This window comes from Enterobacter chinensis (assembly GCF_034008295.1).
GTDB classification, from domain to species: domain Bacteria; phylum Pseudomonadota; class Gammaproteobacteria; order Enterobacterales; family Enterobacteriaceae; genus Enterobacter; species Enterobacter chinensis.
In genome coordinates this window covers 566,773-797,458 of sequence record NZ_JARDVI010000001.1, presented here as the reverse complement: position 1 = coordinate 797,458, position 230,686 = coordinate 566,773, and the positions used below count along the sequence as shown (strand labels likewise).

Annotated in this window: 210 protein-coding genes and 6 pseudogenes (2 of these 216 running past the window's edge); 101 read left to right on the top strand and 115 right to left on the bottom strand. The window is 55.2% G+C overall.

What is annotated here, in order from left to right:
* The 10 genes and pseudogenes from PYW49_RS03900 to PYW49_RS03855 form a co-directional block, all read left to right on the top strand.
* A protein-coding gene (locus tag PYW49_RS03900; RefSeq protein ID WP_320385739.1) for an LLM class flavin-dependent oxidoreductase crosses the window boundary here: on the top strand, positions 1-677 show its 3' portion. 325 nt of this gene lie to the left of the window's left edge; 677 of the gene's 1,002 nt are visible here — the last part of the coding sequence; its start codon lies beyond the left edge, outside the window; the stop codon is at positions 675-677.
* Positions 674-1,795: an amidohydrolase gene (locus PYW49_RS03895; protein ID WP_320385738.1), complete on the top strand. Its 1,122-nt coding sequence runs from the start codon at positions 674-676 to the stop codon at positions 1,793-1,795. Before PYW49_RS03900 ends, PYW49_RS03895 begins: the two co-directional genes overlap by 4 nt.
* A 16-nt stretch (positions 1,796-1,811) precedes the next feature.
* Positions 1,812-4,074, top strand: a pseudogene (locus PYW49_RS03890) (NtaA/DmoA family FMN-dependent monooxygenase).
* Positions 4,075-4,083: 9 nt separating this feature from the next.
* Positions 4,084-4,593, top strand: coding sequence for a GNAT family N-acetyltransferase (locus PYW49_RS03885; protein WP_320385737.1), 510 nt, complete (start codon positions 4,084-4,086; stop codon positions 4,591-4,593).
* Positions 4,594-4,602: 9 nt separating this feature from the next.
* On the top strand, positions 4,603-5,529 hold the full coding sequence (locus PYW49_RS03880; RefSeq protein ID WP_134350450.1) for an amino acid ABC transporter permease: 927 nt from the start codon (positions 4,603-4,605) through the stop codon (positions 5,527-5,529).
* The gene (locus PYW49_RS03875) at positions 5,513-6,286 is read left to right on the top strand and encodes an amino acid ABC transporter ATP-binding protein (protein WP_134350449.1); all 774 of its coding nucleotides are present in this window, start codon (positions 5,513-5,515) and stop codon (positions 6,284-6,286) included. Before PYW49_RS03880 ends, PYW49_RS03875 begins: the two co-directional genes overlap by 17 nt.
* A 9-nt stretch (positions 6,287-6,295) precedes the next feature.
* On the top strand, positions 6,296-7,183 hold the full coding sequence (locus tag PYW49_RS03870) for a transporter substrate-binding domain-containing protein (RefSeq protein ID WP_320385736.1): 888 nt from the start codon (positions 6,296-6,298) through the stop codon (positions 7,181-7,183).
* Positions 7,184-7,230: 47 nt separating this feature from the next.
* On the top strand, positions 7,231-7,848 hold the full coding sequence (locus PYW49_RS03865; RefSeq protein ID WP_320385735.1) for a glutathione S-transferase family protein: 618 nt from the start codon (positions 7,231-7,233) through the stop codon (positions 7,846-7,848).
* A gap of 37 nt (positions 7,849-7,885) precedes the next feature.
* On the top strand, positions 7,886-8,116 hold the full coding sequence (gene pptA / locus PYW49_RS03860; RefSeq protein ID WP_047348369.1) for a tautomerase PptA: 231 nt from the start codon (positions 7,886-7,888) through the stop codon (positions 8,114-8,116).
* Between the two features lie 194 nt (positions 8,117-8,310).
* Entirely contained in the window at positions 8,311-9,312 is a 1,002-nt protein-coding gene (locus PYW49_RS03855; protein ID WP_320385734.1) for a Kdo(2)-lipid IV(A) acyltransferase, read from the top strand.
* Between the two features lie 44 nt (positions 9,313-9,356).
* Here the strand turns inward: PYW49_RS03855 and PYW49_RS03850 are convergent, their stop codons facing one another.
* Complete coding sequence (locus PYW49_RS03850) at positions 9,357-11,042, bottom strand: NAD-dependent malic enzyme (protein WP_320385733.1); 1,686 nt, start codon at positions 11,040-11,042, stop codon at positions 9,357-9,359.
* A gap of 32 nt (positions 11,043-11,074) precedes the next feature.
* A complete protein-coding gene (locus PYW49_RS03845) occupies positions 11,075-12,022 on the bottom strand; it encodes an AEC family transporter (protein ID WP_320385732.1) in 948 nt (315 codons plus the stop codon).
* A 406-nt stretch (positions 12,023-12,428) separates the two neighbouring features.
* Here PYW49_RS03845 and PYW49_RS03840 point away from each other — a divergent pair, with 406 nt between their 5' ends.
* A complete protein-coding gene (locus PYW49_RS03840; RefSeq protein WP_134350443.1) occupies positions 12,429-13,754 on the top strand; it encodes a 2-hydroxycarboxylate transporter family protein in 1,326 nt (441 codons plus the stop codon).
* Positions 13,755-13,788: 34 nt separating this feature from the next.
* On the opposite strand, the gene PYW49_RS03835 is transcribed toward PYW49_RS03840, so the two are convergent.
* A complete protein-coding gene (locus PYW49_RS03835; protein WP_320385731.1) occupies positions 13,789-14,250 on the bottom strand; it encodes a winged helix-turn-helix transcriptional regulator in 462 nt (153 codons plus the stop codon).
* 60 nt (positions 14,251-14,310) lie between these two features.
* Here PYW49_RS03835 and PYW49_RS03830 point away from each other — a divergent pair, with 60 nt between their 5' ends.
* Positions 14,311-14,547, top strand: coding sequence for a tautomerase family protein (locus PYW49_RS03830; RefSeq protein WP_320385730.1), 237 nt, complete (start codon positions 14,311-14,313; stop codon positions 14,545-14,547).
* A gap of 67 nt (positions 14,548-14,614) precedes the next feature.
* Here the strand turns inward: PYW49_RS03830 and pdxR are convergent, their stop codons facing one another.
* Positions 14,615-16,093: a MocR-like pyridoxine biosynthesis transcription factor PdxR gene (gene pdxR, locus PYW49_RS03825; protein WP_320385729.1), complete on the bottom strand. Its 1,479-nt coding sequence runs from the start codon at positions 16,091-16,093 to the stop codon at positions 14,615-14,617.
* A 191-nt stretch (positions 16,094-16,284) separates the two neighbouring features.
* Here pdxR and PYW49_RS03820 point away from each other — a divergent pair, with 191 nt between their 5' ends.
* Positions 16,285-16,740, top strand: coding sequence for a GNAT family N-acetyltransferase (locus tag PYW49_RS03820; RefSeq protein ID WP_320385728.1), 456 nt, complete (start codon positions 16,285-16,287; stop codon positions 16,738-16,740).
* Between the two features lie 92 nt (positions 16,741-16,832).
* Here PYW49_RS03820 and PYW49_RS03815 read toward each other — a convergent pair whose 3' ends face one another.
* A complete protein-coding gene (locus PYW49_RS03815; RefSeq protein ID WP_320385727.1) occupies positions 16,833-17,135 on the bottom strand; it encodes an ArsR/SmtB family transcription factor in 303 nt (100 codons plus the stop codon).
* Positions 17,136-17,296: 161 nt separating this feature from the next.
* On the opposite strand from PYW49_RS03815, the gene fusA reads away from it, so the two are divergent.
* The gene (gene fusA / locus PYW49_RS03810; protein WP_320385726.1) at positions 17,297-19,396 is read left to right on the top strand and encodes an elongation factor G; all 2,100 of its coding nucleotides are present in this window, start codon (positions 17,297-17,299) and stop codon (positions 19,394-19,396) included.
* A gap of 77 nt (positions 19,397-19,473) precedes the next feature.
* Here the strand turns inward: fusA and PYW49_RS03805 are convergent, their stop codons facing one another.
* Positions 19,474-19,899 (bottom strand): DUF3828 domain-containing protein, encoded by a 426-nt coding sequence (locus tag PYW49_RS03805; RefSeq protein ID WP_134350436.1) that lies wholly within the window; start codon positions 19,897-19,899, stop codon positions 19,474-19,476.
* Here PYW49_RS03805 and PYW49_RS03800 point away from each other — a divergent pair.
* Complete coding sequence (locus tag PYW49_RS03800; RefSeq protein WP_166790969.1) at positions 19,890-20,105, top strand: hypothetical protein; 216 nt, start codon at positions 19,890-19,892, stop codon at positions 20,103-20,105. The genes PYW49_RS03805 and PYW49_RS03800 overlap by 10 nt on opposite strands.
* A gap of 281 nt (positions 20,106-20,386) precedes the next feature.
* Here the strand turns inward: PYW49_RS03800 and PYW49_RS03795 are convergent, their stop codons facing one another.
* Entirely contained in the window at positions 20,387-20,959 is a 573-nt protein-coding gene (locus tag PYW49_RS03795; protein WP_134350434.1) for a flavin reductase family protein, read from the bottom strand.
* A 106-nt stretch (positions 20,960-21,065) separates the two neighbouring features.
* Between PYW49_RS03795 and nhoA the strand changes: the two genes are divergently transcribed.
* Positions 21,066-21,902: an N-hydroxyarylamine O-acetyltransferase gene (nhoA, locus tag PYW49_RS03790; RefSeq protein ID WP_320385725.1), complete on the top strand. Its 837-nt coding sequence runs from the start codon at positions 21,066-21,068 to the stop codon at positions 21,900-21,902.
* A 9-nt stretch (positions 21,903-21,911) separates the two neighbouring features.
* Here nhoA and PYW49_RS03785 read toward each other — a convergent pair whose 3' ends face one another.
* From PYW49_RS03785 to PYW49_RS03775, 3 genes are all read right to left on the bottom strand, one after another.
* Positions 21,912-22,865: a GlxA family transcriptional regulator gene (locus PYW49_RS03785; RefSeq protein ID WP_134350432.1), complete on the bottom strand. Its 954-nt coding sequence runs from the start codon at positions 22,863-22,865 to the stop codon at positions 21,912-21,914.
* Between the two features lie 61 nt (positions 22,866-22,926).
* On the bottom strand, positions 22,927-23,640 hold the full coding sequence (locus tag PYW49_RS03780) for a cysteine hydrolase family protein (protein ID WP_320385724.1): 714 nt from the start codon (positions 23,638-23,640) through the stop codon (positions 22,927-22,929).
* 113 nt (positions 23,641-23,753) lie between these two features.
* Positions 23,754-24,680: a LysR family transcriptional regulator gene (locus tag PYW49_RS03775; protein ID WP_134350431.1), complete on the bottom strand. Its 927-nt coding sequence runs from the start codon at positions 24,678-24,680 to the stop codon at positions 23,754-23,756.
* Between the two features lie 153 nt (positions 24,681-24,833).
* Here PYW49_RS03775 and PYW49_RS03770 point away from each other — a divergent pair, with 153 nt between their 5' ends.
* From PYW49_RS03770 to PYW49_RS03715, 12 genes are all read left to right on the top strand, one after another.
* The gene (locus PYW49_RS03770; protein ID WP_320385723.1) at positions 24,834-25,922 is read left to right on the top strand and encodes a 4-oxalomesaconate tautomerase; all 1,089 of its coding nucleotides are present in this window, start codon (positions 24,834-24,836) and stop codon (positions 25,920-25,922) included.
* Positions 25,923-25,997: 75 nt separating this feature from the next.
* On the top strand, positions 25,998-27,242 hold the full coding sequence (locus tag PYW49_RS03765; RefSeq protein ID WP_134350429.1) for an MFS transporter: 1,245 nt from the start codon (positions 25,998-26,000) through the stop codon (positions 27,240-27,242).
* 70 nt (positions 27,243-27,312) lie between these two features.
* Positions 27,313-28,176: a fumarylacetoacetate hydrolase family protein gene (locus tag PYW49_RS03760; protein WP_320385722.1), complete on the top strand. Its 864-nt coding sequence runs from the start codon at positions 27,313-27,315 to the stop codon at positions 28,174-28,176.
* Positions 28,177-28,194: 18 nt separating this feature from the next.
* Positions 28,195-29,262: a [citrate (pro-3S)-lyase] ligase gene (gene citC, locus PYW49_RS03755; protein WP_134350427.1), complete on the top strand. Its 1,068-nt coding sequence runs from the start codon at positions 28,195-28,197 to the stop codon at positions 29,260-29,262.
* Positions 29,263-29,286: 24 nt separating this feature from the next.
* Positions 29,287-29,577, top strand: a complete 291-nt coding sequence (gene citD, locus PYW49_RS03750) for a citrate lyase acyl carrier protein (protein ID WP_320385721.1) — start codon at positions 29,287-29,289, stop codon at positions 29,575-29,577.
* Complete coding sequence (gene citE, locus PYW49_RS03745) at positions 29,577-30,452, top strand: citrate (pro-3S)-lyase subunit beta (protein ID WP_134350425.1); 876 nt, start codon at positions 29,577-29,579, stop codon at positions 30,450-30,452. Before citD ends, citE begins: the two co-directional genes overlap by 1 nt.
* Before the next feature lie 30 nt (positions 30,453-30,482).
* Positions 30,483-32,003 carry a citrate lyase subunit alpha gene (gene citF / locus PYW49_RS03740; protein ID WP_320385720.1) on the top strand — a complete coding sequence of 507 codons (1,521 nt, stop codon included), beginning with the start codon at positions 30,483-30,485 and terminating at the stop codon, positions 32,001-32,003.
* A 5-nt stretch (positions 32,004-32,008) separates the two neighbouring features.
* On the top strand, positions 32,009-32,548 hold the full coding sequence (gene citX, locus PYW49_RS03735) for a citrate lyase holo-[acyl-carrier protein] synthase (protein WP_320385719.1): 540 nt from the start codon (positions 32,009-32,011) through the stop codon (positions 32,546-32,548).
* On the top strand, positions 32,523-33,398 hold the full coding sequence (citG, locus tag PYW49_RS03730; RefSeq protein WP_320385718.1) for a triphosphoribosyl-dephospho-CoA synthase CitG: 876 nt from the start codon (positions 32,523-32,525) through the stop codon (positions 33,396-33,398). The genes citX and citG overlap by 26 nt, the downstream gene beginning before the upstream one ends.
* Positions 33,399-33,415: 17 nt before the next feature.
* A complete protein-coding gene (locus tag PYW49_RS03725; RefSeq protein ID WP_134350421.1) occupies positions 33,416-33,964 on the top strand; it encodes an RBBP9/YdeN family alpha/beta hydrolase in 549 nt (182 codons plus the stop codon).
* Positions 33,965-33,981: 17 nt separating this feature from the next.
* Positions 33,982-36,573, top strand: a complete 2,592-nt coding sequence (acnB, locus tag PYW49_RS03720) for a bifunctional aconitate hydratase 2/2-methylisocitrate dehydratase (protein ID WP_320385716.1) — start codon at positions 33,982-33,984, stop codon at positions 36,571-36,573.
* 96 nt (positions 36,574-36,669) lie between these two features.
* A complete protein-coding gene (locus tag PYW49_RS03715) occupies positions 36,670-38,109 on the top strand; it encodes an anion permease (RefSeq protein WP_320385715.1) in 1,440 nt (479 codons plus the stop codon).
* A gap of 56 nt (positions 38,110-38,165) precedes the next feature.
* Here the strand turns inward: PYW49_RS03715 and PYW49_RS03710 are convergent, their stop codons facing one another.
* Positions 38,166-38,759 (bottom strand): TetR family transcriptional regulator, encoded by a 594-nt coding sequence (locus PYW49_RS03710; protein WP_320385714.1) that lies wholly within the window; start codon positions 38,757-38,759, stop codon positions 38,166-38,168.
* Between the two features lie 116 nt (positions 38,760-38,875).
* On the opposite strand from PYW49_RS03710, the gene PYW49_RS03705 reads away from it, so the two are divergent.
* Together PYW49_RS03705 and PYW49_RS03700 are read left to right on the top strand one after the other, a co-directional pair.
* Positions 38,876-40,363 (top strand): MFS transporter, encoded by a 1,488-nt coding sequence (locus tag PYW49_RS03705; RefSeq protein ID WP_134350412.1) that lies wholly within the window; start codon positions 38,876-38,878, stop codon positions 40,361-40,363.
* 93 nt (positions 40,364-40,456) lie between these two features.
* Entirely contained in the window at positions 40,457-42,340 is a 1,884-nt protein-coding gene (locus tag PYW49_RS03700; protein ID WP_320385713.1) for a potassium transporter Kup, read from the top strand.
* A 36-nt stretch (positions 42,341-42,376) separates the two neighbouring features.
* Here the strand turns inward: PYW49_RS03700 and PYW49_RS03695 are convergent, their stop codons facing one another.
* From PYW49_RS03695 to PYW49_RS03665, 7 genes are read right to left on the bottom strand one after another with little or no spacing between them, the layout of a single operon-like run.
* Positions 42,377-43,603 (bottom strand): Zn-dependent hydrolase, encoded by a 1,227-nt coding sequence (locus tag PYW49_RS03695; protein ID WP_320385712.1) that lies wholly within the window; start codon positions 43,601-43,603, stop codon positions 42,377-42,379.
* Positions 43,600-44,082 carry an L-2-amino-thiazoline-4-carboxylic acid hydrolase gene (locus PYW49_RS03690; RefSeq protein WP_095449006.1) on the bottom strand — a complete coding sequence of 161 codons (483 nt, stop codon included), beginning with the start codon at positions 44,080-44,082 and terminating at the stop codon, positions 43,600-43,602. Before PYW49_RS03690 ends, PYW49_RS03695 begins: the two co-directional genes overlap by 4 nt.
* A 17-nt stretch (positions 44,083-44,099) precedes the next feature.
* Positions 44,100-45,257, bottom strand: coding sequence for a branched-chain amino acid ABC transporter substrate-binding protein (locus PYW49_RS03685; protein ID WP_320385711.1), 1,158 nt, complete (start codon positions 45,255-45,257; stop codon positions 44,100-44,102).
* Positions 45,258-45,285: 28 nt separating this feature from the next.
* The gene (locus tag PYW49_RS03680; RefSeq protein WP_320385710.1) at positions 45,286-46,005 is read right to left on the bottom strand and encodes an ABC transporter ATP-binding protein; all 720 of its coding nucleotides are present in this window, start codon (positions 46,003-46,005) and stop codon (positions 45,286-45,288) included.
* On the bottom strand, positions 45,998-46,765 hold the full coding sequence (locus PYW49_RS03675; protein WP_134350406.1) for an ABC transporter ATP-binding protein: 768 nt from the start codon (positions 46,763-46,765) through the stop codon (positions 45,998-46,000). The genes PYW49_RS03680 and PYW49_RS03675 overlap by 8 nt, the downstream gene beginning before the upstream one ends.
* Positions 46,762-47,868 (bottom strand): branched-chain amino acid ABC transporter permease, encoded by a 1,107-nt coding sequence (locus tag PYW49_RS03670; protein ID WP_320385709.1) that lies wholly within the window; start codon positions 47,866-47,868, stop codon positions 46,762-46,764. The genes PYW49_RS03675 and PYW49_RS03670 overlap by 4 nt, the downstream gene beginning before the upstream one ends.
* 8 nt (positions 47,869-47,876) lie before the next feature.
* The gene (locus PYW49_RS03665) at positions 47,877-48,827 is read right to left on the bottom strand and encodes a branched-chain amino acid ABC transporter permease (protein ID WP_320385708.1); all 951 of its coding nucleotides are present in this window, start codon (positions 48,825-48,827) and stop codon (positions 47,877-47,879) included.
* A gap of 170 nt (positions 48,828-48,997) precedes the next feature.
* On the opposite strand from PYW49_RS03665, the gene PYW49_RS03660 reads away from it, so the two are divergent.
* Positions 48,998-49,942 carry a LysR substrate-binding domain-containing protein gene (locus tag PYW49_RS03660; protein WP_134350403.1) on the top strand — a complete coding sequence of 315 codons (945 nt, stop codon included), beginning with the start codon at positions 48,998-49,000 and terminating at the stop codon, positions 49,940-49,942.
* Here PYW49_RS03660 and PYW49_RS03655 read toward each other — a convergent pair.
* The 3 genes from PYW49_RS03655 to yddG all read right to left on the bottom strand — a co-directional run bounded on the left by PYW49_RS03655 (position 49,932) and on the right by yddG (position 53,033).
* Complete coding sequence (locus tag PYW49_RS03655) at positions 49,932-50,372, bottom strand: GFA family protein (RefSeq protein WP_134350402.1); 441 nt, start codon at positions 50,370-50,372, stop codon at positions 49,932-49,934. The two genes, PYW49_RS03660 and PYW49_RS03655, sit on opposite strands and share 11 nt — an antisense overlap.
* 77 nt (positions 50,373-50,449) lie before the next feature.
* The gene (ompC, locus tag PYW49_RS03650) at positions 50,450-51,532 is read right to left on the bottom strand and encodes a porin OmpC (RefSeq protein WP_134350401.1); all 1,083 of its coding nucleotides are present in this window, start codon (positions 51,530-51,532) and stop codon (positions 50,450-50,452) included.
* Positions 51,533-52,154: 622 nt separating this feature from the next.
* Positions 52,155-53,033 (bottom strand): aromatic amino acid DMT transporter YddG, encoded by an 879-nt coding sequence (yddG, locus tag PYW49_RS03645; RefSeq protein ID WP_320385707.1) that lies wholly within the window; start codon positions 53,031-53,033, stop codon positions 52,155-52,157.
* 221 nt (positions 53,034-53,254) lie between these two features.
* Between yddG and fdnG the strand changes: the two genes are divergently transcribed.
* Genes fdnG through fdnI form a run of 3 tightly spaced genes read left to right on the top strand, consistent with a single transcriptional unit; the run spans position 53,255 to position 57,847 of the window.
* The gene (fdnG, locus tag PYW49_RS03640) at positions 53,255-56,302 is read left to right on the top strand and encodes a formate dehydrogenase-N subunit alpha (RefSeq protein ID WP_320385706.1); all 3,048 of its coding nucleotides are present in this window, start codon (positions 53,255-53,257) and stop codon (positions 56,300-56,302) included.
* 11 nt (positions 56,303-56,313) lie between these two features.
* Positions 56,314-57,198 (top strand): formate dehydrogenase subunit beta, encoded by an 885-nt coding sequence (fdxH, locus tag PYW49_RS03635; RefSeq protein ID WP_320385705.1) that lies wholly within the window; start codon positions 56,314-56,316, stop codon positions 57,196-57,198.
* Positions 57,191-57,847: a formate dehydrogenase-N subunit gamma gene (fdnI, locus tag PYW49_RS03630; RefSeq protein ID WP_320385704.1), complete on the top strand. Its 657-nt coding sequence runs from the start codon at positions 57,191-57,193 to the stop codon at positions 57,845-57,847. The genes fdxH and fdnI overlap by 8 nt, the downstream gene beginning before the upstream one ends.
* A 51-nt stretch (positions 57,848-57,898) precedes the next feature.
* On the opposite strand, the gene PYW49_RS03625 is transcribed toward fdnI, so the two are convergent.
* Together PYW49_RS03625 and ppk2 are read right to left on the bottom strand one after the other, a co-directional pair.
* Positions 57,899-58,222: a CcdB family protein gene (locus PYW49_RS03625; RefSeq protein ID WP_320385703.1), complete on the bottom strand. Its 324-nt coding sequence runs from the start codon at positions 58,220-58,222 to the stop codon at positions 57,899-57,901.
* 290 nt (positions 58,223-58,512) lie between these two features.
* Complete coding sequence (ppk2, locus tag PYW49_RS03620; protein ID WP_320385702.1) at positions 58,513-59,331, bottom strand: polyphosphate kinase 2; 819 nt, start codon at positions 59,329-59,331, stop codon at positions 58,513-58,515.
* A gap of 166 nt (positions 59,332-59,497) precedes the next feature.
* Between ppk2 and araJ the strand changes: the two genes are divergently transcribed.
* Positions 59,498-60,673 carry an MFS transporter AraJ gene (gene araJ, locus PYW49_RS03615; protein WP_320385701.1) on the top strand — a complete coding sequence of 392 codons (1,176 nt, stop codon included), beginning with the start codon at positions 59,498-59,500 and terminating at the stop codon, positions 60,671-60,673.
* A gap of 5 nt (positions 60,674-60,678) precedes the next feature.
* Here the strand turns inward: araJ and PYW49_RS03610 are convergent, their stop codons facing one another.
* From PYW49_RS03610 to PYW49_RS03555, 12 genes are all read right to left on the bottom strand, one after another.
* Positions 60,679-61,770 (bottom strand): alkylhydroperoxidase domain protein, encoded by a 1,092-nt coding sequence (locus tag PYW49_RS03610; RefSeq protein WP_320385700.1) that lies wholly within the window; start codon positions 61,768-61,770, stop codon positions 60,679-60,681.
* 10 nt (positions 61,771-61,780) lie between these two features.
* A complete protein-coding gene (locus PYW49_RS03605) occupies positions 61,781-62,770 on the bottom strand; it encodes a putative FMN-dependent luciferase-like monooxygenase (RefSeq protein ID WP_320385699.1) in 990 nt (329 codons plus the stop codon).
* The gene (locus PYW49_RS03600; RefSeq protein WP_320385698.1) at positions 62,767-64,374 is read right to left on the bottom strand and encodes an ABC transporter ATP-binding protein; all 1,608 of its coding nucleotides are present in this window, start codon (positions 64,372-64,374) and stop codon (positions 62,767-62,769) included. The genes PYW49_RS03605 and PYW49_RS03600 overlap by 4 nt, the downstream gene beginning before the upstream one ends.
* Complete coding sequence (locus PYW49_RS03595) at positions 64,371-65,222, bottom strand: ABC transporter permease (protein ID WP_320385697.1); 852 nt, start codon at positions 65,220-65,222, stop codon at positions 64,371-64,373. The genes PYW49_RS03600 and PYW49_RS03595 overlap by 4 nt, the downstream gene beginning before the upstream one ends.
* Positions 65,219-66,163, bottom strand: coding sequence for an ABC transporter permease (locus PYW49_RS03590; RefSeq protein ID WP_320385696.1), 945 nt, complete (start codon positions 66,161-66,163; stop codon positions 65,219-65,221). Before PYW49_RS03590 ends, PYW49_RS03595 begins: the two co-directional genes overlap by 4 nt.
* Positions 66,164-66,173: 10 nt before the next feature.
* The gene (locus PYW49_RS03585) at positions 66,174-67,793 is read right to left on the bottom strand and encodes a TIGR04028 family ABC transporter substrate-binding protein (RefSeq protein WP_320385695.1); all 1,620 of its coding nucleotides are present in this window, start codon (positions 67,791-67,793) and stop codon (positions 66,174-66,176) included.
* A 149-nt stretch (positions 67,794-67,942) separates the two neighbouring features.
* Positions 67,943-68,953: an alcohol dehydrogenase AdhP gene (gene adhP / locus PYW49_RS03580; RefSeq protein ID WP_320385694.1), complete on the bottom strand. Its 1,011-nt coding sequence runs from the start codon at positions 68,951-68,953 to the stop codon at positions 67,943-67,945.
* Between the two features lie 196 nt (positions 68,954-69,149).
* Positions 69,150-70,859, bottom strand: coding sequence for an ABC-F family ATP-binding cassette domain-containing protein (locus tag PYW49_RS03575; RefSeq protein WP_320385693.1), 1,710 nt, complete (start codon positions 70,857-70,859; stop codon positions 69,150-69,152).
* A gap of 348 nt (positions 70,860-71,207) precedes the next feature.
* The gene (locus tag PYW49_RS03570) at positions 71,208-72,905 is read right to left on the bottom strand and encodes an NAD-dependent malic enzyme (RefSeq protein ID WP_264437458.1); all 1,698 of its coding nucleotides are present in this window, start codon (positions 72,903-72,905) and stop codon (positions 71,208-71,210) included.
* 176 nt (positions 72,906-73,081) lie between these two features.
* The gene (sra, locus tag PYW49_RS03565) at positions 73,082-73,219 is read right to left on the bottom strand and encodes a stationary-phase-induced ribosome-associated protein (RefSeq protein WP_008501714.1); all 138 of its coding nucleotides are present in this window, start codon (positions 73,217-73,219) and stop codon (positions 73,082-73,084) included.
* A gap of 95 nt (positions 73,220-73,314) precedes the next feature.
* On the bottom strand, positions 73,315-73,530 hold the full coding sequence (gene bdm, locus PYW49_RS03560) for a biofilm-dependent modulation protein (RefSeq protein ID WP_013096534.1): 216 nt from the start codon (positions 73,528-73,530) through the stop codon (positions 73,315-73,317).
* Between the two features lie 232 nt (positions 73,531-73,762).
* Positions 73,763-74,614 carry a Vmh family MBL fold metallo-hydrolase gene (locus PYW49_RS03555; protein ID WP_320385692.1) on the bottom strand — a complete coding sequence of 284 codons (852 nt, stop codon included), beginning with the start codon at positions 74,612-74,614 and terminating at the stop codon, positions 73,763-73,765.
* Positions 74,615-74,724: 110 nt separating this feature from the next.
* On the opposite strand from PYW49_RS03555, the gene PYW49_RS03550 reads away from it, so the two are divergent.
* Complete coding sequence (locus PYW49_RS03550; protein ID WP_320385691.1) at positions 74,725-75,600, top strand: LysR family transcriptional regulator; 876 nt, start codon at positions 74,725-74,727, stop codon at positions 75,598-75,600.
* A gap of 19 nt (positions 75,601-75,619) precedes the next feature.
* Here the strand turns inward: PYW49_RS03550 and PYW49_RS03545 are convergent, their stop codons facing one another.
* The gene (locus PYW49_RS03545; RefSeq protein WP_320385690.1) at positions 75,620-76,579 is read right to left on the bottom strand and encodes a hypothetical protein; all 960 of its coding nucleotides are present in this window, start codon (positions 76,577-76,579) and stop codon (positions 75,620-75,622) included.
* Between the two features lie 116 nt (positions 76,580-76,695).
* Between PYW49_RS03545 and PYW49_RS03540 the strand changes: the two genes are divergently transcribed.
* Together PYW49_RS03540 and PYW49_RS03535 are read left to right on the top strand one after the other, a co-directional pair.
* Positions 76,696-77,124, top strand: coding sequence for an OsmC family protein (locus tag PYW49_RS03540; RefSeq protein WP_045326427.1), 429 nt, complete (start codon positions 76,696-76,698; stop codon positions 77,122-77,124).
* A 330-nt stretch (positions 77,125-77,454) separates the two neighbouring features.
* Entirely contained in the window at positions 77,455-78,189 is a 735-nt protein-coding gene (locus tag PYW49_RS03535) for a lytic polysaccharide monooxygenase (protein WP_320385689.1), read from the top strand.
* Positions 78,190-78,210: 21 nt separating this feature from the next.
* Here the strand turns inward: PYW49_RS03535 and PYW49_RS03530 are convergent, their stop codons facing one another.
* From PYW49_RS03530 to PYW49_RS03500, 7 genes are read right to left on the bottom strand one after another with little or no spacing between them, the layout of a single operon-like run.
* A complete protein-coding gene (locus PYW49_RS03530) occupies positions 78,211-79,140 on the bottom strand; it encodes an ABC transporter ATP-binding protein (RefSeq protein WP_320385688.1) in 930 nt (309 codons plus the stop codon).
* Positions 79,133-80,119 carry an ABC transporter ATP-binding protein gene (locus PYW49_RS03525; protein WP_320385687.1) on the bottom strand — a complete coding sequence of 329 codons (987 nt, stop codon included), beginning with the start codon at positions 80,117-80,119 and terminating at the stop codon, positions 79,133-79,135. Before PYW49_RS03525 ends, PYW49_RS03530 begins: the two co-directional genes overlap by 8 nt.
* Positions 80,119-81,012, bottom strand: a complete 894-nt coding sequence (gene ddpC, locus PYW49_RS03520) for a D,D-dipeptide ABC transporter permease (protein ID WP_320385686.1) — start codon at positions 81,010-81,012, stop codon at positions 80,119-80,121. The genes PYW49_RS03525 and ddpC overlap by 1 nt, the downstream gene beginning before the upstream one ends.
* On the bottom strand, positions 81,009-82,031 hold the full coding sequence (locus PYW49_RS03515; protein ID WP_320385685.1) for an ABC transporter permease: 1,023 nt from the start codon (positions 82,029-82,031) through the stop codon (positions 81,009-81,011). The genes ddpC and PYW49_RS03515 overlap by 4 nt, the downstream gene beginning before the upstream one ends.
* A gap of 23 nt (positions 82,032-82,054) precedes the next feature.
* Positions 82,055-83,587, bottom strand: coding sequence for an ABC transporter substrate-binding protein (locus PYW49_RS03510; RefSeq protein ID WP_320385684.1), 1,533 nt, complete (start codon positions 83,585-83,587; stop codon positions 82,055-82,057).
* Positions 83,588-83,602: 15 nt separating this feature from the next.
* Positions 83,603-84,178, bottom strand: coding sequence for a D-alanyl-D-alanine dipeptidase (gene ddpX / locus PYW49_RS03505; RefSeq protein ID WP_134350373.1), 576 nt, complete (start codon positions 84,176-84,178; stop codon positions 83,603-83,605).
* A gap of 12 nt (positions 84,179-84,190) precedes the next feature.
* A complete protein-coding gene (locus PYW49_RS03500) occupies positions 84,191-85,045 on the bottom strand; it encodes a MurR/RpiR family transcriptional regulator (protein WP_320385683.1) in 855 nt (284 codons plus the stop codon).
* Between the two features lie 266 nt (positions 85,046-85,311).
* Here PYW49_RS03500 and PYW49_RS03495 point away from each other — a divergent pair, with 266 nt between their 5' ends.
* The 16 genes from PYW49_RS03495 (at position 85,312) to dsbG (ending at position 102,842) form a co-directional block, all read left to right on the top strand.
* A complete protein-coding gene (locus PYW49_RS03495; protein ID WP_320385682.1) occupies positions 85,312-86,793 on the top strand; it encodes an alpha/beta hydrolase in 1,482 nt (493 codons plus the stop codon).
* A 95-nt stretch (positions 86,794-86,888) separates the two neighbouring features.
* Positions 86,889-88,100, top strand: a complete 1,212-nt coding sequence (locus PYW49_RS03490; protein WP_134350370.1) for a diguanylate phosphodiesterase — start codon at positions 86,889-86,891, stop codon at positions 88,098-88,100.
* A gap of 89 nt (positions 88,101-88,189) precedes the next feature.
* On the top strand, positions 88,190-89,080 hold the full coding sequence (locus PYW49_RS03485; protein WP_320385681.1) for an aminoimidazole riboside kinase: 891 nt from the start codon (positions 88,190-88,192) through the stop codon (positions 89,078-89,080).
* Positions 89,081-89,253: 173 nt separating this feature from the next.
* Entirely contained in the window at positions 89,254-90,771 is a 1,518-nt protein-coding gene (locus PYW49_RS03480; protein WP_320385680.1) for a carbohydrate porin, read from the top strand.
* 68 nt (positions 90,772-90,839) lie between these two features.
* Positions 90,840-92,210: a sucrose-specific PTS transporter subunit IIBC gene (locus PYW49_RS03475; RefSeq protein ID WP_134350367.1), complete on the top strand. Its 1,371-nt coding sequence runs from the start codon at positions 90,840-90,842 to the stop codon at positions 92,208-92,210.
* A complete protein-coding gene (locus PYW49_RS03470; protein ID WP_320385679.1) occupies positions 92,210-93,616 on the top strand; it encodes a sucrose-6-phosphate hydrolase in 1,407 nt (468 codons plus the stop codon). The genes PYW49_RS03475 and PYW49_RS03470 overlap by 1 nt, the downstream gene beginning before the upstream one ends.
* A gap of 28 nt (positions 93,617-93,644) precedes the next feature.
* Complete coding sequence (locus tag PYW49_RS03465; protein WP_320385678.1) at positions 93,645-94,661, top strand: LacI family DNA-binding transcriptional regulator; 1,017 nt, start codon at positions 93,645-93,647, stop codon at positions 94,659-94,661.
* A gap of 89 nt (positions 94,662-94,750) precedes the next feature.
* The gene (locus PYW49_RS03460) at positions 94,751-96,301 is read left to right on the top strand and encodes a methyl-accepting chemotaxis protein (RefSeq protein WP_320385677.1); all 1,551 of its coding nucleotides are present in this window, start codon (positions 94,751-94,753) and stop codon (positions 96,299-96,301) included.
* Between the two features lie 218 nt (positions 96,302-96,519).
* Positions 96,520-97,194, top strand: coding sequence for a hypothetical protein (locus PYW49_RS03455; protein WP_320385676.1), 675 nt, complete (start codon positions 96,520-96,522; stop codon positions 97,192-97,194).
* 9 nt (positions 97,195-97,203) lie between these two features.
* Positions 97,204-97,632: a WapI family immunity protein gene (locus PYW49_RS03450; protein WP_320385675.1), complete on the top strand. Its 429-nt coding sequence runs from the start codon at positions 97,204-97,206 to the stop codon at positions 97,630-97,632.
* A gap of 273 nt (positions 97,633-97,905) precedes the next feature.
* Positions 97,906-98,325, top strand: a complete 420-nt coding sequence (locus PYW49_RS03445; RefSeq protein ID WP_320385674.1) for a hypothetical protein — start codon at positions 97,906-97,908, stop codon at positions 98,323-98,325.
* 5 nt (positions 98,326-98,330) lie between these two features.
* Positions 98,331-98,891 (top strand): RNA polymerase sigma factor, encoded by a 561-nt coding sequence (locus PYW49_RS03440; protein WP_320385844.1) that lies wholly within the window; start codon positions 98,331-98,333, stop codon positions 98,889-98,891.
* 87 nt (positions 98,892-98,978) lie between these two features.
* Positions 98,979-99,350: a hypothetical protein gene (locus PYW49_RS03435; protein ID WP_320385673.1), complete on the top strand. Its 372-nt coding sequence runs from the start codon at positions 98,979-98,981 to the stop codon at positions 99,348-99,350.
* Between the two features lie 48 nt (positions 99,351-99,398).
* Positions 99,399-101,423, top strand: a complete 2,025-nt coding sequence (locus PYW49_RS03430) for a protein-disulfide reductase DsbD family protein (protein ID WP_320385672.1) — start codon at positions 99,399-99,401, stop codon at positions 101,421-101,423.
* A gap of 7 nt (positions 101,424-101,430) precedes the next feature.
* A complete protein-coding gene (locus tag PYW49_RS03425) occupies positions 101,431-102,042 on the top strand; it encodes a DsbA family protein (RefSeq protein WP_320385671.1) in 612 nt (203 codons plus the stop codon).
* 41 nt (positions 102,043-102,083) lie between these two features.
* A complete protein-coding gene (gene dsbG / locus PYW49_RS03420; RefSeq protein ID WP_320385670.1) occupies positions 102,084-102,842 on the top strand; it encodes a thiol:disulfide interchange protein DsbG in 759 nt (252 codons plus the stop codon).
* Between the two features lie 40 nt (positions 102,843-102,882).
* Here the strand turns inward: dsbG and PYW49_RS03415 are convergent, their stop codons facing one another.
* The 3 genes from PYW49_RS03415 to PYW49_RS03405 all read right to left on the bottom strand — a co-directional run bounded on the left by PYW49_RS03415 (position 102,883) and on the right by PYW49_RS03405 (position 106,089).
* A complete protein-coding gene (locus tag PYW49_RS03415; protein WP_320385669.1) occupies positions 102,883-104,175 on the bottom strand; it encodes a glycoside hydrolase family 10 protein in 1,293 nt (430 codons plus the stop codon).
* A gap of 7 nt (positions 104,176-104,182) precedes the next feature.
* The gene (locus tag PYW49_RS03410; protein ID WP_320385668.1) at positions 104,183-104,470 is read right to left on the bottom strand and encodes a VF530 family protein; all 288 of its coding nucleotides are present in this window, start codon (positions 104,468-104,470) and stop codon (positions 104,183-104,185) included.
* Positions 104,471-104,601: 131 nt separating this feature from the next.
* Complete coding sequence (locus tag PYW49_RS03405; RefSeq protein ID WP_320385667.1) at positions 104,602-106,089, bottom strand: UbiD family decarboxylase; 1,488 nt, start codon at positions 106,087-106,089, stop codon at positions 104,602-104,604.
* Between the two features lie 110 nt (positions 106,090-106,199).
* On the opposite strand from PYW49_RS03405, the gene PYW49_RS03400 reads away from it, so the two are divergent.
* Complete coding sequence (locus PYW49_RS03400) at positions 106,200-107,084, top strand: LysR substrate-binding domain-containing protein (protein WP_033145589.1); 885 nt, start codon at positions 106,200-106,202, stop codon at positions 107,082-107,084.
* Here PYW49_RS03400 and PYW49_RS03395 read toward each other — a convergent pair.
* The 3 genes from PYW49_RS03395 to PYW49_RS03385 all read right to left on the bottom strand — a co-directional run bounded on the left by PYW49_RS03395 (position 107,075) and on the right by PYW49_RS03385 (position 109,865).
* Entirely contained in the window at positions 107,075-107,986 is a 912-nt protein-coding gene (locus PYW49_RS03395; RefSeq protein ID WP_320385666.1) for a LysR family transcriptional regulator, read from the bottom strand. The genes PYW49_RS03400 and PYW49_RS03395 overlap by 10 nt on opposite strands.
* Position 107,987: 1 nt before the next feature.
* Positions 107,988-108,974 carry an MBL fold metallo-hydrolase gene (locus PYW49_RS03390; RefSeq protein ID WP_320385665.1) on the bottom strand — a complete coding sequence of 329 codons (987 nt, stop codon included), beginning with the start codon at positions 108,972-108,974 and terminating at the stop codon, positions 107,988-107,990.
* A 141-nt stretch (positions 108,975-109,115) separates the two neighbouring features.
* Positions 109,116-109,865, bottom strand: coding sequence for a 5'-nucleotidase, lipoprotein e(P4) family (locus PYW49_RS03385; protein ID WP_407057597.1), 750 nt, complete (start codon positions 109,863-109,865; stop codon positions 109,116-109,118).
* 240 nt (positions 109,866-110,105) lie between these two features.
* Between PYW49_RS03385 and treZ the strand changes: the two genes are divergently transcribed.
* From treZ to glgX, 3 genes are read left to right on the top strand one after another with little or no spacing between them, the layout of a single operon-like run.
* Positions 110,106-111,893 carry a malto-oligosyltrehalose trehalohydrolase gene (gene treZ, locus PYW49_RS03380; protein ID WP_320385663.1) on the top strand — a complete coding sequence of 596 codons (1,788 nt, stop codon included), beginning with the start codon at positions 110,106-110,108 and terminating at the stop codon, positions 111,891-111,893.
* Positions 111,890-114,358, top strand: coding sequence for a malto-oligosyltrehalose synthase (treY, locus tag PYW49_RS03375; RefSeq protein ID WP_320385662.1), 2,469 nt, complete (start codon positions 111,890-111,892; stop codon positions 114,356-114,358). Before treZ ends, treY begins: the two co-directional genes overlap by 4 nt.
* A 15-nt stretch (positions 114,359-114,373) precedes the next feature.
* Positions 114,374-116,449 carry a glycogen debranching protein GlgX gene (gene glgX / locus PYW49_RS03370; protein WP_320385661.1) on the top strand — a complete coding sequence of 692 codons (2,076 nt, stop codon included), beginning with the start codon at positions 114,374-114,376 and terminating at the stop codon, positions 116,447-116,449.
* Positions 116,450-116,451: 2 nt separating this feature from the next.
* Here glgX and PYW49_RS03365 read toward each other — a convergent pair whose 3' ends face one another.
* Positions 116,452-116,997 carry a winged helix DNA-binding protein gene (locus tag PYW49_RS03365; protein ID WP_047348472.1) on the bottom strand — a complete coding sequence of 182 codons (546 nt, stop codon included), beginning with the start codon at positions 116,995-116,997 and terminating at the stop codon, positions 116,452-116,454.
* A 199-nt stretch (positions 116,998-117,196) separates the two neighbouring features.
* Between PYW49_RS03365 and PYW49_RS03360 the strand changes: the two genes are divergently transcribed.
* Genes PYW49_RS03360 through PYW49_RS03350 form a run of 3 tightly spaced genes read left to right on the top strand, consistent with a single transcriptional unit; the run spans position 117,197 to position 119,907 of the window.
* Positions 117,197-117,919 carry a DUF969 domain-containing protein gene (locus tag PYW49_RS03360; RefSeq protein WP_023327494.1) on the top strand — a complete coding sequence of 241 codons (723 nt, stop codon included), beginning with the start codon at positions 117,197-117,199 and terminating at the stop codon, positions 117,917-117,919.
* Positions 117,916-118,902 (top strand): DUF979 domain-containing protein, encoded by a 987-nt coding sequence (locus tag PYW49_RS03355; RefSeq protein ID WP_320385660.1) that lies wholly within the window; start codon positions 117,916-117,918, stop codon positions 118,900-118,902. Before PYW49_RS03360 ends, PYW49_RS03355 begins: the two co-directional genes overlap by 4 nt.
* A gap of 9 nt (positions 118,903-118,911) precedes the next feature.
* On the top strand, positions 118,912-119,907 hold the full coding sequence (locus PYW49_RS03350; RefSeq protein WP_320385659.1) for a DUF2891 domain-containing protein: 996 nt from the start codon (positions 118,912-118,914) through the stop codon (positions 119,905-119,907).
* Positions 119,908-120,004: 97 nt separating this feature from the next.
* On the opposite strand, the gene PYW49_RS03345 is transcribed toward PYW49_RS03350, so the two are convergent.
* Positions 120,005-121,420, bottom strand: a complete 1,416-nt coding sequence (locus PYW49_RS03345) for an MFS transporter (protein ID WP_320385658.1) — start codon at positions 121,418-121,420, stop codon at positions 120,005-120,007.
* Between the two features lie 117 nt (positions 121,421-121,537).
* Here PYW49_RS03345 and PYW49_RS03340 point away from each other — a divergent pair, with 117 nt between their 5' ends.
* On the top strand, positions 121,538-122,443 hold the full coding sequence (locus tag PYW49_RS03340) for a LysR family transcriptional regulator (RefSeq protein ID WP_320385657.1): 906 nt from the start codon (positions 121,538-121,540) through the stop codon (positions 122,441-122,443).
* A gap of 4 nt (positions 122,444-122,447) precedes the next feature.
* On the opposite strand, the gene PYW49_RS03335 is transcribed toward PYW49_RS03340, so the two are convergent.
* A complete protein-coding gene (locus PYW49_RS03335; RefSeq protein WP_320385656.1) occupies positions 122,448-123,902 on the bottom strand; it encodes a Cu(+)/Ag(+) sensor histidine kinase in 1,455 nt (484 codons plus the stop codon).
* A complete protein-coding gene (locus PYW49_RS03330) occupies positions 123,892-124,575 on the bottom strand; it encodes a copper/silver response regulator transcription factor (RefSeq protein ID WP_320385655.1) in 684 nt (227 codons plus the stop codon). The genes PYW49_RS03335 and PYW49_RS03330 overlap by 11 nt, the downstream gene beginning before the upstream one ends.
* Before the next feature lie 162 nt (positions 124,576-124,737).
* Between PYW49_RS03330 and PYW49_RS03325 the strand changes: the two genes are divergently transcribed.
* From PYW49_RS03325 to silA, 4 genes are read left to right on the top strand one after another with little or no spacing between them, the layout of a single operon-like run.
* A complete protein-coding gene (locus tag PYW49_RS03325; RefSeq protein WP_320385654.1) occupies positions 124,738-126,123 on the top strand; it encodes an efflux transporter outer membrane subunit in 1,386 nt (461 codons plus the stop codon).
* A gap of 28 nt (positions 126,124-126,151) precedes the next feature.
* Positions 126,152-126,493 carry a cation efflux system protein CusF gene (gene cusF, locus PYW49_RS03320; protein ID WP_320385653.1) on the top strand — a complete coding sequence of 114 codons (342 nt, stop codon included), beginning with the start codon at positions 126,152-126,154 and terminating at the stop codon, positions 126,491-126,493.
* An 11-nt stretch (positions 126,494-126,504) separates the two neighbouring features.
* Positions 126,505-127,755 (top strand): efflux RND transporter periplasmic adaptor subunit, encoded by a 1,251-nt coding sequence (locus tag PYW49_RS03315; RefSeq protein ID WP_320385652.1) that lies wholly within the window; start codon positions 126,505-126,507, stop codon positions 127,753-127,755.
* 10 nt (positions 127,756-127,765) lie between these two features.
* A complete protein-coding gene (gene silA, locus PYW49_RS03310; protein WP_320385843.1) occupies positions 127,766-130,906 on the top strand; it encodes a Cu(+)/Ag(+) efflux RND transporter permease subunit SilA in 3,141 nt (1,046 codons plus the stop codon).
* Positions 130,907-130,949: 43 nt separating this feature from the next.
* Here the strand turns inward: silA and PYW49_RS03305 are convergent, their stop codons facing one another.
* The gene (locus PYW49_RS03305; protein WP_320385651.1) at positions 130,950-131,531 is read right to left on the bottom strand and encodes a hypothetical protein; all 582 of its coding nucleotides are present in this window, start codon (positions 131,529-131,531) and stop codon (positions 130,950-130,952) included.
* Positions 131,532-131,730: 199 nt separating this feature from the next.
* On the opposite strand from PYW49_RS03305, the gene PYW49_RS03300 reads away from it, so the two are divergent.
* On the top strand, positions 131,731-133,353 hold the full coding sequence (locus PYW49_RS03300; RefSeq protein ID WP_320385842.1) for a mechanosensitive ion channel family protein: 1,623 nt from the start codon (positions 131,731-131,733) through the stop codon (positions 133,351-133,353).
* Between the two features lie 2 nt (positions 133,354-133,355).
* Here PYW49_RS03300 and PYW49_RS03295 read toward each other — a convergent pair whose 3' ends face one another.
* Complete coding sequence (locus PYW49_RS03295) at positions 133,356-134,261, bottom strand: LysR family transcriptional regulator (RefSeq protein WP_134350765.1); 906 nt, start codon at positions 134,259-134,261, stop codon at positions 133,356-133,358.
* A gap of 262 nt (positions 134,262-134,523) precedes the next feature.
* Positions 134,524-135,561, bottom strand: a complete 1,038-nt coding sequence (locus tag PYW49_RS03290) for an aldo/keto reductase (protein ID WP_320385650.1) — start codon at positions 135,559-135,561, stop codon at positions 134,524-134,526.
* A 706-nt stretch (positions 135,562-136,267) separates the two neighbouring features.
* Between PYW49_RS03290 and PYW49_RS03285 the strand changes: the two genes are divergently transcribed.
* The 4 genes from PYW49_RS03285 to PYW49_RS03270 all read left to right on the top strand — a co-directional run bounded on the left by PYW49_RS03285 (position 136,268) and on the right by PYW49_RS03270 (position 140,058).
* Positions 136,268-136,537: a hypothetical protein gene (locus tag PYW49_RS03285; protein WP_320385649.1), complete on the top strand. Its 270-nt coding sequence runs from the start codon at positions 136,268-136,270 to the stop codon at positions 136,535-136,537.
* Positions 136,538-136,782: 245 nt separating this feature from the next.
* A complete protein-coding gene (locus PYW49_RS03280; protein WP_134350334.1) occupies positions 136,783-137,925 on the top strand; it encodes an HBL/NHE enterotoxin family protein in 1,143 nt (380 codons plus the stop codon).
* 118 nt (positions 137,926-138,043) lie between these two features.
* Positions 138,044-138,931, top strand: a complete 888-nt coding sequence (locus PYW49_RS03275) for a hypothetical protein (protein WP_320385648.1) — start codon at positions 138,044-138,046, stop codon at positions 138,929-138,931.
* A 35-nt stretch (positions 138,932-138,966) separates the two neighbouring features.
* The gene (locus PYW49_RS03270) at positions 138,967-140,058 is read left to right on the top strand and encodes an HBL/NHE enterotoxin family protein (RefSeq protein ID WP_134350332.1); all 1,092 of its coding nucleotides are present in this window, start codon (positions 138,967-138,969) and stop codon (positions 140,056-140,058) included.
* Between the two features lie 157 nt (positions 140,059-140,215).
* On the opposite strand, the pseudogene PYW49_RS03265 reads toward PYW49_RS03270, so the two are convergent.
* From PYW49_RS03265 to nifL, 4 genes and pseudogenes are all read right to left on the bottom strand, one after another.
* Positions 140,216-140,716 (bottom strand): annotated as a pseudogene (locus PYW49_RS03265) (nitrogen fixation protein NifQ); the annotation flags it as partial.
* Positions 140,713-142,119 (bottom strand): nitrogenase cofactor biosynthesis protein NifB, encoded by a 1,407-nt coding sequence (gene nifB, locus PYW49_RS03260; protein ID WP_320385647.1) that lies wholly within the window; start codon positions 142,117-142,119, stop codon positions 140,713-140,715. The pseudogene PYW49_RS03265 and the gene nifB, both read right to left, overlap by 4 nt.
* A 165-nt stretch (positions 142,120-142,284) precedes the next feature.
* Positions 142,285-143,859: a nif-specific transcriptional activator NifA gene (gene nifA / locus PYW49_RS03255; RefSeq protein WP_320385646.1), complete on the bottom strand. Its 1,575-nt coding sequence runs from the start codon at positions 143,857-143,859 to the stop codon at positions 142,285-142,287.
* The gene (gene nifL / locus PYW49_RS03250; protein ID WP_320385645.1) at positions 143,856-145,343 is read right to left on the bottom strand and encodes a nitrogen fixation negative regulator NifL; all 1,488 of its coding nucleotides are present in this window, start codon (positions 145,341-145,343) and stop codon (positions 143,856-143,858) included. The genes nifA and nifL overlap by 4 nt, the downstream gene beginning before the upstream one ends.
* Before the next feature lie 356 nt (positions 145,344-145,699).
* Here nifL and PYW49_RS03245 point away from each other — a divergent pair, with 356 nt between their 5' ends.
* Complete coding sequence (locus tag PYW49_RS03245; protein ID WP_320385644.1) at positions 145,700-146,230, top strand: flavodoxin; 531 nt, start codon at positions 145,700-145,702, stop codon at positions 146,228-146,230.
* 55 nt (positions 146,231-146,285) lie between these two features.
* Here the strand turns inward: PYW49_RS03245 and nifM are convergent, their stop codons facing one another.
* From nifM to nifH, 14 genes are all read right to left on the bottom strand, one after another.
* Entirely contained in the window at positions 146,286-147,080 is a 795-nt protein-coding gene (gene nifM, locus PYW49_RS03240) for a nitrogen fixation protein NifM (RefSeq protein ID WP_320385643.1), read from the bottom strand.
* A complete protein-coding gene (locus PYW49_RS03235; RefSeq protein WP_320385642.1) occupies positions 147,077-147,520 on the bottom strand; it encodes a nitrogen fixation protein NifZ in 444 nt (147 codons plus the stop codon). The genes nifM and PYW49_RS03235 overlap by 4 nt, the downstream gene beginning before the upstream one ends.
* Complete coding sequence (locus PYW49_RS03230) at positions 147,517-147,774, bottom strand: nitrogenase-stabilizing/protective protein NifW (protein WP_320385641.1); 258 nt, start codon at positions 147,772-147,774, stop codon at positions 147,517-147,519. Before PYW49_RS03230 ends, PYW49_RS03235 begins: the two co-directional genes overlap by 4 nt.
* A gap of 2 nt (positions 147,775-147,776) precedes the next feature.
* Entirely contained in the window at positions 147,777-148,916 is a 1,140-nt protein-coding gene (nifV, locus tag PYW49_RS03225; RefSeq protein ID WP_320385640.1) for a homocitrate synthase, read from the bottom strand.
* A 10-nt stretch (positions 148,917-148,926) separates the two neighbouring features.
* A complete protein-coding gene (nifS, locus tag PYW49_RS03220; protein WP_320385639.1) occupies positions 148,927-150,129 on the bottom strand; it encodes a cysteine desulfurase NifS in 1,203 nt (400 codons plus the stop codon).
* A 15-nt stretch (positions 150,130-150,144) separates the two neighbouring features.
* Positions 150,145-150,984 carry a Fe-S cluster assembly protein NifU gene (gene nifU / locus PYW49_RS03215; protein ID WP_320385638.1) on the bottom strand — a complete coding sequence of 280 codons (840 nt, stop codon included), beginning with the start codon at positions 150,982-150,984 and terminating at the stop codon, positions 150,145-150,147.
* A 207-nt stretch (positions 150,985-151,191) separates the two neighbouring features.
* Entirely contained in the window at positions 151,192-151,656 is a 465-nt protein-coding gene (locus PYW49_RS03210; RefSeq protein WP_320385637.1) for a NifB/NifX family molybdenum-iron cluster-binding protein, read from the bottom strand.
* A complete protein-coding gene (gene nifN, locus PYW49_RS03205) occupies positions 151,643-153,028 on the bottom strand; it encodes a nitrogenase iron-molybdenum cofactor biosynthesis protein NifN (protein ID WP_320385636.1) in 1,386 nt (461 codons plus the stop codon). Before nifN ends, PYW49_RS03210 begins: the two co-directional genes overlap by 14 nt.
* 10 nt (positions 153,029-153,038) lie before the next feature.
* Positions 153,039-154,412 carry a nitrogenase iron-molybdenum cofactor biosynthesis protein NifE gene (nifE, locus tag PYW49_RS03200; protein ID WP_320385841.1) on the bottom strand — a complete coding sequence of 458 codons (1,374 nt, stop codon included), beginning with the start codon at positions 154,410-154,412 and terminating at the stop codon, positions 153,039-153,041.
* A 156-nt stretch (positions 154,413-154,568) separates the two neighbouring features.
* Complete coding sequence (locus PYW49_RS03195) at positions 154,569-155,231, bottom strand: NifB/NifX family molybdenum-iron cluster-binding protein (protein WP_320385635.1); 663 nt, start codon at positions 155,229-155,231, stop codon at positions 154,569-154,571.
* 11 nt (positions 155,232-155,242) lie between these two features.
* On the bottom strand, positions 155,243-155,461 hold the full coding sequence (gene nifT, locus PYW49_RS03190) for a putative nitrogen fixation protein NifT (RefSeq protein ID WP_064566549.1): 219 nt from the start codon (positions 155,459-155,461) through the stop codon (positions 155,243-155,245).
* Positions 155,462-155,501: 40 nt separating this feature from the next.
* Positions 155,502-157,064, bottom strand: a complete 1,563-nt coding sequence (gene nifK, locus PYW49_RS03185; RefSeq protein ID WP_320385634.1) for a nitrogenase molybdenum-iron protein subunit beta — start codon at positions 157,062-157,064, stop codon at positions 155,502-155,504.
* A 55-nt stretch (positions 157,065-157,119) separates the two neighbouring features.
* Positions 157,120-158,568, bottom strand: coding sequence for a nitrogenase molybdenum-iron protein alpha chain (nifD, locus tag PYW49_RS03180; protein WP_074779463.1), 1,449 nt, complete (start codon positions 158,566-158,568; stop codon positions 157,120-157,122).
* Positions 158,569-158,595: 27 nt separating this feature from the next.
* Entirely contained in the window at positions 158,596-159,477 is an 882-nt protein-coding gene (gene nifH, locus PYW49_RS03175; protein WP_320385633.1) for a nitrogenase iron protein, read from the bottom strand.
* A gap of 387 nt (positions 159,478-159,864) precedes the next feature.
* Between nifH and nifJ the strand changes: the two genes are divergently transcribed.
* Positions 159,865-163,377 carry a pyruvate:ferredoxin (flavodoxin) oxidoreductase gene (gene nifJ / locus PYW49_RS03170; RefSeq protein ID WP_320385632.1) on the top strand — a complete coding sequence of 1,171 codons (3,513 nt, stop codon included), beginning with the start codon at positions 159,865-159,867 and terminating at the stop codon, positions 163,375-163,377.
* Positions 163,378-163,611: 234 nt separating this feature from the next.
* Here the strand turns inward: nifJ and PYW49_RS03165 are convergent, their stop codons facing one another.
* Entirely contained in the window at positions 163,612-163,935 is a 324-nt protein-coding gene (locus PYW49_RS03165) for a darcynin family protein (protein ID WP_134350315.1), read from the bottom strand.
* A gap of 770 nt (positions 163,936-164,705) precedes the next feature.
* Between PYW49_RS03165 and PYW49_RS03160 the strand changes: the two genes are divergently transcribed.
* Entirely contained in the window at positions 164,706-165,392 is a 687-nt protein-coding gene (locus PYW49_RS03160) for a GNAT family N-acetyltransferase (RefSeq protein WP_320385631.1), read from the top strand.
* A gap of 39 nt (positions 165,393-165,431) precedes the next feature.
* Here the strand turns inward: PYW49_RS03160 and PYW49_RS03155 are convergent.
* The 5 genes and pseudogenes from PYW49_RS03155 to PYW49_RS03135 all read right to left on the bottom strand — a co-directional run.
* Positions 165,432-165,735 (bottom strand): annotated as a pseudogene (locus PYW49_RS03155) (transposase); the annotation flags it as partial.
* Positions 165,736-166,493: 758 nt separating this feature from the next.
* A pseudogene (locus PYW49_RS03150) lies at positions 166,494-166,604 on the bottom strand (arsenical resistance protein ArsH); the annotation flags it as partial.
* A 52-nt stretch (positions 166,605-166,656) separates the two neighbouring features.
* A complete protein-coding gene (locus tag PYW49_RS03145; protein WP_023303013.1) occupies positions 166,657-167,061 on the bottom strand; it encodes an H-NS family histone-like protein in 405 nt (134 codons plus the stop codon).
* A gap of 563 nt (positions 167,062-167,624) precedes the next feature.
* Complete coding sequence (locus PYW49_RS03140; protein WP_064672538.1) at positions 167,625-167,852, bottom strand: hypothetical protein; 228 nt, start codon at positions 167,850-167,852, stop codon at positions 167,625-167,627.
* A gap of 268 nt (positions 167,853-168,120) precedes the next feature.
* Complete coding sequence (locus PYW49_RS03135) at positions 168,121-168,339, bottom strand: cold shock domain-containing protein (protein ID WP_064672537.1); 219 nt, start codon at positions 168,337-168,339, stop codon at positions 168,121-168,123.
* A 278-nt stretch (positions 168,340-168,617) separates the two neighbouring features.
* On the opposite strand from PYW49_RS03135, the gene cspF reads away from it, so the two are divergent.
* From cspF to PYW49_RS03120, 3 genes are all read left to right on the top strand, one after another.
* A complete protein-coding gene (gene cspF / locus PYW49_RS03130) occupies positions 168,618-168,830 on the top strand; it encodes a cold shock-like protein CspF (protein WP_074399126.1) in 213 nt (70 codons plus the stop codon).
* Positions 168,831-168,905: 75 nt separating this feature from the next.
* A complete protein-coding gene (locus tag PYW49_RS03125) occupies positions 168,906-169,076 on the top strand; it encodes a YnfU family zinc-binding protein (protein ID WP_320385630.1) in 171 nt (56 codons plus the stop codon).
* Between the two features lie 155 nt (positions 169,077-169,231).
* The gene (locus PYW49_RS03120) at positions 169,232-177,814 is read left to right on the top strand and encodes a GH36-type glycosyl hydrolase domain-containing protein (protein ID WP_320385629.1); all 8,583 of its coding nucleotides are present in this window, start codon (positions 169,232-169,234) and stop codon (positions 177,812-177,814) included.
* Between the two features lie 19 nt (positions 177,815-177,833).
* Here PYW49_RS03120 and PYW49_RS03115 read toward each other — a convergent pair whose 3' ends face one another.
* Positions 177,834-178,067 (bottom strand): hypothetical protein, encoded by a 234-nt coding sequence (locus PYW49_RS03115; RefSeq protein ID WP_004132711.1) that lies wholly within the window; start codon positions 178,065-178,067, stop codon positions 177,834-177,836.
* A gap of 93 nt (positions 178,068-178,160) precedes the next feature.
* Here PYW49_RS03115 and PYW49_RS23360 point away from each other — a divergent pair, with 93 nt between their 5' ends.
* The 3 genes from PYW49_RS23360 (at position 178,161) to lpxP (ending at position 179,859) form a co-directional block, all read left to right on the top strand.
* Positions 178,161-178,397, top strand: a complete 237-nt coding sequence (locus tag PYW49_RS23360) for a YnfU family zinc-binding protein (protein ID WP_350308983.1) — start codon at positions 178,161-178,163, stop codon at positions 178,395-178,397.
* Positions 178,398-178,476: 79 nt separating this feature from the next.
* On the top strand, positions 178,477-178,749 hold the full coding sequence (locus tag PYW49_RS03110) for a hypothetical protein (protein ID WP_016247220.1): 273 nt from the start codon (positions 178,477-178,479) through the stop codon (positions 178,747-178,749).
* A gap of 201 nt (positions 178,750-178,950) precedes the next feature.
* On the top strand, positions 178,951-179,859 hold the full coding sequence (gene lpxP, locus PYW49_RS03105) for a kdo(2)-lipid IV(A) palmitoleoyltransferase (protein WP_064672534.1): 909 nt from the start codon (positions 178,951-178,953) through the stop codon (positions 179,857-179,859).
* 298 nt (positions 179,860-180,157) lie between these two features.
* On the opposite strand, the gene PYW49_RS03100 is transcribed toward lpxP, so the two are convergent.
* Positions 180,158-180,376: a hypothetical protein gene (locus PYW49_RS03100; RefSeq protein WP_047400308.1), complete on the bottom strand. Its 219-nt coding sequence runs from the start codon at positions 180,374-180,376 to the stop codon at positions 180,158-180,160.
* Between the two features lie 311 nt (positions 180,377-180,687).
* Positions 180,688-180,906, bottom strand: a pseudogene (locus PYW49_RS03095) (TetR/AcrR family transcriptional regulator); the annotation flags it as partial.
* Between the two features lie 2 nt (positions 180,907-180,908).
* On the opposite strand from PYW49_RS03095, the pseudogene PYW49_RS03090 reads away from it, so the two are divergent.
* From PYW49_RS03090 to PYW49_RS03075, 4 genes and pseudogenes are all read left to right on the top strand, one after another.
* A pseudogene (locus tag PYW49_RS03090) lies at positions 180,909-181,574 on the top strand (SDR family NAD(P)-dependent oxidoreductase); the annotation flags it as partial.
* Positions 181,575-181,706: 132 nt separating this feature from the next.
* On the top strand, positions 181,707-182,525 hold the full coding sequence (locus tag PYW49_RS03085; RefSeq protein ID WP_320385628.1) for an oxidoreductase: 819 nt from the start codon (positions 181,707-181,709) through the stop codon (positions 182,523-182,525).
* 125 nt (positions 182,526-182,650) lie between these two features.
* Positions 182,651-182,923: a hypothetical protein gene (locus PYW49_RS03080; protein ID WP_320385627.1), complete on the top strand. Its 273-nt coding sequence runs from the start codon at positions 182,651-182,653 to the stop codon at positions 182,921-182,923.
* Complete coding sequence (locus tag PYW49_RS03075; protein ID WP_320385626.1) at positions 182,920-183,939, top strand: NADP-dependent oxidoreductase; 1,020 nt, start codon at positions 182,920-182,922, stop codon at positions 183,937-183,939. Before PYW49_RS03080 ends, PYW49_RS03075 begins: the two co-directional genes overlap by 4 nt.
* Positions 183,940-184,392: 453 nt before the next feature.
* On the opposite strand, the gene PYW49_RS03070 is transcribed toward PYW49_RS03075, so the two are convergent.
* The 3 genes from PYW49_RS03070 to PYW49_RS03060 all read right to left on the bottom strand — a co-directional run bounded on the left by PYW49_RS03070 (position 184,393) and on the right by PYW49_RS03060 (position 187,282).
* Positions 184,393-184,917, bottom strand: a complete 525-nt coding sequence (locus tag PYW49_RS03070) for a phenolic acid decarboxylase (protein WP_100121962.1) — start codon at positions 184,915-184,917, stop codon at positions 184,393-184,395.
* A 1,202-nt stretch (positions 184,918-186,119) separates the two neighbouring features.
* Positions 186,120-186,416 carry a helix-turn-helix domain-containing protein gene (locus PYW49_RS03065; protein ID WP_153688341.1) on the bottom strand — a complete coding sequence of 99 codons (297 nt, stop codon included), beginning with the start codon at positions 186,414-186,416 and terminating at the stop codon, positions 186,120-186,122.
* Between the two features lie 308 nt (positions 186,417-186,724).
* Entirely contained in the window at positions 186,725-187,282 is a 558-nt protein-coding gene (locus PYW49_RS03060; RefSeq protein WP_320385625.1) for a hypothetical protein, read from the bottom strand.
* Between the two features lie 97 nt (positions 187,283-187,379).
* On the opposite strand from PYW49_RS03060, the gene PYW49_RS03055 reads away from it, so the two are divergent.
* A complete protein-coding gene (locus PYW49_RS03055) occupies positions 187,380-187,712 on the top strand; it encodes a helix-turn-helix domain-containing protein (RefSeq protein ID WP_103798348.1) in 333 nt (110 codons plus the stop codon).
* Between the two features lie 210 nt (positions 187,713-187,922).
* Here the strand turns inward: PYW49_RS03055 and PYW49_RS03050 are convergent, their stop codons facing one another.
* From PYW49_RS03050 to PYW49_RS03030, 5 genes are all read right to left on the bottom strand, one after another.
* On the bottom strand, positions 187,923-188,351 hold the full coding sequence (locus PYW49_RS03050) for a hypothetical protein (RefSeq protein WP_087053280.1): 429 nt from the start codon (positions 188,349-188,351) through the stop codon (positions 187,923-187,925).
* Positions 188,351-190,717, bottom strand: coding sequence for a hypothetical protein (locus tag PYW49_RS03045; RefSeq protein WP_320385624.1), 2,367 nt, complete (start codon positions 190,715-190,717; stop codon positions 188,351-188,353). The genes PYW49_RS03050 and PYW49_RS03045 overlap by 1 nt, the downstream gene beginning before the upstream one ends.
* Positions 190,701-192,266 (bottom strand): site-specific integrase, encoded by a 1,566-nt coding sequence (locus PYW49_RS03040; protein WP_320385623.1) that lies wholly within the window; start codon positions 192,264-192,266, stop codon positions 190,701-190,703. The genes PYW49_RS03045 and PYW49_RS03040 overlap by 17 nt, the downstream gene beginning before the upstream one ends.
* On the bottom strand, positions 192,253-193,593 hold the full coding sequence (locus PYW49_RS03035) for a site-specific integrase (RefSeq protein WP_320385622.1): 1,341 nt from the start codon (positions 193,591-193,593) through the stop codon (positions 192,253-192,255). Before PYW49_RS03035 ends, PYW49_RS03040 begins: the two co-directional genes overlap by 14 nt.
* Positions 193,594-193,897: 304 nt before the next feature.
* On the bottom strand, positions 193,898-194,806 hold the full coding sequence (locus tag PYW49_RS03030) for a LysR family transcriptional regulator (RefSeq protein WP_320385621.1): 909 nt from the start codon (positions 194,804-194,806) through the stop codon (positions 193,898-193,900).
* Between the two features lie 94 nt (positions 194,807-194,900).
* Between PYW49_RS03030 and PYW49_RS03025 the strand changes: the two genes are divergently transcribed.
* The 5 genes from PYW49_RS03025 to PYW49_RS03005 all read left to right on the top strand — a co-directional run bounded on the left by PYW49_RS03025 (position 194,901) and on the right by PYW49_RS03005 (position 197,712).
* On the top strand, positions 194,901-195,863 hold the full coding sequence (locus PYW49_RS03025) for an NAD-dependent epimerase/dehydratase family protein (protein ID WP_320385620.1): 963 nt from the start codon (positions 194,901-194,903) through the stop codon (positions 195,861-195,863).
* Positions 195,864-195,942: 79 nt separating this feature from the next.
* Positions 195,943-196,386, top strand: a complete 444-nt coding sequence (locus PYW49_RS03020) for a PACE efflux transporter (RefSeq protein WP_134350312.1) — start codon at positions 195,943-195,945, stop codon at positions 196,384-196,386.
* Positions 196,387-196,457: 71 nt separating this feature from the next.
* Positions 196,458-196,811, top strand: coding sequence for a hypothetical protein (locus tag PYW49_RS03015; RefSeq protein ID WP_134350311.1), 354 nt, complete (start codon positions 196,458-196,460; stop codon positions 196,809-196,811).
* A gap of 13 nt (positions 196,812-196,824) precedes the next feature.
* Complete coding sequence (locus PYW49_RS03010; RefSeq protein WP_320385619.1) at positions 196,825-197,253, top strand: DUF4354 family protein; 429 nt, start codon at positions 196,825-196,827, stop codon at positions 197,251-197,253.
* A gap of 87 nt (positions 197,254-197,340) precedes the next feature.
* Positions 197,341-197,712: a VOC family protein gene (locus PYW49_RS03005; protein WP_320385618.1), complete on the top strand. Its 372-nt coding sequence runs from the start codon at positions 197,341-197,343 to the stop codon at positions 197,710-197,712.
* Positions 197,713-197,724: 12 nt separating this feature from the next.
* Here PYW49_RS03005 and PYW49_RS03000 read toward each other — a convergent pair whose 3' ends face one another.
* Complete coding sequence (locus PYW49_RS03000; RefSeq protein WP_320385840.1) at positions 197,725-198,492, bottom strand: DeoR/GlpR family DNA-binding transcription regulator; 768 nt, start codon at positions 198,490-198,492, stop codon at positions 197,725-197,727.
* Between the two features lie 86 nt (positions 198,493-198,578).
* Between PYW49_RS03000 and PYW49_RS02995 the strand changes: the two genes are divergently transcribed.
* Together PYW49_RS02995 and tam are read left to right on the top strand one after the other, a co-directional pair.
* Positions 198,579-199,163, top strand: coding sequence for an NUDIX domain-containing protein (locus tag PYW49_RS02995; protein WP_320385617.1), 585 nt, complete (start codon positions 198,579-198,581; stop codon positions 199,161-199,163).
* A gap of 83 nt (positions 199,164-199,246) precedes the next feature.
* The gene (gene tam, locus PYW49_RS02990) at positions 199,247-200,005 is read left to right on the top strand and encodes a trans-aconitate 2-methyltransferase (RefSeq protein WP_320385616.1); all 759 of its coding nucleotides are present in this window, start codon (positions 199,247-199,249) and stop codon (positions 200,003-200,005) included.
* Between the two features lie 4 nt (positions 200,006-200,009).
* On the opposite strand, the gene PYW49_RS02985 is transcribed toward tam, so the two are convergent.
* The 7 genes from PYW49_RS02985 to PYW49_RS02955 all read right to left on the bottom strand — a co-directional run bounded on the left by PYW49_RS02985 (position 200,010) and on the right by PYW49_RS02955 (position 206,023).
* Positions 200,010-201,200: a cytochrome c biogenesis protein/redoxin gene (locus tag PYW49_RS02985; protein ID WP_320385615.1), complete on the bottom strand. Its 1,191-nt coding sequence runs from the start codon at positions 201,198-201,200 to the stop codon at positions 200,010-200,012.
* A 135-nt stretch (positions 201,201-201,335) separates the two neighbouring features.
* The gene (locus PYW49_RS02980; RefSeq protein ID WP_320385614.1) at positions 201,336-202,640 is read right to left on the bottom strand and encodes an ATP-binding protein; all 1,305 of its coding nucleotides are present in this window, start codon (positions 202,638-202,640) and stop codon (positions 201,336-201,338) included.
* Complete coding sequence (locus PYW49_RS02975) at positions 202,637-203,377, bottom strand: response regulator (protein ID WP_320385613.1); 741 nt, start codon at positions 203,375-203,377, stop codon at positions 202,637-202,639. Before PYW49_RS02975 ends, PYW49_RS02980 begins: the two co-directional genes overlap by 4 nt.
* Before the next feature lie 44 nt (positions 203,378-203,421).
* Positions 203,422-204,417, bottom strand: coding sequence for an alpha/beta fold hydrolase (locus PYW49_RS02970; RefSeq protein ID WP_320385612.1), 996 nt, complete (start codon positions 204,415-204,417; stop codon positions 203,422-203,424).
* A 145-nt stretch (positions 204,418-204,562) separates the two neighbouring features.
* Entirely contained in the window at positions 204,563-205,003 is a 441-nt protein-coding gene (locus tag PYW49_RS02965) for a GNAT family N-acetyltransferase (RefSeq protein ID WP_320385611.1), read from the bottom strand.
* A gap of 12 nt (positions 205,004-205,015) precedes the next feature.
* Positions 205,016-205,486: a GNAT family N-acetyltransferase gene (locus PYW49_RS02960; protein ID WP_320385610.1), complete on the bottom strand. Its 471-nt coding sequence runs from the start codon at positions 205,484-205,486 to the stop codon at positions 205,016-205,018.
* A 9-nt stretch (positions 205,487-205,495) separates the two neighbouring features.
* A complete protein-coding gene (locus tag PYW49_RS02955; protein ID WP_320385609.1) occupies positions 205,496-206,023 on the bottom strand; it encodes a hypothetical protein in 528 nt (175 codons plus the stop codon).
* A gap of 134 nt (positions 206,024-206,157) precedes the next feature.
* On the opposite strand from PYW49_RS02955, the gene PYW49_RS02950 reads away from it, so the two are divergent.
* Positions 206,158-206,706 carry a GNAT family N-acetyltransferase gene (locus tag PYW49_RS02950; protein ID WP_320385608.1) on the top strand — a complete coding sequence of 183 codons (549 nt, stop codon included), beginning with the start codon at positions 206,158-206,160 and terminating at the stop codon, positions 206,704-206,706.
* Here PYW49_RS02950 and PYW49_RS02945 read toward each other — a convergent pair.
* The 9 genes from PYW49_RS02945 to sad form a co-directional block, all read right to left on the bottom strand.
* On the bottom strand, positions 206,694-207,608 hold the full coding sequence (locus PYW49_RS02945; protein ID WP_320385607.1) for a bestrophin family protein: 915 nt from the start codon (positions 207,606-207,608) through the stop codon (positions 206,694-206,696). The genes PYW49_RS02950 and PYW49_RS02945 overlap by 13 nt on opposite strands.
* 201 nt (positions 207,609-207,809) lie before the next feature.
* A complete protein-coding gene (locus PYW49_RS02940) occupies positions 207,810-209,261 on the bottom strand; it encodes a tagaturonate reductase (RefSeq protein ID WP_134350297.1) in 1,452 nt (483 codons plus the stop codon).
* A gap of 117 nt (positions 209,262-209,378) precedes the next feature.
* On the bottom strand, positions 209,379-209,906 hold the full coding sequence (locus PYW49_RS02935) for a GNAT family N-acetyltransferase (RefSeq protein ID WP_134350296.1): 528 nt from the start codon (positions 209,904-209,906) through the stop codon (positions 209,379-209,381).
* A gap of 82 nt (positions 209,907-209,988) precedes the next feature.
* Positions 209,989-210,954, bottom strand: a complete 966-nt coding sequence (locus PYW49_RS02930) for a sensor domain-containing diguanylate cyclase (protein WP_320385606.1) — start codon at positions 210,952-210,954, stop codon at positions 209,989-209,991.
* Between the two features lie 110 nt (positions 210,955-211,064).
* The gene (locus PYW49_RS02925; RefSeq protein WP_134350294.1) at positions 211,065-212,513 is read right to left on the bottom strand and encodes a GGDEF domain-containing protein; all 1,449 of its coding nucleotides are present in this window, start codon (positions 212,511-212,513) and stop codon (positions 211,065-211,067) included.
* A gap of 107 nt (positions 212,514-212,620) precedes the next feature.
* Positions 212,621-212,983, bottom strand: coding sequence for a DUF4186 domain-containing protein (locus tag PYW49_RS02920; RefSeq protein WP_134350293.1), 363 nt, complete (start codon positions 212,981-212,983; stop codon positions 212,621-212,623).
* On the bottom strand, positions 212,983-213,909 hold the full coding sequence (glsB, locus tag PYW49_RS02915; RefSeq protein WP_320385605.1) for a glutaminase B: 927 nt from the start codon (positions 213,907-213,909) through the stop codon (positions 212,983-212,985). The genes PYW49_RS02920 and glsB overlap by 1 nt, the downstream gene beginning before the upstream one ends.
* A 62-nt stretch (positions 213,910-213,971) precedes the next feature.
* On the bottom strand, positions 213,972-215,540 hold the full coding sequence (locus PYW49_RS02910) for a methyl-accepting chemotaxis protein (RefSeq protein ID WP_320385604.1): 1,569 nt from the start codon (positions 215,538-215,540) through the stop codon (positions 213,972-213,974).
* A gap of 106 nt (positions 215,541-215,646) precedes the next feature.
* Complete coding sequence (sad, locus tag PYW49_RS02905) at positions 215,647-217,035, bottom strand: succinate-semialdehyde dehydrogenase (RefSeq protein WP_320385603.1); 1,389 nt, start codon at positions 217,033-217,035, stop codon at positions 215,647-215,649.
* 98 nt (positions 217,036-217,133) lie between these two features.
* Here sad and ptrR point away from each other — a divergent pair, with 98 nt between their 5' ends.
* Positions 217,134-218,012, top strand: coding sequence for a putrescine utilization regulator PtrR (gene ptrR, locus PYW49_RS02900; protein WP_320385602.1), 879 nt, complete (start codon positions 217,134-217,136; stop codon positions 218,010-218,012).
* On the opposite strand, the gene PYW49_RS02895 is transcribed toward ptrR, so the two are convergent.
* The 4 genes from PYW49_RS02895 to dtnK form a co-directional block, all read right to left on the bottom strand.
* Positions 217,966-218,448 carry a GNAT family N-acetyltransferase gene (locus PYW49_RS02895; RefSeq protein WP_320385601.1) on the bottom strand — a complete coding sequence of 161 codons (483 nt, stop codon included), beginning with the start codon at positions 218,446-218,448 and terminating at the stop codon, positions 217,966-217,968. The two genes, ptrR and PYW49_RS02895, sit on opposite strands and share 47 nt — an antisense overlap.
* A gap of 81 nt (positions 218,449-218,529) precedes the next feature.
* Positions 218,530-219,291, bottom strand: a complete 762-nt coding sequence (locus PYW49_RS02890) for a DeoR/GlpR family DNA-binding transcription regulator (RefSeq protein ID WP_320385600.1) — start codon at positions 219,289-219,291, stop codon at positions 218,530-218,532.
* Between the two features lies 1 nt (position 219,292).
* Complete coding sequence (locus PYW49_RS02885; RefSeq protein WP_320385599.1) at positions 219,293-220,279, bottom strand: D-threonate 4-phosphate dehydrogenase; 987 nt, start codon at positions 220,277-220,279, stop codon at positions 219,293-219,295.
* The gene (gene dtnK / locus PYW49_RS02880; RefSeq protein ID WP_320385598.1) at positions 220,272-221,489 is read right to left on the bottom strand and encodes a D-threonate kinase; all 1,218 of its coding nucleotides are present in this window, start codon (positions 221,487-221,489) and stop codon (positions 220,272-220,274) included. Before dtnK ends, PYW49_RS02885 begins: the two co-directional genes overlap by 8 nt.
* Before the next feature lie 173 nt (positions 221,490-221,662).
* On the opposite strand from dtnK, the gene PYW49_RS02875 reads away from it, so the two are divergent.
* The 6 genes from PYW49_RS02875 (at position 221,663) to PYW49_RS02850 (ending at position 227,507) form a co-directional block, all read left to right on the top strand.
* The gene (locus PYW49_RS02875) at positions 221,663-222,805 is read left to right on the top strand and encodes an iron-containing alcohol dehydrogenase (RefSeq protein WP_320385597.1); all 1,143 of its coding nucleotides are present in this window, start codon (positions 221,663-221,665) and stop codon (positions 222,803-222,805) included.
* Between the two features lie 17 nt (positions 222,806-222,822).
* A complete protein-coding gene (locus PYW49_RS02870; protein ID WP_320385596.1) occupies positions 222,823-223,707 on the top strand; it encodes a dihydrodipicolinate synthase family protein in 885 nt (294 codons plus the stop codon).
* 76 nt (positions 223,708-223,783) lie between these two features.
* Positions 223,784-225,196 carry a sodium:solute symporter family protein gene (locus PYW49_RS02865; protein WP_320385595.1) on the top strand — a complete coding sequence of 471 codons (1,413 nt, stop codon included), beginning with the start codon at positions 223,784-223,786 and terminating at the stop codon, positions 225,194-225,196.
* 1 nt (position 225,197) lies between these two features.
* Positions 225,198-226,361, top strand: coding sequence for a sialidase family protein (locus tag PYW49_RS02860; RefSeq protein ID WP_320385594.1), 1,164 nt, complete (start codon positions 225,198-225,200; stop codon positions 226,359-226,361).
* Positions 226,358-226,828, top strand: coding sequence for a YhcH/YjgK/YiaL family protein (locus tag PYW49_RS02855; protein WP_320385593.1), 471 nt, complete (start codon positions 226,358-226,360; stop codon positions 226,826-226,828). The genes PYW49_RS02860 and PYW49_RS02855 overlap by 4 nt, the downstream gene beginning before the upstream one ends.
* Position 226,829: 1 nt before the next feature.
* Positions 226,830-227,507, top strand: coding sequence for an SDR family NAD(P)-dependent oxidoreductase (locus tag PYW49_RS02850; RefSeq protein WP_320385592.1), 678 nt, complete (start codon positions 226,830-226,832; stop codon positions 227,505-227,507).
* Here the strand turns inward: PYW49_RS02850 and PYW49_RS02845 are convergent.
* Complete coding sequence (locus PYW49_RS02845; protein ID WP_320385591.1) at positions 227,504-228,295, bottom strand: PhzF family phenazine biosynthesis protein; 792 nt, start codon at positions 228,293-228,295, stop codon at positions 227,504-227,506. The two genes, PYW49_RS02850 and PYW49_RS02845, sit on opposite strands and share 4 nt — an antisense overlap.
* A gap of 27 nt (positions 228,296-228,322) precedes the next feature.
* Complete coding sequence (locus PYW49_RS02840) at positions 228,323-229,111, bottom strand: PhzF family phenazine biosynthesis protein (RefSeq protein WP_320385590.1); 789 nt, start codon at positions 229,109-229,111, stop codon at positions 228,323-228,325.
* Between the two features lie 177 nt (positions 229,112-229,288).
* Here PYW49_RS02840 and PYW49_RS02835 point away from each other — a divergent pair, with 177 nt between their 5' ends.
* On the top strand, positions 229,289-230,485 hold the full coding sequence (locus tag PYW49_RS02835; RefSeq protein WP_320385589.1) for a sugar transporter: 1,197 nt from the start codon (positions 229,289-229,291) through the stop codon (positions 230,483-230,485).
* A gap of 84 nt (positions 230,486-230,569) precedes the next feature.
* Here the strand turns inward: PYW49_RS02835 and PYW49_RS02830 are convergent, their stop codons facing one another.
* Positions 230,570-230,686 carry the 3' end of a MarC family NAAT transporter gene (locus tag PYW49_RS02830; protein ID WP_023311775.1) on the bottom strand. 549 nt of this gene lie beyond the right edge of the window, so 117 of the gene's 666 nt are visible here — the last part of the coding sequence; its start codon lies beyond the right edge, outside the window; the stop codon is at positions 230,570-230,572.

The following is a 230,686-nucleotide window of genomic DNA, read 5'->3' as shown; positions in this document are numbered from 1 at the left end:
AAGCGCCCGGCGGCTTGCCGCTCTCAACCCGCGCGCTGCAGCAGGGGCTGAATCAGCAGGAAAAGGGCAGCTTTGCCGAACAACTGGCCCAGCTCGATCGCTGGATCCGTCCTGAACATCAGTCAACAGAGGAAGCCGTTCTTGCCACGCCGCTGCCGCCGTCACCTGCGCAGGGTTTCCTGCTGGGGGCAAGCACCGAAAGCGCGCTGCTGGCCGCCCGGCTTGACTGGCACTTTGTTTTTGCCGCGCACCTGAACGGCGATCCGGACCTGCTGCGTGAGGTGATCGCCACCTGGCGTGAAAACAGCACCCGGGAGGCAATTGTGGCGGTGCAGGCGATTGTCGCGCCGACGCAGGCAGAAGCAGAAGCGCTGGCGCAGAAGGTGGAAGTGTGGGGCGTTGAGCTGGCCAACGGACAGCGCGTCACCGTGGCCAGCGAAGAGCAGGCTTACGCTTTTGCGCGTCAGGCGGGTAGTGAACCGGTGCGCATTGCGCGTCGGGCGCAATCTCTGCTGGCGGGGACGGCGGAGTTCGTGCTCGAACACCTTAACGCCCTCCATGAAACGTGGGGCATTGACGAATTTATTATTGATACCCCGGTTGCAAATGGTGCCACGCGCGTGGCGTCTCTGCGTTTGCTGGCCGAGGCGCGTCTTAACAGGGAGGTTACCGTATGAGCTTTGGCGAACAATTGATTGCCTGGCGTCGCGAACTGCACCAGAACCCGGAGCTGTCGGGCCAGGAAGTGGAAACCACGGCGCGCCTGCATCAGTGGCTGACAAACGCGGGCATTGCGCCCCTGCCTTACGACCTTCCAACCGGGCTGGTGGCGGAAATCGGGACCGGCAGCAGGCTGATTGCGCTGCGGGCAGATATCGATGCCCTGCCCATTGAAGAGCGCAGCGGCGTGCCGTTTAGCTCGCAGCATGCAGGCGTCATGCACGCCTGCGGACATGACGTTCACACCAGCGTGATCCTCGGCGCGGCGTTAAAGCTGAAAGAACGGGAAGCCTCGCTTAACGGCCGGGTGAGGATCCTGTTTCAGCCTGCGGAAGAGAACTTTGGTGGTGCGAAGAGCATGGTGCGGGCCGGTGCCCTGCGCGACGTGAGCGCGATTTTCGGTATGCATAACGAGCCCGGCCTGCCGGTCGGTGAGTTCGCCACCCGCGGCGGGCCGTTTTATGCCAACGTCGACCGCTTCGTGATTCGCATTACCGGCAAAGGCGCGCACGCCGCCCGTCCGCATGAAGGCAACGACGCCATCGTGCTGGCGAGCCAGCTGGTGACGGCGCTGCAAAGCGTCGCCAGCCGCAACGTCAATACGCTGGATTCGGTGGTGCTGAGCGTGACGCGCATTGCAGGCGGCAATACCTGGAACGTGCTGCCGGAAAGCGTCGAGCTGGAAGGCACGCTGCGCACCCACCGCACGGAAGTGCAGCAGAATGTGAAGGCCCGCGTGGGCGAAATTGCCGCCGGGTTTGCCAGTGCCTTTAGCGCGCAGATCGATATCACCTGGTATGCCGGACCCACCGCGCTGGTCAATGACGAACGCTGGGCCGATTTTGCCACCTCGGTTGCCCGGGAAGCCGGTTACGAAACCCGGCATGCGGAACTGCATATGGGCGGGGAAGATTTCGCGGTCTATTTGCAGTCCATTCCCGGCGCGTTTGTCAGCATTGGCAGCAACAGTCCGTATGGTTTACACCACCCGGCGTTCAACCCGGACGAAGCATTAATTGAGCCCGCTGCCCGCTACTTTGCACAGCTTGCGGAAAAAGCCCTGCAACACGTTTAATTCAGAAGAGGTATATATGTCTGCACATCGTCAATTGCGGCTGGGAACCATTTTGCATGGTGCATCCGGGAATATGTCCGCCTGGCGCCATCCTGAAGCCATCGCCGATGCCAGTATCAATTTTGATTTCGTTAAAGCGACGGCATTAAAGGCGGAGGAGGGCAAACTCGATTTCTTATTTGTTGCCGACGGTCTTTATATTAACGAAAAGTCGATCCCGCATTTTTTAAACCGGTTTGAACCGCTGACGGTGTTATCCGCTCTCGCCAGCATTACCTCGCGTCTGGGGCTGGTGGGAACCTTATCCACCTCCTACAGCGAGCCCTTTACCACGGCGCGCCAGTTTGCCAGCCTCGACCATCTGAGCAATGGCCGCGCGGGCTGGAACGTGGTGACCTCACCGCTGGAAGGTTCGGCGAAGAATTTTTCCCGCGAAAAACACCCTGAACACGCGCTGCGCTACCGGATCGCCGATGAGTATCTCGACGTGGTGAAAGGGCTGTGGGATTCCTGGAAGGCGATGCCTTTGTGCGCAACAAAGAGAGCGGTCAGTTTTTTGACCCGGCCAAACTGCACGCGCTGGATCACCGCGGTGATTTCTTCCAGGTCGCCGGGCCGCTGAATATTGGCCGTACTCCACAGGGGCGTCCGATTGTATTCCAGGCCGGCGCGTCGGATGACGGGAAAAAACTGGCGGCGAAACATGCCGACGCCATTTTTACCCATCACGAAACCGTAGAGGAAGCAAAAGCGTTTTATCGCGACGTGAAACAGCAGCTGGAAACTCACGGCCGCCGCGCCTCTGATTTACATATTTTCCAGGGCGTCAGCGTCATTGTCGGCAGCGATGCCGAAGACGTGGAAAACCAGTATCAAACCACGGCGGCGCTGGTGTCGATTAACGATGCCCTCAATTACCTCGGGCGTTATTTCGAACACCATGATTTCAGCCAGTATCCGCTCGACGAACCGTTCCCGGATATCGGTGACTTAGGCAAAAACAGCTTCCGCAGCACCACCGATGAAATCAAGCGTAACGCCCGCGAGCGCAACTTAACTCTGCGTCAGGTGGCGCTGGAAGCCGCGTCGCCGCGCCCGCGTTTTTCCGGTACGCCGGAAGAGGTGGCAGATGGTCTGCAGACCTGGTTCGAAGGCTATGCCGCAGACGGCTTCATCATTCAGGGCGGTACGCCGGACACCTTCCCGCGCTTTGTTGACCAGGTGGTGCCCGTGTTACAGGCTCGCGGCCTGTTCCGCACCGAATACCCCGGCACCACGCTGCGCGAAAGCTTAGGCCTGGACGAGCCGAAAAACGCCTTCACACAACAATAAAAGAGAACACCGCTATGCAGAAAACATCGCTTATTCTGGCGCTCGCGCTGGCCTTTACCCCTGCCGTCTGGGCAGAGAATGTGAATATTAACGGCACCGGCGTGAGCATTGAGGCCAATAAAACGCCGATCAACACCGCCAAAAACGGTGATGCCATCGCACAGCTGCCGAAAGATTATCGCTTTGCCGTGCCGGGGAAATTTACCGTGGCGGTAGCCGCGCTTAACTCTCCGCCGCTGACGGTCTTCTCCGATGACAACAAAACGCTGTTGGGAAGCGAGGTCGACGTCGCCCGACTGGTGGCAGACAGTCTCGGGCTGGAGCTGAACGTGGTGCCAACCTCCTGGGAAGACTGGCCGCTGGGCGTGGCATCCGGGAAATACGATGCGGCCATCAGCAATATCACCGTCACCAAAGAACGCAAACAGAAGTTTGATTTTGCCACCTACCGTAAGGACTCTCTCGGTTTCTACGTGAAATCCACCAGCCCGATAACCTCGCTTCAGAAGGCGGAGGACATCGCCGGGCTGCGGATTATTGTGGGTTCCGGTACCAATCAGGAAGCCATTCTGCTGGCATGGAATGCCGAAAACCTGAAGAAGGGGCTGAAACCCTTTACCCCGATCTACACCAAAGACGATGCGGCACAAACCCTGGCGCTGCAGTCCGGGCGCGCGGACGCCTACTTTGGCCCGAACGTGATTGGCGCGTGGAAAGCGGCGCTGACAGGTAAAACCAAACTGGTCGGCAGCGTCGACGGCGGCTGGCCGAAGGCGGCGCACATTGCGGTAACGCTGAAAAAAGGCAGCGGCCTGGTCGAGCCGGTACAAACCGCGCTGAACGGTGCTATCAAAAGCGGCGATTACGACAAAGTACTGAACCGCTGGGGAGAAGGGGTTGAGCGCATCCCGAATTCAGAAGTGAACCCGGCAGGCCTGGGTGATTAAGGAGGCGTGATGAGCGAACAATTTCGTGATGTTTCGCCGGAAGATGCCGAACTCCAGCCCATTATCGAGGGGCTGTTCGGTGAATATGCGGCCCGTTACGGGGACTACTTCTCTAAGGACGCGGAAGTCGAGCTGACGGAATGGTATCTGGCGCCGCAGGGGCTGTTTATCGTCCTGGAACGCGATGGTGAAATTATCGCTACCGGCGCCTACAAGCCCTTTGACGAGCGAACCGCAGAGATTAAACGTATCTGGACCAACAAATCCCTGCGTCAGCAGGGGCTTGCCGGGCGCGTGGTGCAGGAGCTGGAGCGCAGGGCAGTGCTGGCAGGGTATAGCCAGATCTACCTGACAACCGGTTTTCGTCAGCCGGAGGCGGTAAGGCTCTATCTCAGCCAGGGCTATCAGCCGCAGTTCGATCTGAACCGGGATCCGGAAGAGTATAGCCAGCCGCCGTTTGACGGCCGGCTGCGTTTCACCAAAACGCTGGTACGCGAAGCGTTCAGTCAAACCGCATGAGGAACGACGATGAGCAACGTTGAAACCATTAAGGTGGTCCCGGCGCGATATCCGCTGCGGGCCGTCGGCGCCGCGGTGGCGCTGTTTGTCCTGGCGGTCGTGATCCAGTCGGTGGCCTTTAACCCGCGCTGGGAGTGGGCGGTGTTCGCCCGCTGGTTCTTTGACCCGGTGATCCTCGAAGGGGTCGGTCAGACCCTGCTGCTGACGCTGATCGGTACCGCGCTGAGCGTGGTGATTGGCGGCATGCTGGCCCTGGCGAGACTCTCTTCGTCCTGGCTGTTGAGCAGCCTGGCGTGGGCTTACATCTGGCTGTTCCGGTCGCTGCCGCTGATCGTGGTGCTGATCATCCTGTACAACTTTTCCTATCTCTACGACACGCTCTCGCTTGGCGTGCCGTTCACCAGCATCACCTGGGGCAGTTTTGAAACCATCAACGTGCTGGGGCAGTTCTCCACCGCCGTGGTGGGTCTTACCCTGGTGCAGAGCGCCTATACCGCCGAGATCATTCGCGGCGGATTCCTCGGGGTCGACCACGGGCAGTATGAAGCTGCCGCCGCGCTCGGCCTGCCGGCCTGGCGCCGCACGGTGCGCATCATTTTGCCGCAGGCGCTGCGCACCATTCTGCCTTCGGGGTTCAATGAAATCATCAGCCTCGCCAAGGGCACGGCGATGGTGTACGTCCTGGCGATGCCGGAGCTGTTTTACACCATCCAGATGATCTACAACCGCACGCAGGAGGTGATCCCGCTGTTGATGGTCGGAGCCGCCTGGTACCTGGTGATTACCACCGTCTTGTCCGCTATCCAGTACGGTGTCGAACGCGCGCTCGCCCGCAGCGAACGCCGCTCTGCCGTTAATCAGAACCGCGCTACACGTCGTAGTCGTTCCGTCACCACCGCACCTGCACAGGAGCCCGTCCATGCAAGCCTCTCCTGAAGGACACATTTCGATTACCGGCGTCAGCAAGTTTTTTGGCCGCCATAAGGCGCTCGACAACGTCACGCTTGAGATCCCGCCCGGTTCGGTGACGGTGATCCTCGGGCCATCCGGCTCGGGCAAATCGACGCTGCTGCGCACCATTAACCACCTGGAGCGCGTCGACGAAGGTTTTATCCAGATTGACGGCGATTACATTGGCTATCGCCGTCAGGGCGACCGGCTCTACGAGCTGAAAGAGAAGGAGATCCTCAAGCAGCGCGTGAACGTGGGCTATGTGTTCCAGAACTTCAACCTCTTTCCGCACCTCACGGTGCTGGAAAACCTGATAGAGGCACCGATCGCGCATAAAAAGCTCAGCAAAAAAGAGGCTCTGGAAAGGGCGTACAGCCTGCTGGACGTGGTTGGGCTGCGGGATAAAGCGGACGCCTGGTCCCGCCATCTTTCCGGCGGCCAGCAGCAGCGCATTGCCATTGCCCGCGCGCTGGCGCTGCGACCGCGCGTAATGCTGTTTGATGAACCCACCTCGGCATTGGATCCAGAGCTGGTGGGGGAAGTGCTGGATGTGATCAAAAAACTGGCCCGGTCCGGCACCACGCTGGTGGTGGTCACCCACGAGATCGGCTTTGCCCGGGAAGTGGCGGATCAGGTGGTGTTTATGGTCGACGGAAAAATTGTGGAACAGGGCAGCAGTGACGAGGTGTTAAACCGACCGTCACACCCGCGAACGCGCCAGTTCCTGTCGAAAGTGCTGTAAGGAGCGAAGATGAAATACGGACTTCTGGCGGGGCTGATCTTCTCAGCCGCCAGCCACGCCAGCATTGATTTAAAAGCCAACGAGCAGCCGTTGCCGGTGACGGTCGATCCTCAGGCAGTGGCGAAGATCCCCGCGAACTATAAGTTTGTTGAACCGGGGACGCTGACGGTCGCCATTTCGGCGCTGAACTCTCCGCCGCTGGCGCTGCTGGCCAGCGATAACCGTACGCGCATTGGCAGCGACCCGGATATCGCCCGCCTGCTGGCGGGCAGCCTGGGGCTGAAGCTGAAGCTGGTGCCGACGGCGTGGGAAGACTGGCCGCTGGGGATCGCCTCCGGGCGCTACGACGTGGCGCTGGTGAACATTGCGGTGACCGAACAGCGTAAAGAGAAGTTTGATTTTGCCACCTACCGGGTCGATTCGCTGGCGTTTTCGGTGAAATCCACCAGCGAGGTGCAGTCCATTAAAAACGCGGAAGATCTGGCGGGGAAAAAGGTGATTGTCGGCTCTGGCACGAACCAGGAACGTATCCTGCTGGGCTGGAACGAAGAGAACCAAAAGGCAGGGCGGGCGCCTGCGCTGCCGGTCTATCTCCACGACGATGCCTCCGGCAATCTCTATATTCAGTCCGGCAGGGCGGACGTGTTCTTCGGGCCGCAGTCGGTCTCAGCCTATAAAGCGGCGCTCACCGGCAAAACCCGCGTGGTCGGTTTAGGGCCGAAAAAAGCCTATGTCGCGACGACCACCAAAAAAGGCAATGAGCTGGTGTACGCGCTGCAGGCCGCGCTGAACGGTGCGATTACGCGCGGAGATTACCAGAAGGTGCTGGCGCGCTGGGGTGAGCAGGGCGAAGCGGTGGCGCAATCGGATGTCAACCCGCCAGGGATAACCTACTAATGGTGCTCTACACTTAGGGTTTTCATCCCTCACCCTCAGGGGGCAACATGATTAAACTCTATGGCGTACCCGGCTGGGGCTCGGCAATCAGTGAAGTGATGCTAACCCTGGCTGATATCCCTTATCAATTTATCAACGTGGACGGGTTTGATCAGCCCGGTCCGCAGCGTGAGCTGCTGCACAAGCTGAACCCGCTGTGCCAGGTGCCGACGCTGGAGCTGGAAAATGGCGCCATCATGACCGAAACGGCGGCAATAGCCCTGATGGTGCTCGACAGGTGTCCCGATCTCGCCCCGCCCGTAGGCCAGGCTGAACGCCAGCAGTTTCAGCGTTTGCTCATCTGGTTTGTGGCGAACGTCTATCCCACGTTTACGTATGCCGACTATCCCGAACGCTGGGTGCCGGACGCGCCGGAGCAGCTGCAGAAAAACTGCATCGAGTACCGGAAATCCCTCTATTTGTGGTTCGAAGAACAGCTCAGCGCTGCCCCGTTTGCGCTGGGTGAACGTCTGACGCTGCTGGACGTGTATATCGCGGTGGCGCGCACCTGGGGGCCCCGACACGCCTGGTTTGCGGCCAATACGCCGAAACTGACGGCCATTGCGGATACCGTATGCCAGCTGCCAGAACTGCACAAGGTGTTAAAGGCCAACGATATTATCTGATAACGTGGAGTCCTGACTCACAACTGGAAGCCTGCATATGCCACACGTAGATATCAAATGTTTTCCCCGTGATTTGAACGACGAACAAAAAACCGCCCTGGCGGCGGATATTGCCGAGGTGATTATTCGCCATTTCAACAGCAAAGACAGTTCCGTGTCGGTGGCGTTGAACCAGGTGAATCAGGAGGACTGGAAAGCGCAGGTCTGGGATACCGAAATAGGACCGAAGCTGGACGAGCTTATTAAGAAGCCCGGCTATTCAATGTAAGATCTTTTGCCGGGGGAGCGGACCCGCACTCCCCGGTTTTCCCCGCCTGTCTTCCCGCTTTTCGCAAAAATCGATAAAAATGAGTTTTGTCTTATCCGTTACACTTCACGTTTCTGCATGACATTTCATAAATCCTTAGGAAAAATCTTCACCAGAATCAGTTAAGGACAGACACGTTAAAGGATAATTTTCTGATGACAAAATTACCGCGGTTTTCCCTCGCTTTTCTTCACCCCCGCTACTGGCTCAGCTGGGTCGGCATTGCCGCGCTGTGGCTCATCATGCTGCTACCTTATCCGCTGTTGTTCCGAATCGGCCACAGCCTTGGGCGGCTGGCGATGCGCCTGCTCCCTCGCCGCGTCGAGATTGCCCGTCGCAACCTTGAGCTGTGCTTTCCTCAGATGAGTGAGGACGAGCGCGAGACGTTGCTGCAGCGTAATTTCGAATCGGTAGGAATGGGGGTGATCGAAACCGGGATGGCATGGTTCTGGCCTGCGTGGCGGGTGCGAAAATGCTACACCGTAGTGGGTTATGAGCACATGGAAAAAGCGCGGGCGAAAGGCAATGGCGTGGTGCTCGTTGGCATGCATTTTCTCACCCTTGAGCTGGGCGCGCGGATCTTTGGCATGCTTAACCCCGGCATTGGGGTGTATCGTCCTAACAATAATGCGCTGCTGGACTGGCTGCAGACGCGCGGGCGCCTGCGTTCCAATAAAACCATGCTCGACCGCCATGATTTAAAAGGCATGATCCGCTCGCTGAAGCAGAATGAAATTTTGTGGTACGCCCCGGACCATGACTATGGCAAAACCAATAGCGTCTTTGTGCCGTTTTTTGCGGTACCGGATGCCGCCACGACGGCGGGCAGCTATATGCTGGTCAAGAGCGCACGGTCTGCCGTTATCCCCTTCGTACCGCGACGCAGGGCGGATGGTACAGGTTACGAACTGATTATTCTGGAGGATATCGGTGAAGCGCTGCAGGGGGGAGATAAAGAATCCGTTGCGACGCAGATGAACAGGGCGATTGAGCAAGCGGTACGGATGGCACCAGAACAGTATATGTGGCTGCACCGCCGCTTCAAAACGCGTCCTGACGGCCAGCCTGACCGCTATGCCCGTCGCAAACAGGTGGCACCGCGGATTGATATTCTGTCCGTCGACGATTTTTCTGACCGCTCGGGCGTACAGCAATAAAACAGCACAAAGGCCCTCACCGCGCGGTGAGGGCATGACCGAAGCTACAGCGCGGATCGGCGGTAAGGCGCATAGGTTGCCTGCCACCAGGTCTTCTCAATGCGCGCCATCAACATCTCATCATCTATCGCCGGGGCAACCCCCTGAGCAATTGCGGCCCGTGCGACGGCGACGGCTATCTGGCGTGACACCGTTTCAATACAATCAACCGGCGGCAGCAATCCGCCTTTTTCCGTGGTGACCAGTGGCGACTGCGCGGCCAGACTGCGGCTTGCTGCCATTAACATCTCTTCGGTTACCCGGCGCGCGTTACAGGCCAGAACCCCTAATCCCAGCCCCGGGAAAATATAGGCGTTGTTACACTGTGCTATCTCATACTGCGCATTCTCCCAGAATACCGGAGCAAACGGGCTGCCGGTGGCTACCAGCGCGGCGCCCTGGGTCCAGGCGATAAGATCCTGCGGCTGTGCCTCTGCGCGAGAAGTCGGGTTCGAGAGCGGCATGATAATCGGGCGCGAGCAGTGGCGATGCATCTCTTTGACAATCTCTTCGCTGAACAGCCCCGGCTGGCCTGAAACGCCAATCATCACCGTTGGATGCGCATTCTTCACCACGTCCAGCAGGGAAATATTCTTCGCCTCTACCTGCCAGCGGCTAATGGCGTCGCGCGCGGTAAGCAGGTTTTTCTGGAAATCGAGCAGGTTAGTCATGTCGTCGGTCAGCAGACCGAAGCGGTCGACCATAAAGATCCGGCTGCGGGCTTCGGACTCGGTCAGGCCATCATCCACCATCAGCGCCACAATTTTTTCTGCAATTCCGCAGCCGGCGGAACCGCTGCCCAGGAAGACTACGCGCTGATCGCGAATGCGCGTGCCCGCCGCATGGGCCGCCGCGATCAGCGTACCTGCGGTGACGGCTGCCGTTCCCTGGATGTCATCATTAAAGCAGCACAGCTGGTCGCGGTAGCGCTGGAGCAGTCTGGTGGCGTTTTTCTGGGCAAAGTCTTCAAATTGCAGGAGAACATTTGGCCAGCGCGCTTTGACGGTGCTGACAAACATATCCATAAACTCAGCGTATTGATCGTCGCTGATGCGCGGATGACGCCAGCCCATGTACATCGGGTCGTCCAGGTGCTGCTGATTGTTGGTCCCGACATCCAGCATGATCGGGAGGGTAGAGGCCGGATGGATCCCCCCGCAGGCGGTATACAGCGACAGCTTGCCAATCGGAATGCCCATTCCGCCGATACCCTGATCGCCAAGACCTAAAATACGTTCCCCGTCCGTCACCACAATCACGCGAATGTCGTTGCGCGAGAAACTTTGCAGCATCTCATCAATACGATGGCGGTTAGGCCATGAAATAAATAACCCGCGAGCTCGGCGATAAATGGTGGAGAAATGCTCGCAGGCTTCACCCACGGTCGGGGTATAGATAATCGGTAACGTCTCTTTCAGATGCAAACGCAGGAGGTTATAAAAGAGGGTTTCATTGGTATCCTGAATATTGCGCAGATAAACATGACGGGAAATATCGCTTTTAAAATGGCAGAACTGCACCCAGGCGCGTTCGGTTTGCTCTTCAATCGTTTCAACGTTGTGCGGTAATAGCCCATGCAAATTAAAATTATCCCGCTCTTCTTTAATGAAAGCGAGTCCTTTATTTAATAACGGATTCTCCAGCAGTACGGCTCCGTTATAGGGCGTATACAACACTTCTTTGCGAGACATGGTTAACTCCTGAATTTTTTAAATAAAACAGATTAAGAGATGAAATAGATCATAATGCCTTCGGTCACGACCCCGACGGCAGTACCAATTAAGATGGATGAGGAAGCAGTATCAATATAGGTATCACTGCGTAACGCAAACATACCCGCGGCGATAGCGGAGGGCGTCGCGCCAATAATAACAACCTGCTGCAGTAAGGTATGGCTAAGGCCAAAGGCGAGCCCTGCGGCGGCCATCATCGCCGGCTGAATAAGGTTTTTAATACTGATATTGGTAAAGGTCTGCACGTTCAGTTTTGGACGCTCACCGTAAAACAGCAGGCCGAGGGCAAACAGGGAAAGTCCGCCTGAAACCTTACCCACCATCTCAATGGGCATGCTGAGAATAGACGGGATCTGCACGCCGGCCAGACTGAGCAGCACGCCGGAGACCGGTATCCAGACGATAGGATTACGTGCCGCTTTGATCAGGTTTTGCACAATCATCGTGCCCGGGTGTAGTGCCTCCAGGCCGTCATGACCGTTTTTATCCCCCATACGAATCAGGACGATAGTCAGAGGGATCATGATAACGCTGGTGATAATATTGCCAATCAGGACGCCGATAAAACCTTCTGGCCCAATCAATACCGCCAGAACCGGCGCGCCGAAGTAGGCCATATCAGGAAAGGCGCAAACCAGAGACTGAATGGCGCTGGTTTTGATATCGTGGCGAAAAACATAGCGTGAAATAAATAACGTCAGTAAATAAGACCCCATTAAACCGACAACCAAAACGGCCATAAACGTCAGGTTTTTAATTTTATTGGGATCGGTATGCAATGCACCAATAAAAAGATGGAAAGGCAGGGCAAAACGAATCACCACGGTTGCCATGACGTTTGCATCTTCACGCCGGGAATATCCCAGTTTTCCACTTAGCCATCCAAGTAACATGATAAAGACGAGCGGAAACAGTGACTTTAATAGTAATGAAGGCATAGTATTTCCTGTAGGGTATTTTATGTGTTTTGTTGCAGCGCTAATCTAGCGGTTAGATAGCAGGGCAGGAGTGACAAGGGTCACACTCTCTCTGGTTTTATTAATTTCAAAAAGATTGCATTAGTTGGATAAGTGATACTTTCGTTAAAAATTGATAAGACGCAAGAAAACGACATTAGCCGTCATAAATAACTTTAGTTACTTAATGGTGAATTAAGTTATTTAAAAAGAAAGGGGAGTATTGTTCACATTTCTACTGATTATCCCGTGATAATTTCACAGTGAGCCTGTTTTTAGAAAAGGCCATCTAAGTCATTATTTATATTTAAGAACATTTATTCGTATCAGGAATAGTTCCAGTTTATTCCTTTCTCTGCATATCCGAACACAATTTTCAGGTGATTATATGAAAGATAATCCTGTACCGACTTCTGCGCTGCCGACCTCGCGTTTCGCCTTTGGACTCAACAATACCGAGGTTGGCGCGGTCCCGCTGATGCTGTTTGTCGGGATTGCCGCCATTGTGGCGACGTCCGCCTGGGCAGGGCTGCTGCCGAAAAATATGATTGGTGGACTTGCGGTCATCATGACCCTCGGTTTCGCGTTTGCCAAAGTGGGGCGTCAAATCCCCCTGCTGAAGGATATCGGCGGTCCGGCAATTCTGTGCCTGATGGTGCCCTCCGTGCTGGTCTATTTTGGCGTCTTCGACAAACATACCCTTGGTACGGTGCATCTGCTGATGAAAGAGGCGAATCTGCTCTATTTCGTCATCGCTTGCCTGGTGGTCGGCAGTATTCTGGGAATGAACCGGGTGCTGCTGATCCAGGGGATGATGCGCATGTTTGTTCCGCTGGCGGCAGGAACATTCATGGCCGTGCTGAGCGGGCTCATTGTGGGGTCGCTGTTTGGTTATACCCCTTACCACACGTTCTTCTTTATCATCGTTCCGATTATTGGCGGCGGGATTGGCGAGGGGATTTTGCCCCTGTCCCTGGCCTATTCGGCCATACTGGGACAAACGCCGGACGTCTACGTTGCTCAGCTGGCACCCGCTGCGGTCGTGGGAAATATCTTCGCCATTATTTGCGCCGGATCGCTGGCGCGTCTCGGGGCGAAACGTCCCGCGCTTTCGGGTAACGGCATGCTCACGCGGAGCAAAGAAGACGCTAGCCTGTTTGCCGGGGCGCAAAGTGCTCAACAGACGGATTTTCATCTGATGGGCGGCGGGTTGCTGATGGTGTGCGCGTTTTTCATCGTCGGAGGGCTGTTTGAAAAACTGGTCCACATTCCCGGCCCGGTGCTGATGATCCTGATTGCCGTTTTGTGTAAATACTTCAGGGTTATCCCGGCGTCCATGGAGCAGGGCGCGCACAGTTGCTATAAATTCGTCTCGGCTGCGCTTGTCTGGCCGCTGATGATCGGCCTCGGGATGTTATATGTGCCGCTCGAGAGCGTGGTGTCGGTCTTCTCGGTGGGGTACGTAGTGGTGTGCGGTTCGGTCGTGATTGCGATGGCGCTGAGCGGCTACTTTATTGCGTCGCGTCTGAATATGTATCCTGTGGAAGCCGCCATTGTGACCTGCTGCCACAGCGGTCTGGGCGGGACAGGGGACGTGGCCATTTTGTCCGCCTCTAACCGGATGTCGCTCATGCCGTTTGCACAGATTGCCACCCGTATCGGCGGCGCGTCGACGGTGATCGTTGCCACGCTGCTGATGGGATGGATCATGTAACGTGATGCGGGTAAGCCGGGCGACATCGCCGGGCTTACCCCCTGGTTGACGGCACAATGTGAACATGATTTTGTTTCACCTCCTGACCCCGCGTATTCACGTAGCCAATATGCAACGGATCCCCCGTTTCGCTGTCCACCAGGGTTAAATGCGGCGCGGTGTGTAACACATGTTTGTGCCCCCATTCCATCAGCGACAGAAGCACCGGGGCAAGGGTGCGGCTTTTATCGGTAAGCTGGTATTCATAGCGTTCCCGTTCACCTTCTTCCCGGTAAGGTATTCGGGAAAGCAACCCCAGCTCCGTCATCAGCTTTAAACGCGTCGCTAACGTCTGTTTCGTGATCCCGGTATGGCTTCGCATGGTTTCAAAGCGCGTCACCCCATAAAATGCCTCCCTCAGGATCAGTAAAATCCATTGATCGCCCACGATTTTGGCCCCTTCAGCCAGACCGCACAGTTCGGGCGAGAGGTAAGGCAACGATTTATCTTTTGACACCGGATGTTTTCCTTTCTAACCTAAGTATGATTTTTAGACCTTGGTGATAGGGAGAATACAATGCCTTTTGTGAATGTACAAACGATTAAAGGGATCATGAACGACGAGCAGAAGAGCGAGCTGCTGCGCCGGATGACGGACTTAATGGTGGAAATCGAGGGAAGAGGGGATCCGGAGTTCCGGCGCTCGGTCTGGATCCGGATTGATGAGCACGACCCTGAGCAGTGGAGCCTGGGGGGATTACAGCCCAACGCTGAAATGATTGCGAAGAAATTCGCGTCGACGCAGGCGTTCTGATGAGAGGCCGGGAGGTGCTATGACCTCCCGGCAATAATGGGCCTAACGCGCCTGCAACAGTATTTCCTTAAGCAAGACGGAAAATTGCCGCCATTTTTTTTACTGCGTCTTCCATTTCCCTGTCCGTGTAAGCGGCAAATCCCATTAAAAAACCGCTGGTTACGGGGCTGCCCGCATATAAACCGGTAAGCCCTAATATATCAACATTTGCGCGGCGGGCGGCGGCGGCAATCTCCTTCTCTGATATGCCGTTCCTGAGGTGACAAGGCATCTGCATGCCACCTGTTGGTGTTACGTACACAACATAATCAGAAAGATACTCGTCCATCAGGCTAGCCAGTTTGTTGCGACGAGCAACATAAACGCTCCGCATCTTGCGAATATAGGCACCAAAATGTCCTCCCTCCAAAAATTTAGCCAGCGTCAGTTGGGTGATTGAGGCGGTATGGCCGTCCATTAATGTCCTGGCCATGGTCAGGGGCTCTGTCAGTTCTGAGGGAACGATCATGTACGCAATACGCAGCCCGGGGAACAGGGACTTGGTGAACGTGCCGATATAAATCGTCCGGTTGTAAGCATCAAGCCCCTGAAGGCAGGCCATAGGCTTTCCTTCGTAGTGAAACTCACTGTCATAGTCATCCTCAATGATCCAGGCGGAGTGACGATTTGCCCAGTCAATGACAGCCAGTCGTCGGTCAAGAGAGAGCGTCACCCCGGTAGGATACTGATGAGAAGGCGTAAGGTAGATAGCTCTGGCAGGCTCGGTCAGAGAATTCAGAGCGTCAACAGAGAGGCCTTTATCGTCAAGAGGAACCGGAATACGCTGCAGTCCGGCAGCGTTAAACGCTTTGTGTGCCCCTTGATAGCAGGGATCTTCAATGACAATGCCATCCCCGGCGTCCATCAGCACGTGGGAACAGAGAGCAAGCGCCTGTTGAGAACTTGTCAGAATGATGACCTGTTCAGCCCTCGCTCGCGTTCCGCGCTCAAGATTGACGTATTCCGCGATCGCTCTCCGCAGGTGTTCCATGCCCTGCGGAGGACTTTGCTCTAATATCCGGTGTTGATATTCCTTCAGGACCTGCCGCTGAAGGCGCTCCCAGGTTGGAATGGGAAACATGCGGGTCTCGGGGATACCTGGCGCCAGCGGGCGGGGCGAAGAAAATTCGCGGATCCCGCCACTTTCATAGATGACCTTTCCACGGGCGCTGAGGTTTGCTTTTCGTCTCTCTGCGGCTGGATGATGCTGTCGGGAATGGGGTTTTAAACATCGCGCGCTGGAAGAGACAAAGCTTCCTCTGCCTGTTTGTCGCTCAATAAAACCTTCTGCATGCAGGCTGGAATAGGCTGCTTCAATCGTATCCCGGGAAACATTCAGTGAGGTAGCCAGCGCACGTGAAGCAGGGAGGGCCTTACCGTGAGATAAGATCCCTTCCAGTATCAGAGTCCGTATCGCTCTCTGGATCCGTTCATGAAGGGGCAGCGATCCGTTTGAAGGATCAATTATCCATGCCTTAACCGTTTCAAGCTGTGCGTGCTTAAACATTTTTTTCCACTCTCCCTCGTGTGGCCTTCATTCTAAAACAATACGGTAAAATTGGTCTGCTTCATTTGCGAAAATTGGCGGGGCTCACCGTGCCATTTAGCGCATAAACTCGTCCCGAAACCGTGGAGGACTGCCGTGATGTGCTATATGCAGGAATCCAGAATGAATCATGAATAAACAACGAGGCTGGTATGAATAATACGATTGTGACCATTGAGGCTGTCCGGGAGGGTGATTATGAAAGCTGGTTGCCACTGTGGGGGAAATATCAGGAATTTTATCAGGTCGATCTCTCAGGCGCTGTCACGCAACGAACCTGGCAACGCTTTTTCAGCCCCGTTGAACCGCTATTCTGCGTAGTGGCGCGACTTAATGGTGGGATAGTGGGTTTTGCTCATTACCTTTTTCACCGCTCGACCTGGGCTGAGAGCGATTACTGTTACCTCGAAGATTTATATGTTTGCGATGCTGTCAGGGGCAAACACATTGGCAAACAGTTAATAGAATATGTTCAGCGAGAAGCAAGAAAACACCATGCCGCTCATCTTTACTGGCATACGCATGAAGCGAATTACCGCGGGCAACGATTGTATGACTGGGTTGCGAGAAAAAGCGGCATGATTGAATATCGTATGCACGTAAGATAAATCCCCTGGCTGACGTGATGCCCCTCAAATGTTGACGGGGCGTTTTCTATGATATCGCTGACAGCAATGATCGGGGGGAACCGGGCCCCTCCTTATGATTTAGCCCGCAAAAGTATTTCCATCAGCCCTGGAAAACGGGCATCCAGATCCTCTCTGCGCAACGAAATCATATTTTCTCGTCCCTGCGGACGCTGCCAGATGACCCCACTGTCGCGCAATACGCGCCAGTGATGGGTCATCGTGGATTTCACCACATCTTCCGGGCGCAGCGCGTTACAGCTGAGTTCGCTGCCGTCGGCAAGCCGGCGAATAATCGACAGCCGGAGCGGGTTGCCGAGGGCAAACAGCACATTTTCCAGCAGTATTTGTTCAGTTTCGGGATGGTTTTGGATCATCGTTTTCCTGCGTATGACGTCAGATTGAGCTATATCAACAATAGGTCAACTACTAAAAAATAGTTCGATAATACTCGTACAATAGGACTATTATAGCAAACGAACGAATACGCGACCATCCCGGTCGTCACATACAGGTCATAAAGACTTAAGGAAATATCATGCCCCGACCCATCCCTCTCGAACGTTATCGCAACATCGGTATCTCCGCGCATATCGATGCCGGTAAAACGACCACCACCGAGCGCATCCTGTTTTACACCGGGATGAGCCACAAGCTGGGCGAAGTACACGATGGCGCGGCAACCACCGACTGGATGGCGCAGGAGCAGGAGCGCGGGATCACCATTACCTCCGCGGCCGTCAGCTGCTTCTGGCCGGGTATGGACAGAGGGTTTGAACCGCACCGGATCAACATCATCGATACCCCGGGGCACGTGGATTTCACCATTGAGGTGGAACGTTCCATGCGCGTACTCGACGGTGCCGTGATGGTGTATGACTCCGTTGGCGGCGTGCAGCCTCAGTCCGAAACCGTCTGGCGTCAGGCGAATAAGTACCACGTACCGCGTCTGGCCTTCGTCAACAAAATGGACCGTCCGGGTGCCGATTTCTTCCGCGTCGTGCGGATGATGCAGGAGCGCCTGAAGGCAAATCCGGTACCGATTGTGATTCCGGTTGGCGCGGAAGAGCATTTCACCGGCGTGGTGGATCTCATCAAGATGCGCACCATTCTGTGGGACGATGCCACCCAGGGCATGGTGTTCACCTACGCACCCGTGCCGGATGATTTAGTGAAAACAGCCCAGGAATGGCGGGAAAAAATGGTCTCTGCGGCGGCGGAAGCCAGCGACGATCTGATGGATAAATACCTGGAGACGGGCGATCTGGAGGAGGCGGAAATCATCAGAGGGCTGCGTATTCGCACTATCTCGGGTGAAATCCAGCCGATGCTGTGCGGCAGCGCGTTTAAAAACAAAGGCGTGCAGCGCATGCTCGATGCGGTCATTGAGCTGATGCCGTCGCCGCTGGACGTGCCGGCGATTGATGGCGTGGATGAAAAAGGGCAGCACGCCGAGCGTCATCCCAGTGATGATGAGCCGTTCTCCGCGCTGGCGTTTAAGCTGATGAGCGATCCGTACGTCGGGCAGCTAACCTTTATCCGCGTTTACTCTGGCGTGCTGCGCAAAGGCGACGCGGTGTATAACCCGGTGAAAGGGAAGAAAGAGCGTATCGGGCGTATCGTGCTGATGCATGCCAACGATCGCCATGAGGTGGACGAACTGCGCGCCGGGGACATCGCGGCCTGCGTTGGGCTGAAAGATGTGACCACGGGGGATACCTTAACCGACCCGAATGCGGTGATCACGCTTGAGCGGATGGAGTTCCCGGATCCGGTTATCTCGCTGGCGATCGAGCCGAAAACGAAAGGCGATCAGGAGAAAATGGGGATCGCGCTGCAGCGTCTTGCGGCGGAAGATCCGTCTTTCCGCCTGCATACTGACGAAGAGTCCGGCCAGACCATTATCTCCGGGATGGGTGAGCTACACCTTGAGATTATCGTCGACCGCATGAAGCGTGAGTTTGGCGTCGAGGCGAACATTGGTCGCCCGCAGGTAACCTACCGCGAAACCTTGCGTAAAGCGGTGAAGGATATCGAAGGCAAATTTGTCCGTCAGTCCGGTGGTAAAGGGCAGTACGGTCACGTAGTGCTGAGCCTTGAGCCGACCGAACCCGGCAGTGGCTTTACGTTTGAAGATGCCACCAAGGGCGGCGTGGTGCCGCGCGAGTATATTCCGTCCGTTGAGAAAGGGCTGCGGGAAGCCATGAACAGCGGCGTGCTGGCGGGGTATCCGGTTGTTGATGTCAAAGCGACGCTGACGTTTGGTTCGTATCATGAAGTCGACTCCTCGGAGATGGCGTTCCGCATGGCGGCGATCCTCGGCTTTAAAGAGGGCGCTCGCAGGGCGGATCCGGCGATTCTTGAGCCGATCATGCACGTGGAGGTGGAAACACCAGAGGAGTACGCCGGCAACATTATGGGCGATCTCTCCTCCCGTCGCGGCATGGTGCAGGGGATGGAAGAGCAGTACGGAAGCCAGATTATTCGTGCTGATGTGCCGCTGGCCGAGATGTTTGGTTACGCCACGACTTTGCGCTCAATGTCCCAGGGACGCGCGACGTACACGATGGAATTTCATCATTTTGCGGAAGCCCCGCGGAATGTTGCGGATGAGATTATTGCGCGGCGTGCGAAGTAGTTAATTAATTGCACGCGGTAGCCGCTGGGCTACCGCGTGCTTTTTACGCTGGTACAGGCGGCTTTCATATCACGTTGTCATTTAATCAGCGTGGCTGATCGAACTTTCCATTTCCCTTTTTCCTCAACGAGACAATCGGCAACAACGTGATCCTGCTTTTTACCAAACGCGATATACACGTTTGTGCAAACGGCATCAAAATCAGAATGCAACACTGTTATCCGATCCCAGTCCTCATTCCAGTCCTGCGATTTAATAAACATATCCGCATCGGGCATGTCTTTTTCGTTACTGTCGCCAGAGTACATCTCTTTAATTGCTGCGATAGTTTCTGAAGTAACGTAGTCACTCATGCTGTCCGGATTGAGGACTGGCGGTTTGTCCTGATTCAACTGCGCGATATACCATTGATTGAATTTAAGCGCCGCCATCCCCGGTGGAGAGATGCTATCAGCGACGGCGAACGGAGACAGGGCGAAAAGAAAAAAGAAGAGTGCTTTCATTAGTCATGCCTGAAGAGTTCGTAATGGGGTTGTATGCTTCGGTAAGCCTGTCCTGGGTACAGGGTGCGTTGTACAAAATCGCTGATCCACTGCTGGCCATCGTAGATGCAAACGTGTCCGCTATCGTGGCCCACAATATTCTGGATAACGGCTACGTCGCCTGCATGCGGTTGATCATATACCAGGCGGAAGCCAGCGTTGACTAATGTCAGCCCCATGTCTTTTGCAAGACGCGTATTAGGGATTTTTAATCTTCCTCCGGCTCTTATTGCTTCGGTGACGTAGTGAGCACAATTGCCTGTGCTCTTCGATTGGGCGTGCGATCGGGCATATGAGATTGCACCATCTTTATTCCATGACATCGATATTTCCTTAATGAAAATTGCTAATGCAGCAGACCCAGAAATATCCTCCGTTTTACTTCGTTGTGGTAAACATAAAATGCCATGGAAAATACTTATATTTCAGTAGGATATAATTGACGAAATCAATCCAGCGCCTTCACCATCTTCCCACTCGCCACAAACGTCCCGGCCCCAAGGTGATGCAGCGTATTCAGCTTATCGCTGTCAAACTGCCAGCGTCCGGCGACAAACGCGCGTTCATCTGCCGCCGCCGATACCACTTCGCCAAACAGCGTATCGTATTTTTCTGCCGCCGATGTGGCGGGTAATAACCGACACTCCATCCACGCCAGACATTTTTCTTCAATGACGGGCAGGCCGAGTGCGGGACCGTTTACGACCGGGATCCCATAGCAGTTGAATTTGTCTTCATCGCGCCCGCTGACGCTACCCACAGCGTAGGTCCAGTTGGCCGCCGCCACGCCGGGGATGACGATGCCAAACTTCCCGCTGCGTTCGATCAGCTCGCGCGACCAGGCGCTTTTATCCACTACAATGGCGATGCGCGGCGGCTCGAATTCGACGGGCATTGACCATGCGGCGGCCATCACGTTGCGTCTGTCCAGGGTTTCATCCCGGCTGGTAATCAGCACGGTGGGGCCGTGGTTCAGCAGACGGCTGGCATGACGTAATTCAACAGGGCGAAAGTGGCTCATAGGTTCTCCTCATAAATAATGGAGTATGCAGAAAAAGCACGGAAATCAAAGTGAACGCGTAGAATTAGTTTATAAACAAAACATCACTTTTAAAGGAACCTGATGCATGTCCCCCTTTCTGACTGCCTATTTTGCTCGCATCGGCTGGAAGCTACCGGCTTCTGCTGATATCGGCACCCTGCGCGCGCTGCATTTACATCACAACTGCGCGGTCCCCTTTGAGAATATTGATGTTGTCCTGCCGCGCGAAATCCAGCTTGACGATTCGTGCCTGGTCGACAAACTGGTGACCGCCCGCCGGGGGGGATATTGCTTTGAGCAAAACGGCCTGTTTGAGCGCGTATTGCGCGAAGTCGGGTTTACGGTACGTAGCGTGCTGGGCCGCGTGGTATTGGCGAGTCCGCCGCAGATGCCGCCGCGCACGCACCGACTGCTGCTGGTGGAACTTAACGGTGAGCGCTGGATTGCCGACGTTGGGTTTGGCGGCCAGACGCTGACGGCGCCGATTCGTCTGCTCGCAAACGAAGAACAGGAGACGCCCCACGGGCTTTACCGTCTGCTGAGCGAGGGGAACGACTGGGTGCTGCAGTTCCGTCACCACGAGCACTGGCAGTCGATGTACCACTTTGACCTGACGACGCAGTATTTCAGTGATTACGTGATGGGGAATTTCTGGTCGGCGCACTGGCCGCAGTCGCATTTCCGCCATCATCTGCTGATGTGTCGTCATCTGCCGGACGGCGGCAAGCTGACGCTGACCAACTTTAACTTTACCCACTGGCAGAATGGCCATGTAGAGGAGCAGATCCATCTTCCCGATGCTGCGGCGCTGTATCAACTGATGCAGACGCGCTTTGGGCTGGGCGTTGACGATCCGAAGCACGGTTTTTCACTGGCAGAACTGACGGCGGTGATGGTGGGGTTTGATACTCACGGGAAATAACGTAGACCGCTATCGGCCGCGAAATTCGCGTCGATAGCGGGAAGGAGACGTATTTAGCAGATTGTTAAAGTGGCGGCGCAAGGAGGTTGTCGAGGGAAAACCGACGCGCTCAGCAATATCCTCCACCGGCTGGTCAGTTTTTTCGAGATAGCGTTGCGCGACGATAATGCGTTGGTTAAGCAGCCAGCGCGAAAAACTCTCCCCAGTTGTTTGCTGAAAACGGCGGGTAAAGCTGCGCCGGCTCATGCAGGCTTTCTCCGCCACGCAATTCAGCGTGAGTGCGAGCTGAAGATTCTCCGTCGCCCAGGCCAGCGCATCGGTGAAATAATCCCCGCGACGCGTATTCTGAACCGGCAGCTCTACATACTGCCGCTGCCCACCCTGGCGATGGGGCGGCACAACCAGCAAACGCGCTACGCTGTTGGCCACTTCTGCTCCCCAGGCCTGACGCACCAGATGCAGGCAGCAGTCAATGCTGGCCGCCGTTCCCGCAGACGTGACAACGTCACCATCATCAATATAAAGCACGTCTTTGTCCATTTGTACGGAGGGATAGAGGCGCTGAAAATCAGCCGCCCATCGCCAGTGCGTTGTCGCAGGGCGATGTTCCAGTAACCCGGCGGCGGCAACCACAAACGCGCCCATGCACAAACCCACAATACGTGCACCCGCAGCATGCGCCTTTATCAGCGCCAGCAAGAGGTCGGGATCCGGGGCACGATCGGGGACATCCCAGCTTGGGACGATCACCATATCCATTCCGGCCAACGCATCCAGCCCACGTTCAACAACGATAGAAAAGCCGGCATTGGTTTTAAGTACGCTGGGTGTTGTGGCGCAAACGACTAACTCACAAAGGGGCTCGCCTTGTGGCGTTAGCGCTTTCTCAAACACGGCATAAGGCACCGAAAGGTGAAAAGGGATGATGCCATCAAATACCACAATGCCAATTTTCAACGTCATAAAAGCCTCCATGTGCCAGCCAGTATAGAAGTCTGGCTGGCGACAGTGATCAAGTCCGGTCTTATTTTGTGACCGGCAGTGCCATAACGTCTTTGGTGGTCATTATCTCAGCGAATACATCGGCCACACCGGCTAATGCCGCTCGCTGCAGCGTTTTGTGATCCACCACGCCGCCCTTGCCGTCATCAAGATCGCGTGTTGCCGTTGCATCTTCAGGAATAATCACGCTGTAACCCAGCGGTACTGCGTCACGTGCGGTCGACGAAATGCACATATGCGTCATCAGGCCAATCACAATCACCGTTTTAATCCTTTTTTTCTTTAATTGCGCATCCAGATCGGTGCCAACAAAAGAACTGGGGGTCGCTTTGGTGATAATGGCGTCTTGCGCAGAAGGCTGCAGATCTTTATGGAACTGCGCATAAACAGATCCTTCGGCAAACAGTGGGCTGTCTTTCGGCCCCATATGACGAACGAAGTAGACCGGCATCCCTTTTTGATGGGCATAGCTGACCAGTTTTTGACTGTTTTTCAGTACTTTTTCACCATCCGGGATAACCATCTGACCGCGAAAATCTTTTGATGCGTAATATTCGTTTTGAATATCCACCACGATTAACGCAGTTTCAGAAGCCGATAAGGAAGGGGTTGCCGTTGCGCCCGTCATTGCGCGAATGGTTTTGCTATTTATGCTGGTTGTCTCCTGTGCGGTAGCGTAAGTGGAAAATGCGCTCATCATGCCGATCATCAATGCCGTACGAAAAAAAGGTTTCATCACGATAACTCCCTCTATGTTGTGTTCGGGAGCCATTATTCCTCACCGTCACCCACGTCAGGAGTCACCTGGAGAACCAATAACGGTACTTTTGGGCCAATATGAGACGGCTACTACTTCGTAAACTTACCGATCCACGGGCTGCTGTTTTCGCCTGACCACAGATGTAAAATCAGCTCGCGGAATTTTTCCGCCGCCGGACTCAGCGTTGTTTCCCGGCGTTGCACAAGCCCCAGCGTTCGGCGTATGACGGGTTCGATCAGCGGGCGACTGACCAGGACATGATGTTCATCGGTTGGCATCGCCAGACTCGGAACGACAGACACGCCGAGACCCGCTTCCACCATCCCCAGCGACGTTGACAGATGACGCACCTCATAAAACCAGTTCGGTTTCCAGGCCATTTTCTCGAAAGCCTGATCGATAAGCGAACGGTTCCCGCTGGAGCGCCTTACCCCAATCAGCTTCAGTCCTGCCAGATCGTCCCATGTGACCAGCGGTTTTTTCGCCAGCTCATTGTCGCGCCGGCATGCCAGAACGAAGGGTTCATTTACCAGCGGCGCAAAATCGATATTAGGATGTGTGATGTTTATCATATTTATGCCGAAATCTGCGTCGCCATTTAAAACCGCTTCGAGACAATCGCTGGCACTGTGCTCAAGTATACGAATCCGGATGTTTGGGTAGTCATTGTTATAATCTCGTATCACGGATGGCAGAAAATAGAAGGCGGCAGTAGGGATACAAGAAACCGTAATAACGCCTGCCTGATGCGTCGCCATCTCTTTAATACTCAGGATTGAGCTTTCATAAAAATCGATTAAATTCCTTGCCTTAGGTAAAAACTCTCTTCCCACCGTCGTGAGCTTAACGCTGCGCGTCGAACGTTCAAACAGCGTGGCTCCCAGGCTCTCTTCCAGTTTCTGAATTCTGCGTGTTAACGCCGGTTGTGAAATATGAAGAAATTGCGACGCTTTTGTAAAACATCCGATTTCTGCAATTTTTACAAACGCTTGTATTCCCTGTAATTCATGTTGCATATCCGCATCCTGTTCTCACTTTCCTTTAACCACGATAACGTAAGGGCTATTAATGTGCAAAACGTATTAATCCTGCTTTTTTTGACATTAGAGTTATCAACAGGAGTGTGAAAACCTTATTGCGTTCCTGATAAAACGAAATGAGAAAAAGACATGTTAAAGATCCCTTGCGTATTAATGCGTGGCGGTACGTCAAAAGGTCCCGTTATTCTGGCCAGCGACCTGCCTGAGGAAACCGAAGCGCGCGACTCGGTGTTGCTCAGTTTGATGGGTGCAGGCCATGAACTTGAAATTGACGGCATTGGCGGTGGAAGCCCGCAAACCAGTAAGGTGGCCATCGTCAGTCCTTCCGACAGCCCGGATGCAGATGTGGATTACTTATTCGCACAGGTGATGGTGAACGAGCGTCGCGTCGATACCACGCCTAACTGCGGCAATATGCTCTGTGCCGTGGGTCCCTTTGCGATAGAAAAAGGGCTCGTGAAAGCGCAAAGCCCGGTGACAACGGTGCGGATCCGTAATCTTAACACCGGAACGCTGGTTGATGCGGAAGTGCAAACGCCTGATTATCGGGTCACCTATGAAGGCGATACCCAAATTGACGGTGTTCCGGGTACAGCCGCACCCATTGGCTTAACCTTCCTGAATTCTGCAGGTTCTAAAACAGGGAAATTACTCCCGACTGACAGCGTCACAAATGTATTCGACGGTATTGAAGTCACCTGTATTGATATGGCGATGCCGATGGTTTTGATTGAGGCATCGGCCCTGGGAAAAACAGGGGGGGAGTCACCTGCGGAACTGGATGCCGATACGGCATTTAAAGCAAGGCTGGAGAACTTGCGTCGTCAGGCGGGCGAGGCGATGGGCTTAGGGGACGTGTCAAACAAAGTCATCCCTAAACCGGTTCTGCTGAGCCGGGCGCGTAACGGCGGAACGCTTCAGGTGCGGTATTTCATGCCACACACGTGCCATAAATCACTGGCCATTACCGGCTCGATTGGTATTTCGACCGCGACGCTCATTGACGGCTCCGTCGCCGCTAAAATCGTCGCCGATCGTCCAAAGGAGCGCTATACCAATATTATTGATATAGAACACCCAAGTGGAAAAATATCTGTTTCATTACTGAGGGACGGTAACAATATCGCAAATACCCGAGCCGCGGTAATTCGGACCTCCCGTAAGTTATTTGAAGGTGCCGTTTGTGTGCCTGAAAAAATGCTCTCTGAAGTAGATTAGGTAAAACCCAAACTAAGAAATAGTTCTGCCTTAAACAATTACATTCTGTACCTTAACTATAATACTGAGGTTATTATGGCGTTAACGCATGCTAACAATACCCTGAAAGCCCCCGATCCTGTAAAAGCCAGTGCGTATATTCGCGTGATTCTGGCGCTGGCATTATCCGGGCTTGCTGAACTTGCTTCTCTGTTTTTTATTCAGCCACTGCTTCCGACGCTTGCAGTGGAATATAATGTTCCAGTCAGCCAGGTGAGTATTATCTTATCGGCAGAAACAGCCTTGCTGGCAATTGGATTGCTGTTTACCGGGACGTTATCCGATCACTATGGCAGGAAGCGGTTAATTATCGTCTCCCTCCTGTTGGGCGGTATTCTGACGCTGCTCTGCCCGCTGGTGGAATCCTGGGCGATGCTGGTGGCGCTGCGTGCGGTAATTGGTCTGGCGCTGAGCGGCATCGCTGCGGCAGCCACCGCCTACATCAGCGAAGAGGTTGCGCCGGTGGCGGCAGGCATCGTGACGGGCTATTTTGTCTTCGGTAACTCGATGGGCGGCATGTCCGGCCGTATTGTTGCCAGCCAGCTGATCGATCACGTTTCAATCAATGTCATCTTTTACGGGTTTGCGGTCAGTTTGATTGTGGTGGCCGTTCTGGTGAAGTTCCTGCTGCCTGAATCTAAAAACTTCACACCCACGCAGAGCCTTAACGCTATGCGTATGGTGAAAGGGGCGGCATCGCATTTCAAAAATAAAAATCTGGCGCTGGCGTTTGTCATCAGCTTTATTATCTTCGGCGCATTTACCTCACTGTATAACTATCTGGCCTTCTTCCTGAAAGGTGAGCCATTCCATATTTCACCGGCAAATGCAGGTCTGCTCTCTTTTAGCTTCGCCCTGAGTTTCTTTACGGCTCCGCAGGCAGGCCGATTATCGGCGAAATATGGCGCAATGAAAGTCTTGCGTGTGTTGTTCCTGATTATGGCGTTCGGCATGCTGCTGACGCTGACATCGAACGTCGTCACCTTTATTGTTGGCGCTGTGATTTTTACCGGCTGTTTCTTCGGCTGCCACTCTATCGGCTTAAGCTGGGTCAGTAAAAATGCAACCCATGCCAGAGGTCAGGCCGTCGCGCTCTATTTATTCTTCTACTACATGGGCGGTTCGGTTATTGGTTTTATTAACGGTTTTGTTTTCCATTCAATGGGCTGGCAGGGGATGACCGGGTTTATTCTGGCATTACTCGGGGTTGGCGTTGTGGTGGCGACGTATCTGGCATCCGGTAATAAACCGGTACTGGTACCCGCCCAGTCCGCAGAATAAAAGTCAGGCAATGTGTTCACGTCCTGGGGCGTGAACACAGAAAGAACACGTATATCAATCGGGTATCATCATGAAATTAGCAAGCTATATTCATCAGGGCCGTAAAAGTTACGGGATTTATACACCATCCGGCTTTATCGATTTGGGTAATAAAATCGGCCATCAATATGCGACATTGAAAGACCTTCTTCAATGGGATGCAGTAGACGTCGCCAGGCAATATCTCGATTGCCCAGTGGATATCATGCCTGAAGACATGACCTTTTTGCCCGTGATAGAAGAGCCCGGAAAGATTTTCTGCGTGGGAATGAATTACGCTGAAAAAAGAAAAGAGTTTGCTGAGACGAATAATGCCCCCACGCTGTTTATTCGTTTTCCTGATTCGCAAACCGGACACGCGCGGCCGGTGATAAAACCGGTTCTCTCCAGCGAGTTCGATTATGAAGGCGAGCTGGCCGTTATCATTGGTAAACCCGGCAGCCGAATTGACGTCAATAACGCGCTCAGCCATGTCGCGGGTTACAGCTGCTATATGGATGGCTCCGTGCGCGACTGGCAGCACGCCTGGTTCACCGCCGGTAAAAACTGGACGCAAACCGGTGCCTTTGGCCCGTATATGACCACGGCAGATGAGATCCCCGATCCCCACGCGTTGACCATTCACACCTGGCTGAACGGCATGCTGGTTCAGAATGACTCGACCGGCAGCATGATCCACAAAGTGGCGGATCTTATCGCCTACATCAGCACGTTCACCTCCCTCAGCGCCGGTGACGTCATTATTACCGGCTCGCCCGGTGGCGTCGGCAAAAAGCGTAATCCGCCTCTGTTTATGCACGATGGCGATCGCGTCGAAGTCGAAATCGAAAACATTGGTCGCCTGATGAATACCATTGTGGAAGCTCAACCGCAGCCGGAAGAGTTAGCTGTCTAGACGCTCAGGAGAGAGAAGATGTACACCGCCAGAACACCCGAGTTTGAGGTTATTAACGCCGGTAACGCCCAGTCCAGGGAAGAAGTCGCCCGCTTCCTGGCCCGCAACGGGTTAGGCATTGATGACGATATTGAGCAATTTATTGTTGCCCGCTATCAACGCCAGCTTGTCGCCTGCACCGGCATTGCGGGTAACACCTTAAAATGCATCGCGGTGGATGCCGCGTGGCGGGGTACGTCGTTAAGCCTGACGTTAATCCATGAGGCCGAGCTTCAGGCGGCACAGAACGGTGAGCATCAACTCTTTCTTTTTACCTGTCCGGATAACGTGAAGTCGTTTCGCGGATGTGGGTTTTATCCGCTGGTGACGGTCGAGAACTGTGCGTCATTAATGGAGAATACGCCGGTGGGTATTCATCGTTATTGCAGCCAGCTGCGCCGTCACCATTTCGTGCCGGGAAAAAATATTGGCGCGATTGTGATGAACGCCAATCCGTTCACCCTCGGCCATCAATATTTGATTGAGCATGCGGCAAGCCGGTGCGACGCGTTACATGTTTTCGTGGTCCAGGAAGATGTCTCCGCATTTTCGTTTAAAGAACGGTTCGCGATGGTCAGGGAAGGATCCCGTCACCTGCCAAATGTCACCGTTCATCCGGGGTCGGCGTATATTATTTCGCGCGGGACATTCCCGGGCTATTTCCTGAAAGATAAGCAGGTCATTGATAAAACCTACGCGGCAATTGATCTCCTGCTGTTCAGAAATTACATCGCACCCGCGTTGAATATTAATCATCGTTTCGTGGGTACCGAGCCGTTCTGTCCGTTAACCGCTGAATATAACCGGGCGATGCATCGCTGGCTGGAAGAAGAAACGAGCACGGCGGCCCGCATTAGCGTACACGAAATAGAAAGAAGAACGGATGGCAATAATGTGCCGGTATCGGCTTCAGCCGTTCGTCGTTTATTAAAAGAAAACAAAATCGCTGCCGCCAGTCGCATGGTGCCCGCCACCACGCGCGCGTTTCTGAATAACGGATTACAGCATCAGCCTTGTTTATCCGAACCGCTGACGGCAGCGGTTTAACCGCATTATTACAGGAAAACTGATATGAAAATTGTGCAAGCCGCGATGGCGGGAACGCTGGAGTCCAGCGACCTTATGGTTAAGGTAAGCCCCGTCGAAAGCGGGCTGGATGTGGTCATCCAGAGCGAAGTGTATAAGCAGTTTGGCGACCGAATTACAGAGGTCGTTAATGAAACGCTTGCTGCGTTCAATATCGAGCAGGGGCTGATCGTTGTTGATGATAAAGGCGCGCTGGATTGCGTGATCCGCGCCCGCGTGCAGGCTGCATTGCTCAGAGGTACAGCCCGGGAAGACATTGCATGGGAAACGTTATAATGAAAAAATTACGCCGCAGTATGTTATTTATTCCCGGTTCAAGTGCTGCCATGCTGTCGACGGCATTTATCTATAAACCAGACTCTATTATGTTTGATCTGGAAGATGCCGTTGCGCTGAAAGAAAAAGACAGCGCCCGCCTTCTGGTATTTCATGCGCTGCAACATCCGATGTACAACGATATTGAAACCGTTGTCAGAATTAACCCGCTCAATACCCCTTTTGGTTTAAAGGATCTGGAAGCCGCCGTCAGGGCAGGTGTGGATGTTATTCGTCTGCCGAAAACTGACTCTCCGGAAGATATCTATCAACTTGAACGTGAAATCGTCCGCATTGAAGAAAACTGCGGGCGTCCTGTTGGCTCAACGAAATTAATGGCTGCAATCGAATCTGCCGTCGGCGTGATTAACGCGGTTGCCATTGCGAAATCCTCAGACCGGTTAATGGGTATTGCGCTGGCCGCCTTTGACTATGTGATGGATATGCAAACCGAGCGGGGCGACGGGACAGAGCTGTTCTATGCCCGGTGCGCCGTATTGCATGCCGCGCGCGGGGCAGGAATTGACGCTTTCGACGTGGTATACGCCGATGTGAATGACGAGGCCGGTTTCCTCAAAGAAGTGGATCTCATCCGCCGGATGGGCTTCAACGGAAAATCGCTGATTAATCCGCGACAAATTGAAATTCTTCATAACGCCTACGCGCCTACGCAGGAAGAAGTGGATTACGCCCAGCGCGTGATTGCTGCTGCAGAAGAGGGAGAACGCAACGGACTGGGGGTGATTTCGCTGAACGGAAAAATGATCGACGCGCCAATCATCAACCATGCCCGCGTGGTAATCGAACGTAAAAATGCCTCGGGCATTCGCCAGTAATCCCTTATACCGCAAGCGACAGGATGAATAATGAAAAACCTCACTGAAACTCTGCATCACATGCCCGGCTCCCGTCGTGAGTACGTCGCCTTCAGCGGCGCTAACGCGACGACGCCTTACCTTTCTGATCATCAGCAAAAGACTCAGCGCAAACTTTTTGCCAGCGTAGACGACGTGCTGGCCCGCTGCGATCTGCATGACGGCATGACCGTATCCTTTCATCACGCGTTCCGCGAGGGTGATAAGGTCATTAATTACGTGATGGATAAACTGGCTCAGCGCGGTCTGAAAGGGATCACGCTCGCGTCCAGTTCGTTGATGTCGTGCAATGCCCCGCTTATTGAACACATTCGCAGTGGCGTGATTGGCAAAATCTATACCTCCGGCATGCGTGGCGAGCTGGCGGATGCGATTTCACACGGATTGATGGACGAGCCGGTACAGATCCACTCCCATGGTGGACGGGTGAACCTGATTCAGAAGGGCGAAATTGCTATTGATGTCGCCTTTCTGGCGGTGTCCTGCTGCGATGAATATGGCAATGCCAGCGGCAACGGCGGTACATCGCAGTGCGGCTCGCTCGGTTATGCCATGGTCGACGCGCAATACGCCAAAAAGGTGGTCTTGCTCACCGAAACCCTGAAGCCGTTCCCCAACCTGCCGGCCAGTATCGTCCAGGACCGGGTTGACTATGTGGTGCAGATTGAGAGCGTCGGCGACCCGGCAAAAATCAGCGTAGGCGCTGCCAGGGTCACCAGTAATCCACGTGAGCTGATGATTGCCCGTTCTGCCGCCGACGTTATCGAACACTCTGGCTATTTCCGCAACGGCTTTTCCATTCAGACCGGTTCAGGCGCGGCGTCCACCGCCTGTACGCGGTTTATGGAAGCCCGTATGCGCAAACACAATATTGTCGCCCGGTTCGCGCTCGGCGGCATCACCGGCAGCATTGTCGATCTGCATCAAAAGGGACTCATTAAAAAAATCCTCGATACGCAAAGCTTTGACGGTGCAGCGGCAGCCTCTATGACGGTCAATCCCGGCCATGTGGAAATTTCCACCAACGTCTATGCGAACCCGGCTGCAAAAGCCGCCTGCTGCGACAGGGTTGATGTGGTCATTCTCAGCGCGCTGGAGGTGGACACGCAGTTCAACGTCAACGTCCTGACCGGTTCCGACGGTGTGATGCGCGGCGCCTCAGGCGGGCATTGCGACGTCGCCGCGGCGGCAAATCTCACCATCGTGGTTGCCCCGCTGATCCGCAGCCGAATTCCTACCGTTGTCAGGCAGGTCACCACCCTGGTGACGCCGGGCGAAAGCATCGACGTTCTGGTTACCGATCACGGTATTGCCGTTAACCCGGCGCGTCCGGAGATCCGTGAACGTCTGATTAACGCCGGGCTGGCCGTCGTCGACATCGATGCGCTGTATCGCAAGGCGCTGCTCATCTCGGGTGAGCCTAAGCCTGTCGAGTTTACTGACCGTATCGTCGGTGTGGTGCGCTACCGCGACGGCAGCGTGATAGATGTGGTTCGCCAGGTTAAGGAGTAATTCTCATGATGGATAAAGCCTCGAACGCGAAGGTCTCTCTGGAACAGGTTCTGAACGCCAGAGAACAGCGAGCCCGTCGTCAGCAGGCGTGGCTGTTTCAGTCGGATCATACGGTGGTTTCCGTCACGCTGGTCTGGCCGGGGGAGGTGAAGGATACCGCGCTGGCCAGACAGGTGATGGCCGCTGCGAATGACGCGCTCGGGGACCTGTTCCGGACCCATCAGTGGACGGTCTGCCGGCAGCAGATCCTGCAGCTGGTCACGGGGCCGGAAGCGCTCTGGGCGGTTGCGGCACCCGCGTGGATGGTCAAACACGTGACGGCGCACCTGGAAGATAACCATCCGCTGGGACGCTTATGGGATATCGACGTGCTGTGTCCAAAAGCGGGCCTGCTGAAAAGAAACGCTATCCAGCAACCGATGCGCAGATGCTTTATCTGTCATGAACCTGCTCATGTTTGTTCTCGTATGCGACGTCATTCACAGGCCGAGCTCACGCGCGTAATTGAGGCGTTAACCGATGACTACTTCGCTTGCCAGATGTAATGCACCCGACGTTCAGCACACCTTCGCGGAGCTGGCTACCGAGGCCCTGTACCGGGAAATTCGCTTAACCCCGAAACCGGGTCTGGTGGATCGCGTAAACAGTGGGGCGCATAAGGATATGAATTTCGCACTGTTCATGACCAGTATCGCGGCGATTGCCCCCTGGTTTTCAACGTTCTTTAACGTTGGCAGAGAGACGGCTCGCCTTGCTGGCCCGCAAACGCTGCGGGCGATAAGGCCGACCGGTCTGGCCTGCGAACAGGCAATGTTTAACGCCACCGGCGGGGTGAATACCCATAAAGGCGGGATCTTCTCTCTGGGGCTGCTGTGTGCCGCGGCGGGGCGTCTGACGCAAAGGCAAGAAAGCCTCACGCAACGCAGCCTGTGCGATGAGAGTAGCGCAATCTGCAAAGGCATCGTTGAACAGGAGCTGAAAAATCGCGGCGTTGCGAAAACGAAGGGCGAGCAGCAATACAAAGCGTACGGCTTCACCGGTGCCAGAGGGGAGGCGGAAAGCGGTTTTGCCACCGTCCGTCACGTTGGCCTGCCTCACTTTGACATCGCACTGCGCCGGGGAGCCTCTGAGGACGACGCGCTGCTGAGGATGCTGCTCGGGCTGATGGCGGCGAACCCGGATACCAATCTTGTTTCACGTGGTGGAACGGAAGGGCTGAATTATGCCAGACGCTATTCCAGACGACTATTAACCGTGAGACATCTGACGCCGGAGAAATTAGTTAACGCCTTATCCAGAATGGACGTTCAGTTTATTCGCCGGAATTTAAGTCCGGGTGGGAGCGCAGATCTTATCGCCGTTGGATGGTTATTGTCGCAGTTTCCGTGCGAATAATCGAAAAGGAAAACGTCATGATTGAACAACGCCTGCAGCAGCTCAGTAACGTTTATACCCTAATTCTGGTGCCGGGACTGAGAGACAGCGATGAGCATCACTGGCAAAGCTGTTGGGGGCGGCGTTTTCCTTTCTGGAAGCGGATTCAGCAGAAAAATTGGTTTGAGCCCGATATTGAAAACTGGGTCTCCGCCATTACCCGCGAACTGGCATCGTGCCAGCTGCCCGCCATCCTCGTCGGCCATAGCTTTGGCGCGCTGGCGTCATGCCGGCTGCTGCAAACGCGACGGGTAAACGTCGCCGGGGTGGTGATGGTCGCGCCGGCAGAACCCGCTATTTTCGGCCTTGAAGAGGCCATTCAGCCAGCGTCATTGCCGGTTCCCTGCCTGATGTTTGCCAGCAGAAATGACCCCCTGATGCCTTTCGCGCGCGCTCAGTTCTGGGCGGCACGCTGGGAGGGCCATTTAATCGATATCGGGGAGGCCGGGCATATTAATGCCGAATCGGGTTTTGGTGAATGGCCTTACGGACTTGAACGGCTAACAGAATTTTGTGAACAACTTTAGCTTTAACAGGAGACCCTATGTTAGATGATTATAATCAGCACCTGATCGCACGCGAAGAGGCGGGCATTCCGGCGAAACCCTTAACAGCGGAACAGACTGATGCGCTTATTCATCGTTTAATTCACGATGCGTCCGCACCTCATCCTCTCTTAGAATTATTAACCCACAGCGTTCCCCCGGGCGTCGATCCCGCGGCAAAGTTAAAAGCCGAATTTTTATTTAAGGTGGCATTGCAGGAATACCGTATTAACGGCCTCTCTCCCGAGTCGGCCACGACGCTGCTGGGTTCCATGCAGGGAGGCTATAACGTCCAGCCGCTGATTGATCTTCTGGACCACCCGAGCCTGGCACCGCTGGCCGTACAGCAGCTTTCTTCTACCATCCTGATTTTTGAAAAATTCAGCCAGGTTGAAGCCAAAGCGATGAGCGGTAACGACCGGGCAAAAGAGGTGCTTCAGTCCTGGGCAAATGCCGAATGGTTTACCCGCCGTCCGGCGATGCCTGAAAAAATCACCCTGAAGGTGTTCAAGGTTCCCGGTGAGACCAATACCGACGATTTGTCTCCGGCACCGGAGGCGTGGTCACGTCCGGATATTCCGCTGCACGCGCTCTCCATGCTTAGTAACGTCAGGGAAGGGGTCGAGCCGGATGAACCCGGCGTGCGCGGCCCTTTGCGCCAGCTGGCAGAATTAAAAGAGGAAGGCTGGCCGCTGGCGTACGTCGGCGATGTCGTCGGAACCGGGTCATCGCGCAAATCCGCCACTAACTCGATCTTATGGCACATCGGGAACGATATTCCGTTCGTGCCGAATAAACGTAACGGCGGGTTTGTGTTTGGCGGCAAAATCGCGCCCATTTTCTTCAACACGCTGGAAGATTCCGGTGCTTTGCCGGTAGAGATGGACGTCTCCGCGCTGACGACCGGGATGCTGATCGATTTGTATCCCTATAAAGGCGAAATTCGCGAGACGGAAAGCCAGCGTCTGGTGACCCGCTTTACGCTTAAAACCGAGGTGCTGCTGGACGAAGTGCGCGCCGGCGGGCGGATCCCGCTGATTATCGGACGCAGCCTGACCGCGAAAGCGCGGGAATCGCTGATGCTTGCACCTTCAGAAGTCTTCCGCAAGCCCTCAGCCCCTGCGCCATCCGCAGCCGGTTTTACGCTGGCACAGAAAATGGTGGGTAAAGCCTGCGGCGTCGCGGGGATCCGTCCCGGGCAGTATTGCGAGCCGAAGATCACGACAGTGGGCTCGCAGGACACCACCGGCGGGATGACGCGCGACGAGTTGACCGATCTTGCCTGCCTGACGTTTTCGGCCGATCTGGTGATGCAGTCTTTCTGCCACACCTCTGCGTACCCTAAGCCCGTCGACGTTCAGCTGCATGAAACCCTGCCGCAGTTTATTACCCGTCGTAACGGGGTCGCGCTGAAGCCGGGCGATGGCATTATCCACTCCTGGCTTAACCGCATGCTGCTGCCGGATACGGTGGGCACCGGTGCCGACTCCCATACCCGCTTCCCGCTGGGGATCTCTTTCCCGGGCGGCTCCGGGCTGGTAGCGTTTGCCGCCGCAACCGGCATTATGCCGCTGGATATGCCTGAATCGGTGCTGGTGCGCTTTAAGGGCGAGATGCAGAAAGGGATCACCCTGCGCGATCTGGTTCATGCCATACCGCTCTACGCCAGAAAGCAGGGGCTGTTGACGGTCGAGAAAAAGAATAAACGCAATGTTTTCTCGGGCCGGATCCTCGAAATTGAGGGGCTGGAAACACTGAGTGCAGAGCAGGCGTTTGAGCTGGCTGACGCCTCCGCTGAACGGTCCGCTGCTGCGTGCGTGATGCGCCTGGCAGAAGAGAATGTCGCGCAATACCTGCGTTCCAACGCGGCTCTGCTGCGCTGGATGGTTAAGCAGGGGTATGAGAATGCCGACACGCTTGAACGTCGCATCGCTGAAATCGAGGCGTGGCTGGCTAACCCATCGCTGCTGTCCGCCGATCCTGACGCGGAATATGCCGCAGTCATTGACATTGACCTCAATGAAATCACTGAACCGGTGGTCTGCGCGCCGGACGATCCGGACGATGCCCGGTTACTTTCCGACGTTGCCAGCACGCCTGTTGAAGAGGTCTTCATTGGCTCCTGCATGACCAACATTGGTCATTTCCGCGCTGCGGGTGAAATCCTGGCCGATGCCAGTGCAAGCCAGGCGCGGTTGTGGATCGCGCCTCCCACCAAAATGGATGCCCGGCAGCTTTCCCGTGAGGGCTATTTTAGTCAGTTTATAAAATCGGGGGCGAGAATCGAGCCCGCAGGCTGTTCCCTCTGCATGGGGAACCAGGCGAGGGTGCGCGAAGGGAGTCACGTAGTATCAACGTCCACCCGAAATTTCCCTCATCGTCTGGGAACGAATGCCAAAGTGTTCCTTGCCTCGGCTGAATTAAGCACCGTCGCGGCCATACTGGGTAAAATGCCAACCGTGGAAGAATATTTTAGCTATACGGATAAACTTCATGGCGCACAGGAAAATATCTATCGCTATCTCAGTTTTGACACCCTGGCAGAATATAAAAACACAGAAGGTGATAATATCCAGATTGTTAGCCTGTAGTTTCTTATTATTTATTTAGCAAATGTATTTAGCCGGCAGAGGCGTCTCTCTGGAGCCGTCCCTGCCATTCAGGGACCCTTTTCTCATGGGTGAGATATGCTTAAATCCAATGTTTTAAAAACAATCTTACTTGCCGTAATAATATTATTATCAATATTCATTCCTCCGCCTGATGGATTAACCAAAGAGGCGTGGATACTGGCAGGAATATATTTGTCCGCTATCGTTGGCCTGGTCATTAAACCTTATCCCGAACCCGTCATCATGCTCGTCGCGGTTGCATTAACCTGTTTTACCGTAACAAAATTCCCGGATTCACCCGTCAAATCAATGGATGTGTTGAGCGGATACGCCTCAGGCACCACATGGCTGGTGTTCAGCGCCTTTACGCTTAGCGCGGCATTTGTCACGACCGGTCTGGGGAAACGGCTTGCCTACTGGTTTATCCTCAAGTTTGGCAGTACGACGCTGAGACTGGGGTATGTCACTGCCTTACTGGATTTGGTGCTGGCACCCGCCACGCCCTCAAATACTGCGCGGGCAGGTGGGGTGGTATTCCCTATTATTAACAGCATCGCGACCGTACTGGGCTCAACGCCAAAAGAGACGCCGTGTAAGGCTGGCCGTTATTTAATGGTTAATGTCTATATGGTCACTAAAACGACCAGCTATATGTTTTTAACGGGCTTTGCCGGGAACGCGTTAGCGCTTCAGCTCATTTCAGATATTTTCCATATTCATATTAGCTGGATCGGCTGGATGCTGGCGGGTGCCCCGTTGGGTTTATTGATGCTGTGTATCATTCCCTATATTTGCTACCGAATTGCCTCTCCGGAAATTAAAGAAATTGATAATGTCGCGATTGCGACCAACGGGCTTCAAAGCCTCGGTGCAATGAGCCTCAAAGAGAAGGGGCTGGTGGTTATTTTCATCGCCGCATTATTGGGCTGGATCTTCTCACGTCATCTTGGACTCACTGAATCCGCCGTCGCCATTATCGCGATGGGGGCGGCCCTGCTGTTTAATATTATCGGCTGGAGCGATGTTCAAAAAAATAAAGGCGGCTGGAATACCCTGATGTGGTATGGGGGCATCATTGGTCTGAGTGCCACCCTGAGCAAAGAGGGTTTTTTCCGCTGGCTGGCTGATTTCCTGTCTGCGCATCTGGATTTTCTCAGCGCTGGTAATATGACTATCGTGATTATCGTGTTTCTCAGCGTGCTGGTTCGCTATTTCTTTGCCTCCGGCGGAGCATACGTCGCGGCCATGGTGCCGGTGTTTGCCACCGTGGGTCTGGTAACCGGAACGGCGCCTGTCCTGCTGGCGCTTGCTATTCTGTTTTCCAACTCCTACGGCGGGTGTATCACGCACTATGGGGGCGCAGCAGGGCCCATTATCTTCGCCGCCGGGTATAACGACATTAAGTCATGGTGGTCGATCGGCACCGTCGTGGCGTTGTGCACATTTCTGATCCATATGGTTTGCGGCATTCCGTGGTGGGGTTTCCTCCTGCAGCACGGCATGCTGCAGTTTTGACGGGCTGGGATAACGCGGAACGAGGCCGGGTCAGGCGTAGCCGCCACCCGGCAACATCACTGCTGCGACGTGTTATTAAACAATTCGAGAGAGATTAATTTATCAAGATGGCTGTTAAACGCCGCATCATCCATTTCGGGCATGTTTAAGATATACATTCCGTCAAGACCACACACCAGCCCAATCAAACGCCAGGCAATATTTTCCGCCCGATCGCCTGGACTGAATGCCCCGGCCTCCGTTCCCGCCCTGATAAGCGCCACCGTTTCCTGGTGCCACATCTCCATGGTCATGACGTAGGCGCTCTTAATGTCCGTATCGCGGCTGGCCAGCAGCTGCGCTTCACGCCACAGGCGTATATAAGGCTCAAACCTGCCGTCATCGCTGCCGAGCATGGCATGAAGCTGCTCCCGCCAGCCAGCCTGTTTGCCCGCGACATCGGCATCCAGCAGTTCGCGGATTAACCGCACGAAAGCCAGCGATTTTAGCTCCCCGGCGGAGGTGAAATGATGATGAACCTGACCGGTAGCGACCTTCGCCTCGGCCGCAATACGTCGCACCGTCATGGCCGCCAGTCCTTCGGCCAGCGCCACGCGCATGGCGGCCTGTAAGATGGCTTCCCGCCGTTCGTCCTTGCTCAGATATCGCATGTTTACTCACTCTCAATGGGAACGAAACGAGTGTAACAAAAAGCTGGACACTCGTTCAACTTTACGTAGGATCCTAATCTGGACATGTGTCCATGTTTAAAATGAAAAGGAAATTTATGTTTCGTCAGTGGTTAGCGTTAGTGATTATCGTGCTGGTGTATATCCCGGTGGCGATCGACGCGACGGTGCTGCACGTGGCGGCGCCGACATTGAGCATGACGCTGGGTGCCAGCGGTAATGAATTGCTTTGGATCATCGATATCTACTCTCTGGTGATGGCGGGTATGGTGCTGCCGATGGGCGCACTCGGTGACCGGATTGGTTTTAAGCGGCTGCTGATGATTGGCAGTACGCTGTTTGGTCTGTCGTCCCTGGCGGCGGCGTTTGCCCCGTCGGCCGGGTGGCTGATTGCGGCGCGTGCCTCGCTGGCAATCGGTGCGGCGATGATCATTCCGGCCACCCTGGCAGGGATCCGTACGCTGTTTGTCGACGCGCGGGACCGTAATATTGCGCTTGGCGTCTGGGCGGCGGTGGGCTCCGGCGGGGCGGCGTTTGGTCCGCTGATCGGCGGTATGCTGCTTGAGCATTTTTACTGGGGATCGGTGTTTTTGATCAACGTGCCGATCGTGCTGGTCGTCGTTTCGCTGGCCGCGCGTTTTGTGCCTCGCCAGCAGGGCCGCCCGGAGCAGCCGCTGAATATCAGCCATGCCATCATGCTGATTGTGGCGATTTTGCTGCTGGTCTACAGCGCTAAAACGGCGCTCAAAGGCGCGCTGTCACCGTGGCTGGTCATCTCCGCGCTGGTTACCGGCTCGGTGCTGCTGTTTGTCTTTGTCCGTATTCAGCTTCGCGCCCGCGTACCAATGATCGACATGCGCCTGTTCTGCCACCGCATCATTTTGAGCGGCGTGGTGATGGCGATGACCGCGATGATTGCCCTGGTCGGCTTTGAGCTACTGATGGCCCAGGAGCTGCAGTTTGTTCACGGCTTTACGCCGTTTGAAGCGGGAATGTTCATGCTGCCTGTGATGGTCGCCAGCGGGTTCAGCGGACCGATCGCGGGCGTGCTGGTTGGGCGTTTAGGGCTACGCATCGTCGCGGCTGGCGGAATGGGGCTCAGCGCCGTCAGCTTTATCGGCCTGTCGATGCTCGACTTCAGTACGCAGCAGTGGCAGGCGTGGGGGCTGATGGTGCTGCTCGGCTTCAGTGCCGCCAGCGCGCTGCTGGCTTCGACCTCCGCAATTATGGCTGCCGCGCCGAAAGAGAAAGCCGCCGCCGCAGGGGCGATTGAAACCATGTCCTATGAACTGGGAGCCGGGCTGGGGATCGCCATTTTTGGCCTGCTGCTGACCCGCAGCTTCTCGGCGTCGATTGCGCTTCCGCAGGGGTTGAATGCTTCTCTCGTCGACAAAGCCTCGTCATCCATTGGTGAAGCGATGAAGGTGGCGCAGGATCTGACGCCGACCATGGCGGAGTCGGTTATTGAGGCGGCGAAAAGCGCGTTTATCACCTCGCACAGCGTGGCGCTGGGAAGTGCAGGTGGAATGTTGCTGCTGCTGGCCGTTGGGATCTGGTTCAGCCTGGCGAAGGTCAACCCGCGGTAAGTAAATAGCGCAGTAAAACCGGACTGGAGGTTGGCGCGGGTGGGGCTGATGGGCTATGTTTTTTAAAGGATTATCTGATTCTTGCTGGAAAATATGAGCCCACGCAACAGCAGTGAACCGTCCCAACCCTTCTCCCGGTTAACCCTGCTTGCAGGTGGTGCACTGGGCGTCGTTTTTGGTGATATCGGCACCAGCCCGCTTTATACCTTCAGGACGGTGCTTTCGCTCTCTGAGCATGACCCGACGCCAGCCGTCATACTGGGTCTGCTCTCCCTGATTACCTGGACACTCATCCTAGTGACATCCATAAAATATGCCGCCTTCGCCATGCGAATTGATAATCATGGCGAGGGGGGCATTATGGCCCTGATGTCGCTTCTGGTGGAAAAAGGAAAAGGCGGACGCTGGGTCATTTTTGCCGCTCTCATCGGCGCAGCGTTGATTTACGGTGACGGTGCGATAACCCCGGCAATCTCCGTGCTTTCCGCCCTGGAAGGGCTGGAGATGGTCATTCCTGAATCGCAGCCGTACATCTTACCCCTCACGGTTGCGGTTCTGCTGGCGCTGTTCCTGATCCAGCCATTTGGTACTGCCCGTATAGGGAAGATATTTGGCCCGGTGATGGCGCTATGGTTTCTTGTGATTGCCGCGCTGGGTGTCTGGGGAATCATTCAGCACCCCTCCGTACTGTTGGCCCTGAATCCTGCTTACGGCATCGCGTTTTTATTCTCGAATGGGTACACCAGTTTTCTGGTCCTGGGCGGCGTTTTTCTCTGCGTGACGGGGGCCGAGGCCCTGTATGCCGACATGGGACATTTCGGTAAAAAGCCTATCTGGCTTGCCTGGTACGGCGTCGTCTTTCCTTCGCTGCTGCTCAACTATGCCGGCCAGTCGGCGCTGATCCTGGCGGGTGCCGACAGCAAACAAAATCTTTTTTACCTGCTGTGTCCGCCGGTGCTGCAGGTTCCGCTTATTGTTCTTGCCGCGCTGGCAACAATCATCGCCAGTCAGGCGATCATCACCGGCGCCTTTTCCATGACGCGCCAGGCCATTCAGCTTGGCTGGCTACCGCGATTACGCATAAAACAGACGGCGGCAGAAAGCTACGGTCAGATCTATATCGGGACAATAAACTGGCTGCTGATGGTGGTGACTATCGGGCTGGTGGTGTTCTTTAAATCCTCCGATAAGCTTGCCGCTGCGTACGGCATTGCCGTGTCGTTAACTATGCTGATGACCACGGGACTGTTGTTCGTCGCCATGCGGGAAGTGTGGCGCTGGAGCCTTGTCAGCAGTGCGGTTATTGCGCTCTGTTTCCTGGTGATTGATGCCACTTTCTTATTTGCCAATCTGATTAAGGTCCTGGAAGGCGGCTATATTCCGCTACTGATGGCCGCCGCCATTTGTACGGTAATGCTGATCTGGCACCGCGGCGTTCGGGCAGTATCCGCGTCGGTGGGCGAGAAGGGCGTCAGCGTGGATGCCTTCTTTGCCCAGCTTCAGCAAAAGACGGTGCCCAGAGTGGCGGGCGCCGCGGTATTTTTGACCCGGACGCAGCACAATATCCCGCCGGTGATGCGCTGGCACGTCGCGCGAAACCGGGCGCTACAGCGGGATGTGTTGTCTCTTACCATTGATATTCTGAATGTGCCGTACGTAGGGGAAGAACAACGCATCAGCGTAGAGCAGCGCGCGCCGGGCTACTGGCACGGCGTGGCGCAGTATGGTTTTATGGAACACCCGGACATCCCGCATTTGCTGCAGGGCGTCAGCGAGATTAACGCACTTTTTGCCACGGATGACACCACCTGGTATGTCGGACATGAAACCATTGTGGCAGGCGAAGGCGGGGCGGGTATGGCGGCCTGGCAACGACACATTTTTGCCTTTATGAAGCGCAACTGCGCGCACGTCATCAACCACTATCGCCTCCCCAGCGATCGGGTTGTTGAAATCAGCCGGCGCGTTGCCGTCTAGCGTCGCGCGAAAGCAGGGGCTGCTTTCGCGCCGCGCTTATCTCTCCTGGGCTGCGGAGAGGACGCTGTGTAACAACACGTTCGCCCCTTTCTCTGACCATTCCGGCAGGATCCTCTCCGCTTCGTTATGGCTGATGCCTTTCACGCAGGGGATAAAAATCATGCTGGCAGGCGCAATCTTGCTGATATAGCAGGTGTCGTGTCCCGCGCCAGAGACCATCGGCTTCGACGAATAGCCCAGTTCCGCGACGGCCTTCTCCGTGCGGGCCAGGCATTCGGCATCAAACGCGATGGGCGCGTAGTCAAAAATGCGTTCAACGGCAGCCGCCACGCCGCGCAGGCTCAGGCTTTCAGCCACCTTATGCAGCGCCGCTTCCATGGCTTCCAGCGCCTCCTGCGAGGGATGGCGAAACTCCACGCTGCATACCACGCGAGACGGCACGACGTTACGCGAGTTTGGGGTAACCTGCGCCATACCGATCGTCGCGCGTCCGTCTGGCGCATGCCGATAGCCAATCGTTTCCACCTTCAGCGCCAGCTCAGCGAAGGCGGTCAGCGCGTCGCGGCGGCTGTGCATTGGCGTCGTTCCTGCGTGGGCGGCGAAACCGTCCAGCGTCAGGGTAAACCAGCGCTGCCCCATTGCCGCGCGAACGAGCCCGATATCCAGGGCTTCATCTTCCAGAATCGGGCCCTGTTCGATGTGCAGCTCGTAGCAGGCGTGAACCGGAAACGCACGGGCCGGGATGTCGCCGCGATAGCCTATCGCTTCAAGCGCCTCGCGAACGGTGACGCGTTTGCTGTCCATCCGGGCGTAAGCAAACGCCTCGGTAAGCTGGCCCGCCCAGACGCCTGATGCGAGCATGGCTGGCGCGAAGCGCGCGCCTTCTTCGTTGGTCCAGTTTACCAGCACAACGTCACGTTCCGTCTCAACGTGATGGTCATTGAGGGTACGCAGCAGTTCCAGTCCGGCCAGCACGCCGTAAATTCCGTCGTAGTTGCCACCCAGCGGCTGGGTATCCACGTGCGAGCCGGTCAAAACCGGCGCGAGTTCTGGGTTTTTCCCCGCGCGACGGATAAACATGTTGCCCATGCTGTCGATGTCGCAGGTAAAACCCGCCTCCCGCGCCCAGTCGCGCAGCAGGTTACGCGCAATACGATCTTCCTCGCTCAGCGCCAGGCGGGTTACGCCACCGGCGGGCGTGCCGCCGATCTGCGCCATCATCTCAAGCGTTGACCACAGCCGTTCAGCGTTGACGTGAATCATGGCTTGTCCTTAGTGCTGCGGTAGCGGAAATCACAGCATGCGCCGCCCTGCATGATGGTGGTGGTGCGGGTTAGCTTCACGTCCGGCGCATAGCCAACGATGAATTTTTCATCGCGCGCGCAGGAGAGCAGGTGGCCGATTTCGCCCAGCCCCATCTCGTGATACATCTCTGCGTAGCGACAGCGGGTGACGTTGTAATTGTATTGCTGGTCGTCGGCGTCGATCACCTTCACGTCCAGCGCGTTGTCTTTTTCCCACAGATACTGCAGGGCGATAAAACTCTTTACGTCCGCGCCGTTGGGCTCTTTGCTGGCAAACGCTTTGCCTGCGTCAATCGCGGCCTGCTCAATGGCCTCGCCAATCACCGCCTGGGCGCGGGTTTTCCCTATCTCGCGCACCAGGATTTCATAAATTGGCTTAATAATTTCGGCTTCAATTTTGCGGCGGGCGAGAATGCCCAGCTCGTTATTATCACTCATCACATTGCCTCGCTGCGTTACTTCGCTTTTGCGCCGCCCAGCACGGTCTGCGGCTGCCATTTGCCGTCGACAACTTTGTAGACCGTGAACGACGGCGATTTCAGATTGCCTTCTTTATCAAACGCGATCTGCCCGGTTACGCCGGAGTAGCTAATGGCGCGAAGGGCGGGCAGGTAGTTGGACGGCTCAACGGAGTCTGCTTTTTCCATCGCCGCAACCAGCACGCGGGTGGCGTCATAGGCGAACGGGGCGTGCAGTTCGATATGGGTGTGGTAGCGTTCCTGATAGGCCTGCTCAAACGCTTTGCCGCCCGGCATCTGGTCAACGGGCAGACCTGGCTCCAGAGCGACAACGCCTTCACCCTCTTTTTGCGCCAGCTGCAGGAACGTCTGGCTGACGAATCCGCCTGCGCCCATCAGCGTGGCATTCATGCCCAGCTGTTTGATACGACGCGCCAGCGGTGCGGCCTGACTGTCGACGCCGCCGAAGAAGACCAGATCGGCATTTTTACTGCGGATGGCGGTCAGCACGGCGCTGAAATCGACCGTTTTGTCATCCACGTACTGACGATCGACAATCTTCACGCCCTGCGCTTCCAGCGATTTAATAAACTGGTCTGCCAGACCCTGACCAAAGGCGGTACGGTCGTCGATCACCGCAATGCGTTTGGCTTTCAGGGTATTCACCGCGTACTGGCCGGCGAGCTGGCCGCCGTCATCGTCGTGGCCCATTACGCGGAAGCTGGTGTCAAAACCCTGTTTGGTATACGCGTGACCGGTTGCGACCGGTGCCACCTGTGCGATACCCGCATCGTGATAAACGCGGGCTGCTGGAATGCTGGTGCCGGTGTTCCAGTGACCGACCACGCCTGCCGCGCCGCTGTCGACCAGACGCTGCGCAACGGCCACGGCGGTGCGCGGGTCGGACTGATCGTCTTCGGACTGCAGTTTGAAGGTCACCGCTTTGCCGCCGATGGTTGGGTGCTGCTTGTTGATGTCATCGATAGCCAGCTGCGCGCCGTTCTCCAGATCTTTACCGATACGGGCAGACGGGCCGGTGAGCGGGCCCGCCAGACCAATAACCACGGTTTCACCGTCAGCGGCCCACGCGGCCGTTGAGGCAACACTGCTGAACAGAATAGCGGCGCTGAGCGCTCTGAATTTTACTGTTTTCATTGTATTTCCCTGATGTTGGCTGGTGTTGTTAAACGGGCATTTCGCCCAAATAAATCTGTGCAATCTGGTCGTCATCGAGCATCGCTTTTGACTGGCCGCGATGAACAATGCTGCCGCTGTCCATTACCCACGCGCTGTCGGTCACCTCCAGCGCCAGGCGGGCGTTTTGCTCAATAAGCAGCAGGGCGACGCCGCGCTCGCGCAGGCCGGCGATAACGGCAAAAATGTTTTCGACCATCTTCGGGGCGAGGCCCATTGACGGTTCATCGAGGATTAACAGGCGCGGCTGGCTGAGCAGGGCACGGTTAAGGGCCAGCAGCTGCTGTTCGCCGCCGGACAGCAGACCGGCGAGCTGGTGCTGGCGCTCGCCCAGACGCGGGAAGCGCTCGAAAATCGCCGCCATTTCTTGCTTGACGGTGACAGTGTCACGCCTGAGCCAGGCGCCCATCTGCAGGTTTTCCAGTACCGTCATGCGGGAGAATATCCCGCGGCCCTCCGGAACCATGACCAACCCGTCGCGAAGCAGAGCGTCGGGGCCGTGTTTGCCTACCGCTTTACCGTTAAATTCAATGCTGCCGCTAAAGCTTTCCAGCCCGGTGATGGCGCGCACGGTAGAGCTTTTACCCGCGCCGTTAGCGCCGATCAGCGTAGCCTGTTCGCCCTCGTGCAGGGTAAAGGAGACGTCGCGTACTGCCTGAATGCCGCCGTAATGCACGTCCAGACGTTCGACCTTGAGTAATTCAGACATGGGCATTGCCTCCAAGCCAGGCGGCGATCACCAAAGGGTCGCGACGCACGCTTTCCGGCGTGCCGCTGGCGAGCGTTTTGCCGTAATCCAGCACCGTCAGGCGATCGCAGATGCCCATCACCAGCTTGACGTCATGTTCAATCATCAGCAGGGTTTTGCCGTCATCGCGGATGCGGATGAGCAGCTCGCCGAGCGCCACTTTTTCCGCCGCGTTCATGCCGGCGGCGGGTTCGTCCAGCGCCAGCAGGAGCGGATCCGTTGCCAGCGCGCGGGCGATTTCAAGACGACGCTGATGACCATAGGCCAGATCGCAGGCGCGATAGTGGGCGAACTGCGCAATGCCGGTATATTCCAGCCAGTGCCAGGCGAGCTCACGGGTCTGCCGCTCTTCCGCGCGGGCGCGTTTGTGGCGGCTCAGCGCGGCCCACACGCCGTTACGGGTGCGCACGTGGCGGCCCACCATCACGTTTTCCAACACCGACATGTCGTTAAAGAGGCGCACGTTCTGGAAGGTGCGCGCAATCCCGGCGGCGGTGACTTTCTCGATCTGCTTCGGAAAATAGGGCTTATCGGCAATGGAAAACTCACCGCTGTCCGCCGGATAAAGCCCGGTGATCAGGTTAAAGCAGGTAGTTTTTCCCGCCCCGTTGGGGCCAATCAGCCCGTAGATCTCGCCCTTGTTCACGGTAATCGAAACATCATCCACGGCAGTCAGCCCGCCGAAGCGTTTTGACATATGGCGTACGGTTAACAGACTCATGCCTTTACCTCCTTGTGGCGTACCGGCCAGATGCCGGAAGGACGCACCAGCATTACCAGCACCAGTGCCAGGCCGTAGAACAGCTGACGTAACACTTCCGGGTCAATCAGCACCGCTCCGAACAGCGCCTGCTGAACCGGGGCCGCCTGGCTACGCAACAATTCCGGCAGGGCGGTGAGCAGTACCGCGCCGAGGATCACGCCCGGTATGTGCCCCATACCGCCCAGCACCACCATCGCCAGCACGGCGATGGATTCCTGTAGCGTGAAGGATTCCGGGGAGACAAATCCCTGAAATGCGCCAAAAAGTGCACCCGCCACGCCGCCAAAGGAGGCGCCCATCGCGAAGGCCAGCAGCTTATAGTTACGCACCTTGATGCCCATCGCGCGGGCCACATCCTCATCTTCACGGATGGCGTGCCAGGCGCGGCCAATACGGGAATGCTGCAGGCGCAGGCAGACGAAAACGATCGCGATAATCACCAGCATCAGCAGGTAGTACCACAGCCACAGGGCAGGCACTTTAACGCCGAACCAGTGGTATATGCCGCTGAACTTCAGGCCGAACAGGTTCAGGGTATCCACCCCAGTAATGCCCTTGGCACCGTTGGTGATGTTCACCGGACGATCGAGGTTACGCATCAGGATGCGGATAATCTCCCCAAAGCCGAGGGTCACTATCGCCAGATAGTCTCCACGCAGCTTCAGCGTGGGGGCACCCAGCAAAATGCCGCAGACAGCCGCCACGAGTGCGGCCAGCGGAATGATGAGCAGATAAGAGGTGTGCAGCCCGTCCGGGAACCAGACGCCGAGGATCGGGAACACCTCCAGCAGGTGTGGCGACGCCATCAGCGCCGCGAGGTAAGCCCCGACCGCGTAAAAGGCGATAAAGCCCATGTCCAGCAGGCCGGTATAGCCGACCACAATGTTAAGCCCGAGCGCCAGCATAATGTAGAGCAGGGCGAAGTCGATGACGCGCACCCAGTAGTTGCCGCCAAGCTGCGTGGCCACCACGGGCGCAATCAGCAGCGCGATGCAGAAAAATGTCATGCCGGACCAAAACTTGCGCGTCGTCGCCGGGGTCTGGAGTTGAAGAGTTGTCATAGTGTCCCTTACGCTCTGTTTGCCACGCGCTCGCCCAGCAGGCCTGCAGGACGGAAGACCAGCACCAGAATCAGCACGATGAACGCAAAGACATCCTGGTAATTGCTGCCGAACACGCCGTGGGTCAGTTCACCCAGGTAGCCCGCCCCCAGCGCTTCGATAATGCCGAGCAGGATGCCGCCAATCATTGCGCCACGAATGTTACCAATGCCCCCCAGAACGGCGGCGGTAAAGGCTTTGATTCCGGGCAAAAAGCCCATTGAGAAGCTGGCGTTGCCGTAGTTGCTGGCCATCATGACGCCTGCCAGCGCGGCAAACGTTCCGCCAATAGCAAACGTCAGGGTGATGATGGCGTTTGGGTTAACCCCCATCAGCGTGGCCACGCGCGGGTTTTCCGCCACGGCGCGCATGCCGCGACCCAGACGGGTGTATTCCACCAGCAGCCACAGCCCGGTCATTACCGCAAGCGCCAGCGCCACGGTGACAATGCCGGTGACGGTCACAATGGCGGGGGGATGCATTTCACTTCCCGATGTAATGGCAATCGGATCCATGGGCAGGATCTGCGGGAACATCAGCGGGTTGCGCGTCCAGATAATCATCGCCACGGTTTGCAGCAGGACCGAGACGCCGATACCGGAGATCAGCGGTGCCAGGCGCGGGGCGTTGCGCAGGCGGCGATAGGCAAAGCGCTCGACGGCCATGGCCAGCAGGGCGCAAACGGCCATGGACACCGCCAGCGCAACGCCGAGCTGCAACAGCAGCGGCATGTGCGGGAAGGTGGAATTCAGGGCGTTGATGGCAGAAAGCGTGGTGAGCGCGCCGACCATCAGAATATCGCCGTGAGCAAAGTTAATAATGCGCAAAATGCCATACACCATGGTATAGCCCAGCGCGATCAGCGCGTAGATGCTTCCCAGCATCACACCGTTGATCAGTTGTTGTATGAGTGTATCCAACGTTTGTACCCGCAAAGTGCTCTTTCTGCGGCTACCATCTAATAAATGAATTAAATTGTAAAATACACATCTATTATTTCTTATGATAAATAGATATTGCTTTATCTTTATGATTTATATAAAGATAATAAAAACTTGTTTTTGGGTGAAAAGCCTAAAGAAATCAACATATGAATAAAACAGAACAATCGGTTGGCCTGTCTGCGTATGCAGAGAGTCGCCTTGCAAACGATCCGCCGCTTCGGGCAGTACGTGCCTTTGAGGCTATCGCCCGGCTGGGCAGCGTCACGCTGGCCGCGCAGGAGCTGGCTATCTCTCCGTCGGCCGTCAGTCATCAGCTCAAGGTGCTCGAAGGGTACCTGCAAATGCCGCTGACGGAGCGTCAGGGGCGCAGGCTGGTTCTGAGCCAGCACGGGCGTGAATACTACCGCTCGATCCGTGCGGCGTTTAACGTTCTCCGCCAGGCGACGGAGCATCTGGCGGAGCAGGCGCAAACGCGTCAGGTCACTATCAGCCTGATCCCGCTTTTTGGCATGGGGTGGTTTATCCCGCGTTTGCCCGCTTTTATGCGCGCCAATCCGCAAACCGAAATCAACGTGGTGTATGCCAACCACCGTAACTATCTGAGCGACGCGTCGGACATGTCGATTCGTTTTGGGAACGGTCAGTGGGCGGGCTATCAGAGTGAAAAGCTGATTTCAGGACAGATGGTGCCGGTGTGCAGCCGCGCATTTTTGCGCGTTCATGGCCATATCGACACCCCTGAGCAGCTGCTGCAAATGCCGCTGCTGCATGATGAGGAGCGCACCACCTGGCCGCAGTGGTTTCAGCTGCAGGGGGTAAAACGTCCTCTGCGGCGCAGCGGCCCCCTGTTTGAAGATGGGCTGTTGACGCTGGCGGGCGTACAGGCAGGGCTGGGCTGCGCGCTGATGCGTGAGCCGCTGATTGCGCCTTATCTCGAAAGCGGTGAGCTGGTGAAGATATTTGACTCACCCATTGACGACGGGCGCGACTATTACCTCTGCGTGCGTGCCGATTCAGAGATGACCGAGGACGGTAAGCTGCTGCAAAACTGGCTTCGTCGGGCAGCAGGCGTTGAACCGTCTACGGCGTAAGCAGGCAGTGTTTATCCAGCGCTTCAATTTCCGATCCGCTGTAGCGTGCGTATTGCCCGGTCAGGCCAAAAAACGCAGGTTGGGTTTCGGTGTAGATTTCTGCTGCAAGCACCAGCCGGCGTCGTTCATCCTCGCTCATCTCAAGCAGCGTCCAGGGAATGAAATAGCGCGCTGTTGTGGTCAGCTTGAACCACAGTGGGCAGCCGCAGCCGGGACAGAACCAGCGTTCGCCGCGCGCGGATGATGCGAAATGAGAAGGGGAGATGGAGTCTTGCTCTACCAGCGGCTGGCCCTGTGTCTCAAGATACATGGCAATACCACCCGACCACTTCTGGCATTGCGTGCAGTGACATGCGTATACGTCAAAATTATTGAGGCTCACGCTGAACTGACTCATTCCGCACAAGCAGCGTCCTTTGAATATGTGCATGGCGTACTCCTTTTTGACGCCAGAAATCCGTATAAAAAAAGCCAGCCACATGGGCTGGCCTTTTATTGTGACAAATCTTAGAACTGGTAGGTCAGGCCTACAGCTACGATGTTGTCGGTAGCAACGCCAGTTGCTTTGGTGAAGCTGTTGTCGTCAACCAGGTTGATTTTGTAATCAACATAGGTAGACATGTTTTTGTTGAAGTAGTAGCTCGCGCCAACGTCAACGTATTCAACCAGATCCTGGTCGCCGTATGAACCGATGTCTTTACCTTTGGATTTCAGGTAAGCGATGGATGGACGCAGGCCGAAGTCGAACTGGTACTGAGCAACAACTTCGAAGTTCTGAGCTTTGTTCGCGATATAACCGTCACCGAAGTTGGTCATGTTGCGGGTTTCAGAGTAGGTGGTTGCCAGGTAGATGTTGTTCGCATCGTATTTCAGGCCAGCAGCCCATACTTCTGCGTTCTCGCCGCCAGCGTTAACGGTGTTAGCGACGCGACCTGCAGCAACCTGACGGTCAGTACGGTCAGATTTCGCGTAGGTTGCACCGACACCGAAGCCGTCCATTTCATAGGTAGAAGACAGACCCCAGCCGTCACCGTTTGCTTCGGTGATGTCATTACGGTCGTTTTTACCCTGGTACTGAGCGGCAACGTTCAGACCGTCAACCAGACCGAAGAAGTCGGTGTTACGGTAGGTTGCAACGCCAGTCGTACGGCCAGTCATAAAGCCATCAGTCTGAGTCCAGGTATCGCCACCGAACTCTGGCAGAACGTCAGTCCATGCGCCGATGTCGTAAGCAACACCGTAGTTACGACCGTAGTCGAATGAACCGAATTCGTTGAATTTCAGACCCGCGAATGCCAGACGGGTTTTGTTGCCGTCAGCGCCCTGGGATTCAGAACGGTTGCCTTTGAACTCATATTCCCACTGGCCGTAACCGGTCAGCTGATCGTTGATCTGAGTTTCGCCTTTGAAGCCCAGACGAACGTAAGTTTTGTCGCCGTCGTTATCAGTATCATCAGAGAAATAGTGCAGACCTGTTACTTTACCGTACAGATCCAGCTTGTTACCGTCTTTGTTATAAACTTCAGCCGCGTTTACAACGCCTGCTGCCAACATGGAAGTCACTGCCACTGCAACTAATTTAAGTTTCATCTTAAATATTCCTTATAATTTTCTTTGGTATTTCCTGAGCCACTTTGAACGATTTCTAAACGAGGCTTATCGTCAATGGCATGCTATTTTTAAAAATCTTGTAGTCCTATTTCAATAATAAGTTTCAAATTATTAGCAATAATTTCAGTTAGTGTGATCGAGATCGGATAAATGGCGATGAGATAGCGTGAAATGGTGAGGATTTAATCAGTTTCATGCGGAATTGATTGCTGTAAATATAGTTACATGATGTTTTTATAAAAAGTGGTAATTGTCGGTTTTGCCGTGCTTTTGATGGGGTGGAGACCTTCTTTTAAGCCTTTAAGCCTTGTTTGCAGTCCTTTATGGCACGGGATTTTCGTGGTTTTAATAGAAACACACAGAAACATACTATTGCACTTCGTGCTATTAATATTGTGAGTATTTGCAAGAAACTAATCACTTGCCGGTGTCAATTTATGTCAATGCGGGAAGACGAAAACTTACGAAAGGGTGTGGAATATAAACAGAAGCTAAACACGTATTCTACTGTACAGATGAATATTTTGACGTGCGCTCAGATATTAAATTTATGTTAAATTTTCGCTGTCGGGATAAATATTCCCCGACAGCAAAACAGGTATTATTTTCTTGTCGCGTACCAGCAAAGCAACGACCCGGCGCAGACCATCAGCGCGCCTTGCCAGAACGCGAAGGAGAGCGGGGAATTCAGCACTGCGGCGGCAAGCGCGGCTGAGAGAACCGGGGTAAAATAGGAGACGGCAGCCAGTACCGTGACGTTACCGTGAAGGATGCCAATATTCCATGCGGCGTAACCCAACCCAAGGGCGACCCCGCACATCACGAGTTTTACCACCACCGGAAGCGTGAACACCATATCAGGCTGATCGCTGAGGGCATATTTCACCCACAGACTCAGCGCTGTGAGCAAAACAAACAGGGTGATACCGTTTTGCCCTTTCGCAAATTTACTGGTTACGGTGCAGTAGGCCGCCCAAATAAATGCCCCGGCGAATGCCAGCGCATAGCTCAGCGGACTAGACACGATATTGCGGGTTATTTCATCAAGATGTAACCCTTGCTCGCCCCCTAATACCCAGCAGACGCCCAGCAGTGAGATAGCTAACCCGGGGATCACCCACAGGGTAGATTTTTGCCCATTGAACAAAATAGCAAACACAATCGTCAGGCTTGGCCAGAGGTAATTCACCATACCGACTTCAATGGCCTGAGCGCGCGTTGCGGCATAGCCCAGCGACAGCGCCAGGCATATTTCGTAGCTGACAAATAAAACGCTGCCGGCAATAAGATAGCGGGGTGAAAACCGCCTGATATCAGGAAATCCTACCGTCACCAGACACAGTAATCCGCTGAGGGTGTATATCATCGCCGCGCCGCCTACCGGCCCCAGCCCTTCGCTCACGCTGCGAATAAGGCCGACCATGGTGCTCCATAGCAGTATCGCCGCCAGCCCAATAAGCGTTGCTCTCTTTCTGTCCATGACTTAGCCATTGCAATGAAAATCGAACAGAAAATGTATCGCATTAATCCTGATGCTGTCGCGAATTATTCTCTTAAGCCGTTAATCAAAAAGGGGTATTTAACCGTACCGGAGGTGACTATTAAGGGGGGGAAGGGAGATGACTTTGATTTGACGCAAAAAAAACAGGGGCTTTGCTGCTAGTTTGCGCCACGAAGTCTTATCAGATAACGAGGACAACAATGGACGTCAGCCGCAGACAATTTTTCAAAATCTGCGCGGGCGGTATGGCCGGAACAACAGCCGCTATGTTGGGTTTTGCTCCCAAAATGGCGCTGGCTCAGGCACGCAACTATAAGCTGCTGCGCGCGAAAGAGATCCGTAACACCTGCACATACTGCTCCGTAGGTTGTGGGCTTTTAATGTATAGCCTGGGCGATGGCGCGAAGAACGCCAGAGAAGCGATTTACCATATCGAAGGGGACCCGGATCATCCGGTGAGCCGCGGGGCGCTGTGCCCTAAAGGGGCGGGGCTGCTGGACTACGTGCACAGCGAAAACCGCCTGCGCTATCCGGAATACCGCGCGCCGGGCTCTGACAAATGGCAGCGTATCTCCTGGGATGAGGCGTTCTCCCGTATCGCAAAATTAATGAAAGCCGACCGCGACGCCAACTTTATTGAAAAGAACGCGCAGGGCGTGACGGTCAACCGCTGGCTTTCCACCGGCATGCTATGCGCCTCTGCGGCAAGTAATGAAACCGGCATGCTGACGCAAAAATTTGTGCGCTCTCTCGGCATGCTGGCGGTAGACAACCAGGCGCGCGTCTGACACGGACCAACGGTAGCAAGTCTTGCTCCAACATTTGGTCGCGGTGCGATGACCAACCACTGGGTTGATATCAAAAATGCGAACGTCGTGGTGGTGATGGGCGGTAACGCCGCTGAAGCCCATCCGGTGGGGTTCCGCTGGGCGATGGAAGCGAAAAACAACAATGATGCGACGCTCATCGTCGTCGATCCGCGCTTCACGCGCACGGCGTCGGTGGCCGATATCTATGCGCCTATTCGCTCCGGTACGGACATTACGTTCCTGTCTGGCGTCCTGCTGTACCTGATTGAAAACAACAAAATTAACGCGGAATACGTTAAACACTACACCAACGCGAACCTGCTGGTGCGGGATGATTTTACCTTCGATGACGGGCTGTTTAGCGGCTATGACGCCGAAAAACGCCAGTATGATAAGTCCTCCTGGAACTATCAGTTCGATGAAAACGGCTACGCGATGCGCGATGAAACGCTGACGCATCCGCGCTGCGTATGGAACCTGCTGAAACAGCACGTTTCACGCTATACGCCGGACGTGGTGGAGAACATCTGCGGCACGCCGAAAGCGGACTTCCTGAAAGTGTGTGAAGTGCTGGCCTCTACCAGTGCCGCAGACAGAACCACTACGTTCCTGTATGCGCTGGGCTGGACGCAGCATACCGTTGGCGCGCAGAACATCCGTACCATGGCGATGATCCAGCTGCTGCTGGGCAATATGGGCATGGCAGGCGGCGGCGTGAACGCCCTGCGCGGTCACTCCAATATTCAGGGCCTGACCGACCTCGGCCTGCTGTCCACCAGCCTGCCGGGCTACCTGACGCTGCCTTCGGAAAAGCAGGCGGAACTGCAAACGTACCTGGCGGCGAACACGCCAAAAGCGACGCTGCCGGACCAGGTAAACTACTGGAGCAACTATCCGAAGTTCTACGTCAGCCTGATGAAATCCTTCTACGGCGACGCGGCGCAGAAAGAGAATGACTGGGGCTTTGAGTGGTTACCGAAGTGGGACCAGGCTTACGACGTTATCAAATATTTCAACATGATGGATAAGGGTAACGTCACGGGGTACATCTGCCAGGGCTTTAACCCGGTGGCCTCGTTCCCGGATAAAAACAAAGTGGTTCGCAGCCTGAGCAAGCTGAAGTACATGGTCGTTATCGATCCGCTGGTGACCGAGACCTCCACCTTCTGGCAGAACCACGGTGAATCGAACGATGTCGATCCGGCGTCGATTCAGACCGAAGTGTTCCGCCTGCCGTCCACCTGCTTTGCGGAAGAGGACGGCTCTATTGCCAACTCCGGCCGCTGGCTGCAGTGGCACTGGAAGGGGCAGGACGCACCGGGTGAAGCGCGTAACGACGGCGAGATCCTGGCCGGGATTTACCATCGCCTGCGCGAGATGTACCGCACCGAAGGCGGCAAAGGCGCTGAGCCGCTGCTGAAGATGAGCTGGAGCTATAAGCAGCCGGATCGTCCCGAGTCTGAAGAAGTGGCGAAAGAGAACAACGGCGTGGCGTTGGACGATCTCTATGATGCCAACGGCACGCTGGTGGCGAAAAAAGGCCAGTTGCTGAACAGCTTCGCGCTGCTGCGCGACGACGGGACGACGGCTTCGTCCTGCTGGATCTACACCGGGAGCTGGACGGAGCAGGGTAACCAGATGGCCAACCGCGACAACGCGGACCCTTCCGGGCTCGGCAACACGCTGGGCTGGGCATGGGCGTGGCCGCTGAACCGTCGCGTGCTGTACAACCGCGCGTCGGCGGATATCAACGGCAAGCCGTGGGATCCGAAGCGCATGCTGATCCAGTGGAACGGAGCCAGGTGGACGGGGAACGATATCCCGGACTACAACACCGCCGCGCCGGGCAGTAACACCGGGCCGTTTATCATGCAGCCGGAAGGACTGGGACGCTTGTTTGCCCTCGACAAACTGGCGGAAGGGCCGTTCCCGGAACACTACGAGCCGATGGAGACGCCGCTGGGTACGAACCCGCTGCACCCGAACGTTATCTCCAGCCCGGTGGTGCGTATCTACGAAGACGACGTCCTGCGCCTGGGCAAAAAGGACAAATTCCCGTACGTGGGCACGACCTACCGCCTGACCGAGCATTTCCATACCTGGACCAAGCACGCGCGGCTTAACGCCATCGCGCAGCCGGAACAGTTTGTGGAGATAAGCGAAACGCTGGCGAAGACGAAAGGCATCGCCAACGGCGACCGCGTGAAGGTGAGCAGCAAGCGCGGCTTTATTCGCGCGGTGGCGGTGGTGACCCGTCGTTTGCAAAGCCTGAACGTGCATGGGCAGCAGGTGGAAACCGTCGGTATTCCGCTGCACTGGGGCTTTGAGGGCGTGGCGCAGAAAGGCTATATCGCCAACACCCTGACGCCTAACGTCGGCGACGCCAACTCGCAAACGCCGGAGTACAAGGCGTTTCTGGTCAACATCGAGAAAGCGTAAGGAGCGATTAGATGGCGATGGAAACACAAGACGTGATTAAACGCTCCGCGACCAACCCGATGACCCCCGCGCCTCGCGCGCGGGACTATAAGGCCGAGGTTGCCAAGCTTATCGACGTCTCCTCCTGCGTGGGCTGTAAGGCCTGCCAGGTGGCCTGCTCGGAGTGGAATGATATCCGCGACGAGGTGGGGCACTGCGTTGGGGTCTACGACAACCCGGCGGATCTGAGCGCCAAATCCTGGACGGTAATGCGCTTTAGCGAAACCGACCAGAACGGCAGGCTGGAGTGGCTGATCCGCAAAGACGGCTGCATGCACTGTGAAGATCCGGGCTGCCTGAAGGCGTGCCCGTCTGCCGGCGCGATTATTCAGTACGCCAACGGGATCGTCGACTTCCAGCAGGACAACTGCATCGGCTGCGGCTACTGCATCGCGGGCTGTCCGTTTAATATCCCGCGCCTCAATAAAGAGGATAACCGGGTATATAAATGCACCCTGTGCGTGGACCGCGTCAGCATCGGGCAGGAGCCCGCCTGCGTTAAGACCTGTCCAACCGGCGCTATTCATTTTGGTACCAAGAAAGAGATGCTGGATGTGGCGCAGGCGCGGGTGGACAAGCTGAAAGCGCGCGGCTTTGAGAATGCGGGCATCTATAACCCGCAGGGCGTGGGCGGCACGCACGTGATGTATGTGTTGCACCATAACGACCAGCCGGAGCTGTACCACAACCTGCCGAAGGATCCGGCGATCGATACGTCGATCAACCTGTGGAAAGGGGCGCTTAAACCGCTCTCGGCGGCGGGCTTTATCGCCACCTTTGCCGGGCTGATTTATCACTACATCGGTATCGGGCCAAACAAAGAGGTGGACGACGACGAGGAGGAGCATCATGAGTAAGTCGAAAACGATCGTGCGCACGAAGTTCGTTGACCGCGCCTGTCACTGGACGGTCGTGATCTGCTTCTTCCTGGTGGCGGTGTCGGGGATTTCGTTCTTCTTCCCGACGCTGCAGTGGCTGACCGAGACCTTCGGCACTCCGCAGATGGGGCGCATTCTGCACCCGTTCTTTGGCGTGCTGATTTTCGTGGTGTTGATGTTTATGTTCGTGCGCTTTGTTCATCACAATATTCCTGACAAACAGGATATTCCGTGGGTGAAAGGGATTGTTGAAGTCCTGAAAGGCAACGAGCATAAAGTCGCAAAGGTGGGCAAATACAACGCCGGGCAGAAGATGATGTTCTGGACCATCATGAGCATGATTTTTGTGCTGCTGGTGACCGGGGTGATTATCTGGCGACCGTATTTTGCGCACTATTTCCCGATCCAGGCAGTGCGCTACGCGCTGCTGATCCACGCGACATCGGCCATCATTCTTATTCATGCCATCCTGATCCATATGTATATGGCGTTCTGGGTGAAGGGGTCGATCAAAGGGATGATTGAAGGGAAGGTAAGCCGCCGCTGGGCGCAGAAACATCACCCGCGCTGGTACCGTGATGTGGAACGACTGGAAGCGAAACAGGAAAGTACGGAAGGAATGAAGTGAGCCTTGCGCCGTCGGCTTTGCCCGGCGGCGCTGCGCTTGCGCGGGCCTACGTTATGTATTGGTTACCAACGCATCTATCGCCGCAATCACAGTACTTCTCGCGTTGCGAAGATTGCATACATAATTTTTATTATTTAGTTTCTTTTTCTCCACGTGTGTTATGCCCGCGGTGTTAAGGAAATATCGCTCAAAATCAATATTTACTAAAGGCATCGCGGCGTTGATATGTCCACGTAAATAGTGATGATAACTTAATGGAATAATCAGTCTTGTTGATAAGTCATCATAATAGTCATGTTGAATCATCAGAAAATAGGGCTGGTAGTCGCGCGTTCTCTCTGAAGGATTACGGTAAACGTCAAACTGAAAGCACATTAAATCCCTCCGAAGAAAGGATCGTCTGATAATAATCCCGCTTTAGCCGTAAATTCATTCATGGCTCTTATGAACTCCTTATCTTGTTGATGCTGTCGTCTCCGCGACTCTGGTGTCTGGGCTGCACGGGAGACTCCGCCCGCCACGGGTTCCCTTTTGCCATAGTCTTTGCTTCGGTTTGGTTTCATTTTCATCTCCTTTGTTGGTGCGGTTATTATCAACCGCAGCCAACAAAAAACAATACCGTTCCCCCTGGTAATCTACATTCTGCGAGCTGTCTTCCAATAATATTAAAACTTCTCGGCAATATACCGGAACGGGTATTTTGTGGGTTTAACTTTACCAATTTTGCGTTTCGGTAAATCCACCTTTTCTACGTGTATTTCTTTATAGGGGATCTGCGAAAGCAGGTGCGAAATAATATTCAGACGCACGCGTTTTTTATCCTCTGAACGCGCCACAAACCACGGTGCCCAGGCGGTGTCGGTGGCTTCAAACATGGCGTCGCGTGCGCGGGTGTACTCGTCCCACAGGTTAAAAGATTTAATATCCATCGGCGATAGCTTCCAGATTTTACGACCATCGTTAATACGGTCGCGCAGGCGGCGCTCCTGCTCTTTAGGCGTCACCTCCAGCCAGTACTTCAGCAGGATAATGCCAGCATCGACCATCGCTTTTTCCATGACCGGCGTGCCGTCCAAAAATTTCTCAACCTGTTCCTCTGTACAGAACCCCATCACCCGTTCCACACCCGCACGGTTGTACCAGCTGCGATCGAAAATCACGATCTCGCCAGCTGAAGGCAGGTGCGGTACATAACGCTGAAAGTAAAGCTGGCTTTTTTCTTTATCGGTCGGGGCAGGGAGCGCAACAACGCGAAATACGCGAGGGCTGACGCGCTCGGTAATCGCTTTAATGGTGCCACCCTTGCCGGCACCGTCGCGTCCTTCAAAAACGATACACACCTTTAGTCCTTTGGCGACGACCCACTGCTGGAGCTTAACCAGTTCAACGTGCAGGCGGCGGAGCTCATTTTCATACTCTTTGGTCTTTAGCGGTGCATTCTTTTCGACATCAACAGCGACACTGGTTTTCTTTTTGCTTCCCATGATTGTCATCCTCAGGTTGTCCGGCGCGGGAAAAAGCGAGGCCGCACTATGAAGTGTAATCCACCTGAATTAATGGATTAACGTGTCAGCCAGCTGATTTGAACTGGCTCACCATACAAGATTATTCAATAATGCCCGTCGCGAGTGATTAACCAGTGGTTGAAGTATGAAAAAGACAATTTTTTCGTTGGCGCTGAGCACCTTTGGCCTGGGAATGGCTGAATTTGGCATTATGGGAGTGTTAACCGAGCTGGCACATGACACCGGCATTTCAATTCCCTCTGCCGGGAATATGATCTCGTTTTATGCCTTCGGGGTGGTGATTGGCGCGCCGATTATGGCTCTGTTTTCTGGCAAGCTCTCGTTAAAAACGACGCTGCTGTTTCTGGTGGCAATGTCCGCCGTCGGAAACGCCCTGTTTACCTTTTCAACGTCGTATTTCTGGCTGGCGACGGGGCGCTTAATTTCAGGATTCCCTCACGGCGCGATTTTCGGCGTCGGGGCGATTATCCTCTCCAAAATTGCGCCACCGGGGAAGGTGACTGTCGCGGTGGCAGGGATGATCGCCGGCATGACGGTGGCCAACCTGGTGGGCGTTCCGCTGGGCACCTGGCTGGGGCACCAGTTCAGCTGGCGTTACACCTTTTTCCTGATTGCCGTGTTCAATACGCTGGTGATCCTCTCTGTGCTGCTCTGGGTGCCGGACATCCGTGACAAATCAGAAATTAAATTAACCGAGCAGTTCCAGTTTCTGAAAAAACCAGAACCCTGGCTGATTTTTGCCGCCACGATGTTTGGCAATGCCGGCGTGTTCGCCTGGTTCAGCTTCGTTAAACCGTTTATGGTCAACGTTTCGGGCTTCCCGGAAGGTATGATGACAATCATCATGATGCTGATGGGCCTTGGCATGGTGTTGGGCAATCTGTTGAGCGGTAAACTCTCGGGTCGCTTTAGCCCGCTGCGCATTGCGGCCACCACCGACATGGTGATTGTCGCCTCGCTGCTGCTGCTTTTCGCCTTTGGCGAACTGAAAACGGCCTCGCTGGTCATGGGCTTTATCTGCTGCGCCGGGCTGTTCGCGCTTTCTGCGCCACTGCAAATCCTGCTTCTGCAAAATGCGAAGGGCGGGGAGATGCTGGGAGCCGCGGGCGGGCAGATGGCGTTTAATCTCGGCAGCGCGATTGGCGCGTACTTTGGCGGGATGATGATTACCCTCGGCTTTAGCTGGAACTACGTTACGCTGCCTGCGGCGATGCTCTCTTTCTCGGCCATGAGTGCGCTGCTGATTTACGGTTTACTGCGGGCCAGACAGGCTCAGGCTAACGCTCGCGCGCTAGCCTGATCGGGTCATGCAAGCCAGGGTTCTCCCAGCGTCAGCATCAGGCGGTTGGCCCAGGCGAAGAATGCCGCGGATTGCACCAGGTCAAGCTGCGCTAAGGTATCCAGCCCCTCTTTTTCGACTGCGGCAAGGTGCAGCGGCGTGGCGGCAGGCGGCGTAACCGACAGCGCCGCCGCAAAGTTAATTTCCGCCTGCCAGCGCGCGGACTGCCCCTCGCTCAGGGATTGTCCCGGACGCACCGCCAGAAGCGCCTCTACCGCCGCGTCATCCTTTGACAGCTGGCTGGCTTTACGCGCATGGACAGATGCGCAGTAGATGCAGCCGTTGATTTTACTGGCGACCGTTGCGGCCAGCTCGCGCTCGGCGCGCGGCAATCCCCCCGGGGTATAAAAAATCCCTTTATCCGTCAGCGTGCGCTGTTCAAGCACCGGCAGGTTGCGCCCCAGCAGGCGGAAATAGTCGGAATCGGTATGACCAAATTTTGCCAGGATCGCAACCTCATCGTCACGAAAATCCGCCAGCGGTTTGGCGGCTATCCATGGCTCCCATCCCAGCTCCTGCTGGGTAAATACGACGGGGGCCGCCTTCCCGGTGGCCGTTGTTGCGGTCGTGTGCCAGTGGCCCGCAGCCACCGGTGCATCGCTTGTGGCGACGGGTTTGTCGTTCAGCAGCCGCAGCCCGGTGATGATTCGGCTCTGGAAGCTCACAAACGCGATGAGCTGCGCCAGGGTAACGATGCCTTCCTTGCTCCATCCCGCCTGGGTCAATGCCTTTAACGCGGCCGGCGTGGCTTCAACGGGTGAGAACGTCAGCAGGCGCGCAAAATTCAGCGCCGGGGTCAGGCGTTCTGAGGTGGGATCCGCCAGGCCAAACCCCGCATAGTGTGCGGCCAGCGCCTCCGCGCTGTGCCATCTGGCCACTTTCGCCGCTACGGCGAAACGCTCGTCGAGTGCAAAATCATCATCCTGCTGGCTGAAGAGGATTTCGTAGCTGCCCTGCGCGTGGCGCGTGGCGGCATCCCGCGTGGCGCGCGCCTCAGCCAGAGGGGAACCGGGTTTAATTTCCGCCAGCTCGGCGAGAATGTCCTGACTTAATGACATAGGTGTCTCCTCAAAGAATGTGGGGTGCGATATGTTCGGCAATCAGCTCGATGGAGCGCAGCGTGTCGCGGTGCGTGGGTTCGACCGAATGGACCTGGAACGAAATATCCGTGGCGCGCCTGAGAATGGAATCGGCTTGCAGCGAACGCAATACCGTGTCGGGCGAGCCGATATGGGCGTCAAACTGGCGACGATAATCTGTGACGGTGTCATCTTTAACCGCGTGTCCGGCAGCGCGATGCTGCTGCGCCTGTTTCGTGAGGCCCGGCGCTGCAACCTTCAGCGCATAGTCATCGCTGTCGGCGACGAACGCGGTACGGGAGGCAAGAATACGCGGCGCGATGCCCGCCGGCAGTGCCTCAAGGTAGGCATCCACAATCGGGTTCTGGATTTCGTCGAGCGTGAGATCCGGCCGGTCCGCCGGGCGCGGTTGCGTGCGCGAGAGCATTAAACCGTGTCCGGCCTGTGCGGCACGCACGGCGCCGTCCACGGAGAAGGTGGCAATCCAGATGCGGTCCGCCAGCTGCGGTGCCGGGGGGTATAAATGGTTATCCGGATGGGCGAGGGAATCACCTCGCCAGGCGCTCTGGAGCACGTGCAGGTTCTCGGCAAACGCGGTAGCGCGCGCCTCAAACGTCAGGCCGAACGGCAGGAATGACGTGGGCGTGCCGCCTGAACCCAGCCCGACTTCAAGACGTCCATCGGCGAGTAAATCAAGCACCGCGGCATCTTCCGCCACGCGCAGCGGGTTTTCCATCGGCAGGGTAATGATGGCCGTGCCCAGACGGATGGTTTCGGTATGCGCGGCCACGTGCGCCAGAAATAGCAGCGGCGACGGCAAACCGCCTTCGCTTTCGTGGAAGTGGTGCTGCGCAATCCAGGCGCTGTCAAAACCGTGGCGTTCAGCGTGGCGGATCTGTTCTGTTGCCAGACGATAGCGCTCCTTCGGCGTGGCGTCGTCAAGCAGGCGGGTGAAAAACCCCAGGCGTTTTCGCGTCATGCGAACTCCTCCGTAGCGGGTGAAAAGTGGGGAATGGCGTCAATCAGCTCGCGGGTATAGTCATTCTGCGGCGACGCGAATAAGGTCCCGACGTTGCCGTGTTCAACCACCTGACCGCTGCGCAACACCGTGACGCTGTGGGCGATCCGGCGAACCGTGGACAGATCGTGCGTGATGAAGAGGTAGGTCAACCCCAGTTGCTGCTGCAGCTGCTGTAGCAGCGCCAGAATCTGCGCCTGGACGGTGACATCCAGCGCGGAGGTGGCTTCGTCCAGCACCAGAATGGTCGGCTCAAGGATCAGCGCCCGGGCGAGGGCAACGCGCTGGCGCTGTCCGCCTGAAAGCTCCCGGGCGGTGCGGCTCAGGAGTTCGACGGGCAGGGCAACCCGCTGGGCTACCGTCTCTACCCGAACCTTACGCTCCGCTTTGCTCAGGCGAGAAAAGTTCTTCAGCGGCTCTTCGATAATGTCAAACAACGTCTGACGCGGGTCGAGAGAGGCAAACGGGTTCTGGTAAACAAACTGGATCTTCTGGCGCAGCTGACGACGGGCCTCGCGGCTGAGCGTGGTGGCATCGATATCGTCAATAATGACCTGCCCGCTGTCGGCCTGTTCAAACCCCAGCAAAATACGGGCAAGGGTGGTTTTCCCGGAACCGGATTCACCCACCAGCGCATGCGTACTGCCGCGCCTGACGTCAAACGTCACCTGATCCAGCGCCTGAAGCTGATGGCCTTTGCCCAGCGAGAACCGTTTGCTGATGGCGCGGGCGCGAATGGCCGGTGACGCGAGCGGCAGACCGGCCACCGGGGCGATGGTGAGACGCTGGCCCTGGAGATCGCTCAGTAGCTGACGGGTGTAAGCGTGCTGCGGCGTACGTACGATGTCGGCGGTGTTTCCCTGCTCCTGAATTTCGCCATCGCGAAAGACCAGCAGCCTGTCCGCGCGCTGTGCGGCCAGCGCCAGATCGTGGGTGACAAACAGGACGGCGGTCCCCGATTCCCGGCGCAGGATATCCAGCAGGTCAAGAATGCGTTTTTGCACCGTCACGTCCAGCGCGCTGGTGGGCTCATCGGCAATGATGACGTCCGGGCGCAGCGCAATCGCGATGGCAATCAGCACGCGCTGTTTCATGCCGCCGGAGAGCTGATGCGGGTACTGCTTCATGCGCTGTTCGGGATGGCTCAGGCCGACCTTTGTCAGCAGGGCGAGCACCTGCTCGTCGCGCTGGAGAGCCGTTACCTTTTGGTGTAGCTGAATAATTTCGCCAACTTGCGCGCCGATGGTTTTTACCGGGTTGAGCGAATTACCCGGGTCCTGCGGAACCAGGCTAATGCGCGCACCGCGAAGGGTATCGAGACGTTTAGCGGACCACTGGCTTATCTCTTCGCCGTTGAGAATGATTTTTCCCGCATCGCGCCGGGCGTTATCGACCAGCAGACCGATGATCGCCTGCGCCGTGGTTGTTTTGCCGGAGCCGGATTCGCCGACAAACGCCAGCATTTCCCCTCGTCCGAGCGTGAAGCTGACGTTATGCACCACCTCTCGCCACTGGCGCGCGGTACGGTAGCTAATGGTCAGGTTTTCTACCGAGAGTACGGTCATTTCAGGCCTCCGCTGAACTGTTGGCTGATACGGTTGGTCGCCAGAACCACGGCGATGACGGCCACGCCGGGGAAGGTGGTTAACCACCAGGCGGTAGAGAGATAGTTACGGCCTTCGGCAATCAATAAGCCCCATTCCGGCACGGGCGGCGGAGTGCCGTAGCCGAGAAAGCTCAGCGTAGAGAGCGCCAGGATGGCCTGACCAAACTGCAGCGTGGCAAAGGCGAGAACGGCGGTTAAGGCATTGGGCAGGATATGTCGCCACAGCACCGCAAAGAACGTCCCGCCGCTGCCAAACGCCGCTTCGACATAATCCGTATGGCGGATGCGCACCACTTCACCGCGCGCGAGGCGGGCGAAGCTGGCAATTGAGGCCACGCCCACGGCAATCGCGGCGTTAACGGTGCCAAACCCGAGCAGAATAATGACCGTCAGCGAGAGCAGCAGAGACGGGATAGACAACAGCACGTCGACGAAACGCATCAGCAGAGACTCGACGCGTCCGGCGCACGCCCCGGCAACCACCCCTAAACCGGTCCCCACCAGCAGACCCATCGTGACGGCGGCCAGCGCCGCGCTCAGGGAGTGGGATGCGCCATAAACGATACGCGCGTAAACATCGCGGCCAAGCTGATCGGTGCCGAGCCAGTGGCCGGCCTGCGGCGCCAGGCGCTGTGCGCCAGCGATGCCCTCAATCGGACTGTAGTGGGTTAACAGACCGGGCGCCACGGCGGCAAAAACCGCAATAATGATCACCGCCCATGCCAGCCACAGACCCGGCTGCCACTCGACGCCCTGGAAGGTGGGAACACGTTTTCGCGCAGCGGCTGCGTAATCGACAAGGCTCATGATGCACCTCCGGAAAGGGGTTGCAGACGGGGATCCAGCAGCGGCATCAGCAGATCCACCAGCAAATTGATCAGGACAAAACCGAGGGCGGAAATCATCACCACCGCCTGAAGCACGGCGATATCCTGGTTATTCACCGCCTGCTGGGTCAGTTGCCCGAGCCCGCTGCGGCCAAAAACGGTTTCCGTGATCAGCGCCCCTGCAATCAGCTCGCCCAGCAGCAGCCCGGCAATATTCAGCACTGGCAGCAGGGCGTTGCCGGTCACGTGACGCCACAGAACAGCGGTTTCACTCAGCCCTTTTGCACGCGCAACGGCGACAAACGGCTGGGTCGCCACCTGGTCCAGACTGCGCATCAGAATTTGTGCCAGCGGGGCGGAGATCGGGATGGCGACGGTCACGATCGGCAGGATCAACCCCTGCAGCGGCGTCGGGTTAATCACTGGGATCAGCCGCAGCTGAAATGAAAAAAGCTGAATCAGGGCAATTCCCAGCCAGAACGTCGGCAGGGAGATAAACAGGACAGGCAGAGACTGGAGGGTATTGCTCAGCCAGCGCAGACCCGGCAGACGCGACGCAAGGGCCAGCGCAAACGCCAGCAGGACCGCGAGTAAAAACGCGGGCAGGGCGAGGCTCAGGGTATCCGGCAGATTGCTGGTAATCAGCTCGCTGACCGGCACGCCTGCCTGTAACGAATAGCCGAAATCCCCGCGCAGCATCGCCAGCAGCGTGTGGCCGTATTGCTGCCACAGCGGGCTGTCCGCGCCGTAGGCCACGCGCATCTCCTCGATTTGCGCCGGGCTTAAGCCCAGGTCCGGGTTCTGAAATTTAATCAGCACCGCGTCGCCCGGCAGGACCTGGAGCAACACGAACGAGAGGGTAAAGGCGGCCCACAGCACCAGCAGCCCGTGCCCGAAACGTTGAAGAAGTGCGTGGCGCATCGTCGGCTCCTCAGTGTTTCTCAATCCACGCGCCGTAGAACGACGGGCGGCCTACCGCTTCAAAACTCACGCCTTTCAGCCATGGGGCACCGGCAAAGACCTGCGGCTCTTCGAAAATTGGAATGACGTAGGCGTTATCCAGCAGATAGCGCTGGGCATCGCCGGTCAGCTGCAGTCGTTTTTGCGGATCGACTTCGGCGGAGATATTCACCAGCAGCGCATTCAGCTTGTCGTCGCGGAAGTTTTTGACCTTGTCGCTGGAGCCGCCTTTTTGCAGCAGCGCGTCGCGGTTAGCGGGGTAGAACATGCTTTTCACCACGTCCGGATCGGCGCGGCCCACTTCGGAGACGGTTAACGGGGTTTTCAGCGGGTCAAGGTTATCCAGCGTGCGGCTGCCAGCGTCACCGGCTTTGACGCTCAGCGAGACGCCCACCTGACGCCACTGCTGAGCAACCAGCTGCAACACCTCTTTGTTTTGCGGCTGCGGTAACGATTCATACACCGTCAGCGCCAGCCGCTGGCCGTCTTTGGCGCGGATCCCGTCGCTGCCTGCTTTCCAGCCCGCCTCATCCAGCAGCTGGTTGGCTTTCGCCGGGTCAAAGGTCAGTTTGTCGCTGAGATCGACAAAGCCTGCGGCGGAATCGGCAATCACCGACTTCGCCTGCGGATAGTTGGCCGAGAAGAGGGTCTCGACCACCTGTTTGGCATTGGTGGCGTGCAGTAGCGCCTGACGAACCCGAATATCGGAGACCAGCGGGTTATCCGGGCGGAAGCTGATGCTGTCATTCACACCGCGCGTCGGGGCGGCGTAGATTTTATAGCCCTGATCGGTCGCCTGCTTTTCGTCATACGCCTGTACCTGACGGATAAAATCCGCCTGACCGGCCAGCAGGGCGCCGACGCGCACGCTGTCCTCCTGGGTCACGATAAACGTGATGCCGTCCAGATTGGCCGGCCCCTGTTGCGCCAGATTCTTGGGCCCCCACTGGTAATCTTTACGGGCTTCGAGCGTCACTTCGCGGCCCAGCTTCTCGTCCTTCACCACAAACGGGCCGGAGCCAATGATATGGCGGGCGTCTCCCAGCTCTTCAAAGTTGCGCTTCAGCGTGCTGAGCGAGACCAGGCCCGAGCCAATGGTGGCGGTGCCTTGCAGGAACCCCGGCGACGGTTTTTTGAAGTAGAACTTCACGGTCAGCGGATCGACCACTTCACTGCGATCGTAGTTATTGATCGCTTCGGACACCGGCAGGCGCTGCGCCTTATTGCCTAAACCGTAGGTATCAAAGTTTTTCGCCACGGCGTTGGCATCCAGCGGCGTGCCGTCGGAGAAGGTGATGCCGGGACGAATTTTAAAGGTATATTCGGTTTTATCGGCGTTGGTGGTCCAGCTTTCTGCCACCCACGGTTCGACCTGCAGCGTCTTTGGGTTCTGCCACGTCAGTTTGTCGGTAATTTGGTTCAGGATACCGCCGTTCGGGTAGAAGCCGCCGGCGGGTGGATAGAGGTTTGTGTGCGCCTGTTGCTCCAGATAAATCAGCGTGCCGCCTTTGACCGGCGCATCAGCGGACCAGGCTGCGGTTGTCGTCAGAATCAGCGCCGTCAGCAGCGGCAGACGAAATGGGGTTTGCATGGTGAATTCCTTTGTTATCTTCTTGTTAGCGTCGGATTCATCATCGGGCGCGGGGGAAAACAAGGGAACAAAGGAATTAAGATAAGGATTGCCGGAAATTGGCTATAAAAAAACCGCCCCGGAGAGGAGCGGTGATGAACGGTGGACGATTATGAACGTAAGTCGATCACCATACGGCCACGGATCTGGCCCTGTTCCATCTCTTTAAAGATGGCGTTGATGTCCTCGATCGGACGCATCGTCACTTTCGGCACAACCTTGCCTTCTGCGGCGAACTGGAACGCTTCCTGCAGGTCCTGACGGGTACCGACCAGCGAACCCACCACCTGAATGCCGTCCAGCACCAGGCGCGGAATATCGAGGCTCATCGCTTCCGGTGGCAGGCCAACGGCGACCACGCGGCCACCGGCGCGCACGGCATCCACCGCTGAGTTAAACGCCGCTTTTGCGACGGCAGTAACGACTGCAGCATGTGCGCCGCCCGTTTTCTCCTGCACAATTTTAGCGGCATCTTCGCTGCGGGAGTTGATGGTTAAATCTGCACCCATGCTGGCCGCCAGCTTCAGCTGTTCGTCGTTAACGTCAAGGGCGATGACTTTGGCGTTAAAGACGTTTTTGGCGTACTGCAGCGCGAGGTTGCCCAGCCCGCCCAGACCATAAATTGCGATCCACTGGCCCGGTTTGATACCCGACACTTTCACCGCTTTGTAGGTGGTGACGCCGGCGCAGGTAATGCTGCTGGCCGCCGCCGAATCCAGACCGTCCGGCACTTTTACGGCGTAGTCAGCGGTGACAATGCACTCTTCCGCCATGCCGCCGTCAACGGAGTAACCGGCGTTTTTCACGTCGCGGCACAGGGTTTCGTTGCCGGTATTACAATATTCACAGTGGCCACAGCCTTCAAAAAACCATGCCACACTTGTGCGGTCGCCGACTTTCAGCGACTTCACGCCAGGGCCGATTTCTTTCACGATCCCAATCCCTTCATGGCCCAGGATAACCCCGGTTTTATCGCCGAAATCGCCGTTCTTCACGTGGAGATCGGTATGGCATACGCCACAGCACTCCATCTTCAGCAGGGCTTCCCCGTGCTTTAGCGGGCGTAAGGTTTTTTCAGTGACATTGACCTGGTGGTCCTGAGTGACAACAGCAGCCTTCATGTGTATCTCCTTGTTCATGATAAGAATCTGCATAGCAGGTGTAATACCCCTTAAGGATTAATACATTAGCCTGGTAATGCAAGGCTGCGGCAACATAATGTCATCATTTGATTCTATTTCAGATTAAGAATATGGCGATCCTCTAATAATTAAGGGGGAAAATGCTGGCCCGGCGAGATGCTCGCCGGGCGCAGACTTACAGCTGTGCTTCTATCTCCTCAATCTCCTTACGCCATTGCGCCTGAAGCTGCGGCTTTTGATGCTTTGGCTTACGCGCCAGATCGTCTTCCAGCAGCGTTTCCAGCGCGACCAGCCGTTCAAGCAGATCGTCATACGGCGAGGGTTGCACCGTCGCGGCGACAGCGGGCGCAGCGGATGTCACTAGCCCCGCGCTTTCACGCAGCCGCTCAAACACCGCTTCTGCATCGTGCCACTCGCTCAGCGTTCCCTCTTCAATCAGCCAGAAACGGTTGCAGCTTTGGCTGATTAACTGACGGTCATGGCTGACCAGCACCACGCCGCCTTCGAACTGCGAAAGGGTTTGTGCCAGCGCCTCTTTGCCTTCCATATCCAGGTGGTTGGTCGGCTCATCCAGCATCAGAAGGCTGTAGCGGGCAAGCGTCAGGCCAACGAACAGCAGGCGCGAACGCTCGCCGCCGCTGAGCGTGCTGACTTTTTGCCCGTGACGGGACCACGGGAACCCGGCGCTGATGAGCGCCATCTTCCTGTTTTGCGGGTCGGGCGCGAAGGGCTCCAGCGCGTCGAGCAGCGTGGCATCATCCGACAGCTGGTTCAGCGTCTGGTCGTAATAGCCCGGCGAGACGCGCGGATGGATTTTCAGCCCGCTGCCTGCGGGCTCATCGGCAAATTGTTGCCAGATAAGCCTCATCAGCGACGATTTACCGCAGCCGTTACGACCGACAATCGCCACGCGATCGCCGCTTTTCAGCCGCGCCATTTCGATGTTAAACAGCGGCGGTAGTCCGGGCGCAGGCGGGACGCTGAGGTTTTCCATCTCCAGCAGACGGTCCGCCCGCAGCGCGTCACCGCGCAGGGTTAACGTCCACGGGCTGCCCGCCGTGAGCGCGGTCTGGCTCTCTTTGAGCCGTTCGACCTGTTTTTCCATCTGTTTGGCTTTGCGGGCCAGGTCTTCGTTGTCGTAAACCTTGCCCCAGGTTGCCAGACGTTTGGCGCTGGCCGTCACGCGCTCGATCTCCTTTTGCTCTGCCTTGTGGCGCTGCGCGTCGCTTTCATCTTTTGCTTCAAGCGCCTCGCGTGCCGCCGTGCAGGGAAGGGCAAAGTAGTGCAGCGTTTTATCACGCAGGATCCAGCTGCCGTTGGTGACGGCATCCAGCAGCTGTCTGTCATGCGAGACCAGCACAAAGCTGCCTGACCAGTTCTGTAAAAAATGCTCCAGCCAGAGCATGGTCGGCAGGTCCAGGTGGTTACTGGGCTCATCCAGCAGAAGCAGATCCGGCTCGTGGATCAGCGCCCGCGCCAGCAGCAGGCGGGTGTGCTGTCCACCGCTGAGCGTGGCGGAGTGCAGCATCATATCCTGCGGCGTGAAGCCCATGCCCGCCAGCAGCGTTTCGGCTTTCCAGCGCAGGCTGTCGCGTTCCACTGAGGGCAACCGGGCCAGGACGGCATCCAGCATGGTTAGCGGTAAAATAGCGTCCGGGAGGTGTTGTTCCACGCGCGCCATCAGGCAGTGCCCGGCCAGCGCTACCGTTCCGGCAGCAGGGGAATCTGTGCCGTCCAGTACCTTCAGCAGCGTACTTTTGCCGCAGCCGTTATCGCCCAGCAGGCCAATGCGGTCGCCTTTTTTCAGCGTAAAGGAGAGCGAGTCGAAGAGCGTGCCAAACGCCGTATCAACGCGTAAAGATTGTGCAGTGAGTAAAGTGCTCATTGTTGCTTACCCAAGAGTTACAGGCATGTTTATGCCTCGTCAAACATCGCTGACGATAACTCAGTAAGCCCGAGAGAAGGGATTTCAGGGGTTGGTGTCTTCGCTCAAGCAGAAGTTATCGCAGCACGATACCGATAACGCTTGAGCTGGTGCGATCACCAAATGTATGTGAAACATTGAAAATTTCACAGTACAGCATGATTGGCCTCCTTATATATTCAGTGGGTTAATGGATGAAAGGAGTGTAGCGGGGGAAAAGGGGTTTGGCTAGTGGGTATTCGATGGTGCGGTCTGTTGCCCTCACCCTAACCCTCTCCCAGAGGGAGAGGGAACGGTTGAAGCGCAGAATTAAATCGAGGTACGGCGATAGCTGCGGTATTCAGGCTTCCAGAAGTTGTCGTCGATGGCCTGCTGCAGCGCGTCGGCAGAGGTTTTCACCGCCACACCCTGCTGCTGCGCCATTTTACCGACCGCAAAGGCGATAGCGCGCGACACCTTATGAATGTCTTTCAGCTCTGGCAGTACCAGCCCTTCGCCGTCATTGACCAGCGGCGAGTGGCCCGCCAGGGTCTCGCTCGCCGACATCAGCATTTCATCGGTGATGCGGGACGCGCCGGAGGCGATAACGCCCAGACCAATGCCCGGGAAGATATAGGAGTTGTTGCACTGGGCAATCGGATAGGTTTTATCCTTCCACACCACCGGATCGAACGGGCTGCCGGTGGCAACCAGCGCGTTACCTTCGGTCCAGGCGATGATGTCCTGCGGCGTCGCTTCCACGCGGGAGGTCGGGTTAGAGAGCGGCATCACGATAGGGCGTTCGCAGTGCTTGTGCATCTCGCGAATAATCTCTTCGGTGAAGAGACCGGTTTGCCCGGAAACACCGATCAGGATATCCGGCTTCACGTTACGCACCACGTCCAGCAGGGAAAGGACTTCGTTGTCGGTATCCCAGTTTTTCAGGTTCTCGCGCTTTTGCACCAGCTTGGTCTGGAACGGCAGCAGGTTCGGCATACCGTCGGTCAGCAGGCCGAAGCGGTCAACCATAAAGACGCGGGAGCGGGCCAGCTCTTCGCTCAGGCCTTCGCGCTGCGTCTGGGCGATAATCTGCTCGGCGATACCGCAGCCCGCGGAGCCTGCGCCAAGGAAGACGATTTTCTGGTAGCTCAGCTGGCTGCCGGCCGCGCGGCTAGCGGCGATAAGCGTACCCACGGTCACGGCTGCAGTGCCCTGGATATCGTCGTTAAAGGAGCAGATCTCATCGCGATAGCGGTTCAGCAGCGGCATCGCGTTTTTCTGCGCGAAGTCTTCAAACTGCAGCAGCACGTCCGGCCAGCGGTGCTTCACGGCCTGGATGAAATCATCGACAAACTCATAGTATTCGTCGTCGGTAATACGCGGATGACGCCAGCCCATATAGAGCGGATCGTTAAGCAACTGCTGGTTGTTGGTGCCAACATCCAGCACCACCGGCAGGGTATACGCCGGGCTGATGCCGCCACAGGCGGTATAGAGAGAGAGCTTACCGATTGGGATCCCCATCCCGCCAATGCCCTGGTCGCCGAGGCCGAGAATACGTTCGCCGTCGGTCACCACAATCACTTTGATATTGTGGTTCGGCACGTTCTGCAGAATATCATCCATGTTGTGACGGTTCTGATAAGAGATGAATACCCCACGTGAACGGCGGTAGATCTCTGAGAAACGCTCGCAGGCCGCACCCACCGTCGGGGTGTAGATCACCGGCATCATCTCTTCCAGATGGTTCTGCACCAGGCGATAGAAGAGGGTTTCATTGGTGTCCTGAATGTTACGCAGGTAGATGTGTTTGTCGATTTCAGTTTTGAAACCCTGATACTGGATCCACGCGCGCTCTGCCTGTTCTTCAATGGTTTCAACTACTTCTGGCAGTAAACCCAGCAGGTTAAAGCTGCTGCGCTCTTCCATGCTGAAGGCGCTGCCTTTGTTGAGCAGGGGGAATTCGAGTAAAACCGGTCCGGCGTATGGGATATATAAGGAACGATGTTTTTTCAGTTTGTTGTCCATGTCACTCACTCTTTTTATGAAGATCCGTCCCTGGCACTGCTGTTTGTCATCTTTCTGGCCTGTGCGATGGGGTTCGGTCAGGCGGTATTATAAAGGAGCTAAATATTAATTACCGCAACACATAAACAAAAACACCATCGGGATTACCGATGGTGTTCTGGATCTCAGTCTGGAACTTACTTGCCCGCGTGGCGTTTTCTGCCGGTGGCGTGAGTGACTTGCGTTTCATGGTCGCCTTCAATCACCACTTTGCGCTGATTAGAAAGCTTGTAGTTCAGTCCCAGAATATGGCGTGCCTGACGGTTCGATTTCATGTTAACTCCTCAATCCTGTTGATAGTTTTAAGGACCAGTTTGCTTACGCAAACGAAATGTAACCCCTTAGGTTGCAGATCCAGCTTAGCAGGTTTTTACAATGGTGCGTTTTGCCCGCTGACGACGTAGTTAATGGTCTGCTGGTAGATGTCACTGAGGATGTCATTATCTGTGGATTCCACCCATTTGGTCAGTTCCATCAAAATGTCATCTTCAGTCACAGCACCGTGCTCGGCGTGAAGACCCTGCGCAATCGCGTTAACGAGTTCAGGTTGTGCTGCTGCGGTATTAGCCGGGTAATAAGTAAACATGCTGCCTCCGTGTCGTTGTCTGTTTAATGGTACGGCTCGCAAAAAATTTAATTCATAAACAGAATGGCAAATATTTTCCCGGTTGTGGCTCAGATTCATCTTAGAAATAAAAATGACATAAGTGCATGCTTTTATGTGCTTTTAAAAGGTGTGGCTATATCGAAGGGTAACGGCGGGGATATTATGAGGATGCCCCTGCTATCACGAATATATAGCAGGAGCAGATTTTAAATTACCACTTCATTTCGCCGGTATTGACTTTGGCGCTTAATTCCAGCGAGCTCTCTTCCGCCAGGCCGGGATACTGTTTTTTCAGGGTGCTGATGACGCCTGCAGAATCTTTATGTGCGGCTAAGGCCTTTTCAAAGCGCTGCAGATAGTCGCGGGTAAAATCAATCGCGCCAGTCCCTGCGGGTGGCGTGCCAAGATAGTGGCCCGGGATCACGCGTTCTGGTTTGTGCGCAGCCATCTTCACAAGGGTTTCCTGCCACTGCTTGCGGCTTTCCGGGGTCTGGGTGTCTGCCGTCCAGACGTGAATACCCCAGGCTACCCCGGTGCCGCCGAGGATCGTTTTCGCTGACGGGATCCACACATAGGCCGCGTAGCTGTCTGGCTGTTCGATATCGATTTTTTCCCCGTCAACCATAAACGTGGTGGAGGCAATCACCTGCGGGACGACCAGTTCCGTTGGCGCGCCGTCTTTCATCTGCGGGCCCCAGAAGGCGAGCTTGGCGTCTTTGGTGGCCTTGATGTGGTCAACCACGTGCTGCGTGGCCACCACTTTGGCATTCGGGAAGGCTTTGACCAGCGGCTGCAGGCCAAAATAGAAATCAGGATCGCCGGAGGTGATCACAATCTTATTCAGGGTTTTACCGCTGCGGCGAATTTTCTCTACCAGCGCTTCGCCATCCTTCACGCTGAACTGCGCGTCGAACAGCACCGCTTCTTTCGGGCCGGAAACCAGCGTGGAGGAGACCGCGAAAATGCCTTTTTCCTGCGGGTTGTAGGTATCCACGTTCAACGGTGCGGCAAACACGGCCGGAGTGATAAGGGTGGAAAGCAAGGCAAAGTGAGTGAGTTTCATGCTGTTGTCTCTGTTGTTCAGGAATGTCTCTATTGTACGGATATTCGCATTTGCCAGAATTCCTGAAACAAGACATGCTTAGTTTCATAAATCGAGCAAATGGAGCTTACATGGATCGCGTTATTGCCGCTCAGGTCTACAACCGGATATGCGAGCTGGGAAGTTTGAGCGCGGCGGCCCGCGCGCTGGGTATCTCCCGACCGATGGTAAGCCGCTACCTTGAACAAATGGAGAAGTGGGCGGGAACACGACTGGTAAACCGCTCCACGCGCAAGCTGACGCTGACCGCGGCAGGAGAAAAGGTGCTGCAAAAAACGCGGACGCTCTCGCAGATCTCGCAGGAAATTGAAGGCCAGTCGGAGAAAGATCTTCCGTCAGGCACCCTGCGGGTGGCCTGCGCGCACTTTACCGCCATGCACCTGATTGCACCGGTGCTGCCCGGTCTGCTCTCACGCTACCCGCAGCTGCGCATCGAGCTGGACGTGAACAACCACCCGGTCAGCCTGGTGGGTGAGCGCATAGATGTCGCCGTGCGCATAACCGACAACCCCGAACCCGGGATGATTGCCCGCCGGCTGGGAGAATGTCGCTCGGTGCTTTGCGCCTCGCCGGACTATCTGGCACAGCGCGGCACGCCCGCCAGCCCTGAAGAATTAGCGCTGCATAACTGCCTGCACTACAGCTTTTTCGCCGGACAGTCCTGGCACTTCCTGACGCCGGAAGGTGAAAGCCTGAGCGTGGCCGTCAGCGGCAACCTGAGCGCCAGCATCTCTTCGCTGTTGATGGACGCGGCGATTAAGCACTGCGGTATCGCTATGCTGCCAGAGCGCGAAGCGCGTGCCGCGCTGGAGCAGGGGTTGCTGGTGCCGGTACTGGAGGCTCTGGAGCCGAAACCGCTTGCCATCCACGGCATTTACCAGTCCCGGGAATATCAACCTGCCGCGCTGCGGGTGTTCCTTGACGAACTGGCCCGGCACCTGGCATGAGCGCGGCGTTCACCGTCGCTTACTTTGCCTTTAGCCAGGGAGAGGCCGTGCTCCAGAAAATAATATCGGCTCCGAGATAGTTTTCAGCGAACCGATCAAACTCAGCTTTGGTGAAGGGCTTACCGGTCTGAGGATTCTTATAGGTCAGGGTCGGTTCCTGAACCGCCATCGCGATGAGCGGCAGCGTCTGCTTATTTTTATTGAAGAAGGGATAGGCATTCTTCATGTGTGCCTTGCGGTTGGGAACAATGTCCGGCCCACCCAAGCCGACGTTGTTGGCGCTGGCCCAGGCAAAAAGACGCCCCATGTAGTTGTGGTCATTATCCCATTCGCACGGCCAGAAGTTCACGTATTGCACCACATGTGATTTCTGGAAAGCCTTACGCGCAAAGGCCAGGTTTTCCATTTCACCCGCGAAATAGCTGTCGCAGGTAAACCCCGCGGGCGGATTTTTTTCGTCGATATCAATGGCGGTTTCAGGCAGGTTGACCCCATATACCTCGCCATCAAAGCGTTTCGCAAGAGCGGTCAGCAGTGCCTGGTAGCGCTGGCGCACGGCAGGATCCCACTGACGCGCCACCCATCCTGACCCCACTGGCTTTCCTTCGCCGGGGTTATCGAACTGCGGTGCAATCCCGCCACCATATTGCTTATCGTGCATTAGATAATCCGGCACGTAGCGGGCATTAGGCTCAAAGAAACGATCCTGAATCTGGATGAAGAGCTTTTTCCTGGCAGTCTTAAGACGCGCCAGATCCTGCTCAATGCGCGAGAAGTCATACTTGTTCTTCTCGGGTTCAAGCAAGCGCCAGTTGTAAACGATCTGCACGCCGCCGATGTCGCTTCGCGCAACAAGCGGAAACGCCGCATCGAGATCGCCGGAGCTGGTATAGATAAAGTTTTCCGGCGTTTTCGCCAGTGAAGACAGCGATAGAGCCAGTGTGGTTACCGCAACGGCCATCCTGATTTTTAGCATCATATTATTATCCTTTTTTGTCGGTACAGCAGGTGAAAGACCTGGAATTTTCTGTGTTCCAGGGGGGGCCAGATGCGTAGTCTATACTTAACCCTTTGTAAGCCAAAAGGAGAGCAAGAATGACTATTCATAAGCACGGTTCGGCACACTGGTCTGGCGACATTAAGCGCGGAAAAGGAACGGTTTCCACCGAGAGCGGCGTTCTCAATCAACAGCCTTATGGTTTCAATACCCGCTTTGAGGGTGAAAAGGGGACCAACCCCGAAGAGCTGATTGGCGCAGCACATGCGGCCTGTTTTTCGATGGCGCTGTCGCTGATGCTTGGCGAAGCGGGCTATACCGCCGACTCCATTGATACCACGGCGGACGTCTCGCTGGATAAAACCGACGGCGGCTTTGCCATCACTAAGGTTGCCCTGAATAGTAAGGTGACCGTTCCGGGCATCGCGCCGCAGCAGTTTGATGGAATTATTCAGAAAGCGAAAGCGGGCTGCCCGGTTTCGCAGCTCCTGAAAGCCGAGATTACGCTGGACTATAAACTCAACTAAGCCAGAGCCGGGTCAAGGCCCGGCTATTCCTTCCATGCGGTAAAAAACCATTCACTGTATTTCCATTGCATCGAGTATGCCGATATAAATTAATTTCTTTCGATATTATTTCATAATTAAATAATTTATCTACTATATTTATTTAAATAATCTAAATATCAGGGCCTGAACGCTGGTGATTATATATAGTATATGATATCCACCCCTTAATTATAGTGGATAATAATCTTACAGAGAGGCGTTGTCTTTTATTTTTGGTTGTATGTTGATTCTTCTGTCTATACTGATAGCGCAGTTGTTAATACATCAATTTACTACAAGGTGGATGTTATGAAATATTCAGCTCTGACTATTGGCTGTATTATGATGTTTTCTGGTTTTAGTTCACTTTCCATGGCTGAAGCTGCAAAAAAAGTTGAGGCAGTCCCTGCACCAAAGCATGGCACATCAAACGTGCCACCTTCTCGTCAGTATTATTGTTATAATCAGAAAGATTTCGGTGGTGGTAGTGGGGGCATTAAAAATGCGGCCTGCAAGGCGGCATATGAGGCCGCAGGTAATGAAAACTGGCAAAGAGAGCGGTTATTTAATAACTGGAATGCTTACTCTCAAAATGCCCCTAAAGATCAATGGCAAACGAAGGTGCCAGACGAGCAATTATGTTCTGCGGGCATTGAGGATTATAAAAGCATTAATCTGCCCAGTGCGGATTGGTACACAACTGAACTGGATGTAAAAAATGGTCACGTCGTTCTGGATTATATAGCAAGCAAGATGCACGACCCGAGTGTGTTTACAGTGTATATAAGTAAACCTGATTTTGACCCCACCACCAGCAAGTTAAAATGGTCAGATTTACTGGAATCTCCTGATGTGAAGTCTACAGGTATTCCGGATGAAACTGACCCTGATAAAGGACATTACAAACTGGATGTCAAACTACCGGAAGGTTATACCACCGGCAAGAAAGCCATCATATATATTGCCTGGGCACGTCATGAAGATCCCGCCCGCGAGACCTTCTTCAGTTGCAGTGATGTGATCCTGAAAAATACAGCCGGGTAAAATTGCCGCGCCACGCGGCAATTAATCCACATTGCGCCAGCAGCGCACGCTACGGCCCCCGGATGAGGGCTGTAGCGGCTGCGGGCGTTCACATCCCTGCGTTGCCATCGGGCAACGGTCACGGAAAAAACAGCCTTCGGGCAGATGTCGGTTGCCGGGAAGCTCCGTTTTGCGTAAGGCCAGTTTTTCATCCAGCGGTTCTCCGGTGCGGGGAACCGAATCGAGTAACAGGCGGGTATAGGGATGGCGCGCCTCCCCAAGCACCTGCGCGGCGCTGCCCAGCTCGACAATCTGCCCAAGGTACATCACCGCCACGCGGTCGCTCATGTGCCTGACCACCGAGACGTTATGCGAGATTAACACGTAGGTCAGATTACGCTGCTGCTGTAGCGTCACCAGCAGGTTGAGGATTTGCGCCTGCACGGAGATATCCAGCGCGCTGGTGGGTTCATCGAGCACGATGATATCGGGATCGGACGAGAGCGCCCGGGCAATGGCAATGCGCTGGCGCTGCCCGCCGGAGAAGGCGTGCGGAAGCCGGTCGAGATATTCCGGGCGAATGCCAACCTGCAGCGCCAGGTTTTCTGCCAGCTGGCGGCGTTCCCGCTCGCTGCTGCGTTTTTGCACCCACACCGGCTCGGTGATGATGCGCCAGACCGGCAGGCGCGGGTCGAGAGAGGAGAGCGGATCCTGAAATACCATCTGCATGCCGCCCGCGTGGTGCGCCCGCTGGCATGCGCCGGTACTGGGCTTAAGCATGCCCATCAGCAGCTGGGCCAGCGTGCTTTTCCCGCAGCCGGATTCCCCGACAATGCCGAGCGTTTCCCCCCGACGGATCTCAAGGTCGAGCCCGTTGAGGGCATGGACCTGCTCCGTTACGCGTCCCAGCCAGTTTTTGCGCGCCGCAAAGTTCACGTGCACGCTATCCAGTTCCAGCAGTACGTCAGACATGGTGTTTCTCCCGTTGCGGATACCAGCAGGCAGCCTGTTGGCCTTCTGCACCATTGGGCTGTAAGCGCGGCGTTTCGCTGCATTTCGCCCCGGCGGCAAAGCAGCGCTCGCGAAAAGCGCACCCCTGCGGAAGCTGGCTGAGGTTGGGCACCGTGCCGGGGATGGCGGGAAGCAGATCGCGCGGCTGGCCGTTTTCGGGTGCGCACTGCAGCAGGCCAATGGAGTAGGGATGCACAGGGCGGTGGATCAGCGTCTGCGTGGCACCGCTTTCGATCACGCTGCCCGCATACATCACATACATTCTGTCGCAAAGCTGCGACACCACGGCCATATCATGGCTGATAAACAGCACCGAGGTGCCGCTGGCCCGCGCCTTATGCTTCAGCAGCCGCAAGACCTGCAGCTGGACGGTGACATCCAGCGCGGTAGTCGGTTCGTCGGCGATGATCAGCTCTGGCTCGCAGGAGAAGGCAAGGGCGATCATCACCCGCTGGCGCATCCCGCCGGACAGTTCAAAGGGATAACGCTCCATGACCTGTTTCGCGTCCGGAATTTGCATCTCTTCCAGCAGAGTTATCGCCTTTTGCTGCGCCTCACGCCGCGAAAGTGGCTGATGCTGGCGGATCACCTCCACCATCTGTTTGCCAATCCGCCGTGTTGGGTTGAGTGCGGTCATGGGCTCCTGAAAAATCATCGCCACTCTGGCACCGCGCCACTGGCGAAGCTGCTTCTCGGACGCCGTCAGGACATTTTCGCCGAGTAATTTCACCTGACCATGATGAATGCGGTAGCTCCCTTCCGGCAGCAGCCGCATGGCGAGCATGGCGGTCACGGACTTGCCCGATCCCGACTCGCCCACCACGCCGACAATTTCGCCCCTTTCAATCTCCAGCGAGACGTGGTTCAGCGCGTGGACCTCCCCGCGAAACACGGGGAAGCTCAGGTGCAGGTCTTCAATGCGTAATACCGGTTCGGTCATCACTGTTTTCCTCCCGATTTCGGGTCCAGCAGATCGCGGATGCCATCGCCAAACAGGTTAAAGCCTACGGCGGTAATCAAAATCGCCGCACCGGGAAAGGCACAGTACCACCACTGGTCCAGGACGTAGTTACGGCCAACGGCCACCATCGCGCCCCATTCGGCGGTGGGCTGCTGCGCGCCCAGGCCAATAAACCCCAGCGTGGCGGCCATCAGAATGGCGCTGCCGATATCCAGTGAAGCCTGCACAATCAGCGGCGGCAGGGCGTTGCGCAGGATATGCCAGCTGATCAAATGCCAGCGGGATGCACCGAACGTGCGGGCGGCCTGAACGTAGGTAAACTGGCGCACCACCAGGGTTTGCCCGCGCGCCAGGCGGACGTAGAACGGAATGCGGACAATCGCAATCGCCAGCATGGCATTGAACAGGCTCGGCCCGAGCGCGGCGGCCAGCGCCATGGTCAGTACCAGGGAGGGAATGGAGAGCATTATGTCCATCACCCGCATGATGATGGCATCGCCGCGTCCGCCCAGCACGCCGGACAAACAGCCCAGCAGCGAGCCGATGCCGCCCGCAATCACCACCACCGCTAGCCCGGCGGTAATCGACTGCTGGCTGCCTGCCAGTACCCGGCTGAACAGATCGCGTCCCACCTCATCGGTGCCAAACCAGTGCTGCGCGGACGGCGCCTGCAGTCGTGCTGTGAGATCCAGCGCGTTCGGGTCATGCGGCACGATCCACGGTGAGGCCACCATCAGAAAGAGCATCGCAATCATAATCACGCCGCCAACGATCGTGAGCGGGCTTTGACGCAGCATCCAGAACAGCTTTGCCCAGTTGATGCGTTGTCTGGCGGTTTTAACCGGGACGGGCGTTTCCTGAGTTAACATCATTCGGCACCTCCGCGCCCGATTCGCGGGTCAATCCACAGGTAAAGCAGATCGACCACCAGATTAACCAGCACGTAGGCCAGCGAAACGACGACGGCAAAGCCCATTACGGCGGGGAAATCGAGCGCCTGAATGGACGTCACCACCCAGGCACCCATTCCCGGCCAGGCGAAGACGGTTTCGGTCAGCACGGCGCCGTAAAGCAGATCGCCCAGCGCCAGCCCGAGCACGGTAATCGACGGGATCATCGCATTCGGCAGGGCGTAGCGCAGAACGATGTACCAGCCGGGCAAGCCGCTGGCGCGGGCGGTACGAATGTAATCCTCGCTAAGCTGCTCCAGCATTGCGGAACGGACCTGACGCGCCACGATGCCCAGATGAACAAACGCCAGCGTCAGCGAGGGTAAAATAAGGTGCTGAAGCGCATTGAAAAAGACCTCACCGTTGCCTTCCAGCAGCGCATCCAGCAGATAAAACCCGGTGACGCGCGTAGGCGGGTCGAGCCAGTCGTCCAGCCTGCCGCCGCCGGGCAGAATTTGCAGTTGCCCGTAGAACAGCACAATCACGCCCAGCCCCAGCCAGAACGCAGGGGTGGAGATGCCGGTCATCGCCATCAGCCGCACCAGATGATCCAGCCAGCGGTTGCGGTACACCGCCGACAAAATCCCCAGCGGCACGCCGATGACCAGCGCCAGCAGCAGAGAACAAAAGGCCAGCTCCAGCGTGGCGGGGAAAAAGGCCTTCAGATCTTCGGCGACCGGACGTCCGGTACGAATGGACGTGCCTAAATCACCGTGGGCCAGGGCGTCCACGTAGCGACCAAACTGAATATACAGCGGCCGATCCAGCCCAAGCTGCTGGCGGATGTTCTGCACGATTTCGTCGCTGGCACGGTCTCCGGCCAGCAGACGGGCCGGATCGCCGGGGATCAGGTGCGAAATAATAAAGGTGATGATACAGACACCCGCCACCACCAGGAGTAACCCCCAGCAGCGCTGGCGCACGATGCTCCAGAACGTCATACACTTTCCCCCGGCGAGAACCGTTATTTGCTCATGGTGGCGATGTTAAACACCTGCTCAAGCATCGGATTAAAGGTGAAGCCTTTGACCTCTTTGTTCATCGCCAGCTGGTAGTTCTTCTGGAACAGATAAACGTAGGCCGCTTCGTCAATCACCACCTTTTGCGCCTGCTGGTAATCTTTGGTGCGTTCCGCCTGGTCGGTGGTTTTCAGCGCGGCCTGCAGCAATGAGTCGACCTCTTTGTTCTCATAGAACGAACGGTTGCCCGGCAGCCCTTTTTTGTCTGATTCAAACCAGTAGTTCATGAACATATACGGGTCGGCAAAGTCCGGGCTCCAGTTGCCGATGGCAATGTCGTAATCACCTTTGCCGACGCGGTCGCGCATGGTGGCATTGGCCAGTTTTTCCAGCTTGACGTTAATGCCGATCTTGCCAAGGCTGGCCTGGGTCGAGAGGGCGATAGGCTCCCAGTTGGGATCGTTGTCCGAGTAGAGGAAGGTCAGGCTGGCGGGCTTGTCTTTAACCTTCTCCAGGGCTGCTTTGGCTTTGGCCTCGTCAAAGCTGTACTGCATTGCCGTGGCGTCAAAGCCCCACATGCCTTCCGGGATCGGGCCGCGCATTTGCTTGCCGTTGCCGCTCAGAATGCCTTTCACCATGCCCTGGTAGTCCGTCGCCCAGGAGACGGCCCGGCGTAAATCCACCTGGTTGAGCGGGGCTTTGCTGTTGTTGAGGTACAGATAAGTCACGCGCAGCGAGGGGTATTCCGCGACGGCCACTTTCCCTTCCTGCTTCAGGGCTGCGAGCTGATCGACCGGCAGGGAGTCGGCAATGTCCAGGTCACCGCGGGAAAGCTGCAGCCGGCGGGAGGCGCTTTCACCGATAATTTTCACCGATACACGCTTAAAGTGCGGCTTGTCGCCCTGCCAGTGGGGGTTCGGCACCAGGATCAGCTGCTGGCCTTTCTGCCAGCTTTTCAGCATAAACGGCCCGGAGCCGGCGGTGTTTTGCGCCAGATACCCGCGCGCGTCGTCCGCGGCATTGGCCTTCAGCACAGCCGGGTTAATGATGGAAGCCCCGTCGTTTGCCAGGGTGTACAGGAAGGGCGCGAACGGCTGGCTGAGGGTAAATTTCACCGTGTGGTCATCAACGGCGTCAACTTTCAGGTCTTTCGGGAAGGCTTCTGACGGCCCCTGGCTGAGCTTAAGCAGGCGTTCAAAGGAGAGTTTTACCGCTTCCGCGGTGACCGGCGTGCCGTCGGAAAATTTCGCGTTATCCGCCAGGGTAAAGGTCCACTCTTTCTGGTCGTCGGACGCTTTCCAGCCTGTCGACAGATCGCCTTCTACCTCGGTAGAGCCCGGCTTGTACTTGACCAGACGCTGGTAGGACGGATAGGTAACGGTCCAGTCGTTGTTATCAATCGTCACGGCAGGATCGAGCGTTTGCGGGTCGGCGGCTTTACCGATCGCCAGCATGTCTTTCGGGACGGCAGCCAGCGCCAGCGGGGCGCTCAGGACCAGCGTGGCGGCAATTACGGTCGAGAGAAGCGATGTTTTCATTGCAGTGCTCCAGGTTCAAAGAGAGGTGTGCGTCAGTGGAAAACAGGCAAAACGGTCATCAAGCAGCGGGTAGCTGGCGGCATTCGGCAATTCGAAGTGCCACCATTCGCTGCCGATCCCGACAAAACCGCCGCCGAACATGATGGCGTTCAACAGCAGACGGTTGCGCTGGGCGTGCGGCGGCACGGAGGGGTGATACGGATGTGAACGGTCATGCATTTCGTCAAAACCGGCGCCCATATCCAGCACGGCGTTATGTTCGTCCATCAGCGTGACGTCGATGGCCGTACCGCGGCTGTGGTTAGAGCCAATCGCCACGTCGACCACATATTCCGGATTCGGGCAGGCATCCCACAGCTGGGCCTGCGCCTGCTGCGGCCGATAGGCGTCGTAGACCACCAGCTTCAGTCCGGCCAGCGTGGCAATGCTGATGGCTTTTGCCAGCGCGGTGGCGGCATCGATATGCAGCAGGCACAACGCCTCCTGATAGATCGGGCGGCCAGTAATGTTGTCGGCGGTGGCGTACTTCAGATCGATATGCAGCGTGGGGAATGTCTTCGCCACATCAATCAGTTCACTCTCTTCGGGCATAGTTCCGCTCCTTTAGCGTTCGAATTGTCCAAACTCTTGTTGTAATTGTCGGTTGACCGCCAGGCGCGCCGGAAGCGCATCACCCAGCGCTTCCACCACGCCCGACAGCAGCAGGTTGAACAGACAGCTCACGGGGGCAAGTGAATCCCAGAAATGACCGGTATCGGTTTTCACCTGCAGCAAATCAATCGGGTAATCCCGTGCCCACGGGCACCAGATGTCGGTGATTAAGGCCAGCGGAATCCCTTTTTCGCTCGCGACGCGGCAGTACTGGCGCGCCATCGCGGAGTAGGTGCGCGTATCGGTCAGCACGACGTAGGGATGCGAAAATCCCGAGTTCAGGGATTCAACCCAGCTCCCGGATGCCCCTTCCGAATAACTCACGCGCGGGCGGAGGTACTCGAGGTGGCTGAAGAAGGCGTTGGCAATCCCGCGCGTTGACTGGATCCCCAGCACAAACACCGCGTCCGCGTGGGCCAGGTGGTGTACCACCTGACGGAAGGCGTCCGTTTGCGCCAGCTGATACACCTGCGTGATGGCATCCACTTCCAGAGACAGGGCGTGCTGAAGGCGGTTGGGCAGGGGGCGCTGCTGCTGCCAGGAGTCAAGCCGCTCGCTCATGCCCCAGGGCTGATACGGGTCGCGCAGGCTCTTTTTGGCATCTTCCAGGTTGCGATACCCCAGCTTGCGCAGGAAGCGCCCAACGGTGATCCCGCTGGTTCCGCTCGCCAGACCCACGCTCTCCGCCGTTTCAAACGGAATTTGCGCGGCGTGCGCCAGCAGCCAGCTCCCGACCCGCTTTTCGCTGGGTGTGAGCTGGCTGAAGGTCGCTTCGATACGGCTCAACATCTCAGGTTTCGTCGTCATACCGCCTCGCTGTTAACAGGCTGTCAATGGTCGAATTTGTGTTATCGGTTTAACAATGCACGACGCGTGCCATGTTCACAAGACGGTAAGAACCCGCTGTGGAGCAAATTTCATGCAATATTTGATTAACCAATGATCAACATTTGTGCATCGTAGTTCACTTTTGGTGCACTGTCTGAAGCGTCAGGTATGAATTTGGTGAATACGTCAGTCCGTTCACATTTTTGATAAGATAGAAGCACTGTGAATATAAAAGGGATCCCGGCATGGCGAATTTGCCCTGGCGAGTCAGCGTGCGCCTGTTAGCGCTTGCAAAGAAAATGGCGATGGTCGCGGGGATCGTGCTGATCGTCCTGCTGGCGGTGCGGGTGTATCTCTCGCAGCAGGGGCCGGAACTGCACCTGTGGCATACCTGGCGGGCCGATGAGATGTCCGTCCGCGATCTGGATAACGCCGATTTTGCCGGGTATATCGCCCGGGAAAACGCCATTTTCGCCGATCTGGATAAGGCGGTGACGGCCAAAACAGAGCGCGAAGAACGCACGCCGCTAAACCGCTATTATCGCCAGAGCCTGGTGTGGCCCGGCCAGTTTTCGCCCGATGCCAACCGCTCATTTGTGCTGATGCCAGCCGGAAAGCCGCGCGGCGCGGTAGTGCTGCTGCACGGTTTAACGGACTCGCCTTACAGCGTTAAACACCTTGCCATGAACTATCAGCAGCGCGGCTTTGTGGCCGTTGTCCCGCGCCTGCCAGGACACGGCACCGCGCCCGGCGCGCTGACCGGCGTTGACTGGGAGATGTGGCTGGCGACGACGCGCCTTGCGGTGCGGGAAGCCACGCGTCTGGCGGGGGAGAATGTGCCGCTGCACCTGGTGGGCTACTCCAACGGTGGGGCGCTGGCGATGAAATATGCCCTCGATGCACTGGATTCGTCTGCGTTGCGTAAACCGCAGCAGGTGATACTGCTCTCACCGATGATCGGCGTGACGGCCTTTGCGCGGTTTGCCGGTGTCGCCGGGCTACCGGCGCTGCTGCCGGCATTTGCCAAAGCAGCGTGGCTGAATATCTCCCCGGAATATAACCCCTATAAATACAATTCTTTCCCGGTGAACGCCGCCCGCCAGTCGTGGCTGCTGACGAAAGCCCTGCAGGAGCAGATTGGCCGCGCGGCGCGTGAGCAGCGGCTGGCACAGCTCCCACCGGTGCTGGCGTTCCAGTCGGTGATGGATTCCACGGTCAGCACCCGCGCGGTGGTCACCGGTCTGTTTGACCAGCTTCCGGCAAACGGCAGCGAACTGGTGGTGTTTGACATCAACCAGGCTGCCAGCTTCCGCCCGCTGTTCAAGCCGTCGTCGTGGACGGCCACCTCGGCGCTGCTGCCGGTGGCGCAGAGACGTTACAGTGTCACGGTTATCACCAATGCTGGCGATCACAGTTTTTCGACAGTAGCAAAAATAACCCCCGCAGGGAGCACACGGGAGACGGTCGTGCCGCTCGCGCAGTCCTGGCCGCAGGATGTCTATTCGCTGTCGCACGTTGCCGTGCCGTTCCCGCCGGATGACGCTCTCTATGGCCGCGAACCAGGCGTAAAAAACCGCTATGGCATTAGCCTGGGGACGATTGCGCTATGGGGAGAGACTTCCGTGCTGAGCGTCGGGAAAGAGGCGCTCATGCGGGTCACCTCAAACCCGTTCTACGACTATATGCAGGAGAGGATCGACAGCCGGATCGGGGACGGGGAAAAGTAACGTTCCCTTGTGACGTGAATATGTTAGGTCGCATTGATTAAGTATGTTAAATAGTAGCTTCAAGGCACCTCTCTTTCTTATCGGAACCCATTTTTGTGCTGACGACTCTGATTTACCGAAGCCAGTTGAATTTATCCCGCCAGTCCACTGAACTGCGGGAGCTGGTGGAGCGCGCCAGGGGCCGCAACGCAAAACTGAATATTACCGGCGTACTCCTTGCTAAAGGGAGTGATGTCCTGCAAATCCTCGAAGGGTCGGAAGAGAGTGTGGTTAAGCTGTTCCATACCATCCGCGAGGACAAGCGGCATAGTGGGGTGGTTGAACTGATGCGGGACTATGGCCCGCGCAGACGCTTCGAAAATGTCGGTATGCTGCTGTTCGATCTGCAAACGCAGTCGCCGAAAGAGGTGCTGCAGTCGGTTCTGCACTACAGCAAGCTTGAAAGCTATCTGACCTCTGATGACCGGGTGTTCAAATTCATTCAGACGTTTATTATGGGCAAACGTCCGGTCCCGTCGGGAGCACGCTACATTCCTGAAAAATGGACGCTCTCACCCGAAGCGTTACCCTTTGGCGAGTCTCTGGGTCTGATTGCCGGTCAGTCCTGTCAGTTTGCGCTCCAGCCCATTGTCGAGCCTTCGGAAGGGAAGATCAGCTCCCTTGAAGCCCTCATCCGCGGCAACGACGGCGGCAGTCCGGAGCACTTCTTCAGCACCCTCGACCCGGACAAAATCTACGAAGTCGATCTCCAGACAAAAGCGTATGCCTTTGCGCTGGCGGAAAAACTGGGTATTGGCAGCCATAAAATTGCGGTCAACCTGCTGCCCATGTCGCTGGTGAATATCCCCAACGCTGTGGAATTCCTGGTCAGTGAGATTAAAAAACATGGGCTGCAGCCAGAGCAGGTGGTCATTGAAGTTACTGAAAACGAGATGATCTCCGGCTTCAACCAGTTTAATAGCGCCATCAAGCAGCTTCGCGGTGAGGGGGTTGGCCTTGCGATTGATGATTTTGGTTCTGGCTACGCCGGTCTTTCTCTGCTGACCCGGTTCCAGCCGGATAAAATTAAAATTGACCGGGAAATTGTCAGCGATATTCACCTCAGTGGCCCGAAACAGGCGATTGTGCGCTCCATCGTCAGCTGTTGTTCCGACCTTGAAATCACCCTGGTGGCCGAAGGGATCGAGAAGATAGAGGAGTGGTGCTGGCTCGAGTCTGCCGGTATCCGCCGCTTCCAGGGCTTTCTGTTTGCCCGTCCGCAGATTAATGGCGTCGGTGATATTCACTGGCCGCATCTGGTGCGTTAAGCCAATTTTCCTTCCCCGTTATTTCCCCTTTGCCCTGCCTGTGCTTAAATAGCTAAAACGGTTTAACATAGTTTAGCTAAGAGGATCACATGAAAAAAATCTGGGTACTTGGCGATGCGGTGGTGGATTTGCTGCCCGATGGAGAAGGCAGATTGCTGCAGTGTCCCGGCGGCGCACCGGCAAACGTTGCGGTCGGTATTGCCCGGCTGGGTGGCCGGAGCGCCTTTATCGGCAGGGTTGGCGACGATCCTTTCGGACGTTTTATGTATAAGACGTTAGCGAATGAGCAGGTCGACGTGCAGCAGATGCGCCTTGACCCGGCGCACCGCACCTCGACGGTGGTGGTCGATCTCGACGACCACGGCGAGCGCTCGTTTACCTTCATGGTGCGCCCGAGCGCCGATCTGTTTCTGGAACCCGCCGATCTGCCGTCGTTCAGCGCCGGGGAGTGGCTGCACGTCTGTTCCATTGCGCTAAGCGCAGAGCCGAGCCGTTCTGCGACATTTCAGGCGATGGCCGCTATCCGTGAGGCGGGCGGTTACGTCAGCTTTGACCCCAATATTCGTCCGGATCTCTGGCCGGATGAGAACGCACTGCGCCGCTGCCTGGAGCAGGCCCTGCAAAGCGCCGACGTGGTGAAACTCTCCGTCGAAGAACTGGCGTTTTTAAGCGGAGATGTGCAGGTAAACGTCGGTCTGGACACGTTGATGCAGCGCTGCCCGGCGCGTCTGGTTCTGGTCACCCAGGGTAAAGAGGGCGTTATCGCCTGGAATGAAGGCAGCGTAAAACACTATCCGGCAACCCCCGTTCAGTGCGTCGATACAACCGGCGCGGGAGATGCCTTTGTGGCGGGGCTACTCTACGGTCTGGCCGACGGGCAGGACCTGACGCCGGTCATCGCCTTAGCCCAGCGCTGCGGCGCGTTAGCCACTACCGCCAAAGGGGCCATGACCGCGTTGCCCTGGCAGCACGAGTTGTAAATCCTCCCTTCACTGGCCGCCACCCGGCGGCCTGAATTGTCGCCTCGATCACACTTACTAAAACGGTTTAGCAAAAAAGATTGCCGATCCAAAATTCAGAGGTTTAGTATCAGCAGCCTAAACCGGTTTAGCAATTTAGCACGTTTAATGACTTCTTTTAGGGATGCGACAAAATGTATAAAAAACGCAGACTTGCCGTGATGATAGGCATGCTGGCCGGTAGTACCTCTGTTTTTGCCCAGACGGATATGTCCAGTATCGAAGCGCGTCTTGCCGCAATGGAACAGCGCCTTCAGGACGCGGAAACGCGTGCGCAGGTTGCTGAGAGGCGCGCCACGGCAGCAGAACAAAAAACGCAGCAGCTGGTTACTGCTCAGCAGCAGGCGCAAACGACAACCCAGGAGGTGGCGCAGCGCACCACCGCGCTGGAGAAGAAGGCGGATCAAAGCGGTGGGTTTGAGTTCCACGGCTACGCTCGTTCTGGCCTGCTGATGAATGATGCGGCGTCCAGCAGCAAAAGCGGTCCTTATCTGACGCCAGCCGGCCAAACCGGTGGCGCAGTAGGGCGTCTGGGTAACGAAGCCGATACCTACGTTGAGCTGAACCTGGAGCACAAGCAAACCCTGGATAACGGGGCGACCACGCGCTTCAAGGCGATGCTGGCCGACGGTCAGAGAACCTATAACGACTGGTCAGCCGATACCAGCGATCTCAATATTCGTCAGGCCTTCGCGGAGCTGGGCAACCTGCCTGATTTTACCGGCGCGCTGAAGGGCAGCACCTTCTGGGCGGGTAAACGCTTCGACCGCGACAACTTTGACATTCACTGGCTGGATTCCGACGTGGTGTTCCTGGCCGGTACCGGTGGCGGCGTCTACGACGTGAAATGGAACGATTCGCTGCGCAGCAACTTCTCTATTTATGGCCGCAACTTCGGCAGCGTGGAGCAGACCGACAATAACGTTCAGAACTATATCCTGAGCATGAACCACTTCGCCGGCCCGTTCCAGCTGATGGTGAGCGGCCTGCGGGCGAAAGATAACGACGACCGCAAAGACACCAATGGCGATCTCATTAAAACGGATGCTGCCAATACCGGCGTTCATGCGCTGGTGGGCTTGCATAATGAGAGCTTCTACGGCCTGCGGGAAGGGACAGCCAAAACGGCGCTGCTGTACGGTCACGGGCTGGGTGCGGAGGTGAAAAGTATCGGCTCCGACGGCGCCTTGCTGTCTGAGGCAGATACCTGGCGCTTTGCAAGTTACGGTGTCACGCCAATCGGCGGTGGCTGGAGCGTTGCGCCCGCCGTACTGGCACAGAGCAGTAAAGATCGCTACGTCAAGGGCGATAGCTATGAGTGGGTAACGCTCAACACCCGCCTGATTAAAGAGGTTACGCAGAACTTCGCGCTGGCGTTTGAGGGAAGCTATCAGTACATGGATTTAAATCCGGAAGGCTATAAGGACCGGAACGCCGTCAACGGGAGTTTCTACAAGCTGACCTTTGCACCAACGTTAAAAGCGAGCAAGATCGGCGACTTCTTTAGCCGTCCTGAGCTGCGCCTGTTTGCCACCTGGATGGACTGGAGCAGCAAACTGGATCATTACGCCAGCGATGATGCCTTTGGCAGCAGCGGCTTCAACGCCGGCGGGGAATGGAACTTTGGGGTCCAGATGGAAACCTGGTTTTAACCCAACCCGCTCCCGCCCGGCGGGAGCGGTTCAAACATCATAAAAAATGAAGTCAGGCAGAGGTATCTATGGATTTTGATAATATCGCCCGCGCGCTTATTCCGCTGCTCGGTGGCAAAGAAAACATCGCCAGCGCGGCGCACTGCGCAACGCGTCTTCGTCTGGTGCTGGTCGATGACGCGCTTGCCGATCAGCAGGCTATCGGCAAGGTTGACGGCGTAAAAGGCTGTTTTCGTAACGCCGGACAGATGCAGGTGATTTTTGGTACGGGCGTGGTCAACAAGGTTTACGCCGCGTTTATTCAGGCGGCGGGGATTAGCGAATCCAGCAAATCTGAAGCTGCCGATCTGGCGGCGCGCAAGCTGAACCCGTTCCAGCGTATTGCCCGTTTGCTTTCTAACATCTTTGTGCCGATCATTCCCGCGATTGTGGCGTCCGGTCTGCTGATGGGCCTGCTCGGCATGGTGAAAACCTACGGCTGGGTTAATGCGGATAACGCCATCTACATCATGCTGGACATGTGCAGTTCCGCTGCGTTTATCATTCTGCCTATTCTGATTGGCTTCACCGCCGCGCGCGAGTTTGGCGGTAACCCGTATCTCGGTGCGACGCTGGGCGGCATTCTGACCCACCCGGCGCTGACCAACGCCTGGGGCGTGGCCTCCGGCTTCCACACCATGAACTTCTTCGGCCTTGACATCGCGATGATCGGCTATCAGGGCACGGTATTCCCGGTGCTGCTGGCCGTCTGGTTTATGAGCATGGTGGAGAAAAACCTGCGCCGCGTGATCCCGGACGCATTAGACCTGATCCTGACGCCGTTCCTCACCGTCGTTATCTCCGGCTTTATCGCCTTGCTGATTATCGGCCCGGCGGGGCGCGCCTTAGGGGATGGTATTTCCTTTATTCTCAGCACCCTTATCGCCCACGCGGGCTGGCTGGCCGGGCTGCTGTTTGGCGGACTTTACTCGGTGATTGTGATCACCGGTATTCACCACAGCTTCCACGCCATTGAAGCCGGACTGCTGGGGAATCCGTCGATTGGCGTTAACTTCCTGCTGCCTATCTGGGCCATGGCGAACGTGGCGCAGGGCGGTGCCTGTCTGGCGGTGTGGTTCAAAACCAAAGATGCCAAAATCAAAGCCATTACCTTGCCGTCGGCGTTTTCTGCGATGCTGGGCATTACCGAAGCGGCCATTTTTGGTATCAACCTGCGCTTCGTTAAACCGTTTATCGCCGCACTGATTGGCGGCGCGGTGGGCGGTGCCTGGGTGGTCTCCGTACATGTTTACATGACCGCCGTCGGGCTGACTGCCATTCCGGGCATGGCCATCGTGCAGGCCAGCTCGCTGCTCAACTATATTATCGGCATGGTGATTGCCTTCGGCGTGGCGTTTACCGTCTCACTGCTGCTGAAATATAAAACGGACTCTGAATAATGACGTTACCTTCCCGCTGGCCTGCGATCCTGCAGGCCGTTATGAAAGGTCAGCCGCGGGCGCTTGCGGATAGCCATTATCCGCAATGGCACCCCGCGCCGGTGACGGGGCTGATGAACGATCCCAACGGGTTTATCTGGTTTGCCGGCCGCTACCATCTGTTTTATCAGTGGAACCCGCTGGACTGCGAGCATCGCTTTAAGTGCTGGGGGCACTGGAGCTCTGCGGACCTGGTGCACTGGCAGCATGAGCCGATGGCGCTGCTGCCCGACGAAGAATATGACCGCAACGGCTGCTACTCCGGTAGCGCCGTGGATAATGAGGGCGTTTTGACCCTGTGCTATACCGGCAACGTCAAGTTCGACGACGGCAGCCGCACGGCCTGGCAGTGCCTGGCCGTGGAGCAGCCGGACGGTACCTTCACGAAGCTGGGGCCGGTGCTTGCACTGCCGGAAGGTTACACCGGCCACGTGCGCGACCCGAAAGTGTGGCAGCACGACGGGATGTGGTACATGGTGCTCGGCGCGCAGGATTTGCAAAAGCGCGGCAAAGTGCTGCTGTTTAAATCGGCCGATTTGCACGCCTGGACGTCCTGCGGGGAAATCGCCGGTCACGGCGTCAACGGCCTGACGGACGCAGGGTATATGTGGGAGTGTCCGGACCTGTTCGCGCTCGACGGAACGCACATCCTGATTTGCTGCCCGCAGGGGCTGGCGCGCGAGCCGCATCGCTATCTCAACACCTATCCGGCCACCTGGATGAGCGGGGCGTTTGACTATGCAAGTGTCGCATTCGATCACGGCGAACTGCACGAGCTGGACGCGGGCTTTGAGTTTTACGCCCCGCAAACGACGCTGGCGGAAGACGGTCGCCGCATTCTGATAGGCTGGATGGGCGTACCGGACGGGGAAGAGATGCTGCAGCCCACGCGGGCGCACGGCTGGATGCACCAGATGACCTGCCCGCGCGAATTACAGTATCGCGACGGCAAACTCTGGCAGACCCCGGTGCGCGAGCTGGCGGGGCTGCGCGAAGAAGAGCAAAACTGGCAAGGGTACGCCAGCGCTGCACCGGAACTGGACGCCACGCGCCTGGAGTTTGAGATGAGCGCAGCGCTCGCGAGCGTCGATTTTGCCGGCGCGCTGCGTCTCACCGTCGATGAGCAGGGCGTGCGTCTGGAACGCGCGAGCCTGAAAACCGGTGAAACGCTGACCCGCTACTGGCAGGGCGATGTCCGTCATTTACGCGTTCTGTGCGACCGCTCCAGCGTTGAAATTTTCATCAATCACGGTGAAGGGGTGATGAGCAGCCGCTATTTTCCTGACCATCCGGCCCGGGTGCGATTCGAAGGTGCGTCCGACATCACATTACGCTACTGGTCGCTGCGCGCCTGCATGATAGAATGAGGGTTTTGGCAGCCGGATCTAAGTCGTTGTGAGAAAAACAAAACGCGTCACCATTAAAGACATCGCGGAGCTGGCGGGTGTGTCAAAAGCCACCGCCAGCCTGGTACTGAACGGGCGCAGCAAAGAGCTTCGCGTGGCGGAAGAGACGCGCGAGCGCGTGCTGGCGATCGCAAAAGAGCACCACTATCAGCCCAGCATTCACGCCCGGTCGCTGCGCGATAACCGCAGCCACACCATTGGTCTGGTGGTTCCGGAGATCACCAACTACGGTTTTGCCGTCTTTTCTCACGAGCTGGAAACGCTGTGCCGCGAGGCGGGCGTTCAGCTGCTGATCTCCTGCAGCGATGAAAACCCGGGGCAGGAGACGGTGGTGGTGAACAACATGGTGGCGCGCCAGGTGGACGGGCTGATTGTGGCCTCCAGCATGCTTAACGATGCGGACTACCACAAGCTGAGCGAGCAGCTGCCCGTTGTCCTTTTCGACCGCCACATTAACGACAGCGCGCTGCCGCTGGTCATCACCGATTCCATTACCCCGACGGCGGCACTGGTGGCCGACATTGCGCGTCAGCATCCTGATGAGTTCTACTTCCTCGGCGGGCAGCCCCGCTTATCCCCGACGCGCGACCGCCTGGAAGGGTTCAGGCAAGGGCTTCGGGACGCTGGCGTAGAGATGCGCCCGGAGTGGATCATTCACGGCAACTATCACCCGAGCTCCGGGTACGAGATGTTTGCTGAACTCTGCGCCCGCCTGGGGCGCCCGCCGAAAGCGCTGTTCGCCGCTGCCTGCGGGCTGCTGGAAGGGGTGCTGCGCTATATGGGCCAGCATAACCTGTTGCAAAGTGATATCAGGTTAGCCAGTTTTGACGATCACTATCTCTACGATTCGCTGACCATCCCCGTGGATACCATCCGTCAGGATAACCGTCAGCTGGCCTGGCACTGCTTTGATTTGATTAGCAAATTGATTGAGGGCGAGACCCCGGAACCGCTGCAGCGGAAGCTCGATGCCACCCTGCAGCGACGCTATAAGTCAGCAAAATAGCCCGACTTAATACATCAATAACTTTAATTAATTTAAGTTTTGGAAGCGCCGATAACCATAAGGAATAATTTTCCTTGAGGTATTGGTTTATGTCGTTGAAAAAGTCGTCCCTGATTGTCCTGTTCTCACTGCTTTTCTTCTTTGTTGTCAGCACTGTCACCAGCGTTGGCCTCATCATTAAAAGTAATAATTCCCTGGATAACGTCAACAAAGAGATCCAGGTTGTGCTGTCCATTATTGACCCTATCAACCATAGCCGTACGCTGCGCGTTCGGGTTATGGAGTATGTGAAGATGGTGGAAGCGGGCAATTCGGCAGACGAGTCTGCGAAGCTTGCTGCCGTGAAAGAGGCGTTGACCAAAGCGGACCACGCCTTTGCGGCCTTTATGGCGTCGCCGCGTCTGACGGATGAAGCCCCGCTGGTGAGTGCCTATCAGGATGCCTGGCAAAACTACCGCAACCAGGGGCTGGCGCCGCTGATCGATGCCGCCGCGGCGCACGATGTCGCCAAATTTAACGCGCTGATCCCGGAAGTGTCCCGCCTCGACCGCCAGTACGAGATCGTTCTCGACCAGGTACTTTCCGTCCACCAGAAATACGCCAAAAGCCTGAACGAAGATGCGAGCAGTAACTTCATCTCCGGCCTGGTGATTATTGCCGCTATCGCCTGCCTGTTTGTGGTGGTGATTATCGCCGTCAGCATGCTGATGAAGCGCTTTGTCTTTGCACCGGTAAACCTGGCGCGCGAGCACTGCAGCCAGATTGCGGCAGGCAAGCTGGACATTCCGGTGCCGGTGAAGGGGAGCGCACATAACGAAATCGATCATCTGATGAGCTCGATGGAGCAGATGCGTCAGGCACTGCTTGCGACCATCGCCCAGGTGCGCGATGCGAGCCATACCGTGACGCACGCAGCCCAGGAGATTGCCTCCGGGAATATCGACCTCGCTTCACGTACCGAGCAGCAGGCTTCCGCGTTAACCCAGACGGCGGCCAGTATGGAAGAGCTGAGCGCGACGGTGGCGAACAATACCGATAACGTCTATCAGGCCGGGAAACTGGTGCAGGACGCGGTGAAAAATGCCCATACCGGTGAAGCGGTGACCCGCGAAGTCATCGACACGATGAATACCATCGCGGCGAACTCGAAGCGCATCGAAGACATTACCAGCGTGATTAACAGCATCGCCTTCCAGACCAACATCCTGGCGCTGAACGCGGCGGTTGAAGCCGCACGCGCCGGCACGCAGGGACGCGGCTTTGCGGTCGTGGCCAGTGAAGTGCGCACTCTGGCGCAGAAAAGCGCGGTGGCGGCTAAGGACATCGAGAGCCTGATTGCCCAATCGGTTTCCAGCGTGAAAAACGGTGCGGAGCTGGTCAGCCGCTCGGGCGAAGTGATTGACTCGATTATTTCATCGGTGAATAAAGTGAATACGCTGATGGAGCAGATCTCCGTCGCCTCTGAAGAGCAGAGCCGCGGGATTAGCCAGGTCGGACAGGCGGTAACCGAGATGGATGGCGTGACCCAGCAGAACGCCGCGCTGGTGCAGCAGTCCGCCGCGGCAGCGGCCTCGCTGGAAGAGCAGGCGCAGCAGCTTTCACGGAGTATTTCGAGTTTTAGTTTGCCGGTGCAGGCTTGATTGAATAAAAGAGGCTCCTTAGGGGGCCTTTTTTGTGGCGGGTGTAATGGGGAAGACGTACCAGAAAGGACTACACCAATTGTGGTGTACACATCCTTTCAATAAGTCCAACGAAGCATTCATTTTCTGTGCAAACGAAGTTAACGTCATGAAAAGTGGAATGAAGCGATATGGTCCATTAAGATGACTGCAGGATAAAACCAAAAGGAAAATTGGAAATGGCAGTAGGATTAGTTACAGACGAGCCCGGACGCTATTACGACTTTCGTTCAAATCTACCGTCGGGTGAGTACTTTCAGTTTCGCCCCCGCAATCCTCCACTGAACTCGAAGCCCATCGTAGATGATGAAAGTGGAATGTGTATCGGCTTTTCCGTCGTTCAGGCACCCGGTTTATGGCAGATTTATGATGTTGATGGTGTGTTCATCAGGTTAGAAGAGGCGCCATTAGAAGCCCCCTTGTTTGACCCTACAGATCTCGCTTTAATCGCCTTTGGCGCATTTCGACTTTTTCGGGCTGGTAAGGCGTTACTGGAGAGTGGTGTCAAAACCGCCGTAACGGTGAGACTCAGTGAGGCTACCATCAGTCTCTTGCGTGGCCGTCTGAAAATGGGCTTATCAGCTCGCGGGCTCAGGATGAGTGAATCATCGGCAAAACATATGCTAACACCCGGTCGCTATGTGCCTTTACAGATTCAGGAAAAGGCCATTCGTTATGGTACGAGAACACCAGACCCACTGAAAAAGCCAGGGCTTTTCCGGTACGAGGCTCGTATGTATAAGCTTGTGGAAGACAAGCAAAATAAAGGCGCTTATATTTACAAGTCTTACCGTCTAGAGGTGTTGGTCAGGGAAGCTGACTGGACTATTATGCATTTTCAGTACATGCCGTAAGGGGGGATCATGATAGATATCACAAGCGGTGACAGACACCTTAAATTAACGCCTTATGAAAGGCTGACTGAGCCCGAGGTGCCTGCCTATAGCCGTATTATGGTATGGGTTGAATTCTCAATCCCTGTCTTAAAAACAGAGTTTGCTGCAGAGTTTTTTGTCGGTCAGTTAGAGCAATTCAGGAATGATACACATGCTTTCCATCAGGCCTTAACGACAGGTATAAAGTCTAAGGATATTAGTTTAACCTCGGCATTCGAGCAGGTTATGCTTAAGTTTCATCAGGCACATTTTGCCGGGGCTGTTGGAGTTAGTATGGTACTGAAGCCTGAAAACCATGCTGACAGTATTACCCTTGACGATTCCTTCGATATTGATGAAAGTTATTTTCCCGACCTGTTGTCTGGTCTGGACGACATCATTTCATGGCAAAACTGATGCTTGAATTAAGCCACAAGACCAGCACTCAGAATGCCGGTCTTTTTATGCCATTTACTCGCGCCTTTCTCCTTTTCTGTCAATTGAAGACTAGCGACTTCATTTCGCAAAAATGATGGTCTGAAGGAGACTCATAGCACCCGCCAGCTCTAACAGCTATGAGTCCAAATCCGACAGCATAAAAAATTTTCATTCACCCCAGCAATATTTCCCTCCCTCATCCGTCTACCTCATCACAAGCCATAATCAGTTACTGTAAACGAGGTAAACACCATGAGAGATTTTGATATGCACGAAAGAGGTCACGGACGTGGATTTGGTCGCCACCGTATGGGCAAGGGCTTAGTCATCGGCGCGGTGATTTTCATCGTGCTCGGCCTGCTGGTCATGACTCTGTGGAACGCCTTACTTCCGGCCATCCTTGGCGTGAAAGCCATCGGATTCTGGCAGGCGCTGGGCATTCTGGTGCTGAGCCGCATTCTGTTTGGCGGGTTAGGTTTCCGCCCCGGAATGTTTGGCGCGCACCGCCGGATGCACGAGCGCTGGATGAACATGACGCCCGAACAGCGCGAGGCGTTTATTCAGCAGCGTCGCGAAGGGTTTGGTCGCCACGGTCGCGGGCACTGCGGCTGGCGCGGTCATCGTGACGATAAACGCGACGACGCCACGCCAAAAACGCCGGAAGCAGAGTGAGCGAAATGAAAACCGGGGAGGCGGGCGGATCCATGCTGATGTCGGCGCTCAATGCCTGCCGCGCCCGGCTGAAAGCCTTCATTCGCGGGCGGACGTCCGTCCGCGATGATGCCGACGACATTTTGCAGGAAGTGACCTATCAGCTGATGAAAGTGGAGCAGCCGGTCGAAAACGTCGCCGCCTGGCTGTTCCGCGCAGCGCGTAACGAGATGACCGACCGGGCGCGTAAAAAGCGCGAGGTGTCGCTCTCAGGTTATTTTACTGGCGAAGACGAGGAGGGTTTCCCGGAGGACGAACTGGCCGAAACCCTGTTCGGCGTACCGAACACGCCGGAAGAGGAGTACCTCAAAACGCTGCTGTGGGAAGAGCTGGGGCAGGCACTGTCTGAACTGCCGCCGCCGCAGCGCGAGGTGTTTGAAAAGACCGAACTTCACGGCTACAGCATTAAAATGCTGGCAGAGGAGACCGGTGCCAGCGAACAGGCGCTGTTATCCCGCAAGCACAAGGCGGTGCTGTTTCTGCGCACGCGACTGCAGGACGTCTATGACGCCCTCACGGGCGAATAGCGGCGACAGACAAAACCTTACACTTCCGCCACTTGTAGATTCATCACTATCGTTTATGATCGGGGCGTCTTGTTACTCTGGAATGTTATGCGCAACCGTCAGCTCCTCGGAAAATGGCTTTTGATCGTCACCTGTCTCGCGATGGCGCTTTGCCTCGTGCAGCGTGCGGTGATGCTCAACCATTTTTTACAGGGACTGGATCCGCAGATTTCTCTGGTGGCAGATGCCCCGGCTCAAAGCAGCACCACTGAACAGCCCGGCCCGTCGCCCTGTCAGCTTGGCGCACACTCGCTGCTTTGCGCGCAGCCGCTGTTCTTCGACGGTGCGCTACCGGCCATTATTATCTTCTTCGCGCTGCTGCAGCTGTTTACGCAAGGGCGGGCATTTGCTCCCGCAGAACAGCCCGTTCAGGCACCGCCTCCCCGAATACACCTGAAAAACTGCGTTTTCCGTGAATGAAAATCATCGTCACCGCACGATAATTTTTCACTGTTCACGGAGTAAAACATGGTTAACCTCTTCAGGGGATTCGTCTTCCTGTGGCTGTCCTGCATCGGCATTGTCCATGCGGCGGACACGGGCTGGCTGGTTTCCCCCCAAAACGATCACGCCCGCATCCGCTTTCAGGCGGAGAGGGAAAACAACCGCATTCAGGGCCTGCTCACCGTTGAGCTAAAGCCCGGCTGGAAAACCTACTGGCGATCGCCGGGCGAGGGCGGCGTGGCGCCGAAAATCAGTTGGCCGGAAGGCGTGAAGGATAGCTGGTCCTGGCCGGTACCGTCGCGCTTCGATATCTCCGGCATGACCACGCAGGGCTATCACGCTAGGGTCCAAATCCCGATTACGCTCGACGGGGTGAAGAACGATACGCTCGACGGGACGCTCACGCTCTCCACCTGCAGCAACGTCTGTCTGCTGACGGACTACCCGCTGCACCTCGATTTTACCCAGCCGGCGGATGACGGTTTCCGTAGCGAATTCGAGCAAGCGATGCGCGCCGTTCCCGGTACGTCAGGCGTATCCACGGATCTGTCCGCCTGGCTCTCTGGCGACAAACTGGTGATTACCGGCACCACGGACGGGAAATGGGACAATCCAGGGATCTACTTTGACCCGCTGGAGGGCGACATTCTGCCCGGCGATCCGGTCATTACGCACGACGGTAACCGGCTTCGGGTAACGGTGCCCGTCACCGATGATTGGGGCGATAAGCCGGCCTCGCTGAAGGGCAAAGCGCTGTCGTTTGTGCTGACCAACGGCGACCAGGCGCAGCAAACCTCACTCACCGTTGGGGCAACGCCCGAAGCACCCGCTGCGCCTGACGGGACCGGCAAAATGGTGCTGTTTGCGCTGCTGGGCGGGCTGATCCTGAACCTGATGCCCTGCGTACTGCCGGTGATGGGCATGAAGCTAAACAGCATCCTGCACGCGGGCTCGGACAGACGCACGATCAGGCTGCGCTTTCTGGCAACCAGCGCCGGGATTATGACCTCCTTTATGCTGCTGGCCGCGATGGTCACCGCGCTGAAGCTGGCAGGAGCATCGCTGGGGTGGGGCATTCAGTTCCAGAACCGGTGGTTTATCGGTCTGATGGTCACCGTCACCTTCCTGTTTGCGCTGAACCTGTTTGGAACGTTTGAGATGCTGCTGCCCTCCGCCGCCGCAGGACGGCTGGCAACGGCAGGGGGAGCGGGGATAAGCGGCAGTTTCTGCGAAGGGATGTTCGCCACGCTGCTGGCCACCCCGTGCTCCGCGCCGTTCCTCGGGACCGCGGTCGCCTTTGCCCTTGGCGCACCGCTGTACTCCCTGTGGCTCATCTTCCTTATGCTCGGCGTGGGCATGAGCCTGCCGTGGCTGTTTGTCGCCCTGGTTCCGAAAACGGCGTTGCTGCTGCCTAAACCCGGGCGCTGGATGAATACGCTTAAAGTCGTTCTCGGCCTGATGATGCTGGCCTCCAGCTTCTGGCTGGCGTCGCTGCTGAGCCAGCATCTGGGCGACGCGATCGCTCAGGTCGTGATGCTGATTCTGGTCGCCGTCGCGCTGGCGCTGTTCGTGATGAAGCGGCAAGCATCCTCGCCGCTGTTCTGGCTCGTCGTCATCGCGCTGTCGGCTTTCGGCGGGTATCAGGTGCGCGGGCTGCTTAACGCGCCGCCTGACGCGTTGGCGCAAAATACCGCACAGACCATCTCGTGGCAGCCGCTCAGTGAGGAAGCCATCGCGCAGGCGCTGGTGCAGGGGAAACGGGTGTTTGTGGATATCTCTGCCGACTGGTGTGTGACCTGTAAGGTGAACGAGCATCGGGTACTGAATCAGCCGGACATCATTGCCGCCCTGCGCCAGCCGGACGTGGTGGCCCTGCGCGGAGACTGGAGCCAGCCTTCCGCGCTTATTGCGGAGTTTCTGGCGAAGCGAAATCGCTACGCCATTCCGTTTAACGCGGTCTATGGCCCCGGCCTGCCTGATGGCGAAATCCTCTCGCCGCTGCTGGACAAGCGCACCCTGGTTACCACCCTGAACAACGCAAAAGGCTAACTGTGTTATGAAAAAATTCCTTATTACGCTTCTGCTCCTGCTGGCCCCGGTTCAGGTGTTTGCTGCCCAGCCGTTGACCCCGGACCAGGAACAGCGTGCGCAGAAGATGGTGTATGATTTCCTGTTTAACGATCCGAACTCCCCGCGCATCGGCGCGAAAAATCCCAAACTCACCCTGGTGGTGTTTACCGACTACAACTGTCCGTACTGTAAAAAATTCGATCCGTACCTGGAGAAGATTGTCGAAAAATACCCGGACGTCGCGGTGGTCTTTAAGTTTTTACCTTTCCGCTCGGAAAGTTCGCTGACCGCGGCGCGGGATGCGCTAACGCTCTGGCGTCAGGATCCCGGGCAGTTTATGAAACTGAACCATACCCTGATGGCGAAGAAGGGGTACCACGATGACGCCAGCATTCAGGAGGCGCAAAAGCGCGCGGGCGTGAGCGTCACGACGCCGGATGAGGAGAGTCTAATGACAATTAAGCGCAGCCTGATCGTCGCGGAAAAAATGGGGATCCAGGGAACGCCCGCCACGCTTATCGGCGAGGGATTGCTTCCCGGCTGGGTGCCTTTCGAGCAGTTCGATGAAATGGTCAGTGACGCACTGAAAAACCGCTAACCTGAAGGGGGCGTAATGCCCCCGACAACCCGGAGAGGGAAATGAAAAAATTACTGTTACTTTCGGCGCTGGCGACGTCAGGGCTGGTACAGGCGGCTGAAGCCATACCGGACGTGGTGAAGCACTTCAGCGAACAGCAGAACATTAAAATCATCAAGAAGCTGGATGCGCCCGGCGGTGCCCCAGCCTGGCTGGGGCAGTATCAGGACATGGGCGTCACGCTGTTTTTAACGCCGGATGGTAAGCACGTGATCTCAGGTTATCTGTACGACGACAAAGGGAAAAACCTCAGCGAAGGGGTTTTCCAGAAAGAGATCTACGCCCCGATGGGACGCGAAATGTGGAAGACGCTCAACGCGGCGCATCCCCTGAAGGAAGGGGCGGATAACGCCCCGCGTAAAGTTTTTGTCTTCGCCGATCCGTTCTGCCCGTACTGCAAACAGTTCTGGTCCGAGGCGCAGCCGTGGGTGAAAGCGGGTAAGGTTCAGCTCAACACGCTGCTGGTGGCGTTCCTCAACCCCAACAGCGGACGTAACGCCGCCGCCATCCTGAATGCGAAGGATCCGGTTGCGGCCTGGCGCGAATACGAGCTTTCCGGTGGGAAAAAATTACCGAAACCAGAGGGCGAGGCTTCCCGCGAAACGGTAGCGATACTGCAGAAGCACCAGACGCTGATGGACAGCCTGGGCGCTAACGCCACGCCGGCCATTTATTACATGAATGCGGAAAATGAGCTGCAGCAGGTGGTCGGTATGCCGGATGCGCAGCAGCTTGAGGCGATGTTCGGGCCGAAGCCGTAAAAAAACAGGCAGAAACGGGGTGTTTCTGCCTGATGTTCACTTAGCTACCCCAGCGTCCTTTCAGGTAGTTCACCGCCTGCTGCGTCTGCGGCTGGTTCAGGTAATCTTCCCGGAACAGGATCGTGCCGTTGACGTTGGGCAGCGAATCGTTGAGATCGAGCTGTTTTTTCAGCTCCGGCACGCCACCCTGAACCGTCCAGTCCGGCTCATTTCGCGACGGTTCGCCCACCTTGTAGAACGCAATGCCGATATACAGGCGAGTGTGGGTCGGCTTCACTACGTCGGCCCACCATTTGGTCAGCACGTCGTAGCGCGCGGCATCCCGCGAGAAGGGCCAGTAAATCTGCGGAGCAATGTAGTCCAGCAGGCCCTGCTGCACCCACTGACGCGTGTCGGCGTAGGATTCATCATAGGCCGCGGCACCGCGGGTGTCGGAGCCTGCCGGGTCAAACGAACGGTTACGCCATACCCCCGCAGGGCTGACGCCAAACTCCACGTCGGGCTTTGTCTGTTTAATCGCCCGGGAAACCTGGACGATCAGCTGCTGCGTGTTGTGTCTTCGCCAGTCGGCTTTTGAGGCAAATCCCTGGCCGTACTGCCGCCAGGTCTGCGCGTCATTGAGCGCGGATCCCGGCGATTCGGCATAAAAATAATCATCAAACTGCACGCCGTCTATCGGGTAGTTCGCCACCACTTCGGTCACCACCCGGGTTATCCAGTCGCGAACTTCCGGAATGCCCGGGTCGAGCACAAAGCGGTCGCCCGAGATGCGCACCCACTCCGGGTGCTGGACATAGACGCTGGACGGGGTCTGGTATGACGTCCGGTTCAGGGCGGCGATGGTTGACGGCCTGGTGTTGGTCGACACGCGGTACGGGTTGAACCAGGCATGCACCTTCATGCCGCGCTTGTGCGCTTCATCGAGCATAAACTGCAGCGGATCGTATCCCGGATACTCACCGACGTTGCCCGTCAGCATATCTGACCACGGTAAAATTTTTGATGACCAAAGCGCCGTGCTGTCCGGCTTCACCTGGAAAAATACCGTGTTAATGCCGAGGTGCTTCAGGTTGTCGAGCTTGCTGGTCAGCGCCTGCTTTTGCATCGCGATGCGCTGGTCAGCGCTGCGACCGTTCACCGAGGCTACAGGCGGCCAGTCGAGGCGAGAGACGGTCGCCAGCCAGATCCCGCGCATCGGCTCGTTTGCCTGCTGCGTCGGTTTGCTCACGGTGGGAAGGGGGGTAACCAGTGATTTGGGTGGTTTTGAGGAGCAGCTCACAAGTAAAAGTGCGCAGGCAGTCAGCGCACCTATCCGTTTTACGTGTCGCGTCATTTGCGTATTAGCTCTTGATAATCCGACTGTTGGCCCAGGGATCAAAGGCGGGCGCCTCCTGCTCCGTGCTTCCCTCATCGTCGAGAGAGTCCAGATACAGGGCTTCAACCTCCGCGCGCGCCCATGGGGTACGGCGCAGAAATTTCAGGCTCGATTTAACGCTGGGATCTTTTCTGAAACAGTTAATTTTGATTCGGTCGCCCAACTCGCTCCAGCCATATTTTGCTACCAGGGCGTTGACCATCATCTCCAGCGTTACGCCATGCAAAGGATCTTTGGAAATATGTGCAGTCATAGGCGTCCGGATGTCTCGATTTTTAGGGGATTGGGGTAAACGCTGAAAGGGTACAAGAAAGCAGGGGAAGCGGCAATTTTAGCGTGAGGTTTCTTCACCCCCGGAGAGGTGAAGAAAAGGGAAAAGTCCGTTTATTTTTTGGCGCTGAACAGTTCCGGTGCCCACGGACGCGGATCCACCTCCATAAACGGCGCGCGCTCGAAGCGGTCCTTCAGCGCCCACGGCACCGTGCAGTCGAAGATGGTCTTGCAGGAAATGCCGTTTCCGCGAATCGAGGTGCTGTAATCCGGCGATTGCGATGGATCCAGCTGGTGGCCGCGGATCCCCGGAATATTCGTGATGCTGACATCTCCCTGCATGCGGGTGGTCATCGCCCACAGGATGTCGTCGCTGTCGAAAATATCCACGTCTTCGTCCACAAGAATGATGTTCTTCAGCTCCGAATAGGTGGCTAAGGCAATCAGCGCCGCCTGGCCCTGTCGCCCTTCGTCTGACGGCTGGCGTTTTTTCACCTGCAGGATACCGAGGAACTTACCGCCGCCCGCGGTATGCGCATAGACGTTTTGCAGGAAACCCGGAATCGCCTCTTCAACGGCATTGCGGATGCTGGCCTCCGTCGGCAAACCGGCCAGCGTGGTATGTTCTTCTCCCGGCCCCACCAGCGTTTGCAGGATTGCGTGATGACGCATGGTCACGGCTTTCACTTTGATCACCGGCAGCGAGAGGTTCGCTTCGCCGCAGTAGCCAGGGAACTCCGGCATCGCGTGGCCGGTGTTGGTGTGCTGATCTTCCCTTACGCGCACGCCCGGAAGCAGTTCACCTTCGATGATGATTTCCGCCCGCGCGATGGCTTTCTCTTTTACCGCCACGCCCTGCACCAGTTCGACCGGATGCTGGCGCAGCGCCCCGGCGACGCCCAGCTCGTTGTAGCCAAACGGCGTGGTGGGTGCCTCAAAGCACGCGCCGATATAGATGGCGGGATCGAGCCCCATATTGATCGTCACCGGTAGCGGTTTTCCGGCCTCTTCGGCTTTTTTGCGGAAGACTTCGATATGGCGACCGGCGGCAAGGAACATGGAAAGCTCGTCACGCTCCTGGACGCAGAGACGGTGAATGGTGACATCCGTCAGCGAGCTATCCTCAGGATCGCTTGCCAGCACCAGCCCCAGACAGAAGAACGGGCCTGCATCAATCGGCGTGTTTGTCGGTGCCGGAAGCAGTTTGCGCAGGTCGAAGTCAGGGTCGTCTGCGAAGAAGACCTGTTCCTGACAGGGTGCCTGGGATGCAGGGACAACAACGGGTGCCACCGGCTTTTTCACCGCCTGGCCGACGTGTTTTGCCAGTTCAGAGGGCTCGCATCCCAGAAGGAGCGCCGCGCGCTCGCGGCTGGCGTGCATGCCCACCAGGATGCGGGAGCCAGGATAGCCCTTCACGCTGTTGAACATCATCGCCGGTCCCGTGCGGGTTGGACGTTTTACCGTGCCGCCCGCGCCGATATGACGGTAGACCCCCGCCAGCTCCGCGTTGGGATCGACCGGATAATCGGTTTCAAGATACTGCCCTTCGTGGCGCTGCAGCAGGGCGATGGCGCTGCGGAGATCGTTAATTGGGTTTTCCATATTTTCCTCCCTCGGTTGAATACCTCCATTTTTATGGCAATGACCAATAGCATCAATTGCATCATTACTGCTAAATTGATAAGTAAATTCATATCAAAAGGAGGCGTTCCGTGCAGTTTCGTCAGATGCGCCATTTCATCGTCGTTGCCGAAGAGCTACACATGCACCGGGCCGCTGAGCGTCTGAATATGGCGCAGCCGGCGCTGAGTCAGCAAATCAAGGCCCTGGAGGAACGTTTAGGCGTTACGCTTTTTAGCCGGGCGAACCGCCGCTTAACCCTGACGCCCGCTGGCGAAGCGTTTCTGGTGAAAGCCAGGCTCGCCATCTCTCTGACCGAGCAGGCGGTGCTGGACGCCAGGCAAACGGCAAGGGGCGAGCAGGGGGTGTTAAACCTGGGGTGCGTGTCGAGCGCAATGTTCGACGGCAGGCTGCCCGCCGCGCTGCGACAGATGCATACGCGCTGGCCGGCCATTACCATGTCGCTGGTGACGGGAAATGTGCAAACGCTCTACGCCGCCGTGCAGAGTAACCAGCTGGATGTTGCCATTATTCGAGCGCCGCTGCCGTCGCTGCCTGACGATCTGCAAAGCCGCCCGTTCACCTCAGAGAAAACGGTGCTGGCGCTGTATCGTCAGCATCCGCTGGCGGGATCTTCCGCGCTGACGCTCTCGTCGGTGAAAGACGAAAAATGGATCTCCCTGCGCGACCCGGAGGGGATGGGGCTGGAACAGTACTTTTATGACGCCTGCAGCGGGGCGGGTTTTCAGCCGGACGTGGTGCAAAACGCGACCGATGTGCCCACCGTGATAAGCCTGGTCTCGGCAGGGTTTGGCCTGGCGCTGCTTCCCGCGTCGGCAAAGGCGGTGAGCGTTGAGAACGTCGTCTACGTGGACATCCTCGACCGGCTGCGGGAGAGCGAGCTAACGCTGGTTTGCCACCGAATTATTCGCTCAGAAGTGCTTAAAAAATTTCTGATTACCCTCGATCACACCTGACGTCCGGCCGCCTGCAGCAGCTGCTCGCGCAGCCACACGCTCGCCGGATCCTGGCTGTTTTTCGGGTGCCAGTACATGTTGATGGTAATCGGCTGGAGCGGCAGCGGCGGCGCAAAGATATCCAGCGTGGTAGCGAACCGTCGCAGCATCCGTTCCGGCAGGGTGCACACCAGGTCAGTACCGGCAACAAGCGCAGGCGCCACGGCATAGCTCTGCGTGGACATGGCGACGTGCCGCTGGTAGCCCAGTCCGGCAAGGGTTTGATCGACAAAGCCGGTAAACGGATCCCCCGCCGATGACACCACCAGATGAGAAAGCGCACAGTAGCTTTCCAGGTCTAACGCACCGGTCCCGCGCGGATGGCCTTTACGCTGGGCGGTGGCAAACGCGTCGTCGAGCAGTTTGCGCCTCACCCAGCCGTCATGTGCACCCGCGCTCACGCCAATGTAGATATCCACATCGCCGTTTTCCAGCTGCTGCGGCAGGTCAGCCATCTCCGGCAGGGCAAAGCGCAGGCGGATGCCGGGGGCAACAGTGCCCACCTGGTTAAGCAGCTCGGTGCCCAGCATCAGCGCCGGGTTTTCATGCAGCGCGATAACAAAGGTCCGGGTACTGGTTTGCGCCTCGAACGTGGTGGGGGCAAACATGGCGCTGATGCCGCGTAACACGCTCTCTACCTGCGGCTTGAGCGCTTCCGCTCTCGGCGTCGGTAACACCCCACGTCCGTGTGGGGAGGGAATAAACAGCGGTTCGCCAAAGAGCGAGCGCAGACGCGCGAGACGGGCGGACATCGCGGGCTGGCTGATGCCCAGCCGCGCGGCCGCATGGGTGATATTCCTGTCCTGAAGCAGGGCGTCCAGGGTCAGGATCAGGTCTATGTCCATGTCAGTGATGGGCGTCATCTTATTTCGCGCTGCTGGCGTCCCGGTTGGTATAGGTTACAGGGACCCAGACATAGCCACCGTTTTCGCCTTTGCTGACATAGCCAATACCCGGGAACGGCAGATGTGGCGCGGCAATCAGGTCTTTGTTTTTCACAAACTCCTCGAAAGCATGTTCGCGCACGCTTGCTGCTTTGTTATGATCTTCATCGTAGGTAATGGTCACGTCAGGCTGCGGGAACTGGACCGCCGCGGCATGAATGATGTCACCGACAAAGGTGATCTTCTCGCCTTTACTTGTCAGCGTGTAGAAGGCTGAACCCGGCGTATGGCCGGGATGAACCGTGCCGGTAATGCCTGGAAGAAGGTCAGAGGTGCCGCTAAACGGCACCACTTTGCCGGCGTCAAGATAGGGCTTTAAGGTCTTCTGCGCGACGGTAAAGTAGTTCTTGTCATAGCCGGTTTTTTTCTGATTGTCGTTGTTAAAGAAAAAGTCGATGTCCGGTTTGCCAACGAAAACGCGCGCATTGCTGAACACCGCCTTGCCGTCTTTCACCAGACCGCCAGAATGGTCGGAGTGGGCGTGGGTCAGCAGAACTTCAGTAATGTCCTCGGGTTTAATCCCCTGCGTGGCGAGGCTCTCAATCAGACGTCCGCCGTTTCCGGGGCCAAAGAGCTGGCCTGAGCCGGTATCCACCAGGATTTTATGTCCGGGCATCGCAATCAGGAAAGCGTTGATGGACACCTCGGCCGGGTTGGTCTGGAAGTTTTTCGCGAGCAGCGCATCAATTTTTTGCGGCGTTGTCCGGCGCAGCAGCTTGTGCAGATCCTGCGCGACGCTCCCGTCGGTAAACGAGGTGACAAGAACATCGCCAACCTGAACGCTGTATCCGCCCGCCGGTTGTTTAACGACGTGCTGGGGCGTCTCTGCAAACGCCTGCAGCGCAGGGTAGAAAAGCAATGAACTGGAAATCAGCGTGGACAGAGCAAGTTTTTTCACGGTAAGCATACGAGTCTCCTTTGAAAGCGCTCATCTTACTTCTCCGTAAAATTATAAGAACCTGCCTAATAATGATAGGACCTATAAACGTGATGAATGGTACAACCGAAAAGCCGGGGGGCGGTAATGCCTCTCCCGGCCCGTAAGACGTTATTTTTTCAGCGGTGCGTTCCAGCTGTCCGGCGTGGCTTTGGACCAGGCGCCATAAGCGGCGTTAGGCAGCACAATCCAGTCATCGCCGAAATGTGCTTTGCTGGCCTCAACCAGCTCGCGCTGCTGCTCGCTCGGCTTCTTGTTTTTAAACTGCACGGCGAAATCCGGCAGGCTGTCGCCGAACAGCATCACGATCTGCTGCTTTTTGAGAATGCTCTGGCGACGCTCTTCCTTGCTGACCGTATCCAGAAGCACGCTTTCGTCAGACACCTGCGGAAGTCCAAGGGCGTTTAACGTCCTGAGCGTATCGGCTTTATTTTCCTGCATACGATCCGAGACATAATAGATACGGACCTTGCTTTGATTCACATGGTCCAGAAACGCTTTCGCGCCCGGGATTAATCCGGGTTTTCCCTGTTTCTCCCAGTCGCTCCAGGTGTCCCATTTTGTATAGTCGTGACACTGCTCCGTGTCGCGCACCAGCAGAGGGGTGTTGTCCAGTACCGTTTCATCCAGATCCATCACCACGGCGTAATTTTCAGGCGTTTTCAGGTCTTTTAACTTCTCGTTGAAACGCTCGGTGGCAAACCGATACGTCTGCAGCTGCAGGGCCATAATCTCTGCCGATTTCTGCTGATAGCGCAGCGCCATTTCGTACGCTTTGGGTTCACACAGGTCGCGCTCAGCGGCCGTTGCCGCAGCCGTTGCACTCAAAATAGGTAATGCCAGCAGTAATGCCTTCGCCATAGAATTCACGCTTCTTTCCTCAACGCCTTGTTTAAAATCCGCAAAGCGTAGTGAAATTCAATGACAGAAATATGAAGGCCGCGTTGCCAGGCCAGCATGTCATAGCAGAACAGGGCGACCTCGTCTTTTTGCGGTAAATCCTGAACGAAGCGGTTAAATCCGCTGAGCTAACACACTTTTGATCCTGAACTAAGCTTGTACTTCGTTCCGCGTAAAATGTGGGTCATTCGAGGACAATGAATGGAATTCAGGACATTTCAAAAGCAGTGGGGTGCTGAGTTTATTTCCGATGACGTTGTACGTTTTCGCGTCTGGGCAGAAGGACAAAAAGAACTTACGCTTCGTCTGGCCGCCGCCGACGTGCCGATGCCGGCAGTGGGCGGTGGCTGGTTCCAGGCAGACGTACCCGGCGTCACGCACGGCGCAGAGTATCAGTTTGTCCTGCAGGACGGCATGACGGTGCCCGATCCCGCGTCGCGCGCCCAGAAGGGGGATGTTAACGGGCCCTCCGTGGTTATCGATCCCCGACGCTATCAGCCTGCCAACCGCGACTGGACCGGGCGTCCGTGGGAAGAGACGGTCATTTACGAACTGCACATCGGCACCTTCACCCCGGAGGGCACCTTCCGGGCGGCCATCGACAAGCTGCCTTATCTGGCAGAGCTCGGTATTACCCAGCTTGAGGTGATGCCCGTCGCCCAGTTTGGCGGAACCCGCGGCTGGGGGTATGACGGCGTGCTGCTGTATGCCCCGCACGCCGTCTACGGTACGCCGGAGGATTTCCATGCGCTTATCGACGCGGCTCACGGCCTTGGGCTTTCCGTGGTGCTGGATATTGTGCTCAACCACTTCGGCCCGGAAGGGAACTATCTGCCGCTGCTGTCGCCGGCGTTTTTCGATGCCGATCGCACGACGCCGTGGGGCAACGGCATCGCCTATGAGGCGGAGCCGGTCAGGCAGTATATTACCGACGCGCCGCTCTACTGGCTGACGGAATATCGTCTGGATGGCCTGCGCTTTGATGCCATCGACCAGATTAAAGACGCCTCGGATACGCACGTTCTCGAGGAGATAGCCGAAAAGATCCGCGAGGCGATCCCGCACCGACACGTTCACCTGACCACGGAAGACAGCCGCAACGTGATTTTCCTGCACCCGTGGGATGAACAGGGCAACACGCCGCTGTTTACCGCCGAGTGGAACGATGACTTTCACAATGCCGCCCATGTGTTTGCCACCGGCGAGACCCACGCTTACTACCAGGATTTTGCCTTTGAACCGGAGAAAAAATTCGCCCGGGCGCTGGCCGAAGGGTTTGTCTACCAGGGCGAGGTATCTCTGCAAACCGGTGAATCCCGCGGGGTGGAGTGCCACACGCAGCCACCGCAGTTCTTCGTCGATTTTATTCAAAACCACGACCAGACCGGGAATCGCGCCCAGGGCGAGCGGCTTATCACCCTGGCGGGTGCCGATAAGACGCGGGTGCTGCTTGCCGCGCTGCTGCTTTCCCCCCATATCCCGCTGCTGTTTATGGGCGAGGAGTTTGGTGAAACGCATCCGTTCCTGTTCTTTACCGATTTTCACGGCGATCTGGCAAACGCGGTGCGGGAAGGGCGCGCGAAAGAGTTTACCGGGCATGCCGGGCACGATGAAACCGTCCCGGACCCGAATGACGTGAACACCTTTGTTCGCTCAAAGCTCGACTGGAATAAGATCGCCACCGACGAGGGCAAAACGTGGCTGCGCTACACCCGCCACCTGCTGACGCTGCGCCATCGCTATATCGTTCCGCTTCTGCATCAGGGCGGCGCCGTTAAGGGCCAGGTGCTCAGGACCGCGCCCGGCATGGTGGCGGTGAGCTGGCGCTTCCCGTCGGGAACGCTCTCGCTGGCGCTCAATATCGGAACGAAGTCCGTCGCGCTGCCCGCTTTCGCGGGGGAGACGCGCTTTGCCTGGCCGGAGAACCACGACGTTTTACCCCCGAACGGTATTGTCGTTCGCTTTGCTGATGGAGAAGCAACGTTATGATCCCTTCCGCTACGTACCGTATTCAGTTTCGTAATGGCATGACCTTTGACCGCGTCGTCGCGCTGGTGCCGTATCTGAAGGATCTCGGAATCAGCCACCTCTACGCCTCGCCGGTGTTTACCGCCACAAAAGAGTCTACCCATGGGTATGACGTGACCAACCCGAATGAAATTGACCCCGCCATCGGTGGACGAGCCGGGTTTGACCGCATGGCCGCGGCGCTCAGGCAGGCCGGGATGGGGCTGATTCTGGATATTGTCCCGAACCATATGTCCACCTCGCTGGAAAACGCCTGGTGGCGGGACGTGATTGAACACGGCAAGCAGAGCCGCTATGCCCGGTATTTTGATATTGACTGGTCACGGCCGCTCACGCTGCCGTTTCTCGGCGACACCTTTGAGGCAGAGCTGGAGAAGGGCGCTATCACGCTAAAACGTGACCCTGTCACGGATAAGGCCGCGCTGGTCTACTATGACGCCGGGTATCCGCTCAACCCCGGCACGTACAGCGAGGAGAAGAGCATTACCGAGCTGCACGACGCGCAAAGCTGGCGCCTGATGTCCTGGCGGGAAGCGCCGAAGCAGCTCTCGTGGCGGCGCTTCTTTGAAATAACCGGCCTGGTCGGCGTTCGGGTTGAAGATGACGCGGTCTTCGACGACACGCATCGTCTCATCCTTGAGCTGGTCCACGCGGGCGTGGTGGACGGCCTGCGTATTGATCATATCGACGGTCTGGCCGATCCGCTGGGCTATCTGCAGCGCCTGCGGCAGGCAACCGGACCCGACTGTTACATCACGGTCGAGAAAATTCTCGCGAAGGGAGAACAGCTGCCCGCAGACTGGCCGATATCCGGCACCACCGGCTACGAGTTTATCGCCTCGCTGGCGGAGGTGCTGGTCGACGACGCTAACCTGCCGCGCCTGGAGAAAATCCACGACGAAACGCTGGGGGTTACGATCGATCGCCACGCTGAACTGCGGGATGCCAAAGGCCTGATGACCGATCGTAATTTTGAGGGCGAATTCACCACGCTGTTAACGATTGCGGCCGATCTGGCTCGACGCAATGACGTTGTGCTGCCGCGCGACGATATCCGTCACGCGCTGCGGGAACTGCTTATCGCGTTTCCGGTGTACCGCACCTACGGCACACCCGAGGGATTAACCCCGCCGGACGTGGCGCTGCTCAACCGCGTGGTCGCTAGCGTGGAGACCTCCGAAGCGGCGCTGAGCCTGATTGTGCGCATTCTTACCGGCGACCTGCCGGACGCGTGCCGCGAATCCTCCGCGCTTTTCAGAACCCGCTTCCAGCAGCTCACCGGGCCGCTGATGGCGAAGTCGGTGGAGGACACGCTGTTCTTTCGCCACAACCTGGAGCTGGCGCTTAATGAAGTGGGCGCCGACCCGACGCCGCGCGCGTTCTCGCTATCCCGCTTTCACCAGGAGATGCGCATTCGCCTTGCCCGCCAGCCCGACGCGCTGCTGGGCACCTCCACGCACGATACCAAGCGCGGGGAAGACACCCGGGCGCGTCTTTACACCCTGACGGAAGCCCCGGAACAATGGGGGAAAAACCTGGCCCGCTGGCGACAGATGAACCAGACCGAGGTGCGTTTTCTCAATGACGGTACCGCGCCGAACGCCGCCGATACCTGGATGATCTATCAGGCGCTGGCGGGCGTCTGGCCCGCCACGCTGTCACCGGACGACGCCGATGGGCTGAAATCACTGGAAGAACGTTTCCTCGGCTTCCTCGAGAAAGCCCTGCGCGAGGCGAAACAGCGCACCGACTGGATCGACAGCAACGAGAGCTATGAGAGCGTGGTGCTGAGCTACGCGCGGCACCTGCTTTCCCCGGACAACACCCTGTTCCTGCATGACTTCAGCGAGGCGATGCAGCCCTTTATCCGGGCCGGGCTGATGAACAGCCTCAGCCAGACGGTGATCAAGCTGACGGCTCCCGGCGTGCCGGACATCTATCAGGGCAGCGAGGCGCTTAACTTTAGCCTTGTCGACCCGGATAACCGCCGGGAGCCGGACTTCCCGGCCCTGGTGCAAAACCTCAGCGCGGCGGATGCCGGCGTGTTTGACGACCCGGCCTGCTGGCGGGACGGGCGGGTAAAACAGTTCGTTACCGCCACGCTGCTCCGGCTTCGTCCGCACTACGCGGCGCTTTTCCGCTACGGCGACTGGCTGCCGCTTAAGGTCACCGGCGAACGCGAGGAGAATCTGATTGTTTATGCGCGCGTTAAGGACGATGAGGCGCTAATTGTTGCCGTGCCGCGTCTGGTGTTTGACGTCACCGGTAACGACAAATTGTGGGTCAATACCACGGTCGCGATACCGGAAGAACTGGCCGGGAAGCGCTATCGGGATCTGTTCAGCGGTGAAAGCCGCATTCTGCAAAAGACGCTGGATTTAACGTCAGAAAAGGGATGTGTACTGGTTCTGCTAACCTGCGAATAATCGTGGAGAACGAAAATGGCAAAGGATACTACGTTTGAAATTCGGGCCGGTCATGGCCAGCAGTTGGGGGCGAATTATGACGGGAAGGGAGTTAACTTCGCGCTGTTCTCCGCTCACGCCGAGCGGGTGGAGCTCTGTCTGTATGACCCGTCCGGGAAAACCGAAATCGCCCGACTGACGCTTCCGGAATATACCCATGAGGTCTGGCACGGTTACGTCCCCGATCTGCAGCCCGGCGCGCTGTACGGCTATCGCGTCTACGGTCCTTACGACCCGGAAAATGGTCACCGCTTCAACCCGCATAAGCTGCTTATCGACCCCTACGCGCGTGAACTGGTGGGCGATATCGACTGGAACGACGCCCATTTTGGCTATGAGCTGAGGCATGACGAGTTAGATTTAAGCTTTGATACGCGGGACAGCGCGCCGTTCACGCCGAAATGTAAGGTCATCGACCCCAATGCCTTTGACTGGCAGGACATCAACCGGCCGAAGGTGCCCTGGTCGCATACCGTTGTCTATGAGAGCCACGTGAAGGGCTTTACCCAGATGAACCCGGCCATTCCGCCCGAGCTGCGCGGGACGTTTGAGGGGATGGGACACAAAGCCTCGGTCGACTACATCAAGAGTCTTGGCATTACCTCGGTTGAGCTGCTGCCGGTTCACTGGTTCCCGGACGATCAACACCTGCTCGACCGTGGCCTGAAGAACTTCTGGGGCTATAACACGCTAGGCTTTTTTGCTCCGGCGTCGCGCTACTACGGCCCCGCGGGCATCCAGGGTTTTCGCGATATGGTGCGCGCATACCATGATGCGGGCATCGAGGTAATTCTGGACGTGGTGTATAACCACACGGCGGAAGGAAATGAGCTCGGCCCTACGCTCTCGTTTAAAGGGATTGATAACTACAGCTACTACCGCACGCTGCCTGACCAGCACCGGTATTACATCAACGACACCGGCACGGGAAACACGGTCAATACCTCGCACCCGCGCGTGCTGCAGATGGTGATGGATTCCCTGCGCTACTGGGCGGAATCGATGCACATTGACGGTTTTCGCTTCGACCTGGGGACGATCCTGGGCCGCGAGCCCGAAGGGTTTGACCCGCGCGGCGGTTTCTTCGACGCCATAACCCAGGATCCGGTGTTATCCCGCCTGAAGCTGATTGGTGAACCCTGGGATATCGGCCCCGGCGGGTATCAGGTGGGCGGCTTCCCGCCGGGCTGGGGCGAGTGGAACGACAAATACCGCGACACCGTGCGCGAGTACTGGAAGGGGGACAACGTCTCCACGGACTTTGCCGCGCGGCTGCTCGGTTCAGGCGACCTGTACGACCTGCGCGGGCGTCGTCCGTGGGCCAGCGTCAATTTCATTACCGCCCACGACGGCTTTACGCTGAATGACCTGGTGTCGTACAACGAAAAGCATAACGCCGATAACGGCGAGGACAATAACGACGGCCACAACGATAACCGGTCGTACAACTACGGTGAGGAAGGGCCAACCGAGAACCCGGACATTGTCGCCACCCGGGAGCGGCAGAAGCGCAATTTCCTGGCCACGCTGCTGCTGTCTCACGGTACGCCGATGCTGCTGGCCGGGGATGAGTTTGGCCGATCGCAAAAGGGCAACAATAACGGGTACTGTCAGGACAGTGAGATCTCGTGGATCGACTGGAAGGGGCTTTCTGAAAACGACGCCGCGCTGCGGGAATTCACGCGCCGTTTGATTGCGCTTCGCGCCGCGCAACCATTATTGCGCCGTGAAAGCTGGCGCGACGGGCTGGAGATCCGCTGGTTCAATGCCGGAGGCGGCGCGCAGCAGGCCGAGCAGTGGGATGAAGGCTCGACGCTCGGGGTCTCCATCAGCAGACCGGATCTCAAACAGGAGGAAGGCCTCTGGCACGACGTGCTGATGCTGTTCAACCCGTTTGAGGGCACCGTGCCGTTCCAGATCCCGCAGTTTGGCGAGGGGGGATGGGTGCTGGAACTGTCCACGGCGGATGAGGCTGCCGCCGGGACAGCGATCACCGAAACCGTCGAGTACGAACTGGCCGGACGCAGCATTACCCTGTTCCGACGTCCTTAGCCTTAGAGTGATGCCGCCGCGCGGGCGGCGGTGTCATACAGAGAAGAGATCGTGCGTAACAGCTGCGCGGTTTCTCCGATCGATTTTCCGGCAATGCCGCTCTCCGCGTGGATCGCAATTAAACACGCTTCCCGCACGTCCCGGTACTTCATGCACAACGCTTTTCCTTCCTCAGTGGTGGAGAAAAAGAGCTCTTTACCCGCTTTCTCACTCGTCACGTAGCCCGCTTTGACCAGCTTTTTCAGGGCATAGGTCACCACATGGGTATCTTCCACGTTAAGAACGAAACAGATATCGGCCAGCTTTTTTTTGCGATCGCGGTGGTTCACGTGATGGAGCAGCGAGACGTCAAAGGCGCCCATGTCGGGCTCGCCCGCTGCGGTCATGCAGCGCACCATCCATTTGTTGAAGGCGTTGCTGGTCATGATCAGCGCGTATTCCAGCTCTGACAGCTCCGCGCAGCGCTCAGAGACCAGGTGGCGGGAAGAGACGATCCGGCCGTCGTTGATATCGTCGTGATGGGGGGTAGCACTCTTTTCTGAGGTCATAACGTTCCTTAGCCAGAAATGTAAACTCATCGATAAAATAAGAACATTTTATTGATAAATTGTTTACATGTTTTTGAGGTTCAGATATAGCTTTTTAGCGCAGGTTTTCCGAAACCTGACGAAAAACACAACATCGCTCGCCGCAAATTAAAAAAATAGCCGTCGGCGCGCAACGCTCACTTTGGATAGGGTAAACGTTATGGACGGTACTACGCTGTTGCCGCTGATCGGGATACCGATCGTGGTTATTGGTTTTGCACTGCGCTTCAACCCGCTGCTGGTGGTCGTGGTGGCGGGGCTGGCGACGGGTCTGCTGGTCGGTATGGATTTCGGTATGCTGCTGGAGACCTTCGGCGAGAAGTTCGTGAACAGCCGATCGCTGGCCACCTTCATTCTGATCCTGCCGGTGATTGGTCTGCTGGAATATTACGGACTCAAAGAGCGAGCGCAGGCCTGGGTGGCGAAGATCGCCAGCGCCACTTCGGCGCGTATTCTGATGCTTTACTTTGTGGCGCGTGAAGGCACGGCCGCGCTGGGGCTGATGTCGCTGGGCGGGCATGCCCAGACGGTACGCCCGCTGCTGGCCCCGATGGCCGAAGGGGCGGCGCTGAATGAATACGGCGAGCTGCCGCAGCATATTCGCGACAAAATCAAAGCCCATGCCGCCGCGTGTGACAACATCGCGGTCTTCTTTGGGGAAGACATTTTTATTGCCTTTGGCGCGGTGCTGCTGATTGACGCGTTCCTGAAAGAGAACGGTATTCAGGGCATCGAACCGCTGCATATCGGCCTGTGGGCTATCCCAACCGCCATTGCGGCATTGGTTATTCATATGACGCGCCTGCTGCGCCTCGATGCCAGCATCCGTCGCGACGTGATGGCCTGGCGCGCGGAGCAGGGTACCCAGGAGGCCGCGCAATGATGACGCTTATCACCATTAACCGCGTGTACTACCTGATTGGCTTTGTCGTGATGCTGCTGGTTGTGATGACCCTGCGCGATCGCGCCAACCCTAAACGCTTTACCACCGCGCTGTTCTGGTTCTTGTTTGGCGGGATTTTCCTGTTTGGCGACCTGATGGTGCAGGAGCTTGGTAAATCCCTGGCGTACCGGATAATCGGCGGCGGCGTCATCGCTATCGCGCTGCTGGCGGGTTTTGGCCTGGTTGGGAAGGGGCACTATAAAATGTCCACCGAGGAGGAGCGCGTCGCGTCGTCACATCGACTCAAAAACTGGCTGTTCCTGCCTGCGCTGATGATCCCGGTAGTGACGGTTATCGGCACCCTGTTCCTGAAGGGGGTGTCGATTGGCGGCGTGTTCCTGCTCGATCAGAAACAGCTTACTCTGGCGGCGCTTTGCGTGGCCTGCGTCGCGGCGATCCTCACCGGCTGGTGGCTTACCAAAGGCACGCCGCTGCATGCGGTTCGTCAGTCTCGTCGTCTTGTCGATACCATCGGTTGGGCGGTGATCCTGCCGCAGATGCTGGCCATGCTCGGCGGGGTCTTCGTGGTGGCGAACACGGGCGACTCGGTGCAAAAGGTGGTGAGCCTGTTTGTGAACCCGGATAACCGCTTCATGCTGGTGGTGATTTACTGCGTGGGGATGGCGCTGTTTACCATGATCATGGGCAACGCCTTTGCGGCCTTCCCGGTGCTGAGCGCCGGTATCGCCTTGCCGTTCCTGATCAACGTGCATCACGGCAACCCGGCGCCGCTGCTGGCGATTGGCATGTACGCGGGCTATTGCGGCACGCTGATGACGCCGATGGCCGCGAACTTCAATATCGTTCCCGCCGCGCTGCTGGAGCTGAAAGATAAATATCAGGTAATCAAGATCCAGATCCCGACCGCGTTAACCCTGCTGGTGGTGAACGTGTTCCTCATGTATTTCCTCGTGTTTCGCTAAGGAGCTGTTATGGAATTAACGCAACATCAGGCCGACGCGTTTGCCCGCATGCCTTTGACCTATTTGCGCCAGGAATACCCGAACCACATCATGCACCTGCTGAATGATGATGGCGACGTGCTGCCGCCTCGCGAACTGCACCCGATTTTCTACGGCTGTTTCGACTGGCACTCGGCGGTGCACGGCTACTGGCTGCTGCTGCGCTGCGTGCGCCTTTATCCAGAATTGCCGTGCCGGGATGCGATCGTCGCGCTTTTTGACGAGCACCTGACAGAAGAGAACGTGGCGAAGGAGCTGGCCTATTTCACCGCACCGTTCCGCGCCTCGTTTGAGCGGCCATACGGTTACGGCTGGCTGCTGGCGCTGGCCCAGGAGCTGAAACAGTCGTCGCTGCCGCAGGCCGCAGGCTGGTATCAGACGCTGGAGCCGCTCACCCAGGACATTCGCAACCGGCTGATGGATTACCTCGGCAAGCTTACTTATCCGATCCGCGTTGGGACCCACTACAACACGGCGTTTGCTCTCGCGCTGGCGCTCGATTACGCCCGTGCCGTGGAAGACCGCGCGCTTGAGCAGGCGATTCTGACCGCGGCGGAGCGGTTTTATCTCGCCGACACGCGCTATCCGGCGCACTACGAACCCGGCGGTGATGAGTATATTTCCGGGGCACTGACGGAAGCGCTGCTGATGAGCAAAGTGTCGGCGGACTTCCCGGCCTGGTTTGACGCGTTTCTGCCGGAGGTGGGCTCCGTTGCGGCACTGATGAGCCCGGCGGAAGTGAGCGATCGTACCGACCCGAAAATTGCCCATCTGGACGGATTAAACCTCAGCCGCGCGTGGTGCATGAAGCATATTGCCCGCGCGCTTCCCGCCAACCATCCTGCGCAGCAGGCGCTGCGTGATGCGGTGGCGAAACACCTGACGGCGAGCGTCGAGCATGTTGTCGGCAGCCACTACAGCGGCGGGCACTGGCTGGCGAGCTTTGCGCTGCTGGCGCTGGAGTAAACAAACGAGTCGTCTTTTTTGCCGGGTGGCGCTGCGCTTACCCGGCCTACATTCTTCACCGTTGTAGGCCCGTGCAAGCGTAGCGCCGCCGGGCGAATCAGGCTGACGCCCGAACCGCAGGGCGCAGCCTGCTCAGGCTAAACAACACCGATCCCGTAGAGGCGATGACGGCTATCCATAGCGCAAAATGCACGGCCCGGTCATCAAACGTTTGATGGTCTGACCCGGCTGTCGTGGCCAGCAGCACGCCCACCGCGGCGGCACCGAGACACTGGCCGAATGTCCTCACAATCGACAGTACCCCTGAGGCATAGCTGGCATGCTCCCGCGCCACGTTAGAGAGCATTTCCCGGTTATTGGGGCTCTGGAAGCAGCCGAAGCCAATCCCGCAAACCAGACTGCGCAGGCAGATACTCCATGCGGAAGGGCTGTCCGGCAACGTTGCCAGCAGGACTAACCCGCAGACAAAAATCATCAGCCCGAGGGTCGAAATCAGCGGCGCGGAAATTGTATCAGCCCAACGCCCCGCGTGCGGCGCTATCAGCACAATTCCAATCGGCCATGGGGTGAACAGCAGTGCGGAGACCACCGGGCTATAGCCATATACGCTCTGAAACAGAAACGGCAGCGCGATAAACGTGATGCCCTGGCTCACAAACGAGGCCAGCGAGGTCAGCGCGGCGAGGGTAAAGCGCGCGTTTTTGAACATCACCGGCGGCAGTAAAGGATTTTGCGCGCGCCGGATACGCCAGATAAAGGCGAGGGCGCTGGCCAGCGCGAGAAGCCCCCAGCCTACCGCCTCCAGGCTAACGTGCTGCGTTACGCTCTGAAGGCTGTTGGCCATCATGATTGCTGAACCTAACAGTACGGCCGAAAGCACGGCGCCCGGCGCATCAAAGGATGATCGGTCAACAGCCGACTCCCGCGGCAAGGCACGCCATGCCAGCAGCAGGGCGATGCTGCCGGGAATAATGTTAATGGCGAACAGCCACTGCCAGCTCAGCGCGTCCAGTATCGTCCCGCCCAGCACGGGGGCAATCGCCGTGCTGGAGGCGATAAGCAGGGCGTGCAGCCCCAGAATGCGGCCAAGCAGCCGTCCCGGGAAAACGGAACGCAGGATCGCCGGGGCGATACTCAGAGTGGCCGCGCCGCCGATGCCCTGCAGAATGCGCATACCGGTTAGCATTTCCGGCGTTGTTGCCAGCGCGCAGCCGAGCGAGGTGAGCGTAAAGGTGGCAAGCCCGGCAAGAAAGACCGGGCGATAGCCCACGCGCGCCGCCAGCGCCGCGAAGATGGCGAGCGTCATTGCCGCTGACAGCAGATAGCCGTTGGCGAACCAGACCGCAACGTTCGCGGGAACCTGCATTGCCCTTGCCATAGAGGGCAGCGCGATGTTGATCATGGTGCCGTCAAAGACGCCCATTAGCGTGGTGGTCATGACGGCGGCCAGAACCCGGGCGCGTTCATGCCCGGGTAGACCTTCATCGCCGGGCTGGTTTGAAAATAGCGTCATCGTCGTCACTCCGGATAAGAATATTGATGACGAAACTATAGTCATGCGGTATACAGGGCGGAAGACGCAGCATTTGCACTTTATCGTTGCATATAACGCCTTATCTGAGGATTTACCGTGTCCGATCCTGATTTTAACCTTCTGGTTGCGCTCGACATTCTGCTGGCAGAAGCCAGCGTGGCGGGCGCGGCGCGACGCTTAAACCTGAGCACCTCCGCCATGAGCCGCACCCTGAGCAGGCTGCGGGAGGTGACCGGCGATCCTATTCTGGTGCGGGCCGGTCGACATATGGTGCTGACGCCCTGGGCCGAAGCCACCCGGGACCGCGCCAGAAGCGCGGTGCATGAGGCGAGGGCGGTGCTGCAGCCCTCCACCGATGCGCTGAAGGTGGAAAGCCTCGAGCGGCTGTTCACCATCCGCGCTAACGACGGTTTTGTGGTGGCCTTTGGGCCACTGCTTATTGCCGCGGTGGCGAGCGTTGCCCCCGGGGTGTGCATCCGTTTCTCGCCGAAACCTGAAAAAACGTCGCGCTATTTGCGTGAGGGGCTTGTCGATCTGGAGATCGGCGTGCAGGGCAATATGGGGCCTGAAATACGGCTGCAAAGGCTCTTTCAGGATCGGTTTGTTGGCGCGGTGCGTAAGGGACACCCGCTGTCATCACAGCCTGAAGTCAGCCTGAGCGATTATATCGCCTGGGGCCACGTGGTGGCCTCACCGGACGGGTCGCTACACGGATTTGTCGATGAGGCGCTGGCGGAACACGGGCTGAAACGCAAGGTCGCAAGCGTGGTACCCGGTTTTCCAACGGCGCTGTCCGTGGCGCTGGCCTCCGATCTGGTTGCCATGGTGCCGGCGCTGTACCTGCTCAACCAGCCGATGACCGAGCGCGTACACGTCTTTGAACTGCCCTTTAAGACCCGAACCATTACGGTTTCACAGATGTGGCATCCGCGCATGGAACGGGATCCGGGGCACCGGTGGCTCAGAGAGAAGGTGCTGGAGGTATGCCGCGATGTGCGCTGACGGCTCAGGCAACCTTTCCCGGTACGGTGAGGATGAAGCGCGTCGACACCGCATCCGATTCCACGCGGACTTTACCGTGATGCGCGGTGACGATGGACTTCACGATGGCAAGCCCAATCCCGCTGCCTTCCCCTTTACGCTGTCTGGACGGATCGACGCGGTAAAAGCGGTCAAACAGCTTCGACAGATGTTCCTGCGGGATTGGCGTGCCGGGATTTTCTGTCACCAGCTCAACGTCGTTATCCCGTTTTCTGATGGCGACCGTCACCGTTTTGCCCGCTGGGGTATAGCGCAGGGCGTTGGATAACAGATTATTGATTGCTCTTCTGAACATCTGCGGGTCGCCTTCTATCAGGCAGGGCACCCCGTTAAAGGCCAGCGTGACGTTGCGCTCTTCCGCCCATGCCTCGAAGAAGTCGAAGACTTTCATCACCTCAGCGCTCAGATCAAACATCACCCGGTCAGGGATCAGCTGATTATTGTCCGCCTGCGCCAGGAAGAGCATATCGCTGACCATCCGGGTCATCCGGTTGTACTCTTCCAGGCTGGAGTACAGCACATCTTCCAGCTCTTTCTGCGTCCGGTGCTGACTCAGCGCGATTTCCGTTTGCGTCACCAGGTTGGTGATGGGCGTTCTGATTTCGTGCGCGATATCGGCGGAAAAATTAGCCTGTCGGGTAAAGACATCTTCTATTTTCCCCATCATATGGTTGAACGAAATAACGAGTTGCTCCAGCTCAACGGGGACGCGGGACGGCTCCAGTCGCGCATCCAGGTTTTCGGAGGTGATATTTTTAATGGCGGTGCTGACATTACGCAGGGGTAAATGTCCCTGGCGAACCGCGATGCGAATAACAAGCACAATCAGCAGGCTGATCGCCGCGGCAATCGCCAGCAGATTCTTTTTCAGCGCCTCCAGGTAGTGCAGATGAAAATTAATGGAGAGCCCGATCAGCATGACGTAGCTTTGCGTTTTGCCCTGCAGCGTCGCCGTTCCTGAAGAGGCGATAATCCGGTAGGTTTCCATCTTCATGTCGGACCCGGCATGCATGGCTGGCGTCTGGCCCTCGACCGTCCAGAGAAACACATCCTGTGCCTGACGGTGTTCGCTAAAGTTCGCCGTGTTCATCGCCGGGCGTAATGCCGCCCCCTGCGCCGAGCTGAACAGGGTATTTCCCTGCGGATCCAGAAGCAGAACGGCAACGTTGCGGTAGCTGGCGATCGACTCTTTGATCTTACTGATTTTCTTTTGATCGGGATCGGCCGGGGATTGCAGTATGCGGTGCATCGCGGTGCTGATTTGCTGCAGGTCGTTGATATCCTGCTCGGCGAAATGCTTTTCAACGGAATGCAGCATGAACCAGGTAAAGGCGAAGAAGGCCAGGATCGTGGAGAGGCTGATAAAAAAGGTCAGCCGCAGGGCGAGAGAAAAAGGGCGCCTGGGGAGCTTAACGCGCATCCGGCACCTCCAGCATATAGCCCACGCCGCGCACCGTCTGGATCAGCTTCGGTTCAAAATCGTTATCGATTTTCGCACGCAGCCGCTTTACCGCCACGTCAATCGCGTTCGTGTCGCTGTCAAAATTCATGTCCCACACCTGGGAGGCAATCAGGGAGCGGGGAAGCACCTCGCCCTGATGACGCATGAAAAACTCCAGCAGGCTGAACTCCTTGCTGGTGAGCAGGATGCGATTGCCCGCCCGGCTCACTTTTCTCGACACCAGGTCAACCGTCAGGTCAGCCGCCTGAAGCTGGCTTTGTGCAATCACCGTATTCCCGCGTCTTAGCAGCGTCCTGACCCGGGCGAGGAGTTCAGCAAAGGCAAAAGGCTTAATCAGGTAATCATCAGCACCCAGCTCAAGCCCCTTAACCCGGTGTTCAATCGTGCCGAGCGCCGTCAGCAGCAGGATGGGCATCCCTTTGCCGGCAGAGCGGAGCATGCGGACAATGTCCCAGCCGTTCACGTCGGGCAGCATGATATCCAGAATCAGCAGGTCATATTCCGCAGTCATGGCGAGGTGGTACCCGGTCAGGCCGTTATCCGCGTGATCCACGACAAACCCCGCCTCAGTCAGCCCCTTGCTGAGGTACTCACCGGTTTTCTTCTCATCTTCAACGATCAGTATTTTCATCTTTCTCCCCTGACTGGCTGCTGATGACATTCTATTGCGCTCGCGACCGTTAACAATGACTTACGCCATAAATGACAACATTGTCATTATCCTGTCACCCGTCAAACAGGATGCGTTCAGTAGAGTAGCCCTAAAAATACTCTGGAATTCATTTGAACCACTATGTTCCTGTTAAAACGACTAAGCATCAGTACGGTATTGATCCTGGCAGGCTGCGTCTCGCTGGCCCCTGAATACCAGCGCCCGGCGTCACCGGTACCCCAGCAGTTTTCGCTCTCGCGTAACGGCCTGACGCCTTCGGTGGCAGGGTATCAGGACACCGGCTGGCGCAACTTCTTCGTCGACCCTCAGCTAGCAGGATTGATTACAGAAGCCCTGAAGAACAACCGCGATGTAAAAATGGCTGCCCTGAAGGTTGAAGAAGCCCGGGCCCAGTTCAACGTGACGGATGCGGATCGTTATCCTCAGCTGAATGCCTCCTCGGGTATCACTTACAGCGGGGGGCTGACAAGCGACAAATCCACCGCACAGCAGTACGACGCGGGTCTTGCGCTTAGCTACGAACTCGACTTTTTCGGCAGGCTGAAGAACATGAGCGATGCTGACCGACAAAACTTTTTTGCCAGTGAAGAAGCCCGTCGCGCCGTGCATATTCTGCTTGTCTCTAACGTGTCGCAGAGCTATTTCAACCAGCAGCTGGCGTATAAACAGCTGCGTATCGCGCGGGAAACGCTGAAAAATTACCAGCAGTCTTACGCTTTTGTTGAGCAACAGCTGGTGACGGGCAGCACGAACGTCCTGGCGCTGGAACAGGCCCGGGGGCAGATCGAAAGTACCCGGGCAGATATTGCTAAAAGAGAGGGGGAGCTGGCGCAGGCCAGTAATGCCCTGCAGCTGGTCCTCGGAACGTATCGCGCACTACCGGGCGACGGCGGAATGAACGCCAGCGATATTGCGCCGGTAACGCTGCCGCCGCGTCTTTCATCGGCAATCCTGCTGCAGCGTCCGGATATTATGGAGGCGGAGTATCAGCTTAAAGCGGCCGATGCGAATATTGGTGCGGCGCGCGCTGCCTTTTTCCCGTCCATTTCCCTGACCAGCGGGCTTTCCACAAGCAGCACGGAGTTATCCAGCCTTTTTACGTCCGGAAGCGGCATGTGGAACTTTATTCCTAAAATAGACATTCCCATTTTTAATGCGGGCAGGAATAAAGCCAACCTGAAGCTGGCCGAAATTCGCCAGCAGCAGTCGGTTGTGAATTACGAACAAAAAATTCAGTCCGCCTTTAAACAGGTCGCCGACGCACTCGCGCTGCGGGACAGCCTCAGCCAGCAGCTTGCTGCGCAGCAGCGGTATCTTGATTCGCTAAACATCACCCTGCAGCGTGCCAGAGGGTTATATTCCAGCGGCGCGGTCAGCTATATCGAAGTATTAGACGCGGAACGCTCGCTGTTTTCCACACAGCAAAACATTCTCGACCTTATTTATGCCCGACAGGTTAATGAAATTAATCTCTTCACCGCGCTGGGCGGCGGTTGGGTCGAATAACCTCATTTAATTAAACAGGAAAATAAACATGCGCAATTCACTTAAAGCCGTTGTATTCGGTGCGATCTCCATTATGTTTTCTGCCGGCCTCCAGGCTGAGGTTCATCAGCACGCGGAGATGAGTGCTAACAGCGAAGGGACCTCAGAGCAGATCGTTACCGGGACCGGCATCGTGAAGGACATCGATCTCACGAACAAAAAAGTCACGATTTCTCATGAAGCTATCCCGGAAATTGGCTGGCCCGCGATGACCATGCGTTTCACCTTTATTCAGGCGGACGAGAGTATCAAGGCCTTAAAAGTCGGCAGCCACGTGAATTTCTCGTTTATTCAGCAGGGCAATCTCTCTTTACTGAAGAGCATTAAATAGCGAGAAACGGCATGGCCTCTTTGAAAATAAAATACGCTGCCGTGATAGTCAGCAGCCTTATTGCGGGAGGGCTGATATCGATAACGGCATGGCAGGCTCTTCATTCATCTGAAAAAACAGAAAATAGCGCGCCTGAAAGAAAAGTGCTTTTCTGGTATGACCCGATGAAACCCGACGTCAAATTCGATAAGCCCGGTAAATCGCCGTTTATGGATATGGATCTGGTGCCGAAATACGCGGATGAGAATGACGAAAAAAGCGGTATCGGTATCCGTATTGACCCGACGCAGGTCCAGAACCTGGGATTAAAAACGCAAAAGGTGACGCGCGGAACGCTGAATTATGCCCAGACGATCCCGGCGAACGTCAGCTATAACGACTATCAGTTTGTCATTGTGCAGGCGCGCGCGGAAGGTTTCGTTGAGAAAGTGTATCCGCTGACCCTCGGCGATAAGGTGAAGAAAGGCACGCCGCTGGTTGATATCACGATCCCGGACTGGGTCGAGGCCCAGAGCGAGTTCCTGCTGCTATCGGGTACCGGCGGTACGCCCACGCAGATAAAAGGGGTTCTGGAACGGCTTCGCCTGGCCGGCATGCCGGATGACGATATTCAGAGGCTGCGTGCAACCCGCACTATTCAGACCTGCTTTACCATCAAGGCGCCGATCGACGGGGTCATTACGGCCTTTGACCTGCGCACCGGCATGAATATTTCCAAAGATAAGGTGGTGGCGCAGATCCAGGGGATGGATCCGGTCTGGATCAGCGCGGCGGTCCCTGAGTCGATTGCTTATCTGCTGAAGGACACCTCGCAGTTTGCCATTTCGGTACCGGCTTATCCGGATAAAGCCTTCCCGGTTGAAAAATGGAGCCTTCTGCCGAGCGTGGATCAAACCACCCGTACGCTGCAGGTGCGCCTGCAGGTCTCTAACAAAGATGAACTGCTGAAGCCGGGCATGAATGCGTACCTGAAGCTGAATACCCAAAGTCAGGAAATGCTGCTGATCCCGTCCCAGGCCGTTATCGATACCGGCAAAGAACAGCGCGTCATTACCGTTGATGCAGAGGGGCGCTTTGTGCCGAAGCCTGTCCACGTTCTGCATGAATCTCAGCAACAGTCCGGTATCGGCTCTGGCCTGAATGAAGGGGATTCGGTGGTGGTCAGCGGTCTGTTCCTGATTGACTCGGAGGCCAATATTACCGGCGCGCTGGAGCGCATGCGTCAGGCTGAAACCGCTGACGACGCGCATTCAGGCCATTAAGGAGACGATGATGATTGAATGGATTATCCGGCGGTCGGTCGCCAACCGTTTCCTGGTCATGATGGGCGCGCTTTTTCTCAGCGTCTGGGGGACATGGACCATCATCAACACGCCGGTCGACGCCTTGCCCGATCTGTCTGACGTTCAGGTGATTATCAAAACCAGCTATCCCGGCCAGGCCCCGCAGATTGTTGAAAACCAGGTCACGTATCCGCTCACCACTACGATGTTGTCGGTTCCCGGCGCAAAGACCGTGCGCGGGTTTTCTCAGTTCGGTGATTCGTATGTATACGTCATTTTTGAAGATGGGACCGATCTGTACTGGGCCCGTTCTCGCGTGCTGGAGTACCTGAACCAGGTACAGGGCAAACTGCCCGCCGGCGTGAGCTCCGAAATCGGCCCGGATGCCACGGGCGTGGGCTGGATCTTTGAATATGCGCTGGTGGATCGCAGCGGAAAACACGATCTCGCAGAGTTGCGCTCGTTGCAGGACTGGTTCCTGAAATTTGAGCTGAAAACTATCCCGAACGTTGCTGAAGTAGCCTCGGTCGGCGGCGTGGTGAAGCAGTATCAGATTCAGGTGAACCCGTTAAAGCTGGCTCAGTACGGCATCAGCCTGCCCGAGGTTAAGCAGGCCCTTGAGTCGTCTAACCAGGAAGCAGGGGGATCGTCCGTTGAAATGGCGGAAGCGGAGTATATGGTCCGCGCCAGCGGCTATCTGCAGACGATGGATGATTTCAATAACATTGTCCTGAAAACCGCCGAGAACGGTGTGCCGATTTACCTGCGCGATGTTGCCCGCGTGCAAACGGGGCCGGAAATGCGCCGCGGCATTGCCGAACTCAACGGGCAGGGTGAAGTGGCGGGTGGCGTGGTGATCCTGCGTTCGGGCAAAAACGCGCGCGAGGTCATCACGGCGGTAAAAGACAAGCTGGAGACGCTAAAGGCCAGCCTGCCGGAAGGCGTTGAGATTGTCACAACCTACGATCGCAGCCAGCTCATCGACCGGGCTATTGATAACCTGAGCGGCAAGCTGCTCGAAGAGTTTATCGTGGTGGCCATCGTCTGCGCGCTGTTCCTCTGGCATATCCGCTCCGCGCTGGTGGCGATTATCTCTCTGCCGCTTGGCCTGTGTATCGCCTTTATCGTCATGCACTTCCAGGGGCTGAACGCCAATATTATGTCGCTGGGAGGCATTGCCATTGCCGTCGGTGCGATGGTGGATGCCGCCATCGTGATGATTGAAAATGCGCACAAACGGCTGGAAGAGTGGGATCATCAGCATCCCGGCGAAGACATTGATAACGCCACGCGCTGGAACGTCATCACCAATGCCTCCGTGGAAGTGGGGCCTGCACTGTTTATCAGCCTGCTGATCATTACCTTATCCTTCATTCCGATTTTTACCCTTGAGGGGCAGGAAGGGCGGCTGTTTGGTCCGCTGGCCTTTACGAAAACGTACGCCATGGCGGGCGCGGCCGCTCTGGCCATCATCGTCATTCCGATTCTGATGGGGTTCTGGATCCGGGGGAAAATACCCGCAGAGAACAGTAACCCGCTGAACCGACTGTTGATTAACGCCTATCATCCGTTACTGACTAAGGTGCTCCACTGGCCAAAAACCACCCTGCTGGTTGCGGCCTTGTCCATCTTCACGGTTATCTGGCCGCTGAGCCAGGTGGGCGGCGAGTTCCTGCCAAAGATCAACGAAGGTGACCTGCTGTATATGCCGTCAACACTGCCGGGCGTTTCTCCGGCAGAAGCGGCGGCGCTGTTACAGACCACCGACAAGCTCATCAAGACCGTCCCTGAAGTGGCCTCTGTGTTTGGTAAAACGGGTAAAGCAGAGACCGCAACGGACTCCGCGCCGCTTGAAATGGTGGAAACCACCATTCAGCTCAAGCCGGAGAACGAATGGCGGCCCGGCATGACGATTGACAAGATTATTGACGAACTCGATAAGACCGTTCGTTTGCCTGGCCTGGCGAACCTCTGGGTACCACCGATCCGCAACCGTATCGACATGCTTTCCACCGGGATCAAAAGCCCAATTGGTATCAAGGTGTCAGGGACCGTTCTGTCGGATATCGACGCGACGGCGCAGAGCATCGAGGCGGTAGCCAAAACGGTACCGGGCGTGGTGTCGGCCCTGGCTGAACGTCTGGAGGGCGGGCGCTACATTGATATCGATATCAACCGGGAAAAAGCCTCCCGTTACGGGATGACGGTGGGCAATGTGCAGCTGTTTGTTTCATCGGCCATCGGCGGTGCGACGGTGGGTGAAACGGTGGAAGGCGTCGCCCGGTACCCGATTAATATTCGCTATCCCCAGGACTACCGGAACAGCCCGAGCGCGTTAAAGCAGATGCCGATCCTGACGCCGATGAAACAGCAAATCACGCTGGGCGATGTCGCGGAGATTAACGTGGTTTCCGGCCCCACGATGCTGAAAACGGAAAATGCCCGACCTGCGAGCTGGATTTATATCGATGCCCGCGGCAGGGATATGGTGTCGGTGGTGAACGACATTAAGACCGCCATCAGTCAGAACGTAAAACTCAGACCGGGAACCAGCGTGTCGTTCTCCGGACAGTTTGAACTACTTGAGCATGCTAACAAGAAGCTAAAGCTGATGGTGCCGATGACGGTGATGATCATCTTCATTCTGCTGTATCTGGCGTTCCGACGCGTGGATGAGGCGTTGCTGATCCTGATGAGCCTGCCTTTCGCGCTGGTCGGAGGGATATGGTTCCTGTACTGGCAGGGTTTCCATATGTCTGTTGCAACCGGCACCGGGTTTATCGCCCTGGCCGGGGTGGCGGCAGAGTTTGGGGTGGTTATGCTGATGTATTTACGCCATGCCATTGAAGCGCATCCCGCGTTGTCCCAGCGCGAAACATTCACTGAACAGGGGCTTGATGACGCCCTTTATCATGGCGCCGTGCTGCGCGTGCGGCCAAAGGCGATGACCGTCGCGGTGATTATTGCCGGTCTGCTGCCCATTCTCTGGGGTACCGGTGCTGGTTCCGAGGTCATGAGCCGGATAGCGGCACCGATGATCGGCGGGATGATTACGGCGCCGCTGTTATCGCTGTTTATTATTCCTGCGGCGTATAAGTTAATCTGGTTGCGCAGGCATAAAAAGCCATAAAAAAATCCCGCCGGTAGCGGCGGGATTTTTACGGGATGAATTCTTAGCGCGTCTGGCTAATAAGCTTGCGCCAGGCTCTGTTATGAAGAGTAAACAGCAGCATTTTATAGAAAGCGGTAGAGAGGATACAGCTGCCGCTAAGCCCCAGCATGACAATACTCACCAGCGCCGCAGTCAGGCTGACGCCCGGAGCAGCGCTACCGCTCAGCGCGACCAGCAGATAGGCTGCCGTTAATACCAGGCTTATCACCGCCAGCGTAAGGTGTAACCGCACGGCGCGCATGCTGCCTTTGCCAATCATAAACATGGTCACGCCATTAATGCCGGCGAACAGCAGGGCGACCAGCACAACCCACACGAATACGTGTTCGGCTGGCTGGCCAAGTGCGGCGAGTACGCCATACCCAAGCCACAGCTGCGGAATGGCGAAACTGACAATCACCCCGAGCGTACTGACCGCCGCAGGAATACCCATGGTGTGTAGACCCACAGGTTTGCCCATTTCGTTGGCCAGCTGCGTCTTGAGCTGCTGCAGCTGTGTCGGGGCGGCATTATCTATGCTGGCGGCCACCTTGTGACAGTGTTGCAGGCGACGGGGGAATTTTTTAATCCTGCTAATAATCAACGTGTTATTCCTTTCTAATTTTGTGTGCGGGCAAATAAAAGGGAATAAACCCATAGGCAGCGATAGCACACCAGACAGCGAATAATATGCTTCAGGCACGCGTTGCAGAAGCGAAAGGGTGGTCTATGCTGAAAAACGAGACCTGCCATTCGCGGGTGTCCTGAAAAATAATAAGAATTTTGCCTCTGGGGTAGTGGTGATGAACAGGATCCTGCTAGCAGCGTTAACCTATCTTTTCGCCTCAATCACATTTTATGCTTCTGCCGCAGAGCCTCGCCAGGAGCCCACCGAGCAGGAGCGTGCTCGCACGGTCTACATTTTCCATCAACCTGTTGTCATGCTGCAGGCGAAGTTTGGCCTTACCACCCCGGAAGAACGTGTTTTGCGTATTCGTAATACATTGCGCAACTTTACCCAGGCCGATGTTCGCGAACCACTGAAGATTATCCCTGTTACCCGTTACAACCAGCAGGGACGGTTGATTGTGATGAACAGTAAGCCAGTGATGCTTCTGACTCAAGCCGATCTTGATGAAGGGGACGATCTCACCCTCGATCAGGCCGCAGAACGTGTGTTAACGCGGCTGGAAGCGCAACGCACCGCTTTGCGCGATCAATTCAATCCGGCATGGCTGGCTCTCTCGGTGGTAAAAACAGCCGCTGGCCTGCTGGTATTAGGGCTTCTCTACTACGGCGCCTGGCGTTCCTGGCGTGGGTTCCGTCGCATTTTTCGGCGGCGCATTATGGAAAACCGCAGTTGGGTACCGCACAACTGGAGGCGATACATCGGTGCCATTGAAATCAAACTGTTTGCCCTGTTAATGATCGTTCTGGGGCTAATTGCCTTTTATATCTGGCTCAGCTGGGTATTCAGCCTGTTTCCATGGACGCGCGTATTGGGCACGTCGCTGGGGGATTGGTCGATTCGCTTCGTGCGGCAAATTGCCTTATCCATCGTCTCAGCATTACCAGGGCTGATGATTGTTCTGATCATTTTCCTGATTACTGCGTTCATTCTTAAACTTCTCAAAATGGTGCTCAACCAGGTAGAAGCAGGGCGGTTACAACTGCCCGGCATCCACCCTGAAACCGTGGGCGCCACCCGCAAGTTGATATCCGTTGCCGTCTGGCTCTTTGCGCTTTCAGCTGCGTATCCGTTTCTACCCGGTGCGAACTCGCTGGCATTTAAGGGCATAAGCGTTTTCTTTGGCCTGATGTTAACGCTGGGATCGGCAGGCATCATGAACCATGCCATGAGCGGCCTGGTGCTTATTTATTCTCGCGCGCTGCGCAAAGGTGATGTTATCCGCGTTGCGGATAACGAAGGAAAGGTCAGTGAAATCGGCATGCTCGCCACCAAAATAATCACCCGGGAGAACTACGTCGTTACCGTGCCTAACGCGGTTGTGGTGAGTGGAAAAATAACCAATTTGAGCGCGCAGCAACCGGATGGCGGTATCAACCTGACGGTAGGCGTTACCATTGGTTATGACACGCCGTGGCGACAGGTGCATGCCATGCTGGAACTTGCCGCAAAGCGGGCAAAAGGTATCGACCTTTCTGAACCGCCGCTGGTGAGGCAGTTAGGATTGATGGACTGGTATATCGCTTATGAGCTACAGGTTCGGCTTTTGCCGAACCAATCCCTTGCCGTCGCCCGTAATGAACTGCACAGCCACATTCAGGACGTCTTCAACGAATTTAATGTCCAGATCATGTCGCCAAACTTTGTCATGCAGCCGAAGGGCACCGTTATGGTGGAGAAGAACAACTGGTATGCTGCGCCAGCTTCGCCGCCGCAGGGTGAGAAATCTAGTGAATAACGCTAACCCAGCGGCCTGGCCTCCTGTATGAACTCAATCAGAAGGCGGAGCCCGGTCGGCAGTTGCCGACGGCTTGAATAATAGATATGAAAACCTTCCTCGAGCGGGGACCATTCCGTAAGCACCAGGCGGAGCCGCCCATCCTTCACATAGGGTGCAACAAGAGGCTCCGGAAAATACATCAGGCCGGCCCCGCCTAATACGGCCACAAGGCCCGTTTCAGCCTGGTTGACCGTCATTGAGCCTGGCACAGTGATTTGGTACGTTTCGCCGTCTCGCTCAAGTTCCCAGCGATAAATCCGATCGTCGCCGAGACGATTGCTTATACAGCGATGGTGTAACAAATCATCAGGATGCTCAGGTATTCCGTAACGTTCCAGGTAGTCGGGGGATGCTGCGATAACCCAGCGAATATCTGCAGATAAACGCCGGGCAACCATGTCTTCCGGGACGGTGCCACCATATCGGATACCGGCATCAAAGCCAGCATCAGTGACGTCAACCATACGGTTGCTGGCCACAATATCGATTTCAATATCGGGATAGCGATCCATAAAAGCGGGCATGACCGGCGCAAGCAAAAGATTGGCCGCTTCAACGGCAGCATTGATGCGGATACGTCCGGTAGGGGTATTACGATACCGGTTAAGCGATTCAAGCGCGCCTTCTATCATGTCGAAAGGCTGAAGGACAGACTGAACCAGTTCTTGACCTGCTGCCGTAGGTGTAACACTCTTGGTCGTGCGATTAAGGAGGCGAACCCCGAGCCGGGTTTCCAGTCCCTTCAGGGCATGGCTAAGCGCTGATGCACTGACACCTAATTCAATCGCCGCACGGCTGAAACTGCGATGACGTGCAATAGCCATGAAATAAATGAGATCGGCTACATCAGCTCTGCTTATTTGCATACAGAATAGTTTTCCTTTTGCGGCGTTAAAGCGCGAATGCGTTGATAAGGAAATGATATACACCATAGACCGACCTGGGCTAATCGGTTGCTGAATTTTTTTCACAAATCCATCCACTCATCTCCTCTTACTGAACACGTTGCGCTTCGTTATTCTTGAAAATTATGCGCTCTGGCCGTTCACATAATTTCATTCCTTTTCACACCAGTGACCTGGAATAAGTCATCTGGGAGACCCGGCAACGCCGGGCCAGGGTAGGGTATTAACAATTCAGTATTGCTGAAGGCGGCGTGAGTGAAGGTGGCGTATCCGGAAGCGGGGGAATGATCCCGTCAACAGGGTGCGGCAGATAGCATGCTTCAAGTTCCGTGATTTCTGCATCGCTAAGTGAAAAGTCCAGCGCGCTGATAGCCGTGGAAAGATGTTCTGGTTTCGTCGCGCCGATGATCGGTGCGGTGATGACCGTTTTTGATAATAACCAGGCAATTGCAACATAAGCTCTTGGCACATCGTGCTTTTCAGCAATTCTGGCAACAACATCAATAACGGGCTTATCCAGAAGGGCTGCGTTCTCATACATTTTTAACGCAAAGGCATCGTTTTGCGTTCGTCGGGACGTGACACTCCAGTCGCGCGTAAGCCTGCCGCGTGCCATCGGACTCCAGGGGATCACACCAACGCCCAGGTCTTCACACAGGGGCAGCATCTCGCGCTCTTCTTCCCGGTAAAGCAGGTTGTATTGCGGTTGCATCGTGATAAATCGGGTCCAGCCGTTACGCTCAGCAGTATGCTGCATTTTTGCAAAGCGCCAGGCTTCCATAGAAGATGCGCCGATATAACGTACTTTTCCTGCTTTAACGAGGTCATGCAAAGCCTCCATGGTCTCTTCAACAGGCGTGGAGTGGTCAAAGCGGTGAATCTGAAAGAGATCCACATAATCCATACCTAAGCGTATCAGGCTATCGTCAATAGACTGAAAAATGGCCTTGCGGGAAAGAAATCCGGTATTGGGCGAGTTGCGCCACGGAAAGAAGATCTTTGTCGCCACAACGATCTCGTCGCGTCTGGCCATTTCTCTCAGCGCCTTTCCTGTAATTTCTTCTGAACTTCCGCCCGAGTAGATATTCGCGGTATCAAAAAAATTAATGCCAGCTTCAAGCGCCTGACGAATGAGCGGACGTGACGCCTTTTCATCCAGGGACCAGGGTTGAGGCAGACGTTCAGGTTCACCATAGCTCATACAACCGAGGCAAAGACGGGAGACTTTCAAACCGCTACGACCCAGATTCACATACTTCATTCTGTGTTCCTTCTCTTATTGCCAGCCATTCTGTATGTGACAGGGTATTGCACTGACAGGAAGTGAACCAGCATGCGCCATAGAATGGTGTTGTGAGTTTTTTTCACAAATAGTGGAGCCGGATATGGCGGGTGAAACTGTGACCCTGAAAACCCGCAGGTGACTTTGCGGGTTTTTATTCCAGCCGCAAAAAAAGGTCGACAAATCAAAGTTTAAATATTTATATAATTAAGTTTTGATTAATGAATAGATTAACCATTAACGATTGCTTAATTGTTAATCTAAAGCAAAAATGATTTTTTTTCGCCTTTTTTCTGGATGAGATGGTATTTATTCTGATAATAATTAATCACTTGAGGTTTTGTCCTGAATTATGAGACTGAGGCCGTTATTGATGCTTTGTTTTTGTCATTAAGTGGCGCATTACACTATATAATCCATAGGGCAGTGAAATGAAATTCCGTATTATTAAAGTCAGTTGCGGGAAGTGATTGCACCACCCATATTTAAGAACGTTCTGATTGCCAGTTATTGTACTGACCAAAATATAAAATATATCACAAGCAGCTTCTGCAAGATTGAAGCTGGCAGGGTTTTTGTTAATAAATCTGTATGGAAATAAATGGATCCCAGAAACCATTTCAAAATAGATGGGGCGAACTCCGAAAAGCCAAATGAGTAGGATGACTAATGTCGAGGCAATATCATGTCGAATCAAGAGACTATTGTTGGTGGCTGGACGGCTTATCATACGTTGACCGAAAAAGATTGGCAGGTATTTAAAGAAGCAATGGCGGGATTTGTTGGTGTAACGTATGAGCCGCAGACCGTCTCAACGCAGTTAGTGGCCGGGACAAATTATCGTTTCAAATGCCTTGCTTCAATTCCGCCTGCTTTAGTGGTGTGGGAATCTATTGTTGAAATCTTCCAGCCTTTGCAGGGTGCTCCACATATTGTCGGAATCACCAGAATCTGAATTTTCAATTAATACTGTGTCAATGCATGATTTAGGAAAACATTCCAGACTCTGACGGTCTTTTCTTAAATGAGTCCTTTTTATTAACCTGGTTTTTCTTTAATGCATTTATTGACGGATGTCGTGAGCTTAAAGCACGATTTCCTTGGTTTGAAATGACCTGATTGACCACGGACAATATGTTTTATATTTAACTGAGCTCAAAGAGTTCACTCCGATCTTAGTAACAGAAAGGGCATTTAATAATGTTAAATCATATTCTACAGGCTGGCACCAATCCGTCGATTAACAGTAATAACATGAAAGCGAGCGCTGATGCCTCAACCACGGCCGCCGTGATTATTCAAAACTATGTCGGCACTATTTTAACACAGGCCGATCTCTCCCTACCGGATATATTACCCGATCTACCGGAACATCAGGCAAAGGCCAGAGACCATGCCACATCCTGGCGTGATGTCATACAGCCGCAAATGATCTCAACCAATACGGATATTGTGAGCTTCTCTAACAATTTTGATTCCTATTATGATCCTTTGGTTAAGCTGGCGGTAAAAATACAGCAAAACCCTTCGGACACAGCATCAATTAATACTTTTAAACTGGGTGTTCAGCAACTTCAGGCGCTGGTCGCTCAAAAACAAACCGCTACGCATACCGTGGTTAATTCAGTAGGCGGTTTCCAGACCACGCTTGCCGAAGATGCCCGCAATTTCGCCAGTGATTTTACTACGGCAGAAGCGACATTAGCCGGTAAAGACGGACAAATTGCCGCACTGGGCAAACAAATCGACGCTATTAATTCCGCCATGAGTAAAGACTTGACTATGATTGCAGCGGGTTCAACCGCCGCAGTGGTAGGAGGATTAATGATTGCCGTGGGGGCACTGGCGGAAATTGCGACCGCAGGTGTCAGTACCGCACTGATTGTCGGTGGATTGGTGGTCGTCGGGGCCGGTGCTGGTGTTGCCATTGCCGGGGGAGTTGACTATGCCAAGCAAACCAGCGCGCTCAGCACGGCCATTACGACCAAAACAAAACTACAACAACAGTATTCTGCCACCAAAAACGTGAATACGATTGTTCAGAACCTTTCGGGCCAGGCATCCGCTGCGGTTCAGGCCGCGGGTTCTTTACTGGCAGGTTGGCAGACGCTTGAACAGGACTTTATTGTCTTCCAGTCGGCGCTGACCAGCGCGACCCCCGATTTAGGCTATTTCCTGATCGCGCAACTCAATGCGGCGAAAGCGGACTGGGATGATGTTGGCAATCATGCCCGTAAACTTTTGGATTATGGTTCTTTACCGGTCAGCAACGCATCGGTCACCAGCGGTGGGATCCTGTTGCCTAACCCAACGGCGACGTTTGCACGGCTGGCTGCTGCATAGCGTTCATCAATCATCAATCATCAATCAGGCCCGTGAGGGTCTGATTGTTTTAACAGACAAACCGGACGCATCGTTTCACGATGATGCCAATAAGAGACCCTTGTCTAAGGTTCAGAGTATGCCAGCATTGAAAGTCAGCTTTACTCAGGCATTAACGGCTCAACAAAATGTGCGTCAACAGATGACGCAGGTCGCACAACAATTAGAACAGCTTCCGCCCATTAACGATCCGCAGATCTCCGACCTGAATGGAAATATTCTCTCCGTCCACAATCATGCGAATTATTATCTGTCTGACATTGTGGTGAAAATGGATTCGTTGTATTCCGAGGTTATCAAATTTGGTGGCGAGCTGGATTCTACGGTTGCCAACATCCGTTCTGAATTAAATGGTGCTGACGGACAGGAATATCTCACAAAAGCTCAGGGGCAGATTAAGCAATTACTCTCCGATAGCGCGCCGCTATCCGCCTCTCTGAATGATTTCAATGGGGTAGTTATTTCCTTTAATAATGACATTACGACCGACTCAAGGAACTTGCTAGCCGATCAGCAAAGGGCGCAACAGTTATTAGCTGCCGATCGGGCAAGGTTAGAGGCTCTTAATGCTCAGCTGAATGCGCTGAATGCTGAACTTGAAAGTAAAAAGAGGATGGAAATTATCATCGGCATTTTTACTCTTGGGATTGGTGCCGCCATTATGGAATTAACAGGCTATGTGCAAAGCACGGAGCGGGCGATTGGTCAGGCGCAACAGGAAACGGGGATGCTTTATCAGGAAATAGGACAACTCGGCGCCACCAGTGATGCACTGAACGCATTAACCAAAGGAACCGCTATTTTGTGTGGCCTGACACAATCTCTTCAATATGGTTGGCAAACCGTGACGGCCGAGCTGTCGGAGGTTACCCAACAACAGGTGACTGCGGATTTTCTTATAGTCTCCGTTAATACCGTGCAGGCGAACTGGCAGGAAGTGATGCGCACCGTTGAGCAATTGCAGTAAGGCAAAAACCAATTAACGACTTTGAGGTTTTCATTATGATCATGCAAGCCATTGCAGCTGCGAAAAATGATACTGAATCATCATCAACCAATGCCTTAATGACAGGTATTCAGGGCATCGGTGCTTCATCGATTGCTCAACAGACTTATGCGAGCACTGTATTATGTCAACCCAACATTCATTTAGATATTTTACCTGATCTTCCTGCACAGCAGGCTATTGCGCGCGATCAGGCACAGGAATGGTTGTCCTCGATTAATCCGGCGGCCATCTCTTCTCTGGTGAATGTGCGTAATTTTTCGAATCAGGTGGGGGCTTATGTCGATGCACTTCTTCCGGCGGCTCAAAAATATGACATGGGGGATAAAAGCCAGCTTCCTTATATCCAGCAGGGCATCCAGCAGCTGCTTTCCCTTGCTCAGAAAAACGTTACTTCCACGGGGGTGTTTGTCGATAACGTCCAGGTTTATGTGAATGGGATCAACAGCAGTCAGAGCACATTTAAAGCGGCTAAAGAAACCGTGCAGACGCAAATTACCGGTGATAAAGGGGAAATATCGGCACTCCGGCAGAAGCTAAACGATCTGAATAAACAGATGGATGCAGATATTGTGCAGATTTCGGCGGGCGCGGTGAGCGACATTATAGGGATCGGCATGATTGTCATTGCGGCCACAACAATTATCGAAACCGGTGGGGCAACGCAAACGCTTCTGGCTGCGGGTATTACCCTGGTCGCGGGCGGAACGCTGGCGATGACTATAAGCTCTGCCGATATCGTCAAAGCGCAAAAAGAGTACAGCACAACGTTGACGAATCTCGTCGGGCTTGAATTGGAGGTTGCTGTTTTTGACACGGTTTATAACCAGTTGACGGCCAGTGAAAGACTTTCTCAGTCTGCCATTGATGCCGCTAAGCTGCTGGTCAACGGATGGCAGACCGTTGCTGATAGCTACCAGCAAACGCTGGCCGACCTGCAGCAGAGTTCAAAAGGGTATCTGGCACTGAGGCTGAGCGCGATGAAACGCCAGTGGCAACAGCTAGGCGAGCAGGCGGGAAGCGTGATGCAGTTAGGGCCGCTGCCTTTCAATACTGTTCCCGCAAATGAACTGAAGTCGAGTGCATGACAAGCGAAGATTAATATTTGGCTGCTGCTGCCCGGCAACCGCCGGGCAGACAGGCTTTTTAGAACAGATACCGTCTGTTCAACGTCAGACTGGGGCGTAAAACCGAAATTTCCCCCTCGATGCTGAGCCTGGTCTTCAGCGGACCAGATGTATCGGAAAAACAGAATTCGCGTTCGTAGCAGGCGTCGCAACTTGGGGAGCGGCAAATAAGCTCCCCAGCGGAATGCAGGCAGCGCTGACGATAAAAAAACTTTTTCCAGCGCATATTTTCACTATTCATTTCTACCAGCAGAGGAAAACAGTCGCTCATTAATTCGCGTAACTCCTGACGCGAACTTAACCCCAGATCCTGCCACAGGTGATTAAACGCCAGCGAAACACTGGCGATAATGTTGTGCATCGGGGCCGCACCCGGCGCCATATATCCCGCCAGCCACTGCGCCAGTTGTTGCTGTTCGTCGCAGCGGGTGGCATTCAGCTCGCTCATCAGCTTTTGGCGCAGCAAACAATCGGCGGGCATCGGCTGCGTGGGAGGGGCGAACTGCGCCTGTAGGGCATCCCATTCTGTCACCTGCAGGCCCATCATCAACGGATAACAGCCTTCTCCGTGTGCATAGAGCCACAGCAAACGCCGCAGCCAGTCGTGAACAGGCATCATGCCACCCCCTGTGACGTAGGTTCGGACGGCACATTTTTCCGCCACTGCTGCCACCAGCCGGTCAGCGCCTCGTTAACCGGTTGCCAGGCAAGATCGACGCAGGGTTGAATGCCGCGCGCTTCCAGCTTTTGCCATGGCGCGTAACCGATACGGGCGCAAAATACTGCTTTCACATCGGCCAGCAGATCGAGAACCGCGGCCATACGCGCGTCGCTGTCCTGCAGTTCGCAGTTGTCGCTTCCCTGACAAAACTTCGGCGTAAAACGTTCGTTCACCAGCACCGCGCCCGCCGCCGATAGGCTGTAAATGCGAAAGCGATCGGCATGACCAAAGTGGCAATCAATCGTATCGCCACGTATGGAGGCGACCGCCACCAGACAGGCATCCGGCTCTTCCGATTCGCCGCGCGTGGCAATGCTGGCATGCAACTGCGCCCGGCGGTAAAGCGTTGGCAACCACGGCTGCGGCGATTCTTCAACCGGCGTCAGGGCAAACTGCTGGCTGCGATCTTCTCCGAGCATGCCAATCGCATCAGCGCGGCACTGCTGGCAGTGCGTCATCTGCGGCATCACCTCGGCGCAGCGCTCGCGCACCTGGGCTACCATCTGCGCATCCGGCTCCGGCTGTCCATTCAGGCCAAACACCGTACCGTGCTCCGGGCGAGCGATCAGCGGCATAATATTGTGAATAAAGGCACCGCTGGCGCGAAGTTCACGGCTGACATCGCTCAGGACGCCATCGTTGATGCCGGGGATCAATACCGAGTTGATCTTCACCAGTACGCCTTTCGCCGTCAGGCGACGCACACCTTCAAGCTGGCGGGCAATCAGGATCTCACCGGCTTCACGCCCGCTGTAACGTTCACCGTCCAGCCATAGCCAGGCGTAGATTTGCGCCGCGATATCGGCATCCAGCGTATTGATCGTCACGGTGACATGGTCAACGCCAACATTTACCAGTCTCTCTACCGCATCCGGTAGCATCAGCCCGTTGGTTGAGAGGCAAAGTTTCAGGTCGGGGAGCTGTTCTCGCACCATTTCCAGAGTGGTGAATGTACGTTGAATGTTGGCCAGCGGGTCGCCAGGCCCGGCGATCCCAACTACGGACAATTGCGGGATCGCCGCGGCTACATGGCGAACTTTGGCTACCGCCTGTTCCGGCGTCAGCAGGGATGACGAGACACCGGGGCGCGATTCATTACTGCAATCAAATTTGCGGTTGCAGTAGTTACATTGCAAGTTACAGGCAGGCGCGACCGGCAGATGTATACGGGCATAGCGGTGATGACCGTTTTGCGAGTAGCAGGGGTGCGACGCTACCTTACCGGCAACGACATCAGATAAAGGCTCGCGCTGCCCGGTGTGACAGCGTGAACCACCAGCGGCGGATAAGCAGGAAGTCATGGGCGTACCTAGGTTGTGTGGTCATAACCTCCTGCTGCAAAAGCTGTACCGTTTCTCCTTAATGTAACTTACTGAAAATTAATGTTATAAATTCACCGCGTCGTCGTCTGTTTGTCGAGTTTGTGGCGTTTGGCCGACAATGTGCAGAATGTCACAAAACCTGCGCTACAATCTCGGCATGGCAATGTCCATCGTCTGAATACGATAGGCCACCTGGCGCGGAGTCATTCCCAGCAGGCGCGCGGCTTTTGCCTGTACCCAACCGGCTTTCTCCAGCGCGGCGATCAATCTTTGTCGCTCATCGAGGTTCTGATCGAGCCAGCTCTCTTCGCGCGGCGCACTGGTCTGTGGCGGTTTTGGCAGATTTTCCCTGTGGTGAAACAAAATCACGTCGCGATCGATTAGCCCGCTTTCCGACATGACCGCCGATCGCTCAAGGCAGTTTTCCAGTTCACGCACGTTTCCAGGCCAGCTATAGCTCATCAACAAACGGATCGCACCATCGCTGATGCGCAGCGTGCGGTTCTGGTTTTGCGCGATTTTGCGCACCAGAAAATGCGCCAGCTCGACGATGTCCTCCTGACGCTCGCGGAGCGGGGGCAGGGAGATCGGCATCACATTAAGGCGATAGTAGAGATCTTCGCGAAAATTCCCCAGCCGCACTTCCTCTTCCAGATTGCGGTTGGTGGCGGCAATGATCCGTACATTCACCCGCAGCGTTTCGTCGCCGCCGACGCGCTCCATTTCGCCTTCCTGCAAGATACGCAGCAATTTTGCCTGAAACGAGGCGCTACTTTCGCCGATCTCATCAAGAAACAGCGTACCGCCATCCGCCAGTTCGAAGCGGCCTTTGCGCTGGCGCACCGCGCCGGTAAATGCGCCTTTTTCATGACCGAAGAGTTCACTCTCCAGAAGCGTATCGGGCAGCGCCGCGCAGTTGAATTTGACAAACGGCGCGGCGGCGCGCGGTGAATTGTGGTGGATAGCGTTGGCTATCAGCTCTTTACCGGTTCCGCTTTCGCCACGCACCAGCACGGTGGTGTCCCAGCGTGATACCTGGCGAATAATTTCCAGCGTCTGACGCATAGCCGCGCTTTTACCGACCATGTTTTCAAAGCCAAACGCTCGCGAAGAGGCGCACTCGCGCTGGCTGGCAATCTGCGCGGCAGCAGCACGGGGTGGAGACGCGACGCTGGGCGGTGTCATCAGGCGAACGGTTTGCGCCACCAGATTGGCGACGGTTTCAAGAAAACGCGTGCAGGCGGGCAGCCGCTCCTCGTAACGCGCCATCGGCTGGGCGGCCAGCACGCCGATAGGCTGCGAGTTTGGCCCCATCAGCGGCACGGCGATAAACGGCAAGCTGTAGTCATACAATCCCAGGCGATCGAGAAAACGCCGATCGTCGGAGACACAGGGCAGCACCAGCGACTGTCCCTGCGACAGCACCGTGCCTACCAGCCCTTCGCCCGGACGGTAGCGAATCTGTGAACTGCCGGGAATAAGCTGCTGATCGGCCTCCTGCAAGGCTTCAATGGAAAGGATCGCTTGCTTACTGTCGTACAGACAGATCATCCCGTGCTGCATAAAGGCATCGTTGTGCAGCACGCACAGCACTTCCTGTAGCGTCTGCCCGATCTCCGTCGCGCGGCTTAACACCACACTGATACGCTGCATGGCTGTAAACTGTTGGGAGAGGTCAAAGCGCCAGACGGTTGTACCAGACTCGGTTCGCTGAGTCATAGTGAGCCTCCTGTCAGCGAGTAAAATAATGGGAAACGCAGGATCAGACAGGTGCCTCCCTGAGGGCGTGAGGTCAGTTCTATTGCGCCTCGATGGTGGGCGACCAGCGTCTGGATCAGCCGCAGCTCCATGCCTTTACCGGGCGCATTGAGTGCATCGGGTGAATGGGTGTAGCGCACCTGAATCAGCGGCACATTGTCGTTTAAATAGAACGATAGCCAGCCGCTCTCTTCGCGGGCGTAAAGTTGAGTCTGTACCGTGAAATCACGTAGCTCCGCGGCAATATCCAGGGTTCTGTCGAGCCACAGGCTCAGGCAGGCAAGCAGTTGTGTTCGCTGGCCAAAGCCCACCAGGTCGGGGGATTCCAGCTCAATTTGCAGGTTTTCGCCCTGGTTATATCGGGTGTGATACAGGGCACGCAGATCGTCAAGGAACGGCTGGAGCGGCCAGACTGCCGGGCTTTCCAGCTCCAGCGACGGGCGGCAGCGTTGCAACCGCGCCATCGCTTCTTCGCCTTCACGCCATGCGGCATCCAGCGCCAGATTGCTATGTTCGTCGCCATTTAAGCGGCGTGCGGCGGCCAGCATATTAATTGGGCAATTGAGTTGTACCAGCGCGGCGTCCAGCGATTCGCGGATCGCCGCCAGCAATTTACCGCTGGTTATCTGCTGCTTCAGACGATCAAGACGCCCCTGCTCCTGCTGTTGTTGCTGCTGAGTATTATCGGTGATCACCACCAGCGTGCGCGGCACGGCGCTATCAATAAAGTAGCGGCCTGCTTCTTCGCTGACGCCCGGCAGCGCCCAACAGGTAACGGACAACCAGCGCACGGTGCCGCGCAGCACTACCGGCAGTACCAGGCCCTGCGCCAGCTCCGCCTTATGGGCGGCAAAATTGATTTCGGTGAGCAGTTCTTTACCGCCGCAATCGGCGCAAAAGGTTTTGTAGGCGAGGTTATCCATCACCACCCGATCGCGTTCATCCACCACCACAACCGCCGCCGGAATGTTATTCAGGACGGCTTCGGTCAGCGTCATATGATTGCGTAGCCGTTGTTCCAGCGCGTAGCTGGTGCTGATGTCGCGCTGCATGGCCAGGTAATGTTCGAGTTTGCCGAACGCATTAAACAATGGGGTAATGTCGATTTCCACCAGAAACAGGCTGCCGTCGCGGCGACGATTGATCAGTTGTCCGCGCCACGGACGGTGTTGCAGCAGGGTGTGCCACATATCCTGGTAGATTTCACGCGGCGTCTGCTTACTGGCAAGCAGGCGCGGGTTTTGCTGCAACAACTCTTCCAGTTCATACCCCGACTGGCGACAAAACGCGGGGTTGGCGTAGAGAATGTGGGCATCGGCATCGGTCAGTGAAATCGCGACGGGCGCCTGTTCAACCATGGTGAAAAACAACCCGGGATGCTGTTGTGAGAGCGCTCCGGCGATCTCGGCGGGCGCGGTGGCGTCCATCATCATATTCAGGGTCATCACAAACTCCTGTGGTCAACATGGAAATGTCGCAGTTATGACAATTTGTGCCACCTGTCGACTTTCGTCCGAACATAAACGGACGCTCGTTAACCATGCAAAGGGTGCGCCTTTGGCCCGCATTACTCGCCGTAAGATTGATCCAGATCCCTGTTTGCTGCCGATTTTTAGCCTTTTGCCCTCGGGTTGTGCGCGGCAGCGACCAATCGGTCGGGTTAAGAAGCGCCGCCCTGGTGCATAACAGACCAATACGGTGCAGTTCTTGCACGGAAAAAAACTGGCACAGCCTTCGCAATATCTTTTGTGGTAGCCGCCTGTTCAGGGCGGATTCATACTTTTTCTCACAGGAGCACGCGATGGCTAACATTGGAATTTTTTTCGGTACCGATACGGGCAAAACCCGCAAGATTGCCAAAATGATCCACCAAAAACTGGGTGCGGCGGCCGATGCGCCGGTGAATATCAACCGTACCGATCTCGACACGTTTCTTTCCTATCCGGTACTGCTTCTGGGGACGCCGACGCTCGGCGACGGGCAACTGCCAGGGCTGGATGCGGGATGTGAGGAGGCGTCATGGGGAGAGTTTGTCGCTCAGCTTGATAGTCACAGCCTGAGCGGCAAAACCGTGGCGCTGTTCGGTCTTGGCGATCAGGTGGGTTACCCGGATAACTTTGTCAGCGGCCTGCGCCCGCTGTATGACGCGCTGAAAAACAGCGGGGCGCAGATTGTCGGCCACTGGCCGAATGAAGGGTATGAATTCAATGCCTCATCGGCGCTGGAAGCGGATAAATTTGTCGGCTTAGCGATCGATCAGGACAATCAGTATGACCTGACCGACGAGCGCCTGGATGCCTGGCTGGAAACGCTTAAACCGGTGTTTTTGTAAATGATATGGCCGGGTAACACTGTGTTTACCCGGCATTGTTGTTCTGAGGGTGAAATTACCCCGTCTCCACGCTACGGGTTAACGTCGCCAGCCACTGGCGCTGGTATTGCTGCTGGTTTTGGCGAACCAAATAGCTTCGTGCTTTTTCCAGTGCCTCCGCCTGCGGCATCGGCGCAGCGTCACGGATCGCTTCGCACCATATCAGATGCCAGCCGAGGCGGGTTTCGATAGGGGCGCTGAGGCCATTCTCCGCCAGCGCAAACAACGCGGCGTCGAGTTCGGGATAGAGCACCCCTTGGCTTATCCAGCCCAAACGTCCGCCTTCCAGCGCGCTGGGGCAGTGGGAGTAGCGCTGTGCCAGCCGGGCAAAGTGCTGGCGCGAGACGCTAATGTCCTGATGAAAACAGCGGATCTGGCGCTGCACTGCGGCATCGTCATTATCGACCGTCAGTAACAGGTGAGATGTCAGCCGCTGTGGCGGGCGCGTAAACTGCGCCTGATGTTTCTCATACCAGGCCAGCACGTGTAAATCGTCCGGCAGCGGGGCGCGCGCGGCAATCTCGGCGAACTGCCACTCCATGCGGGCATGATGTCGGACCACTGTCTGCCGCTCGTCAGCAGAAAAATGCCCGCCATCCAGCCAGCTTGCCAGCGAGGTTTCGACACTCTGCAGCACGCTATCCGGCAGGGGGGCACCGGCGGCAACTTCTACCACAGCCTGTTCCAGTTGGCACTGGCGGGTGAAGGCATCGTCAAACGCGGTTTGCCGATCGGCAGGAATGTGTTCCGGTTCGCACTGCCAGCGCGTTATCGCCAGCCGCCGCCGGGCGAAGCGTTGCCACGGTGTCATACGTCGTCCTCCAGCAGGATCATGGCGCTGGAGGGCACCTGAAACCAGCGCCCGGAAAACGTGACGGTATAATTATCTCCACCTTCGCCCTGGTTTGTTCCTTCAATACGGCCATGTTCTCCGGCGGCGATCGCCACTTCGCCATTTACCGACAGCGCGTGGCGACAGGCAACCCGATCGCCATACTGAAACTGCCCGGCGTGCCACGGCACGGAAAGTGGCAGTAGCTCCTGCTCGCGGCAGCCAACCACCAAATCATCATCGAGAAAATGTACCTGATAGATAATCTGATCCATCAAAAACGTGCCCCATTCACGGATAAAACCGGTACTACCGCGACGAACCAGCAGGTCGCCGCGCGCAAAGCCGCGCATGGTGCCGTCATTGCGAATGGCGCGGGTAACGCGCACCTCTTCGCCAAAATCGAATTTTTGTCTCATGGAGTACGCTCCGGAAGGTAGTGCTGATAGCTCTCCGTCAGCAACCGGCGCGCCAGCAACCACGGGGCGCGGGGCACATCTTCAAGCATATTGCACAGCGGTACGTTTTGCCGCAGCCGCTGGTGAAACTCCCGCAGCACAGGCAGGCAGCAGTGGCGCAGCACCATCGGGTCATACGGCACGCTAAAGAATTCAAAAAAGGACTCGGCGGTATCGAGCTCATCCACGCCGGGAATTTGATAAAACCACTCCATCGTCAGCCCCTCGCAAAGTGTGCGGATTCCCCGCACAGCGCATCGTAAATTGCCACCAACTCATCCTCTTTCGGTGAGCGTTTCCAGCGCTCGGCAAAGCGGCGGATCGCTGGCAGCAGCAGATCGATTTGCAGGTTATCGAGGTGATACCCCATGCGGGCGAAGACGCCATCTACCGCCTGGCGACCGGAGTGTTTGCCCAGCACCAGCCGGTACTCGCGCCCCATCAGCGCCGGATCAATCGCCTGATAACTTTCGCGATCGCGCAGCAGCGCGGCAACATGAACACCGGATTCATGGGTGAACACCTGCGAACCGACCAGCGGTTGCTGCGGATCAATCGCCCGCTGTGTCGCGTCGGCCACGGTCTGGCACAGGGACGGCAGGCGCGTAAAATCAACGCCGCAATCCCGCTGCAGGCAGCGGCTCAGGCTCAGCGCAACGGTTTCCAGCGCGGCATTGCCTGCGCGTTCGCCCAGCCCGAGCACTGTCGTGTTGACGCTGGAGGCTCCGGCGCGCACCGCCGCCAGCGTATTTGCGGTCGCCAGCCCCAGATCGTTGTGGGCGTGCATTTCGATTTCACCCGGCCAGTATTCGGCAAGCGCCCGAATACGGGTGGTGGTGGTAAAGGGATCGAGCAGGCCGAGAGTGTCGGCGAAACGTAGCCGTTTCGCGCCCGCCTCGCGGGCAATATCGGCAATCTGGTTCAGCGTCCGATCGCTGGCGCGTGAGGCATCCTCACAGCCGACACAGACCTGCATGCCCAGCGTCCGCGCTTGTGCAATCAGCGAGCCCAGTTTATCGAGCAACTGTGGCAGCGGTTCGCGCAGCTTGTACTGGCGCAGCTTATCCGAAGCGGGCAGGGAGATATCCACCCAGTCCATACCAAGATCCGCGCTCTGGTGGATCTCATCGCGGTTCATCCGACACCAGGACATCAGCGTTGCAGCGGGTAAATGCCGGCGCACCTGCAAAATGCGCTGGCGCTCCTCGTCGCCCATCGCTGGCGTACCGACTTCGAGCGCGGTAATGCCCGCCGCAAACAGCGCCTCGGCGATGGCGATTTTCTCACTGGCGAGAAACGCGACACCCGGACTCTGTTCGCCGTCACGCAGAGTGGTGTCGTTGATAAGCACATTCATGCTCGCCGCCTTAGCCGTATAACGGCGCAAATGCTGATTCAGCCGCCCCGGGTTTCCCCTCCTGCCAGTAGGGCGAGAGCATCCGCAGACGGGCTATAATCGTTGGCAGGGTATCGATCACGTAGTCGATCTCTTTCTCACGCGTGTAGCGTGACAGCGAAAAACGAATACTGCCGTGCGCGGCGGTGTAAGGAATGTTCATCGCCCGCATGACATGCGAAGGTTCCAGCGAACCGGAGGTACAGGCGCTGCCGCTCGACGCCGCAATTCCCGCCTGGTTCAGCAGCAATAAAATGGCTTCCCCTTCGATAAACTCAAACGCCAGATTGGTGGTGCCTGGTACGCGCGGCTGGTTACCGCCCATGGCCATCACGGAAGGCACCTGCGCGATAAGCCCTTCCTGCAGTCGATCGCGCAGTTGCGCCAGCGAGGAGGCACCCGGCAGATGGATCTGCGCCAGTTCGCAGGCTGTGCCCATGCCGACGATCCCGGCGATGTTTTCCGTTCCTGCGCGGCGTCCGCGCTCCTGATGGCCGCCGCGCAACAGCGGACGAAAACGCGTTCCGCGCCGCAGATAGAGGCAGCCGACACCTTTCGGCCCGTGCAGTTTGTGCGCCGAGCAGGAGAGCATATCGATCTGCGTGCGGCCAATATCCAGCGGAATTTTGCCGACCACCTGTACCGCATCGCAGTGGAACAGCGCGCCGTGCTCCTGCGCCATGGCCGCCATTTCAATCACCGGAAACAGCACGCCGGTTTCGTTGTTCGCCCACATCACGCTGACCACCGCCACCCGAGAACTGAGCGCCTGGCGGTACTGCTCCATATCCAGCGCGCCGTCGCTATTCACGCCAATGCGGTGGATCAGGTAACCCTGGCGCTCCAGGTGTTCGCAAACGGCGAGCGTGGCCGGGTGCTCCACCGCGGAGGTGATGATTTCCCGGCGCTCCGGCATCAATTCCACGCAGGCATGCAGCGCGGTTGACGTGGCTTCGGTCGCGCAGGAGGTGAAAATAATCTCGCTGGCATGATCGGCGCCAAGCAGGGTGGCAACCTGCTGGTGCGCGCGCTCAAGGGCCACACGGGAAGGTGTGCCGAAATCATGAATCGAAGAGGGGTTGCCATAATGCTCGGTCAGAAAGGGCATCATCGCTTCCAGCACCATCGGATCGATTCGCGTGGTGGCGTTGTTATCCAGATAAACCTGTTTCATGTTTTTTCCCCTCTGTTAATACGCTGCGGCTTCAGCGGCCACGACTTCCATATAACAGCCGGTGCGTTCCATCAGTTTTTGCTGTAACCAGGCGAGCGTCATGTCGGTCATCATGCAGCCGCTACAACTGCCGGAGAGGCTGACCGTGACTTTATGATTTGCCACGCTGAGCAATGCCATATCGCCGCCATCGGCCTGAATATGCGGGCGCAGTTCAGTGATGGCATCAACCACTTCCTGCCAGTGCGGATCTTTGGTTGTCGCAACCGGCGCGGCGACCTGCGGGTGCTGCGCGAGAATATCGGCCAGCGCCAGTTCGATTTTTTCATGACACGAAGTACAGCCGCCGCCTGCTTTGGTGTAGTTGATCACCTCTTCCAGCGTGGTCAGTCCGTTGCTTAGCACCGCGCGGCGAATCTGTCCTTCATCCACGCCAAAGCACTTACAAATCAGTGCGCCTTCTTCGTGGTCATCTTCCAGCGTTTCACCACGGTAGTTGGCGATGGCAGCGCGCAGCGCTTCCTGGCCCATGACCGAGCAGTGCATTTTTTGCGGCGGTAAACCGTCAAGATAATCGGCAATTTGTTGGTTGGTGACCTGTTCGGCCTGCGCCAGCGTGCGGCCGATAATCAGTTCCGTTAAGGCGGAAGAAGAGGCAATTGCGCTGCCGCAACCAAAGGTCTGAAACCCGGCCTCAAGAATGGTTTCATCTTGCGGATCCACTCGCAGCATCAGCCGTAACGCATCGCCACAGCTTAACGATCCCACATCACCCACGGCGTTGGCGTTTTCCACCACCCGGGCGTTACGGGGATTAAAAAAATGTTCTTTCACTTTCTCGGAGTAATTCCACATGCTTTTGGCTCCCAGTATGTATGACGGAATGCGCCGGAGCGCATTACACCGTGTCAATCAACAGCGGGTAATATCGTTGAAGCAAAAGCAGTACCAGAAGATGAAGTCTTTATATTTCAATGGGATGATTTTTACACCTGACATAAAACTGCGAACTATGTCGCAGTTTTATGTTGTCTTTGTCACAGAGCTGACACAGAAAAGGCATCAGCGCTCATCCTCTTCCTGCCACTCATCTTCCTCCAGCAGCCCGGCTAAGCGATCGGTATTGCGGCTGCGCGCACTTCTTCGCTGCTCTTTGTCGTACCAGTAGTGTTGGATTTCCTGCAACAGTCCGACAATCGTGGTATCTGCCGGAACGCGCACCGCGCGCACGCCGACCTGTAAAAGCTGGCGAAAAACCGCCTCGCCGATCGCCACGCAGTAGAGCGTCACGCAATCCTCCAGCGCGTTAATCCGGCGGGTCAGTTTCTCCTGCTGATGGCCGGGCAGTACCGAGAAATCCACCACCCGCAGCAAGGTGATGTCATCCTCTTTGACCCCGTACACCACCAGCCTCGGTGTCGCGCCGAAATGCTGATCGACATGGTGGTAATCGGAACTGGCAAAGGCCACTCTCATCGACCATTCACTGTCGCAAATGGTGCTGAATTGTCGGTTAACATGTTGCATAGTCACCTCCCGAAGATGCGGGTTCGTAAAAACGCTGGCGCAGCGGCGAGTGATAAGCGGCAAGATGATGGTGGCGATCGCGCAGCGCATTCGCCAGCTCAAACAAGGTGTCGCGCATCCCGGCGTAACCCTGGCGCACGCGGCGAAACTCGCCCAGACGGTCGAACAGGGGGAAACCGGCGCGCACCAGCGGAATGTCGAACTGCCCGGCCAAATCAGCGGCGTGAGAATTAGAGACGAGCAGCGATGCAGGCGTTTCACACAACAGATCCTGCATATCCTCCAGATCGCCGATAATGACTTTTTCGACCGGCAGATCCTGCAACCCTTTCTGGCTCACCGGCGCCACCACCGGGCCGGGCACCATGCCCATATCGCGGGCGAAATCGCACCAGGCGGCGAGCAGATCGCCCTCGGCGGCCAGCGCGACAGGCGCGCCCTGCAACCACATATGACAATCGATCATCGCATCCTGCAGCTGCCCGCGCTGGCGCTCGATCCACGCCGGAACATCGCGCCCGGAGAGGCGCTTCAGTTGATGAATAAACGTATCGCACTGGCTCATGGTCATCAGATGCGGCAGGGTGACCACTTCCGCATGGCTGCGCTGCGCCAGCAACTGCGCGGCGCGGGAGAGGGAAACGCCAATGGCGAACGTGCCAAGACTCTGTCCCATCTGTTCAATCAGCCGCAGGTTGCTGCCGCCCTGGGTAATCGGCGAGAAATCCCCGCTGGCGAGATGGCCATCCAGCGACTGGGAAAGATCCGGCACCATCACCGGCTGCAGGCCAAATGCCTCGACATAACTTCGCAGCAGCTCAATGTCGCCCGGCGTAAGCAAATGGCTGAGCAGCAGGTTCACGCGGCGATTGCGCACGCCCGGCTGCGGTTTTTCCGGCACCCACTGTTCAACCATGCTCTCCAGCACCGCGCTGTAGCCGTTTTCCAGGCTGCCGTAAAAATCCGGCGTGTTGACGGTCAGCAGCGCCACCCCTTTATGGCGCGGATATTCATCGCGGAACTGGCGCACCACGCGCGAAATATCGCTGCCCTGCGCCTCGGAAAGGCCAGTGCTCAGCAGAACAATCGCTTTCGGGTTGTTGCGTGAACACAGCACATTCAGCGCGGTAAAGATATTCTCATCGGCGCCCATAATGGTTGATGTCGGGTCCATTGCCGTCGATTGCAGCGGGATCGGATCGTGAAAATGCTGGATAAAAAAGACCTTCGCGAAGGCGCTGCACCCCTGAGCGCCATGAACCAGCGGAATGCTCTGTTCAAAGCCCATGCTCGCCAGAATCGCGCCCAGCGGCTGGCCACTTTTTACCGGGCTGACGGCCAGCGGCTTTTTACTACGGATAATTTCTGCCATTGCAGGCTCCTTATTGCCACGGTGCGCGGGAATGGGTTTGCGGCCAGACCGGGCTTTCCATGGTCAGGCAGAGCTGTTCGGCCAGCGTGACAATGCCGCGGTAGCCGGCAAAGGCGTGCTCGCGCTCCTGATTGATATCGAGGAACGGCAGCCGCGCTTTGTAGGCGGTGTACATATTGCGTCCCCCGGCGATCATCATGTCCGCCTTGTAGCGGTAAACCACGTCCAGCAGCGAGCGGGCGTTACCTTCATCAAGCATCAGCGCGTCGGCGCCCATCAGTTCGCGGATGCGCTGTTTATCCTCTTCGGTGGATTTGCGCGTGCCGGTCGCCACCACTTCCATGCCCAGATCCTGAAGCGCCGAGACCACCGACCAGGATTTCACGCCGCCGGTATAGAGCAGCGCTTTGCGCCCGCGCAGACGCTCGCGCAGCGGGGCCAGCGCCTGATCTGTTCGTTGTTCTTCGCGGGCAATGAGCTGTTCGGTGCGCTGCATCAGATCGCGGTCTCCGGTCAGCGCCGCCAGTTGGCGCAGGGCGTCAGAGGTGGCGCGAACACCATAAAAACTGCCTTCAAACCACGGCGTGCCGTAGCGCTGCTCCAGCGAGCGGGCGACGTTGATCAGCGCCCTGGAGCAGACCAGCATATTGACCTGCGCCCGGTGCAGCGTCTGGATTTCACTGAAGCGCCCGTCGCCGGAGAGGCTGCCGAGCACGCGAATACCCAGCTCATCGAGCAGCGGCTGAATATGCCAGAACTCTCCGGCAATATTGAATTCGCCAATCAGCCCGATATCGTGGCGGTGCGCCGGGGCAAAAGGGGTATCTTCCGGCCACGGCGCGGGTTCACGCCCGCCAATCACCTTTTTCACCATCACTTCACCGGCCAGCCGGTTGCCGAGATTTTTGCTGCCGTAAAACCCGGCGACATCAACGGCAATCACCGGTACGCCGGTGGCGGTTTCTGCCGCCTGGCAGACGGCTTCGATATCGTCGCCCTCCATCGCGGGAACGCAGGTGTTATAGATAAAGACGGCGGCCGGGTGGTAGCGGTTGACGATGTGGCGCACGGCATGGAACAGGCGGCGCTCGCCGCGTCCCATGATCACATCCTGTTCGCTCAGATCGGTGGTAAAACCCAGCCGGTTGATCGCCGGGCCGGAACTGAAGCTGCCGCGGTTATCCCATGAGCTACCGGTACAACCAATGGGGCCGTGCACCATGTGGGCAACATCGGAGAGTGGCAGCAGGGTGATCTGCGCACCGTCAAAGGCGCAGCCGCCCGCTGTTGCGCCGGGTTTCGGCGCGCTGCAGCCGGATTTCTGTTTATGGTTGTGCTCGCAGGCAGGTTCATCGAGCAAAGCCAGGATCTCGTTCCCCTTCATCATCACCTCATTATCTGGTTGGGTTGTAGCAGAAGGTGCAATTCGCGAGCCAGCAATGAGCGATTGATTTTTAAGAGAAAAAAAGTGTCGGTTTTGCAACAAAGCAGACAATTGGCGCAATGTTCACGCAAAAAAAATCCCCCGAAGGGGATGAATTCAGAACACCCGTTCTTCCAGCGGGTTGGCGCGCTCAAGGCGTTTTGCCAGCCACGGCGGCAGTTGCCCGTTGAGTAGCGTTTTGATGGCGTCGCACTGCGAGGTAATGGTCTGACCGGGGGCGACTTTCATCGGATGGATATTGTGGCGGATTAGGCGGGCAGCGGCGGGGCCGCCAATCGCTTCGCAGAACAGCAGATGGCAATCGCCGAGCAGTTGCGCGCGGCTCTCGTTGGGCTCTTTGTCCTGCGGGCTAGCGGCGTAACGGCGTAAGTCATACAGCCAGCCGCCCTGGTCATCAAAGGCATAAATAAAAAACAGCCGCCCCTGGCCGAAATGGCCGTTGATTGCCAGCCCATCCTGCGAGCAGAAGGCGACAATCAACTGCGGGCGACGCGCCGCGTGCTCGATCGCGCGCAAATGGCTGGGCAGATCGCCTTTCAGGCACGCTTTTACCCGCGCCCAGCGCCCGGCGGACATTAAGGCTTCCTCATGAGGAAAGCGCTGCTCCAGATGGCGTTGATCCAGCGAGGCCAGCAGCTCCGGCGTCAGCGCCTCATCGCAGTCGCCGGTCAGCCACGCCATGATTTGCGCGGGTTGCAGTTCCGGCAGCGCCTGGAAAAGCGCCAGCATCCGCCAGAAAAGGGTATCGTTGTTGGACATTGCGCAACTCCTTATACCAGGGCGTCGCGGGTGGCGCGCAGGCTAATGGGAAATGAGGGCCGTCCGGGTTGCAGATTGACGTAATAGCGGCGACCGCCCTCAAGAGAAATTGCACCGCCCCAGCGTTCCGGGGAGTCGTGCTCAACGTCCAGGATTTTCGCTTCCAGATCCTGTTTGGCGATATAGCAGTAAAGATCCGCGCCGCGCTGGCGAATAGTAACGACCGGCATAGTGCCTCCCTGAGCCCCGCGCAAGGCGGGGCTGTGATGGTTAACGGATAAGATCGAAGCTGTAGTCGGTTTTGCCGAGCTTGATGGTCTCTCTGTCGACTTTCTCCAGCACCGCATTAACCAGCGTGGTGAGGATACTCATGGCCCCTTCGTAACCCCAGGTGGTCTGGCGGTGCAGATGGTGGCGATCGAACAGCGGGAACCCCAGGCGGATCAGCGGCACTTCAAACTGCTCACCCTTCGCCAGCGTATCGCGCTGGATAAACTTGGCGTAGGAGTTGCCGATCATAAAGTCCGGCTGACGGGTAAACATCAGCGAGCGGAAATGCCACAAATCGCAGTTGATAAAGACTTCGCTCTCTTTCCCGTACGGCGAGGCTTCAAGCATTTTCTTCATCGCTTTCTGCCAGCGCTTGCTGCCGTTATGGCACAGAATCACCGTCGGTTCGCAGCCCAGTTCCAGCAGGAAGCGGGTCAGCCCCATGACAAAATCCGGGTCACCGAACAGGCCGAATTTCTTGCCGTGCAGCCAGGTGTGGGAGTCGAGCATCATATCCACCAGCCGACCGCGTTCCAGCGCTAAGCTATCCGGAATGGCTTTGCCGGTTAACTGGCTTACCGTCATCAGCAGCTCGTCGGTTCCGGCCAGCCCCATTGGGATTTGCACCTCGGTAGCGGGCTGGTTCCAGCTTTCCTGCACCACTTTTTTGGTTTTCACCAGTTGCCAGGGTTGCAGCAGCAGGGTGTCGATAGCGTCAGGCGCTTCGCGCATCTCCTGCTGGGTCGTACCGCCCGCATACATGTGGTAATGCCCGTCAGCCGGGGTATCCAGCACTTCGGAGGGATCGGAAAGCAGGCTGCACGGCACGTCCATTTGCTCCATCATGCGTTTCAGCACGCGGAAATTACCGAGATAGGTTTCAAATCCGCTGACCAGATTGATACGCGGTAATTTGCCCGGTTGTCCGCTGTAATCGGCGGTAAAGGTACGGGCGAAGCCCTCAAACATATTGTCCCAGCCGGTGATATGGCTGCCGATAAAGCTTGGCGTGTGCGCGTAAGGCACCGGGATCGCCGCGTCGATAAAGCCGTCTTTTTTGGCGTTAGCAATAAACGCCTGCAGGTCGTCGCCAATGACCTCCGCCATACAGGTGGTGGAGACGGCAATGATTTCCGGCTTGTAGAGGGCGCTGGCGTTCTGCAACCCGATGTTCAGGTTGTTGTTGCCGCCGAATACTGCCGCATCTTCCGTCATCGAGTCAGAAACACAGGCAATCGGCTCTTTAAAGTGACGGTTAAAATAGGTGCGGAAATAGGCCACGCACCCCTGGGAGCCGTGAACATAGGGCAGGGTATTGGCAAAGCCCAGCGAGCACAGTACCGCACCCAGCGGCTGGCAGGCTTTGGCCGGATCGATAGTCAGCGCTTCGCGTTGAAAGTTAAGCGCTTCATACTCGGCGGTGGTGGTCCATTGAAAGACCTCCTGCACGCGCGCCGGATCGTGGGCTTCTTCCAGTTGCCGTTTATCTTTAAACAGCATCTGGTACGCATCCTGTTCAAACAGTGGATGACAGTTTTGAATTTTCTCAGCACTTTGGCTCATGGTGTTCTCCTCCCGCGCCACAAATCGGTGAACAGACGGGATAACAGGATTAAAATCAGGCGGATTTCAGCCACGGCGCGGTCAACTGGCCCCACGCGGGGTTGTTGATCGTCATATCCATATCGCGGGCGAAGATGGCAAAGCCGTCATAACCGTGATAGGGGCCGGAGTAATCCCAGGAGTGCATCTGGCGAAACGGCACGCCCATTTTCTGGAAGATGTACTTCTCTTTAATGCCGGAGCCGATCAGATCCGGCTTCAGCGCTTTGACAAAGGCTTCCAGTTCATAACTGCTGGCATCGTCGAACAGCAAGGTGCCTTCTTTCAGATCCGGCAGGGTGCGGTCGTAGTCATCGTTGTGGGCGAATTCATAACCCGCAGCGATAATTTCCATCCCCAGATCTTCATAAGCGCCAATCACATGGCGAGGACGTAAACCGCCCATATACAGCAGCACTTTGCGGCCTTCCAGACGCGGACGGTATTTGGCGATGATGGCGTCGTTCTGCGCCTGATATTTGGCGATCACCGCTTCGGCGTTGGCGCGAATGGTGTCATCAAACATATCGGCGATTTTGCGCAACGATTCGGCGACTTTGGTCGGACCGAAGAAGTTGTACTCCATCCACGGGATACCGTGTTTCTCCTCCATATGGCGGGAGATGTAGTTCATTGAGCGGTAGCAGTGCACAAGGTTGAGTTTGACGAACGGCGTGTTCTCCATCTCAACCAGCGTGCCGTCGCCGGACCACTGCGCCACCACGCGCAGGCCCATCTCTTCGAGCAAAATGCGCGACGCCCAGGCATCGCCGCCGATGTTGTAATCGCCGATGATCGCCACGTCATAAGGACCGGCCTCAAACGGCTTGCCTTCGCGGTTATCCAGTACCCAGTCGCGGATCACGTCGTTGGCAATGTGGTGACCGAGTGACTGGGAAACGCCGCGAAAACCTTCGCAGCGCACCGGAATGACCGGTTTATTGATGGCTTTGCGGCTGGCGTTGGCAACGGCTTCAATGTCGTCGCCAATCAGGCCGACCGGGCATTCGGACTGAATGGAGATCCCTTTGGTCAGCGGGAACAGCGTCTCCATCTCTTCAATCAGTTTGGTCAGCTTTTTATCGCCGCCAAACACGATATCGCGCTCCTGAAAATCGGAGGTAAAGTTGAGCGTACCGAAGCTATCCACACCGCTGACGCCGGTGTAGTAGTTACGCCTCCCGGCGCGGGAGTACTGACCGCAGCCGACCGGGCCGTGGGAGATATGGGCCATATCTTTGATCGGCCCGAATACCACCCCTTTAGAACCGGCGTAAGAGCAACCGCGCACGGTCATTACGCCGGGCTGCGACTTACGGTTGGAGATGATGCATTTCCCGACGCTTTCCATCTCCGGGTCGCTCACCATCATGTGCTTTCTGCGTTCTTTGCGCGTTTTTTCCGGAAAGATCTCCAGCACTTCCTGGATGATCTCCAGATTACGTTCGCCTGTTGCATTGCTCATAGTCGTCTTCCTGTAGGCGGGCGTGCATCAAACCGCGTTTTCTTCTGCGGCGGTTTTACCGATAATGCTGGTGTCTTCTACATCCATAATGCCGAATTCCATCAACAGCTCTTCCAGTTCGTCCATGGTGATGGGCGTTGGCACGACCATTTTGGTGTTGTTGACGATCTTGTTCGCCAGCGTGCGGTATTCATTGGCCTGGTTGCATTGCGGATCGTACTCAATCACCGTCATACGGCGGATTTCAGCGCGCTGCACGATGTTGTCGCGCGGCACGAAGTGGATCATCTGGGTGCCGAGTTTTTCCGCCAGCGCTATGATCAGCTCATCTTCGCGGTCGGTCTGACGGGAGTTACAGATCAGCCCGCCAAGGCGCACTTTGCCGGATTTGGCGTATTTCACGATGCCTTTAGAGATGTTGTTGGCGGCGTACATCGCCATCATTTCGCCGGAGCAGACGATGTAGATCTCCTGCGCTTTGTTTTCGCGAATCGGCATGGCGAACCCCCCGCACACCACGTCGCCCAACACGTCGTAAAAGACGAAATCGAGGTCGGGAACATAGGCGCCTTCTTCTTCCAGGAAGTTGATGGCGGTAATTACCCCGCGACCAGCACAGCCAACGCCTGGTTCCGGGCCGCCGGATTCTGCGCAGCGTACGTCGCCGTAACCGATTTGCAGCACATCTTCCAGTTCAAGGTCTTCCACGGAGCCGACTTCAGCCGCCATCTCCATAATGGTGTTCTGCGCTTTCGCATGCAGGATCAGACGAGTGGAGTCTGCTTTCGGGTCGCAGCCGACGATCATTACTTTCTTGCCCATCTCCGCCAGCGCGGCGACCAGGTTTTGCGTGGTAGTGGATTTACCGATACCACCTTTGCCGTAAATGGCACATTGACGCATGGTCATGGTGTTTCTCCTGTTGGTTGTGTGAGTGGCAATTGCCTCACTCTGTTGTGCAGGGAACATACCAGCCGCGCCATTTCATTTAATCTGTTGATTTTAAAGACATTGATGTTTTCGCTGCCGCAAAAAGAGGGACAAAGAGTAAACAATCGCCTTACCAATTGTTCGAAACAGAACAATTCCGCACATCGTTTCTGTACGTTGGGGGACCACCCACGGCGGTGCGACACTTTGTCGGCAGTTCAACAGGATGTCGCGTCCGCTGTCTTGTTTCATGCAACCGTTTTGGCATGGTTGCCGTTAATGCTTTGTTTATAAAGGGATAAATGAGCTGGCACAGGCTGTGCAACGGCTGTTGGGAGATGACCTCTTACAGTCGAGGAATGAGCAATGTCCGGAAAGATGAAAACAATGGATGGCAACGCGGCAGCGGCATGGATTTCGTATGCTTTTACTGATGTCGCCGCGATTTACCCCATAACCCCCTCAACGCCGATGGCGGAAAACGTCGATCAGTGGGCGGCTGACGGCAAAAAAAATCTGTTTGGCCAGCCGGTGCGTTTAATGGAGATGCAGTCGGAAGCGGGCGCCGCTGGTGCCGTACACGGCGCGTTGCAGGCCGGGGCGCTGACCACCACCTATACCGCTTCGCAGGGGCTGCTGTTAATGATCCCCAATCTGTACAAAATCGCCGGTGAGCTGCTGCCCGGCGTGTTTCACGTCAGCGCCCGCGCGCTGGCAACTAACTCGCTGAACATTTTCGGCGATCATCAGGATGTGATGGCGGTTCGCCAGAGCGGCTGCGCAATGCTGGCGGAGAGCAACGTTCAGCAGGTAATGGATCTCTCGGCGGTGGCGCACCTTTCTGCCATTAAAGGTCGCGTACCTTTTATTAACTTCTTTGACGGTTTTCGTACTTCCCACGAGATCCAGAAAATCGAAGTGCTGGAGTACGACGATCTGGCACCGCTGCTGGATACCGACGCGCTGAACCGCTTTCGCCGTAACGCCCTGAACCCGGATCATCCGGTGATCCGCGGTACCGCGCAAAACCCCGATATCTATTTCCAGGAGCGGGAAGCGGTCAACCGCTACTATGATGCGCTGCCGGAGATCGTCGAAAACTACATGACGGACATCTATCGCCTGACGGGGCGCGAATACCACCTGTTTGATTACTACGGTGCAGACGATGCCGATCGGATTATTGTGGCGATGGGTTCGGTATGTGACACCATTTCCGAAGTAGTGGACGCGCTGATCGACAGCGGTGAAAAAGTTGGCCTGGTGACAGTGCATCTGTTCCGGCCTTTTTCGCTGTCGCACTTTTTCGCCAAAATCCCGAAAAGCGTTAAACGTATTGCGGTGCTCGATCGCACCAAAGAGCCTGGCGCGCAGGCGGAACCGTTGTGCCTGGATGTGAAAAACGCCTTTTATCACCAGCATGACGCGCCGCTGATTGTTGGCGGGCGCTATGCGCTGGGCGGTAAAGATGTGCTGCCGGGACATATTGTCTCGGTGTTTGAGAACCTGAAAAAACCGCTGCCGAAAGATGGCTTTACGGTGGGGATTTTCGACGATGTGACGCACACATCGCTGCCGGTGCCTTCTCATGAGGTCCACGTTTCCCGCGAGGGGATCACCGCCTGTAAATTCTGGGGGCTGGGTTCCGACGGTACGGTCAGCGCCAACAAGAGCGCCATCAAGATCATCGGTGATAAAACGCCGATGTATGCGCAGGCCTACTTTGCCTACGATTCGAAAAAATCCGGTGGTATTACCGTTTCGCACCTGCGTTTTGGCGAACGGCCGATTACCTCGCCGTATCTGATCCACCGCGCGGATTTTATCGCCTGCTCGCAGCAATCCTACGTCGATAAGTACGATCTGCTGGAAGGGCTGAACGCTGGTGGCACCTTCCTGCTGAACTGCACCTGGTTTGGCGAAGAGCTGGAGACGCGGCTGCCAAACGGTATGAAGCGTTATATCGCCCGCCAGGGAATCCGTTTTTACACCCTCAATGCGGTGGATATTGCCCGCAAGCTGGGGCTGGGCGGACGCTTTAACATGCTGATGCAGTCGGCATTCTTCAAACTGGCGGAGATTATTGATCCGCAAGCGGCGTCCGATTACCTGAAGCAGGCAGTCGAGAAATCCTACGGCAGTAAAGGGCAAAAAGTGGTGGATATGAACAATGCCGCCATTGATCTGGGGATGGAAGCCATTCAGGAAGTGATGGTGCCGGAACGCTGGGCGACGCTGGAAGATGACATAGTGGAAGAGACGCGGATGATGCCGGATTTTATCCGCGACATTCTCGAACCGATGAACCGGCAGAACGGCGACAAACTGCCGGTCAGCGCCTTTGTCGGTATGGAGGACGGAACATTTCCGACGGGAACCGCGGCGTGGGAGAAACGCGGCATTGCTTTGCAGGTGCCGGTGTGGAACCCCGAAGGCTGTACCCAGTGCAATCAGTGCGCCTTTATCTGCCCGCATGCCGCCGTCCGTCCGGCGCTGCTGAATCAGGAAGAGCGCGATGCTGCGCCGGTCGCGTTGTTGAGTAAAGCGGCGCAGGGGGCGAAAGAGTACGACTATCATCTGGCCATTTCGCCGCTCGATTGTTCCGGTTGCGGCAACTGTGCCGATATCTGCCCGGCGAAGGGCAAAGCCCTTACGATGCAGCCGCTGGAGAGCCAGTTAGCGATGCAACCGGTGTGGGATTACGCGCTGGCGCTGTCGCCCAAAAGCAATCCGTTCAACAAAACCACGGTCAAAGGCAGCCAGTTTGAAACCCCGCTGCTGGAGTTTTCTGGTGCCTGTGCGGGTTGCGGCGAAACCCCGTATGCGCGGCTGGTGACGCAGTTGTTCGGCGATCGCATGATGATCGCGAATGCCACAGGATGTTCGTCGATCTGGGGGGCCAGCGCACCGTCAATTCCGTGGACCACCAACCATAAAGGGCAAGGCCCGGCGTGGGCTAACTCGTTGTTTGAGGATAACGCCGAGTTTGGCCTGGGGATGATGCTTGGCGCGCGCGCGGTGCGTGAACAACTCGCCAGTGATGCGATGGATGCACTGACTGCGCCGCACAGCGAGGCGTTACAGCAGGCTTTGCGGCAATGGCTGGAGAGCAAAGATCGTGGTGAAGGCACGCGCGAGCGCGGTGAGGAGCTGAGCGCGCTACTGGCGCAGGAGAAGGGCGACGATCCGCTGCTGAACCGCATGTACCAGAACCGCGACTATTTCGCTAAACGTTCGCAGTGGATTTTTGGTGGCGACGGTTGGGCGTATGACATTGGTTTTGGTGGCCTCGATCATGTGCTGGCCTCCGGCGAGGATGTGAATATTCTGGTGTTTGATACCGAGGTGTACTCCAACACTGGCGGTCAGTCGTCGAAATCGACGCCGGTTGCGGCGATTGCCAAGTTCGCCGCAGAAGGCAAACGGACGCGCAAAAAGGATCTCGGCATGATGGCGGTGAGCTACGGCAATGTGTATGTCGCGCAGGTGGCGATGGGCGCGGATAAAGCCCAGACGCTGCGGGCCATTGCTGAAGCGGAAGCGTGGCCTGGCCCATCGCTGGTTATCGCTTATGCAGCCTGTATCAATCACGGTCTGAAGGCCGGGATGGGATGCAGTATACGCGAAGCAAAACGCGCGGTGGATTCCGGTTACTGGCATCTGTGGCGCTATAACCCGCAGCTGATGGTGAAGGGCAAGAATCCATTTATTCTCGACTCTGACGAACCGGAGGAGAGCTTCCGCGACTTCCTGATGGGCGAAGTGCGTTACGCCGCACTGGTCCGCACTGCACCGGAGCTGGCGGATCAACTCTTCGAGCAAACCGAGCAGGACGCGAAGCAGCGTTTCGCGCAGTATCAGCGAATGGCGGGGGAGTAAACGGTAATTTTCCCCGGTAATATTTCGTTACCGGGGATTAGGATAACGGAGAGACGCCATGCGTATTCGCGCAAGGCTTTTGGTTCAGCAAAAGAGGGAATATTGAAGGATGATGGTATTGTCCAGCGTCATGTGTTCCGCGATCGTCGAGGGTAAGTTAATTTAACTTATCAGGCCACTGGTTCCCATCTGGATAGGGGGAGATGGACAGGATAATGGAAGGGCTGCCGGAAACTAAGAACTAGCTTGCTCTTCAAAAATCTTAAACCCGTCCTCGATGGTTGGGATGATCTCTACCATCTCAAAGTACGGCTCTGTAATGAGTACTGAGTCACGTAATCGTTCTATGGCAAAGTAAAATGACTGCATATCCTTGGCTTGAAACATAGCTACATCCGTACAGCGAGTTGTAAAAGCCTCGGCATCGAACATTCTCAATGTTACGTCGGTATTCACGAGCACACTGCTTAGTGCTTTATCGGCAATTGCGTTGCGCTCATCTCTGCTCAGCCGTAACCAAGAAACAGTAGTTTTTAGTAGTACAAAAACAGTGATCATTTGTATGCCTGTGGTTTTGTCTAAAACACTCTAAGAGTCCTTAGGTTACTAAAAAGTTATTGAAAATCCAGATATTAAATTGTTTCAATTTCTAAGGGATACTTAAACGATATCTTTGCTCAAGGATCCACTGACCCAAATCTTGCCGTTAACAACCAGGTTTAGTACGGCATGGCGAAGAGAAGGGTAGAAAGCAATTGGATTTTCAGGACCTGCACCAAGCGGACACAATCCTGGAAAACATCTGGCTATTTTCAGAGCCTTCACAACATGCTGATTTCTGTGGCCGCACGAGAGAACCATGAAGTAATAGACCTATGGAGGTTATTTAACATATGTTGAGCGTGAACTCAGTTCAAAATGCAAGTGCGTCATATATAATTGATTTAAATTATTTTTTTAATATAAACAGAAATTAACTCTCAGCTAACATCATGAACTAACAGAGAATCTGGTTCTTATGAGCACTTTCTGAAGTTTTGCTCTTTTTCAGTTCATAATCCATTTTCAATCGCATATCCAAACACGTATAAATTTAGTGGCTATCTAGTTACCCTCTTGAAAAACTGATGGTTTTTGGTAAAATATATTTCCCATGAGAGATTTTTTACAGTCTCTGGGTTGAACCCGAACGAAGTGAGTTTCTGATGCAGTATCCACTGATCATATTACGACCTGTACCGCATGAGCCATGCGGTTGTCTATGAAGCTTATAACTGTATTTTATTTCGTCGGATAGGAACTACAATGTAATATATAAAGGATTCATTATGTCATATACCATCAAAGAAGTTGACTTCCCAATTATTCAAAATAGCCCTCAATACTTCAAAATAGTTGAATTGACAAGGGACAATGCAAAAGATTTGAGTATGTTTATTTTTGATGATAAGAGCCCTTTATTTGAATATCTAGTAACTAAAGAAGTTATTAGAGTTATGCATCTTATGAGTGAGATTGGATCATATCATAAGAAACTTATCGTTGTTGAACACGAAGGAACAAAAGAAATAGTAGGATTTTCATTTATTTCAGTATTGCTTAACCCCATTAATCTAAAACCTATAAACGAGGCCTCAATCATATCTATAGTTGTTGATGAAGTTCATCGTAATAAGGGATTAATGAGAGCCATGATAGATAAAATGAAATCTATTTTTTCTGGGGTCGCCTTAACATGCTCACCATCAAAAGCTGATATTTATAAAAGGATGGGGTTTACCATTAGCGGTTCTTTCCAAACTCACCTCTGCATGTCGTTGGGAAATTTAACAACTGGTGCAAAGTCTCTCTCAATAGATGATGAAACAGTTATGCGTGAACCTCATGTAAGAGATGCTTTGAATGCCGCGATTAAAAAACATGGTAGCGATACAATTTCCAGAGCGGAAAAGGAATTAATATCGGCATTTCATTCAGCCACGCAGGAAGCTGAAAAATATAAAGAAGAACAGTGATCCTACCCATGTAATGTGGACACGGCCCTAAGCGAGGTTCTGGAGCACCCGACACATGGCTTTTATGCTGAACTCAGCCTGGTGTTGTTTAATAAAGACATACTTCATTTCAGGCGCTTCGCGAAGTATGTCGCGGCCTTTTGGAGGATGGCCAGCTCCTCGTCCCGCTCTGCCAGCTGGCGTTTGAGTCGGGCATTTTCAGCCGCGAGTTCGCTCTCGCTCTCGCTCTCGCGCTCTGACGATGTTATCTGTTGCTGCGTTTACTGCGCCAGTTGTAGAACTGCGATTCATACAGGCTGAGTTCCCGGACGGCTGCGGCCACACCGATGCGCTCAAGGAGCTGGTGTGCCCGAGTATCATATGCGTTCCCTTAAAGCCTGCGAGTTTACAGACGCTACCGAAGTATTAGCCGATGTACTGATTGACTGCGTAGCAGGCGGTGCTTCCGTAAATTTTATGCACCCACTGGCCCGCGATAAAGCCGCGACTTTCTGGCATTACGTAGGGCAACTATTGGTGGGTAAGATCAATACTCCAGATGGTCAACTAGATACCTAAGCGGATAAAGTGCTGGCAAACAGATTGTTACATCCATCAGAATCCAGTAACTTCGGACGTTTGAACTTACAATCTGGGTAAGCGAGTACATAGAAACACCCAACAATCAGCATGAGGTGAAGTAAATGTACGACAGACCTAATGCAATAAAAGGGAGGTATCTCAAAATTCACAACATGCTGATTTCCGTGGCCGCACCAGTGAACCATGAAGTAAAAGACCTATGGAGGTTATTAACTTATGTTGATCACAAATGTTGTTCATAGAGAGCATATTTTATAATGCATTGTTTTTGTATGATATTTATCTGCCTTGTCCATTTTGCCAAAAAATTTACTTCATGAACCAATCCTAAATAGCAGCATTGCGACTGTTTTGATGAATTTCGATTCACCGTACTTCGTCTCGGACCAAGCGAACTTGCTCTACGTCCACTTAGTGCCAATGGCAGACGTTGTTAAGCTCATGCAGTATGGATTCACGAAGAACATACGTTATTTTGTCCTGATTGACACGGAATGAAAGCTCCTGATGGCTCTCTTTTCACTCGCTGTAACGATCTGCAAGATAACCGGTTTGTCCCTTAAGCAGCACTGTGATTTTAAACAGCGCCTCGGCTACATCGACGGAACTAAATGTTTCTCGACTATTCTCTAAGGCAACTTGCGGCCTTTACAAAAAAGAGCCGGGTTTTACCCGGCTCTTTTTAGCTGATTTCAAAATCTTTTAATTCCCCACCTTCAGCAATCAGATTTGAGATCCGCTTCGGCATTCGCCCCTGACCTGACCATGTTTTTGACTCTCCAGTTTCGTTAGTATACCGATACTTCGCGGGGCGGGGGGAGCGCGTCCTTTTAGCCTTACCCGGAGAGCCAATAGCAGCTAAAAGTTCGGAGGGGTCGATACCCTCATCAAGCATCATCTGACGAAGTGTTTCCAGTTTATCGCGGCGCTGACTTTCATTTGCAAGACGTAATGTCTCTTCTTCTCGTCGTTCTATAAGAATAATTTTAAACTTTTCCAGAACATCTTCCAGTACATCTAATGACATTTCACGAGTCTGAGAACGTAAGGTACGGATATTGTTTAACTGTGTTAGAGCATCTGACATAAAGAGACCTTTTAAAGTTTTTTCGTTGTTCAGCAAATACCAATGTCGACGGTTGCTCATCAACCCGATTTTTCTTACTGAGCATTTTAATGCGATTGGTACATATTGTTATTAACGAGGTTTAGACTACTTATATAAATCTCTTATCGCAAGACAAAATTAAGAATAATGTGCAAGAACTAAATTACAACTCCTACGAAATGTCCATGCATTTTTGAAGGTACTTAAAACTATGATGCCAGGAGTCATCCGGAGAGTCTTTCTATACCCTCATAACTTATTGCTTCAGTCACACCTGATGAGATTTAAAATGAGGAGACACAGCGCCGCCACTTAGCAAGGTTTTTCACAAATGGCAAGATGGCACGCAGGGGAGAGTCACCTGCATTTTGTCAGAAGGTAGCGAATCTCTCTCTCTTTATAGAGGTGTTTCTAAAAAGTGTAATGTAAAAAAAAAGCCTGCTGTTAGCAGGCCATAAATGTTTTCAACTCATTTTTTGTTCGATTCTGATAAATAGGGTAAGCATGCAATTAAACGTGGAGCAGAGAGCATGACAAAAATGCTATAAATATTTCCTGGCCGCATCAAGTATCTCCTGTGACGTTAACTCCCTGTCAGTAGCCACGTAAACAATACCATGATCGCCAGTTAAGGAAGGAAAACCTGCAGACATAATCCGAAGATGTTTTTCTTCACCGTTTGGATATTCCTGCCTGATAGAGGATATACCTTCCAGAACGGTCATGACTTTACAGGATTCAGCATTAAAGAAAACAAGGACTTTAATCATTTTCTATTACCCTGTTCTCTCGTGGATATTAACTGGCAGATGCCATTAAGGTCAAAGCCATTACGCACTTCTTATTTAAGATGTGGTTAGTTTGTGCTTTTAGACTTTTTATGCAGTAGTACTGCACTTCATCACATCGGTTAGCATACTCATTATTTTGAAAAATATGCTGATCAGATATTATGAATAAACGACTTTTATCTGATTTAAGTTATGGATCTGTCTACTCAGGAATAATCCTTCATCGTTATCGTAGACCCACAATGATTTATTTATCGCAAAGTGTTACGTTTGCAGCAGCAGGCCCCTTGTCTCCGCGGTGAATGGCGAATTCAACTTTCTGACCTTCAAATAAAGTTTTAATGTTGTCGCCATTAATTGCAGATAAATGGACAAAGATATCTTTGCTGCCATCAAGAGGAGAGATGAAGCCAAAACCTTTGTCTTCGTTAAACCATTTAACCAGGCCCATAATTCTAGAGGTCATACTGACTCCGTTATACATGATTGTATTGATAGTAAACGTATAAGATTAAACATATGGACTCAAAAGAGGGGATATCAACGATAGCGCCTGGTAATGAGAACTGCCCGGAAAATTTCTAACTTTCATTAGTACATCGAACTGATGGGATTCATTAAGGCACAGGGAATCGATATAAGCAAATTATCTTTTAGCCGTCCAGAGGTCCTGTAGGGAAAATAAAAGTGGCTGAATGCCATTTTCAATGTATAGTCTTTAAGTGTTTTCAATAAGGAATTGACTTGTCCCATAAAATGACAGGAATTGTCAAAAGCTTTGATATTCTTAGTGGTAAAGGCCTCATCATCCCATCTGATGGACGAAAAGACTTTCTGCTTCACATTTCAGTTGTTAACTCTCGCGAATCAGAATTACTTATCCCTGGAAGCCGCATAGAGTTTTGCCGGATAAACGGTCTCAGGGGGCCTGTGGCTGCGAACATTTATCTTTCCTGATTTTCAGTGTGTCAAAATAGATAGATTAAAACTTAACCACATGTGGTACGGTGAAGCTCATTCATTGAAAGGTTAATGGTTATGTCTGTTATCAATTACGCAATGAAATTCTTCAGCAGTGCGTCTACTGCCACTGCTGCCTGTCCTGTTTGTGGCTTAAAATCAGTACAACCGTTGTCAAAAGTCCGGCTCAACCAGACCATGCTTTGCCCCGGATGTAAGGCTCTGTTTATCTCCCGACGCTAGCTCGACCAAAACCGCAGAACAGAGCTCATGTCCTATACTTATGTTAGATTCCGGCAGCTGTTAAATCCCTGATGCCTGACGCCCATCCTGAGAGAACGTTTCTGAACTGATTTCGCAACTGCTCCTGCGCGCTAACGTCGCATCAGAGCAATGCTATGAAAATGATCCCCAGAGCGTGGTTTAACCGCTCCCGTATTCTGATGAATGCTGCCGAAAACATAACGTTTTCGGCGAACGATCCTGCCGGTGAAAGCTCGCCGCGGTCAGAACTCTTTTCGACCGTCCAGATGGAACGCTACGGCCAGAAGCTGGCGCGGACTCATAAAGTATCACCGGATAGGCATCCTTATTATCTTCTGAAACGGCTTGGCGACAATGAGGCCGTCATTACCCAAAACTGCTATGAGCTTAACGCGGGTAAAAAGACCAGTATCATGCCCGCCGGTGAATGGCTGCTGGACAATTATTATCTGATTGAGGAACAAATCCGCACTGTCCGCCAGCATCTGCCGAAAAGCTTTGGCAAAGGTCTTCCGTCGCTTGTATCGCCGTTGAATTGCCCACGAATTTATCATATTGCATCAGAGGCCATTGCTCACGGCGATGGCCGCTGGGATGCCGCCAGCCTGACCAGCTATCTCACTGCCTATCAACAGGTGACGCCGCTGACGCTGGGTGAAGTCTGGGCGTTACCGGGAATGCTGCGCCTTGCGCTGATTGAAAATCTTCGTCGTATCAGTATGGAAGTGATAAAAGCGCAGCAGGACAGAAACCTTGCTGATACGTGGATAACAAGGATTGTCGAATGCGCAGAGAGTGCGCCTGGTGATTTAATCATGGTGGTTGCCGATATGGCGCGCTCCCGACCTCCGTTAACCAGTGCGTTTGTCGCAGAGCTGGTGCGGCGCCTGCAGGGGCATGGCAACGCGCTGTCGTTACCTCTGACCTGGGTTGATCAGTGCCTTCGGGAACAGGGGATCACCACTGACGTTCTCATACATAGTTTCAATCAGCAGCTTGCCGCCAGCCAGCTGTCCGTCAGTAACAGCATCGCGGGCCTGCGTTTATTGAGTGAAACGGACTGGGCTGATTTCGCCGAAACGATAAGCGTTGTCGAACAGGCATTACGCAATGATCCTGCCGGCATCTATCCCCGGATGCACTTCAATACCCGGGATCATTACCGGCACGTAGTTGAGGTTCTGGCCAGGGACAGCGGTCTCAGCGAGCCTGAGGTTGCTGAGAAGGTGCTGGCGCTTTCAGAGGAAAAAGCGCCCGATACACCGGAACATCATGTTGGTTATTATCTTGCGGGCGAAGGTCGACAGGCGCTGGATATTCATCTCCTGGCAGACGCCTCAAGGCTCATACGCTTGCGGCACAGTTTCAACAGAATAACCCTGCTGTCATGGCTTGGAAGCCTGGCGTTGCTGACAACCGCAGCGACCGCAGCAATATTGCACGAAACCGCCATGCAGGGCGCAGACTGGCTATTGATCGCGGTGATATTACCTCTGATTATCGCATTAACTCAGTTAATGAGCGATTTGCTCAGTGATGCAACCACCCGTTTTCGCGTTCCTCGACCCTTGCCGGGGATGGATTTTTCAGCCGGTATTCCCGCTGACAGTGCCACCATGTTAGTCATTCCCTGCATGTTGACCAGCCACGAAAGTTTCAGCCAGCTCCTCACCAGTCTTGAAGTCTGCTGGTTGGGGAATGAAAACGAAAATCTCAGGTTCGCGCTGCTCACTGATTTTGCTGATTCTGAAAATGAACCCTCGCCGGAAAGTCACGCGCTGCTCAGACAGGCTATCGCCGATACGCAGGCGCTTAATCGCCGCTACCCCTCCGGCCGACCACGTTTTTATCTGTTACATCGCCAGCCTGAATGGAACCCCTCGGAAGGAGCGTGGATGGGCTATGAACGCAAGCGGGGAAAACTGGCGTTACTGAACAGCTGGTTGCGCCATCCCGGAACGCAATTCGTCAGCGTTGCAGAGATGCCTGCCCACCTTTTACCGGGTCACATAAAATACGTCATTACCCTGGACAGCGATACGGTGCTCCCGCGCGATACGGCACACAAACTCGTCGCGACGATGGCGCATCCGCTGAATACGCCTGAGTATGATCCGGTACGCCAGAGGGTTGTCAAAGGATTCGGTATTTTACAGCCCGGTCTTGCGGAGGAGATACCACGCAACGGTCAGGGGCGTTACGCAGCCCTGCGCAGCAGCGTACCGGGCAATAACCCTTATTCAATGATGTCTTCGGATATTTATCAGGATCTCTTTGGGGAAGGCTCGTTTGTGGGCAAAGGGATTTACGATGTTGATATTTTTATGCAGGCCACTACCAACATCTGCCCGGAAAATCTGGTACTCAGCCACGATCTGCTTGAAGGATGCTATGCACGTTCGGGTCTGCTGAGCGAGGTGTTACTGTACGAACAGTACCCTAATAATTATCTGTCGGATGTTGCACGACGTTCACGCTGGATCCGGGGTGACTGGCAACTGCTTAACTGGCTAAAACCACGCGTCAGAAAAGCCGATGGAACCCGGGTCAGGAATCCGCTGACCGCGCTTTCTTACTGGAAATTACTCGATAATCTACGTCGCAGTCTGGTCGCCCCCTCCTTACTGATATTGCTGTTCTTCGCTCTGCTTTGGGTACCCAACCCGGTTTACTGGCTGGGCATACTGTTGCTGATATGGCTGTTGCCAGCCATCCTCTGCATCAGCCACGACCTTCTGCATAAACCTCTGCGTCGCCGCGTGAAGCCGCATCTGTTAATGGTGGGGGCGGGCGCGCTAAAGCGTCTGTCAGGTATCAGCCTTAATTTTGCGATACTGCCGCACGAAGCCGGATATTCGCTGAAAGCGATCGCCGTGACGCTATGGCGACTGGGGATAAGCAGGCGTCACCTCAGCCAGTGGGTCAGCCACAGCCAGGACAGCAGTCAGGCCAGACCCACTGTTGCACGTTTTTATCAGGCGATGTGGCTGAACGTTGCCGGTGGCGTGGCGCTGACAATACTGACCGGACAATTTGCCCCACAGCTGCTGGGGATTGCGTTACCGATCGGTTTGGTATGGTGTGTGGCACCGCTGCTGATGAGCTGGCTGAGTCGCCAGCCCGTGCGTAAGGTTTTTTTGCCTAATCAGGAACAAAAACAGCTGTTACGCCAGACAAGCCGTGAAATCTGGGCTTTTTTTGAAACATTTGCCACAGCAAAAGAGAACTGGCTTCCGCCTGATAATTATCAGGAAATACCACAACCGACGGTGGCACACCGAACTTCTCCTACCAATATTGGTCTTTCACTTATGGCTAACCTGACGGCATGGGACTTTGGCTACCTGCCTGGCGGAGAGGTCCTCCGGCGCGTGTCGCTCACGCTCGACACGATGGATAAAATGGAGCACTACCGGGGCCATCTCTACAACTGGTATGACACCCGTACGCTGGTCCCCCTAAGTCCACGCTATATCTCCAGCGTCGACAGCGGCAATATGGCCGGGCATTTATTGACCCTGCGTGCAGGCCTGTCCGCCATGCGTCATCAGCCTGTTTTAAGCAACCAACAGATACTGGCAGGACTGAACGATACGCTGGATATTCTGGAAAAACAGTGGGGTAAGAACCCACCTGACAGCCTGAGACTGCTGCGCAAGCATTGCCTGAACGCGGTGTCGCTCTCTCCGCAGGCGCTTTTCAGCGAACTGAAAAGCATGCGCACCCAGTGCAACCATCTGACCAGCGCATGTCATCAGGGATCTCCTCTTCAGATGCGCTGGGCTGGACATCTGGAGCATCAACTGGTTCAGCTTTGCCATGAGTGGTCTCTGTTGCTTGGCTGGTTGCCTGCATCCTGGAATGAACAGACGCTGCCGACGCTGAGCGAGCTTGCCCGTCCGACATTAACCGGTACAGGAACGCCTCCGGCGTCAGTGGCGGAGCAGGCCCGAATGCGACTCAATATTATCACCGAGCTGGAACAGCGGCTGGATGAGCATGCCCGGATGGATTTCGCCTTTCTGTACAGTGAAGCAACCAGTCTGCTCAGCGTCGGTTATAACTGTGACACCAATATGCCTGACAAGAGCCACTACGATCTCCTGCCGTCTGAAATCCGCCTGACCAGTTTTCTTGCCATTGCGACTAATCAGCTGCCTCTTAAAAGCTGGTACGCGCTGGGTCGATTGTTTACCACGATTGATAATGAAACTGCCCTGATGTCATGGAGCGGATCCATGTTTGAATATCTGATGCCGAATCTGGTGATGCCCACCTGGCCCGGTAGCCTGCTCGATGAAATGAGTCAGTCGGCGGTTATGCGCCAGATTCACTGGGGGAAAGAACGCGGGGTACCATGGGGTGTTTCAGAGTCTGGCTATCATGCTTTTGATGTTCAGCATAATTATCAGTATCAGGCATTTGGCGTACCGGGGCTCGGTCTACGCAGGGGACTTGCCGATGATATGGTTGTCGCTCCTTACGCCACGCTGCTGGCGCTGATGGTTTCCCCACAGAGAGCCTGTGAGAACCTGTTCAGGCTGCAAAAAAATGGTGCACGCGGAGAATACGGTTTTTATGAAGCGCTGGACTATACCCCCTCACGTCTTGCAACCGGTCAGCTCTATGCGGTGGTACAGTCCTGGATGGCGCATCACCAGGGTATGGCATTTCAGGCGCTGGCTCATGTGCTGCTTGACGCCCCCATGACTGAACGCTTTATGTCCAACACGGTATTCCGGTCAGCGAGTCTGCTGTTACAGGAGCGCGTGCCGGATGCGGTCGATCTGTACAGTCCGCGCCGTCATTTTGAATCTCATGAGGGCATGGTCAAACCCGTTCGCTATGAACCCCGTATTTTCTATAGCGTGGATACCCCCGCCCCGGATATTCAACTGCTGTCCAACGGCCATTATCATCTGATGTTGACCGCGGGCGGCGGCGGTTACAGTCGCTGGAATGATATTGCACTAACGCGCTGGCGCAGTGATACCACCCGTGATAACTGGGGAGCATTCTGCTACATCCGCGATACCCAAACGGGAGATGTGTGGAGCAATACCTGGCAACCAACAGGCTACACCAGCGGACAAGACGAGGAAGTGTTGTTCACCGATGCGGGGGCAGAATTCAGACGCAGCTTAGGGGGACTCAGCGTCAAAACTCAGGTGGTGATCTCTCCGGAGGATGATGTTGAATTGCGACGGCTCACACTGATTCATCGTGGTCGCAAGCCTCGCTCTCTGGAGCTGACAACCTATGCTGAAGTGGTACTGGCACCTGATGCCAGCGATCTGGCACACCCGGCATTCAGCAATTTGTTTATTCAGACTGAGCTGGCTCCTGAGCGTGACGCTATTCTTTGCCACCGGCGCCCGCGCTCACCGGATGAACCGCGCCCTTGCCTGTTTCACATGATGGTGGTGCACGGCGATAACCGACATAACGTGTCGTTTGAAACGGACAGGGCAAGGTTTATTGGACGTGGCAGAAACCCTGCGAATGCACAGGCAATAGAGACGGGAGGGATGCTAGGCAACACGTCGGGCTCGGTGCTGGATCCGATACTGGCAATTCGCAACGCCATCATTCTGCAGCCGGGGCAGCCGGTTACGATTGATATCATTTATGGCATCAGCGAGACCCGTCAGCAGAGCCTGGCGTTGCTGGAGAAATATCGCGATTACCCTATCGCCGATCGCGTCTTTGAACTGGCCTGGTCTCACAGTCTGGTGGTATTGCGCCAGATGAACGCCAGTGAAGATGATGCCACGTTGTTCAATAGTCTCGCCAGCGCTGTGCTTTACCCTGTCCAGGAGCTGCGCGCCGAAGGCCTGGCGATCGGCCGCAACCGGCGTGGCCAGTCCGGACTGTGGGGCTGGGCAATTTCAGGGGATCTGCCGATAGTGCTGCTGAGTATAACCAGCGAGGAAAGTATCACCTCAGTGACCACACTGATTCAGGCACACCGTTACTGGAGACAGAAAGGGCTGGATGTTGATTTAGTTATCCTGAATAACAGCCCCGGCGGCTACCAGCAGGGATTACAAAATCAGATTATGGAGTTAATTTATGCCGGGTCTGAAGCCAGTCTGCTGGATAAAAAGGGCGGGCTTTTTGTCCGGAACGGTGAGCATCTCTCCGCTGAGGATAAGTTGCTTTTGATGAGCGTGGCCTGTCTTTATCTTGATGACCGCACAGGGGGTATTAATGAGCAGCTTAACCAGCGTATTCATACCCTGAAATCGCCGGCAAGGGCATTCATTCCGCGTGCTGTGCGCGAGCGTAATCAACATACGGACTGGAGCCCTGATACCAGTCAGTTATGCCATTTCAATGGGTACGGTGGATTTTCTCAGGATGGGCGGGAGTATCAGATCGTCCTTCGGGAAAATGCGCTTACACCGGCTCCCTGGTCGAACATACTGGCAAATTCTCGTTTTGGCAGTGTGATCTCAGAGGCAGGGCAGGCCTATACCTGGTATGAGAATGCCCATGAATACCGGTTGACGCCGTGGGAGAACGATCCGGTGAGCGATCGCAGCGGCGAGGCATTTTACCTGCGCGATGAAGAGAGCGGGGAGTGCTGGTCGCCGACGGCTTTACCTGTTCGCGGACACGGTGATTACCTGACCCGCCATGGTTTTGGCTACAGCGTTTTTGCCCATCGTGAGAGTGGTATAGACAGCGAGTTGACGGTCCTGGTTGCTGAAGAAGATCCGGTTAAACTGGTGCTCCTGACGCTCAGTAACTCTTCGGGACGGACACGTCAACTTTCCGTCACAGGCTATGTAGAGTGGACGCTCGGAGAAACACGAACGCGCTCAGCCCCTCACATTGTGACACATGTGGCCAGAACGCCCGGCGGCTGCGGGATACTTGCGAATAACTTTTATGGTGATAATGGTGGCGGCCGAACTGCATTTTTTGCCGTCAGCGGTAATGACTGTTCTCTGACAGGGGACCGCCGGGAGTTTATTGGCCGTAATGGTTCCCTTCACGCCCCTTCGGCCATGAAACTGCAAAAGCTTTCTGGTAAGACGGGGGCCGGTCTGGATCCCTGCGGAGCGGTGCAATCGGCGGTTACATTAATTGACGGGGACCAGAGGACGTTTATTTTTATCCTCGGCGCAGAGGAGAATGATGTTTGTGCTCAGGAGATGCTGGCCCGCTACATGAACGAGGATACGGTCCGCCAGGAGCTGAACCGGATTCATAATCACTGGCACAATGTTCTCGATAAAATCGTAGTTAACACCCCCGACACGTCCGTAAATTTACTGGTTAATGGCTGGCTGTTGTATCAGACGGTCGCCTGCCGTCTTATGGCCCGGAGTGGCTACTATCAGTCTGGCGGTGCATTTGGTTTTCGCGATCAGCTGCAGGATACGCTGGCTCTGAGCCACGCTGCTCCGGACCGGATGCGTGAACAGATAATACTCTGTGCATCACGGCAGTTTATCGAGGGGGATGTGCAGCACTGGTGGCACCCGCCACACGGCAACGGTGTGCGTACCCGCTGTTCCGATGACTATCTTTGGCTGCCGCTTGCTGTTTGCCACTATGTTGAAACGACGGAGGATATGGATGCACTGGAAATACGCATTCCTTATCTGGAGGGACGCTCGCTTCAGTCTGGTGAAGAGTCTGTCTATGACACGCCGGTCATCAGCGGCACCGAAGAGACACTCTGGTTACACTGCGTCAAAGCTATTCACTATGGACTTCGCTTCGGGGAGCATGGCCTGCCGCTGATGGGGGCTGGTGACTGGAATGACGGGATGAACCGGGTGGGTATCGAAGGCAAAGGTGAAAGCGTCTGGCTGGGCTTCTTCCTGTACGACATTTTGCAGCGGTTTGCAGCGCTGGCGCAGCGCAGGTTGGATGAAAGCGTCGCCGCGATGTGCCGTTCACAGGCTCTGCGCCTGCAAAGTAATCTCGAAGCCCACGCCTGGGATGGGGAATGGTACCGGCGCGGGTATTTTGACGATGGCACTCCCCTGGGATCGAAAACCTCACAGGACTGCCGAATTGATGCGATTGCGCAGAGCTGGTCTGTATTGTCCGGCGCCGCGAGCCCGGGACGGTGCGCAAAGGCCATGCAGGCGCTGGATAAGCACCTTGTGGATAACGAAGGAGGGCTGATCAAACTGTTAACGCCTCCTTTCGACGGACACGGTCCAAATCCGGGCTACATACAGGGGTACCTGCCAGGCGTGCGGGAAAACGGAGGGCAGTATACGCATGGCGCCATCTGGGCAGTGATGGCCTTTGCCCGAATGGGGAATGCCGGACGAGCCTGGCAACTCTGGTCAATGCTCAACCCTATAAATCATACCCTGAATGCGGACTCTGTCGGGATTTATAAAGCTGAGCCTTATGTCATGAGTGCTGATGTCTACAGCGTCGCTCCCCATACCGGACGTGCAGGGTGGAGCTGGTATACCGGTTCCGCAGGCTGGGCCTGGCGTTTACTTACCGAGGAATTACTGGGGATAAAACGTTCCGGCACTGACTTTAGTGTTCATGCCAGGTTACCGGATGAGTGGTCGTCTTTTTCTATGGTATATCAATATGGTGAAAGCCATTATCAGATTAGTGTTTCACGCGGCGATGCAGAATATTGCGTGACGCTGGATGGTGTTCTCCTCCCTGATGACAGAATACCGCTGAAGGATGATGGACAAAATCATACGGTTGAGATCATTCAGAACTGACACTGATCCCGGAGGTGCATTAACGTCTGCCGTTAATGCGCTGATTATCCCTGAGAACATCAATCGCAGTCTGCATGGCGATTTTGTCATCCCGCCTTTTTTGTTTGTCCTGCATGACCTGAAGGTATTCCAGCAAGGTGCGGGTATTAATCGGTCGGCCCTGTTTACCCACAGCCAGCACGGCTTCGCCAAGAATAATTTTCACAGGCGGTAGTTGTGCCGGATACCAGTCAAGGGTGTCTTCTGATTTCATCTTAAATTTCTCACGGAAGGGTAGTGTATCATAAATAAGACGTTCAATTTTCAATATCTGATATCCTGATTCAGACACAACTTAACATAACTTATGCCAGTTATTTTTATATTAAAGCGTATAATAATTACTGTATTCCTCAGAGAATTATTTATGTCTTATACAAATGGGCTCAGGTATTTTAAAGAAAGACCGGTTCATGTTGCCTGCCCGGTATGTGCACACAGAGCCGATCAGAAAGCAGGTAAACTAAGAAAAGATGCGGTTCTTGAGTGCCCTGCCTGCGGACTGTTGTTCAGACCTTCAGAATGCTGGTGTATCGGCGGCTGATCAGCTTCTGCCACTTAACGTCAGTGATGTCGGAAAATGACAACATTCCTCCTGTACTGCTGTTGTCGAGGGTATGATAATGAAATCTAAAAAATCTGTTTTTATTGAAGGGCATATCATGTCGAACAGCTGTCACGGACAGCCTGGCCAACCTTTCTGTATTCACCGGGTCAGGTTTAGTAATGGTAAATATGCGATTATTCGGGTGGCATCCGGGATATGTTTCAAACCAGGCGAAATTATTCAACGAAACGATTGTGAGTGGTTTTATAAACTTACCAAAATTCGGCTTCTTTCTTTTGAGTACCTTGATGATGATGAATCAAGAAGACAATTCCTTGAGTATCAATGATAAAATCATGGATTTATAACAGAATAAATTTGCTGGCTTACAATTCACCCCTGGCTCTTTAAATTATTCACCAGTCATTGGGGAATATTTTTTCCTGAATTTAGATGAATTAAATTATCTAAAACAAAATGTATCGCTAAAGACGAATTGCCTCATTGTTTTCCTTTTGCGTTATAACCTTCATTAGCATTAAGGAAATTTATGGCACAGACTTTTACTCATAATTTACTTCATCCTCGCCACTGGCTTACCTGGTCTGGTTTGGGTCTGCTGTGGCTTCTCGTTCAACTTCCTTACCCGGTTTTACATATTCTGGGCTCTGGCCTTGGAAAAATATCCAGACCCTTTCTGAAACGCCGGGAACGGATTGCGATTAGAAATATCGAACTGTGCTTTCCCGAGATGACACCGTTTGCCCGGAGCCAGATGGTCAATAAAAACTTTGTTTCTCTCGGGCTGGGACTGATGGAAACAGGAATGGCCTGGTTCTGGAGCGATGCGAGAGTCAAAAAATGGTTTGATGTCGAAGGGCTTGAAAACCTGACCGGTGCGACAAGAGGAGTAATGGTCGTCGGGATTCATTTTATGTCCCTTGAGTTGTGTGGAAGAGTAATGGGGTTATGCCATCCTATGATCGCAACGTATCGCCCACACAATGATCCATTAATGGAATGGGTACAGACAAAAGGGCGTATGCGTTCAAATAAGGCTATGATTAATCGACGTAATTTATCAGGTTTTGTTCATGCGCTAAAAGCAGGTGAGGCCGTTTGGTTTGCACCAGACCAGGATTATGGGTCTAAAGGAAGCGTTTTTGCACCTTTTTTCTCGGTAAAAAAAGCAGCCACGACGAACGGAACGTATGCTTTGTCAAAACTCGCTGGTGCAGACTTGATCACACTTAGCATGATTCGACGTAGCGATAAAAAAGGTTATCACATGTATATCAGCAATCCGTTGTCAGGCTATCCAGGGGAAGACAAGATCGCCGCAGCGGCTTATATGAACAAGATCATCGAGCGTGAAATTCTCCGTGCTCCTGAGCAATACCTGTGGATGCATCGCAGGTTCAAAACGCGTCCTGAAGGCGAAGTCTCTTTATACAAATGAACAACTCTACTTGTCACGAGCCAGAGTCTATCTTTCTTGCCACTGCGTATTTGTAAAAAATGCGATAAGGAATGTTTCATCCCTATGAGCTCTCATCAGCCTTCATTGGCTCATATGTGGCTTTCGAGAGCTCCGTTCGTGTCGGCCTGTCATCGATACTTGCGCTGCAAACGCGCCGCGCATATATGGTTTGGGCTTACCTTTTATCAAACGCTTAGACTACTTTTCACCTGCCAAATTTTTTGGATAAAAGCCATCATTGCCAAAGCAACATCGAAAAATGCTTAATTAAAAGTGCTCACGCCTGCATCCCCTTACCCCGTGCCAGGTTAATCCTGTCAACGCATTCCCTAAACGCTTTGATTTGCTCTGGAGAGAGCTCAGATTCATCAATGTTGGCCAGAAGTGCATTGAGGGAGCGCTCAATATCATTTTTTGCTAACCGTAAACAGATAACCTTAACCCAACGTGGCGAGAACTTGCTGAGGCCGATTGCTCTTGTGATTCGTAATTTCATGCCATGCCTCTCAACCACCAGTGTGGAGGTTTTCATACTCGCTTATAACACGCATTGGATAGGCCTTCTGTTATTATTTCACCTGCAAGCTGACAATAGGCATTGCGCCTGGGACCAACCAGCTTTCAGCGAACATCAAATTTGGTTGTCCAGCCTGATGCGCAAGCGATACGTCATACCAGAGAGTTACTAGCTTAACTTATGGCAATTTTAATGATCTGATACAGGTTGGGATGTCAGCTTTGTGCCAGGAGCGGACATTCGCAATTTATTTAAATGAACCGCACAGCAAAATTCTTTTACCAGAAAATTCATCCCTTACAAGAGTCATGACTGATAAGACGCTCGCGACAAACATCCAGAATTTCGTCAGCAAGAGCGGAATTATCTGGACAGGCACGAGACAACACCAGGGCGCCAACAAGATGCGCGATGGTATTTATCAAGTCAGCGCGCGTGCCATTTTCGGTTCCTAAAACTTCAAGTTGCCGCTCAATTCCGGCCGCAAACGTCTCTTTTATTGATTCAGATGTTAGAGATACTGGCCGATCGTCTGCGTCGGGAAAATGGCATTTCTGTCGATGTTCTTCCAGCCGACCTCACGCAAGCGGTCGATTTAGCGACTATCGAAGCGCGTCTGCGTGAAGACGAGCAGATCGGTATTCTTATCAATAACGCAGGTATCGCGCAGTACGGGAGTTTTACAGAGCAGACGCCTGAATCGATAGAACGCCTAATCGCGCTTAATGTCACGGCACTGACGAGACTCGCAAATGCAGTAGCACCACGCTTTGTAAAAGCGGGCGAAGGTTCTATCGTCAATATCAGTTCCATAGTTGGGCTCGCTCCGTAATTTGCAATGACGGTTTACGGTGCAACCAAAGCCTTTGTGCTTTTCCTGTCTCAGGGAATGAGTCTGGAGCTGTCATCTAAGGGTATTTATATCCAGGCGGTACTGCCTGCCGGGACGTACACGGAAATTTGGGATCGTGCGGGTATCGACATCAGTAACTTTGCCAAAATGATGGAAGTAGGTGAGTTAGTCGATGCAGCCCTGGTGGGTTTTGATCGTCGCGAACTCGTCACCATCCCGCCTTTACAGAATACTGCGCACTGGGAGACCCTCGATGCTTCCCGTCAGGCTCTGCTTTCAGACATCAAACAAGATGAAGCCGCAGAGCGATATAAAACACGTTAAGTAAAGAGTTGCCTTCTGCAGAACAATCTTTTAGGTGTTTTGCAGACGGGCAAATAAAGCATAACGCCCTGATAGCAGGTTTTCTCATTCCCTATGAGAAACCTCAAACAAATCATAAAGGTCTCGTTCAGTATGACAACAAAACGTGTAGCGCTGGTTACAGGCGCTTCGTCAGGTATCGGCAAAGCGTCAGCGACTAAACTTTTAGCTGCAGGTTTTACGGTATACGGCACAAGTCGGCGTGGCGCGCTGGCGGGAACACATCCTTTTCCGCTATTGACGCTGGATGTGACGGACGACGCCTCTGTTGAGGCAGCCATTGATGAGTTGCTGCGCCTGGAGGGGCGGATCGATCTTCTTGTAAATAATGCGGGTTTCGGGGTCGCGCCGGCAGCTGCAGAAGAAAGCTCTCTCGATCAGGCCAGGCTTATTTTCGACACCAATTTTCTGGGCATCGTTAGGTTAACACGTGCTGTTGTCCCTCATATGCGCCGTCGGGGCAGCGGGCGTATCATTAACATTGGTTCGATACTCGGTATCGTTCCGTTGCCGTATGTGGCTCTTTACGCTGCCAGTAAGCATGCGGTCGAAGGATACACAGGAGCACTTGATCACGAGCTGCGCACGCAGGGTATCCGGGTTTCTGTCATTGAACCTGCTTACATAAAGACCGAGTTTGAAGCCAATAATATCGAACCGGATGCCAGGCTTGAAGAGTATGACCTTATCCGGGCTAAGCTGACGAAAGTGGTGAGCAAAGCAATGGCCGAAGCGGAAAATCCGCAAGTTGTGGCGGGCGTAGTGGTTAAAGCTGCTGAGGATTTACGACCAAAAGTGCGTTATACCGCGGGAACGCTGGCGGCTAAACTGAATTTTCTTCTCAAATTCGCGCCCTCAAAAATCCTGGATAAGGTAGTGAGAAATAGTCTTCAGCTTGATGCGAGAGAATAAAAATGAAATTTTCGCGACTGGCTATCCTGGCATCAGTGTTGTTTTTCATCCTCGCTGCGGTATGGATGATTTTCCCGGAACAGCTCCTCGCCTTATAGGGGATTGAAAGCACACCAGGTACCGATGTGCTCGGCCGACGTTCTGCTGCATTCTTCGCTGGAACAGGAGCAATGTGTGTTTTAGCGAGGAATGCTGAGCCTTCTCCAACCCGATATGCTCTGGCCACCGGCATTAGCACGATATCTTTCATGTTAGCCGTGTCTGGCCTGTTCGAATGGTACAAAGGACATGTTAACGGGCAAATTCTTTTTGCAGTATTTATCGAGCTGCTACTGGGAACCGCTTTTTTACTCAGCAATATCGGCACCCGGAAAATCGACAGGATAAACAACAAATGAATACGAAGACGATGAAAGCGTTTACGTTTAAACGCTATGGTAAATCTCCGGAGTTGGGATTTGATAACATAGATTATCCTTCCATCGGTCCTGACGAAATTCTGGTTAAGGTTTACGCTGTAGGCCTCAATCCCATTGACAACATGATCCCAACCGGAATTTTCAAACCAGTTTTGCATTTTAAGCTGCCAGCAACACTAGGTAGCGACCTCTCCGGGATTGTGATTGCAACAGGAAGCCGGGTGACGAGTTTCAAGCCAGGCGACGAAATCTTCGCGAGTATTTTCGACAGAGGTACAGGCTCTCTTGCTGAATTTGCCGTTGTTCCTGAAAGTCTCGCGGGCATTAAACCTGCAAATATCGATTTTGTGCAGGCAGCTTCACTCCCGATGGTAAGCCTCTCCGCCTGGCAGGCGCTCACAGAAAGAGCCTGTTTGAAGTCTGGACAGAAGGTTTTCATCCCGGCTGGTTCAGGAGGAATTGGTAGTTTTGCCATCCAGTTGGCGAAGCACCTTGGCGCAAAAGTGGGAACGACAACAAGTTCAGTCAATGTCGAATGGGTGAGTCGTCTTGGCGCAGATGAAGTGGTTGATTATAAAAAGCAGGAGTTTGAAAATGTTCTGAGTGGCTACGATATTGTTCTGGGCACTGTGAGAGGAGATACGATAGAAAAGTCCACTCACATTCTTAAGCCTGGCGGAAAGATTATTTCACTCATTGGGCCATTAGATGCTGCTTTTGCACGTGAGCGACATTTAAATATTTTTCTGCGTACTGTATTCGGCCTGATGAGCCGTAAAATCATACGTCTTGCAAAGAAGAGGAGCCAAACCTATTCATTTCTGTTCGTTCGACCTGATGGCGCACAACTCACTCAAATAAGTATGCTCGTGGAAGCGGAGCACGTCCTTCCAGTGATCGATAAGGTTTTCCCCTTTGCAGAATCAAAGCATGCTCTTGACTATCTTGCTGGAGGACATGCGAGGGGCAAAGTTGTCGTTAAGATACAAGATTGAAAAGAACGGTGATTTGTATCAGCCTACTTTTGAGTATATCGCAAGAGACTTTTGCCTCAGGGAAGAGGTGCACAACATCCGCTCCTCGCTCATAGCGGACCTTCAGATGCTTACCGCCTTTTAATCCTGCCCTAGCTCCTCATCACTTCCTGAGAATAGTCAGTAAAGATCCGACTTTGAAGGTTTTCGGATCCAGGCAGGGAAGAAGAATGTTTACTGCATAATAAGCAAAAATTAATTATTTTTGTTGCGAACATTGCATTGTTGCAGTTAAATGAAAATCACCATTATTTTATTGTCCTGAGTGGAATGGTCGCGTATGACAGAAACGAGTTTGTACGTGAGTAGTATTTCGGTGATTAACTGTAAATATACCGGAGTGAAGTTAAATCACGAGGCATACTTTACCCACTAAAAAAGGGAGGTGGCCTCCCTTTATCCGAATACACCGGGCTATTTATCATCGAAGAAATCAGAAGGTAGCTGACCTGGTGGCATATTGATCACCTCGTCGTTATCAGGCCCTTCATTTTTCATATACGTTACTTTTGCAAATTCAGGAATAATCACATAAGGATAAGCCGGACCTTCGTCACGAAAGCGATGCATGTCTTCAATGAATTCGTTCTGGTAACAGATTGTTTTCTCAGGATGCTGTCCTTCTCCAGCGATCCATTGCGGGAAGAAGATCGTGCCGTGAATTACCTTTCTCCTTATATCGAACAACAAGCTTACACAGGTCCCCGTAGGCTCGTGCCAGTCAACCTTGAAAATCCCGGGTGCAAACTGTACGGCATTCATTTTCTGATTAGTGACCCAGCGCCCGCCGACAAGTCCCTGGTGGATACGGTAGTCGCAGGTATTGCTGTTGCGCGCATACCACTCATACTTCCAGCCGTTGTCATAGGTGTAAACAAAATGCGTTCCGACAAACTCAGACAGATCCTCTGAAACATCTTTATATACTTCTTCAGTCATTTATACGTCCTCCGGTGTGCAGATATTTAACAATAGCCGTGAAAATTCAACCTTACCAGGTTCAGGGGAGCAGTCGCTGGAGCTAACAGCTATGCTGACCAGTTCCCCGTTATTCATACAGAATGCTATTAGTAATGTCCGCAGATCGCTCATAACGGACGATACAGCACGACGGTAGGATTCAGGTTGCTTACTACAGCAATGGCGTTACTGAAGACCTTGAGACGGGACTTACTTTTAATGGCATTTGGCATCTGACACAGGGTGACGACATCTGCGACAACGGAGAAGCTGAGGTGATTGAAGGCCCTCTGCCTGTACCATTTAGATGAATATATTCATCTGAGTACGTGGCAGATTCTCAATACTGCACATACGCTTCTTAAGCATCCTGCGGAATTGATGTTTCTGAAAGCGTTTTTGTGGTGGATCCCCCTAAGCGGACGGGCGGTTCAGCAGGACCTTTCTCCAGAGTGTCCAACCAGCGCGCGGAAATGAATGCTGTGATAATTTCCACCGGGAGGCACCCGGCACCACTCCCTCAGTTATTGCCAACTTAGCTATTTATGCCTGCTTGTCCGAGCAGGCTTTTTTTATTTTCCCTTGTGTTTTGTAAGGGGCCTCAGGGATAAGAAAGGGTGCTAAACCTCAGTATGTGTTTTAGCAAAACAATCCTCGAAACATTACAAGCTCGTATGAGACAAAAAAGCGCGGAGAACGACATCACTCCTCTCCGCAATAATAATTCCATCTTCTGACCGATTGTCTTTCTTTTATCCACAAAAGCTAAAGTCATGACTTAATGTAAATAATAACATTTTTAAACTATGTGAATAGTTATTTATTTTTTTGTTCAAATGACTCTCCTTAAGGATTGTTTAATCTATTGCTTTCATAAGGAGAAAGAAGCTCCGGAAACCATTAATTATCAAAAGGCTGCCGTTTGGCGGCCTTTTTTATTCCTAGATACAACACCCGCACTTAGCGAGGTGAGAGACCGTGAGAATGAATGATTCAGGGAACGATGGATGCACGACACCTCTATGTCGTTATGACGCGGGGATCTTCGCGGCTGGTTGTGTGCTCGCTAACTCCCATATTGACGGCTCGCTAACTCCGATGCAAAGCGCCCTTGCTCGCAAATCGCACCTTCCTTAAGGGCAGTGCCTGACGTACAGCCCTATCAAATAGCCTGGCTTCTATCACCATTCTTCACGCCTTGCCGGTGAATCAAACTCCTTTTCAACCAAATTTGAAGCCTTTGTATAAGTTGAAATAGGTCCAGAACTAAGCGAAATCTCAACTCCTAAAATATTAAACACGTTGTATAGACGCTGAAAACTTGCTTTTGAAGGGTTTGCCTCAAGGCGAGCGTAAGTCTGCTGAGTGACACCCAACCTGGCGGATAATTCTCTTTGAGTTAATCCTTTTGATTTACGAAATCCAATTAAAAGTGGTCGTAACTGGTTAAGAAGTCTGACCGGGAAAACATTATCCATAAGTAGGTGACCATGTCGATTATTTTAAAATAAGTTCACTTCGCGTAAAAAAAACAGCCTTCAGGGTGTTTTTTTACTTTACAACCTTTAAGATGTAAGGATGAACTCGTTGTTTAATTTGTTGCGTTGAAGTGTTAAAGGTTGCATCTGGGACTGACTGAGATTATATTTTTCAGGTCTAGCATATAGTGGTACGCGCTGCTAACACTCATATTAGTGAGGCTTATCAGTGCATGAATGGAGAGGGCGGGGTCGGCTTTGCCCTCTCTTTTTCATGACTGTATTAAACTTCAAGCCCTTTTTAAAATTCATTGCCTTATTGCAATATTTTTATTAACAATTCCAATCAGTGTGTTTATTTTTTCATTTATCTTAATATGTCTTTTATCTTGCTCAAGAGAAAGTTTCCGGAATTCATTTTCCCTGCTCGGCACGGCAATTATCAATTCTTCATAAATTTCTTTTGCTCCTGACACTTTTTCCAATTCACTGCTGTATTTTTCAATAAGAGATCTTATTTGAATGTTTACATCACTGTGTTCATGGCTGGTAGCACTTGAAAGTTGAAGGGAGGTTTTTTGGCTTACCTCAATTAATTGCACATTTTCTTTTGCTATATTGAATTCTGATGTGATTGAGTATAAATATTGATACACGCCTGATTTTCTTACTTTATTTAATAATCCTTTTTTTACTAGATATTGAATTTGGTTATAAGCAAAAGCTTTTGCCTTTCGATAAGTTTTCGGGAGTGAGAATCGCTCGACAAGAATTTTTGCTACATCATTACTGGTGAAGTTATCCTTGCCGATGTGGATTATTGCAGAAAATATGTACGACTCAGGGTTGGATACTCGACTATTCATATGACTAAAACAAGGCAGTTAACTTAGGATTGCTAAGTATACAACAATGGCAGATACTTAGACAATCTAAGCATTCGAGGCCAATGAAGATGAATCAGTGTCTGAAAAAAATCCGATACCAGAAAGACTTAAGGAAGCAAGATGCAGGGCGGGTTTATCACAGCGCTCATTGGGCCTCCTTGTTGGGTTTGATCCCGCTTCGGCTAGCAGTCGTATGAATCATTATGAGAAAGGGCGCCATGTCCCCGATATTGATACGCTTCGACGGATGGCGGCAGAGTTAAACGTGCCGTTGAACTATTTTTTTTGTGATGATCAGACCACAGCTGAACTTGCATTACTCATATCACGGATGACAGAGGAAGAGCGAAGTAATCTTATCGAAGCACTCAAAAAGCATCCAGGCGAAAAGCATGCTGACAAAAAATGATATTACACATAAAGTGACTGAACTTTTTGAAGGTAACGAAAGTGTAGCATTACACTGATGCAATGAACCAAGCAAGGCATTACAGTGGAAGACGCCCTCTCAGATAACAAACTCAAAAGAGGGAGCCATAAATATATGTTTATCAATACAACCAGCATTCTGCCGACAACCGGGAAGCTGTCGGCTTAATCTTCCATGACAGAAATATGACTACTTATGTAGTTCCCGAATCATATGGTTGGCCAACAGGCTTTCCACCGGTATAACCGAATTGATTTTTACCGCTTTGACAATCTCTATCAACGAAAGGGTATTTTGCGCTAATTGGTCTCGCAATTCACTTACTTCAGCCTGCAACTGCTGGTTTCTGGCCAGCAAAGCCTGACGGGTTTTGCGGTTGACGTATTGCTGTTTTTCTTTTGGGCGTAGATTCAATGGGCCAAGTTGCTGATCAACATAGGCAGCAATTAGGCGTTTACGCTCTAGGCTGCTCAGCGTACTTAAACCACCGTTAACGATACCTTTTGCCTTGAGCCTAATATGCAGGGCCTTGGCGGAAATAGGGGACTTGTCAAAGCCCTCAACCAGCATCAGTTGTAATTCGTGCTCAATCAGTGTGTTCAGTTCCTTGCCGCGCATCAGTCGTTCTCCTGCATCAATTGTTGGTATTCAAGTGCAAAAAGCTGGGCCAGTGTACGGACTTTGCCCTCGGTGATTACTCCACCAGACAACACACTCTCCGCAGCAACCAGTTGTTGAGTCTTGGCACGACGATGCCATTGTGCTTGTATTGCCTCGAGATGCTGTAACCGTCGTTCGATGTCGGCCAGTCTGGTCTGGTAATCAGGCTGATGTTGAGTAAGTTGGGTCAACTTCGAATGTGCTTGCTGTAAAGCCTGTTTTTTGGCAATCAGATTTGGTAGCTCATCTATCCGGCCTGTCAGCGTGAAATGTTCACAAAAGGCAGCACTCTGGCATTTCAGTCGATAAGGACATCCCCAGAGGTTAACTTCCCGCATACAGGAGCCAAATTTCAGCGGATACAGCACGGCATGTCTTGCCACCATGGCAGAGGCTTGCTCTGGTCCTTCTGCGTCGCGGATTTCTTCAAAGGCGGCAGCAACATCTTCAAAGAGGCCGTTAGCAAATGACGCCTCGACAAACCTGGCTACATCATCCCGATCGTCAAAAGTATGCAGGTTGGCTTTGATGGTATTGTCCAAAGTCATGTGTTCCGTGACCGCCAGTTGGCCGGTCCGTTTGACGATTTCCAGTGGCGTAGCAATGGAGGACGAAGAGGGCGCGACAGTTAGTGCTGTCGATAATGGCTGCAAGGGCACCAACGAGGCGGCTTTTCGCCGTTCTGCAAGCGCCAGATGTTGATAATGCTGATTCTGCGTGATGTCCACTCGACCCATCAACATTGCCTGTAAGTGGTCCGAGATATCCGCAATAGCAAGAAAGGTATTGATGTTGTGCCGGGGAATGTGGGTACGCATCCGCGTCGAGGTGCCATCCTCCTCCAGTAATTGATATTTGCTGAATACTGATCCATCAGGCTCAACGTTGCCTAAGAATTTATTCATAAGTGTGTTAGTGAAGGGTATCGGTGTAGCCAGCAAAGCCAGTGTGCGCTTTAATGCCAGCGAACCCTTCTCGTGTAGAAATAGCAGGTCCTCGTAGTTAACTTGGTAGCGTTTGCCATTTTCCATCCAGGCGTGTGTACAGGGTTCGTTGGCATTCGTCAGGCCAAATTCGGTCTTAATGTAATGATTGAGATCAGTCTTGGAATAATAGATAGATTTGCTGTTTTTCGGGCCTGGTATTTCTTGAACGGGCAGCACACCTCTTTTGCTAAGGGCTTTGGATGTTTTGTCCCGTTGTCCTGCCCGGCCCCGAAAATTTGAGGTAGTTTGGGTGATGTACTTCACCACATCATCCAGTTCGACTCGTTCACCGGGCATGTTGCTGATGGCCTGTGGCAGGTAATCATCAAAAGATTTTGCCCGTAGATAGGTAAGATGGCTGCGTATTGGTGCGGTCAACATTTTAACGGTACTGAATATACTCTCGACCAGCGGTACTGCCAGCGGTTCTACCCAATGCGTTCGCTCCCCAGCACCTTTGACACCAACATAACGGATACCAAGAAAATAATCGGGTAATCCCTTGTCCTGAAATCGTTTACAGATTGCCGGATCATCAATCTGGCGTTTAAACAGGGCATCCTGTCTGAGATTAAACGCTTCAATGGAGCGAAAACCGGTAATAATCAATAACAACAGGCAATTTAACGCGATTTTCTCAGCATCACTTTCCACCCGCTGGATTAATGCAACTATGTTCAGAAATCCGCGAATGGTAATCAACGCATCTTCACCATCGGTAGTGGTATCAGACAGCTTGGCCTGCTGTTTCAGCGCCATGGTTTCCCGGGCTTTGCGGGTCAGGTTGGTTTTGTTGGTATACTTCACATCAGAGTTGTATTGCAGTTTAACCAACGTAAATGTGAAGTGATTGACCAATTTTTGAAGGCTAACGCACCGCCCTTTATAGTTAGCTGTATTGGGGTCACCAGGAGATGAAACGCTACTGAGAAGATCCATCGCTCTTTGAATGACAACTGTGCTCAGGTAAGATGGATGGGTCTGTCCTGTCTCATAAAGCATCGCATGGTACCATCGTTTCAGAATCATTAAAGTTGCCTTTGCCACCGCTGGCGACATATTCCTATTTCCCTGTCGGTAAACCACTACCAGCATAGCTTTCATGAACTGACTATATTCTTTGTCGATGGGCAGATGTTCTACAATACCTTTGAATCTGTTCATCTCATCAAAACGTAATGTATTTCTGCCGTTCCCTCGCAACCATCCACTTCCCTGGTTACCACTTACCCAGATATGATCATTCCATGTTTGGGCAAAATCAGCAGACAGGTGCTGTTCGAACCATTTTTTTTGGTCTTCAATAAAAGCCTGAAAATGCTCAAAGTGATTTTTCATTGGACTTCACCTGTTCCTGATGAAAACGGCAGCGGGCGATAACAGACTCAATTTCAAACTGTGTGGTTTCATGGATTAAAATGAGCGGATTTCGGGAATTACCTACACCGTCTGAAATAGCGATTAGTTCATCGACTTCTTTTTTGACGCATTCAAGTAGAGCCTGATGTTCACCATCCGTAAAAGGGCGATAATACAGACAGCCGTAACAAGAACGCACTTCGCTGAAAGGGCATTTACTACTGTTCCTGGAACAACCACCAATTTTATCATGCAACTCGTCACCAACAAGTCCCACCACTGGATGGCCTTTCCAATGTGCTGAGTCGACCAGTTCACCAGTGAGCATCATAGCCACCATATTTTGCCAAACGGGATTCGACCCAAGCGCTTTAGCACGGATCAAGGCCAAGGCGGGAGTTGCCAAAATGTAGTATTTAGCTACGGCAAGAGAGGTGTGCCCCAGTACATGTGCTATCTCTTCAGCACTAGCACCTTGCATCGCCAAAGAGTGCCCAACATTGTGGCGTAAATCAGTAGGTGTAATTGTGGGCAATGCAGCTTCGCCACATGCTACGGCGGCTTGATATTCAGGAGGACAGAAATTTAGGATTGCCTGATTAATTGCCTGAGACACATAACGCGGAGCTGAAACGCTGAAATCGAATAGTTTATCTTCGGGGTTTTTCTTGTATCTCACGGTATAGTTCATAATTAACTCCCCAATTTCTGGGGGGATCGCCAGAAATAACCGCTCTGTCGTCACTTGTCTTTGTTTAGCATATGGTAAAAAAACACTGTATCGAGTCAGACCAGATTCCTGATTTCGTGTATCGATACGAACATCTTTGACCGCCAGCCTAGCGAGTTGTGCTGGGCGTGCACCCGTTACATAAGCCAACCCAAGGATAGCTGCATTTCGCACTTCGCTCTGACTGAAACTTTTGCCATCGCGTAACAACGAAGCCATTTCAAACAGTCCATTGCAAATCATGTTTTTTTCAAGAGGGTCAAGAATATTATCGATTTCTTGGTAAACCCCCCAATGTTCGAGATAGGGTCGAGGGACGAACTCAAGATCATCATAATCTTCAAGATTGAAACCTGGGAATGTTTCAGCACAAAGTATTTTTAAGCCGAATAACACGGAATAAAAAGTAGTATTATCAATATCCTCTTTTTCGATAAATAATCGGAGCGTACTAAGCGAAAACCCACCATGTTCTCGACAATATGAAATGATATTCCTCCAATCAAGATGCAACGCTGGAAGTTTGGTTGGAAATCTCGTCGATGCATATTTGAAACAGATATACTTGTTTAATTTATTTGAGATGTGATCTTGATTGAAAACAAGATATCGCCGACTACCTGAATAATCGAAAGCCCATTTGTTTTCTTTGTTAATAATATATTTATCATCAAACTCCATTGCCGTTTTTAGATAAATTCGATCAGGAATATCGAGTTCAAAGATAGCCTGAGCTAAATCAGGAGGGTAAACTGAGTTCCCTTCGTCAGATTTTAATGCATTATCAAATGATGTCATCGGTATATCTATCCATTATAGTATCTAACGTATTATGTAGCGCTGCATTGTCTTGAATAATTCGTTGGACATTGGCAGTATTAGCCTGCTCAGACAGGAAACGTTTTGCATATAGATCAGGCATTTGACTTGTCGGACTCCATCCACCCATCAGTCGTAGTTCATCTTTGGCTTCTTCCATTATCCCTGAGAGGGAAGGGACTCCAGCAACAAAGTGTGTTTTATTTTGCTGGCTTTTCAAATATTTTGAATGCCATATTTTTTGCAATGTCAAAAAGGCCCAAGTATGTCGGGTTGTATGCGGAGTCAATCGTTGCAACGAGTCAGAGTACAATGGTGATTTGTACTCTGGGTATTGGTTAGTGAAGACCTTATCGACTTTCGAAAAAATAGAATGAACTGATGTGTAGGACAAAGGCTTCGCTGACTGTTGACTCGATGTAAAGATGAAATCGTGTTTATCAGTTTTTGGTCGAAGCTTTGCTATATAAATGCTTAAAAAAATATAATCCTGCTTATCGAGCTCCAACACACGATTAGCCCATGCATTTTTGAGAGATGGCGCATTCTTTCTTGGTTCGTATGCCTCGTCGACAGTTGTCACAATCAAACTAAACTTATCACCTTTTAAATTAGGTTTAATTGAGCTGCACTCTAACAACAATATCTCACCTGTTCGTAAACCATAATTTAACAACAGACGAATAATCAAAAAATTGCGGAACTGAAGATGCCCGGAAGGGAAAGGATTTAGCGGGTTATGCTTTTGGGCAGAAGAGGGGGTTATTATTCCATACAGGCTGAGCACCATTGCCCCAGACAAACTCTGAAATCCTTGGCTGCTGTGACTATGTTGCGAAAATTTGTTTGATGTAAGCGTTCGATAATTCTCCCGGCAAAGCTGTAAACGGGTGTGTAAACGCGAAGCCAAAAGTGATAATGCTTTGGGAGAGTCATCCCGGTATGCAGGTGATATGTAGGTGTTAATCAAAAAAGAAATGAAATGGATCACAGCACGAACTCTGACTGTATGAGTTAAGCTATTGGCTTTTGTAACTCTCGTTAAAGACAACACATTTGATTGGACGTTGTGGCCATTTTCTAGATACATCCAAAATGCGGGCATTTCACCGACAGCAATGTCTGGATTGTGGTCAGATGAATAGAAGCTGTAGCAAAACGAGACACCATACTTTTGCCTCCAGAATTCGTAAAAAAACTTCACAGATTGAAGTGAAGCTGACTGTGTGGACAATGAGCGGAAAGCCAAATGGTCAATATGGTACCTAAGGGGATACAGCAACGGCAGAGAGGTTTCCAAGTCCATCAGGATCCATCGCCTTTTACGGCCTGAGATAACCAACTGCTTTAGTGAATACACAATATTTACCTCAAAATTATCATGGATATGAAGAGAATGTACTCTGTACCTAATGCAAGAAACGAGAGGGAGATCAGAAATCCTAACGTATTGATTTATCGGTTAGTGGGAGTGTCTTATGAACTTATTTACCACAGTAGGTGATTTAACATAATATACATTATGCGCACTAGCGTTTGTGTACGCTTATTGTGGCATCTTTTGCTCACCAATCTCTCCCTATGGTTCGTATTTAACTCCTGACGAGATCTCACCGCAGCCCTCTGTTGATATAACCCTGTAAACCCTCAGCAAGAAAATCAAATACCGTTTTACAGGCCAGGCTATGTCGTAAGTCCTCATGCATCACCAGCCAGGTGTCGAGATGAAATGCAAAGAAATCAGGCATTATCCTTTGCAACGGCGGAGAAAAATCGGCCAGTTGTACCTGACACATACCAATACCGGCCCCTGCGCGTATGAGGTTTAATTGTGCAACATCACTGTCAGTTCGCACGGTAAACAGATCGCGGTTAAGCTGAGGGTATTGTTTAAGTGCCTGTAAAATAAAGGGCGTCACAGTATCGAAACCCACAAGCGTATGGGTGAATAACTCTTCAATACTTTCCGGTGCACCATGTCGCGACAGATAAGCTGGCGCGGCATGCAGACCAATTTCAATCTTCCCCATCCGACGCGCAATTAGTTGATCCTGCACCGGTGTGGTCATGCGGACGGCAATATCCGCTTCCCGGTTCAGTAAATCCTGAACGCGATTAGACAGAACCAGCTCAACGGTTATGTTTGGGTATGCATCCTTTATTCGGGCAATCGCCGAAGGTAGGACCTCCGTGCCGATGATTTCGCTGGCAGCGACGCGCACCACTCCGCGTAATCCGGTTGCGCCGGAACTGAAACTGGCCGCAGAGCGCTCAATCATCATGGCGGTGTTTTCCATCGCTTGCGCATGGCCTTTCAGCTCAATGGCGGCATCCGTAGCCTGTAGTCCTGTCTGCGAACGGGTAAATAAAACAAGACCAAGGGCTGATTCCAGTGCCGCAATATGGCGCCCGGCGGTTGGCTGGGTGATGGCGAGCACGCGTGCGGCACCTGACAAGGACCCTTCTTTCATCACGGCCAGGAAGGTGCGATACCATTCCCAAGGGATATTTAGCTTCATACAAAAATGCATACCTGCTGGTTTATATTATGCAATTACATTTAGCCCGTGCGCTCATTAAGATGTCAAGCAGATATCCAACAAGGCTAAGACGATGAAAAACACAAATAAGGTACTGATTCTGGGTGCAACGGGTGGGATTGGCGGCGAAATTGCCCGTAAATTGATCCGGGACGAATGGGATGTTCGTGCATTGCGCCGCAGCGCTCCGCAAAATGACGAGCACAACAAAAGCATTACATGGGTAAGTGGTGATGCGCAGAAAGCTGAACAGGTTGAGGCTGCGGCGTCAGAATGTAGCGTGATTGTCCATGCCGTTAACCCACCGGGTTATCGGAACTGGGAACAGCTCGTCTTGCCCATGCTGCATAACACGATCAACGCAGCGGAGCGAAACGGTGCTTTAATTGTTCTGCCGGGCGCAATTTATAACTACGGCCCGGATGCGTTTCCCCTCTTACACGAAGATTATCTCCAGAATCCTGTTACCCGGAAAGGCGCCATACGAGTGCAAATGGAGCAGGCACTCGAAGCCTATGCACAGCGTGGCGGCAAGGTGCTGATTTTGCGGGCGGGTGACTTTTTTGGTCCCCGCGCAGGTAACAACTGGTTTTCACAGGGATTGATTAAACCGGGGCACCCACCGCTGATCGTTAAAAATCCCGGAAAAGCCGGAACAGGCCATCAGTGGGCATACCTGCCGGATGTCGCCGAAACGCTCGTAGCCCTGCTGGCGCGTCGGGAGGAACTCGAATCGTTTGCCAGTTTCCACATGCGTGGGCACTGGGACCCTGATGGGACAGCGATGACCGCAGCCATAAAACACGTCGCGGAGCGTGCCGGTATTAAAGCGAAGGTGAAATCGTTTCCCTGGTGGCTTGTCTTCGCGATGAGTCCTTTTAACACCACCCTGCGTGAAATGCAGGAGATGCGCTATCTTTGGCAGCAGACCATAGAGATGGACAATTCAAAACTGCTTGCCTTTTTAGGCCATGAACCGCAGACCCCCCTTACAGAGGCCGTGCATTCTACATTAGCCGGCCTGGGTTGTATTTAACATAACCCGACCTGCACGTTTAGAAAGGGTTGAAAGATGTCTGATATACTTCAGCTTTTGAAAAACGCTGCCCGAATATATGGAAATTGAATTAGATAAAAGTTTTAAAGAGAGAATTTTCCATGCTGTCATTTTTGAAGTGACGGCCAACGTTATCATCGCGCTGTCACTTGCCTGGCTGATGAACGTGTCGGTACTCCAGTCGGGTTCGCTGTCCGTGATATCTGCACTTACCGCGACGGCCTGGAATTTTGTTTTTAATAAACTCTTTGACTCGCTGCAGAAGAAACACCGCTTTCAGCGAACCTTCCTCGTTCGTGCAATCCATGCGGTTGGTTTTGAAACGGGACTTATCATCACCTTAATCCCTGTCGCGATGGTTATGCTGGATTTAACAATGACTGAGGCATTTTTTGTTGAGATTGGTCTGGTACTGTTTTTCCTGCCATACACGATGCTGTTTAACTGGCTTTACGACTACCTGCGCTGGATATTGGTTGGACGGAAACGGGTTGCCATGTAGCGGTTGTGCGTTATAGCGCACGATGATAAACTGGCCTAATTGATTGACAATAAGCATTGAGGCGCCGCTTTATGAATAAACTTCTTATACTCTTCCCCGCTCTGTGTTTAATCGGTTGCGTGGATCTGGGTAAAATTGGAACTCATCCGGAAGTGGCATCCTTCTATATCAATCATCCTAAAAGCCAGGTTGCAGATTGCCTCATATACGCATCCTCCAGGGAACATTTATCGCTGGAATTTGATGATACCCTCCCTGATGGTAGCGAAAGGTATAATCTCCAGGATAGCGATTATACCGATGTTGCCTGGGTCGAAGTCAGTAAGTTCAGCGGAAAACAAACCTCCGTTGAATTTTATTATGCCCCTCACGATCCTGGGTTGCATAAGTCTATTCTGTCTATAGTGGATCAGTGTAAAAAATGAAGAGGAAGATAAAATGCGAAATATCATGACTAAAGGGATTTGCATTGCGTTAGCGTTGTCCGCAGCCGGGGCGGCTCAGGCCGTTGAGAAAGAGAGCCATGGCGACAAGTTTACCGGGATCACCATTTTCGCTCAAAAAGAGTCTCAGGGAAGCCAATGGAACAGTGCAACGGGCGAAGCGAAATACATGGTCAGCTATAAGGTGACACTGGATAATGCGTCGGGTAAAAGTATTGAGCCGGGTAAAGATAATAAAATATGTTTCTTCCTGTTTGATAAAACCGGAAAGACATTTATGAGCACCGGTATTGAACTGGAAATGTTGAACAAATACAAACCCCGGGACAACAGAACAGGCGGGGTTTATTTCGCCAGTTCAAACCCTGATATTTTAAATATGCCATTTGTCCGTTTCGGCACGGGAAAAGACTGCATAAATTGATGTCCGTCACATCGACGCGTCCTTTAGCATGTTCGATGTCCCTTTCCTTCTATACTCTTTATTTCTCTCTTTTATAAGGAAGGAACAATGTTCGATCATGTGAAATTCGGCGTCAGTGATTGTGAAAAAAGTAAAACCTTCTTCCTCCAGGCACTTCAGCCACTTGGCGTGGAACTCATCGATGAAGGCACGCCAGACTACGGTGTTGAAATGAGTTCAGGCGACGTTTCGCTCTGCCTTTTTCAGACAAATGAAAAACCAGCACCGCTGCATCTGGCTTTTGTGGCCAACACGCGCCAGCAGGTCGATGCGTTTTACCATGCCGCGCTTAGCGCAGGCGGACTTGATAACGGCGCGCCGGGATTGCGGTCATACGGTGAAAATTACTATGCCGCTTTTGTTATCTCGCCTGATGGTCATAATATCGAGGCGGTGTGCCATGCGCCGGAGAGCGTGTAGCTTAACGCTTCTTCAATCGCGATCGGAGGTCAACAGGACGGATACGCCCTTTTCCGATACCGCGCGGATCCAGCCCTTATCGGTATTGTCTTCAACAACAATTGTGTTCACCGAAGACACATCGCCAATCACGAACGATGACGCAGTGTTTATTTTTTCCGGAGACGCCAGGACAACCGTCTCGGCGGCTCTGCCGGAAAATGCACGTTTGATGCATGCCTCTTCGAAATCGCCGGTGGTCAGCCCTGCCTCAGGATGGATACCGGTCACGCCCATAAAGAACAGGTCCGCATGAATATTTTCGATACCTTCAATGGCCGCTGCGCCGACCGCGACAATCGAGTGTTTATACAAGCGACCGCCAATCAGTATCACCTCGATGGAAGGATGCTCGACAAGCCCCAGGGCAATACTCGGGCTGTGCGTAACCACCGTGATACGCAGGTCAGCCGGTAAAAACGTAATCAGCTCCGAGGTGGTCGTGCCGCCATCGACTATCACTACCTGGCCTGAAGAGATCAGCTGCGCGCCTTTGCGGGCGACCCTTTTTTTCGCATCCATCTTCACGGATTGACGTTCAGCGAACGGTGCAATAGCGGAAGATGACGGCAGCGCGCCGCCGTGAACGCGCTGCAAACGCCCTTCTGCCGCCAGCTCACGTAAATCACGTCGGATGGTGTCTTCTGAGACGTCAAAGAGAATGCTAAGCGCTTTAGACTGGACCTGACCTTCGGCGTCGAGCTTTTCGAGGATCAATTGTTTTCGCTGACTGGTGAGCATCATGAATTCCTGATGTTGCATGTTTTATCTTGAAAGTGCACGATAATGCTGTTTATGATGATTACTCTACGTAAGGAGGAACAAACGTGCAATCAAAACGTGCAGATGTGCGCATCATTGACAGTGAAACACTGTCAGATAACTGGTACGTCCTGAAAAAATACACCTTCGACCTGCAACGACGCGACAGCGAATGGCAGCGTCAGCATCGGGAAGTCTACGACCGTGGGAACGGCGCGACGATCCTGCTCTACAACCGTGATAAAAAAACGGTGATCCTGACCCGCCAGTTCCGTTTCCCCGTCTTTATCAACGGCCATGAGGACGATTTGATCGAAGCCGCTGCGGGGCTGCTGGACAATATGGATCCCGAAAGCCGCATAAAAGCAGAAGCGGAAGAAGAGACCGGGTTTCACGTTTCACGCGTGCAGAAAATCTTTGAAGCCTATATGAGCCCGGGCTCCGTCACGGAAAAACTCTACTTTTATCTTGCCGAGTACCAACCTAAAGACAGAACCGGCGCAGGCGGCGGGATCAAGGCTGAGGGAGAAGATATCGACGTGCTGGAAATGACGCTTGAAGAGGCATTACGCGGCATTGAAACCGGCAAGATTGTCGACGGGAAAACCATCATGCTGCTTTATCATGTTGCGCTGAAAGGCATTCTCTAGCCTGCCGCTCTCCGGACACCTGCCGTCGTGCAGGTGTCTGCCTGTGCTATTCTTGCAGAAGCATGCAAAACGGAGAACCGAAGATGGCCGACTGGAACCCTTCTCTTTACCTGCAATACGGCGCCGAAAGAACGCGACCTGCCGCTGAACTGCTCGCCAGAATCCCGCTGGATGAGGTCGCCACCATCGCTGATTTAGGCTGCGGGCCAGGAAACAGTACCGCGCTGTTGAGGCATCGCTGGCCTTCGGCACGCATCACCGGGGTCGATAACTCCCCCGCTATGCTCGAGGAAGCACGCACCGCCTTACCTGACTGCCACTTTGTTGAGGCAGATATCCGCCAGTACAAGCCTGGCCAGCCGCTGAGCCTGATTTACGCTAACGCATCGCTGCAATGGGTCCCTGACCATTACGATCTCCTGCCTCACCTTGTTTCTCTGCTCTCGCTTAATGGCGTACTGGCGATCCAGATGCCTGACAACTGGCTTGAACCCACTCATGTGGCGATGCGTGAGGTGGCGCTGGAGCAAGACTATCCTGACCGCGGCCGCGAACCACTGCCGGGCGTACATGCCTATTACGACATCTTGTCGGAGGCCGGTTGTGATGTGGATATCTGGCGGACAACCTATTTCCATAAAATGAACTCGCACCAGGCCATTATTGACTGGGTAAGCGCCACCGGTTTACGCCCGTGGCTCCAGGAATTGAATGAGAGCGAGCAGAAACGGTTCCTGAAACGCTACCATGAACTGCTGGAAGAGCAGTATCCGCTCCAGGAAAACGGACAGATACTGCTCGCTTTTCCACGGCTGTTTATCGTGGCACAACGTCAGCCCTGACGGGTTATGAGCGGGCCTCTTTGAGCAGCTGCTGGATAACCTTTTCCTGCTGCTCATAATCGCCTTCGCCAAAGGCGGTGTAGCGTAGTTGCCCTTTGGCATCAAAATAGTAATGCGCTGGCCAGTACTGGTTGCCGAAAGCATTCCAGATTTCATAGTTGTTGTCTGTCACAACCCGATACGGCAACTGCCATTTGGTGACCGCATTTTTTACCGACGAAAGCGGTTTTTCCCAGGGATATTCCGGGGTGTGAACCCCTATCACCACCAGACCCTGCGGCTGATACTTTGTGGCCCAGTCTCGCACGTGGGGGAGCGTATGCTGGCAGTTGATACAATCCCACGTCCAGAAATCAATCAGAACTACCTTGCCGCGCAGTGATTCGGACGTGACAGGGTCACCGTTTATCCACCCTGTTCCACCGCTTAGCGAAGGCAGTTGGCTGCTGGGCTCTGTCATCACTACCGGCTGGAGCTTCACCGGCGTGGTTGTCGATTTCGACATATTCAAGAGCGCGGTCTCCAGACGGTCCGCGACGCCGTTTGCCCCTTTCAGCAGCGAAGTCATCCCTGTCGCGTTTAAGATGACGGCCGCTAACATTGCCACACCCGCCCCCTGACGCAGTTTCGCCATCAGCGCCGACTTTGCTCTTAACGGTGCCATTAGCGTGCGGCCGCCGATAACGAGCAGGCCCAGCATCAGCGCGCATCCGCTGCCATAGGCGGCCAGCAGTGCGCCTGTGGTGATGGCTGAATGTCCCGCAATATTAATGCTGAAAATAGCGCCCAGAATGGGCCCCGCGCAGGGAGACCAGAGCAGTCCGACCGCAAGCCCGGCCAGAAAAGCCGATGCCATACCGCGCGTTTGCCCGCTTTGGGCGTTAAGGACGTTCCCGGCGCTGACCGCTGGGCCCGCCATGCGCTGGGCGAAGGTTGGGAAAATTAAGGCCAGGGCGGCGGCGGCCAGGATCAAAAGCGCGACCCAGCGCCCAACAATGGTTGCCTCCGTTATCCACTCGCTGGCAACGGTGACGACCATCGCGACCAGGGTGAACATCACGATCATCCCCGCGAGCAGGGCCAGAATATGTCGACGCTGCCCCTGAAAACCGGCAAAAAGCAGTGGAATAACCGGGAGCGTACATGGGCTGAGCAGGCTTATCATCCCGCCCAGAAACGCGATTACCAGAAACATAGTGACCTCACAATACAAGTCCTGCGACGCTGCAGTGAGGCTATTTCATCGTGCGGATGTGTTCAGGATATGTGTGAAAGCGTGGGTTTTGTCTGGCTCTGTATCACCCCGGCCGGGAGATACAAAGCCGTACAATTAACGGCGCGGTAGCGTAATGGAGACCTCCAGCCCGCCCCCGCCCCCGGCGCGGTTTGCCAGGTTCAGCTTTCCGTCAAGCTGAGCGGTGAGCTGCGCGGCGATAGCCAGGCCGAGCCCGGTCCCGCCGGTATCGCGGTTGCGGGATGTTTCAACCCGATAAAACGGCTGTAATACCGCCTCAAGCTCGGCTTCGGGGATCCCCGGCCCGTCGTCCACAATATGAATAACCACCTCTTCTTCAGACGAATCATCTATGGCAATCACGGCATGCTCGCCAAATTTGAGGGCGTTATCCAGCAGGTTGGTCATCACCCGGCGAAGCGCCTGCGGACGCGTAACGATCGGCAGGCGGGCAGCGTTTGCCTGAAACTGCACGTTTTTACCGATGTCCTGATAATCGCAGGCGATGCTGTTGACCCAGGCGTTCAGCTCCAGCTTCAGCGAGGTCTCTTCCAGTGTTTCTGATGACCGGGCATATGCAATGCCCTCCCGCACCAGACGCGTCATGCTATCCAGGTCGTTCAGGAGCTTGTCGCGAAGTTCTGGTTCCCCGGCCATTTCGACGCGCAGCTTCATGCGGGTAATCGGGGTCTGAAGATCGTGCGAAATGGACGCCAGGATCTGCGCGCGCTCCCGGAGGTAAGACTGAATACGCGCCTGCATCGCATTGAAGGCGTGCGCTGCCCGCTGCACCTCAAGCGGCCCTTTCTCCGTCATTGGCGTGCTGGCCGCGGGATCCAGTGAATCCACCGCGCGGGTAAATTGTGAAAAAGGCCTTACTACCTGTCGTACTGCTACCCAGGAACAGGCCGCCAGAAGCAGCAACTGCAGGATGAGCACAGCGGGCAGCCAGCTGGCGACGGGCGGCATGTGCGGGATCAGATCAATGGTCAGCGGCGCGCCATCGCTAAGCGTTAAATGTGCCTGAATATGCGAAATGGCGCCGGGAACCGCGGTAAAGCTGAGCGGGTACTGTGCCGCGAGCGTCGCTTTTAAGGTGCGGATGGCATCCTTTGAACGCTTATCCGTCGGTGCGGGGCCGGGCTCACCGGTGCCCAGAATATAACGGTAGTTACCTCGTTCAAGTCGCGGAAGCCAGGCGGCGCGTTCGCTGGCCGGCAACCGGTTTAAAATGGCGACGCTGGTTGCGACATCGTTTTCCAGATTACCGAGCATCACCGTGCGGGCGCTGTGCATTCGCTCTATCATGACCAGCGTCAGGCTCAGGGCGTTAGCCAGCAGAAGACCGGGCAGCACGACCATCAGCAAACGGGCCAGCAGCGAGCGTGGCCAAAGGGTCATTCGTTAACCTCTTTGATGATGACCGGCATCGTAAAGACGTAGCCTTCACTGCGGACGGTTTTGATATAGGCCGGCGTGCGGGCATCTTCATTCAGGCGCTGGCGAACCCGGCTTACCAGCAGGTCGATTGAGCGTTCAAACAGCTCGGCGTCTCGCCCCTGCGTCAGGTTGAGCAGCTGGTCCCGGGTCAGCACGCGCTGAGGATGGTCAAGGAAAACGCGCAGCAGGCGATACTCCGCCCCGCTGAGCGCCACAACCACCCCTTCCGGATCGATTAAGTGGCGGGCGACGGTATCGAGCTGCCATTCACCGAACATCACCAGCCGCCCTGCTTCCGTTACCTGTAAATTGGGCGGCATCGTGCGAAAACGCCGTAAAATGGCTTTGATGCGCGCCAGGAGCTCGCGGGCAACAAAAGGCTTCACCACGTAGTCGTCCGCGCCCATCTCCAGGCCCAGGATCCTGTCCGTCTCCTCACTGCGTGCGGTGAGCATCAGGACGGGCAGATCTTTATGTTTGCCGCTGCGCAGCTGTCGGCATAGCGTAAGACCGTCATCGCCGGGCATCATCACGTCCAGCACCACCAGGTCGATATGCTGTTTATCCAGCACGACGCGCATCTCTTTGCCGTTGGCCGCGCCCGTGGCGCGATAGCCAGACTTTTCGAGATAATCGACAATCAGTTCACGAATATCCCTGTCGTCATCAACGACAAGGATGTGGTCAATATGCTCCACCGAAATCTCCAGACCGAAGGGTAACGTACTGAAAATAGCACATTTCAGAGTTTATCAGCGTCGACAACGGCCTTGACGAAATCCTGCGGATCTTCCTGAGGCGGGTTGTGCCCCACGGTGGCCCCGAAGGTCCGGTGCTCATATTTACCGGTAAATTTACCCGTATAGGCCTGCGGCGCGGGGTGCGGCGCACCGTTGTTTCCGCCTTCGATGGTGATGGTCGGGACGGTAATGTTCGGCAAGGCGGCCAGTTTTTGCTCATAGCTGTCATATTTCCGTTCCCCTTTTTCCAGCCCTAAACGCCAGCGATAGTTGCTGAGCGTCACCGCGACGTGATCCGGATTATCGAGCGATTTGGCGCTGGCGTTAAAGACAGCATCGCTAAATTTCCAGTCAGGCGATGCCTGCGACCAGATCAGGCGCGCGAAGTCATGCGTGTTTTTGGCATAGCCTTGTGCGCCACGCGCGGTGGCGAAATAAAACTGATACCACCACTGCTGCTCTGCTTTTGGCGGCAAGGGCTGTTTACCAATCTGCTGGCTGCTGATGAGATACCCACTCACCGAGACCAGTGATTTCACGCGCTCTGGCCACAATGCCGCAACGATATCCGCCGTACGGGCACCCCAGTCATATCCCGCGAACACCGCCTGCCTGATGTTCAGGGCATCCATCAGGTTGACGATGTCTTTCGCCATAGCTGAAGGCTGACCGTTGCGCGGCGTTTTTGCTGACAGGAAGCGCGTGGTGCCGTAGCCGCGCAGAGAAGGCACAATGACCCGGTAGCCTTTTGCCGCCAGAGCGGGTGCGACCTCGGCGTAGCTGTGAATATCGTAAGGCCAGCCGTGCAGTAAAATGACCGGTTGGCCATCTTTGGGGCCGATGTCGACATAGCCGATATTCAGATCGCCGGCGTTAATTTGCTGTGGATGATCAAAGGCGGCCGCGACGTTTGTGCCGGTGGCTTCGGCCTGGCAGGACATCACGGTGGCAAGAGAAACGGTCAGTGCAAGGGTTGAGTAAGCAAGTTTGCTGAACATGTTGGTATCTCCGGTTGAGTACAATTCACGGGGATATAACAACACCTCAATGTATAGCGGATATGTGCGAAAGCGGGTTTATTGCAAGCCTGTGTATGTATCAGCGACGCGGATACAGTGTGATACAAACCCAGGCGTTTTAGTCTTAAAGAGAGAGGCGGTAGCGGACGTAGTCGTCAGCCTCGCCGTATTTGTCATAGAGTTTACGCGCCGGGTTATTCTCCCGGGTGACCCAATACAGTTTCGACCACCCTTCGCGCTTGCCTTCCTCAATCAGGGCATCAATAAGCGCCTTTCCGGCCCCCGCTCCCCGTTCTTCGGCAGCAACAAACAGGTCTTCCAGATAGCAGACAGGGGCCGTTGACCAGGTGCCTTCGTGGAGAATGCACATCGCGAAGCCGATGACCTTTGTGTCTTTCTCTACTACGCGGCAGAACATCGGAGAATGCGCTGAGAGCGCCCTTTCCCACGTTGATGCGGTAACTGACTCATCGAGGAAGCAGTCATAAAAATGGGTGTAGCCGTCCCACAGCGGTCGCCAGTGGGAGTAATCGTCTGCCTGAAGAGGCCTTACCGTGACAGTCATGCGTTCCTCACATTACAAAGCGATCGCCATTTCAAAACAGCGTAAATCCGCGCCCGCCATGCGCGAGTGATGAGATTTTTCGCTCAGCGTGACAAACCCCAGCTTCTGATAAAACGACCGGGCGTTAGGCGTTGCATCGAGCGTCAGGCGGGTTATTCCCCGGCTACGGGCCTCCTGTTTGAGCGCCTCGATAATCCGGGTCGCTATGCCTTTACCAGATGCCGCAGGCAAGGTGAATATCGCCTCCAGGCAGTGAGTATCCAGATCCAGATAGCCGGTTGCCGCAATCTCGCCCTTTTCATCTTCCACCACGTAAAAAGGGTATTCAACGATCATTTGCCGGTAGCGTTCGGGCATCAGATCGGGCGTCCAGCGCGCAATGACGTCCGCGTCGTAACTGGTTTTACAGCCGTGACGAATCGCCTGATTGCGAATATTCCAGAGTATTTCGGCTTCCTGCGGATTCGCTTTTCGTAACGTCATATCACCTCTTTAACGGCTATTTAACCGGATTTCACGTGCCAGTCTGGCGAGACGCTGAGTGCGACAATAGAGGGTAAACAGCACAAAGCCGCTGCTGTTCATCACCACCCGACAAAGTAACAGCGCGAAGGATGCAATGGCCAGCGGCCAAAAGCTTCCGTCATGAGAAAACAGGAGATGTAGCGCCTGAACAACGGTCATGACCAGCAGAATGATGAACACTGCCATAAACCCCAACAATCCCGATGTCATCCCGCGGGCCACAAGCACGCTGATAACAATGAGCGCGCCTGTCATTATTAATGATGGTACGAAAAAGCTCAGCGCATGGTGTAAAGGTGACAACCCCCGCAACGCGCTGAGAAAAGGCAGCAGATTTAACGCAAACGCCACTAAAAACAGAGGTAACAGCGCCGCTACCGGGTAAGGGTTTTGACGCGGAAGCTCGCCGAGGGGACGAGAAAAATACTGTTCCTCTTTGCAATGCTGAAGGAGATCCTGAAAACCCCGTCCGACTAAAAGTGCCAAAAAACTCATCAATATTTCGCCATCAAAGAGAGGTTGCCCATTTTTGGTAGTGAATAACCACAGCGCGCTTCAAAAGAATGTGATAGAGATGAAAATACCAGAACGCAAACAAAATCATAACGCTTAAATATGGAGATCCGCGGATGACGATACCGATGCTCACGACAGAACGCTTGCTGCTAAAACCGCTGGTTGCTGAAGATGCCGTTCAGATACAAAAGCTGTATCCGCGTTGGGAGATCGTCCGCTATATGGTCTCTTCCGTGCCCTGGCCCTACCCGGATAACGGCGCGGAAAACTATGTTAATAACGTGGCGCTGCCGGATATAGCAAAAGGGATTGCCTGGTTCTGGAGCATCCGCCGTCGCGAGGTGCCGGACGAGCTGATGGGCATTATCTGTCTGTACGATGTGGAAGATAACAACCGCGGGTTTTGGCTGGCGCCGGAGTTTCAGGGACAGGGATATATGCGCGAGGCCAGCATTGCCGCAACGGATTACTGGTTTAATACGCTCAACAAACCCGTATTACGCGCGCCGAAGGCTGCCGCCAACAGCCGCTCCCGCCGTATTTCAGACAGTAGCGGCATGCGGCTTATCAGAACGGAACAGAAAGCGTACGTCAGCGGCATGCTCGATTCCGAGCTGTGGGAAATCACTCGCGACGAATGGAACGCCCGTCAGGTCAGCTGATAGTGTTTATCCGGCATAAGCCTTTCCGGAATGTTCTCTTCATCGTTCATCTGCAGCAGATCGCGTTCCATCATGTTGCAGATGGCGTCCAGCGGCAGGTCGTTATTTTCGGTGCCAAACGGATCTTCCAGCTCTTCCGCCAGGGTATCCAGCGAGATAAAGGTGTAAGAGATCAGGGCCGAGACAAAGGGCGTCATGTAGTGCAGGTCCACGACCAGCGCGAACGGCAGCATGATGCAGAACAGATACACCGTGCGGTGCAAAATCAGCGTGTAGGCGAACGGCACCGGCGTTGTTGCAATACGCTCGCAGCCGGAAAGCACGATAGACATGTCGTTCAGACGGTTGTTCAGACTGTGGAACAGAATGTCTGAGAGTTGCCCGTTACGTCGCCGCACGGCCAGCCACTCCCCCATGATCAGCAAAATACGGTTCGCCGGCGAGTTGGCGTCCATGACTTTACGTAAATCATCCGCAGCAAGATAGCGAGAGAGTTGCTCAGCGTTCAGTTCCCGGCGCAGGGTCATGCGCAGGCAGTTGGCGAAGGCGATCTGCAGGCGGACAAACTCCCCCAGGTGCTTATCGTCGGGCAAGGTGTTTTTTACCTCGCGAAACAGCGAGCGTGCCGCTATCATCAACTGCCCCCAGAGCAGCCGGGCTTCAACGTAGCGGGAATAACAGGCGTTGTTCCTGAAACCGAGAAAGATAGCGATCGCCACGCCGAGAATACTAAAGGGCGCCACGGTAAATTTGATACCCAGCGAGGTATACCACGGCAGCATCAGGATAACGGCGATAGAAAGCAGGAAGTTGAGCAGCAATCGGGTATAGATCTTGGGAAGTACCGAACCGTGCCAGACGAAAATCAGTTGTAGCCAGTGCTGTTTAGGACGAACAATCATAGTGAGTTTCAGGAAAGAAAAGAGCGTGGCTATTAAACGTGATCCCCCTCACGGTTGCAAGCATGTTAACGGAACATTGAATTTTCTGACCTGATTAGCGAAAACCGCACGGTGCTGAATCTGCTTTTTAAAAACAGGGTAAATAGTATGTTGTAACTAAAAAAGATCGTATATAAACCCGGCCGAAGCCGGGTGAACTCATTAGCAAAGCGGTTTAACCGCGGCGCGCATGCCCTTCAGCAAAATGGCATCCAGGTCCAGCGTGATCTGATCGACAAGACCGCTCACCTGCGTCAGATCCTGTTCCCAGTGCTCGCTCACGCTCAGCACCGACTGCACCAGCTCGCGGGTACTTAACTGCTGGTCGCGGTGCTGCGCCCAAAGCTGCTGATAACGTTCCAGCCATGACGCATCTTCCTGAACCGGATAGCTCTCCCCGTTACGCTCCGCGCGATAAAACGCGATCAGCGCCGCTAAGGCAAACGTCAGTCGCGCAGGCAATTGACCTGTTGCCTTCTGCCCTGCCAGCAGCTGCGGCAGGATGCGGGTACGGTATTTAGTCATGCCGTTGAGCGCGATGGAAAGCAGCTGGTGTTTGATATAGGGATTACGAAAACGCCCTGTTACCGCACTGGCGAAAGACTCCAGCTCGCCGCGCGGCAGGTCCAGTACCGGGATAATTTCCTGATAAATCGCTTTCTCGACGAAGGCGCACACCTCCGCATCGTTCATCGCCTCGCCTACCGTATCCAGCCCGGCCTGGAATGCGACCGGTACGAGCGCTGTGTGCGCCCCGTTCAGGATGGCGACCTTGCGCGCCTTGTAGGGTTTGATGTCATCGACAATCAGCACGTTTAACGGGTACTTATCCAGACGGAGTTCGCGAGCAAGGGATGCCGGCCCCTGGATCACAAACAGATAGAAATGTTCAGCCGTATCCAGGAACCCGTCGTGATAACCCAGCTCAGCTTCCAGCGTGGCCACTTCATCGCGCGGATAACCGGTCACGATACGGTCAACCAGCGTCGAGCAGAAGCTGTTGGCATCGTTTAGCCAGCGGGTAAAGGCGTCAGGCAGCGACCACTCCTGAGCATAGCGCAAGACGAGTTCACGCAATGCATCGCCGTTGTAGTCAATCAGTTCACACGGAATGATGACCCAGCCTTTGTCTGGCGCGCCGTTGAAGTGGCTAAAGCGCTCAAACAGCAATCGCGTCAGCTTAGCCGGATAGCTCGCTGCAGGGGCATCGTCGAACTTGTCCCCCGCGTGGTAGCTGATACCGGCTTCGGTGGTGTTCGAGAAAACAAACCGCATATCGGCATTGTGAGCCAGTTTCAGAAACGCGTCATAGTCGTCATAGACGCTGATTTCACGGTTAACGGAGCGTATGAGTCGGGCGTCACTCACCGCCTCACCCTGCTCATTCAGGCCACGAATGATAGTGGTGTACAGCCCATCCTGCGTGCTCAAAGACGGCGGGAAGTCGCTCTGAATCGGGCGAACGATGACCACACCGGCGTTGAGGTCGGTATGTTCGTTTAGCAGGTCTATTTGCCAGTCGATGAAGGCGCGCAGGAAATTGCCCTCACCAAACTGAATGATACGTTCAGGATAGTGCGCACCGGGAAAATCACGACGGTTGAGAGTGTTCACCTTGGGTTCCTTTTATAATTAGTCATACAGCCTGATAAGATTGGTACGATAACTTATCAAAACTTAACGACCAGAAACCCTGTTTTGATCAATCCGCGGTGCGGTTGTGCAAAATAATTATAAGAACTTATAGAACACGGACGTGGCCGTCATAGCGCCGTCCGGCATCAGCGCATAGCGCGGGATCTCACCGACCTTTTGCCAGCTGGCGCGCTGGTAGAACGTCTCAGCCCCGCTGCCGGTGGAAGTATCGAGCACCAGAACAGAAATGTTCCTTGCCCTGGCCTCCACTTCAAGCGCTTCCATAAGCGCCATCGCAGCGCCTTTCCGGCGCGCTTTCTCATGAACCAACAGTTTCGCCACATCCGCGCGGTGCGGCTGGTTTTCCGGCTGGTCGACGATCAGCTGCACCGTGCCAATAACGCCGTCCTGCGGGTCGATACAGGCAAGCACGAGACGCTCATTGCGTCCTGTGCTGTCTGCTATCCCGCGCCAGTAAGATCGAGCCTTATCGAGGCTAAAAGGCAGCATAAAACTGACGGATGCCCCGCCGTTTACGCAGTTTTCGAGGATCCCGGCCAGCGTATCAAGATGGGTGAGGATCTCTTCCCGGGTGAGGTTTTTGATTTGCAGTGAGGTATTCATTGTTTTCCCTTGTGTAGAATACACTCACTTTGCATTTAACATCTTCTTAACGCAAATGGATCGGACATAGGTTTTTACTATGTCAACCGGACCGCTGGCGCTGCTGTTTCATGGCATACATCTTTTCATCGGCGTCCTTCAGCCACTGCTGGAGGTCGTTGCCATTATGGTCGAATTCACTCAGCCCCCAGGAGAACAGAAGCGACCAGGGGTGTAGCTTGCGGGCATTATACTTTTCCACCTGCTCGGCAAGATACTGCATCGCAATCCAGGCGCCCTTCTCGTCGGTATCCGCGAACAGCACAGCGAACTCATCCCCGCCAAAACGCACCAGCAGATCCGCCTCACGGAAAGAGGCGCGCATCAGCTGCGCCATGACTTTCAGGGCCTTATCCCCCTCTTCATGACCGTAGCGATCGTTAATTTCCTTAAAGCGATCCAGATCCAGCCAGCCGAGCGTCAACGGCTCAGCCCGGCGTTGGGCAACGGAAAGCGTAAACCTCACAAGCTGATTAAAGCCCCGACGGTTGAATAACCCGGTTAACTCATCCGTGGTTGCCGCGCTGATTGCGGCAAATTCATCTTCCGCCAGCGCACCAAGGTCTCCCAGGACGGCGAGATCGGCCGCGGAAAACTCCCGGGGCGCGTAATCAATAAGGCACAGCGAGCCCACGCTTGCGCCATCGCGCAAGCGCAGCGGGAAGCCCGCGTAAAAACGCACGCGAGGTTCACCGGCCACCAGCGGATTATCCGCAAAACGATCGTCCTGCAGCATATCCACCACCACCAGCGGTGCTTCGGAAAGGATCGTATGGCCACAAAATGAGATGTTCCGCGGAACGGTGTCGGGGGCCTGACCATCGGCCGACTTCACGATAAGCGAATGCTCATCAATGAGATTGACCATCGCCAGCGGCACCTGGAAGAAGCGCTTCGCCAGGCGCGTGAGGCGGTCAAACGCCGGGGAACTGTCGATCTCAAGCAGACCCGATTCGCGCAGTGAGTTCAGTCTGTCTGTTTCATTTTCAGGGGTTGCTGGTGCTTTCATAATGTCTCCTGACGTAAAGCTTTACTAAAAGCGTAGCTTAAACAGAGACATTGTCAGTGTTCGACTATCCTGTTAAGCCGCTTACTATTCACGTCAATGCCTTATGACGATTAACGCAGCTCTGTTTCGCTCCCGGCGGTCGCAGCAATGTGCTCGTCCGACACCCGGGCGCTGGTACGATTTCGACCCGCTTTTTTTGAACGATAGAGATGATCGTCCGCTTCGGCCATCAACGTGTTGAAGACCTCGGTCAACTGCCATGACTCAGACCTTCCGCTCCCGAGGCCAATACTGACCGTCAGATAGAGCGTTTGCTGGCGCCATGTAAAAGGGTGACTGGCAACGGTAGTTCTGATACGTTCCGCCAGTGCATAACCATTTTGCGCATCGCCCGAGTTGACCACCACCGCGAACTCTTCCCCGCCCATGCGCGCGACCATTCCGTCTTCACCGACCACCTGCTGAACCTGTCGGGCAAACGAGGCCAGTACCCTATCTCCACACTCGTGGCCGTAGTTATCATTAATGCTTTTGAAGTAATCGATATCCAGCAGCATGACGGTCAGAAAACGCGAATGGCGGTGCGACTCTTCATGCTTTAGCGCCTCATAAAGCCCGGAGCGCGAATAGACGTGCGTTAAGAAATCATAATCCGCCCGCAGTGAAACCTGGCGGATCAGGGAATTAATGGCTGCCATGCTCACGGACACCATCACCGGGCAGATCGCCATCGTGGCAATACCCAGCCGGGCTGAGAACATCATGGGGGTCGTAAACGGCGTCGCCACGGCAATATTGATCACCGAGTTGGCGACCAGAATAATTTCAGTGGTGCCCGTGATAAACGTCAGCAGACAGGTTGCAGGCAATGAGTAGCGTACCGCACACCAGATAAGCGCAGGCAGCGGAAAGGCGAGACTCCCCGCCCCGCCAATCACCACCGACGCGGCCACCGAAACAATCAGTGCAATAACCGGGAACAGCTGCTCCAGACGTAACCTGAACTCGTGCGCGGACATGCCTATCGTGAGCATACACGGCACCACCAGCACGCCGGTTGAGAACTGCTCGCTAAACCAGTCGGCAAACAGCGGCCAGAAGCTATGAGTGTCGATCCCGACCGACCCCACCGCGCCGAGCAGCGCGCAAAGCAGCGCGGCAATCAGACAGTAGTTAAACAGGCGTAAGGCGTTAAGCGGATCGGGCGTTTTCTTCATCAGCCGCCTGTCGCGTTGAACCAGCACGGCGACAACGACGATAAAGATCATGTTCGACAGGTTAATCACCACTGAGGCCATCCCCCAGTTGGTCGTTACCGCATCGTACAACAGCATAGCGACATAGCACACCGCATAGTAATGCAGGCGATTCAGGTAAACATAGCGGGCGAAAATCCCTGCCATGACGCCATTCAGCGGCCAGAACAGCGACAAGGCCTCAACCAGCCGTAATTCCGCCCCCACAAAATAGAATAAAGTGGTGAGAATAAAGATCGTCGTTGCATTTCGCAGCGGCGTGTCCGGTTGAAAGAGCCTGAAGGCAGTAAGAGCAGAACGCATTAAATATCATTCCATATGAGAGCTTATGGCAATTATTGCGGTCGTCAGCGTTGTCGGGACTAACTTAGGATGCATCTATAACACAATTACAACAGGATCATAACTCGTCAAATTTGGGCGTTCATCTGTAATACCAGCCAGTGGTGGATCACGCCGACAATATAATGTTGCTGCTCAACGGTGAGCTGAACACCTTGCGGAATGTGGTGCCATTTAGCCAGACAGCCCCGACAGCAGGTGGCCGTGGCATGCTGGGCGATAAACACCGGATGACCGCGCATAGGCGTCTGTTTGCCGTCATTCGCGGGGTGTGCAGGCGCAAGGCGCTTTTCGACAAAATCAGCGGCATGCTGGTCAATGGTTTCGGGGCCTTTGTCCCAGCAGTACCGTCGTTCCTTCTCGCCTAAGCGAAAGCGCGAGCGAAACGTCGATCGCGCCAGGCGGGAAAAGAGAGGATCCAGATCGGACATCAGTATACGGACCGCCCCAGACGCTGGGTCAGTTTCTCCAGAACCGCCACGCCGGCGAGCGAATTTCCCGTATCATCCAGCTCCGGGCTCCAGACCGCAATCGCCATTTCATGCGGTACAATCGCCACCACTCCGCCGCCGACGCCCGATTTCGCAGGAAGGCCGACGCGCCAGGCAAACTCCCCGGCGTTTTGATACATCCCGCTGGTGGCCATCAGCGCGTTAACCTGGCGGGCCTGTAGCGGAGAAACCACCTCCTGATCGAGATGCGGCGCATGTCCCTGGTGTGCCAGGAACAGGAACGTTTGAGCCAGCTCAGCGCAGCTCATTTTCAGGGCGCAGTAATGGAAGTAGTTTTGCAGCACCGTCGCCACATCGTTATGGAAGTTGCCGAAGGATTTCATCAGCCAGGCGATAGCCGCGTTACGGGCGGAGTGTTCAAACTCCGAGCGAGCGACCACCGAGTCGTAGGCAATATCGTCAACACCCGAGAGCTGACGAACAATCTCCAGCATGCGCTGACGCGGCGCGCTGAGACGGCTTTGCAGCATATCGCAGACCACCAGCGCCCCGGCGTTGATAAAGGGGTTTCGCGGCTTGCCCTGTTCGATCTCGAGCTGGAGCAGTGAGTTAAAAGGCTGGCCGGAAGGGTCTTTGCCGACACGCTGCCAGATCTCATCTTCTTCATACTGGCGCATCGCCGCCACCAGACTTAGCACTTTAGAAATGGACTGAATGGAAAAACGTTCAGTCGCATCGCCGGCCTGGAACCGCTGTCCGTCGATGGTACAGATAGCAATCCCCAGCTTATCCCCGCTGACCGAGGCAAGGGCCGGAATATAGTCGGCAACCTTCCCCTTTCCCAATAACGGACGAACCTGCGCCAGAATCTCGTCCAGCATCTCATTATGGATGACCGCAGCCACACTTTGCTCCTTGCCCTCAGGCTAAAACGGGCTGCGAGTATAACAGAGGCTTATGTATTGCGTCAGGCACTGAGACGAAAACGCGAAACGGCCTGCAATAAAAGATCGGATTGCTTTTGCAGACGTTCCGAGGCCTCCGAGGCGTCAGAGACCAGCCTGTCGGTCTGGCGGGAGACCTGATTCAACGCCTGAAGCTGGCGCGTCATCTGATGAATACTTTCCCCCTGGCTGAGCGTGGCGGTGGAGATCTCATTCAGCAAACTACTTAAATTCCCCACCAGACCGGTAACCTGCTGCAAATTCTCCTCCATCAGGTTAACGGCGCGGGAGCCGTCCTCAATGCCCTGCAGGGAGCGGTTGATCAGCTCCTGAATGGTCTGCGTCGAGTGGCTGCTCTTTCTGGCCAACAGCCCGACTTCCCGGGCGACGACGGCAAAGCCGCGCCCCTGGTTTCCGGCATGGGCAGCCTCAATGGCGGCGTTCAGCGCCAGGATGTTCGTCTGAAACGCGACGCTGTCGATCATCGCCACGATCCCGCGCATTTCTGAGGATCGGTCGACGATCGCCTGCATCGACGCATTCACGGTAGACATCATCTGGTCGCCGCCCACGGCAGCCTGACGCGCTTCATCCGCCCGCGAGCTGGCGAGCCGGGCATAGCCGGTATTCCCTTCCACATGGGTTTCCAGCGTCGCGATATGCGCCGTCACGTCCTCAAGCTCTTTCGCCTGGCGTGCCGACTGCTGATACAGCTTCTGGTTACCCTGCGCAAGTGTGCCAATGTTCTCCACCATGCTGGCTGTCGCATGGCTAACCTGCGTAACCAGCTGCTGCAGGCCGTGCTGCATAGTGGCAATGCTGTCGCTAAGCTGCCCGACTTCCCGGTTAAAACGCATGACATCCGGCGGCGTGCCGGAGAGATCCCCCGCCGCCAGCTGGTTAATATGCGCAATCAACCGGCGCAGCGGCGTAATCACCCATCTGGACATGCCAAACCAGACGGCAACGGCGATGGCCAGCAACAGCACCGGCGCAAACAGAAACAACGTTTGCAGCCCGGAGAGCTGCGCCATCAGACTCTGACGCCCCTGCATGGCCTGCTTCTCGCTAGCCTGCTGATAGCGCGCATAGTTGTCGTTAAAATCAGTCTGAAAAGCCTGAGACGGTACGGCAAAAAAAGCGTCGATGGTGTTGGTTTTAATCAGCCCTTCCGCCTGCTCCTCGATCGCGCCGTAGAAAAGCTGATAGCTGTTCACCAGGGCTTCGTCTTTCGGCGGGTTCAGCGCCAGCCAGGCCTTCCACGCCTGCTGAGAAACCGCCAGCGCCTTTTGCGCCTCATCCATCAGGCTGTGCCAGCTTCCGTCGGAGCCGGTCTCTTTATCCTGCATAAACCAGACGCCGGAGCGGTTAAGCAGATCGCTTGCGGCCAGCAGAGACACACGGGCCAGATCCAGCCTGCTCTGCTGCTGCCAGGCCAGCAGATTGTGCTGCTCGTTGCGCTGGGCTTCGTTCAGGGAGGCGTTAAGCAGGAATGACGAGGAGAGCTGCAGCGCGGAGAAAAGGCCAATAATACAAAAGATACCCGTCAGCAGGCCAAATTGACGACGGCGAAAAATTTGCGTTAGGTTCATGATTTTCTTCATTAACAATGCGTTAGACGCGTGGGAGTCTACGAAATGAAAATGACAGAACCATTGCAGAGAAATGACAACGGCCCTCGCGATGAGGGCCGAAAAATTACACGCGATCCTTCCACACCGTCTGCACGTTGCAGAACTCGTGCAGGCCAAAGTGGGAAAGCTCGCGGCCAAAGCCGCTTTTCTTGACGCCACCGAAGGCCACGCGCGCATCGCTGGCGCTATAGCCGTTGATAAACACGCCGCCGCACTCCAGTTCACGGGAAAATTTATCCGCAAGCGCTGCGTCAGCGGTAAAGACGGTGGCAGACAGGCCAAAGTCGCTGTCGTTTGCAAGCGTCAGGGCGTGTTCTGCGTCTTTCGCAACCGTAATGGCCGCGACCGGGCCAAACAGCTCCTGGCGGAAGGCCGTCATCTCAGGCGTCACATTGCCGAGTACGGTCGGGGCGTAATAATTACCCTCTCCGCTGATTATCTCCCCGCCCAGCAGCAGCGTTGCCCCTTCGGCCAGAGTGGCCTGCACCTGCTGATGCAGTTCATCGCGCAGGTCAAAACGCGCCATAGGGCCAATAAAGTGCTCTTCCCGATCCGGTGCGCCAAGCTTCAGCGCAGAAACAGCCTCGACAAATCGTTGGGTAAAGATCTCCGCGATCCCCTCCTCCACAATGAAGCGTTTTGCCGCGGCGCACACCTGCCCGGTATTCTGGTAGCGACCCGCCACCGCCGCCTTCACGGCAAGATTCAGGTCGGCATCGTTGAGGACGATAAACGGATCGGAGCCACCCAGTTCAAGCACGCATTTTTTCAGCGCAGCCCCGGCCTGAGCGCCAATCGCCGCACCGGCACGCACGCTGCCGGTGACGGTCACCGCCGCAATACGGCTATCGTTAATCGCCTGGCTGACGCCGTCATTAGTGGCATTCACCCAGCCGAAAACGCCGGCTGGAATACCGGCGTCAGCCGCTATCTGCGCAATCAGTTCGGCCGAACCGAGCACGTTTGGTGCATGTTTGAGCAGATAACTGTTTCCCGCCAGCAGGATGGGCACCGCCCCGCGCAGCACCTGCCAGAGCGGGAAGTTCCACGGCATCACCGCGAGAATCGGTCCCAGGGGGCGGTATTCAATCACCGCATTGTGGTTTTCCACCAGCGTGGGTTCCGCGCGCAGCATCGCCGGGCCGTGCTCGGCATACCAGTCGCACAGCGCGGCGGATTTTGCCACTTCCGCCCGCGCCTGCAGGATGGGTTTTCCCATTTCACGGGAGATCGTCTGCGCCATCTCTTCAGCGCGGTTTCGCAGCGCTGCGCCGAGATCGCGCAGCTTTTGCGCCCGGTGGGAAACGCTTTCGCGACGCCACTGGCGATACCCCGCGTCGGCCTGAGAAATGGCGCGTTCAATTTCTTCCGGCGTCGCCCACGGATACGCGGCGAGGGTTTCACCCGTTGCCGGGTTAACAGAGAGGGCATGTGTAGCAGATGAATAAGTCATGTTGTTCTCCACGTATTTCGGTTGATTGATTGTGGTCCACTCTGCTATTTCTTAAAAATGAATAATATTAACCACCTTATTCACGAAACGAGAATGCTATGGATTTAACCCAGCTTGAAATGTTTAACGCCGTCGCGCTGACGGGCAGCATCACCCAGGCGGCGCAGAAGGTGCATCGCGTGCCGTCCAATCTGACGACCCGCATCCGCCAGCTGGAAGCTGACCTGGGCGTTGAGCTGTTTATTCGGGAGAACCAGCGTTTGCGTTTATCCCCCGCCGGGCATAACTTCCTGCGCTACAGCAGGCAGATCCTGGCGCTGGTGGATGAAGCGCGCATGGTCGTGGCGGGCGACGAGCCGCAGGGGTTATTTGCCCTCGGTGCGCTGGAGAGTACCGCCGCGGTGCGCATCCCTGAAACGCTGGCGCTGTTTAACCAGCGCTACCCGCGCATTCAGTTTGCCCTTTCTACCGGGCCATCCGGGACGATGATTGACGGCGTGCTGGAGGGAACCTTAAGCGCCGCCTTTGTTGACGGGCCTCTGTCGCACCCGGAGCTGGAGGGGATGCCGGTCTACCGGGAAGAGATGATGCTGGTCACGCCTGCCGGTCAGGCGGAAATCTCACGCGCCACGCAGGTCAGCGGCAGCGACGTTTACGCCTTTCGCGCAAACTGTTCGTACCGTCGACATCTGGAGAGCTGGTTTCATGCGGACAGAGCCACGCCCGGGCGCATTCATGAGATGGAGTCCTATCACGGCATGCTCGCCTGCGTCATCGCGGGTGCGGGCATCGCGCTGATGCCGCGCTCAATGCTGGAGAGTATGCCGGGACACCATCAGGTTGAAGCCTGGCCGCTGGCGGAAAACTGGCGCTGGCTCACCACCTGGCTGGTGTGGCGGCGCGGAGCGATGACCCGCCAGCTGGAAGCCTTTATAGCGCTGCTAAACGAACGTCTACAACCAGCGCCTTCTCCATAAACAGGCTGAGCGGATCGTCAACGTACGGGGCAAACGCCGGGCGCATTTCGTATCCGCACTGTTCGTAAAGACGAACCGCGGCGCGCTGTTTGATGCCCGTCTCCAGCCGTACCGTATGGCAATGACGGCTCAGGGCCTCATCTTCCAGGGCGGCCAGCAGCGTTTCGCCGAGATGTTGCCCCCGATGAGCTGGGTCGATATAGACCCGCTTCATCTCCCCCGTTCCGTCGCCGTTGAGCACAATGGCCCCACAGCCGACCGCCTGAAGCTGCTGGTCGCGAATGACCATCAGGATAAGCGAGGCTTCCGGCAGCGCAGCCAGGTCGAGCAGATGATTGCTTTCGGCGGGATAGAGCTCGCTCTGGTAGCGGTCAAGCGCCGCGATCAGTTTGAGAATGTCCGGGTGACGTGCAGATTCAGAGGTAATGGAATACATGGCAGGCTCCTTGCTTTTTTTTTGAGACTAAATTTGAACATAGCGCAGGCCTGCCGGGGTGCTTCATAGTATTAACTTATGTCATGACGCCAGCGTCAGCGGGATATCCAGCTCCCGAAGCTGCGCCTGCGTCGTCTCATCCAGTCTGCTGTCGGTGACAATATCCGTGAGCGAATTAAGATGCGCCACGTTAAACAACGACCAGGCACCGTACTTGGAGCTGTCCGCCAGCAGCACGCGACGTTTTGCATTGGCAAGTAAATCACGCTTCAGCGCGGCCTTCTCTTCCGTTGGCGACGTTATGCCGCGGGTGATATCCCATCCGTTACAGCTGACAAAAGCCACGTCCGGCCAGACGTTTTGTAGCAAGCGACGCCCGTGTTCACCGATGCAGGACTGGCTCGAATCATCGATACGTCCGCCGATAATCGTCACCTCAATCTGGCGGAACTCCGAGAGAAACAGCGCGATGTGCAAGTCGCTGGTGATCACGCGAAGCGGCAGATGCGTCAGCTGGCGCGCGAGTTCAATCATCGTGGTACCGGCATCGAGCACAATGGCGTCACCTGCTTTAACAAAGCTCGCGGCCGCGCTGGCGATGGCGTGCTTTTCCGCCAGGCTGCGCTGCATTTTTTCATGCGTCGTGGGCTGGGAAGGAATAAACCGGTTGAGAGTGACCCCGCCATGGGTACGGCTGATCACCCCTTCCTGATCGAGCTTGATCAAATCCCGACGAATCGTCGCCGGCGAGGCATCGGTAATCGCCACCAGCTGATCCACCGTCACCAGATTGTGCCCTTTCAGGTAATCCATTATCTGCTCTAACCGGTTATATCCCTTCATATCATTCCCGTGTGATTTGCATAGCCAACTGAATAGACACCGTCATGCTCTCAGACTTGGCTTTACCGGTCCATGCAATATCGAACGCGGTTCCGTGGTCTGCTGAGGTACGGATAAACGGCAAGCCGGCGGTGATATTCACCCCGTCGTAAAAGCCGAGTAATTTTAGCGGAATATGCCCCTGATCGTGATACATCGCAACGACCATGTCATACATTCCTTCGTGACATTGCATAAATACCGTATCCGGCGGACACGGTCCGGTGACGTTTAACCCCTGCGCTTTCATCGCCTTAACGGCCGGGCCGACAATCTTGATCTCTTCATCACCAAACAGGCCGTTCTCCCCCGCATGCGGGTTGACGCCGGCAACGGCAATGCGAGGATGCTCGAACCCGACGCGTTTCAGGAAGCTATCCGCAATGCCAATCACGGTTTTTACCCGATCCTGATTGAGCGTATCAAGGAATTTGCGCAGCGCAATGTGGGTGGTGATGTGAATCACCTTAAGCTTATCGGTATACAGCACCATGGCGTAATCTTTGCTGTTGGTCAGGTGCGCCAGCAGCTCGGTATGCCCTGGATAAAGGTGACCGGCCTGGTGCAGTGCCTCTTTATTCAGCGGCGCCGTCGCGATAGCCTTCACCTTGCCCGCCATCGCCAGTTCGGTGGCACGCTTCACGCAGCGATAGGCCAGATCCCCTGCCGCAGGCTGCACGACGCCCGGCTTTAGTGCATCAGGATCCGCAAGCGGTTCGTCAAGCACGTTAATCACGCCCGGGGCAAAATGCGCGTCGCTCACCGCGTCGATAATACGCATATCCGCCTGCCCGGCGATCCCTTTCTCCAGCACCCGCTGCAGCGTTCTGGCGCAGCCCACCACCACGACAGGCGCCCCTGACAGCTCGCCCCCGGTGAGGGATTTGATAATGATTTCCGGGCCAATGCCGGCCGGGTCACCCATGGTTACAGCGATGATTTTAGTCACTCAGTCTCTCCTCGATAAAATGCAAAACCTCAAGCAGTGTCTCTTCCTTTCCGAAGCCCCCTGCTTTGGTCATTACCGGCCGCTGCCAGCTACAACCCAGAAATTGTCCGACCGGTACGCACTGTGCGATGCACCCGGTAATTTCAAACCCGCGGGCATCAAGTGCCCTGGCGACAGCCATCGCCACATCGCCTCCGGAGACGTACAGCGCGTCCGGTTCGTGCACCGCAAGCACCTGTCGGGTTAATTCGCCTAAAAACGTACAGATTTTTTCGCCCAGGCCTGCGCGGGTGACGTGATGCAGCTGACAGAGTTGCTCCACCTGATGGCGAGCCTCCTGGCCCGCGCAGGTATGCACAATGCAGTGATGGCCAGACTGAAGCACCTGCGCAATCTGTTCGAGATACCCGTCCGCGTCGCCGCGCAGCGCGTCATTCACATTGATGAATACCGACACGACGCCCGTCATACCTTTAGCCCGCGTAATTTGTTGTTGAGCGATCTCACTCATTGAGCCCACCACGGCAAGCAGCTGTTTGTGTCGGGCCGGGGCCAGATGACGGGCCAGCGCATCGCACAGCCCGGCCGAGCCCACCAGCAGCGGCGTCTGCGCGCAGCCCAGCGCGGCGCTGATAATGGCGTCCAGCTCCTCGTCGGTCTGTGAATCAACGATGAGCCACTCCGTTCCTTGCGCCAGTTCGGCTGTCAGCGTCCTCACGGTCACGTTTTTAACGCTCACGTCGGTAAACAGGTCAGCAATAGCGGCAGACGGGACGGGCGTTTTGGGATCGCTGGCAAATTCGGTTTCATTCACCGGAATGCCGTTTACCAGACACCTGCCGTGCCGCGTGATGCGCCCTGCCGCAGGATATGCCGGGGCAATAATCACCTGTCGCTTGCCGCTTAATGCCTTCAGGGCCTGTGACTCAGCCCCCGCGTTGCCGCGCAGCGTGGAATCCATCTTTTTGATGAGCCAGCGGGCATTTGCGATATCCGCCCCGAGAGCGGCCACCTTTTCCGCCGCCTGCGATGCCCGCAGCGCCCGGGAATCGGTATTGACGATCAGCGCATCGGTCGGCTGGGTTAAAGGCGTATGAAACGCCACGCTGACTTTTTTGCCGCACAGCGCCAGGCTGACGCCGGCATCGTTAGCGCCGGTAAAGTCATCCGCGACGACCACCACCTCTCTGTACAGATTGTTCACTTTCATCCCCACTCCGGGTTCGCCTTTCCTGTTAATGATTATATTCAATCATGATTGATTATATGTGAGCAAGATCAAGTTAATCAGTTTGCGAATAAATTATAAATTTAGCCACACGATGACCATGAAGCGTCTTATTTGAGCGAAATCAATCATGGGCACAGAGACAGGAGAAAAGTGTGGGTACGATCAACAGCACCATTATTAGCGGCGCGAATGCTATCGCCGCCATCAGGCCGTTACTTACTGATAAAACGCAGCTCTTGCTGGTGACGGACGGCAATATTGCGCGTCTGGAGGCGGCGAAGCAGATCCGCGCGATCCTCGAAGAGGACAACCGCCGCGTCACGATTATTGACACGGTGCCGCCTGAACCCTCCCACCATGATGTGAGCCAGCTGCTCGCCGGGTTAACGGGAACGTTTGGTCTGGTCGTCGGGCTAGGCGGGGGGAGCGTACTGGATGTGGCCAAACTGCTTTCGGTGCTCTGCCACCCGCAGTCACCGGGGCTGGACAGCCTGCTGGCGGGAACAAAACCCGTGGCGCGTATCTCCTCGTTGCTGATCCCGGCTACTGCCGGAACCGGTTCGGAAGCGACGCCGAATGCCATTCTGGCCATACCGGAGCAAAACACGAAAGTGGGCATTATCTCCCCCGTGCTGCTGCCCGATTACGTCGCCCTGCTGCCGGAGCTGACGACCAGCATGCCCGCGCACATTGCCTCATCCACCGGGATTGATGCCCTGTGCCATCTGATAGAGTGTTTCACCTCAACGGTCGCCAACCCGGTCAGCGATAACGCCGCGCTGATGGGCCTGTCTAAGCTGCTCAGCAACATTGAAACGGCCTGCGCCGAACCGGGCAATCTGATGGCGAAGCTGGAGATGCTGTGGGCGTCTTACTACGGCGGGGTCGCCATTGCGCACGCCGGCACGCATCTGGTTCACGCCCTTTCCTATCCGCTCGGCGGCAAATATCACCTGCCGCACGGCGTCGCCAACGCCATTCTCCTGGCGCCCTGCATGCGCGCGGTTCGTCCCCACTGCGTGACGAAATTTGCGCAAGTCTGGAATTTGGTGCCCGGCGCGGAGACGACGCTATCAGACGAAGATAAATCCCACGCGCTGGTGGAATACTTTGCCGCACTGGTGCGCAGGCTCAACCTGCCGGACAACCTGGAGACGCTGGGTGTCCCACGCGAGGACATCGCCGCACTGAGCGATGCGGCCCTTAACGTTAAACGGTTAATGAACAACGCCCCTTACCAGGTCAACCACGACGAGGTGCAGGCAATTTACCGGACGCTGTTTCCCCAACATTAATATCGAAGGAGTGAGAAATGCGTAACACAATCAGGGGCGTGCTGACGGCCATCGTGACCCCCTTTGACACGGAAGGCGCGCTGAATCTGTCGGGTCTTAAACGACAGCTCGATCGTCAGCTCAGCGCGGGCAACGGCATTTTCTGCGGTGGCACCAACGGCGAGTTCTTCGTGCTGAACGAAGAGGAAAAAATCGCCGTCACCCGTACCTGTGTGGAGGCGGTTGCCGGGCGCGCGCCGGTCGTGGGGCACATTGGGGAGATCTCAACCCGCGAAACCATCCGTCTGGGGAAACAGATCGCCATGCTGGGCGTCGATGCCGTATCCGTCATTACCCCTTACTTCGTGCCGCTAAAGCAGGCTGAGCTTGTGGCGCACTACACCGCGATCGCCGACGCGCTGGACGTACCGGTATTTCTGTACAACATACCGGCGCGTACCGGCAACATCATAGAGCCCGTGACCGCACGCACGCTGGCCGGGCATCCCAACATCATCGGTATTAAAGACAGCGCAGGAAGCTACGAGAGCCTGCGCGGATTCCTCAATGCGGTAAGCGACATTGACGGGTTCGACGTGCTCAACGGTCCGGATTCACTGATCCACCAGGGTTTCGTTGACGGATGTTCAGCCTGTATTTCCGGGCTGGCGAACGTGGCGCCAGCGGCCATCAACGCCATCTGGTCACGCTTTAACGCGGGTGATATCGAAGGTTCCCGGCTGGCGCAGGATAGCGTCACTCAGCTGCGCACAGAGCTGTACAACGTGGCGTTTTCGCCTGCCGCCGTCAAAAAAGCGCTGCAGATTATGGGAGAAGAGGTCGGCGAAAGCCGCTATGCCGTGGCGTTTAACGAACAGCAGCTTGAAGAGATACGTCGAATAGTGACAACGTCACTGAATTAACCGGCGTTGGTTTCGTCCATAAGAATACCGGGTGCCTGAGGTGCCCAGGATTCACTCGCCCTGAAGAGAGGCAAAGATGAATAATTTTACCGCTGAAGATACCCTGATTATTGTGGGCATAGTCATTGCCTACATCCTGTTCACCACCTGGCTGACCTTCCGGATCCGCAGTAAAAACTCCGGGGACTTTATGGAAGGCTCCCGCGCAATGCCGGCGTTTATCGTCGGGATCCTGTTGATGTCCGAGTATATTGGCGCTAAATCCACCATCGGCACCGCGCAGGCGGCGTTTGAAGACGGGTTTGCCGCGTCATGGTCCGTTATCGGGGCCGCGATTGGCTTCCCGCTCTTTGGGCTGTTGCTGGTAAAGCGCATATACAACACCGGGAAAATCACCATCTCGGGTGCGATTGCTGAAAAATACGGTAACAGCACCAAAAACATTATCTCCATCATCATGATTTACGCCCTTCTGCTGGTTAACGTGGGGAATTACGTTAGCGGCGCAGCGGCCATTTCCACGGTATTGAAAGTCAATCTCCCTGTTGCCGCCTTCATTACGGCCATTGTCAGTACCTTCTATTTCGCCTTTGGCGGCATGAAGGGCGTGGCCTGGGTTACGGTGCTGCACAGCGCGCTGAAATACTTCGGCATCCTCGCTATTATGGGCTTTGCGCTGTCGAAAACCGGCGGTTTTACGCCGATGATTGAAAACATGCCGGACTTCTACTGGACCTGGGATGGCAACATCGGCGCGACGACCATTTTCGCGTGGCTGATTGGCACCATCGGCTCCATCTTCTGTACCCAGTTTGTCATTCAGGCGATTTCCTCCACCAAAGACGTGAAATCCGCTAAGCGTTCCACCTGGGTCGCCTTCTTCTTCTGCCTGCCGATTGCGCTGGCCATCGCGGTGATTGGCGTGGCGGCAAAATACCTGCACCCGGAGATCGACAGCCTCTATGCGATGCCGATTTTCCTGCAGGATATGAACCCGTGGCTGGCCGGCGTGGTGACCACCTCTCTGGTGGCGTCCATCTTCGTCAGCGTCAGTACCGTTGCGCTGGCCATCGCCTCCCTGGTGGTAAAAGACTTTTACGTGCCGATGCGCAACCCGACGCCCGAGCAGGAGTTTAAAGCCACCCGCTGGATCTCTCTTCTGATTGGTTTCCTGCCGCTGATTTTTGTTCTGCTGGTGCCTGAAGTACTGAAGCTCTCGTTCTTTACCCGCGCCATTCGCCTGTCTATTTCAGTGGTGGCCGTTATCGCATTTTACGCCCCGTTCTTCCGCAGCACCCGCGGTGCCAATGCGGGCCTGATTGGTGCCTGCGTCGTGACCTCCGTCTGGTATCTGCTGGGCGATCCTTTCGGAATCAACAATATGTACGTCGCCCTGGTAACCCCAGCCATCATCATGGCGATCGACCGTCTCATTCCGGGAAAAGCGCAGGGTAAAGCGCCAACCCCCGTTGAAAATAATGGAGTCTGATATGTCTGAAACCGTAACCCGCGACGGGATTATTCGCCCGCAACAGGATGCTCACGTGAAGGCCGCCATGCTGCCTTCCTCTTGCCCACAAAACCACGCGGCGAATCTACTGCCGCTGCCGGACGGCTCGCTGATGTGCGTCTGGTTTGGGGGAACTCAGGAAGGCATTGCGGATATTTCCGTATGGGGTTCACGCCTGACGCCGGGCAGCCAGCAGTGGAGCGATGCGGTAAAACTGTCTGATGATGCCACGCGTTCCGAACAAAACCCGGTTCTGTTCCTGGCCCCGGACAACGTGCTGTGGCTGCTGTGGACCGCGCAAATCTCGGGTAATCAGGACACGGCCATTGTGCGCTATCGCCAGTCCCGGGATCTGGGTAAAACCTGGGGGGACATCGCGACCCTGCTTGATAAACCGGGCACGTTTATCCGCCAGCCGATTGTTGTGCTGGACAACGGTAGCTGGCTGCTGCCGGTGTTTTACTGCCGCACGCGGCCGGGCGAGAAATGGGTCGGCAACGATGACATCAGCGCGGTAAAAATCTCCAGAGACGGTGGCAAAACGTGGCGCGACGTCGAGGTGCCGGAGAGCCTGGGCTGCGTGCATATGAACATCACCCCGCTCAGTAACGGCACCCTGGTGGCGCTGTTCCGCAGCCGCTGGGCGGACAATATTTACTACAGCCAGTCAACCGATAACGGTGAAAGCTGGTCCGTACCGGAGCCCACGGAGTTACCCAATAACAACTCGTCTATCCAGGTGACCACGCTTGCGAGCGGTGAGCTGGCGCTTGTCTTTAACGCCATGAGCGCCGCCGGCGCACGGGAACGTCGCGCCTCGCTATACGATGAAATTGACGATGGTGACGGTCGTAAAGAGCCGGTTGTCACCGACGGTCGGGCTGCCTTCTGGGGCGCACCGCGCGCCCCGATGACCGTCGCCATTTCGCCGGACGGCGGGAAAAGCTGGCCGTGGCAACGTCATCTGGACGAGGGGGATGGCTACTGTATGACCAACAACTCCCTGGAAAAGCTCAATCGCGAATTCTCCTATCCCAGCATCAAGCAGGGACCTGAAGGGGATCTGCATATCGCGTATACGTATTTCCGTCAGGCCATCAAATACGTGCGGGTGACGCCAGAATGGATCAAGGAGCCAGTATGATTATCGGACATCTCAACGCCCTGCCGCTGGCAGGGCTACCGCCCGCGCTGTACGCCCTGCTTTCGCGCCCGGACTGCACGCTTAAGGCGCTCAGCGAACGCGATGACGGGCGCTGGCAGCCAGACGATGCGCCATGGTTTTGCCACGTCGGCCCGGCGCAAACCCAGCCGCGCGCCGAGCGGCACACGGAGTATCATCATCAGTGGGCGGATATCCAAATCGTGTTAGCCGGTGAAGAGCACATTTACGCTGGCGCGCTTCCCGCAGGCAGGCCGGGTGACGAAGAGCGTAAGCCGGATCTCTTTATTGCTTCATCAGCCGGGCACAGCGTGAGGATCCGCCTGGCCGCAGGCGACTTTGCGGTCTTTTGTCCCGGTGAACCTCACCAGGCGCTGTGCGCTGCAGAGGCACCGATGACCGTGCGCAAAGCGGTGTTTAAAATTCCGCGCGCGATGCTGGAGGTCTGACATGCGTCACGCCGTCGTCACCGGAGCCAGCTCCGGAATTGGTGAAGCTATCGTTAAGCGTTTGCTGGCGGAGGGCTGGCAGGTCACCGGGCTCAGCCGACGGGCCGTGATGCCGGATACCCCGGGCTTCACCTGCCTTCGCGTTGATATTACCGACCAGGACGCGCTAAGCAACGCCCTGCACACCATCGCCACGCCCCGGGCGGTGATCCATGCCGCCGGGATGATGGCCGCCGCGCCGCTGGGCCAGCTTGAAAGCCGCGTTAGCGCGTCCCTGTGGCAGCTCCACGTCCTGGCCTGTGAGACGTTGTTTAACCATTTTGCGCCCGCAATGGCTCCGGGTGGACGGTTGGTGGCGATAGGCAGCAGAACCTCCCGCGGTGCAGCAGGACGATCGCAGTATGTTGCCAGCAAAGCGGCGATGGTGGGGATGGTCAGAAGCTGGGCGGCGGAACTGGCTCCGCGCGGGATAACCGCTAACGTGGTCGCGCCAGGCGCCACCCAAACGCCGATGCTCAGCGCGCCGGGGAGAGAAACTTCACCGCCCAAATGTCCGCCAATCGGGCGTCTCATCGCGCCAGAAGAGGTGGCGGGACTGGTGAATTTCTTGCTTAGCGACGACGCCGCCGCCATCACCGGTCAGGAGATGGTGATATGCGGCGGCGCCTCACTCAGCTAGCGCAGGAAGATACGCCCTTTCAGATACAGGGTAGCCTGGCCGCCAATCAGCACCCGGTCGCCCTTCAGTTCGCAGCGCAGATCCCCGCCACGGTACGACACCTGGCGGGCGTTCAGTGATGTTTTACCCAGCTTTTCGCTCCAGTACGGGATCAGCATGCTGTGAGCGGATCCGGTGACCGGATCTTCCGGCACCCCTTCCCCCGGGCAGAAGAAGCGGCTGACGAAGTCATACTGGTCTCCCGGCGCCGTCACGCAGACCATTTTATCCAGCGGAAGCATCGCCCCAATATCCGGCGTTAACGCTTCCACCTGCTGCTGACTCTCCAGCACGACCATGTAATCGCGTCCGGCGCGCACCTCTTTCGCCCCGGTAATGCCCAGCGCGCTAAACAGCACCTCTGGTGGGTTTTCGACGACTTCCGTCGCCCACGCGGGGAAGTTCAGCGTCAGCCAGTCGCCGCTGCGTTTGACGGTTAGCTCGCCGACAAAGCGCGTGGTGAAGGTGATCTCGGTATGCGGATAATCAAGATATTCGAAAATGACGTGTGATGCAGCCAGCGTAGCATGACCGCAGAGGTTAATTTCACCCAGCGTGGTAAACCAGCGCAGTTCATACCCACCGTCGATGCGCACGAAAAAGGCGGTCTCCGACTGGTTATGCTGCTGCGCCATTTTGAGCAGCGTCTCGTCCGGCAGCCACTCTTGCAGAGGACATACCGCTGCGGCGTTGCCGCCAAAGGTTTTGTCGCTGAAGGCATCCACCAGATAAAAATCAATTTCCTGCATTGTCTCTTCCTCTCTTGTTATGGCTATTTAGCGCAGAAAAACTGTGCCTTTCAGATAAAGTGTGGCCTGCCCGCCCATCAGCACGCGCGCTCCTTTCAGCTCACAGCGCACATCGCCGCCTCGCGCTGAAACCTGGCGGGCAAACATCGTCGTTTTGCCCAGCTTTTCGCTCCAGTACGGGATCAGCATCGTGTGTGCGGAGCCGGTGACCGGGTCTTCCGGGACGGATACCCCCGGGGAGAAAAAGCGGCTGACAAAATCGTATTCATCCTCACCCCGCGCCGTAACGCTCACTTTATGTTCGCCTGGCGTCATCGCCGAAATGTCTGGCGTGAGGGCTTCAACCTGCTGGCGATTGTCCAGAACAATCAGCCAGGCGCGCCCTTTACGGGCTTCAACGTAGCGGCTGATGCCCAACGCCGAGAGCATCTCCGGCGGGGGCGTCTCTTCCTGGGTAGGGCATGCCGGGAAGTCCAGCGTCATCCACTCTCCTTCCCGGCTGACCGTCAGGCGGCCAGACGCGGTATCAAAGTGGATCCGCGAATCAGGGTAATCCAGCTCAGTAAACAGGACGTACGCCGCCGCGAGCGTAGCATGACCGCAGAGATTGACTTCGGTCAGCGTGGTAAACCAGCGTAGCTCAATGCCGCCTTTACTGCAGACGAAAAAGGCCGTCTCTGACTGGTTATGCTGCTGCGCCAGTTTCAGTAAGGTCTCATCGGGTAACCACGCTTTCAGCGGACAAACGGCGGCAGGGTTGCCTCCAAATGATGTATCGCTGAACGCATCGACCAGATAAAAATCAATCTCCTGCATTGTCTTACCGCCTGTTTTTATTGCGTTGTTCTTTTATATTCAATGAAAACAGCGTTCCCGGCTACCGCTTTCATAAGGTAAATATTGAGATCTACATCACATAATGGTTGAGTTTTCGCCGTTCGACGTTTTAAGATCGTCTCCTCTTCTTTTCAGCAACGAATCTCCGACATCCCTATGACAACGAACACAGTTTCCCGCAAGGTTGCGTGGCTACGCGTGGTCACGCTGGCCATTGCCGCGTTTATTTTTAACACCACAGAATTTGTTCCGGTTGGGCTGTTGTCTGACATCGCTGAAAGTTTCCAGATGGAAACGGCTCAGGTGGGCATTATGTTGACCATCTACGCCTGGGTGGTGGCGCTGATGTCCTTGCCGTTTATGCTGCTGACCAGCCAGATAGAACGCCGCAAGCTGCTGATCGGTCTGTTCGTGCTGTTCATTGCCAGCCATGTCCTGTCGTTTATGGCGTGGAATTTTACGGTGCTGGTCATTAGCCGCATCGGTATTGCCTTTGCCCATGCGGTGTTCTGGTCGATCACCGCGTCGCTGGCTATTCGCCTGGCGCCGGCGGGTAAACGCGCTCAGGCGCTGAGTCTGCTGGCTACCGGTACCGCGCTGGCGATGGTGCTGGGTCTGCCGATTGGCCGCATCGTGGGACAATACTTCGGCTGGCGTACCACCTTCTTCGCCATCGGCATGGGCGCGCTGATTACCCTGGTGTGCCTGATAAAACTGCTGCCCGCGCTGCCCAGCGAGCATTCCGGCTCGCTGAAAAGCCTGCCGCTGCTGATGCGCCGCCCTGCGCTGCTGAGCATCTACCTGCTGACCGCCATCGTGGTGACGGCCCATTACACGGCGTACAGCTACATTGAACCGTTTGTGCAGGTTGTGGCGGGCTTTAGCGCGAACTTTGCCACCGTTTTACTGCTGATCCTCGGCGGAGCGGGCATAATTGGCAGCGTGCTGTTTGGTAAGCTGGGTAACCGCCATGCCTCCCTGCTGGTGAGCAGCGCCATTGGCCTGCTGCTGGCCTGCCTGCTGCTGCTGATGCCCGCCGCGGGCAGCGAGAGCCATCTGGCGATCCTCAGCCTGTTCTGGGGCGTGGCGATCATGGTTATTGGCCTGGGCATGCAGGTGAAAGTGCTGGCTCTGGCGCCGGATGCAACGGACGTGGCGATGTCGCTGTTCTCCGGGATTTTCAATCTGGGTATTGGCGCGGGGGCGCTGGTGGGAAATCAGGTCAGCCTGCACGTGTCGATGTCGGCGATTGGCTATCTGGGTGCCATTCCGGCACTGGTGGCGCTTATCTGGTCAGTGCTCATCTTCCGTAAATGGCCGGTGGCACTGGAGGAACAAGGGCAGCATGGGTGAGCCTTCTTGCCGGGTGGCGGCTTCGCCTTACCCGGCCTACAAAACCCGTAGGCCCGTGCAAGCGAAGCGCCGCCGGGCAAGACATCAGTGATAGGTCTTAATAATTTCCAGCACGCCGTTAATAATAAACTGCACGCCCATACAGACCAGTAAGAAGCCCATCAGACGGGAAATCGCCTCGATACCGCCCTTGCCAACCCA

Coding starts and splice junctions, on each gene's coding strand:
- PYW49_RS03895 (WP_320385738.1), top strand. CDS start 674: ATGAGCTTTGGCGAACAATTGATTGCCTGGCGTCGCGAACTGCACCAG.
- PYW49_RS03885 (WP_320385737.1), top strand. CDS start 4,084: ATGAGCGAACAATTTCGTGATGTTTCGCCGGAAGATGCCGAACTCCAG.
- PYW49_RS03880 (WP_134350450.1), top strand. CDS start 4,603: ATGAGCAACGTTGAAACCATTAAGGTGGTCCCGGCGCGATATCCGCTG.
- PYW49_RS03875 (WP_134350449.1), top strand. CDS start 5,513: ATGCAAGCCTCTCCTGAAGGACACATTTCGATTACCGGCGTCAGCAAG.
- PYW49_RS03870 (WP_320385736.1), top strand. CDS start 6,296: ATGAAATACGGACTTCTGGCGGGGCTGATCTTCTCAGCCGCCAGCCAC.
- PYW49_RS03865 (WP_320385735.1), top strand. CDS start 7,231: ATGATTAAACTCTATGGCGTACCCGGCTGGGGCTCGGCAATCAGTGAA.
- pptA (WP_047348369.1), top strand. CDS start 7,886: ATGCCACACGTAGATATCAAATGTTTTCCCCGTGATTTGAACGACGAA.
- PYW49_RS03855 (WP_320385734.1), top strand. CDS start 8,311: ATGACAAAATTACCGCGGTTTTCCCTCGCTTTTCTTCACCCCCGCTAC.
- PYW49_RS03850 (WP_320385733.1), bottom strand. CDS start 11,042: ATGTCTCGCAAAGAAGTGTTGTATACGCCCTATAACGGAGCCGTACTG.
- PYW49_RS03845 (WP_320385732.1), bottom strand. CDS start 12,022: ATGCCTTCATTACTATTAAAGTCACTGTTTCCGCTCGTCTTTATCATG.
- PYW49_RS03840 (WP_134350443.1), top strand. CDS start 12,429: ATGAAAGATAATCCTGTACCGACTTCTGCGCTGCCGACCTCGCGTTTC.
- PYW49_RS03830 (WP_320385730.1), top strand. CDS start 14,311: ATGCCTTTTGTGAATGTACAAACGATTAAAGGGATCATGAACGACGAG.
- pdxR (WP_320385729.1), bottom strand. CDS start 16,093: ATGTTTAAGCACGCACAGCTTGAAACGGTTAAGGCATGGATAATTGAT.
- PYW49_RS03820 (WP_320385728.1), top strand. CDS start 16,285: ATGAATAATACGATTGTGACCATTGAGGCTGTCCGGGAGGGTGATTAT.
- PYW49_RS03815 (WP_320385727.1), bottom strand. CDS start 17,135: ATGATCCAAAACCATCCCGAAACTGAACAAATACTGCTGGAAAATGTG.
- fusA (WP_320385726.1), top strand. CDS start 17,297: ATGCCCCGACCCATCCCTCTCGAACGTTATCGCAACATCGGTATCTCC.
- PYW49_RS03805 (WP_134350436.1), bottom strand. CDS start 19,899: ATGAAAGCACTCTTCTTTTTTCTTTTCGCCCTGTCTCCGTTCGCCGTC.
- PYW49_RS03795 (WP_134350434.1), bottom strand. CDS start 20,959: ATGAGCCACTTTCGCCCTGTTGAATTACGTCATGCCAGCCGTCTGCTG.
- nhoA (WP_320385725.1), top strand. CDS start 21,066: ATGTCCCCCTTTCTGACTGCCTATTTTGCTCGCATCGGCTGGAAGCTA.
- PYW49_RS03785 (WP_134350432.1), bottom strand. CDS start 22,865: ATGACGTTGAAAATTGGCATTGTGGTATTTGATGGCATCATCCCTTTT.
- PYW49_RS03780 (WP_320385724.1), bottom strand. CDS start 23,640: ATGAAACCTTTTTTTCGTACGGCATTGATGATCGGCATGATGAGCGCA.
- PYW49_RS03775 (WP_134350431.1), bottom strand. CDS start 24,680: ATGCAACATGAATTACAGGGAATACAAGCGTTTGTAAAAATTGCAGAA.
- PYW49_RS03770 (WP_320385723.1), top strand. CDS start 24,834: ATGTTAAAGATCCCTTGCGTATTAATGCGTGGCGGTACGTCAAAAGGT.
- PYW49_RS03765 (WP_134350429.1), top strand. CDS start 25,998: ATGGCGTTAACGCATGCTAACAATACCCTGAAAGCCCCCGATCCTGTA.
- PYW49_RS03760 (WP_320385722.1), top strand. CDS start 27,313: ATGAAATTAGCAAGCTATATTCATCAGGGCCGTAAAAGTTACGGGATT.
- citC (WP_134350427.1), top strand. CDS start 28,195: ATGTACACCGCCAGAACACCCGAGTTTGAGGTTATTAACGCCGGTAAC.
- citD (WP_320385721.1), top strand. CDS start 29,287: ATGAAAATTGTGCAAGCCGCGATGGCGGGAACGCTGGAGTCCAGCGAC.
- citE (WP_134350425.1), top strand. CDS start 29,577: ATGAAAAAATTACGCCGCAGTATGTTATTTATTCCCGGTTCAAGTGCT.
- citF (WP_320385720.1), top strand. CDS start 30,483: ATGAAAAACCTCACTGAAACTCTGCATCACATGCCCGGCTCCCGTCGT.
- citX (WP_320385719.1), top strand. CDS start 32,009: ATGATGGATAAAGCCTCGAACGCGAAGGTCTCTCTGGAACAGGTTCTG.
- citG (WP_320385718.1), top strand. CDS start 32,523: ATGACTACTTCGCTTGCCAGATGTAATGCACCCGACGTTCAGCACACC.
- PYW49_RS03725 (WP_134350421.1), top strand. CDS start 33,416: ATGATTGAACAACGCCTGCAGCAGCTCAGTAACGTTTATACCCTAATT.
- acnB (WP_320385716.1), top strand. CDS start 33,982: ATGTTAGATGATTATAATCAGCACCTGATCGCACGCGAAGAGGCGGGC.
- PYW49_RS03715 (WP_320385715.1), top strand. CDS start 36,670: ATGCTTAAATCCAATGTTTTAAAAACAATCTTACTTGCCGTAATAATA.
- PYW49_RS03710 (WP_320385714.1), bottom strand. CDS start 38,759: ATGCGATATCTGAGCAAGGACGAACGGCGGGAAGCCATCTTACAGGCC.
- PYW49_RS03705 (WP_134350412.1), top strand. CDS start 38,876: ATGTTTCGTCAGTGGTTAGCGTTAGTGATTATCGTGCTGGTGTATATC.
- PYW49_RS03700 (WP_320385713.1), top strand. CDS start 40,457: ATGAGCCCACGCAACAGCAGTGAACCGTCCCAACCCTTCTCCCGGTTA.
- PYW49_RS03695 (WP_320385712.1), bottom strand. CDS start 43,603: ATGATTCACGTCAACGCTGAACGGCTGTGGTCAACGCTTGAGATGATG.
- PYW49_RS03690 (WP_095449006.1), bottom strand. CDS start 44,082: ATGAGTGATAATAACGAGCTGGGCATTCTCGCCCGCCGCAAAATTGAA.
- PYW49_RS03685 (WP_320385711.1), bottom strand. CDS start 45,257: ATGAAAACAGTAAAATTCAGAGCGCTCAGCGCCGCTATTCTGTTCAGC.
- PYW49_RS03680 (WP_320385710.1), bottom strand. CDS start 46,005: ATGTCTGAATTACTCAAGGTCGAACGTCTGGACGTGCATTACGGCGGC.
- PYW49_RS03675 (WP_134350406.1), bottom strand. CDS start 46,765: ATGAGTCTGTTAACCGTACGCCATATGTCAAAACGCTTCGGCGGGCTG.
- PYW49_RS03670 (WP_320385709.1), bottom strand. CDS start 47,868: ATGACAACTCTTCAACTCCAGACCCCGGCGACGACGCGCAAGTTTTGG.
- PYW49_RS03660 (WP_134350403.1), top strand. CDS start 48,998: ATGAATAAAACAGAACAATCGGTTGGCCTGTCTGCGTATGCAGAGAGT.
- PYW49_RS03655 (WP_134350402.1), bottom strand. CDS start 50,372: ATGCACATATTCAAAGGACGCTGCTTGTGCGGAATGAGTCAGTTCAGC.
- ompC (WP_134350401.1), bottom strand. CDS start 51,532: ATGAAACTTAAATTAGTTGCAGTGGCAGTGACTTCCATGTTGGCAGCA.
- yddG (WP_320385707.1), bottom strand. CDS start 53,033: ATGGACAGAAAGAGAGCAACGCTTATTGGGCTGGCGGCGATACTGCTA.
- fdxH (WP_320385705.1), top strand. CDS start 56,314: ATGGCGATGGAAACACAAGACGTGATTAAACGCTCCGCGACCAACCCG.
- fdnI (WP_320385704.1), top strand. CDS start 57,191: ATGAGTAAGTCGAAAACGATCGTGCGCACGAAGTTCGTTGACCGCGCC.
- PYW49_RS03625 (WP_320385703.1), bottom strand. CDS start 58,222: ATGTGCTTTCAGTTTGACGTTTACCGTAATCCTTCAGAGAGAACGCGC.
- ppk2 (WP_320385702.1), bottom strand. CDS start 59,331: ATGGGAAGCAAAAAGAAAACCAGTGTCGCTGTTGATGTCGAAAAGAAT.
- araJ (WP_320385701.1), top strand. CDS start 59,498: ATGAAAAAGACAATTTTTTCGTTGGCGCTGAGCACCTTTGGCCTGGGA.
- PYW49_RS03610 (WP_320385700.1), bottom strand. CDS start 61,770: ATGTCATTAAGTCAGGACATTCTCGCCGAGCTGGCGGAAATTAAACCC.
- PYW49_RS03605 (WP_320385699.1), bottom strand. CDS start 62,770: ATGACGCGAAAACGCCTGGGGTTTTTCACCCGCCTGCTTGACGACGCC.
- PYW49_RS03600 (WP_320385698.1), bottom strand. CDS start 64,374: ATGACCGTACTCTCGGTAGAAAACCTGACCATTAGCTACCGTACCGCG.
- PYW49_RS03595 (WP_320385697.1), bottom strand. CDS start 65,222: ATGAGCCTTGTCGATTACGCAGCCGCTGCGCGAAAACGTGTTCCCACC.
- PYW49_RS03590 (WP_320385696.1), bottom strand. CDS start 66,163: ATGCGCCACGCACTTCTTCAACGTTTCGGGCACGGGCTGCTGGTGCTG.
- PYW49_RS03585 (WP_320385695.1), bottom strand. CDS start 67,793: ATGCAAACCCCATTTCGTCTGCCGCTGCTGACGGCGCTGATTCTGACG.
- adhP (WP_320385694.1), bottom strand. CDS start 68,953: ATGAAGGCTGCTGTTGTCACTCAGGACCACCAGGTCAATGTCACTGAA.
- PYW49_RS03575 (WP_320385693.1), bottom strand. CDS start 70,859: ATGAGCACTTTACTCACTGCACAATCTTTACGCGTTGATACGGCGTTT.
- PYW49_RS03570 (WP_264437458.1), bottom strand. CDS start 72,905: ATGGACAACAAACTGAAAAAACATCGTTCCTTATATATCCCATACGCC.
- sra (WP_008501714.1), bottom strand. CDS start 73,219: ATGAAATCGAACCGTCAGGCACGCCATATTCTGGGACTGAACTACAAG.
- bdm (WP_013096534.1), bottom strand. CDS start 73,530: ATGTTTACTTATTACCCGGCTAATACCGCAGCAGCACAACCTGAACTC.
- PYW49_RS03555 (WP_320385692.1), bottom strand. CDS start 74,614: ATGAAACTCACTCACTTTGCCTTGCTTTCCACCCTTATCACTCCGGCC.
- PYW49_RS03550 (WP_320385691.1), top strand. CDS start 74,725: ATGGATCGCGTTATTGCCGCTCAGGTCTACAACCGGATATGCGAGCTG.
- PYW49_RS03545 (WP_320385690.1), bottom strand. CDS start 76,579: ATGATGCTAAAAATCAGGATGGCCGTTGCGGTAACCACACTGGCTCTA.
- PYW49_RS03540 (WP_045326427.1), top strand. CDS start 76,696: ATGACTATTCATAAGCACGGTTCGGCACACTGGTCTGGCGACATTAAG.
- PYW49_RS03535 (WP_320385689.1), top strand. CDS start 77,455: ATGAAATATTCAGCTCTGACTATTGGCTGTATTATGATGTTTTCTGGT.
- PYW49_RS03530 (WP_320385688.1), bottom strand. CDS start 79,140: ATGTCTGACGTACTGCTGGAACTGGATAGCGTGCACGTGAACTTTGCG.
- PYW49_RS03525 (WP_320385687.1), bottom strand. CDS start 80,119: ATGACCGAACCGGTATTACGCATTGAAGACCTGCACCTGAGCTTCCCC.
- ddpC (WP_320385686.1), bottom strand. CDS start 81,012: ATGATGTTAACTCAGGAAACGCCCGTCCCGGTTAAAACCGCCAGACAA.
- PYW49_RS03515 (WP_320385685.1), bottom strand. CDS start 82,031: ATGACGTTCTGGAGCATCGTGCGCCAGCGCTGCTGGGGGTTACTCCTG.
- PYW49_RS03510 (WP_320385684.1), bottom strand. CDS start 83,587: ATGAAAACATCGCTTCTCTCGACCGTAATTGCCGCCACGCTGGTCCTG.
- ddpX (WP_134350373.1), bottom strand. CDS start 84,178: ATGCCCGAAGAGAGTGAACTGATTGATGTGGCGAAGACATTCCCCACG.
- PYW49_RS03500 (WP_320385683.1), bottom strand. CDS start 85,045: ATGACGACGAAACCTGAGATGTTGAGCCGTATCGAAGCGACCTTCAGC.
- PYW49_RS03495 (WP_320385682.1), top strand. CDS start 85,312: ATGGCGAATTTGCCCTGGCGAGTCAGCGTGCGCCTGTTAGCGCTTGCA.
- PYW49_RS03485 (WP_320385681.1), top strand. CDS start 88,190: ATGAAAAAAATCTGGGTACTTGGCGATGCGGTGGTGGATTTGCTGCCC.
- PYW49_RS03480 (WP_320385680.1), top strand. CDS start 89,254: ATGTATAAAAAACGCAGACTTGCCGTGATGATAGGCATGCTGGCCGGT.
- PYW49_RS03475 (WP_134350367.1), top strand. CDS start 90,840: ATGGATTTTGATAATATCGCCCGCGCGCTTATTCCGCTGCTCGGTGGC.
- PYW49_RS03470 (WP_320385679.1), top strand. CDS start 92,210: ATGACGTTACCTTCCCGCTGGCCTGCGATCCTGCAGGCCGTTATGAAA.
- PYW49_RS03460 (WP_320385677.1), top strand. CDS start 94,751: ATGTCGTTGAAAAAGTCGTCCCTGATTGTCCTGTTCTCACTGCTTTTC.
- PYW49_RS03455 (WP_320385676.1), top strand. CDS start 96,520: ATGGCAGTAGGATTAGTTACAGACGAGCCCGGACGCTATTACGACTTT.
- PYW49_RS03450 (WP_320385675.1), top strand. CDS start 97,204: ATGATAGATATCACAAGCGGTGACAGACACCTTAAATTAACGCCTTAT.
- PYW49_RS03445 (WP_320385674.1), top strand. CDS start 97,906: ATGAGAGATTTTGATATGCACGAAAGAGGTCACGGACGTGGATTTGGT.
- PYW49_RS03440 (WP_320385844.1), top strand. CDS start 98,331: ATGAAAACCGGGGAGGCGGGCGGATCCATGCTGATGTCGGCGCTCAAT.
- PYW49_RS03435 (WP_320385673.1), top strand. CDS start 98,979: ATGCGCAACCGTCAGCTCCTCGGAAAATGGCTTTTGATCGTCACCTGT.
- PYW49_RS03430 (WP_320385672.1), top strand. CDS start 99,399: ATGGTTAACCTCTTCAGGGGATTCGTCTTCCTGTGGCTGTCCTGCATC.
- PYW49_RS03425 (WP_320385671.1), top strand. CDS start 101,431: ATGAAAAAATTCCTTATTACGCTTCTGCTCCTGCTGGCCCCGGTTCAG.
- dsbG (WP_320385670.1), top strand. CDS start 102,084: ATGAAAAAATTACTGTTACTTTCGGCGCTGGCGACGTCAGGGCTGGTA.
- PYW49_RS03415 (WP_320385669.1), bottom strand. CDS start 104,175: ATGACGCGACACGTAAAACGGATAGGTGCGCTGACTGCCTGCGCACTT.
- PYW49_RS03410 (WP_320385668.1), bottom strand. CDS start 104,470: ATGACTGCACATATTTCCAAAGATCCTTTGCATGGCGTAACGCTGGAG.
- PYW49_RS03405 (WP_320385667.1), bottom strand. CDS start 106,089: ATGGAAAACCCAATTAACGATCTCCGCAGCGCCATCGCCCTGCTGCAG.
- PYW49_RS03395 (WP_320385666.1), bottom strand. CDS start 107,986: ATGACGCCCATCACTGACATGGACATAGACCTGATCCTGACCCTGGAC.
- PYW49_RS03390 (WP_320385665.1), bottom strand. CDS start 108,974: ATGCTTACCGTGAAAAAACTTGCTCTGTCCACGCTGATTTCCAGTTCA.
- PYW49_RS03385 (WP_407057597.1), bottom strand. CDS start 109,865: ATGGCGAAGGCATTACTGCTGGCATTACCTATTTTGAGTGCAACGGCT.
- treZ (WP_320385663.1), top strand. CDS start 110,106: ATGGAATTCAGGACATTTCAAAAGCAGTGGGGTGCTGAGTTTATTTCC.
- treY (WP_320385662.1), top strand. CDS start 111,890: ATGATCCCTTCCGCTACGTACCGTATTCAGTTTCGTAATGGCATGACC.
- glgX (WP_320385661.1), top strand. CDS start 114,374: ATGGCAAAGGATACTACGTTTGAAATTCGGGCCGGTCATGGCCAGCAG.
- PYW49_RS03365 (WP_047348472.1), bottom strand. CDS start 116,997: ATGACCTCAGAAAAGAGTGCTACCCCCCATCACGACGATATCAACGAC.
- PYW49_RS03360 (WP_023327494.1), top strand. CDS start 117,197: ATGGACGGTACTACGCTGTTGCCGCTGATCGGGATACCGATCGTGGTT.
- PYW49_RS03355 (WP_320385660.1), top strand. CDS start 117,916: ATGATGACGCTTATCACCATTAACCGCGTGTACTACCTGATTGGCTTT.
- PYW49_RS03350 (WP_320385659.1), top strand. CDS start 118,912: ATGGAATTAACGCAACATCAGGCCGACGCGTTTGCCCGCATGCCTTTG.
- PYW49_RS03345 (WP_320385658.1), bottom strand. CDS start 121,420: ATGACGCTATTTTCAAACCAGCCCGGCGATGAAGGTCTACCCGGGCAT.
- PYW49_RS03335 (WP_320385656.1), bottom strand. CDS start 123,902: ATGCGCGTTAAGCTCCCCAGGCGCCCTTTTTCTCTCGCCCTGCGGCTG.
- PYW49_RS03330 (WP_320385655.1), bottom strand. CDS start 124,575: ATGAAAATACTGATCGTTGAAGATGAGAAGAAAACCGGTGAGTACCTC.
- PYW49_RS03325 (WP_320385654.1), top strand. CDS start 124,738: ATGTTCCTGTTAAAACGACTAAGCATCAGTACGGTATTGATCCTGGCA.
- cusF (WP_320385653.1), top strand. CDS start 126,152: ATGCGCAATTCACTTAAAGCCGTTGTATTCGGTGCGATCTCCATTATG.
- PYW49_RS03315 (WP_320385652.1), top strand. CDS start 126,505: ATGGCCTCTTTGAAAATAAAATACGCTGCCGTGATAGTCAGCAGCCTT.
- silA (WP_320385843.1), top strand. CDS start 127,766: ATGATTGAATGGATTATCCGGCGGTCGGTCGCCAACCGTTTCCTGGTC.
- PYW49_RS03300 (WP_320385842.1), top strand. CDS start 131,731: ATGAACAGGATCCTGCTAGCAGCGTTAACCTATCTTTTCGCCTCAATC.
- PYW49_RS03295 (WP_134350765.1), bottom strand. CDS start 134,261: ATGCAAATAAGCAGAGCTGATGTAGCCGATCTCATTTATTTCATGGCT.
- PYW49_RS03290 (WP_320385650.1), bottom strand. CDS start 135,561: ATGAAGTATGTGAATCTGGGTCGTAGCGGTTTGAAAGTCTCCCGTCTT.
- PYW49_RS03285 (WP_320385649.1), top strand. CDS start 136,268: ATGTCGAATCAAGAGACTATTGTTGGTGGCTGGACGGCTTATCATACG.
- PYW49_RS03280 (WP_134350334.1), top strand. CDS start 136,783: ATGTTAAATCATATTCTACAGGCTGGCACCAATCCGTCGATTAACAGT.
- PYW49_RS03275 (WP_320385648.1), top strand. CDS start 138,044: ATGCCAGCATTGAAAGTCAGCTTTACTCAGGCATTAACGGCTCAACAA.
- PYW49_RS03270 (WP_134350332.1), top strand. CDS start 138,967: ATGATCATGCAAGCCATTGCAGCTGCGAAAAATGATACTGAATCATCA.
- nifB (WP_320385647.1), bottom strand. CDS start 142,119: ATGACTTCCTGCTTATCCGCCGCTGGTGGTTCACGCTGTCACACCGGG.
- nifA (WP_320385646.1), bottom strand. CDS start 143,859: ATGACTCAGCGAACCGAGTCTGGTACAACCGTCTGGCGCTTTGACCTC.
- nifL (WP_320385645.1), bottom strand. CDS start 145,343: ATGACCCTGAATATGATGATGGACGCCACCGCGCCCGCCGAGATCGCC.
- PYW49_RS03245 (WP_320385644.1), top strand. CDS start 145,700: ATGGCTAACATTGGAATTTTTTTCGGTACCGATACGGGCAAAACCCGC.
- nifM (WP_320385643.1), bottom strand. CDS start 147,080: ATGACACCGTGGCAACGCTTCGCCCGGCGGCGGCTGGCGATAACGCGC.
- PYW49_RS03235 (WP_320385642.1), bottom strand. CDS start 147,520: ATGAGACAAAAATTCGATTTTGGCGAAGAGGTGCGCGTTACCCGCGCC.
- PYW49_RS03230 (WP_320385641.1), bottom strand. CDS start 147,774: ATGGAGTGGTTTTATCAAATTCCCGGCGTGGATGAGCTCGATACCGCC.
- nifV (WP_320385640.1), bottom strand. CDS start 148,916: ATGAATGTGCTTATCAACGACACCACTCTGCGTGACGGCGAACAGAGT.
- nifS (WP_320385639.1), bottom strand. CDS start 150,129: ATGAAACAGGTTTATCTGGATAACAACGCCACCACGCGAATCGATCCG.
- nifU (WP_320385638.1), bottom strand. CDS start 150,984: ATGTGGAATTACTCCGAGAAAGTGAAAGAACATTTTTTTAATCCCCGT.
- PYW49_RS03210 (WP_320385637.1), bottom strand. CDS start 151,656: ATGCAACATGTTAACCGACAATTCAGCACCATTTGCGACAGTGAATGG.
- nifN (WP_320385636.1), bottom strand. CDS start 153,028: ATGGCAGAAATTATCCGTAGTAAAAAGCCGCTGGCCGTCAGCCCGGTA.
- nifE (WP_320385841.1), bottom strand. CDS start 154,412: ATGAAGGGGAACGAGATCCTGGCTTTGCTCGATGAACCTGCCTGCGAG.
- PYW49_RS03195 (WP_320385635.1), bottom strand. CDS start 155,231: ATGTCCAACAACGATACCCTTTTCTGGCGGATGCTGGCGCTTTTCCAG.
- nifT (WP_064566549.1), bottom strand. CDS start 155,461: ATGCCGGTCGTTACTATTCGCCAGCGCGGCGCGGATCTTTACTGCTAT.
- nifK (WP_320385634.1), bottom strand. CDS start 157,064: ATGAGCCAAAGTGCTGAGAAAATTCAAAACTGTCATCCACTGTTTGAA.
- nifD (WP_074779463.1), bottom strand. CDS start 158,568: ATGAGCAATGCAACAGGCGAACGTAATCTGGAGATCATCCAGGAAGTG.
- nifH (WP_320385633.1), bottom strand. CDS start 159,477: ATGACCATGCGTCAATGTGCCATTTACGGCAAAGGTGGTATCGGTAAA.
- nifJ (WP_320385632.1), top strand. CDS start 159,865: ATGTCCGGAAAGATGAAAACAATGGATGGCAACGCGGCAGCGGCATGG.
- PYW49_RS03165 (WP_134350315.1), bottom strand. CDS start 163,935: ATGATCACTGTTTTTGTACTACTAAAAACTACTGTTTCTTGGTTACGG.
- PYW49_RS03160 (WP_320385631.1), top strand. CDS start 164,706: ATGTCATATACCATCAAAGAAGTTGACTTCCCAATTATTCAAAATAGC.
- PYW49_RS03145 (WP_023303013.1), bottom strand. CDS start 167,061: ATGTCAGATGCTCTAACACAGTTAAACAATATCCGTACCTTACGTTCT.
- PYW49_RS03140 (WP_064672538.1), bottom strand. CDS start 167,852: ATGATTAAAGTCCTTGTTTTCTTTAATGCTGAATCCTGTAAAGTCATG.
- PYW49_RS03135 (WP_064672537.1), bottom strand. CDS start 168,339: ATGACCTCTAGAATTATGGGCCTGGTTAAATGGTTTAACGAAGACAAA.
- PYW49_RS03125 (WP_320385630.1), top strand. CDS start 168,906: ATGGTTATGTCTGTTATCAATTACGCAATGAAATTCTTCAGCAGTGCG.
- PYW49_RS03120 (WP_320385629.1), top strand. CDS start 169,232: ATGAAAATGATCCCCAGAGCGTGGTTTAACCGCTCCCGTATTCTGATG.
- PYW49_RS03115 (WP_004132711.1), bottom strand. CDS start 178,067: ATGAAATCAGAAGACACCCTTGACTGGTATCCGGCACAACTACCGCCT.
- PYW49_RS23360 (WP_350308983.1), top strand. CDS start 178,161: ATGCCAGTTATTTTTATATTAAAGCGTATAATAATTACTGTATTCCTC.
- PYW49_RS03110 (WP_016247220.1), top strand. CDS start 178,477: ATGAAATCTAAAAAATCTGTTTTTATTGAAGGGCATATCATGTCGAAC.
- lpxP (WP_064672534.1), top strand. CDS start 178,951: ATGGCACAGACTTTTACTCATAATTTACTTCATCCTCGCCACTGGCTT.
- PYW49_RS03100 (WP_047400308.1), bottom strand. CDS start 180,376: ATGAAATTACGAATCACAAGAGCAATCGGCCTCAGCAAGTTCTCGCCA.
- PYW49_RS03085 (WP_320385628.1), top strand. CDS start 181,707: ATGACAACAAAACGTGTAGCGCTGGTTACAGGCGCTTCGTCAGGTATC.
- PYW49_RS03075 (WP_320385626.1), top strand. CDS start 182,920: ATGAATACGAAGACGATGAAAGCGTTTACGTTTAAACGCTATGGTAAA.
- PYW49_RS03070 (WP_100121962.1), bottom strand. CDS start 184,917: ATGACTGAAGAAGTATATAAAGATGTTTCAGAGGATCTGTCTGAGTTT.
- PYW49_RS03065 (WP_153688341.1), bottom strand. CDS start 186,416: ATGGATAATGTTTTCCCGGTCAGACTTCTTAACCAGTTACGACCACTT.
- PYW49_RS03060 (WP_320385625.1), bottom strand. CDS start 187,282: ATGAATAGTCGAGTATCCAACCCTGAGTCGTACATATTTTCTGCAATA.
- PYW49_RS03050 (WP_087053280.1), bottom strand. CDS start 188,351: ATGCGCGGCAAGGAACTGAACACACTGATTGAGCACGAATTACAACTG.
- PYW49_RS03045 (WP_320385624.1), bottom strand. CDS start 190,717: ATGAAAAATCACTTTGAGCATTTTCAGGCTTTTATTGAAGACCAAAAA.
- PYW49_RS03040 (WP_320385623.1), bottom strand. CDS start 192,266: ATGACATCATTTGATAATGCATTAAAATCTGACGAAGGGAACTCAGTT.
- PYW49_RS03035 (WP_320385622.1), bottom strand. CDS start 193,593: ATGGACTTGGAAACCTCTCTGCCGTTGCTGTATCCCCTTAGGTACCAT.
- PYW49_RS03030 (WP_320385621.1), bottom strand. CDS start 194,806: ATGAAGCTAAATATCCCTTGGGAATGGTATCGCACCTTCCTGGCCGTG.
- PYW49_RS03025 (WP_320385620.1), top strand. CDS start 194,901: ATGAAAAACACAAATAAGGTACTGATTCTGGGTGCAACGGGTGGGATT.
- PYW49_RS03020 (WP_134350312.1), top strand. CDS start 195,943: ATGGAAATTGAATTAGATAAAAGTTTTAAAGAGAGAATTTTCCATGCT.
- PYW49_RS03015 (WP_134350311.1), top strand. CDS start 196,458: ATGAATAAACTTCTTATACTCTTCCCCGCTCTGTGTTTAATCGGTTGC.
- PYW49_RS03010 (WP_320385619.1), top strand. CDS start 196,825: ATGCGAAATATCATGACTAAAGGGATTTGCATTGCGTTAGCGTTGTCC.
- PYW49_RS03005 (WP_320385618.1), top strand. CDS start 197,341: ATGTTCGATCATGTGAAATTCGGCGTCAGTGATTGTGAAAAAAGTAAA.
- PYW49_RS03000 (WP_320385840.1), bottom strand. CDS start 198,492: ATGCTCACCAGTCAGCGAAAACAATTGATCCTCGAAAAGCTCGACGCC.
- tam (WP_320385616.1), top strand. CDS start 199,247: ATGGCCGACTGGAACCCTTCTCTTTACCTGCAATACGGCGCCGAAAGA.
- PYW49_RS02985 (WP_320385615.1), bottom strand. CDS start 201,200: ATGTTTCTGGTAATCGCGTTTCTGGGCGGGATGATAAGCCTGCTCAGC.
- PYW49_RS02980 (WP_320385614.1), bottom strand. CDS start 202,640: ATGACCCTTTGGCCACGCTCGCTGCTGGCCCGTTTGCTGATGGTCGTG.
- PYW49_RS02970 (WP_320385612.1), bottom strand. CDS start 204,417: ATGTTCAGCAAACTTGCTTACTCAACCCTTGCACTGACCGTTTCTCTT.
- PYW49_RS02965 (WP_320385611.1), bottom strand. CDS start 205,003: ATGACTGTCACGGTAAGGCCTCTTCAGGCAGACGATTACTCCCACTGG.
- PYW49_RS02960 (WP_320385610.1), bottom strand. CDS start 205,486: ATGACGTTACGAAAAGCGAATCCGCAGGAAGCCGAAATACTCTGGAAT.
- PYW49_RS02955 (WP_320385609.1), bottom strand. CDS start 206,023: ATGAGTTTTTTGGCACTTTTAGTCGGACGGGGTTTTCAGGATCTCCTT.
- PYW49_RS02950 (WP_320385608.1), top strand. CDS start 206,158: ATGACGATACCGATGCTCACGACAGAACGCTTGCTGCTAAAACCGCTG.
- PYW49_RS02945 (WP_320385607.1), bottom strand. CDS start 207,608: ATGATTGTTCGTCCTAAACAGCACTGGCTACAACTGATTTTCGTCTGG.
- PYW49_RS02935 (WP_134350296.1), bottom strand. CDS start 209,906: ATGAATACCTCACTGCAAATCAAAAACCTCACCCGGGAAGAGATCCTC.
- PYW49_RS02930 (WP_320385606.1), bottom strand. CDS start 210,954: ATGAAAGCACCAGCAACCCCTGAAAATGAAACAGACAGACTGAACTCA.
- PYW49_RS02925 (WP_134350294.1), bottom strand. CDS start 212,513: ATGCGTTCTGCTCTTACTGCCTTCAGGCTCTTTCAACCGGACACGCCG.
- PYW49_RS02920 (WP_134350293.1), bottom strand. CDS start 212,983: ATGTCCGATCTGGATCCTCTCTTTTCCCGCCTGGCGCGATCGACGTTT.
- PYW49_RS02910 (WP_320385604.1), bottom strand. CDS start 215,540: ATGAACCTAACGCAAATTTTTCGCCGTCGTCAATTTGGCCTGCTGACG.
- sad (WP_320385603.1), bottom strand. CDS start 217,035: ATGACTTATTCATCTGCTACACATGCCCTCTCTGTTAACCCGGCAACG.
- ptrR (WP_320385602.1), top strand. CDS start 217,134: ATGGATTTAACCCAGCTTGAAATGTTTAACGCCGTCGCGCTGACGGGC.
- PYW49_RS02895 (WP_320385601.1), bottom strand. CDS start 218,448: ATGTATTCCATTACCTCTGAATCTGCACGTCACCCGGACATTCTCAAA.
- PYW49_RS02890 (WP_320385600.1), bottom strand. CDS start 219,291: ATGAAGGGATATAACCGGTTAGAGCAGATAATGGATTACCTGAAAGGG.
- dtnK (WP_320385598.1), bottom strand. CDS start 221,489: ATGAAAGTGAACAATCTGTACAGAGAGGTGGTGGTCGTCGCGGATGAC.
- PYW49_RS02870 (WP_320385596.1), top strand. CDS start 222,823: ATGCGTAACACAATCAGGGGCGTGCTGACGGCCATCGTGACCCCCTTT.
- PYW49_RS02865 (WP_320385595.1), top strand. CDS start 223,784: ATGAATAATTTTACCGCTGAAGATACCCTGATTATTGTGGGCATAGTC.
- PYW49_RS02860 (WP_320385594.1), top strand. CDS start 225,198: ATGTCTGAAACCGTAACCCGCGACGGGATTATTCGCCCGCAACAGGAT.
- PYW49_RS02855 (WP_320385593.1), top strand. CDS start 226,358: ATGATTATCGGACATCTCAACGCCCTGCCGCTGGCAGGGCTACCGCCC.
- PYW49_RS02850 (WP_320385592.1), top strand. CDS start 226,830: ATGCGTCACGCCGTCGTCACCGGAGCCAGCTCCGGAATTGGTGAAGCT.
- PYW49_RS02845 (WP_320385591.1), bottom strand. CDS start 228,295: ATGCAGGAAATTGATTTTTATCTGGTGGATGCCTTCAGCGACAAAACC.
- PYW49_RS02840 (WP_320385590.1), bottom strand. CDS start 229,111: ATGCAGGAGATTGATTTTTATCTGGTCGATGCGTTCAGCGATACATCA.
- PYW49_RS02835 (WP_320385589.1), top strand. CDS start 229,289: ATGACAACGAACACAGTTTCCCGCAAGGTTGCGTGGCTACGCGTGGTC.